This window comes from Cecembia calidifontis, from assembly GCF_004216715.1.
Classification (GTDB): Bacteria; Bacteroidota; Bacteroidia; order Cytophagales; family Cyclobacteriaceae; genus Cecembia_A; species Cecembia_A calidifontis.
In genome coordinates this window covers 3,152,229-3,382,914 of sequence record NZ_SGXG01000001.1, presented here as the reverse complement: position 1 = coordinate 3,382,914, position 230,686 = coordinate 3,152,229, and the positions used below count along the sequence as shown (strand labels likewise).

187 protein-coding genes, 1 tRNA gene and 1 pseudogene (1 of these 189 running past the window's edge) are annotated in these 230,686 nt (G+C 40.6%); 118 read left to right on the top strand and 71 right to left on the bottom strand.

Going from position 1 to position 230,686, the window contains the following annotated elements; all coding sequences use genetic code 11:
• A protein-coding gene (locus BC751_RS14540; protein ID WP_130276289.1) for a zinc-dependent alcohol dehydrogenase family protein crosses the window boundary here: on the bottom strand, window positions 1-56 show its beginning. 913 nt of this gene lie to the left of the window's left edge; 56 of the gene's 969 nt are visible here — the first part of the coding sequence; its start codon is at window positions 54-56; its stop codon lies beyond the left edge, outside the window.
• 138 nt (window positions 57-194) lie between these two features.
• Here BC751_RS14540 and BC751_RS14535 point away from each other — a divergent pair, with 138 nt between their 5' ends.
• Genes BC751_RS14535 through BC751_RS14520 form a run of 4 tightly spaced genes read left to right on the top strand, consistent with a single transcriptional unit; the run spans window position 195 to window position 4,098 of the window.
• Window positions 195-962, top strand: coding sequence for an SDR family NAD(P)-dependent oxidoreductase (locus tag BC751_RS14535; protein WP_130276288.1), 768 nt, complete (start codon window positions 195-197; stop codon window positions 960-962).
• 13 nt (window positions 963-975) lie between these two features.
• The gene (locus BC751_RS14530; RefSeq protein ID WP_130276287.1) at window positions 976-2,184 is read left to right on the top strand and encodes an acyl-CoA dehydrogenase family protein; all 1,209 of its coding nucleotides are present in this window, start codon (window positions 976-978) and stop codon (window positions 2,182-2,184) included.
• Window positions 2,181-3,215 (top strand): phosphotransferase family protein, encoded by a 1,035-nt coding sequence (locus tag BC751_RS14525; RefSeq protein WP_130276286.1) that lies wholly within the window; start codon window positions 2,181-2,183, stop codon window positions 3,213-3,215. Before BC751_RS14530 ends, BC751_RS14525 begins: the two co-directional genes overlap by 4 nt.
• A gap of 4 nt (window positions 3,216-3,219) precedes the next feature.
• Window positions 3,220-4,098, top strand: a complete 879-nt coding sequence (locus BC751_RS14520) for a 3-hydroxyacyl-CoA dehydrogenase (RefSeq protein ID WP_130276285.1) — start codon at window positions 3,220-3,222, stop codon at window positions 4,096-4,098.
• Between the two features lie 134 nt (window positions 4,099-4,232).
• Here the strand turns inward: BC751_RS14520 and BC751_RS14515 are convergent, their stop codons facing one another.
• The 10 genes from BC751_RS14515 to BC751_RS14470 all read right to left on the bottom strand — a co-directional run bounded on the left by BC751_RS14515 (window position 4,233) and on the right by BC751_RS14470 (window position 12,379).
• Window positions 4,233-5,672 carry a DUF1593 domain-containing protein gene (locus BC751_RS14515; protein ID WP_130276284.1) on the bottom strand — a complete coding sequence of 480 codons (1,440 nt, stop codon included), beginning with the start codon at window positions 5,670-5,672 and terminating at the stop codon, window positions 4,233-4,235.
• A gap of 130 nt (window positions 5,673-5,802) precedes the next feature.
• On the bottom strand, window positions 5,803-6,027 hold the full coding sequence (locus tag BC751_RS14510) for a CDGSH iron-sulfur domain-containing protein (RefSeq protein ID WP_130276283.1): 225 nt from the start codon (window positions 6,025-6,027) through the stop codon (window positions 5,803-5,805).
• A 215-nt stretch (window positions 6,028-6,242) separates the two neighbouring features.
• Window positions 6,243-7,226, bottom strand: a complete 984-nt coding sequence (locus BC751_RS14505) for a glycoside hydrolase family 43 protein (RefSeq protein WP_130276282.1) — start codon at window positions 7,224-7,226, stop codon at window positions 6,243-6,245.
• 41 nt (window positions 7,227-7,267) lie between these two features.
• Window positions 7,268-8,116: an N-acetylmuramoyl-L-alanine amidase-like domain-containing protein gene (locus BC751_RS14500; protein ID WP_130276281.1), complete on the bottom strand. Its 849-nt coding sequence runs from the start codon at window positions 8,114-8,116 to the stop codon at window positions 7,268-7,270.
• Between the two features lie 42 nt (window positions 8,117-8,158).
• A complete protein-coding gene (locus BC751_RS14495; protein WP_130276280.1) occupies window positions 8,159-8,428 on the bottom strand; it encodes a hypothetical protein in 270 nt (89 codons plus the stop codon).
• 111 nt (window positions 8,429-8,539) lie between these two features.
• Window positions 8,540-9,040, bottom strand: a complete 501-nt coding sequence (locus tag BC751_RS14490) for a heme-binding domain-containing protein (protein WP_130276279.1) — start codon at window positions 9,038-9,040, stop codon at window positions 8,540-8,542.
• Window positions 9,040-9,435 carry a heme-binding domain-containing protein gene (locus BC751_RS14485; protein WP_130276278.1) on the bottom strand — a complete coding sequence of 132 codons (396 nt, stop codon included), beginning with the start codon at window positions 9,433-9,435 and terminating at the stop codon, window positions 9,040-9,042. The genes BC751_RS14490 and BC751_RS14485 overlap by 1 nt, the downstream gene beginning before the upstream one ends.
• A 140-nt stretch (window positions 9,436-9,575) precedes the next feature.
• Window positions 9,576-10,028: an RES family NAD+ phosphorylase gene (locus BC751_RS14480; protein WP_130276277.1), complete on the bottom strand. Its 453-nt coding sequence runs from the start codon at window positions 10,026-10,028 to the stop codon at window positions 9,576-9,578.
• 3 nt (window positions 10,029-10,031) lie between these two features.
• Window positions 10,032-10,472, bottom strand: coding sequence for an antitoxin Xre/MbcA/ParS toxin-binding domain-containing protein (locus BC751_RS14475; protein ID WP_130276276.1), 441 nt, complete (start codon window positions 10,470-10,472; stop codon window positions 10,032-10,034).
• Between the two features lie 77 nt (window positions 10,473-10,549).
• Window positions 10,550-12,379, bottom strand: a complete 1,830-nt coding sequence (locus tag BC751_RS14470; protein ID WP_130276275.1) for a glycoside hydrolase family 2 protein — start codon at window positions 12,377-12,379, stop codon at window positions 10,550-10,552.
• 192 nt (window positions 12,380-12,571) lie between these two features.
• On the opposite strand from BC751_RS14470, the gene BC751_RS14465 reads away from it, so the two are divergent.
• Both BC751_RS14465 and BC751_RS14460 read left to right on the top strand, forming a co-directional pair.
• Window positions 12,572-13,960 (top strand): 3-keto-disaccharide hydrolase, encoded by a 1,389-nt coding sequence (locus BC751_RS14465; protein ID WP_130276274.1) that lies wholly within the window; start codon window positions 12,572-12,574, stop codon window positions 13,958-13,960.
• 12 nt (window positions 13,961-13,972) lie between these two features.
• Window positions 13,973-15,322, top strand: a complete 1,350-nt coding sequence (locus tag BC751_RS14460; RefSeq protein ID WP_130276273.1) for a Gfo/Idh/MocA family protein — start codon at window positions 13,973-13,975, stop codon at window positions 15,320-15,322.
• 306 nt (window positions 15,323-15,628) lie between these two features.
• Here BC751_RS14460 and BC751_RS14455 read toward each other — a convergent pair whose 3' ends face one another.
• Complete coding sequence (locus tag BC751_RS14455) at window positions 15,629-16,645, bottom strand: LacI family DNA-binding transcriptional regulator (RefSeq protein WP_130276272.1); 1,017 nt, start codon at window positions 16,643-16,645, stop codon at window positions 15,629-15,631.
• 200 nt (window positions 16,646-16,845) lie between these two features.
• On the opposite strand from BC751_RS14455, the gene uxaC reads away from it, so the two are divergent.
• From uxaC to uxuA, 3 genes are all read left to right on the top strand, one after another.
• Window positions 16,846-18,273, top strand: a complete 1,428-nt coding sequence (gene uxaC, locus BC751_RS14450) for a glucuronate isomerase (RefSeq protein ID WP_130276271.1) — start codon at window positions 16,846-16,848, stop codon at window positions 18,271-18,273.
• Window positions 18,270-19,082 carry an SDR family oxidoreductase gene (locus BC751_RS14445; RefSeq protein ID WP_130276270.1) on the top strand — a complete coding sequence of 271 codons (813 nt, stop codon included), beginning with the start codon at window positions 18,270-18,272 and terminating at the stop codon, window positions 19,080-19,082. Before uxaC ends, BC751_RS14445 begins: the two co-directional genes overlap by 4 nt.
• Before the next feature lie 134 nt (window positions 19,083-19,216).
• Window positions 19,217-20,395 carry a mannonate dehydratase gene (gene uxuA, locus BC751_RS14440; protein WP_130276269.1) on the top strand — a complete coding sequence of 393 codons (1,179 nt, stop codon included), beginning with the start codon at window positions 19,217-19,219 and terminating at the stop codon, window positions 20,393-20,395.
• A 104-nt stretch (window positions 20,396-20,499) separates the two neighbouring features.
• Here the strand turns inward: uxuA and BC751_RS14435 are convergent, their stop codons facing one another.
• Window positions 20,500-21,204, bottom strand: a complete 705-nt coding sequence (locus BC751_RS14435; RefSeq protein ID WP_130276268.1) for a LytR/AlgR family response regulator transcription factor — start codon at window positions 21,202-21,204, stop codon at window positions 20,500-20,502.
• A 3-nt stretch (window positions 21,205-21,207) separates the two neighbouring features.
• Entirely contained in the window at window positions 21,208-22,230 is a 1,023-nt protein-coding gene (locus BC751_RS14430) for a sensor histidine kinase (protein WP_165389844.1), read from the bottom strand.
• Window positions 22,231-22,568: 338 nt separating this feature from the next.
• Here BC751_RS14430 and BC751_RS14425 point away from each other — a divergent pair, with 338 nt between their 5' ends.
• Window positions 22,569-23,447, top strand: a complete 879-nt coding sequence (locus tag BC751_RS14425) for an alpha/beta fold hydrolase (protein ID WP_165389843.1) — start codon at window positions 22,569-22,571, stop codon at window positions 23,445-23,447.
• 230 nt (window positions 23,448-23,677) lie between these two features.
• Here BC751_RS14425 and BC751_RS14420 read toward each other — a convergent pair whose 3' ends face one another.
• The 3 genes from BC751_RS14420 to BC751_RS14410 form a co-directional block, all read right to left on the bottom strand.
• On the bottom strand, window positions 23,678-25,690 hold the full coding sequence (locus BC751_RS14420) for an alpha amylase C-terminal domain-containing protein (protein ID WP_130276263.1): 2,013 nt from the start codon (window positions 25,688-25,690) through the stop codon (window positions 23,678-23,680).
• A 215-nt stretch (window positions 25,691-25,905) separates the two neighbouring features.
• Window positions 25,906-27,003, bottom strand: a complete 1,098-nt coding sequence (locus BC751_RS14415) for a glycerate kinase (RefSeq protein WP_130276261.1) — start codon at window positions 27,001-27,003, stop codon at window positions 25,906-25,908.
• Between the two features lie 196 nt (window positions 27,004-27,199).
• Window positions 27,200-28,546 (bottom strand): alanine/glycine:cation symporter family protein, encoded by a 1,347-nt coding sequence (locus BC751_RS14410; RefSeq protein ID WP_130276259.1) that lies wholly within the window; start codon window positions 28,544-28,546, stop codon window positions 27,200-27,202.
• A gap of 559 nt (window positions 28,547-29,105) precedes the next feature.
• Between BC751_RS14410 and BC751_RS14400 the strand changes: the two genes are divergently transcribed.
• A complete protein-coding gene (locus tag BC751_RS14400; RefSeq protein WP_130276255.1) occupies window positions 29,106-29,594 on the top strand; it encodes a hypothetical protein in 489 nt (162 codons plus the stop codon).
• A gap of 377 nt (window positions 29,595-29,971) precedes the next feature.
• On the opposite strand, the gene BC751_RS14395 is transcribed toward BC751_RS14400, so the two are convergent.
• Window positions 29,972-31,579, bottom strand: a complete 1,608-nt coding sequence (locus tag BC751_RS14395) for a beta-N-acetylhexosaminidase (RefSeq protein WP_130276253.1) — start codon at window positions 31,577-31,579, stop codon at window positions 29,972-29,974.
• Between the two features lie 222 nt (window positions 31,580-31,801).
• Here BC751_RS14395 and BC751_RS14390 point away from each other — a divergent pair, with 222 nt between their 5' ends.
• The 5 genes from BC751_RS14390 to BC751_RS14370 all read left to right on the top strand — a co-directional run bounded on the left by BC751_RS14390 (window position 31,802) and on the right by BC751_RS14370 (window position 38,852).
• Window positions 31,802-33,259 (top strand): Gfo/Idh/MocA family protein, encoded by a 1,458-nt coding sequence (locus BC751_RS14390; RefSeq protein WP_130276251.1) that lies wholly within the window; start codon window positions 31,802-31,804, stop codon window positions 33,257-33,259.
• Window positions 33,260-34,077: 818 nt separating this feature from the next.
• Window positions 34,078-34,671 (top strand): hypothetical protein, encoded by a 594-nt coding sequence (locus BC751_RS14385; RefSeq protein WP_130276249.1) that lies wholly within the window; start codon window positions 34,078-34,080, stop codon window positions 34,669-34,671.
• 230 nt (window positions 34,672-34,901) lie between these two features.
• Window positions 34,902-35,021, top strand: coding sequence for a 2-oxo acid dehydrogenase subunit E2 (locus BC751_RS14380; RefSeq protein ID WP_278043589.1), 120 nt, complete (start codon window positions 34,902-34,904; stop codon window positions 35,019-35,021).
• A gap of 291 nt (window positions 35,022-35,312) precedes the next feature.
• Entirely contained in the window at window positions 35,313-37,781 is a 2,469-nt protein-coding gene (locus BC751_RS14375; protein WP_130276245.1) for a glycoside hydrolase family 95 protein, read from the top strand.
• A 45-nt stretch (window positions 37,782-37,826) separates the two neighbouring features.
• Entirely contained in the window at window positions 37,827-38,852 is a 1,026-nt protein-coding gene (locus BC751_RS14370) for a zinc-binding alcohol dehydrogenase family protein (RefSeq protein ID WP_130276243.1), read from the top strand.
• Between the two features lie 225 nt (window positions 38,853-39,077).
• Here the strand turns inward: BC751_RS14370 and BC751_RS14365 are convergent, their stop codons facing one another.
• From BC751_RS14365 to BC751_RS14350, 4 genes are all read right to left on the bottom strand, one after another.
• Window positions 39,078-40,883, bottom strand: a complete 1,806-nt coding sequence (locus BC751_RS14365; RefSeq protein WP_130276241.1) for a sensor histidine kinase — start codon at window positions 40,881-40,883, stop codon at window positions 39,078-39,080.
• Window positions 40,884-41,208: 325 nt separating this feature from the next.
• Window positions 41,209-41,625 carry an energy transducer TonB gene (locus BC751_RS14360; RefSeq protein WP_130276239.1) on the bottom strand — a complete coding sequence of 139 codons (417 nt, stop codon included), beginning with the start codon at window positions 41,623-41,625 and terminating at the stop codon, window positions 41,209-41,211.
• Window positions 41,626-41,798: 173 nt separating this feature from the next.
• A complete protein-coding gene (locus BC751_RS14355; RefSeq protein ID WP_130276238.1) occupies window positions 41,799-42,533 on the bottom strand; it encodes a LytR/AlgR family response regulator transcription factor in 735 nt (244 codons plus the stop codon).
• 243 nt (window positions 42,534-42,776) lie between these two features.
• Window positions 42,777-44,261 carry a S10 family peptidase gene (locus tag BC751_RS14350; protein WP_130276236.1) on the bottom strand — a complete coding sequence of 495 codons (1,485 nt, stop codon included), beginning with the start codon at window positions 44,259-44,261 and terminating at the stop codon, window positions 42,777-42,779.
• Window positions 44,262-44,604: 343 nt separating this feature from the next.
• On the opposite strand from BC751_RS14350, the gene BC751_RS14345 reads away from it, so the two are divergent.
• The 11 genes from BC751_RS14345 to BC751_RS14295 all read left to right on the top strand — a co-directional run bounded on the left by BC751_RS14345 (window position 44,605) and on the right by BC751_RS14295 (window position 56,667).
• Window positions 44,605-47,088: a S9 family peptidase gene (locus tag BC751_RS14345; protein ID WP_130276234.1), complete on the top strand. Its 2,484-nt coding sequence runs from the start codon at window positions 44,605-44,607 to the stop codon at window positions 47,086-47,088.
• 196 nt (window positions 47,089-47,284) lie between these two features.
• Window positions 47,285-48,265 (top strand): GTP 3',8-cyclase MoaA, encoded by a 981-nt coding sequence (gene moaA / locus BC751_RS14340; RefSeq protein ID WP_130276232.1) that lies wholly within the window; start codon window positions 47,285-47,287, stop codon window positions 48,263-48,265.
• Between the two features lie 54 nt (window positions 48,266-48,319).
• Window positions 48,320-48,568, top strand: coding sequence for a MoaD/ThiS family protein (locus BC751_RS14335; protein WP_130276230.1), 249 nt, complete (start codon window positions 48,320-48,322; stop codon window positions 48,566-48,568).
• A gap of 1 nt (window position 48,569) precedes the next feature.
• A complete protein-coding gene (locus tag BC751_RS14330; protein WP_130276228.1) occupies window positions 48,570-49,652 on the top strand; it encodes a HesA/MoeB/ThiF family protein in 1,083 nt (360 codons plus the stop codon).
• Between the two features lie 5 nt (window positions 49,653-49,657).
• On the top strand, window positions 49,658-50,104 hold the full coding sequence (locus tag BC751_RS14325) for a molybdenum cofactor biosynthesis protein MoaE (protein ID WP_130276226.1): 447 nt from the start codon (window positions 49,658-49,660) through the stop codon (window positions 50,102-50,104).
• A gap of 40 nt (window positions 50,105-50,144) precedes the next feature.
• The gene (locus tag BC751_RS14320) at window positions 50,145-50,756 is read left to right on the top strand and encodes a fumarylacetoacetate hydrolase family protein (RefSeq protein ID WP_130276224.1); all 612 of its coding nucleotides are present in this window, start codon (window positions 50,145-50,147) and stop codon (window positions 50,754-50,756) included.
• The gene (locus BC751_RS14315) at window positions 50,743-52,587 is read left to right on the top strand and encodes a M23 family metallopeptidase (protein WP_130276222.1); all 1,845 of its coding nucleotides are present in this window, start codon (window positions 50,743-50,745) and stop codon (window positions 52,585-52,587) included. The genes BC751_RS14320 and BC751_RS14315 overlap by 14 nt, the downstream gene beginning before the upstream one ends.
• 25 nt (window positions 52,588-52,612) lie before the next feature.
• Window positions 52,613-53,062 (top strand): thioredoxin-dependent thiol peroxidase, encoded by a 450-nt coding sequence (gene bcp, locus BC751_RS14310; protein ID WP_130276220.1) that lies wholly within the window; start codon window positions 52,613-52,615, stop codon window positions 53,060-53,062.
• 10 nt (window positions 53,063-53,072) lie between these two features.
• Window positions 53,073-53,924 carry a transketolase gene (locus BC751_RS14305; protein WP_130276218.1) on the top strand — a complete coding sequence of 284 codons (852 nt, stop codon included), beginning with the start codon at window positions 53,073-53,075 and terminating at the stop codon, window positions 53,922-53,924.
• Between the two features lies 1 nt (window position 53,925).
• Window positions 53,926-54,894: a transketolase family protein gene (locus BC751_RS14300; protein ID WP_130276216.1), complete on the top strand. Its 969-nt coding sequence runs from the start codon at window positions 53,926-53,928 to the stop codon at window positions 54,892-54,894.
• A 99-nt stretch (window positions 54,895-54,993) separates the two neighbouring features.
• Window positions 54,994-56,667, top strand: a complete 1,674-nt coding sequence (locus tag BC751_RS14295; RefSeq protein ID WP_130276214.1) for a glycoside hydrolase family 99-like domain-containing protein — start codon at window positions 54,994-54,996, stop codon at window positions 56,665-56,667.
• On the opposite strand, the gene galE is transcribed toward BC751_RS14295, so the two are convergent.
• The 3 genes from galE to BC751_RS14280 form a co-directional block, all read right to left on the bottom strand.
• The gene (gene galE, locus BC751_RS14290; RefSeq protein WP_130276212.1) at window positions 56,621-57,640 is read right to left on the bottom strand and encodes a UDP-glucose 4-epimerase GalE; all 1,020 of its coding nucleotides are present in this window, start codon (window positions 57,638-57,640) and stop codon (window positions 56,621-56,623) included. The genes BC751_RS14295 and galE overlap by 47 nt on opposite strands.
• A gap of 32 nt (window positions 57,641-57,672) precedes the next feature.
• Window positions 57,673-60,702, bottom strand: coding sequence for a PKD domain-containing protein (locus BC751_RS14285; protein WP_242617485.1), 3,030 nt, complete (start codon window positions 60,700-60,702; stop codon window positions 57,673-57,675).
• A 158-nt stretch (window positions 60,703-60,860) separates the two neighbouring features.
• Window positions 60,861-64,088: a PKD domain-containing protein gene (locus tag BC751_RS14280; protein ID WP_130276208.1), complete on the bottom strand. Its 3,228-nt coding sequence runs from the start codon at window positions 64,086-64,088 to the stop codon at window positions 60,861-60,863.
• Between the two features lie 101 nt (window positions 64,089-64,189).
• Between BC751_RS14280 and BC751_RS14275 the strand changes: the two genes are divergently transcribed.
• The 4 genes from BC751_RS14275 (at window position 64,190) to dprA (ending at window position 67,810) form a co-directional block, all read left to right on the top strand.
• Window positions 64,190-64,549, top strand: coding sequence for an L-rhamnose mutarotase (locus tag BC751_RS14275; protein WP_130276206.1), 360 nt, complete (start codon window positions 64,190-64,192; stop codon window positions 64,547-64,549).
• Window positions 64,550-64,648: 99 nt separating this feature from the next.
• Window positions 64,649-65,956 carry an IS1380 family transposase gene (locus tag BC751_RS14270; protein WP_130273823.1) on the top strand — a complete coding sequence of 436 codons (1,308 nt, stop codon included), beginning with the start codon at window positions 64,649-64,651 and terminating at the stop codon, window positions 65,954-65,956.
• A 398-nt stretch (window positions 65,957-66,354) separates the two neighbouring features.
• Window positions 66,355-66,711, top strand: a complete 357-nt coding sequence (locus BC751_RS14265; RefSeq protein ID WP_130276204.1) for a MerR family transcriptional regulator — start codon at window positions 66,355-66,357, stop codon at window positions 66,709-66,711.
• Window positions 66,689-67,810: a DNA-processing protein DprA gene (gene dprA, locus BC751_RS14260; protein ID WP_130276202.1), complete on the top strand. Its 1,122-nt coding sequence runs from the start codon at window positions 66,689-66,691 to the stop codon at window positions 67,808-67,810. Before BC751_RS14265 ends, dprA begins: the two co-directional genes overlap by 23 nt.
• 79 nt (window positions 67,811-67,889) lie before the next feature.
• Here dprA and ffh read toward each other — a convergent pair whose 3' ends face one another.
• The gene (ffh, locus tag BC751_RS14255) at window positions 67,890-69,227 is read right to left on the bottom strand and encodes a signal recognition particle protein (protein WP_130276200.1); all 1,338 of its coding nucleotides are present in this window, start codon (window positions 69,225-69,227) and stop codon (window positions 67,890-67,892) included.
• A 218-nt stretch (window positions 69,228-69,445) separates the two neighbouring features.
• On the opposite strand from ffh, the gene BC751_RS14250 reads away from it, so the two are divergent.
• From BC751_RS14250 to BC751_RS14215, 8 genes are all read left to right on the top strand, one after another.
• On the top strand, window positions 69,446-71,875 hold the full coding sequence (locus BC751_RS14250) for a hypothetical protein (protein ID WP_130277591.1): 2,430 nt from the start codon (window positions 69,446-69,448) through the stop codon (window positions 71,873-71,875).
• Window positions 71,872-72,927, top strand: a complete 1,056-nt coding sequence (locus tag BC751_RS14245; RefSeq protein WP_130276199.1) for a glycosyltransferase family 4 protein — start codon at window positions 71,872-71,874, stop codon at window positions 72,925-72,927. The genes BC751_RS14250 and BC751_RS14245 overlap by 4 nt, the downstream gene beginning before the upstream one ends.
• A 14-nt stretch (window positions 72,928-72,941) precedes the next feature.
• The gene (locus BC751_RS14240) at window positions 72,942-73,787 is read left to right on the top strand and encodes an FkbM family methyltransferase (protein WP_130276197.1); all 846 of its coding nucleotides are present in this window, start codon (window positions 72,942-72,944) and stop codon (window positions 73,785-73,787) included.
• Between the two features lie 60 nt (window positions 73,788-73,847).
• Window positions 73,848-75,326, top strand: a complete 1,479-nt coding sequence (locus BC751_RS14235; RefSeq protein WP_130276195.1) for a lipopolysaccharide biosynthesis protein — start codon at window positions 73,848-73,850, stop codon at window positions 75,324-75,326.
• Window positions 75,327-75,878: 552 nt separating this feature from the next.
• Entirely contained in the window at window positions 75,879-76,802 is a 924-nt protein-coding gene (locus BC751_RS14230) for a universal stress protein (RefSeq protein WP_130276193.1), read from the top strand.
• 96 nt (window positions 76,803-76,898) lie between these two features.
• On the top strand, window positions 76,899-77,447 hold the full coding sequence (locus BC751_RS14225) for an RNA polymerase sigma factor (protein WP_130276192.1): 549 nt from the start codon (window positions 76,899-76,901) through the stop codon (window positions 77,445-77,447).
• A 37-nt stretch (window positions 77,448-77,484) separates the two neighbouring features.
• Complete coding sequence (locus BC751_RS14220; protein WP_130276190.1) at window positions 77,485-77,859, top strand: hypothetical protein; 375 nt, start codon at window positions 77,485-77,487, stop codon at window positions 77,857-77,859.
• A 10-nt stretch (window positions 77,860-77,869) separates the two neighbouring features.
• A complete protein-coding gene (locus tag BC751_RS14215; protein WP_130276188.1) occupies window positions 77,870-78,322 on the top strand; it encodes a Spy/CpxP family protein refolding chaperone in 453 nt (150 codons plus the stop codon).
• Window positions 78,323-78,351: 29 nt separating this feature from the next.
• On the opposite strand, the gene mscL is transcribed toward BC751_RS14215, so the two are convergent.
• Window positions 78,352-78,768, bottom strand: a complete 417-nt coding sequence (gene mscL / locus BC751_RS14210; RefSeq protein ID WP_130276186.1) for a large-conductance mechanosensitive channel protein MscL — start codon at window positions 78,766-78,768, stop codon at window positions 78,352-78,354.
• A gap of 218 nt (window positions 78,769-78,986) precedes the next feature.
• On the opposite strand from mscL, the gene BC751_RS14205 reads away from it, so the two are divergent.
• Together BC751_RS14205 and pfkA are read left to right on the top strand one after the other, a co-directional pair.
• Window positions 78,987-79,367 carry a methylglyoxal synthase gene (locus tag BC751_RS14205; protein ID WP_130276184.1) on the top strand — a complete coding sequence of 127 codons (381 nt, stop codon included), beginning with the start codon at window positions 78,987-78,989 and terminating at the stop codon, window positions 79,365-79,367.
• Window positions 79,368-80,354, top strand: coding sequence for a 6-phosphofructokinase (gene pfkA / locus BC751_RS14200; RefSeq protein ID WP_130276182.1), 987 nt, complete (start codon window positions 79,368-79,370; stop codon window positions 80,352-80,354).
• 24 nt (window positions 80,355-80,378) lie between these two features.
• Here pfkA and BC751_RS14195 read toward each other — a convergent pair whose 3' ends face one another.
• The 4 genes from BC751_RS14195 to BC751_RS14180 form a co-directional block, all read right to left on the bottom strand.
• Window positions 80,379-81,929: an alpha-amylase family glycosyl hydrolase gene (locus BC751_RS14195; RefSeq protein WP_130276180.1), complete on the bottom strand. Its 1,551-nt coding sequence runs from the start codon at window positions 81,927-81,929 to the stop codon at window positions 80,379-80,381.
• Between the two features lie 75 nt (window positions 81,930-82,004).
• Entirely contained in the window at window positions 82,005-83,066 is a 1,062-nt protein-coding gene (gene fbaA / locus BC751_RS14190; RefSeq protein WP_130276178.1) for a class II fructose-bisphosphate aldolase, read from the bottom strand.
• Window positions 83,067-83,084: 18 nt separating this feature from the next.
• Window positions 83,085-85,874 carry a DUF4961 domain-containing protein gene (locus BC751_RS14185; protein ID WP_130276176.1) on the bottom strand — a complete coding sequence of 930 codons (2,790 nt, stop codon included), beginning with the start codon at window positions 85,872-85,874 and terminating at the stop codon, window positions 83,085-83,087.
• Window positions 85,875-85,954: 80 nt separating this feature from the next.
• On the bottom strand, window positions 85,955-87,025 hold the full coding sequence (locus tag BC751_RS14180) for a SusE domain-containing protein (RefSeq protein WP_242617484.1): 1,071 nt from the start codon (window positions 87,023-87,025) through the stop codon (window positions 85,955-85,957).
• A 347-nt stretch (window positions 87,026-87,372) separates the two neighbouring features.
• Here BC751_RS14180 and BC751_RS14175 point away from each other — a divergent pair, with 347 nt between their 5' ends.
• From BC751_RS14175 to BC751_RS14160, 4 genes are all read left to right on the top strand, one after another.
• The gene (locus BC751_RS14175; protein WP_130276174.1) at window positions 87,373-88,407 is read left to right on the top strand and encodes a LacI family DNA-binding transcriptional regulator; all 1,035 of its coding nucleotides are present in this window, start codon (window positions 87,373-87,375) and stop codon (window positions 88,405-88,407) included.
• Between the two features lie 203 nt (window positions 88,408-88,610).
• Window positions 88,611-91,037: a glycoside hydrolase family 31 protein gene (locus tag BC751_RS14170; RefSeq protein WP_130276172.1), complete on the top strand. Its 2,427-nt coding sequence runs from the start codon at window positions 88,611-88,613 to the stop codon at window positions 91,035-91,037.
• A gap of 23 nt (window positions 91,038-91,060) precedes the next feature.
• Window positions 91,061-92,395: an MFS transporter gene (locus BC751_RS14165; RefSeq protein WP_130276171.1), complete on the top strand. Its 1,335-nt coding sequence runs from the start codon at window positions 91,061-91,063 to the stop codon at window positions 92,393-92,395.
• A 71-nt stretch (window positions 92,396-92,466) separates the two neighbouring features.
• The gene (locus BC751_RS14160) at window positions 92,467-93,354 is read left to right on the top strand and encodes a type 2 periplasmic-binding domain-containing protein (protein ID WP_130276169.1); all 888 of its coding nucleotides are present in this window, start codon (window positions 92,467-92,469) and stop codon (window positions 93,352-93,354) included.
• Here BC751_RS14160 and BC751_RS14155 read toward each other — a convergent pair.
• Complete coding sequence (locus tag BC751_RS14155) at window positions 93,293-95,230, bottom strand: ATP-binding protein (protein ID WP_207226889.1); 1,938 nt, start codon at window positions 95,228-95,230, stop codon at window positions 93,293-93,295. The two genes, BC751_RS14160 and BC751_RS14155, sit on opposite strands and share 62 nt — an antisense overlap.
• Before the next feature lie 139 nt (window positions 95,231-95,369).
• Between BC751_RS14155 and BC751_RS14150 the strand changes: the two genes are divergently transcribed.
• Window positions 95,370-96,290, top strand: coding sequence for an IS1595 family transposase (locus BC751_RS14150; protein WP_130274191.1), 921 nt, complete (start codon window positions 95,370-95,372; stop codon window positions 96,288-96,290).
• 56 nt (window positions 96,291-96,346) lie between these two features.
• On the opposite strand, the gene BC751_RS14145 is transcribed toward BC751_RS14150, so the two are convergent.
• The 5 genes from BC751_RS14145 to dnaG all read right to left on the bottom strand — a co-directional run bounded on the left by BC751_RS14145 (window position 96,347) and on the right by dnaG (window position 102,508).
• The gene (locus tag BC751_RS14145) at window positions 96,347-97,576 is read right to left on the bottom strand and encodes a S8 family peptidase (RefSeq protein WP_242617483.1); all 1,230 of its coding nucleotides are present in this window, start codon (window positions 97,574-97,576) and stop codon (window positions 96,347-96,349) included.
• A gap of 166 nt (window positions 97,577-97,742) precedes the next feature.
• Window positions 97,743-98,525, bottom strand: a complete 783-nt coding sequence (gene surE, locus BC751_RS14140; protein ID WP_130276163.1) for a 5'/3'-nucleotidase SurE — start codon at window positions 98,523-98,525, stop codon at window positions 97,743-97,745.
• 3 nt (window positions 98,526-98,528) lie between these two features.
• Window positions 98,529-99,164, bottom strand: coding sequence for a hypothetical protein (locus BC751_RS14135; protein ID WP_207226965.1), 636 nt, complete (start codon window positions 99,162-99,164; stop codon window positions 98,529-98,531).
• 106 nt (window positions 99,165-99,270) lie between these two features.
• Window positions 99,271-100,488, bottom strand: coding sequence for a bifunctional 3,4-dihydroxy-2-butanone-4-phosphate synthase/GTP cyclohydrolase II (locus BC751_RS14130; protein ID WP_130276160.1), 1,218 nt, complete (start codon window positions 100,486-100,488; stop codon window positions 99,271-99,273).
• An 82-nt stretch (window positions 100,489-100,570) separates the two neighbouring features.
• The gene (gene dnaG, locus BC751_RS14125; RefSeq protein WP_130276158.1) at window positions 100,571-102,508 is read right to left on the bottom strand and encodes a DNA primase; all 1,938 of its coding nucleotides are present in this window, start codon (window positions 102,506-102,508) and stop codon (window positions 100,571-100,573) included.
• A gap of 176 nt (window positions 102,509-102,684) precedes the next feature.
• On the opposite strand from dnaG, the gene BC751_RS14120 reads away from it, so the two are divergent.
• The 6 genes from BC751_RS14120 (at window position 102,685) to BC751_RS14095 (ending at window position 110,187) form a co-directional block, all read left to right on the top strand.
• Window positions 102,685-103,779 carry an Mrp/NBP35 family ATP-binding protein gene (locus BC751_RS14120; protein ID WP_130276156.1) on the top strand — a complete coding sequence of 365 codons (1,095 nt, stop codon included), beginning with the start codon at window positions 102,685-102,687 and terminating at the stop codon, window positions 103,777-103,779.
• 9 nt (window positions 103,780-103,788) lie between these two features.
• Entirely contained in the window at window positions 103,789-104,037 is a 249-nt protein-coding gene (locus tag BC751_RS14115) for a NifU family protein (RefSeq protein WP_130276154.1), read from the top strand.
• 10 nt (window positions 104,038-104,047) lie between these two features.
• On the top strand, window positions 104,048-107,095 hold the full coding sequence (locus tag BC751_RS14110; RefSeq protein ID WP_130276152.1) for a M43 family zinc metalloprotease: 3,048 nt from the start codon (window positions 104,048-104,050) through the stop codon (window positions 107,093-107,095).
• Between the two features lie 167 nt (window positions 107,096-107,262).
• Window positions 107,263-108,036, top strand: coding sequence for a PASTA domain-containing protein (locus tag BC751_RS14105; RefSeq protein ID WP_130276151.1), 774 nt, complete (start codon window positions 107,263-107,265; stop codon window positions 108,034-108,036).
• Window positions 108,036-109,874 carry a T9SS type A sorting domain-containing protein gene (locus BC751_RS14100; RefSeq protein ID WP_130276149.1) on the top strand — a complete coding sequence of 613 codons (1,839 nt, stop codon included), beginning with the start codon at window positions 108,036-108,038 and terminating at the stop codon, window positions 109,872-109,874. The genes BC751_RS14105 and BC751_RS14100 overlap by 1 nt, the downstream gene beginning before the upstream one ends.
• Before the next feature lie 4 nt (window positions 109,875-109,878).
• A complete protein-coding gene (locus tag BC751_RS14095) occupies window positions 109,879-110,187 on the top strand; it encodes a rhodanese-like domain-containing protein (RefSeq protein WP_130276147.1) in 309 nt (102 codons plus the stop codon).
• Between the two features lie 15 nt (window positions 110,188-110,202).
• Here BC751_RS14095 and BC751_RS14090 read toward each other — a convergent pair whose 3' ends face one another.
• Window positions 110,203-111,243: an acyloxyacyl hydrolase gene (locus BC751_RS14090; protein WP_207226887.1), complete on the bottom strand. Its 1,041-nt coding sequence runs from the start codon at window positions 111,241-111,243 to the stop codon at window positions 110,203-110,205.
• 60 nt (window positions 111,244-111,303) lie between these two features.
• Between BC751_RS14090 and BC751_RS14085 the strand changes: the two genes are divergently transcribed.
• From BC751_RS14085 to BC751_RS14075, 3 genes are all read left to right on the top strand, one after another.
• Entirely contained in the window at window positions 111,304-111,636 is a 333-nt protein-coding gene (locus BC751_RS14085; protein WP_130276144.1) for an antibiotic biosynthesis monooxygenase family protein, read from the top strand.
• A gap of 73 nt (window positions 111,637-111,709) precedes the next feature.
• Window positions 111,710-112,318: a class I SAM-dependent methyltransferase gene (locus tag BC751_RS14080; RefSeq protein ID WP_130276142.1), complete on the top strand. Its 609-nt coding sequence runs from the start codon at window positions 111,710-111,712 to the stop codon at window positions 112,316-112,318.
• A 76-nt stretch (window positions 112,319-112,394) separates the two neighbouring features.
• Window positions 112,395-113,198, top strand: coding sequence for a universal stress protein (locus BC751_RS14075; RefSeq protein WP_130276140.1), 804 nt, complete (start codon window positions 112,395-112,397; stop codon window positions 113,196-113,198).
• Window positions 113,199-113,506: 308 nt separating this feature from the next.
• Here the strand turns inward: BC751_RS14075 and BC751_RS14070 are convergent, their stop codons facing one another.
• Entirely contained in the window at window positions 113,507-115,198 is a 1,692-nt protein-coding gene (locus BC751_RS14070; protein ID WP_130276138.1) for a bifunctional metallophosphatase/5'-nucleotidase, read from the bottom strand.
• A gap of 271 nt (window positions 115,199-115,469) precedes the next feature.
• Between BC751_RS14070 and BC751_RS14065 the strand changes: the two genes are divergently transcribed.
• The 4 genes from BC751_RS14065 (at window position 115,470) to BC751_RS14050 (ending at window position 119,551) form a co-directional block, all read left to right on the top strand.
• Window positions 115,470-116,339: a TraB/GumN family protein gene (locus BC751_RS14065; protein ID WP_130276136.1), complete on the top strand. Its 870-nt coding sequence runs from the start codon at window positions 115,470-115,472 to the stop codon at window positions 116,337-116,339.
• A gap of 57 nt (window positions 116,340-116,396) precedes the next feature.
• Entirely contained in the window at window positions 116,397-116,696 is a 300-nt protein-coding gene (locus tag BC751_RS14060) for a hypothetical protein (protein WP_130276134.1), read from the top strand.
• A 59-nt stretch (window positions 116,697-116,755) separates the two neighbouring features.
• Window positions 116,756-118,456, top strand: coding sequence for an amidohydrolase (locus BC751_RS14055; RefSeq protein ID WP_130276132.1), 1,701 nt, complete (start codon window positions 116,756-116,758; stop codon window positions 118,454-118,456).
• Between the two features lie 168 nt (window positions 118,457-118,624).
• Window positions 118,625-119,551, top strand: coding sequence for an NAD-dependent epimerase/dehydratase family protein (locus tag BC751_RS14050; protein WP_130276131.1), 927 nt, complete (start codon window positions 118,625-118,627; stop codon window positions 119,549-119,551).
• A gap of 49 nt (window positions 119,552-119,600) precedes the next feature.
• Here the strand turns inward: BC751_RS14050 and BC751_RS14045 are convergent, their stop codons facing one another.
• Window positions 119,601-120,077, bottom strand: a complete 477-nt coding sequence (locus BC751_RS14045; protein WP_130276129.1) for an SAM-dependent methyltransferase — start codon at window positions 120,075-120,077, stop codon at window positions 119,601-119,603.
• 282 nt (window positions 120,078-120,359) lie between these two features.
• Here BC751_RS14045 and BC751_RS14040 point away from each other — a divergent pair, with 282 nt between their 5' ends.
• From BC751_RS14040 to BC751_RS13975, 14 genes are all read left to right on the top strand, one after another.
• The gene (locus BC751_RS14040) at window positions 120,360-122,477 is read left to right on the top strand and encodes a tetratricopeptide repeat-containing sensor histidine kinase (protein ID WP_242617482.1); all 2,118 of its coding nucleotides are present in this window, start codon (window positions 120,360-120,362) and stop codon (window positions 122,475-122,477) included.
• Window positions 122,478-122,597: 120 nt separating this feature from the next.
• Window positions 122,598-123,155 (top strand): porin family protein, encoded by a 558-nt coding sequence (locus tag BC751_RS14035; protein ID WP_130276125.1) that lies wholly within the window; start codon window positions 122,598-122,600, stop codon window positions 123,153-123,155.
• Window positions 123,156-123,348: 193 nt separating this feature from the next.
• Window positions 123,349-124,602, top strand: coding sequence for a BamA/TamA family outer membrane protein (locus BC751_RS14030; protein WP_130276123.1), 1,254 nt, complete (start codon window positions 123,349-123,351; stop codon window positions 124,600-124,602).
• A gap of 41 nt (window positions 124,603-124,643) precedes the next feature.
• Window positions 124,644-125,474, top strand: coding sequence for a fumarylacetoacetate hydrolase family protein (locus BC751_RS14025; RefSeq protein ID WP_130276121.1), 831 nt, complete (start codon window positions 124,644-124,646; stop codon window positions 125,472-125,474).
• A 95-nt stretch (window positions 125,475-125,569) separates the two neighbouring features.
• A complete protein-coding gene (locus BC751_RS14020; RefSeq protein WP_130276119.1) occupies window positions 125,570-127,210 on the top strand; it encodes an acetolactate synthase large subunit in 1,641 nt (546 codons plus the stop codon).
• Window positions 127,207-128,607 (top strand): aldehyde dehydrogenase family protein, encoded by a 1,401-nt coding sequence (locus BC751_RS14015; protein ID WP_130276117.1) that lies wholly within the window; start codon window positions 127,207-127,209, stop codon window positions 128,605-128,607. The genes BC751_RS14020 and BC751_RS14015 overlap by 4 nt, the downstream gene beginning before the upstream one ends.
• A gap of 423 nt (window positions 128,608-129,030) precedes the next feature.
• Window positions 129,031-130,689: an amidase gene (locus BC751_RS14010; protein WP_130276115.1), complete on the top strand. Its 1,659-nt coding sequence runs from the start codon at window positions 129,031-129,033 to the stop codon at window positions 130,687-130,689.
• 37 nt (window positions 130,690-130,726) lie between these two features.
• Window positions 130,727-131,905, top strand: coding sequence for an MFS transporter (locus tag BC751_RS14005; protein WP_130276113.1), 1,179 nt, complete (start codon window positions 130,727-130,729; stop codon window positions 131,903-131,905).
• A 1,098-nt stretch (window positions 131,906-133,003) separates the two neighbouring features.
• Window positions 133,004-134,500, top strand: a complete 1,497-nt coding sequence (locus tag BC751_RS14000) for an efflux RND transporter periplasmic adaptor subunit (protein WP_130276111.1) — start codon at window positions 133,004-133,006, stop codon at window positions 134,498-134,500.
• A 68-nt stretch (window positions 134,501-134,568) separates the two neighbouring features.
• Window positions 134,569-137,658, top strand: a complete 3,090-nt coding sequence (locus BC751_RS13995; RefSeq protein WP_130276109.1) for an efflux RND transporter permease subunit — start codon at window positions 134,569-134,571, stop codon at window positions 137,656-137,658.
• Window positions 137,655-138,836 carry a TolC family protein gene (locus tag BC751_RS13990; protein ID WP_130276108.1) on the top strand — a complete coding sequence of 394 codons (1,182 nt, stop codon included), beginning with the start codon at window positions 137,655-137,657 and terminating at the stop codon, window positions 138,834-138,836. Before BC751_RS13995 ends, BC751_RS13990 begins: the two co-directional genes overlap by 4 nt.
• 484 nt (window positions 138,837-139,320) lie before the next feature.
• Window positions 139,321-139,761: a hypothetical protein gene (locus tag BC751_RS13985; protein ID WP_130276106.1), complete on the top strand. Its 441-nt coding sequence runs from the start codon at window positions 139,321-139,323 to the stop codon at window positions 139,759-139,761.
• 179 nt (window positions 139,762-139,940) lie between these two features.
• Window positions 139,941-140,648, top strand: coding sequence for a hypothetical protein (locus tag BC751_RS13980; RefSeq protein WP_130276104.1), 708 nt, complete (start codon window positions 139,941-139,943; stop codon window positions 140,646-140,648).
• Window positions 140,649-140,750: 102 nt separating this feature from the next.
• Window positions 140,751-141,287, top strand: a complete 537-nt coding sequence (locus tag BC751_RS13975; protein ID WP_130276102.1) for a macro domain-containing protein — start codon at window positions 140,751-140,753, stop codon at window positions 141,285-141,287.
• Between the two features lie 526 nt (window positions 141,288-141,813).
• Here the strand turns inward: BC751_RS13975 and BC751_RS13970 are convergent.
• Window positions 141,814-142,935 carry a Gfo/Idh/MocA family protein gene (locus BC751_RS13970; protein WP_130276100.1) on the bottom strand — a complete coding sequence of 374 codons (1,122 nt, stop codon included), beginning with the start codon at window positions 142,933-142,935 and terminating at the stop codon, window positions 141,814-141,816.
• Window positions 142,936-143,076: 141 nt separating this feature from the next.
• Between BC751_RS13970 and BC751_RS13965 the strand changes: the two genes are divergently transcribed.
• The 7 genes from BC751_RS13965 (at window position 143,077) to BC751_RS13940 (ending at window position 149,222) form a co-directional block, all read left to right on the top strand.
• Window positions 143,077-143,694, top strand: a complete 618-nt coding sequence (locus BC751_RS13965) for a TetR/AcrR family transcriptional regulator (protein ID WP_130276098.1) — start codon at window positions 143,077-143,079, stop codon at window positions 143,692-143,694.
• 98 nt (window positions 143,695-143,792) lie between these two features.
• Window positions 143,793-144,074, top strand: a complete 282-nt coding sequence (locus BC751_RS22460; protein WP_242617481.1) for a hypothetical protein — start codon at window positions 143,793-143,795, stop codon at window positions 144,072-144,074.
• Window positions 144,075-144,887, top strand: a complete 813-nt coding sequence (locus BC751_RS13960; protein WP_242617480.1) for an MBL fold metallo-hydrolase — start codon at window positions 144,075-144,077, stop codon at window positions 144,885-144,887.
• 36 nt (window positions 144,888-144,923) lie between these two features.
• Window positions 144,924-145,619 (top strand): HAD family hydrolase, encoded by a 696-nt coding sequence (locus BC751_RS13955; RefSeq protein ID WP_130276096.1) that lies wholly within the window; start codon window positions 144,924-144,926, stop codon window positions 145,617-145,619.
• A 240-nt stretch (window positions 145,620-145,859) separates the two neighbouring features.
• Complete coding sequence (locus BC751_RS13950) at window positions 145,860-146,078, top strand: hypothetical protein (protein WP_130276094.1); 219 nt, start codon at window positions 145,860-145,862, stop codon at window positions 146,076-146,078.
• Between the two features lie 78 nt (window positions 146,079-146,156).
• The gene (locus tag BC751_RS13945) at window positions 146,157-147,692 is read left to right on the top strand and encodes a PQQ-dependent sugar dehydrogenase (protein ID WP_242617479.1); all 1,536 of its coding nucleotides are present in this window, start codon (window positions 146,157-146,159) and stop codon (window positions 147,690-147,692) included.
• 270 nt (window positions 147,693-147,962) lie between these two features.
• Window positions 147,963-149,222 carry a polysaccharide deacetylase family protein gene (locus tag BC751_RS13940; RefSeq protein WP_130276091.1) on the top strand — a complete coding sequence of 420 codons (1,260 nt, stop codon included), beginning with the start codon at window positions 147,963-147,965 and terminating at the stop codon, window positions 149,220-149,222.
• 12 nt (window positions 149,223-149,234) lie between these two features.
• Here the strand turns inward: BC751_RS13940 and BC751_RS13935 are convergent, their stop codons facing one another.
• Window positions 149,235-150,239: a hypothetical protein gene (locus BC751_RS13935; RefSeq protein ID WP_242617478.1), complete on the bottom strand. Its 1,005-nt coding sequence runs from the start codon at window positions 150,237-150,239 to the stop codon at window positions 149,235-149,237.
• 313 nt (window positions 150,240-150,552) lie between these two features.
• Between BC751_RS13935 and BC751_RS13930 the strand changes: the two genes are divergently transcribed.
• Window positions 150,553-150,885 (top strand): hypothetical protein, encoded by a 333-nt coding sequence (locus BC751_RS13930; protein WP_130276089.1) that lies wholly within the window; start codon window positions 150,553-150,555, stop codon window positions 150,883-150,885.
• 23 nt (window positions 150,886-150,908) lie between these two features.
• On the opposite strand, the gene BC751_RS13925 is transcribed toward BC751_RS13930, so the two are convergent.
• On the bottom strand, window positions 150,909-152,111 hold the full coding sequence (locus BC751_RS13925; RefSeq protein ID WP_165389799.1) for an IS4 family transposase: 1,203 nt from the start codon (window positions 152,109-152,111) through the stop codon (window positions 150,909-150,911).
• Window positions 152,112-152,315: 204 nt separating this feature from the next.
• Between BC751_RS13925 and BC751_RS13920 the strand changes: the two genes are divergently transcribed.
• The gene (locus tag BC751_RS13920) at window positions 152,316-153,047 is read left to right on the top strand and encodes a DUF6544 family protein (protein ID WP_130276087.1); all 732 of its coding nucleotides are present in this window, start codon (window positions 152,316-152,318) and stop codon (window positions 153,045-153,047) included.
• A gap of 3 nt (window positions 153,048-153,050) precedes the next feature.
• Here the strand turns inward: BC751_RS13920 and BC751_RS13915 are convergent, their stop codons facing one another.
• From BC751_RS13915 to BC751_RS13895, 5 genes are all read right to left on the bottom strand, one after another.
• Window positions 153,051-155,141, bottom strand: coding sequence for a S9 family peptidase (locus tag BC751_RS13915; RefSeq protein WP_130276085.1), 2,091 nt, complete (start codon window positions 155,139-155,141; stop codon window positions 153,051-153,053).
• Between the two features lie 127 nt (window positions 155,142-155,268).
• Complete coding sequence (locus BC751_RS13910) at window positions 155,269-155,685, bottom strand: hypothetical protein (protein WP_130276084.1); 417 nt, start codon at window positions 155,683-155,685, stop codon at window positions 155,269-155,271.
• Between the two features lie 21 nt (window positions 155,686-155,706).
• A complete protein-coding gene (locus BC751_RS13905; RefSeq protein WP_130276083.1) occupies window positions 155,707-157,152 on the bottom strand; it encodes a SusD/RagB family nutrient-binding outer membrane lipoprotein in 1,446 nt (481 codons plus the stop codon).
• A gap of 18 nt (window positions 157,153-157,170) precedes the next feature.
• A complete protein-coding gene (locus BC751_RS13900) occupies window positions 157,171-160,371 on the bottom strand; it encodes a SusC/RagA family TonB-linked outer membrane protein (protein WP_130276081.1) in 3,201 nt (1,066 codons plus the stop codon).
• A 446-nt stretch (window positions 160,372-160,817) separates the two neighbouring features.
• Window positions 160,818-163,037 carry a sodium-translocating pyrophosphatase gene (locus tag BC751_RS13895; RefSeq protein WP_130276079.1) on the bottom strand — a complete coding sequence of 740 codons (2,220 nt, stop codon included), beginning with the start codon at window positions 163,035-163,037 and terminating at the stop codon, window positions 160,818-160,820.
• Between the two features lie 224 nt (window positions 163,038-163,261).
• Between BC751_RS13895 and BC751_RS13890 the strand changes: the two genes are divergently transcribed.
• The 10 genes and pseudogenes from BC751_RS13890 to BC751_RS13845 all read left to right on the top strand — a co-directional run bounded on the left by BC751_RS13890 (window position 163,262) and on the right by BC751_RS13845 (window position 176,494).
• Window positions 163,262-164,515 (top strand): DUF819 family protein, encoded by a 1,254-nt coding sequence (locus BC751_RS13890; protein ID WP_130276077.1) that lies wholly within the window; start codon window positions 163,262-163,264, stop codon window positions 164,513-164,515.
• A gap of 80 nt (window positions 164,516-164,595) precedes the next feature.
• Window positions 164,596-167,283: pseudogene (locus BC751_RS13885) on the top strand (phosphoenolpyruvate carboxylase).
• A 95-nt stretch (window positions 167,284-167,378) separates the two neighbouring features.
• Window positions 167,379-168,980: a hypothetical protein gene (locus tag BC751_RS13880; protein WP_130276075.1), complete on the top strand. Its 1,602-nt coding sequence runs from the start codon at window positions 167,379-167,381 to the stop codon at window positions 168,978-168,980.
• Between the two features lie 103 nt (window positions 168,981-169,083).
• The gene (locus BC751_RS13875; protein ID WP_130276073.1) at window positions 169,084-169,839 is read left to right on the top strand and encodes an outer membrane lipoprotein-sorting protein; all 756 of its coding nucleotides are present in this window, start codon (window positions 169,084-169,086) and stop codon (window positions 169,837-169,839) included.
• Entirely contained in the window at window positions 169,836-171,071 is a 1,236-nt protein-coding gene (locus tag BC751_RS13870; RefSeq protein ID WP_130276072.1) for an ABC transporter permease, read from the top strand. Before BC751_RS13875 ends, BC751_RS13870 begins: the two co-directional genes overlap by 4 nt.
• Complete coding sequence (locus tag BC751_RS13865; protein WP_130276071.1) at window positions 171,068-172,285, top strand: ABC transporter permease; 1,218 nt, start codon at window positions 171,068-171,070, stop codon at window positions 172,283-172,285. The genes BC751_RS13870 and BC751_RS13865 overlap by 4 nt, the downstream gene beginning before the upstream one ends.
• Before the next feature lie 11 nt (window positions 172,286-172,296).
• Window positions 172,297-172,980: an ABC transporter ATP-binding protein gene (locus BC751_RS13860; RefSeq protein ID WP_130276069.1), complete on the top strand. Its 684-nt coding sequence runs from the start codon at window positions 172,297-172,299 to the stop codon at window positions 172,978-172,980.
• Window positions 172,961-174,238, top strand: a complete 1,278-nt coding sequence (locus BC751_RS13855) for a hypothetical protein (RefSeq protein WP_207226886.1) — start codon at window positions 172,961-172,963, stop codon at window positions 174,236-174,238. Before BC751_RS13860 ends, BC751_RS13855 begins: the two co-directional genes overlap by 20 nt.
• 231 nt (window positions 174,239-174,469) lie before the next feature.
• Window positions 174,470-175,651 carry an IS4 family transposase gene (locus BC751_RS13850; RefSeq protein ID WP_130275223.1) on the top strand — a complete coding sequence of 394 codons (1,182 nt, stop codon included), beginning with the start codon at window positions 174,470-174,472 and terminating at the stop codon, window positions 175,649-175,651.
• Between the two features lie 219 nt (window positions 175,652-175,870).
• The gene (locus tag BC751_RS13845) at window positions 175,871-176,494 is read left to right on the top strand and encodes a hypothetical protein (protein WP_242617477.1); all 624 of its coding nucleotides are present in this window, start codon (window positions 175,871-175,873) and stop codon (window positions 176,492-176,494) included.
• Between the two features lie 5 nt (window positions 176,495-176,499).
• On the opposite strand, the gene BC751_RS13840 is transcribed toward BC751_RS13845, so the two are convergent.
• Together BC751_RS13840 and BC751_RS13835 are read right to left on the bottom strand one after the other, a co-directional pair.
• Window positions 176,500-177,357 carry a PIG-L deacetylase family protein gene (locus BC751_RS13840; protein ID WP_130276065.1) on the bottom strand — a complete coding sequence of 286 codons (858 nt, stop codon included), beginning with the start codon at window positions 177,355-177,357 and terminating at the stop codon, window positions 176,500-176,502.
• Window positions 177,357-180,776, bottom strand: coding sequence for a DUF7133 domain-containing protein (locus tag BC751_RS13835; protein ID WP_130276063.1), 3,420 nt, complete (start codon window positions 180,774-180,776; stop codon window positions 177,357-177,359). The genes BC751_RS13840 and BC751_RS13835 overlap by 1 nt, the downstream gene beginning before the upstream one ends.
• 228 nt (window positions 180,777-181,004) lie before the next feature.
• Between BC751_RS13835 and BC751_RS13830 the strand changes: the two genes are divergently transcribed.
• Window positions 181,005-182,114 carry an alanine racemase gene (locus tag BC751_RS13830; RefSeq protein ID WP_130276061.1) on the top strand — a complete coding sequence of 370 codons (1,110 nt, stop codon included), beginning with the start codon at window positions 181,005-181,007 and terminating at the stop codon, window positions 182,112-182,114.
• Between the two features lie 13 nt (window positions 182,115-182,127).
• Here the strand turns inward: BC751_RS13830 and BC751_RS13825 are convergent, their stop codons facing one another.
• From BC751_RS13825 to BC751_RS13790, 8 genes are all read right to left on the bottom strand, one after another.
• Window positions 182,128-182,595 (bottom strand): hypothetical protein, encoded by a 468-nt coding sequence (locus tag BC751_RS13825; RefSeq protein WP_130276059.1) that lies wholly within the window; start codon window positions 182,593-182,595, stop codon window positions 182,128-182,130.
• Between the two features lie 21 nt (window positions 182,596-182,616).
• A complete protein-coding gene (locus BC751_RS13820; protein ID WP_130276057.1) occupies window positions 182,617-183,441 on the bottom strand; it encodes a DUF2490 domain-containing protein in 825 nt (274 codons plus the stop codon).
• Between the two features lie 12 nt (window positions 183,442-183,453).
• On the bottom strand, window positions 183,454-185,424 hold the full coding sequence (locus tag BC751_RS13815) for a hypothetical protein (RefSeq protein ID WP_242617476.1): 1,971 nt from the start codon (window positions 185,422-185,424) through the stop codon (window positions 183,454-183,456).
• A 236-nt stretch (window positions 185,425-185,660) separates the two neighbouring features.
• Complete coding sequence (locus tag BC751_RS13810; protein WP_130276056.1) at window positions 185,661-185,975, bottom strand: hypothetical protein; 315 nt, start codon at window positions 185,973-185,975, stop codon at window positions 185,661-185,663.
• Between the two features lie 99 nt (window positions 185,976-186,074).
• Window positions 186,075-187,466, bottom strand: a complete 1,392-nt coding sequence (locus BC751_RS13805) for an arginine decarboxylase (protein WP_130276054.1) — start codon at window positions 187,464-187,466, stop codon at window positions 186,075-186,077.
• A 128-nt stretch (window positions 187,467-187,594) separates the two neighbouring features.
• Complete coding sequence (locus tag BC751_RS13800; protein WP_130276053.1) at window positions 187,595-188,080, bottom strand: hypothetical protein; 486 nt, start codon at window positions 188,078-188,080, stop codon at window positions 187,595-187,597.
• A gap of 101 nt (window positions 188,081-188,181) precedes the next feature.
• Window positions 188,182-188,592 (bottom strand): RrF2 family transcriptional regulator, encoded by a 411-nt coding sequence (locus tag BC751_RS13795; RefSeq protein WP_130276052.1) that lies wholly within the window; start codon window positions 188,590-188,592, stop codon window positions 188,182-188,184.
• Between the two features lie 61 nt (window positions 188,593-188,653).
• Entirely contained in the window at window positions 188,654-189,529 is an 876-nt protein-coding gene (locus BC751_RS13790; RefSeq protein ID WP_130276051.1) for a sulfite exporter TauE/SafE family protein, read from the bottom strand.
• 116 nt (window positions 189,530-189,645) lie between these two features.
• Here BC751_RS13790 and BC751_RS13785 point away from each other — a divergent pair, with 116 nt between their 5' ends.
• Window positions 189,646-190,026 (top strand): hypothetical protein, encoded by a 381-nt coding sequence (locus BC751_RS13785; RefSeq protein WP_130276050.1) that lies wholly within the window; start codon window positions 189,646-189,648, stop codon window positions 190,024-190,026.
• Window positions 190,027-190,097: 71 nt separating this feature from the next.
• On the opposite strand, the gene BC751_RS13780 is transcribed toward BC751_RS13785, so the two are convergent.
• On the bottom strand, window positions 190,098-192,659 hold the full coding sequence (locus tag BC751_RS13780) for a TonB-dependent receptor (protein WP_130276049.1): 2,562 nt from the start codon (window positions 192,657-192,659) through the stop codon (window positions 190,098-190,100).
• 235 nt (window positions 192,660-192,894) lie between these two features.
• Here BC751_RS13780 and glgX point away from each other — a divergent pair, with 235 nt between their 5' ends.
• Entirely contained in the window at window positions 192,895-194,994 is a 2,100-nt protein-coding gene (glgX, locus tag BC751_RS13775; protein WP_130276048.1) for a glycogen debranching protein GlgX, read from the top strand.
• Here glgX and BC751_RS13770 read toward each other — a convergent pair.
• Window positions 194,984-196,129, bottom strand: coding sequence for a methionine aminotransferase (locus BC751_RS13770; RefSeq protein WP_130276047.1), 1,146 nt, complete (start codon window positions 196,127-196,129; stop codon window positions 194,984-194,986). The two genes, glgX and BC751_RS13770, sit on opposite strands and share 11 nt — an antisense overlap.
• A gap of 8 nt (window positions 196,130-196,137) precedes the next feature.
• Window positions 196,138-197,430, bottom strand: a complete 1,293-nt coding sequence (locus tag BC751_RS13765; protein WP_130276046.1) for an APC family permease — start codon at window positions 197,428-197,430, stop codon at window positions 196,138-196,140.
• Between the two features lie 406 nt (window positions 197,431-197,836).
• Here BC751_RS13765 and BC751_RS13760 point away from each other — a divergent pair, with 406 nt between their 5' ends.
• The 8 genes from BC751_RS13760 (at window position 197,837) to BC751_RS13725 (ending at window position 205,099) form a co-directional block, all read left to right on the top strand.
• Entirely contained in the window at window positions 197,837-198,787 is a 951-nt protein-coding gene (locus BC751_RS13760) for an arginase (protein WP_130276045.1), read from the top strand.
• A 334-nt stretch (window positions 198,788-199,121) separates the two neighbouring features.
• Window positions 199,122-200,912, top strand: coding sequence for an arginine--tRNA ligase (argS, locus tag BC751_RS13755; protein ID WP_130276044.1), 1,791 nt, complete (start codon window positions 199,122-199,124; stop codon window positions 200,910-200,912).
• Between the two features lies 1 nt (window position 200,913).
• Complete coding sequence (locus tag BC751_RS13750) at window positions 200,914-201,495, top strand: glutathione peroxidase (protein ID WP_130276043.1); 582 nt, start codon at window positions 200,914-200,916, stop codon at window positions 201,493-201,495.
• Window positions 201,496-201,577: 82 nt separating this feature from the next.
• Entirely contained in the window at window positions 201,578-202,492 is a 915-nt protein-coding gene (locus tag BC751_RS13745; protein ID WP_130276042.1) for a 1,4-dihydroxy-2-naphthoate polyprenyltransferase, read from the top strand.
• Window positions 202,493-202,559: 67 nt separating this feature from the next.
• The gene (locus tag BC751_RS13740) at window positions 202,560-203,411 is read left to right on the top strand and encodes a universal stress protein (RefSeq protein WP_130276041.1); all 852 of its coding nucleotides are present in this window, start codon (window positions 202,560-202,562) and stop codon (window positions 203,409-203,411) included.
• Window position 203,412: 1 nt separating this feature from the next.
• Window positions 203,413-203,769 (top strand): translation initiation factor, encoded by a 357-nt coding sequence (locus BC751_RS13735; protein ID WP_130276040.1) that lies wholly within the window; start codon window positions 203,413-203,415, stop codon window positions 203,767-203,769.
• A gap of 41 nt (window positions 203,770-203,810) precedes the next feature.
• Window positions 203,811-204,530: an SGNH/GDSL hydrolase family protein gene (locus tag BC751_RS13730; protein ID WP_130276039.1), complete on the top strand. Its 720-nt coding sequence runs from the start codon at window positions 203,811-203,813 to the stop codon at window positions 204,528-204,530.
• A complete protein-coding gene (locus BC751_RS13725) occupies window positions 204,527-205,099 on the top strand; it encodes a phosphatase PAP2 family protein (protein WP_130276038.1) in 573 nt (190 codons plus the stop codon). The genes BC751_RS13730 and BC751_RS13725 overlap by 4 nt, the downstream gene beginning before the upstream one ends.
• Here BC751_RS13725 and BC751_RS13720 read toward each other — a convergent pair whose 3' ends face one another.
• Window positions 205,100-206,086, bottom strand: coding sequence for a GSCFA domain-containing protein (locus tag BC751_RS13720; RefSeq protein ID WP_130276037.1), 987 nt, complete (start codon window positions 206,084-206,086; stop codon window positions 205,100-205,102).
• A 93-nt stretch (window positions 206,087-206,179) separates the two neighbouring features.
• Here BC751_RS13720 and gldC point away from each other — a divergent pair, with 93 nt between their 5' ends.
• Entirely contained in the window at window positions 206,180-206,524 is a 345-nt protein-coding gene (gldC, locus tag BC751_RS13715; RefSeq protein ID WP_130276036.1) for a gliding motility protein GldC, read from the top strand.
• A gap of 465 nt (window positions 206,525-206,989) precedes the next feature.
• Window positions 206,990-210,031 (top strand): TonB-dependent receptor, encoded by a 3,042-nt coding sequence (locus BC751_RS13710; RefSeq protein WP_130276035.1) that lies wholly within the window; start codon window positions 206,990-206,992, stop codon window positions 210,029-210,031.
• 46 nt (window positions 210,032-210,077) lie between these two features.
• Here the strand turns inward: BC751_RS13710 and BC751_RS13705 are convergent, their stop codons facing one another.
• Window positions 210,078-210,524, bottom strand: coding sequence for a GNAT family N-acetyltransferase (locus BC751_RS13705; RefSeq protein WP_130276034.1), 447 nt, complete (start codon window positions 210,522-210,524; stop codon window positions 210,078-210,080).
• A gap of 88 nt (window positions 210,525-210,612) precedes the next feature.
• On the opposite strand from BC751_RS13705, the gene BC751_RS13700 reads away from it, so the two are divergent.
• Window positions 210,613-211,023 (top strand): OsmC family protein, encoded by a 411-nt coding sequence (locus BC751_RS13700; protein ID WP_130276033.1) that lies wholly within the window; start codon window positions 210,613-210,615, stop codon window positions 211,021-211,023.
• A 94-nt stretch (window positions 211,024-211,117) separates the two neighbouring features.
• On the opposite strand, the gene BC751_RS13695 is transcribed toward BC751_RS13700, so the two are convergent.
• Together BC751_RS13695 and BC751_RS13690 are read right to left on the bottom strand one after the other, a co-directional pair.
• Complete coding sequence (locus BC751_RS13695) at window positions 211,118-211,798, bottom strand: potassium channel family protein (RefSeq protein ID WP_130276032.1); 681 nt, start codon at window positions 211,796-211,798, stop codon at window positions 211,118-211,120.
• A gap of 91 nt (window positions 211,799-211,889) precedes the next feature.
• On the bottom strand, window positions 211,890-212,726 hold the full coding sequence (locus BC751_RS13690) for a universal stress protein (RefSeq protein ID WP_130276031.1): 837 nt from the start codon (window positions 212,724-212,726) through the stop codon (window positions 211,890-211,892).
• 150 nt (window positions 212,727-212,876) lie between these two features.
• Here BC751_RS13690 and BC751_RS13685 point away from each other — a divergent pair, with 150 nt between their 5' ends.
• Window positions 212,877-214,358, top strand: coding sequence for a potassium/proton antiporter (locus BC751_RS13685; RefSeq protein ID WP_130276030.1), 1,482 nt, complete (start codon window positions 212,877-212,879; stop codon window positions 214,356-214,358).
• A gap of 39 nt (window positions 214,359-214,397) precedes the next feature.
• Here the strand turns inward: BC751_RS13685 and BC751_RS13680 are convergent, their stop codons facing one another.
• Window positions 214,398-216,953, bottom strand: coding sequence for a phosphoenolpyruvate carboxylase (locus BC751_RS13680; RefSeq protein ID WP_130276029.1), 2,556 nt, complete (start codon window positions 216,951-216,953; stop codon window positions 214,398-214,400).
• Window positions 216,954-217,192: 239 nt separating this feature from the next.
• Here BC751_RS13680 and BC751_RS13675 point away from each other — a divergent pair, with 239 nt between their 5' ends.
• The 9 genes from BC751_RS13675 to BC751_RS13635 all read left to right on the top strand — a co-directional run bounded on the left by BC751_RS13675 (window position 217,193) and on the right by BC751_RS13635 (window position 224,412).
• Entirely contained in the window at window positions 217,193-219,499 is a 2,307-nt protein-coding gene (locus tag BC751_RS13675; RefSeq protein WP_130276028.1) for a putative monovalent cation/H+ antiporter subunit A, read from the top strand.
• A 1-nt stretch (window position 219,500) separates the two neighbouring features.
• Window positions 219,501-219,911: a Na+/H+ antiporter subunit B gene (locus BC751_RS13670; RefSeq protein ID WP_130276027.1), complete on the top strand. Its 411-nt coding sequence runs from the start codon at window positions 219,501-219,503 to the stop codon at window positions 219,909-219,911.
• Between the two features lies 1 nt (window position 219,912).
• Window positions 219,913-220,266 carry a Na+/H+ antiporter subunit C gene (locus BC751_RS13665; protein WP_130276026.1) on the top strand — a complete coding sequence of 118 codons (354 nt, stop codon included), beginning with the start codon at window positions 219,913-219,915 and terminating at the stop codon, window positions 220,264-220,266.
• Window positions 220,263-221,780, top strand: coding sequence for a proton-conducting transporter transmembrane domain-containing protein (locus BC751_RS13660; protein ID WP_130276025.1), 1,518 nt, complete (start codon window positions 220,263-220,265; stop codon window positions 221,778-221,780). The genes BC751_RS13665 and BC751_RS13660 overlap by 4 nt, the downstream gene beginning before the upstream one ends.
• Complete coding sequence (locus tag BC751_RS13655; RefSeq protein WP_130276024.1) at window positions 221,777-222,256, top strand: Na+/H+ antiporter subunit E; 480 nt, start codon at window positions 221,777-221,779, stop codon at window positions 222,254-222,256. The genes BC751_RS13660 and BC751_RS13655 overlap by 4 nt, the downstream gene beginning before the upstream one ends.
• A complete protein-coding gene (locus tag BC751_RS13650) occupies window positions 222,253-222,531 on the top strand; it encodes a cation:proton antiporter (protein ID WP_130276023.1) in 279 nt (92 codons plus the stop codon). Before BC751_RS13655 ends, BC751_RS13650 begins: the two co-directional genes overlap by 4 nt.
• The gene (gene mnhG, locus BC751_RS13645) at window positions 222,524-222,934 is read left to right on the top strand and encodes a monovalent cation/H(+) antiporter subunit G (protein WP_130276022.1); all 411 of its coding nucleotides are present in this window, start codon (window positions 222,524-222,526) and stop codon (window positions 222,932-222,934) included. Before BC751_RS13650 ends, mnhG begins: the two co-directional genes overlap by 8 nt.
• Window positions 222,909-224,063, top strand: a complete 1,155-nt coding sequence (locus BC751_RS13640; RefSeq protein ID WP_130276021.1) for a lactonase family protein — start codon at window positions 222,909-222,911, stop codon at window positions 224,061-224,063. The genes mnhG and BC751_RS13640 overlap by 26 nt, the downstream gene beginning before the upstream one ends.
• Before the next feature lie 157 nt (window positions 224,064-224,220).
• A complete protein-coding gene (locus BC751_RS13635; RefSeq protein ID WP_106565313.1) occupies window positions 224,221-224,412 on the top strand; it encodes a cold-shock protein in 192 nt (63 codons plus the stop codon).
• A gap of 70 nt (window positions 224,413-224,482) precedes the next feature.
• On the opposite strand, the gene BC751_RS13630 is transcribed toward BC751_RS13635, so the two are convergent.
• Window positions 224,483-225,580, bottom strand: coding sequence for an o-succinylbenzoate synthase (locus tag BC751_RS13630; protein WP_130276020.1), 1,098 nt, complete (start codon window positions 225,578-225,580; stop codon window positions 224,483-224,485).
• Window positions 225,581-225,619: 39 nt separating this feature from the next.
• Between BC751_RS13630 and BC751_RS13625 the strand changes: the two genes are divergently transcribed.
• Window positions 225,620-226,846: an S-adenosylmethionine:tRNA ribosyltransferase-isomerase gene (locus BC751_RS13625; RefSeq protein ID WP_130276019.1), complete on the top strand. Its 1,227-nt coding sequence runs from the start codon at window positions 225,620-225,622 to the stop codon at window positions 226,844-226,846.
• Between the two features lie 2 nt (window positions 226,847-226,848).
• Here BC751_RS13625 and BC751_RS13620 read toward each other — a convergent pair whose 3' ends face one another.
• The 3 genes from BC751_RS13620 to BC751_RS13610 form a co-directional block, all read right to left on the bottom strand.
• Window positions 226,849-227,268 carry a LytR/AlgR family response regulator transcription factor gene (locus tag BC751_RS13620; protein WP_130276018.1) on the bottom strand — a complete coding sequence of 140 codons (420 nt, stop codon included), beginning with the start codon at window positions 227,266-227,268 and terminating at the stop codon, window positions 226,849-226,851.
• A gap of 222 nt (window positions 227,269-227,490) precedes the next feature.
• A complete protein-coding gene (locus BC751_RS13615) occupies window positions 227,491-228,804 on the bottom strand; it encodes a PAS domain-containing protein (protein ID WP_130276017.1) in 1,314 nt (437 codons plus the stop codon).
• A gap of 210 nt (window positions 228,805-229,014) precedes the next feature.
• Window positions 229,015-229,293, bottom strand: a complete 279-nt coding sequence (locus BC751_RS13610; RefSeq protein WP_130276016.1) for a hypothetical protein — start codon at window positions 229,291-229,293, stop codon at window positions 229,015-229,017.
• A 480-nt stretch (window positions 229,294-229,773) separates the two neighbouring features.
• Here BC751_RS13610 and BC751_RS13605 point away from each other — a divergent pair.
• Window positions 229,774-229,862 (top strand) — tRNA-Ser (locus BC751_RS13605).
• A gap of 217 nt (window positions 229,863-230,079) precedes the next feature.
• Here BC751_RS13605 and BC751_RS13600 read toward each other — a convergent pair.
• Window positions 230,080-230,442 carry a hypothetical protein gene (locus BC751_RS13600; RefSeq protein ID WP_207226885.1) on the bottom strand — a complete coding sequence of 121 codons (363 nt, stop codon included), beginning with the start codon at window positions 230,440-230,442 and terminating at the stop codon, window positions 230,080-230,082.
• Between the last annotated feature and the right edge of the window lie 244 nt (window positions 230,443-230,686).

Below are 230,686 nucleotides of genomic sequence, written 5' to 3'. Positions count from 1 at the left end.
TCCAATTGCAAAACTTCTTCCGGCAAACCGGTCTGGTAAAAAACTACTTGCTTCATGCGTTTTGGTTTTGATTAATAATTTTAGGTTTGGAAGATAGAAAAAAATACTCGGTATGCATAACATTTTCCGCCAATAGATTGTCATTGAAAACTAAAATCCTTATTCTTGTTAAGGAACTTCAAGCAGATAACACTATGGATCTTTCAGCATTATTTTCATTGATGGGAAAAGTCGCTTTGATTACCGGAGCGAGTAAAGGTATTGGCTTAAGCATTGCAGAAATCTTTGCAGCGGCAGGAGCTAAAGTGGTCATCAGCAGCCGTAAACAAGATGCTTTGGATGAAATGGCGGGCCAGTTAAGGGCAAGAGGCTACGAGGTCACCGGTATCGCTTGCAATGTGGGTAATATGGCTGATCTGGAGGATCTTGTCAAAAAGACGGTCGATTTATACGGCACCATCGATATTTTGGTAAACAATGCGGCTTCCAATCCGGTGTTTGGCCCAGTACATGATACCTCTTTAGAAGCATATGACAAGATCATGGAAGTGAATGTCAAAGCACCTTTCCATTTGATGAAATTGTGTTTTCCCTATCTCAGGGAATCTTCCAATGCCTCGGTGATCAACATTTCTTCTATAGGAGGAATATCACCTGAACCCGGACTGGGAATTTATTCTGTAAGCAAGGCAGCACTGATTTCAATGACAAAAGTATTTGCCAAAGAATGGGGCGATCATAAAATCCGTGTGAATGCTATCTGTCCCGGCCTTATCAAAACAAAGTTTTCTGAAGCCCTCTGGAGCAATGACAAAATCATGGCACACATGATGAAAGCCCTCGCTATCAAACGTGTCGGAACGAGCGAAGAAATTGGAGCCGCAGCGCTTTACCTGGCATCCCCGGCATCTTCCTACACCACAGGTACTGTCTTGACTGCCGATGGTGGATTTACCATTTAAATCTTGATTAGAAATGGAATTGACCCAAAATAAACCAAGCGAAGAATTCAAAGCCTTATTGGCCAGATATGAAGTATTTTTAAACCAGCATATTTACCCCATTGAATTAAAGGCCATTTACGGGAGTTTCAAGGCCGCTCTACCAGAGCTTCAGGCTTTGCGTGAAAAAGCCAAAGACGAAGGTTTGTTCGCTCCCCATCTATCCAAAGAGGAAGGTGGCTTGGGTTTGAGTCTGCAGGAGTTTGGCAGGATCTCTGAAATATTGGGAAAAAGTCCCATTGGCCATTACGTATTCAACTGCCAGGCGCCTGATATTGGTAATATGGAGCTCATGCATCAGTTTGCCAGTAAGGAACTAAAAGAAAAATACCTCAAACCTCTTCAAAAAGGCGAAATCAGGAGTTGCTTTGCCATGACAGAGCCCGATAATCCGGGCAGTAACCCCGTTCATCTCTCCACTACCGCCATAAAAGAAGGAGATCACTACATCATCAATGGACACAAATGGTTTACTTCTTCTGCAGATGGTGCCCATTTCACCATTGTCATGGCTGTAACCGATCCCGAAAACCCAAATCCTTATCAAAGGGCCAGTATGATCTTGGTACCACTGGATAATCCGGGATTCCAACTGGTAAGGAACATTCCCATCATGGGCGATGTAGGGGAAGATTATATGTCCCATGGAGAAGTGAAGTTTATCAATTGTAGAGTCCCTGTTAGTAACCTGATCGGTGATGAAGGACAGGGTTTTGCACTGGCACAGGAAAGACTGGGACCTGGTAGGATACATCACTGCATGCGCTGGATAGGGATCTGCGAAAGAGCCATTGAACTCATGTGCAAAAGGGCATTGAGCCGGATGTTGGATCCAGGAAAACCTTTGGCCAACCAACAGACCATACAAAATTGGATTGCTGAATCCGTCGCAAGCGTCAAAGCTTCCCGACTCATGGTCTTAGCAACTGCCCAGAAAATTGACGAAGACGGTGCCAAAGCTGCCAAGGAAGATATTTCCACCATCAAGTTTTTTGTTTCCGACGTTCTCATGACCACCTTGGACAGAGCCATACAGGTCCATGGAGCTTTGGGAATAACGGATGATACCCTACTCTCCTTTTGGTACAGGCATGAGCGGGGTGCCCGGATTTACGACGGACCTGATGAAGTACACAAGACTGTTTTAGCCAAAAGAATCCTCAAACAATTCGCTTCACCATGACCAACACAGCACCTAAAGGTGTGGAGGGGATTTTTCCTTATCTCGCCTCTGAATTGAACCTTGACCCAAGTTCAACTGTCATTACCCAATTTAAAGGGGGATATTCCAACCTTACCTACCTGATTACTTCTCCCGAAGGAGAATTCGTATTGAGGCGGCCTCCACTGGGATTGAAAATCAGCAAGGCCCATGATATGGTGAGAGAATTCAAAGTCTTAAAGGCCCTTCAGAAAGCCGGCTATAATAAAATTCCAAAACCTATCCTCTGCTACGAAGAAGATGCCATTATCGGAGCTCCATTTTTTATCATGGAGAAAGTCAATGGCCTGATCCTTAGAAACAAAATTCCGGAAGGAATGAATTTAAGTTCGGATTTCTTTGCTAAATTAAGCAAAAATACGGTGGATGGACTTTTAGCCTTGCATAAGTTAGAACTGAAAGATTCAGGATTGTTGGAATTAGGAAAACCGGAAGGCTATGTATCAAGACAGGTTTTGGGTTGGTCAGATCGGTATTATAATGCCAAAACAGATGAGCTGAAAGAAATAGAAGCTGTATCAGATTGGCTAAAAGCCAATTTGCCGAAAAAGGAACAAATAGGCTTTATTCACAATGATTATAAGTACGATAATCTTGTCCTGGAAGGGCCTGACAATCCTGAAATCAAAGCCGTTCTTGACTGGGAAATGGCCACTGTTGGTGATCCTTTAATGGACTTGGGCACGAGTCTGGCCTATTGGGCTGAAGAAGGCGATCCGGACATATTAAAAATGTTTAACCTTACCTACCCCAAAGGAAATTTTAGCAGGGCGGAAGTAATTGACTACTATTCAAAAAACAGCAGTTTGGATCTTTCTGATATGTTGTTTTATTACGTTTTTGGTGTTTTTAAAGTGGGCGTTATCGCCCAACAGATTTATAAGAGATATACATTAGGTTTTGCTCAGGATCCAAGGTTTGCAGGACTGATCCATGTTGTCAATGCCTGTGGTAAAACAGCTTTTAAAAGTATCCAAACCCATAAAATTTGAACTAATGAAAATTAAAAGAGTCTGTATTTTAGGAGCTGGTACCTTGGGTACCCGCGTGGCCCTTCAGGCTGCCCTTTCAGGCTATCAGGTAGCCATTTTTGACATCAACCCCAAAGCATTGGAAAATTCCCAAAAACTGATGCAAAAAATCATTAAGCAGCTGGCCAATAATTCCGGTTTGGAAGATGTGGCAGGTATGCACGCAATTGCAGCCATTACCTTCACCGACAACCCCAATGTCGCCATTTGGGATGCGGATCTGATCAATGAAAGCGTGACTGAAGATGTGGAAATCAAAAATGCAGTTTGGGATCAATTTGGAAAAATAGCGCCTGAGAAGACGATTTTTACAACCAACACTTCTTACCTTCTTCCCTCCATGTTTGCAGAGATTTCCGGTAGACCGGAAAAGTTCTGTGCGCTACACTTCCATGATGTTTTCTATTCCAAAGTAGTCGATATTATGCCACATCCCGGAACTGACCCTTCCCTCATTCCCATTTTGATGGAATTTGGTAGAAGTCTTGAACAGGTGCCTGTAGTGGTCAAAAAAGAAAACCATGGTTATCTCTTCAACAGCATGCTGATGGCTTTTATCGGTGCAGCCGGTAAACTCTTAACTGGGGAAATAGGAACTGTGGAGGATATTGACAAATCCTGGATGGTCAACTTCCATATGCCTATGGGGCCATTTGGTATTTTGGACTCCATAGGTCTGGATACTGCCTGGCATGTAACCAAAAATCTTCCCGATGCAGCCTCTCAACGTTTTGCTGCCCTATTGAAAACCTACATCGATGCTGGAAAATTGGGGGAAAAGACAGGAGAAGGGTTTTATAAATATCCCAACCCAGCTTATCGTGAGGACGAATTTTTGCAGTAAAAATTTACTTTCCTTTAGAAATATTGAAATAGGCAACCAATAATCAGTTATCCTCCCGGAAGCATTCATCTTTTTTTTAGGGAGGATAATTGATTTTATACCGGTTTTTCCTAAGTCAATTAACTTAATTATTATCATTGAGACTTCAGGATCACCCTTTTATACCCTACCAATCCAGGAGTACCATTGTCCTTCACTTCCAAAATCAAATGGATTTCCTGATCGGATAAGTCTTTTGGGATTTCAATTTGCAAGCTGTTGGAAGTTGTATCGGAAATTTGAAAAGTTCCCCTATAACTGGAGGCCTCTGGATAAAAAAACCAATGAAATACCAAGTCATCCCCATCAGGATCAAAAGATGCAGAAGCATCAAGTATGAAAGAATTTCCGGGAATACCGGATAATACCAGGGGCTTATTATCCCGTTTTCCATTGACTATAACCACAGGCTCATGGTTCACTTCATTTGGCGCCTTCAAGGAATACTGCAGCCTGTTCAAAAATGAATTTTTTGCTTCAGGAATCCAGCGTTCCAATTCCATTCTATCCAATCCACAGGTATGATAATATCCATTGGGGAAATCTTTACCCATAGGTTGGAACCTGCTGCCCCAACTCCCCTGTGTGGGATATAAGGGATCATTCAGTCCTAAGACCCCACTCAACAAATATAGAAAAGCAGGACTGTCCCCTTCTCCTCCATGGTCATAAAGCTCAGACATGGGGCCATGTCCATTCACCTCGGCTTGTTCCATGACCCGGAGGTATTTCCAAAAGTGCCCCCCGTCATGTAACAGCCAACCTACCTCTGCCCTTTCACCCTCAAATGTGGAGGTAACTGTTCCCATATTGGTACATTTTAGCGCCTGTACCTTGTCGAGATCGATCAAAAAATCAAACGTAATGTCCTGTAGCAGGATACCGAAAACATGCAATTTGCTAAGAAGTTGCTTAAATTTCTCCGGTCCATGTTTCTCCTGAAAGCGGTAAAGAGCCTGGACAAAGGTGATCGGGCCTCCCCACATCTGCACAAAGATTGGCCTGTCATCCTCCTTTTCAAACACCTTAATCAAAAATTCAGAACCTTCTGAATCCTTGGGCTCCCCATTTGGATTCAGCCCATCTCCAATCCAGTCATGAAAACGGATCTCACCCCACTCAGATTCCACATACCTCCCCGCTATCTCAGCTGCGAATTTTCTTTCATTGGTCAGCCAGATTATCGGAAGTGCACCTCTCCCTTTTTTGGTTATACTTTGTAAGTATTCATAGCGTGGGAAATCGGGATCATGTTTGGACAAATGCGGAAATTCCTTATGGTAGGCATCTAAAATACTGTTCACTTTTTCCCAAGGTCCATTCTGGTCAAAATTGAAGTCCGGAAGTTGTTGGGTTACGATGATGGCTTCTGTATCAAAGTAAGGAGCATAATACAAATAGCGGATAAGGGAATTACCATCATCATGGGTCATATCGGTCATGATGACCACCCTGTATTTTTCCTGGGCAAAGCCAAAATTGCCCAAAAATAGCAGGGTAAAAAAAAGAATTGCGGCAGGAATGGTATTTTTCATAAAAACCAAAATGGAATACTCCCTTAATTTACCTTAAAGACTTACAAATTCAAAAAATTAAAAACCGGTCCAATTGATTGAAAACAATATGGAACCGGTTATTGAATTTTAAGACTGCTCAAGGCTCGACTTAAACCTTTTTCGGAGGCAAATCAAAAGCCACTGCCTCATGTTCAAATTTCCCCCTATGGGAACCATCGCAAAATGGCTTATTGTTGGATTGTCCGCATCGGCACAGACCCAGCGTTGTCCTTCCCTGTAAGCCATAAGCATTTCCCTGACTGTCAACTATCTCAAAATCTCCCTCAATTTTCAATGGGCCATTTGAATTGACCGTAATTTTTGTGTTCGCCATATTTTTTGATTTTAGTATTAATTGATAAGTTTTTATGATTATCCGCAATCATTCGACTAACTGAGTTTTCATATAATTTACCTCTATTTTTAATCAATATCCATGAATATCCAATATCGATAAATATCAGTATTATTAAAAACCGCATTTCATATGATTACTGGTATCATTGTGGGTATACATATAAGTTTTTTTTTGTGTTTTTAGATCAAATGTCAATTTAAAGGATGGGCCTGTACCCCTTCAAATGTGATTTTAACAGGCAAGATTTTACCGTCAATATCAAATTCCATTTTTTCGATACAAGTCACCCTATGGTTTCCATCCGTCTCTCCTAATGGTCTTCTGTGGTAAAATATGTAGTACTGATCTGTTTTTGGTACATGCAGGACAGAGTGGTGTCCGGCCCCAGTAGCCACTTCAGGGTCTTGTTCCAATACTACTCCAATTCGCTCAAATGGGCCAAATGGGTTATCGGAAATTGCATAAGCCACCTTATAATCAGGACCTGTCCACCCACCTTCTGACCACATAAAATAATATTTGCCATTACGGACAAACATGAATGGTCCTTCCACATAATTTTCGGGTGTTACTTCCCTGTAAAATTCACCGCCTTCAAAAGGAAGCAAACCAGTAAATTCCTCATTCAATTTGACAACATTGCATTTTCCCCAACCACCATAATACATCAGAAAACTTCCGTCTTTATCCTTAAAAATAAATTGGTCAATCGGCTGCGCCCCATTGACAATATCCTGAATCAAAGGCTTGCCCAATAAATCTTTGAAAGGACCTTGAGGCTTATCGGCGATTGCGACCCCAATTCCCCCGATTTCTCCTTCATGAACATCATTGGCCGCAAAGAACAGATAATATTTTCCTTTGTTTTCAATCACTCCAGGAGCCCACATAGCCGAATCTGCCCATTTTACTTCGGCGGTATCAATAATCCTTTCATGTTTGGTCCAGTTGACCAGGTCAGGAGAAGAAAAACAATCCATAAAAACCTGTCTATGGAATTTGTCTGAATACGTCGGATAAATCCAATAAGTATCCCCATAAATAATGGCCTCGGGATCTGCATACCATCCCTCAAAAAGGGGGTTGCCAGAATATGCTGCCGAATTTTCCTGAACCTTATCCTTACAGGAAAGAAGGATGGCAATCAAGAGAAAATGATAAAGTGATTTTTTCATGGAGAAGATTTTCGAAAAATAAAATTTAATAAAGGTCATTTTTATGGATGGACTAAGCGGGCAACCATTATTCCCGATTGGGATTTAAACCCGGCCAAATACTCACTTAATGGCTTTTCTGAAATTTCCACTTTCATTGAACCGGTACTTGCATGCATCAAATGGATCCTGCCATTTTTTTTAACAGCAAAACCTACATGAACCATATCCAAATCACTCCTCGAGGCAGTGATAGCAATCAGGTCACCGCTTTGTATCTTCTCTTCAGCTTTTCTGATTTCATCTTTGGGAATGAAGTGATAAGACCTGCCCGCGATCTCTCGCTCAGTATTCCTGATTTGGGATACATATTCCGGATTACTCAATTGTGGGTAAAATTGAGGGTTAGCAGACATAAAGGAAGGCTGATTCTTATATGGTTTCCCTCCTATTTTTGCGGTAATATCCTCCAAGATGCCCTTTTGTTGATTTTCATAAATCCAATCTGAAAAATAATGCAAACGGGAAGGATAACCTGAATTTTCCCCATCCCTATATCTCAGATGCTGCAACTCGGACTCATACGATTCAAAACTTAAATCAGCCCTATTGGCCAATCTGCTCAAGGTAACCACAGTTTCCAAATATGTAGTGCAATCTAGCCCCTGAAGGTTAATGACCAACTTTTCCTCACCGGGAATTTCCAAAGTTTTTTCTACATAGGGGGTACCCAAAAACCATTTGCCAATTTCCACAGTAAGCACATTCAGAGATTCTCCTGAGAGATCCTTTTGGGAAAATTCTGAAAAGAACTGATCTAGTCTTGCCCGACTTTCCAGAGAACAGACAGTTTGGGAATTGGCAAGAAAAGAAAGAATCAATAAGGGTAGTAGGAAGAAAGCTTTGTGCATAAAAGGCCCTGTTTTTACTTTTTAAATAGGCAGCAATATGGTTTACTTTTCAATCCCTTCAAATCTTTCGCCCAACTCTTTGATCCGTATGGTATAGTTTACCGTGCTATCCGGTACATAAATTCTCATGGTATGGTTTCCGCTCAATTTTTTAATCGGCATTGAATACCTATCGAAATCATTTACCTCAAAAAAATTTTCAGTAAACTCTGGATCAATTTCTATGATTCTTGGAAAGGTAGATTTTGAATCAAAAGAATCATTTTGAATCTTACACTTATCCAAAGCCCCAATTGGAGAATATGAATCCATTTGAATAAGATCTGGTAGTACCAATACCCTATTGTTCTCTTCAAAATAGGCGATGATTGTCCAAAAACCAGGTTAAGGGTCATAAATAGACCCATAACCATCATAAAAAATTTAATTTGACTCATCGATATCCTCTTCAAAATCTTCTTCATCCTCTTCAACCAATTTGTCCATAGTTGCCTCCGCCCAGGCGACAATCAGTGCACGCTGCGCATCGGAAAGCTTGGCAGAAGCATGCATCCAAACATAAATCTCCATGGGCATTTCTCCATTTCCTACGACTTCGGCAATGTCATCCAATTTACCCAATTGCTTCATGACATCCATTTCAGTCCAATGGGAAAAATTCAGTTCCTCCCTTCCTTCTCTGATATCCTTGGCCACCAACCAGGATGTAGGTGCTACTTTGGAATACCAAGGGTAAACTGTTTCGTTACTATGACAATCATAACAAGCGGTTTTGAGCAGGGCTGCCACATCTTCGCTCACCAATCCGGATTGGATAATGTCTCCGGAATTATAAATCTGCACTTCGGGAAGTTCATTGGGGACAAATTGTATCCCCAAGAAAATCAGGGCCAAAAAGCCCAAAAGATAGGTCAACCACTTCATTACTTAGGTGATTTCTTTTTTCCTGCACTCCAGTCCAACAATGTTTCCAATTCTTCCTTAGTCAATTTACCTTCCGGCTTACTTTCTAGAAATTTAGCCGGAGGCATATCCCCATTGACCAAAGTTTCATTGATTTTCGCCATAGTGGCCAACTGCTTGGCTTTTCTTGATGCCTCTAATTCGTCCCAATCCAATTTCTGTTTGCCTTTTTCATTTTTGGACTCAGCATTATGGCAACCATAACATTTTTGATCAATTACTGCTTTGACATGAGGAGGTATTTTATCGTCAAAGACATTTGTTTCCAGCTCAATGGATTCATTGTCTTTGACAGTAGCTTGTAAAAAGATAAAAGCAATAAGGGCCAAAGCGGGAATTAGAAGTAGTTTTTTCATGGTGCTAATCGTTAAGGTTGAAAAGGAAATTTCAACAATTTATAGGGAAAACGCAAAAAAAAGACATGATTTGATTGGCAATTTTTAAAAGGAAAAGAAGATTTTTACCCTAAGTCAAAAACCATAATCCGACCTTGCCCTTAAAGCAACCTGTTGTCCCATTCAAAATCCTCAACCTTTGCTAAAGCAACTTTTTTCTCAAATAAAGAATGTCTGGTATTTATCAGAAAATTACTCTCCCAAGGCACAATGGCGGAAGGAACCTCCATAAGTAATTTTCTCCTGGATTGATACCAATTTGATCCAATCTCCTGTAAAAGAGGATAACTTTTAATAGATCTCCAATCTTTAGGTAAATCCAATGGTTTGATTCTTTGGATATCCTCCTCATCCACATCCAATTCAAGAGTGAGAAGTTTATAACCTAGCCCAATTTGTATTCCAGACCTATGGGCTAGCAGTTCTAAAACGGATAATGCAATGGAACTTCCTGTATATAAAATAAACTCTTCCTCTTTGTTCCACCTGTTTGCCACTCCGGAAGCCACTAAACTATTGGCATATTTAGCTTTCCTGATATTGAAAACCTTCATTTATCAGGCGTTTTCTCCATATTCCATGGATGTCAACTTATTATCAATCCATTTAATCCCTGAAATAGTATCCAAAAAATCCAAAGGTGCTTGATTATCCAAAAGTGGATTTTTTAAAAGGAGCCATGCTTCAAAACTTTCTTTATTTCCAAAAACTTCTATTCCATGCTTGTACAATGAAATCAAAGATAGTAGGTGTTCCTTCGTATTTTCTTTTAACTCCAAGTGGGGATTGTTTTTATAATTCCTGAAAGTCTTTGGAGAAATATTCAACCAATCTGCCAATATATTATGGTTCAGCCCACTGATTCGGGATAAGATACCCATATATTCTCTGTCCCTTTGGCTTGATCTCAAATAAAAATAAAACCTTGAAAAGTCATGGATGGGAGGCAATTCCTCCATAAGCTTTTGCTGGGTTTGGTCTAATTCAATAGCTACCATCTTACAAGAAATTTAACGTTGACACAAAAATAAAGGTAAATTTACCTTTGGCTTGAGGTAAATTTACTAATTTTTATTTATTCATACAAACCCTTGTGCAACTTGCGCATGGCTTCCGCAGGAAATTTGATCACTTTCCTGTCATAAGTCATTAATCCATTGACTTCCACTTCCACATCAGTGGTCTGGGTATAAACTGCAGCTGCAAGCCCTTTGGGAATTAAAAACTTTAAATCCCCAATAAGCCTTTGATACCGAGCCCATAACTCTTCTTCATTTTTGAAACTTTGATAGCCCCAGTTGTCTTTTTCCTGCCAAGTGTGTCCCTCAATGGGCAAGCCCAAACCACCATATTCACCCAAAACCAGGATGTTGACTTTTCCAAACAAATCGGGTGAGGGCATCACGGGATCAGGATAATTGTGCACATCAAAAATATCCCCAACCAATTTATTGCCTTCCAGCTCAAAATTCCCTCCTGATGCGGAATTGACCAAACGGCTTGGATCATAGGCCTGTGTCCATTCTGTAATTTCTTTGGTTTTGAATTGACCCCAAGCTTCATTGAATGGCACCCAAACTACTATGGACGGAAAGTGGTAAAATGCGTCAATGATGGCTTTCCATTCTTTCCTGAAAATCGCTTCCGATTCGGGGCTTCTTTCCCTGTCAAGTCCTTTGCGGTAAATTCCCGGCTTGGGCTCCCATACATTTCCCATGTCCCCACTGGGCATATCCTGCCATACCAACATCCCCAATCGGTCACAGTGGTAATACCAGCGGGCTGGTTCCACTTTTACATGTTTACGGATCATGTTAAATCCCAAATCTTTTGTTTTTTCAATATCAAAAAGTAAAGCCTCATCTGTTGGGGCTGTATAAAGGCCATCCGGCCACCAGCCTTGATCCAATGGTCCATACTGAAAAAGTGTTTCCCCGTTTAAGGCCATCCGCTGCATGCCATTTTCATCATAGCTGATAGTAATTTTTCTCAGGGCTCCATATGATTTAACCTCATCCACTACCCTATTTCCCCGCATTAACCTGACCTGAAAATCATAAAGATGTGGATGTTCAGGAGACCATGATTTAGGATCAGGGATTTTTAAAATAATGGGCTTCCCGCTGAAAGCCTCTGCCTGCCCCACCAAATCCCCCTTATCAAATGCGCTGACGGCCACTTTAAAATCTCCTTGACCGACATTCAAATCCGGCAGGATTTTAAAAGTCCCATTATCCCAATCTGGGCTTACTTTCAAACCCGCGATATAATTTTCCGGTACATACTCCATCCAAACGGTCTGCCAAATACCGGTTACAGGAGTATACCAGATACCCCTTGGCCTATTGACCTGCTTGCCCCTTGGCTGGGGTCCTTCATCTGAGGGATCCCAAACCCTAACTGCGAGCTCTTGATTTTGACCCTTGCTTAAATAATCTGTGATATCAAAAGAAAATGGGTCATAACCTCCTTGGTGTTTGCCAATAGTTTGTCCATTGATAAACACTTCCGCTTCCCAATCCACCGCACCGAAATGCAGCAAAACCCTCCCCTTTCTTTGGTCATTGGAGATCTGTATAGACTTTCGGTACCAAAGTTCGTTGCTTGCTCCAACAGGTTTCATGACCGCTGAAAGATAAGATTCCACCGGATAGGGGACTGTGATTTTACCCTGAAAGCTGTTCGGTTTTGAGCTGCCTTTTTCCACAATGGCATAATCCCAAGGCCCATTTAAGTTAGTCCAATTATCCCTCACCATTTGAGGTCTTGGATAATCTGGTAGTGGCTTTGAAGGATCCACTTTTTCAGCCCAAGGGCTTAGGATAGGATTGGTATTTAACTCCTGTGCCTTGGCCATCAAGCCAAGTGAAAAGATCAATAGCAATGCCAATATGGTGTTTTTCATATCAAATCGGTTGGTTTGGGTTTTAGCGTTTTTGATGTTTTAAAGTAATCCTCAATTTAAAGAATTTAAATCTGAAAATGTCCTAAATCCGAAATCGATTTCGTAAGAATTGCCTTTCCTAACTTGAAAATTTGGGTGAATTAAAGAATTTCAACACGTTGGAAATGATAATTCAAAATGAAAACCCAAAACATGAAAAAAAATAATTTCGCTTATTTCATCCTATCCATCCTCCTGATGGCCTTTTCTTGTAAGAGCAAAATAGAGAATAAACAGGATTCAAAATGGATCAAATTATTCAACGGTGAAAACCTTGATGGCTGGAAAGCTGTAGGGGGTGCAGCAGAATTTGAGGTGAAAGACGGGGTAATCATAGGCTATGCTAAAGCCAATACCCCAAATACTTTCTTAATTACCGAACAGGATTATACCGACTTTATTCTTGAATTGGAGTTAAAAATAGAAGACCTAAGCAGCAATTCAGGCGTAATGGCCAGGGGACAATATGATCCTGCTGCAAGGGATGGAAAAGGATTGGTTTTCGGATATCAGATAGAGGCAGATCCATCTCCGAGAGCATGGTCTGGAGGTTTATATGATGAGGCAAGAAGGGGTTGGCTGTATCCCTTGGACCTGAATCCCGCTGCTAAATCGGCATTCAAAATGGGAGAATGGAACCATTACCGTATCGAAGCAATAGGCAATACCATTAAAACCTGGATCAATGGACAGGAAGTTGCCTATGTAGTGGATGATATGGACAGCAAAGGGCATATCGGTCTTCAGGTACACAGTATCAACAACCCGGAAGATGAAGGCAACAAAACCTATTTCCGAAATGTACGCATCCAAACAGAGAATCTTGAGCCAAAACCATTCATAGGAGAAGTGTTTGTAGTTAGCACCGGTCTTAATGAGCTTACGGATTTTGAAAAATCAAAAGGCTGGAGACTGCTGTTCAATGGTGTCAATACTGATGGATGGAAAGCTGCTTATAAAGAAGAATTCCCTTCTGAAGGTTGGACCGTTCAGGATGGAATCCTAACGATAAAAGCTTCCGATGGCAGTGAGTCCATGAGCTATGGGGATATTGTCACTACCGAGAAATTCAGCGCCTTCGATTTGGCTTTTGATTTTAAATTTACGGAAGGAGCCAATTCCGGTGTCAAATATTTTGTTACCTTGAGTGAAGGAAATACAGGCTCTGCTATAGGCCTGGAATATCAGATCCTGGATGATGAACGCCATCCTGATGCCAAAATGGGCAGGGAAGGTAACCGCACATTGGCTTCTCTGTATGACCTGATCAAAGCCAATAAAAATCCCCGCTTTGTCAAGGGGCCCGGAGAATGGAACAAAGGCAGGGTGGTTGTCTATCCTGACAACAGGGTGGAACATTACCTCAATGGAGTAAAAGTGGTGGAATATGTGAGAGGTTCTGATGATTACAGGGCATTGGTAGCAGAAAGCAAATATAAAATCTGGGATAAATTTGGAGAGGCGCCTGAAGGGCATATCCTCCTACAAGACCATGGTGATGAGGTACAATTCAAAAATATCAAAATCAAAACATTACAATAAAACCCAAAGCTAATGGACAAGGAAATGAATAACCGCAGGGAGTTTTTAAAAAAATCAACCCTTGCCACTGTCGGACTATCTTCTCTTGGAGCCCTTAATTTTTCCGCAAAAAGTTATGGGAATATCATCGGTGCCAATGACCGCATGAATGTAGCAATAGCCGGATTGGGCAGAAGATTGGGCGCCTTCTATGATCCCATTGCCAGAAAAGAAAGTAATGTGAGGTTGCATACCCTTTGCGATGTCATGGAGTCCCAGCGGACCAAAGGTGCAGCCAACTTCGCCAAATACATTGATTACAAGCCAAAATTGGAAAACAGCATTCTTAAGGTCATCGAAAATAAAGAAATCGATGTGCTTATCAATGCTACCCCTGATCATTGGCATGCACCTGGAACTTGGCTTGCAGTAGCTGCAGGCAAACACGTCTATGTAGAAAAACCTTGTAGTCATAATCCCAGGGAAGGTGAATTGCTCGTAGAGTTCAAGAATAAATACAAGAAGGTAATCCAGATGGGCAACCAGCAAAGGTCCTCTTTCCATACCATAGAAATCATCAAGGAAATCCATAACGGAGCAATAGGAAAACCCTACAGAGCCGTTGCCTTCTATGCGAATAACAGGGGAAGGGTACCCAACCAAGTGGAGCAAGCTCCTCCTGCTGGATTGGATTGGGAATTGTTTCAGGGACCTGCTCCGAGAAGAAAATATACCCATGATACCTGGGATTATAACTGGCATTGGTATGGTTGGGACTACGGCACTGCGGAAACAGGCAACAATGCTACCCATGAATTGGATGTGGCGCGTTGGGCCCTTCAGGTGGAATTTCCAAGCCATGTCAGCGTAGATGCCGGAAAATACCACTTTCTGGATGATGGATGGACCATGTACGACACCATGTATGCCACATTTAAATTTGAGGGTGATAAAACAATCGTCTGGGACGGACAAAGCCGAAATGGATACCTGACCTATGGTGCTGACCGCGGTACGGTTATTTATGGGACAGAAGGTTCAGTCTTTGTAAACAGAGCGCTTTATAGACTTTTCGACAAAGGAGGCAAATTGGTCCGAGAGGTCAAATCCAGAGGAGAAGAAGGCAGTACCAACTTGGGTGGCGGAGGTGACAATACTACCAACCATGTCGTGAATTTCTTTGAAGCCATAAGGGGAAAGGAAAAGCAGAATTCTACCATCGAAGAAGGGGCTGTTTCTACGCTACTCTGCCATTTGGCAAACATTTCTTACAGAATAGGTGAAAATTTTGACTGTAATCCCGCAAATGGTCATATCTATAACAGAAAGGGGATGGAACTTTGGTCCAGAACTTATGAAAAAGGTTGGGAACCTAAATTGTAATTCTGAGGAGCTTGCAAATATTGAATAAAAAATTGTCGAAATACAGTCAGTTTACCTCGCAATAAATCAATACCTTAGCATTTCAAACAATGCCCCTGGTTAGTAATTTCTCAAACCTATTAAATAAGAAAGCTGTCCATTCGGGCAGCTTTTTTTGATTCTTACCATTGCCTTTTCTTTCAATTTTCCCGAAATGCTTCGATTGAATATTCTTTGGAAATGTCTAGTTTTTATTACTGACACCCGATACAGATCAACCCAAAAATCTAAATGGGATGAGCATTTTTGAAATACGGTTCAAACAATTCAAGGCTCAGAAGACGACCTTATCTGAAGGACTGATGGAATGGTTATCACTTTATCCTCTATGGGTATTTGTTTCGTTTTTGTCAGGTTATTCATCAGCAATTTAGCACATTGCCTCCCTATTTCATGGGCAGGCTGGGAAATGGTCGTAAGGGGTGGGTTCAAAAGGTCTGCTATTTTCATATTGGAAAAAGTGATCAGTTTGATATCCTTTGGAATGCTGAGCCTGGTCTGTTTGATAGCATGGTAGGCGGTAATGGCCAATTTCTCCACAGAAGAAAGGATACCATCAGGACGGTCCATGGGATATAGGAAGGATTTGAACAGTTCCATATTTTGTTTTTCATCCTGGGAGCATTGAATAACCCATTCCTCTTTAAAGGGAAGGTCGGAACCTTTGATTGCATCCAGGTACCCACGCAAACGCTCTTTGCCGATGGTGATCTCTTTGGACAACAATAAAAAATAAATTTTCCTGCAACCATTTTTTATCAGATGCCGGGTGGCATCAAAACCGCTTTGATAATCATTGGTTATAAATTTGGTTGTGGGCATATCCTGTGCAATCCTGTCAAAGAAAATAATAGGAATACCCTGCTTCTGTACTTGTTCGAGATGCTCTGTACTGCTGGTCTGACTGGATACCGACATGACGATGGCATCGACCCTCCCCCCTAACAAATAAGAAATAATTTTCTTTTCCTGTTCCACATCCTCATGGGAATTATAGACCAAAAGATGATAGCCATATTGCTGGGTTATTTCTTCAATTCCATCAATGACCTGTGCAAAAAAATTATTGATTCGCTCTGGAATAATGACACCAATAGTCCTGCTTTTGTGGGCCCTAAGACTTCTGGCGTAGGGGTTGGGCTGATAATTCAACTCCTTTGCCAATGCCATCACTTTGGCTTTTGTAGCTTCACTGATCTCATAGCTGTCATTCAAGGCCCTTGATACAGTAGAAGGCGCCATCTTCAACTTCTCCGCCAAATATTTGATGTTGATTTTTGTCATATAACCCGGTCAGAAAAGATTTCTTTGTTTACTCCCATCAATCATGCAGAAAGATAAGAAATTTAAAATTAGGTTTGCCGGTTCTGAACTGAAAGCAGGGTTCACGGAAACGATTTCACAATTAAATGTGACCAATCGATTCATTAAAGCATTTAAATAGTTAAAATTAGACTTGAAAAGCCTGTTAACCTATACAATCTATGTTATCCAGCAGCAATAAACCCTTTTTGGACGAGGATTTCCTTTTGGAAAATGAATTTTCAAAGATCTTATACCATGAATACGCCAAGTCTCTTCCTATCATAGATTACCACAACCACCTTCCCCCCGATCAGATTGCGAGCAATAAAGTTTTTGATAATATTACCCAAATCTGGCTGGCGGGGGACCATTACAAATGGAGGGCCATGCGTACCTTGGGTGTCCATGAGTCATTTATCACAGGAAATGCAAGTGACGAAGAAAAATTCCAAAAATGGGCTGAGTCCGTACCGTTCACCGTAAGGAATCCCCTGTACCATTGGACACATTTGGAATTGAAACGCTACTATGGCATCCATGAACTCCTCAGTGGAAAAAATGCTTCAGAGATATACCGGATAACTTCGGCCATGACCAATACCCAGGATTTCAGTACCCGTTCTTTGCTGGAAAAAATGAAGGTGGAAGTGGTCTGCACCACGGATGATCCTTCTGATAGTTTGGAGTTCCATCAGGCTTACACCCAAAAGCCCTCGCAATTTGGATTATTTCCGGCTTTCAGGCCTGATAAATCTTTTGCTGTTGAAAACCCGATCAGCTACAGACATTACCTCCAAAAATTGGAGGCTGCTTCTCAGATCACCATCACTTCTTATGATGACCTTCTTCAGGCTTTACAGAACAGAGTAAATTACTTCCACGATAATGGATGCAGGTTATCAGACCACGGTTTGGAGCAGATTTACTATTTCTTCAATAAACCTTTTGATATCCATACCCTTTTCAAGAAAGTCCATTCCGGTGCGCTCCTTAACCTGGAGGAAGTGTCTTATTTTAAATTCAATACCCTTTTGGAGCTGTGTAAAATGTATCATGCAAAAGGTTGGACACAACAATTCCATCTTGGGGCCATGCGCAACAACAACAGCAGGATGTTCCAAAAATTAGGTCCGGATACCGGTTTCGATTCCATTGGGGATTACCCTCAGGCCCTTGGTCTTTCGGCTTTCCTCAATGAACTGGACAGAACGGACCAACTCAGTAAAACAGTACTCTATAATCTAAACCCTGGGGATAACGAGGTCATGGCGACCATGTGCGGCAATTTCAATGATGGCAGCATCAGAGGGAAAATACAGTTTGGCTCCGGGTGGTGGTTCCTAGACCAAAAAGACGGAATGGAAGCACAGATGAACATTCTGTCCAATATGGGACTTATTGCTACTTTTGTAGGAATGTTGACAGATTCCAGGAGTTTCCTTTCTTTCCCAAGGCACGAGTATTTCCGTAGAATAGTTTGTAACTTGTTTGGAAATGACATGCAAAAGGGAATCCTGCCACAGGATGAAAAATGGATGGGTAAAATCATCCAGGATATTTGTTATTACAATGCCAAGGATTATTTCCAATTTCCCGGACAATCATGAAATTATTTTCCGTAAAAAATAAAAAGATCATCATTACCGGTGCTACCGGTGTGCTCGGCACAGCCATGGCCCATCACCTGGCCAAAGAAGGTGCCCACATTATCATCATTGGAAGAACTGCTTCCAAAATCGAACATCTTGTTGAAGATATCCGCTCGAAAGGAGGTAAAGCAGATGCTTTCCTGGCAGATGTCACTTCGGAAACCCATGTAATCCAAGCTGCGGCCCAGATCCAGAAAAGGTACAAAAAAATCGACATCTTGATCAACCTCGCAGGAGGCAATATGCCCGATGCTGTAGTGAGACCGGACCAAACCTTGGCCGACCTTTCTGCAGATGCGATGAAAAAGGTCATGGACCTCAATTACCAGGGCACTTTTATTCCCATCAAACATTTCTTCCCACTCATGTTGGCCAATGGCTCCGGAAACATCATCAATATTTCCTCCATGGCGGCAAGCAGGCCCATGACCCGGGTAGCAGGTTATGCTTCAGCCAAGGCAGCCATTGATAATCTGACCAAGTGGCTGGCAGTGGAACTCAACCATAAGCATGGTCCCGAATACAGGGTCAATGCCATTGCCCCCGGTTTTTTTCTCACTGAACAAAACCGAAACCTCTTGACTGAAAAGGACGGTCAGCTCACCCAAAGAGGCCATCAGATCATTCAGCATACCCCCATGGGTAGGTTCGGGGATCCTGAAGATCTGTTAGGAACCCTACAATGGCTATGCTCCGATGCTTCCAAATTTATCACCGGAACCATCGTGGCTGTAGACGGAGGGTTTTCAGCGTACTCAGGTGTTTGAGAATGGAAAACAGCTCAACTTTGTAACAAGCACCATGTACCATGATGCATGCCCTAATCGTCTAATGTAACAATTACAACTAATACAACCACTGCAACCAATTAAACAATTAAACAATTAACCAAACCCACCCCATGATACATAAAATGGAACAGACCATGCGCTGGTATGGTCCCAAAGATCCGGTAAGTTTAGCAGATATCAGGCAGGCCGGTGCGACAGGTATCGTATCTGCCCTTCACCACATTCCCAATGGGGATGTATGGTCCAGGGAAGAGATTAAAAAGAGAAAGGATATCATTGAAGCTGGTGGCCTGACCTGGTCCGTAGTGGAATCCGTCCCAGTGCATGAAAACATCAAAACACGTTCAGGCAAATACCAGGAATACATAGAAAATTACAAACAGACCATTGCCAATTTGGCCGCTGAAGGTGTTAAAATTATCTGCTACAATTTCATGCCTATTTTGGATTGGACCCGGACTGAACTGGCTTGGCCCCTTCCAAATGGTGCCAAAGCGCTAAGGTTTGAAAAAAAGGAAGTGGTAGCCTTTGACCTTTTTATCCTTAAGAGACCTGGCGCTGAAAAAGAATATTCACAAAAAGAAATCCAAAGGGCTAAAGATTTCTTTGAAAACGCTTCCCCGGCAGATCTCAAAAGGGTTCAGGACAATATACTGAAAGGATTACCGGGATCAGAAGAGGGCTATACCATGGAGGAATTCCAAAAAGCCTTGGACACCTATAAAGGAATAGGACATGAGGAACTGTCCAATCACCTCAGGCTTTTCCTGGATGAAATTCTTCCTGTGGCCGAGCAACATGGTGTGAAAATGTGCATCCATCCGGATGACCCTCCGTTTGACATCTTTGGATTACCTAGGGTGGTAAGTACTGCTGCAGACATGCGGCGCATGATCAGGGACAATGCCAGTCCTAACAATGGATTTACCTTTTGTACAGGTTCTTATGGGGTAAGGGCTGACAATGACCTTCCTGCTATGGTAAGGGAATTTGGTGATTACATCCACTTTATCCATCTAAGAGCTACCACCCGTGATGCGGAAGGTAATTTCTTTGAAGATAACCACCTCGAAGGTGATGTACCGATGGAAGCCGTCATCCATGAAATCCTCAAAATACAAAAAAGAAGAGGGCTGTCTATACCGATGAGACCGGATCATGGCCATCAGATGTTGGACGATATCGCAAAACCAATTGTCAATCCCGGTTATACAGCAATAGGCCGGCTTAAAGGATTGGCCGAAATCCGTGGTGTTGAGGCTGGGTTGATTTACGCAGGTGTAGTATAAATCTGGCTTTTCAGAGAAAATTTCTTTTCCCCCATAATTCCTTTTTTAATTGGTTGCTGTCCACAGATGCTGGTTATAGGAATTATGGGGATTGTTTTTTTGGCTTAGCCTTCTCCTGTCAATAGCTGAATGATCTCGTTCCGTCTACTTCTGGAAAATGGTACCTTTTTGATTCCCATATCCAGTTCATTCCCAATGATCCCAAGGACCTTGTTTTTGGCAATGATATAGGTTTTATGAACCCTAAGGAAGTTTCCTTCCGGAAGGGTTTCTTCCATACTTTTCAAGGTCATAAGTGAAATCAACTTTTCCGTGGAAGTATGGATTTTTACATAATTTTCCATTCCTTCCACCAACAAAATATCTTCCAGGTTGACCCTTCTCAAAGCATTGTCCACTTTGACATAGATAAAATCACGCACTTCTCTGATGATCTGAGGGTTTCCCCTGTAGGTTAATTTTTCCCTGGCTTTGTTCACTGCTTTAAGAAAGCGGTCAAAAGGATAAGGTTTGACCAAATAATCAACCACATCCAACTCATAGCCTTCCAAAGCATAATTGGGATAAGCAGTGGTAAAAATCACCAAAGGAGGATTGGAAAGACTTTTAAGAAATTCTATCCCTGTAATTTTGGGCATCTGTATATCCAGAAAAATAAGGTCCGGCTTTTCATGCGCAATGAAAGCATTGGCTTCTAGGGCATTTTCACAAATACCTATCAAATCCAGTCCTTCAATCTCCCTGATATAACTCTTCAGCCCCTCTCGGGCCAATGGTTCATCTTCTACTATAATGGTCCTGATCTGCATATGCTAAAAATTTATTTTCAAATTGACATTGAAATCACCTTCCCCTTTTCGGATGTTCAGTTCATATTGATCCGGATAGACCAACTCAAGCCTCCTCTTGATATTTGCCAGTCCAAGACCACCCATAGTATTCTGCTGATTTTGAGCAATAGATTCTGAGGTATTGAAAAACTCAGCTTCAAGTGTATTTCCCTGCCTTTTGATCTTCACACGAATAATATTGGGACGGTCCAGATGGGTGGAGAGATGTTTGAAGCAATTTTCCAAAAAAGGGATCAAAACCAAAGGTGCTATCTGAAAACCCTGTAATTCGCCCTCTTTTTCCAATTTGAAATCCAAGCGGTTACCCTTCCTGATTTTTTCCAGTTCAATATAATTTTCAAGGTATTCCAATTCCTTTTGTATATCAATTCTTTCTACCGAAAATTCGTAAAGCTGGGACCGCAAAAGGTTGGAAAGCTTGATCAAGGTTTCCGAAGCTTTTTCAGGATCAATTTTGATCAGTACATAGATGGAATTGATGGTATTGAAAAGAAAATGGGGATTCACCTGGGATTTAAGGTAATGCAGTTCGTTTTTTATCCTTTCCTTCTCCCTTTTGTCTTCCAAAATCCTGGATTTCCTGTTCTCCTTTTGCGCTTTTAGTCCCAAAAAAATAACAGGCGTAAAAATATTGGAAGTTACCATATAAACGATGATGGAAAAGGTGGAAGACTGGAATTCCTGGTTCAAATCCCTATCGAAAATAAGGGACATCAAAAGATAGATAAGGTACCCAAAGACAATGGCCAAAAAAATAAATACCAAAGGAACCAACCAGAACTTTTTGGTCTTCATCCAGTCTTTCAGTGGGCTGTACTGAAAGATATAATACATCCCAAAATGCGAAATCCCATAGATGATAATCAAGACACTGAGAAAAGTTTTATCCTCATAGAGGTTATTGTAAGCAAAATAGAAAAACACAAAATATACCATCCAGAAAAAGGGATGGTAAACAGTCTTTTTGGTCAGAAAATCGCGCATTTTTTGCCAAGTTTTTTCCCAAGGTGGATTATTTAAAGCAATGTTTGACAAGCCCTTATCCATTTATGTTTTAAAATTGTTTATCTCAAATCTAGTTTTGAATTTATCCTTTTACGGACCTTTCAGGAATTCCTCTTGACGAACGGAAGGATTTGACTGACCTATGGTAGTTTTTACCCTATTTGACTGAAATCTACTCCTAATGTAAGGCAAAATACTTTCTTGGGTCTCCTTCCTTTGTCTGTAATCCAATGGTCACGGGCAGCCCACAATTGGTCAAACAAACTTTTTGCCCCGGGAAGTATCATCCAATTTTGGAGAAAACAAAAGCTAAAACCATGAAAACATCAGTATTTAAATGTTTGCTTGTTCTTTTCTTGATGGGCAGCACAATCTTTGCAAAAGCCAGTAACAGCCTGGTCGAGGTAACAGTAAAAGGAAAAGGCAGGCCTTTGATTTTGGTACATGGCATGTCCTGCGACGCTACGGTTTGGGATGAGTTTGTCACAAAATACCAAGGACAGTATGAATTGCATTTGGTATCCATCAAAGGCTTCGGAAACAATGAAAAAATGGAATCCCCGCATTACCTTACCCAGATCAGGGATGAAATCATCACTTATATCAACAATAAATCCCTTCAGCACGGGGTTCTGATCGGGCATAGCATGGGGGGATTTTTAGGCCTTTGGATAGCGGCACTTGAGCCGGATCTGCTTTCGGGAATCATCTCTGTTGACGGTATACCTTACTTTCCCGCAGCCCAAATGCCTGGAATTACACCGGAAATGGCCCAAAACATCGCTGAACAAATGAAAGCAGGAATGTCACAAATGGATGAAAATCAGTCCAAAGCCAATCAGGAAATGATTGTCGCAGGGATGATCAGAAATACAGAAAAACATGAAAAAGTGGTTAAAATGGGCCTGAACAGCCATCCTGAAGTGGTGGGACAAGCTTATGCTGAAATGTTTACCACCGATATTCGGCCATTCATGGAAAATATCAAAACGCCTACCTTGGTTCTTGGTTCTTGGGCAGCATACGGGCAATACGGATTTACAAAAGAAACTATAACAGCAAACTTTCTACAACAGGTCAACTTAATCCCAACAGCCACATTGGAAATGGCAGAAACTGCCTACCATTTTATCTTCTATGATGAACCGGAGTGGTTCTATGGACAAGTAGATATGTTTCTTTCCAAATCATGGTAACAAAAAACGAGGTCAATGAGTCATTAACCTGGTATTCACCGCTTATCAGAAAAAATTAAGGAAAGCAGTTTTTTTATAAACTTTAAAAAGAACCTCCCGTTATAACCTTGTAATAGCTTGCAATGACGGGAGATTTTCCTACTGCTCATACGGAGAGTAAGGCTTTTCTCTTTTAGTTTAGTTGATGATTGTCATTGTACAGAATGGGCCCTTATCAGGGCCCATTTATTTTAATTCACTTTCTTCAAAACCAAAGCAGTCCTGTTGGGCAGATAAAGCTTGATTTTTTTTCTTTTGTCCGTAGGATAATCAAATTTCTCAGAAACCCTTTCAAACCCACCGTAGCGCTTGTTGTCTGAATTGAGTACAATGTGGTACTGCCCGGCCTCAGGAACCTCAAATTCCAACCCAAAATAGGATTCCGAAACATGAAAATTGAAGGCAAAAACAAGATTGGCCCGTTGAAATACCAATATCTTTTTGTCCGGATCCAAAAACAACTGCTCGGCATGGGGGGCCATCAGCACAAAATTTTCTTTGACCAAGGCAATCATATCCCTGTCCCATTCATTGAGGTCATGATAGCGTAAATGGTCTGTATCTACCAAGGACCATTGTCTTCGGGCATATTGATAACTCCAGTTATTACCTTCACGGGGAAAATCCACCCATTCTGGATGACCAAATTCATTTCCTATAAAATTCATATAACCTTCCCCGCCCAAGGCGATGGTGATGAGACGGATCATTTTATGCAAGGCTACTCCCCTGTCCACTACCAGACTGCTCTGCAGCTTGGTCATGCCTGTATACATTTCCTTGTCCATCAACCAAAATGCTATGGACTTATCCCCAACCAAGGCCTGATCATGGGATTCTGCATAAGCGATGGTTCTTTCTTTCTTGGGCCGGTTGCTGAGTTCGTGCCACATTTCAAACATGTCCCAATGCTCATCCATTTTGTGTTTGAGGGTCTTGATCCAAAAATCAGGAATGCCCATTCCCAAACGGAAATCAAATCCTAACCCTCCCTCCTCATGCCTTCTGCACAGTCCGGGCATCCCGCTTACTTCTTCGGCTATAGAAAGGGCCTGCCTATTAAAGTCATGAATAAGCCTATTGGCCAACTGCAGGTAAATAACGGCATCCCAATCCACTCCCTCTCTGAAATATTTGGCTGGATTGTCAAAAGAAATATGACCATGATGCAAATAAAGCATAGAAGTAACCCCATCCCAACGGAATCCATCAAAATGGAATTCCTCCATCCAATACCTTACATTGGAGAGCAAAAACTGCCGGACTTCTTTTTTGCCGTAGTCAAATAATTTGGAATCCCAACCCTCATGGTAACCCCTTCCCCCCGGATGGAAATATTGATGGTCAGAACCGTCAAACTCATTCAGACCTTCCAGTACATTTTTAACCGCATGGGAATGAACGATGTCCATAATGACCGATATACCCATTTCATGGGCTTTATTGATGAGGAACTTGAGTTCTTCCGGTGTGCCAAACCTCGAGGAAGGGCTGAAGAAATTGGAAACATGATAACCAAAGGAACCATAATAAGGATGCTCCATTATGGCCATTACCTGTATGGTATTGTATCCGGCTTTTTGAATCCTCGGCAGAATATGTTCGGCAAACTCCAGGTAAGTCCCCACTCCTTCCTTTTCCTGTGCCATGCCTACATGGCATTCATAAATCAGCGGCTGCATCAGGTTGTCGGATGGATCAAAGCCATGGTCAGTCCAAACAAAAGGTTGAGGAGGAAACCAAAGTTGACCCGCAAAATCATGGGTCTTTTCATCCTGCACCACCCTCCTAATATACGCTGGTATCCTGTCCAAGGCTCCGTTTTTGGCCTCAACATGGACCTTGACTTTAGATCCATGCTTAAATCGCTCTTTGTATTCATCAAAGGGCAAAAATATCTCCCAATCGCCCCTATGGTTCCTTTTCATGGGATGGCTGTACCTGTTCCAAGAATTGAAATCTCCTATTAGAAACAAATTGTAAGCCTTCGGTGCCCATTCTCTGTATATCCAACCATTACGAAGCGGATCAAAGTGTATCCCATAATACTCATGGGCACGGGCAAATTCCAAAACACTTCCATAACCCTGCTCAATATCCTGAAGGGTGTATTTGTACCGGAGGTACCTTTCATAAATATCCTCTGAATAATCCTTGAGCCAGTCTTCTTCCTTGGCCAAGGCTAAAATTTTCTGATTTTCCACAAAAAATCCGGAGTTAGTTTGATTTAAAGATAAAAAATAAATCGAATCGCCGAACTACATTTCCCGTAATTTTGCAGGTTGTTTTATTAAATGCTGACTTTTTCCAGTGCCAGATTTCCCCATTTTCTATTACCCTTATTTCTACCCTCCCAAACTTACCTAGGTACCATTTCTGAAATACGCATTCCGAAATCCGAATCAATGAACATCTGTTCCTATCTCAGCTTAAAATCCAAGACCGCATTCCTTAGATTATCCTTGGCCTTTTCCTTAAAGTCCTTTTGGCTAAAATCAAGGTCAGGAAGATAAATCACCTCCTGAAAACCTGCACCTTCCAATCCTTTTCCTGAGGTAATCAAGGCACAGTTTTTTCCGTATTTCCTGCACAATTGCATCAGTTCGTAGCTTCCCTTACCCCCTGCTGACTGCCCGTCATATTTTCCTTCACCTGTAATGACCCAATCCGCCCATTTGACCTTTTCTTCCATGCCCACTTTATCAAAAAACCACTTGGCCCCCATTTTCAACTGTGTTTCGTAAAAAAATGACAAGCCATAGGCAATTCCTCCTGCTGCACCAAATCCTTCTTGGTCAGGAATGGCTTTTCCGGTTTTTTTTGAGAAAGCAAGAAGGATTTCCTGACAGGCCAGGTGAAATGCCTCGAAATCATAATGCTTGAGTCCTTTTTGTGGACCAAAAACTGGTATAGCACCTTCCTCCCCAAAAAAAGTATTGTTCACATCACAAAGCAAAGTAAATGAGAGTGGGTAGGATTGAACAGGCCGTTGAATATGTTTGATTTTTTGGAGAAAGGTGTCTCCAAATTTGGGTATTTCCCTGCCTGATTCATCCAAAAAAGAAAAGCCCAAAGCCGACAAAATGCCCAAACCCAAGTCCACGGTAGCTGAACCACCTAAGCCCAAAACGATATGATTCGCACCTGCGCCGACAGCATGCCGGATCAATTCACCCGTTCCATACGTACTGCTAACCCATGGATTCTTTTCAGTTTCATTCAAATATTTTATGCCAGAGACAGTGGACACATCCAGGTAAGCTGTCTTCGTATTTGGGTCCAAAAAATAAAACCCCTGTTGGGACCTTCCTATGGGATTCATGGTCCAAATATAGGTAGGTTGCAGTCCTAATACCTTTCCCAAGAGGTAGCAGGTCCCATCTCCCCCGTCTGCAATGGGCAGGCACTCAGTCACAAAACATGGATGTTTTTCCAAGAGGGCCTTAGAGATGATTTCCACAGCCTCATCTGCTTCTATTGTTCCTTTAAAAGCATTGGGGGCGATAAGGATTTTCATTGCTGATGGTTAGGAATTTGGTTGATGTTTGAAATGTAGTGTATTTTTCAAATAAATGAGAAAGGTTGAAAACAGTTCATTCTGTCTTTTTACTTTTTCCTTGGCTCTTAATGAAATCCTTAAAACCCTTAGCTCCTTAATATTTCAAAATCCGACTTCAAACTTCCGAAATCCGACTTTCAAAATACCCTTTCCCCTAATCCCTAATTCTTCCAAAATATTCCTTCGTGGCGGCCTTCACTTTAGGAGCCAGGTATATTGTGGAAATCATGGTCGGAATGGCCATAATGGCATACATCCCGTCAATAAAACTCACCACCACTTCCAAAGAAACCACAGCCCCTGCCACGATGGTCACCAGATAGAAATAGTTGTAATATTTGGCTTTGTCTGCTCCAAAGAGGTAATTGAAACATTTGTGGCCATAATAGGAATAGGTAAACATGGTGGATAGTGCAAAAACCAGGACAGCTACCATCAATAAGTATTTGCCGATTCCTGGCAATCCCATCTCAAAAGCAGAAAGGGTCAACCGCACCCCATCATTTTCGGAGTTTTCCCAGACACCTGTAAGTAAAATGACCAAGGCTGTCAGGGTACATACCACCACGGTATCGATAAAAGGTCCCAACATGGCAATCAGCCCTTCCCTTACAGGTTCGTTATTTTTGGAAGCACCATGAACCATGGGAGCGGTACCAATCCCTGCTTCATTGGAGAAAGCTGCCCTTCTGGCACCGATGACCATCACGGCGCCCACAGCACCGCCCATGACAGCATTTCCTGTAAAGGCATCTTCCACGATCAGCCAAAGCATATGTGGGATCTCATCGTAAAATTTAAACATGATGATCAGTACGGTAAAGAAATAGAGCATTACCATAAAAGGAACCAATCGGGAAGCTACTGCCGCAATCCTTTTAATGCCTCCCAAAATCACTATGGCCACTATCAGCATCATGGAAATGCCCAATACCCATTTGGTGGTATCACCATGATCCAAACCGTTCGGTATCAATAGTACAGAGCGTAAAACAGCAGTCAGCTGATTGGCCTGAAAAATGGCCAAAAGTCCCAATACCCCCGCTATAGAAAAAAGGATGGCCAGGGGTTTCCATTTCTTGCCCATACCTTCTTCAATGACATACATGGGACCGCCCTGCACTACTCCATCGGTATCTTTTCCACGGTACATGATGGCCAGGGAACAGGTAAAATACTTGGTCGCCATACCCACAAAGGCAGAAATCCACATCCAGAAAATCGCACCAGGACCACCCATATTGATGGCAATGGCCACCCCTGAAATATTGCCCAGGCCTACCGTAGCCGCAATGGCTGCAGATAATGCCTGACGGGAAGAAATCTGACCCGGAAGGTTCTGATCATCGTATTTGCCACGGACTACCTTGAGGGCATGTCCAAAATGGCGGAAAGGTAAAAACCCGGAATACACAAAAAGGATAAAACCTCCTCCCATCAACAATACTAACATTGGTGTATCCCATATCCAGTTACTGAAGTCAATGATAAATTGTCCCATGAATTACATTACAAATGAAACAGCATATTAAAGGCAATTTTGGTAAAAGACAAATGGGAAGTGGAATTTGATGCTTTGGGGATTCTGGAGAAAAAAGGTTCCAACTTTTTGAAAGTATAAATTATACCTGGTACAGAGTATCAAGTACCAAGCATTAGATTCCGGTAAGTAGAAAATGAACACTTCCTCCCAATGGTTTTCCAATAGTTTATGGGTAACTCAAACTTACAGAATGTCCTTCTTTTTTGCCTTTTTACTTTTGCCTTGGCGCATTAATTATTTTTTATTATTCCATCATCATTCTTCTTTCAACACAAAAGATGTCTCTCCGGTATTGTTATCGGGATCGACATGGTTAGAAATTGCCACTTGTAACAATTCAACACTTTCAGGATTGGGATGGCCCAAACCAACATCATCCAATGCTTTAAGAGTAAACGGAAAAGCCTACCAATATTCAACCAAATTTGGCAAAGTTTCACTTTAATTCTTTGTGGCCAAAGCTTTGTTGTCTCAAATTTGGAGCATGTAATTTTAACTTCTCAAAAAAATTTAATTTATGAAAAAAATACTTTTGCTTCTGGTTTTCACTGCCATCGCCTCCCAAGTGATGGCACAGTCGGCTACAAGTATTCACTCAAAAGGAATTGAGGGCTGCTACACAGATTATTTCATTGCATTTACAGAAAGAGGTGCAAGCCCTGTCACTGATGGCCAACATGATGTGGTAATCAGTATCATCAATCAAGGAAAAAGTGAATGTTATTTTGGAAAGGCGACCGTAAAAGAGGGAAAACTCCAAAGACCTGTTCTGATCCAAAAAGATGACTTGTCTTTTGTGGAAATGAGTACCATCTTCAAAAGTCTGGATCCAGAATGGCTTGAAAAGCAGGATAAAAACACCTATAATGAGGTATCAGATGGCATGAGCCATACTTTTCTTACCCAGGACAAATATGAAATCAGGTTATTCTTTTACACATTTATCCATCCTACTCAAAGGGCCAACAGAAAAGCACCACCGGCTAATGTATTACTGAAGAAATAAACAAGAAAGAGCCGGTTACTCGGCTCTCTCTTGTTTCCGGATGTTTCCAATTGATTGAGACTTCTCTCCGCAATAGTTGACGGGATCCGTATGGCAAGGAAAAATCAATCTCAATAGATATCCTACAGAATCAGGACAGCTATTTGATCCAGCTTCCCCTTGTCACTTCGAACGGAGAGAGAAGTCTGGTTCTACCACCCATAAAGATGATGCTGCCATCGACATGACAAGGAAAAGCCATTCCAAAAAACTATCCAGATTTATATGGACAGCTTTTCGAATAGGCACTAAAATTTAGTTGATTTTAGATTCTTCTTAAGTCTTATTTCTTGTGTCTTGAGTCTAGAGTCTAATCTCTCGCTTCTAAACTCTCCAACCTACCACTCTACTTTCGGCGACCGGTAGAAATTCTTCCCTTGCGCTTCCCATCGCTGACCATGCCAAACGATCCTCCTTCTGAAATCTTCCCAGTTACGGGCGTTCTTGGGAGACCAGGCAATCTCAGCAATAGCAGCCAATCTTGGGAAAACCATATATTCTATATCCTCAAAGGTAATGATGGTCTCTGTCCAAAGTGGCGCTTCCACACCCAAAATATTTTCCCTCCTGATCTGCGCTTCTAATTCGGTAGGATCCCAATTGTAAGCTTGATCCAGTTCTATGTAAGCCGCCCAGTGCAAACCCAAATGGGTGGTGGAATCATATTGCATATCCAGATAGGCCTTTACAGCCGGGGACATCAAAACCTGTGAACCCTGTTCGATGGCAAGGATGGCATTTTCAGCCTTAGCCCAATATTGTGCGACGGAAGTGGGAAGCAATTTAGCATGGGCCACTTCATCCCAACCCAAGGTCTTCTTTCCATATTTGCTTACAATAGCCTGTGCTTTTTCGATAAAAGGAATATAATCTTCCATAGCCGTCACATGGGACTCGTCCCCACCAATATGGAAATATGGCCCTGGGGTCATCTCGGAAATTTCTCGGATAACATCATCGATGAACTGATAAGTGACCGGATTATTGGTGTCGAAAGTGGAGAAACCCACTTCAATACCTGTATGGTAAGGTGTGGCTTTTGGATCCTCCTCCAAACCCAGCGCTTTCCTGTCTATTGGCACTGCTGTTTTTTCAGGAACAGTGATTCCGGGATTCAGGATACCATAAGCATTCAAAGCGGAATTGGTATGACCGGGCATATCGATTTCAGGTACAATGGTAATGAACCTGCTCTGTGCATAGCGTACGATTTCTTTGTAATCTTCCTGGGTATAAAAACCACCTTCGCCCCCTCCTACCTGATTGGCTCCGCCAATCGTAGTCAATAAAGGCCAGGATTTGATCTCAATCCTCCAACCCTGATCATCGGAAAGGTGCAGGTGCAGGTGATTGATTTTATAAACCGCAATCTGGTCTATCAATTTTTTGACATCCTCTACAGAAAAGAAATGCCTGGCCACATCCAGCATCATGCCTCTATAAGCATACTCCGGATGATCCTGTACAGTTCCCGTAGGAATCAAAAACTGATTACCGGATCCTTTAGAACTTCCTCCATGAGCAGGCACCAATTGTTTCAAAGTTTGAATACCGTAAAAAAGACCTTCTGGTGCCGGAGCAGCAATCAATATTTTCTTGTCAGAAATACTTAAGCTATATCCTTCCTCATGAGGAGAAGCACCTGCATCCAAACTCAGGATAATGGAATTGTCTTTTTCCTCCTGTCCGATGGACAAGTTCAATCCTGTCAAATTCCCAAGGGCTGATTTCAGGTACTCAGCGACCGGTTCCAGCTGGGAAGGATCCGAAGAAAGTACGATGGCTGTTTTACTGCTCAAGGTAAAACTGCCGGCCTCTGGTGCTACTGACACAGGGATGGGAATGATACTGTGTTTATCCAAAGGAATTACTTCCTGCTTTTTCCCGCAGGAAAAGCCCAAGATGGCCAAAGCAGTCATAAATAGCATGTTTTTTAATTGCTTCATAGTAGAAACTTTTTTAGGGTCTAAGTCGATTTCAAACTTACTTAATTTTTTTAATTAAGCCTTTACCATTTATCGAAAAGTTAAAATAACCTTTCAGCTAATCCATTTATCATCTCATAAATCCACCTTTCCTAAAATGCTTCGTGATGCCTGATTGAAGACATTTTTTTATAAATTGTTCCGGGAAATTCCCAGTTCAAAAAATCAAAAACCACCTTCTATATGAAAGATACAGAAAATTCATCCCCTAATTCCAGAAGGGATTTTATCAAGGCCTCCGCCACTGCCCTTGCCGGGTTTTATTTTGTACCGAGACATGTGCTTGGTGGCCCGGGTTACGTTGCGCCTTCTGATCGCTTAAGGGTTGCAGGCATAGGAGTAGGCGGCATGGGGGCCGGAGATGTACGCGGTGTATTTGCGTCCGGAAAAGCGGATTTTGTAGCCCTCTGCGATGTAGACGATCTCCGTGCCAAAGGCAGTGTAGAAGCCCATCCCAAAGCCAAATTTTATAAAGATTATCGCATCATGCTCGATAAAGAGCATAAAAATATTGATGCGGTCACCATATCCACCCCTGACCATATGCATGCGGTGCAGGCCATGGCTGCCATGCAACTGGGGAAACATGTCTATGTACAGAAGCCCCTCACGCACAACATTTACGAGGCCAGGATGCTGACAGAAGCGGAGAAAAAATACAAGGTAGTCACCCAGATGGGCAACCAAGGTTCCTCTGGCGATGGGGTACGCCAAATGGTAGAGTGGTACAATGCTGGACTGATCGGGGAAGCTACACGGGTATATTGCTGGACGGACCGGCCCGTTTGGCCACAGGGCATTCCCTGGCCTTCGGCTACAGCTACTCCACCGGCCAATCTGGACTGGGACCTATGGCTTGGTGTAGCACAATACAAGGATTATGTGGAAAACCTTCATCCTTTCAACTGGAGGGGCTGGTGGGATTACGGCACCGGAGCTTTGGGTGACATGGCCTGCCACAATATGGAAGCTCCCTTTAGGGTGCTGGGATTGGGCTATCCTGTCGCTGCGGAATGCAGTGTGGGTTCAGTCTACATAGGTGAATTCCAGCGAGGTTATTTCCCGGAAAGCTGCCCTCCTTCATCGCATATTACGCTCCGCTTCAAGCGGGAAGGCAAAGATGACCTGCTGTTCCACTGGATGGACGGCGGCATACAGCCCAGCAGACCGGATGAACTGGGCCCCAATGAAGTGATGGGCGATGGGGGAAATGGCGCGATTATCGAAGGCACCAAAGGCAAAATGATGTGCGGTACTTATGGGGCAAACCCACAACTCCTTCCTACCTCTAGAACAAAAGAAGTCAATGTAGCGCAAACAGAATACCGGGTACCGGGCGGTTCAAGCGGACATTACAACAACTGGGTGGAAGCCTGTATTGCAGGGTATGGCAGCAAGGAATTTGAGCGTTTGAGTTCGCCTTTCTCCATAGCCGGTCCCTTGACCGAATCTGTGCTGATGGGCAACCTTGCTATCCGTAGCTATGACTACAGAGAGCCAAGGAATGACGGTTCCAACCGTTTCAACTATCCGGGTAGAGGCATACAGCTTGTTTGGGACGGTCCCAATATGAAAGTCACCAATTTCGAGCCTGCCAATCAGTTTGTAAAAAGAGAATACAGAGAAGGCTGGAGTTTGTAATCATTCAATGATTTCTTTTAAACTAAGGTTATTGGAATCTTTCATAGGAAATGTTCTATCTTTTTCCTTTTGCCTTGGCTCTTAAAATAGCTCTTATGTAGAATAATCTATTTAAATAAAGTTAGCCATTTAAAACCATAAACCATTCAAAAGCCCTTAGCCCTCCGCTTCGGGCTTTTTTTATTCCTTCCGGGAAGCGACTTAATTCTATCTCAGCAGCTTTTTAGAATTCATTTTGGAAAAAATTACTCTGCTTAAGGTATTTTTTGATAATTTGACATTTGTTAGTTTTGGAATAAATAGGCTTAGTTAAGGAATAGATGGAGCATAGATTGGATTTGTTAGGGGGGGTATAAAAAGGTGGTGAAGCCAGCGAAAGGAAAAAAAGCCTTATAGTTACCTTACCGGTTACTCTTTTGAAAGAACCTGAAAAATATAACCCGTCCTATCAGCCATATGCCTTTACAGCAGATAAAGAGCCCTTTGGAAGATCTGAATTAATAGGATGGATAAACCAGACATATTTATTTATTAATTCAGGCAAATAATATCTGGAAAAAGCAGACAGATAAGTAAGTTATTGCTTCTTGTAAAAAGACAGACAACCAAAAATGAAATCCGGTAAGACAAAAAAATATTCCTGATTCATGGAAACCTAAATGAGCACCTGAAACTGTCATACAAAAAAACACCAGCCAACAACAAGTTTTTTTGTCAGGAGGGTTCAAGTGAAAAATTATACGGTAGAAATTCTACTAAATTTGAAAAATATCAGGTATTGCGTTTCGATTCAATTCATTCCAGCAAAATAAAAAGAAATGACATTCAAAGAATTTATTGACCGCTTTGATTTTGAAGATTCCATAGTCCTACTGGAAGGCAAGCGTGATGTCCAGGAAGCAGACAAGGAAAAGCTGACTGCTTTGGGTAAATTATTAGCTTCCAGCTCTATAAAAATGATTTTTAGAAGCGGAAATGCAGAAGGGGCCGACCAATGGTTTTCTGAAGGGGTAACTGCTGTTGACCCCAAAAGGTTACAGGTCATTACCCCCTATGCTGGGCTTAGGGCCAAGACCAATAAGGCCTATGAAACCTTATCCCTGGATGATATCAACCTGGCTTCAAAGCCTGAAGTGATATTCCATTCAAAAAGCAATAAAAAAACAGAAAAGCTGATTGATAAATTTGCATCAGGAGAGAAAAACCGGTACACCATCAAGGCGGCCTATATCATACGGGATACCATTAAAGCCATCGGAACGGAAGAAATAAAGCCTGCAACTTTTGGGATTTTTTATGATGACCTAGAAAACCCAAAAACAGAGAGAACCGGTCATACCATGAATGTATGTGAGCAAAACAACATTCCTGTCATCGACCAAAGAATATGGTTCAACTGGTTGAATGAATAGAAAAATTTTCTTTTCTGAATCTTTTTGCAACATCTTTTAAACTTGGTCTTATTTGTTTTGCTTTTTCCCAATGGAGGGTCATTACTTGATCCTTAGTATCAAATTCCGAAAGTCAAAAGTTAGTAAAGCCTAGGCCTATCTTTTTTTTTGTATTTTGGATTGGGCTATCTCCATTCATTCATGTCAAATTTCAGGATCCAAAAATTCCCCGATTCCAGAATGGCCAGTAATTGATCCGTGAAATACTAAAAATGTCTATCTTATTGGATCATGATGTGATGGACGGAGCCCCTATGGCCAGGTTTGTTGCCGAGTTGAGTAAGAATATTGAAAGAGGATTGAATTTATAGGATTGGATAGTGAAAGCTTAATTTTTTTAACCACAAAGGCACAAAGAAAATTGGAAAGGATTTTGGCATAAAATCCAGCGATTTTCTTTTCGACCCCAATGGGGACAAACCTCCCATTCTTTCCCTGTCCATGTTTCAAGACCTTCTAACCCTTAAACCTTAAGATTTAAACAAACCTGACTTTTCAGGCCATTAAGCTTAGAACCTGTTATCTAAGTTTTTTCTTCAAGAACTCCTATTTTTTTGAAGCTTTCGCATCAAGCATGTATTTTTACACAAACCTATTGACCTATGCCCAAAATTTCCCTGATCCCTTTTCTGGTATTTTCTATTATTTTCCATAGCGTTTCTCAAAATAGTGAACCGCTCAAACTCTGGTACAAGCAGCCCTCCGGCAATACTTGGGAAAATGCCCTTCCCATTGGTAATGGCCGCTTGGGCGCAATGGTTTATGGAAATGTGGAAGAGGAAATCATCCAACTCAATGAAGAAACCGTCTGGTCCGGGAGCCCCAACAGGAATGACAACCCTGATGCTCTGGCAGCACTGCCTGAAATTAGGGCTTTGATTTTATCAGGGGAATACAAAAAAGCGGAACAATTGGCCAGGGAAAAAATACAGACCAAAAAATCGAATGGTCAAATGTACCAACCTGTTGGCAATCTTCTGCTGAAATTCCCTGGACATAAGACTTACCAAGATTTTTACCGGGAATTGGATATAGAGAATGCCATCACCAGGACCCAATATTCCGTAGATGGTGTCACCTTCACGAGAGAGATTTTCGCTTCCATTCCCGATCAGGTGATTGTCATTCGTTTGTATGCAGACCAAGCCGGAAAACTGAATTTTCAGGCAAGGTTTACCAGTCCTCATACTTCTGCCCTATTTGCCAGTGAAAAAGATTCCCGTTTGTCGGTTTCCGGAACCACTTCCAGCCATGAAGGTGTGGAAGGCTTGGTGAGGTTCAGGGGAATCGCTTATTTTAAAAATATGGGTGGGCAAATGAAAACTATCGGGGAGAACCTGGAAGTCCAAAACGCCGATGAAGTTCTGATTTTTATATCCATGGCAACCAATTTCAACAGCTACAAGGATATTTCCGGAAATGAAATCCAGCGCGCTGAGGAATACCTTGCTAAAGCAATCCAAAAGCCTTATGAAGCATTAAAGCAAGCGCATATCAAAAAATATAAATCCTATTTCGATAGGGTCAGTCTGGATTTGGGGAAAACGGAGGCCATCCAGCTCCCCACTGACGAAAGACTGAAAAACTTTAAATCCAAACCTGATCCGCACCTGGTAAGTCTGTATTTTCAGTTTGGGAGGTACCTGTTGATATCTTCCTCCCAGCCGGGTGGACAGCCGGCAAACCTCCAGGGCATTTGGAACCATAGACTCTATCCACCATGGGACAGCAAGTATACCATCAATATCAACGCCCAAATGAATTATTGGCCGGCTGAAAAAACCAACCTGTCCGAGCTACACGAGCCTTTCTTGAAAATGGTAGAAGAGTTGGCTGTTACAGGAAAACAGACCGCAAAAGACATGTATGGAGCCCGAGGTTGGATGGCACATCACAACACCGATATCTGGAGGATTACTGGCCCTGTGGATGATATTTTCTGGGGCATCTGGAATGGAGGCGGAGCCTGGGTTAGTCAGCACTTGTGGGAACACTACCTGTACACGGGAGATATGGATTTCCTTCGCCGTATATACCCTGTTCTAAAAGGTGCTGCGGAGTTCTACATAGACTTTTTGGTTCCCCATCCAGATCATGATTGGTTGGTGGTCAATCCTGGAACCTCCCCGGAAAACGCCCCTCAGGCACATGAAGGCACCTCCCTTGATGCCGGCACTACCATGGACAACCAACTTGTCTTTGACGTTTTCAGTACCGCTTTAAGGGCAGGTGAATTGATTGGAGAGGACAAGGGCTTTTTGGACTTATTGATGCAGCTTAGGGAAAAACTTCCTCCTATGCACATAGGAAAGCATGGTCAACTTCAGGAATGGCTGAAAGATATCGATGACCCTGAAGACAAACACCGGCATATCTCCCATCTTTATGGACTATATCCTTCCAATCAAATTTCACCTTACTTTACACCTGAATTGGCCAGTGCTTCCAAAACTACCCTGATTCACAGAGGGGATATTTCTACCGGTTGGAGCATGGGCTGGAAAGTCAATTGGTGGGCAAGATTGCTGGATGGGAATCATGCCTATAAACTCATTGAAAATCAATTGAGCCCTGTTACAGGGGATTTTGAGGCAGGAGGATCCTATAACAACCTTTTTGACGCCCATCCCCCTTTTCAGATTGATGGTAATTTTGGTTGTACTTCAGGAATTGCTGAAATGTTGCTTCAAAGTGCAAACGGTGAAATTCATATTTTACCTGCATTACCAGATGTCTGGCCCCATGGCAAAGTGACCGGTCTGAAAGCAAGGGGTGGTTTTGAGATTGTAGAATTGAGCTGGAAAAACGGAAAAGTTGAAAAACTCATTATCAGATCAGGCTTGGGAGGAAATCTTAGAATAAGAACTGCTGAAGCACTGGTTTTGGAAAATGGAAATTCACCAGGTCAGGCAAAAGGATCGAATCCTAATCCCTTTTATTTTGTAGAGACCACTCCGCCTGCGGTAATTTCAGCCCTCGCAAATGTACAATTACTGGAACAAAAGGAAACGGTGGTGTATGATATTCCCACAGAAAATAACCAAGTTATTGTCCTACATTCCCGAGAGTAGTATTTTTTTGATTGAATTCACACCAAACCTTATAAAAAGCAAAAAATGAAAGCTATTATATTGCAAGAGGCCGGAAATCTAAAAGCCCAAATACAGGATATACCGGAGGAACTTGAAGGTCATGAAGCTCTGGTTAAAGTCCATAGAATAGGGATCTGTGGGACTGACATTCATGCTTTTAAGGGCAGACAACCCTTTTTCTCCTATCCGAGGATCTTGGGACATGAACTGGGGGTCGAGGTGATTGCACTTGGAGAAACGGTTACTCACTTAAAGCCGGGGGATAGATGCTCCGTAGAACCTTATTTCAACAGAAGCATCGACCAGGCTGTAAGAAGCGGCAAAACCAATTGCGGGGAAAAGATTTCCGTTTTTGGGGTCCACGAGGATGGAGGAATGAGGGAATATTTTAAAATTGATGCCAGATATCTCCATCCTTCTTCAAAGTTAAGCTATGAACAATTGGCATTGATTGAACCACTCGCCATTGGTTACCATGCCATCCAAAGAGCCTCACCGGATCCAGAAGATAAAATATTGGTTATTGGTGCAGGGCCTATTGGGATGGCTACAGCACAGTTTGCTGTCTTATCAAGTAAGGAAATAGTGGTGATGGACATGAATGCCGAAAGGCTTGCCGTTTGTAAATCAAATCTCCCCATCAAAGATACCATTCAGATCAAAGACCCGGATTTCCCAATAGTTGATGCGTTAAAAAAAGTCTTTGAGGGAGACCTTCCTACTGTAATATTGGATGCTACAGGCAATCCGGACTCTATGAAAAAAACCTTGGAATTGGCCGCTCATGGGAGTAAAATAGTATTCATCGGACTTTTCCAGGGAGATTTCTGCTTTCATGATCCACTTTTTCACAAGAAAGAGATCACCTTGATGGCCAGTAGAAATGCCCTAGGAAAAGATTTTAAAGAAATCATCCATCTTATTGAAAACGAAAAAATCAATACTGACTTTTGGATTACCCACCGTGTTTCATTTGACGATTTACCGGATCAGTTTGAAAAACTCTTTTTCGGAAAGGAATCCGTGATCAAAGCTATGGTTGATCTGTAAAAAAACTTTAAGAAACCTTGGGTTTTATCCTGGGTTTCTTTAAGGTTTTACCACTTCGTATTTATTTTCCCTTTTTCAATTTATTCAAGGGGTACTATTTTTTCATGGTTTCCATTCACTGAGATTCAACTTTGGAAATTCCACTCCGAAATTTCCACTTTTTAAGGGTTAATAATCTCCGACATCCGACTTCCTAACTTCGCCTTTGACACCCTCCTATCGCTATCAAGCAGCCAAATCCTGCTCCCTGAAGTCTATTTCAAAACTCGCCCCGGGATGCGGTACGATCCTGAGCTGTCCATTGATCTGACGGGTCAAAGTTCGGACAAGTTTCAAACCCAAAGATTTGGTGTTGTCAATATCCAGGTTTTCGTCCAGCCCCTTACCTGTATCCTTGATCAAAAGCTTATAAGCTCCCGGCTCCTTCTGTGAGAACACAATATTGATTTCGCCAAAATCCCTGTCTTCAAAGGCATATTTCAGTGAATTGGAAAGTAGTTCATTGGTAATCAACCCCAATGGAATGGCCATGTCCATATCCAGGCTGATGTCCTCTGCGGCAATATTTACCTGAATCTGCTTGTCAGACCTGTAAGTTTGAGTTAAAAAGTCACTTAACTGCTGCATGTATTCCTGCATGTTGATTCTGGAGAGATTTTCATACTGGTATAGTTTTTCGTGGATCAAGGCCATGGTTTTCACCCTGCTCTGACTTTCCTTCATGGCATCTTTCATCTTGTCATCTTTGAGGCTTCTGGTCTGCATGCTCAAAAGGCTGGAAATGATCTGCAGGTTATTTTTCACACGGTGATGGATTTCCTTCAGCAGCAGTTCACGCTCCGCATTCTGTTTGGCTATTTCCCTGTTTTTGTCCTCCAGTTCAACATTATGTTTCTTTCGGATACTTGCCTGCCTGAAAAACAGTCCTGCCATAACAAGGAAAATAACAAGCCCGGTTAAACTGGCATAAATCTGCGCCTGTTGTTTTTGGGCAAGAAGGCTTTGGATTTCTTTTTCCTGTTCCAAAACTGCTATTGCCTGATCTTTTTTGGCTGTTTCATATTGGGTTTCCAATTCGGACAATTGTTTGTTTTTGGTTTCATTGAATACAGAATCTTTGTAAGACTGATGAAGGGTCAAGTAATCAAAGGCATTTTTATAATCCCCTCTACGCTGATAGGCTTCTGCCATACCCTGATAGGAGTCCCGAATCCCAACCAGGTCTTTGATTTCTTTTCTTATGGCCAATGATTTCTCCATGTATTCCAGGGCTGCATTTGTATTTCCGAGTTTATTGTTGGCATATCCAATATTGAAAAGGAAACCCGCATACCTTTGGGAGCCATTATCAGAAAACTGATCCAGGGCTTTCTTAAATAGCTGAATCGCTGCTTGATAATTTTCTTTTTTGAACTCCACATTTCCCAAAATGCCATAAGCAATGCCTATATCCTCTTTTAAACCATTGGGTTCATAGAATTCAAGGCTTTTTCGGGCATAAAAAACAGCAGAGTCCAGATCCCCATAGGTATAATGGTATTCGCTTAAATAATAGTCCAGATTTGCCAGATCATAAAGATTCGGGCTGTTTTTCATGTACAATTTAGATGTCAACAATGCCTTGTACTGCTTTTCAGACTCCCCTTTGTAGGAGTACAATTCAGATAGGCGGTTGTGGATTTTAGCCAACAAATTGGAGTTTTGATTGTGCTCAGCGATTTTTAGTGCTTTGAGCAAGAATTGCAGTCCTTCGTCCTGCCTGTTCAATTTATCCAAAACCATGTATTTATTCATATAAAAACCCACCCACCGGATTTCCATAGAATCCAGATAACTGCTCAACAATTCCTCTGTTTTTAAAAAATTATCTAATGCTGTCGCATTTTGTGATTGTCTGTAAAATGGTCCGGTTAAAAAAATCAAAAACCTTTGGATCCAAATCCTGCCCTCCAGTTTCCTGTATATGATACAATGTTGTCTTGGCTTTTTCAACATCCTTTTTTTCCAACTGGGACCAAAAGGCTTTTTCATAATAAGACAAGGAGTCTGTCACCCATGTACTTTGCTTGGAAAGCACTGCTTGTGACAGGAAAATACCTACAAAAAGGAATAAAATTTGAATTATACGTTTCATTGTGCCGGATTAAAAGTTTCTAAACGAAGCTTTTGAACAATTATCATATACATCATCAGGGCGCATCAATCGCCTAAAGTTTACTTAAATATAGGAATTTAAACCCAATAGCTTATACCTATGTCCTGTTTTTCTGGCTAACAGCCTATTACTTGAATATGTGAAAAACTGCCTTTTGACCCAAAAGGCAGTTAGTAGTTAAAAAAGCTTTTGCAAAAAATTTCAATTTCTTAGGGCAAACCTAACCGGAATCTGATAGGCCACTTCCCTTGGTTCTCCGTTTTGTCTGGCTGGAATCCAGTCCGGCATGCTCTCCACCAAACGAAGCGCTTCGGCATCCAAATTGGGGTGTACACCTTGGGATACATAAGGGTTTAAGATTTTCCCCTCTTTGGAAATTCTAAAATTCACCAAAACCGTTCCTTCCAATCTTTGCTTGAATGCCAGTGCAGGATATTTGATTTCTGAATTGATAAAAGTAGCCATGGCTTCTTGCCCCCCAACAAAGGCCGGTAGTTCCATTTCTCTCAGTTTGATTTCCATGTTGGAACTGTTTTTGGCAATTAGGTTGTCACCTTGAGAAAATGCAGTAAAAGCTGTCAAAAAGACCAATACGAAGAATGCTGCTGTAGTTTTCATGATTCATTTGTTTAGGTTGTCAAAACTTATGAATGAATCTACCTACAATACCTTCACGATGAATTACCTCTGGGAAGAACGCGCAGCAATTGTGAAAGAAGTGCTAAAAAATGTCAATTTGGCTTTCTTTCAGAATTAACATTTTTAAATTACCGGGCTGCTAACAACTATCATCAAAGTGTCTTTATCTGGTGCAGTAACCAACTGTATTGGTTCCTACTGATGGGGATTTCTTTTCCTGCGATGTGCACAGATTCCGCTTGAATGCCTTCAATCTCTTCCAGATTGATCAAAAAAGATTTGTGCACCCGGACAAAACGGTTGGTATCCAGCTTGCCTTCCAGTTCTTTCAAAGTAGACCGGATGACAAATTTTTTATCTTTGGTATGGACCTGGGTATAGTTCGCATCTGCTTCAAGGTAAATGATATCCTGAAGTTTGAGTTTCACCAACATGCCATTGGTCCTGATAAACAGACTGTCTTTAAGTACAAAATCATCAGAATTTTCCTGATTTTCTTTTCTGGCCTTTTCCTTACCAAAATTGGACATGGCCATTTCAATTCCTGCCAAAATCTCCCTTTCATTAAAAGGCTTTACCAAGTAGCCATAAGGATTGACCTCCTTGGCCCTGTTGATGGTCTGAAGGTCTGCATGGGATGTCAGCATGATAAAAGGCAGGTGATATCGTTCATTGATATCAGCTGCCAGTTCAATTCCGTCTCTCCCTCCTTTGATTTGTACATCAAGGAGCGCAAGATCCGGGGATTTTTCCTCAATCATGGCCAAAGCTTCCCGGGCACTGATGGCAATACCAACTACTTCATATCCCAAGTCTTCTAAGGTATCCTTCAAATCCTCGGCAATGACCAGTTCATCTTCAACAATTAAAATTTTAATCTTATTCACTTCTTAATCAGGAATGATGAAAAATCAAGTGCAAAGCATTGGCCCTCACTTCAATAATCTCCCTTAATTTAGTTGTAAACACCCAAAATCAAAACAAAGCAGGAAAAAAAGGAGCAAAGGCAATTCAAAAACCCACTTCCATGAATTCCTAAATCCCTTAACTCCTTCTTGGTTCTTGCTTCTAAAGTCTAATCTCTAGATTCTAAAATTCTCCCTTTTAATTTCTCCCATCTGGCTTCTCTTTTACCAGTACTTCGCAGGCTTATCCTTAGGAGGAATGGTTTTCAAGATAAACTGTCTGACATCCTCATTGGAATTTTTCAAATCTTCCGCTCTCAGGTACATCATGTGACCACTTCTGTAACCTTTGAAGCTCATCCTGTCCTGTAGTTTGCCGGCAGGATCCATCTGCCACATGTTGTATTTCGCATTGAAATAATCTGTACCGCCATCAAAATAACCGGACTGGGTCATCACATGCAGGTAAGGGTTCTGTAACATGGCCTGGGCCAATTGGTTTCCAGTATTGTCATTGCTCCTGTCCCAAGGATGTACCGGACCAAATAGGTAATATGTCAGATCGGTATCGTATTTAAGGATGTTTTTGGCATAGTAGTTCATGGCAGGAGAGAAAGCATGGTTCCAAGCTGTCAAAGCAGGATCATAGTCGTACCTTTCACCGGCATCTGTTTGGTCAATACCTCTGTATCGGCTGTCCAAACGTCCTACTGTCAATCCCTTGTCACGCATCAATTCTTTCCAAAAGAAACTGGTAGGAACAGCCAGGGCATGCTGAAGAAAAACCTCTTCGCTGATTCCAGAATAATACGCCATCTTTTTAGCAATGGCCTTTCTTTCGGCAGGATCTAATGCACCACCTTTGGCAATGGCAGGCAACACTGTCTCCAAGGTATATTTTTCTACCTCTGGCAAGATATCATCCAAATCTTTGGACTGTAGGTCAGCAGGAAGGACTTTGTGGTACCAGGCAGTAGCTGCATAATAAGGCAAGTAATTGGCCTTGGCTACTGGACCGCTTCTGTCGAGTCCTAGACCTGTTGGAGAAACCAATATTACCCCATTCAGGTACATCCAATGGGAATTTTGGAGTTCGTAAGCCAAACCGGAAACCCTGGTCGTACCATAACTTTCTCCAATCAAATATTTAGGTGATTGCCATCTGTTTTGCCTGGTCACGAAAGTTTTTACCCAATCTGCCAGGTATTTCACATCAGAGTTGATCCCAAAAAAGGTAGATCTCGGGGTTTCTTTATCCACTATTCTGGAGTAACCCGTGTTCACCGGATCAATGTATACGATATCGGCCACATCCAAGATGGAGTGCGGATTTTGCTTCACACCATAAGGCTGCAATGGATAGCCTTCGTCATCGATGTTAAGCACATATGGGCCTGTGTAGGCAAGGTGCATCCAAAGGGAGCCTGAACCAGGACCTCCGTTAAAGGAAAATACCAACGGACGGGTGCTTTTATCTGTCACATCGGTCCTTTCATAATAAGTATAAAACAAAGTAGCGACAGCTTTGCCGTCCTCATTCCATACAGGCATGGTACCTGCAGTGGCTTTGTAAGGAACACGGCTGCCTTTGATAGTTACCGAACCGTTGGTAACCGAGGCTGATTCAACCTTGATTTCTCTTGTTTCCTGCCCCTGAACCATCAGGATGCTGAAAACCAAAAAGCATAATGTGAGTAAGTGTTTTTTCATAGTGATATGTCCATTAAACGATTTAAATATACAAGATTTGGCAGTGATGCTGCCCTAATTTACACAGAGGGATAAGTGTCCGTGATAAATGGGGCAAACCTCGGAATCATTGATAAGATGGAACCTGAATTAATGAAACCACCAATGAATTAGGATGAACCCGAATAAGAAGGTCCACGAGCACCACGAATTTCACTAATACCCTTATTTTTTTTGTGGTCATTTAGTTTCTTGGTTTTTTATTTCATGTAAATGGAAATTGCCCTCAACGCTCAATTTTCCACAGACGGTTGCCCTTTAAAGGATCAAAATGATAGTTTCGAGGCCAATATTATAATGAGACATGAAGAAACTTTACCTCTTATTTATTTGCTGGTTCAGCTTGGGAAGTCTAGTTGCCCAGGAAGTCCCAACCAAAGGAAATTACGAACTCGCTGCGCGTTTTTCTCCCGAGAAACTTAAAAAGATGATTTTCAGCACCTCAGTGGATGCCCATTGGTTGAAAAAATCAGACCGTTTTTGGTATGAATACGAAACCACTGAAGGTAAAAACTGGTACATCGTCAATCCTGCGACCAAGACCAAATCAAAGCTATTTGACAATGACCGCTTGGCTGCTGAAATCACCAAAGTGGTAAGGGATCCTTTTGATGGACAACATCTGGATATTTCCAACCTGAAATTTCTGGAAGATGAAAACACCATCGAGTTTAAGGTGAAAAGTACCCAAGATGTCATCAAAAAAGACTGGGAAGAAATAAAAGCCAAAAACAGGAATGCCAAGGATTCCCTGGAAAAGAAAACTTTTGTATTTCGCTACAACATCAACACCCAGGTACTCACAGAAATCAAGGATCCTGAGGAGGAAGCCAAAAGGTTATCATGGGCCAATATCTCTCCCGACTCTTCCAAGGTGGTATTTGCCAAAAATGACAACCTCTATTGGATGGATAAGGCTAACTTCCTCAAAGCCGTAAAGGATGAAAAGGACAGCACCATCGTTGAATATCAGTTGACAACAGATGGGGAAAAAGACTACTCCTACGGAAGCGGGGGCCGTGGGGAAGACAATGAAGAAGAGGAAAAAAACAAAGACAAAAGGAAAAGGGCCAATATACTTTGGTCTTCAGATTCCAAACAGTTTGTCCTTACACGCTCGGATTCCAGAAAGGTAAAAGACCTTTGGGTGATCCATAATACCAGAGACCCCCGGCCAACTTTGGAAACCTATAAGTATGCCATGCCTGGAGAAAAAGAGCAGCCCATTGCTGAGCTTTATCACTATTCCTTTGATTCCAAAAACCTAACCAAATTGGATGTGGCCACTTTCAAAGACCAGACCATTGGCCTATGGTCAGAAAGCATTCCTGCATCCAATAGAGATGATGACTTCAAACCGGTAAAATGGTTGGGGGATAATAACTTCTTCTACTTTTCCATCACATCCAGGGATTTAAAGCGTATAGATATCTGTCGCTGGAATATCAAAGAAGGAAAGAAAGAGGTAATCGTAGAAGAAAGAAGCAACACTTACATCGACATCCAAAAACCGGAAATCATCAATAATGGTGCTGAAATGATTCACTGGTCAGAAAGAGATGGCTGGGGACATTTCTACCTGTACGGAACCAATGGCCAACTCAAAAGACAGTTAACCTCTGGACCTTTCCACACAGAAAGTATAGAGAGGGTTGATGAAAGGGCCAGGATCTTATATTTCACGGCCAATGGAAAGGAAAAAGGAGAAGATCCTTATTACCTCCATTTGTATAAAGTAAGTTTGAACGGTGGCCCCATCACATTGCTCAATCCAGGGGACTACAACCATGAAGTTTCCCTTAACGACAAAGCTACCTTCTTTGTAAATAATTTCAGCAGGGTCAATACCGTTCCTGCCTCTGCTCTATTTGACAATATGGGAAGGAAAGTGATGGACTTGGAAACCGCAGATTTAAGTTCCCTTTTTGCTGCCGGATACAAGTTCCCGCAAACCTATAAAGTCAAAGCAGATGATGGCATCACTGATCTTTATGGTGTCATGTACTTGCCCTTTGATTTTGATAGCACCAAGAAATATCCGATCATTCAGTATGTCTATCCCGGCCCCCAGACCGAAGCCGTGAACAAATCCTTTGGCAGGGCCATGGACAGGATTGACCGCCTGGCACAGTTCGGTTTCGTGGTCGTGACCATAGGCAACAGAGGCGGTCATCCTGCCCGTTCAAAATGGTACCATAATTATGGTTATGGCAACTTAAGAGATTACGGTCTGGCAGACAAAAAGGCCACCGTGGAGCAATTGGCCGATAGGCATTCCTTTATTGATAAATCCAGGGTAGGAATCCATGGACATTCCGGCGGTGGATTTATGTCTACGGCTGCCATGTTGGTCTACCCTGATTTCTTTAAGGTGGCTGTATCTTCGGCAGGCAATCATGAGAACAACATCTACAACCGCTGGTGGTCAGAGAAGCACCATGGTGTAAAAGAAGTCATCACCCCTAAAGGAGATACCACCTTCATTTACCAAATTGAAAAGAATCCAGATATAGCCAAAAATCTCAAAGGAAGGTTACTTTTGGTAACAGGGGACGTGGATAACAATGTACATCCAGCCAATACCATCCGGATGGCCAATGCCTTGATCAGAGCCAACAAGCGCTTTGACTTCATCATTCTGCCTAGCCAAAGACATGGTTTTGGGGATATGACCGAATACTTCTTCTGGAGAATGGGAGATTATTTTGTGCAGCACCTCTTGGGTGACAACACCCCTCCCCCTGTGGATATGCTGGAAATACAGCGGGAAAAGCCGCAAACAAAGTAATAACTTGTGAAAACTAACAACATCAAAGCCCTCTGCTCAAAAATTAAAGACAGAGGGCTTTTTTTAAAAATTCCCTTTGAAAATCGAAACTTTAAAAGTCAAAAAATCCTTTTATTTGTAATTCCCGCCACTGTTCAGGAATCCTGTTGATTTTGCCGGATTTTTGCGAACTTGGATTACAAATTGAATCAAAAGCATGCTGAAAGACCAACACAATAGGATACACGACTACCTCAGAATCTCACTTACCGACAGTTGTAACTTCCGTTGTGCCTACTGCATGCCCAATGAGGAAATCGAGGTTCTCCCCCACTCCCACCTGATGTCTACAGCAGAGATTGATCAAATAGCCGGGATTTTTGTTGAGCAGGGCATCAAGAAAATCAGGCTGACCGGTGGTGAGCCTTTGGTAAGAAAGGAGTTTCCTGATATCCTGAAAAGCTTATCTAAATACCCGGTAGAACTGACCATGACTACCAATGGCATCCTGGTGCACAAGCATATCGAAGCCATGAAAGCGGCTGGTATGCGCTCCCTCAATGTCAGTTTAGACTCCCTGAACAGAGAAACTTTTTTCAAATTAACCAAAAGAGACCAACTGGAACAGGTTTGGAACAATATCCTGCTACTGCTTAGGGAGGGGTTTAGAATCAAAATCAATGCTGTCGCACTCAATGGCATCATAGAAAACGAGATTCTTGATTTTGTAGCTTTGACAAAGGACTACCCTCTCCATGTACGTTTTATTGAATTCATGCCCTTTTCCGGCAATCACTGGAAAGTAGATAAAGTAATTACAGCCAGGCAGATGTTGGAAATGGTGCAAACAAAATTTGAAGTGACCAAGCTCCATGATGAACCCCATGCCACAGCCAAGAAATACCATATCCCAGGTCATAGGGGGACCTTTGCTTTTATTACTACCATGAGTGAACACTTTTGCGGGGACTGTAACAGACTGAGGATCACGGCTGATGGAAAAATGAAAAACTGTCTGTTTGGTAAAGAAGAAATGGATCTATTGGGAACATTGAGGCAGGGCAAAGACATTTTGCCGCTGATCAAGCTTTCTGTTCAGAGAAAACATGCCATGCTGGGAGGCCAGTTTACACCGGAATTCCAAAAAACTGAGGCTGAAAAAATTGTAAACCGAAGTATGATAAAAATCGGAGGTTGATAAAATTGAATACCGTTCAAAACAGGATGAGCAATCCTAAATATTAAATGGATTATGAGTATAGAGCGACATAAATTCAAGGTTTTGGCTTTTGGAATGATAGCGGAAAAGATACAAAGCAATGAAATAGAATTAGAGGGGATTCCAAGTACAGATGTATTGAAAGGCTATTTATTTCAACAATATCCCGCATTAAAAGACACCAAATTCGGCATTGCTGTAAATAGAAAACAAGTATCGGGTGACAGTCCCATCCCAAATGGAGCAGAGATAGCTTTATTGCCACCATTTTCAGGAGGTTGATATGAACAGGTTTTCCAGACAGACCATTTTACCGGGCTTTGGACAGGAAGCCCAAAAGAAACTCCAAAATTCCAGCGTTTTGGTCATTGGGGCTGGTGGATTGGGATGCCCTGCCATTCTCTACCTGGCTGCTGCCGGACTGGGACGTATTGGGATCATGGATGGGGATACGGTGGCTGAGAGCAATCTCAACAGGCAAGTGATTTATGGCGAAGCAGAAATCGGGATCAATAAAGCCCTAGCGTCCTCCCACTACCTAAAATCCAAATACAACGATATTCAGATTCAATATATCCCTGAATTTCTAAGCCCTTCGAATGCCGCAACTTTTATCAGTCAATACGATATCATTGTGGACGGTTCTGATAATTTCAGCACCAGGTACCTGGTCAATGACGCCTGTGTCTTATTGGGAAAACCTTTGGTTTTTGCAGCTATTTACCAAAACGAAGGACAAGTGGCTATTTTCAATGCTTTTGATGGAGCAGTCAATTACAGGGACCTTTATCCCGAACCTCCTAAAGAGAACGAAATCCCCAATTGCAGTGAGACGGGTGTATTGGGCGTTCTTCCGGGTATCATCGGAACCATACAGGCTGCGGAGACCATCAAATTTCTGACAGGATTTGGGGATACCCTTGTCAATAAAATGCTCTATTATAATCTCTTGAACCATCAGATTTATCAGGTCGAATTGACTAAAATTGAAAAATCAACCAGTTTTTTGCCCAAAAACCTGGACGAACTTGCTTCGCGGGATTATGCGCTCTTTTGTGATGCAGAAGAAGGTGTAAGGTGGAGGGATGCCTTGCGGGGACTGGAGATCAATCCTAAAAACATCCTGATTGATGTCAGGGAGCCTCATGAGACCCCACAACTTAGGGGATACAAATATTTGAATCTTCCCTTTTCTAATTCCTATGATATTTCTCCTGAAATTGAAAAAGCTGAAACTATTTTTCTGTTTTGTCAAACGGGTATCCGGAGCCTTAGAATGGCAAGGGAAATGAAAAAGAAACTTTCCGGAAAAAACGTTTATTCAATTCTTGGGGGTATTGAATCTCCTGAATCACCACTCAATTAAATCCCATGGAAAAGCAACGTAAACCAAAAAACATCTTTGTCGAAGGGCCTATCTCACCTGAGAAAATAGCCCAATCCATCGCCAACCACAGCAGCAAAACCGACATTGGAGGCCATAGCATATTCCTGGGTCAGGTCAGGGCCGATGAAAAAGAAGGTGGAAAAGTAAGGGCCATTGATTACACTGCCTATGAAGAAATGGCTTTGGAAAAAGCCTTTGAAATCAGGGAATCCATTTTTGCAAAGTATCCGCTCACTTGTATGCATATATACCACAGTTTGGGAGAAGTAAAAGTGGGGGAAATCTGCCTCTTTGTATTTACCTCCTCCAAACACCGTAAGGCGGCCATCGACAGCTGTGAAGAATTGGTGGAAAGAATCAAAAAAGAACTGCCGATTTGGGGCAAGGAATTGGTGGATAATGAAAAAGAAGTCTGGAAGGAAAACCAATAAAAATTGATTTTCTTTGTGCCAAAAATAGATCTCAGGAATTATGAAAATTATAGCCATAGGTAGGAACTACGCCGAACATATTGAAGAACTGAAAAATGAACGCCCCAGTGAACCTGTGGTTTTCTTAAAACCAGATACAGCAGTATTGAAGAACGGCGCTCCTTTTTATCACCCGGATTTTTCTCAAAATATCCACCATGAGGTGGAACTGGTGCTCAAGGTATGCAAGGAAGGTAAATATATCCAAAAGCAGTTTGCCCAAAGGTATTTTGACGAAATAGGTTTAGGGATTGATTTTACAGCAAGAGACCTCCAGGAGAAGTGCAAATCCAAAGGCTTGCCCTGGGAAATTGCCAAAGCATTTAATGGATCCGCTCCTGTCGGGGATTTTCTGCCTGTAGCTGAATTTAAAGACCTTAAGGACATTGATTTCCATCTCTTGATCAATGGTGAACTGAGACAAAAGGGAAATACTGCTATGATGTTATTTGATTTCGGAACCATCATTGAATATGTGTCCAAGTTTTTTACCTTAAAGAAAGGAGATCTGATTTTCACAGGGACACCTGCTGGTGTAGGGAAAGTCAACATTGGGGACCGTTTGGTAGGCTTTATTGGGGATAAAAAACTGCTTGATTTTGAAGTCAAATAAGCTATTTCTGCTATTTCTTCTTATTCCATTTTCTTTGGCAGCTCAGGATTACCTCTTTCCGGTAAAACCGGGACAGAGGAATTTGCTTGCCGGTAATTTCTCAGAAATCAGACCCAATCATTTCCATTCCGGAATAGATGTTAAAATCGGAGGTGTAGATGGGGAACCCATCTTATCGATTGCGGATGGCTATGTGTACCGCGTCAAGCTGTCCACTTATGGTTACGGCAATGTAGTCTACATCAAACACCCCAATGGTCAATCCTCTGTATATGCCCATCTTCGCAATTTCTCACCCAAAATCCACCAATACGTCAAGCAGGAAATTTACAAGGCTGAAAAAAATGAAATTGAATTGTTTCCTGATGCAGGCTTAATCCCTGTAAAAAGAGGAGAAATCATCGGCAATGGAGGAAATACCGGGAGTTCGGGAGGACCCCACTTGCACTTTGAAATCCGTGATTCCTTGGACAGGGCCATAGACCCATTTCAGTTTCGGTTTAGGGAAATAATTGACAACACCGCACCGGTATTGTTCCGTGTAGCTTTGAGGCCGTTGAATTTAGATTCAAGGGTCAACGGCAAATTTCAAAGGCAGGAATTTACTCCGGTGTTGGAAGGAAACCGCTATGTATTGAAAACACCTGTCAAAATCAGCGGTAAGGTAGGCTTAGAAGTGTATGCGATTGATAGAATGGATGATGTCAGCAATATCTTTGGTGTGCCGGTCTATGAATTGTTGGAAGACCAAAAGCCCGCCTTCCGGATTGACATCAATCATGTCGATTTCGAAAAGGGAAGATTTTTCCTGACCCATACCTACCAAAACAGATTTACCAGGCTCTACCTTCACCCCAATAACCCCATGCAAATTTACCAACCTGATACTTTGAAATCTGGAGCTATAGGGGCACTTCCCGGAGAAAAAAAACAATTGAGGGTGTTGATGAAGGATTATTTTGGAAATACCAAAACATTGGAATTCCAGGTTGAAGGAGAAGAAGCCCCTTTGTTTTTGGGAACTCAAACCACAGGCTCCAAGCGACTAGCAAGTTTAAGGTATGAAAGGGAAGTTATGGTCATAGAAGCAGGTCCCTCTTACTTTGGTTCGGTGGCAAAAGTTTTTGTGAATGGATTTGAAATGGACTTACCTCCTGCCTACACTGCCGATGGAATCAGAACCTATCTCTGGGACATGAATTATGGGATTCCTGATTCTTTGGATGTATGCACAGAATTGATCTATCCAAAAGTCAGCAAAAAAATTCCCTTCCGGGAGGAGTTATTTTTTACGAATCAGGATCTGGATATCCAATTTTGGGAAAACACCCTTTTAGACGATCTTTTTTTGCGGGTTGAAAAAAAAGATTATGCACTGACTATTAACAGCCCTTCAGAATATTTGCAGTCCAATATGGAAGTAGTGTGGAAAAAACCCAACTATTCCGGTGACCCAAAATACACTCATGTCTATTTTCAGGCAGCTAATGGACCCAAAACTTTCGTTGGTGGCACTTGGGAATCAGAGGACATCCGTTTCAAAACCAGAAATTTTGGTACTTTTGTACTCGATGAAGACAGGGTACCTCCCAGTATTCAGCCCACAAGGGTCAATTCCGATGAAATCCGGTTTGTCATCAAGGATGATAAGTCAGGAATACAGGATTTTGAGGCCTGGGTTGATGGCAAATGGGTCCTGATGCGTTACGAACACAAACAAAATTTGATCTGGTCGGAGAAGTTGGATAAACAACCTTTCAAGGGAGAAGTTTTATTGAAAGTACGTGATATGGCAGGGAATGAATCCCGATATTCCACGACTCTTAAATAAATGATCCACCTTAAACAATAAAAAGATGTCATTAGAAGTAGGAAAAGCAGCTCCGGATTTTGAATCCAAAGACCAAAACGGAAATCCTGTTAAGTTAAGTGATTTCAGAGGCAAGAAAGTTGTCCTCTATTTTTACCCCAAAGACAATACCCCGGGATGCACTGCCCAGGCCTGCAACTTGAGGGACAATTATGAAGCACTTCAAAAAGCCGGTTATGTCGTACTGGGCGTAAGTTCAGACTCTCAAAAATCCCACCAAAAATTCATTGAAAAACAAAACCTTCCTTTTTCCCTGATTGCAGACGAAGACCTCACAGTGCACAAAGCTTATGGCACTTGGGTAGAAAAATCCATGTACGGCAGAAAACACATGGGTACAGCGAGAACTACCTTTATTATTGATGAAAAGGGAATTTTGGAGGAAATCATTGAAAAAGTAGATACCAAAGCGCACACAAATCAAATTCTCAAATAATTCCAATCCAATGGAAAAACAATCAATCGATCAACTCAAAAAAATCTGTTCTCAAGTAAGAAGGGATTGCCTAAGGATGGTGCATGCTGTCCAATCAGGACACCCCGGCGCAGCTTTAGGCCTGACGGAGTATTTTGTGGCCCTATTTTTTAAAGAAATGGAGCACAACAATCACTTTAACATGGATGGTAAAGGGGAAGATTTATTCTTTCTTTCCAATGGACACGTATCTGCCTTATGGTACAGTGTTCTTGCCAGGACCGGTTATTTCAGCACAGATGAATTGGGAACTTTCCGTAAAATCAATTCCAGATTGCAGGGACATCCTGCAACCCACGAAGGACTTCCAGGTATCAGGATTGCCTCTGGCTCTTTGGGTCAAGGTCTTTCAGTAGCCATAGGTGCCGCACAGGTCAAAAAATTGAACAATGACGATAAACTCGTTTATGTCATGATGGGCGATGGCGAACAGCAAGAAGGACAAATTTGGGAAGCGGCCATGTATGCTGCTCATTACAAAGTGGACAACCTGATCGCTGCTGTAGATTACAATGGGCAGCAGATAGACGGCCCTACGGAAAAGGTTATGGATCTGAAAAACCTACGGGCCAAATATGAGGCCTTTGGTTGGGAAGTGATCGAAATACAAAAAGGCAACGATATGGAAGCCGTCTTGGAAGGATTGGAAAAGGCAAAAAAACTTACCGGAAAAGGTAAACCTGTCTTGATTCTCCTTTACACAGAAATGGGATTTGGAGTAGATTTCATGGTAGGCACACACAAATGGCATGGAGTCGCTCCAAATGACGAGCAATTAGCAAATGCATTGGGACAATTAGAAGAAACATTAGGAGACTATTAAGATGGAAAAAACCTTGGACTTAAAATTCACTTATACAGAAAAAAAAGATACCCGTTCCGGTTTCGGTGACGGGTTATTGGAAGCAGGAAGGAGAAACCCGAATGTAGTGGGACTTTGTGCAGACCTTATCGGTTCCCTTAAAATGGGAGCCTTCCAAAAGGAATTCCCCGAACGGTTCTTTCAAGTTGGTATCGCTGAAGCCAACATGATCGGATTGGCTGCGGGAATGACCATTGGCGGAAAGATTCCTTTTACCGGAACCTTTGCCAACTTCTCCACTGGTAGGGTTTATGATCAGATCCGCCAGTCTGTGGCCTATTCAGATAAAAATGTTAAAATCTGTGCATCGCATGCGGGCCTGACACTGGGAGAAGATGGTGCAACCCATCAAATCCTAGAGGATGTGGGCATGATGAAAATGTTGCCCCACATGACGGTGATAGTTCCCTGTGATTACAATCAGACCAAAGCTGCCACTTTGGCTTTGGTAGAGCATGTAGGGCCGGCCTATTTGAGATTTGGACGTCCAAGCTGGCCAGTATTTACCCCAGCTGACCAAAAATTTGAGATCGGAAAAGCGGTTAAAATGATTGAAGGTAAAGATGTGAGCATCTTTGCCACAGGCCATTTGGTTTGGGAAGCTATCGTAGCTGAGGCCATGCTGAGAGAGGAAGGCATTTCTGCAGAAGTAATCAATATCCACACAATCAAACCCTTGGATGAGGAAGCCATCTTAAACTCAGTTCAAAAAACGGGTTGTGCAGTATCAGCAGAAGAACATCAGATCAATGGTGGGCTTGGCGATAGCATTGCCCAGGTTTTGGCCAGAAATTATCCAGCACCATTGGAATATATAGGAGTCAATGATTCTTTTGGAGAGTCAGGCACACCTGCCCAATTGCTTGAAAAATATGGTTTAAATGCTGAAAATATTGTAAAGGCTGCCAAAAAAGCGATAGGTAGAAAATAAATTTTGCCGGAAATAATAACAAGACCGTGATGCAATTGTATCACGGTTTTTTTATATTTGATTCATAACAAGTTTGTTTTTGACTAAATTTTAAGCCTTATGAAGTTCTTTTCTACTTTTCTTACCCTATTCATCATTTTATCCATTGATCCAGGAGGATGCGAAGAAAAAATCAGAGCACTTTCATCAGGGGACACAAACTCAAGCCGCTCTTCTCAAGAGAAAAATCCGGATGAAATCCCGGTTTATACAGAACCTGAAATTTTGGATGAAGCTGCTCGAGTGGCCTCTAATGAAGCGAAAGACGGCCAACTGATAGGAGTTTACTTTATGCCCTCATGGAATATTTCCCCAGATCCGAATAAGGATATCGACAGTTTTTGGGCTTGCCTGATGGGGAGAGAAGACTGTGCCAGTATTAAAAATACCGCAGTCTGGGGTCCAAAGGGTAGGATTTATAACAACCGATACCCTTATGAAGGACCATTTTTAGACCGTAAACCCCATTCAAGTTTGGGAGGGTTTTATAAAAGAGATGACCCCAATGTGGCCAAAAAACAACTCGAATACATGAAGAGTTATGGGATTGATTTTTTTGCCTATGACTGGTTTTTTGGAAGACATTACTATTATCATTTGTATTTCGGTCCTCAATCGACCCTATACTATCCCGAGGGATGGAGAATTGACCCCAAAAGAGATGGCAGGGTGGCAGTACCAGGATTAGAGGAATGGAATGATCAGCTTACCGTCTTATTGAAAGAAAATGAAAAACTTCCTCCTGATAAACAAATGAAATGGGCCATCAACTGGTGTGATGACAGTGATGAACGCTGGAGGCTTTGGCTGGATGTGGGCTCGCCGGAAAGTATCAGGGCAGGAAGAAATTACGAAGGGGAAAAGCCTGACAAAGCGCTCTATCTACAGGTTCATGATAAAATCACCCAACTTTGGATAGATAAATATTTCAAAAGGACGGATTACCTGAAAGATGCGGACGGAAGGCCAATAGTTTATTTTTATTTTCCACATGATACGGAGGCAAGGGCTTCCTTTTACGGGATTACCCTGAAAGAATTGCTTGACCGCTCAAAGGCTTTGGCTGTAAAAAATGGGCTAAAAGGAATAAAATTCATAGCTGTGACTTCAGGGGCGATGCTGCCTAACGAAAGGGAATTTGGGATGCCTACCAGATGGCGGGCCAACAGTATAAGGGAACCTTGGAGAGGTGGCAGGTACACAGATAGGATGCTTTTTCAGGACTATGTTCCCAGGCTGAAAGGGATGGGATTTGAAGGTTTGACGGCATACATCTACCACAATTATATGGAGCTGCAAAACAGAAGCTATGCTGATATGAGAAGGACCTATCAGGCACATTGGAACAGATGGAGCGAGTTTTTTAAAAATGACCCCAACTTTGAATACCAGGTTCCGGTGGCTATGGGCTGGGATTACAGACCTGCCGGTGGCACTTGGCCACAGCCTACGGGATTTCCTTCCGAACCTGAAAAAGACCGGGTTCATAGCAATAAGGCTTCTTTCAAGGCTAAATTAGAAGATGCCAGAAGCCTTTCTGAAAAATATAAATCCAGCAACGGAAACACGGTAATGATCTGTTGCTGGAATGAATATTTAGAGGGTAACCATATTGAACCTTCAGAGGGGCATGGTTTTGATTATCTGGAAGCCATCAAGGAAGTTTTCATGGACAGGAAGATGGGGTTTATTCCTTCTCCCCCAACTTCTGTTGCCAGTTCCAGGAATCCCTAAGAGAGTCCTCCAGACTATATTTAGCATGCCATCCGAGTACAGTATTGATCTTGTCTGTATTGGCCCAGACCTTTTCAATATCACCTGGTCTCCTTGGGCCTATCTGGTAATTTAAAGGCCGGCCGCTGACTTTTTCAAAGGTTTGGATTACTTCTAAAACTGTATTCCCTTTTCCAGTCCCTACATTGAACAAGTCGTAAAAATTTTCTTTTTGCTTGAATAAATACTCCAATGCTTTAACGTGGGCATCAGCAAGGTCCATTACGTGTATATAGTCCCTAACACAACTTCCATCCGAAGTAGCATAATCATTGCCAAATACCGTCAGTTTTTCTCTGATACCCGCTGCAGTCTGGGTAATAAAGGGAACCAGGTTATTGGGAACTCCCAAGGGCAATTCCCCTATTTCACCACTGGGATGGGCACCGACAGGATTAAAGTAACGAAGGGAAATTATTCTGGAATTTACACCACTTTTGATGTAGTCCCTTAAAATATCCTCACAGATTTTCTTGGTGTTTCCATAGGGGCTTTCTGCTTCTTTCCTTGGCGTGCTTTCTTTCACCGGTAATTCGTCCGGTTGACCATAAACCGTGCAGCTCGAAGAAAAAACCAAATCCCTGACCCCAAACGCTGCCATGGTTTCCAAAAGGACAATCAGCGAAAAAAGGTTATTGCTGTAATATTTCAACGGAAATTGTGTGCTTTCACCTACAGCCTTGTATGCTGCGAAATGGATCACGCCCTCAAACTGATTTTCTTTAAAAATCCTTTGCAGCAACTCCCGGTCGTTACAGTCCCCCTCATAGCAAAGTAATTCTTTACCCAAGATTCTTTTCAATCCATTGAGAGCAGAATGATCCGAATTGGAAAAGTTATCAACAATAACCGGCTCAAAACCTGCAACTACCAATGCTACAGCCGTGTGGGAACCTATATATCCGGCTCCACCAGTAATTAAAATTTTTTTCATTTTTGGTTTGTTAAATCACAAACATAAGGGTTTTAACGGATTAATGTAAATACACCCCTTTGCTGTTTGGTTTGGGGCGAGCCATCGATACTAAAAACATATTCGATCATGTAAGAATAAGTTCCAATGGGAACCTCCTCTCCTTTTAATGTGCCGTCCCAACCTTGATTTCCCTGATATATCAATTCCCCCCATTTGTCATAAATGAACAGTTTAAAAGTTACCTCACAATTGCTTACGCCCATATACAAGCCGTCCATGGGTTTGTAGCCGGTTGGCATCCGTAACTGGGGTGCTCCTTCCCTCATCAGACCGACAGCATCTTGCCTACAACCATTGGCATCGGCCACAGACAAAGCATATGCACCTGAAGGAATGTCAATCAGCCGGGGATTATTGGATCCATCCCATTCCCAGGTAATTCGATATGGCCTAACTCCTCCCGAAGGAATGGCTGTAAGTATACCGCTCGGAAGTCCCGGACAGGCTATTCTTTCAATTTCGAAATCCACAGACAAAGCAGGTGGGGACTCTATGGTGAAGGGAACTTCAAGAGAACAACCGGCGGCGTCAAAAACCGTGACCACATAATCCCCCCTTTCCAATCCCAATAGCTGTATGTCATTACCGATCACAAGGGCATTTTCCATATTCACAGTAAAAGGCGCATAGCCTCCCCCTATCCGGAACAACATTTCTCCATCCTTACTATCAAAACATCTGGCAGAATTAACAATTGGTTGACCCAACAGTTGCATGGGCTCAGATTCTTTGATTTCCAATGCCTCCAAAAGGAATGAACATCCTCCGGAATCCTTTACCAGAACATCATATTTTCCAGCAGGCAATCCTTCTGCATGGTCTAAGTTCCAGTCCATGTCATGAGACCATTGGAAAGAATAAACACCTGTTCCCCCGGCAACTTCGATTTTTATTTTTCCTAATTCAGAACCTGGACAGATAAACTCCGATATGTTGGAAACTGAGGCCGTCAAGGGAGGATTGATTTTAACCAGTAATTTTTGGGAGATGCCCCCACAAGATGGATTGACCACACTGTATTCTTCATACCAAATCACTCCTGTACTTCCAACCCCTCCCCATTTGACTTCTATTTTTTCTGAACTTTTATCAGATAGGATTACACCTCCTTCAACAAACCATTCATAACTTCTTCCGGGCATCAGGTCTTTTACCTCGTAGGTATAAGTCGCTCCTTCTTCAAAACAAATCTGACTTTGCCCTTTAGCCAATCCAGGGTTAATGGCTTCATTGATCAGTACCTTCAATTCTATAGGCTTCCCTTGACAACCCTCTTCTGTTACGGGTATGGCAATGATTTTGGCATCAGGGTTAAAACCGCCCCATTTCACCCTTACTGAAAAATCATCTTGGGGAATAATTTCCCCGCCTTCAACCTGCCAGATTACTTTTTTAGTGTTGACTGGTTTATCAAAAACATAAAGGGCCACATCAATATCCGGGCACACGGATTCAGTGCCTTCAATCACCCCATCCGATTCCAAAACTTCCACCTCAAAGAAGGACTCTTCGATTTGGTCACAGGCACGGGTACCCGTTAGGGCAACAATTTTAACCTGATATTTACCGGGTTTTTCAAATAAATGATCGACTGTCTGGCCTTCTTTTACTTCTGTACCATCACCAAAAGTCCATTCAAATATTTCAAATTTGGGGTTCCTGGGCATCACGGTCCAGGAACCGGTAACCCCTAAACAGGCTACCTTATCCCCAAAAACTTCAAAATCATAGGCTACCTCTGTTTCAAAATTCAGGTTATTGAGACTAGCTCCGGCAGAATACCCATAAGATTCAATAAAACCGGAACCGTAAGCATAACCAATTACGCCTACTGGGTTGCTCAAGGTATGGCTGCCCTCGCTGACCTTTACCCTTGCATAAGCATATTCCGGATTTCCAGGTACAGGTTGAAATTGCCCCCCTATATTGACACCGTCCAATACTGTCTGCCCAGCTGAACTTGATTTGGCGAGGATATTTACAAAATGATCCACTATACCCACTACTTTGACAGAAGAAAACACCGTCCTTTTTATTAGCTGGGGATTAGGACTTAATGTAATCATGGTAGGGTCTCCATCACTTGCCCCTTGCCCAACCTGAATGTTACACCTGTAACTTTTTGCAAAAACTGTAACTGCTACTGGTTTGTCCGCAGTAATATTGGCCAACTCATCCCTTCCGAATGATAAGGTGGTAAACCTTCCTGCATTTAATGTCGCTCTTTCCTGCCCATTTACAAAAACTTTGGTGTTATTTTCTGCTGCCAGGACCTTGACCATTTCACCCGAAGTCCTTCCAGCTAATGGGATGTGGATGTATTCCTTACCCCAAGAAAATGTGGGGTATATCTGTTGAAACAAATGATCTCCTGTAGTGGCGTCATCACAATCTCTGCCCACTGATGTCATCTTGTTTCCACCAAATACTGCAATATTTTTGCAGTCTCCATCTGTAGAGCCAACCACCCTAACCCTTGTTCCTGTCAGGTCTCCGACAGCCTTGACCTGATAACTTTCTCCCCTTTTCAGATCTACGGTAAGGGTAGAACCGGGAGGGACAGGAATGGGATCATTGCTTTGTGCCGAAAGCAAAATCTCCACGCGGGTATTATCCTCAGTGGCCAAAATCAACAAGGTGCTTTCAAAATTCTGATTGCTGCCCGGGTTGGATCCCTGCGCAAACTGCTCATGATGGGCAGTGACCCAATAATCTTTTCCTATGGAAGAAAGTGGCAAGACAACGGTACCATCAGCACTGCGCTCTCTGAAATTGAATGCATGAACCGAAATATTCCCATTGGACTGGATAAAGACACCTTTGTTTTCCACCATCCTGGAGCTTCTGTGAATGATGTCCATCCCATCTCTTGGAAATTCATAAACAAACTGCTGACCTGCCTTTATGGAAAAATTAATGGTATTGTTCACATACTGAATGATGCCATCGGCATCCTCTTCGGCAGAAATGATGATTGTTGCCTGGTCGATTCTATTGGGAACAACCCTGTGGTTTTCCATAAAACCAACAAAAAATTCCCTTCCAATGGTTGAAAGTTGCGCATGCGCCGGAGAATTCAAACAACACCCCAACAGCCATATCAAGATTACCGAAAATATGTGACCGGACCGACGCATTTTACTTATCCAACAAACAAGGACAATTTATCAATATTTCTCTAAGTTTCAGATAATGAATACCCATCAATGCGGAATTTGTTTAGAATAAGCATTTGTGGAGCAAAAAGGTTATGCATTAAAAAGATTAATGTAAACACTCCCCTCTTTTCCATCCTTACATCATCCCCATTCATTTGAAAATGATACTGGAAAAGATATGAATACGTACCTAGGGGTGCATTTTCTCCATTGATTTTCCCATCCCAACCAGAACTGCCATTATAGATCAGTTGACCCCACCTATTAAAAATAGTAAGGTTAAATGCAATTTCACAATTGGAGACACCTACAAATAGATCTTCACCCAACTTATACCCTGTTGGCATCCTGACTATGGGAGCCTCTTCCCTTACTTCTGCTGTACCTAAAGCTTCACAACCATTTGCATCTTTGGCAACCACTTGATATACTCCTCTTGGAAGTCCTGTAAGCAGTTGTCCTTGTTCATCGTTGTAATTCCAACTGTACTGCAAAGGAATAAAACCTGCTCCAGGTGTTACAAAAAGCTCGCCGTTGGACTGCCCAGGGCAACTCGGACGGGTTTGTGTAACTTCCAAAAGAACGGGTAAAGGAGATTCTATTTCAAAAACCAGATTCAACCGACAGCCATTTCCGTCAGTGATATTTAGATCATAATTCCCGCTTTCCAGATTTTCTAAAGCATATGTATTTCTATTTATTGCTGTATTGGGATAATCAATGGTGTAAGGTGGTATTCCTCCTGTCAATTCAATTACGGCCTTCCCATCTGCTCTGCCAAAACAGGATGTTCCTGAAGTCTCCAAGGAAGATAGTTGTAGAATTTCCGGCTGGGTAATTTCTATTTCTTCGGAAATCAATTCGCAGCCAAAAGCATCCATTACTTTTACACGGTACTTCCCAGCGAGTAAATTGGAGGCGTTGGGGGCATTCAAGGCAGGGTCGTGGCTCCAATCGTAACTTAAAGGAAGAATACCCCCTGCTACACTCAGGGAAATTTGACCATCATTTGCTCCAAAGCAGGAAACATTTGATTTTTCAACATTTTCCAGCACAAAGGCCTGATTAACGGTTACTTCCAATTTTGGGGATTCACCTTCACAGGAATCATCAATGAGACTATATTCTCTGAACCATACCCTACCCTTGACTCCCGGAATATCCCACCTGATTTTAATGACGGGCCCTTCCCTGGCTCCAACAATGCTCCCTTGTTCAACAAACCATTCATACCCTCTGGAATTAAGAGGGTTGGAAACCGAGTATTTAAATTCCAGCTCCGGATCAAAGCAAACTTGTATTTCACCTTGAGGAATGGTGGACTGGATCAGGGGATTGATAGTAATCTGTATTGAAATTTCATCCAGTGGACACCCCTCCAAAGTAAAAGGAGTAGCATAAAGCCTTGCATTCGGGTTTGCTGCACCCCAACGGATGGTAACCAAACCTTTCTCCTCATCCGAGTCGATAATTTCTCCCCCCTCTTGCCTCCAGATCACTTTCTGGAAAGGGTCTGCCGATTTAAAACTATACGTTATTTCTTCAACATCTGGACAAACGGAGGTTACACCAAGAATTTCACCTTCTACATCTCTTACTTCTACTTTAAAAAGAACCTCCTCCTGGAGATCGCAGCTGTTTGGACTAACTGAAGCAATTACCTTCACTTCATATTCTCCTTTCCGGGTAAAAATATGCTCTACTTCTTTCCCTTCCTTTAAAGCAGATCCATCCCCAAAATCCCAAAGAAAGAAAGTGAAAATTTCATTTTCAGGAAATATCTGCCACCTTCCATTTTGATTGAGGCAAGCTACTTTATCTCCCTCAATTTCAAATTCATAAAACGGTTCAATTTCAAAATTAAGATTGTCCAAACTGGCTCCTGCCGCATAGCCATATGACTCCACATCCCCAAACCCGTAAACATAGGCAATAAAGCCTTCTGGGTTAGAAAGACTATGAACACCTTGGTCGATAGGGATTCTGGCATATGAAAACTCCGGCTGCTGCGGAAAAGGCGTAAAACGGTTGCCCACATTCTGTCCATCAAGCCTTGTAAGCCCTACCGAAGCAGTTTTTGCAATAATATTGACATAATGGACCGTTACAACGGGCAATTGGATGGCATTGAATGTTACGGACCTTAGTAGTTGTTGGGTAGGACTGTAGCTGATCATAAAAGGATCCCCATCCAGATACATGGGCGAACCCGGACGGTTACATTCCTGACTTTTTGAAAAAACCGTTACGGAAGAAGGCTTATCCGTTTGAATTCTTTTTACTGCATCTGCCTCAAATTCAAAAGTTAAAAATTTTCCTGCATCAATGGTGCCTGCATTTTGCCCGTCCACAAATACCTGAGTATTGTTTTCTGATGCCACCACCTTAACCAATTCCCCTGATGTTCTTCCTGCCAAAGAGACATGCAAATAGTCTGTACCCCAGGTTTTAGTAGGATAAAGCTGTTGAAAAAGATGATCGTTTGCACCGCCGCAATTCCCAACACTCGTCCATTTGTTCCCCCCAAATACGGCAATATTCTTACAGTCATCAATATTGTCCCCAACTACCCGGACCCTTGAACCGGTAAGATCAGCTTTGGCCTTAACTTGATAACTTTGTCCGGCGTTAAGATTGATAAAAAAAGGGGTATTTGCCGCATTACCGCTTAAAGTGAAAACAGAAGGTACTACTTCTATACGGGTATTGTCTTCTACGCCAACAATCAAAAACAAACTTTCATCATTGACATTAGGGGTGTAGGGAAGATTGGTTGGGGCAGTCATGATCTCATAATGGGAAACCACATAATAATCTTTTCCCAATGAAGGAATGGGCAAAACAACTGTACCATCAGCCGATCTGGAGCGTTCATTAAAAGCATAAACCGATACGTTTCCACTGGATTGAATGAATACTCCTTTGTTTTCTACAACACCTGAAGATCTGTGAAGCATGTCCTGATCTTCTATTTTATAAAAAAACTGTTCTCCTTGTTGAAGATCAAAATTTACCTGTCTTCCTGCATATTGTACAAAACCAAATGCCGGCTCGGCAGCGGTAATCAGCACGATTCCATAATCTAGCGCAGAGTTGGCCGGGTTATTAAAATTCTGTACCCGGTTGTTTTCCATAAATCCTATCCAGAATTCCCTTCCGACAGTAGAAAGCTGGGCATAGCTTTTTTCTATCTGACCCAGGAAAAGGAAAAGAATGAGCAAAAATGACCGAAGAAAATTTTTAAACATCAATTAATCGGACCGGATTTATTTTTCAATATAAAAACCTAATTTGAAAAATGTTTCAAAAAATACATCAAAGTCAAATTAACACCCAATAAAATTAGTTTATGAGGTATTGTTTAGCGCTGGATTTGAAAAATGATCCAGGTCTGATAGAGGAATATGAGAAACATCACCAAGCGGTTTGGCCTGAAATCTTGGAAAGCTTCAAAGAATCAGGAATTCAGTCCATGGAAATTTTCCGGTGGGAAAACCGTCTGTTCATGATTATGGAAACAGATGCTTCATTTTCATTCGAAAAGAAAAAGGTAATCGATACCAATAGTCCAATAGTACAACAATGGGAAAGTTTGATGTCGAAATACCAACAGGCATTGCCAGGGGCAAAACCAGGTGAAAAATGGCAATTGATGAAAAAAATTTTCCACACAAAAAATGAATACCTTAAATCCGCAGGGCGGATTTAAAAAAAGCCGAAAAAGTGGCTGAATTTATTCAATTCAGGCTTTTCCGGCTCGTTTTTTTTTCACTTATTTAGGTGTTACCACACATCCTTGATAAGCGGTATGAAAATTACGAATTCGACAGAAAAAATCACACCTTTCGGAGGTTTTAATTTTGTTTTTAACTCTTTCAAAAATTCTGGTCTCCCAGAACTCATTGATAATCAATTGGGGGTTAGAGCCTTAAGGGGAGGGTTTTCATACAGTGACATTTTCGCCAATCATATGGCTATTTTCTTTAATGGTGGCGACTGTACTGAAGATATCAATGTTCACTTGAGAGACGCACTTGAACAGGTCCCTTCATTTTCAGTATGCAGTGCCGATACAATTCTGAGAGGTATCAAAGAGCTTGCTGTTGATACAGAACTCTTTATAAATCCGTCCAGTGGAGTAAGCCATGAATTTAATATCAATGGAAAACTCAACAGCTTGTTGTTAAAATCAGCTTGTAAGACCGGATTACTCAAGTCAGGTGTTGCTTACGACCTCGATTATGACAACACCGTCATTCCAACTGAAAAGTACGATTCAAAAAAGACATATAAACACGTCTATGGATATCAGCCAGGTGTAGCTTCCATAGCACATCCTGAATTTTCACAGGCCATTCCTGTGTACGTAGAGGGCAGAAATGGCAACAGTCAGGCCAAATATTTGCAGGCTGATACACTTACACGCATGTTTGGGCAGCTTACCAATGAAAATATCCGTATCGGAAGGTTCAGAGCCGATTCAGCATCCTATCAGGAAGAAGTTCTCCGCACACTGGAAGCACATACCGAAAGCTTTTATATACGGGCAAACAGATGTGCCAAACTGGATAATATCCTTGGAAGTATAGCCCCTGAGAAGTGGCAGAAAATACGTTTGGGTGTACAGGAAATGGAAGTTACTGACCTATCCGACTACAAACCTTTCGGTAAAGACAGGTCTTACAGGCTGGTCATTACCAGAATCAGGCGTAAAGACGGGCAGGCAGATGTGTTTAGTGGAGATGCATTTACTTACAGGGCTATTCTGACCAATGAACATACATCGTCCAATGAAGCTGTTGTAAGGTTTTATAACGCCCGGGGTGCAAGCGAACGCTTGTTTGATGTACTCAACAATGACTTTGGCTGGTCTAAGTTGCCCTGTTCGTTCCTTGCAGAGAATACCTCCTTTATGCTTATGACGGCTATGTATGCCAATTTTTACACCTATATCATTGGAGAGTATTCCAGAAAAGTTGATTGGCTTAAGCCTACCGACAGGCTCAAGAAGTTTATCTTCAGATTTATCACTGTTTCAGCCAAGTGGATAAGAACGGGAAGAAGAGAAGTGCTCAAACTGTTCACGAGTAAGGATTACAAGCCGATTTTGAACTAAATTCAGATAAAAACCCCTCAGGAGCTCAAAAAATAAAGATTTACAGGGAAGAGGTATGCCTTTTCCATTAAAATTGAGGAAAAAAACCGTCCATTTTATCCTCAAACCTAAAATCCATTGTCTCAAAACTATGAACACTCTTCAATCAAAGGGAAGAAATTCCCGAACTAGACCAAAAATGAACACAAACAAGCAGATTCAAATCTCCAAACTAAAATCCTGCGGATTTTAGGGAATAAGTCAAAGAAAATATAAAGCTGATTTTCAGCTATTTAAAATTAATCGATTAAAAAACAGTTTACTTCTTGAAAAAGGCAAAGTAAATTTAGCTTATTCAATGGGAATTGAAATTTGGAACCATATTTGAACCAAAAGCCTCGAACCTAAAACAGAAAACCGTGCCCTACAAAGAAAGAGAAATTGAAAAAAAATACTATTCTATTGGTGAAGTAGCCACTATGTTCAAGGTTGCCCCATCACTTATCCGTTATTGGGAGGGTGAGTTTGACATCATCAAGCCAAAAAAGGACAAAAAAGGCAACAGACGCTTTACCAAAGATGACATAGAAAAAATCCGCTACATCTACCAATTGGTAAAAGTGAAAGGCTATACCCTTCAGGGCGCACAGGAAGTAATCAAAAATGACCAGGAAAAAGTATTTGATAAGGCCAGTATGGTGGATAGGCTTCACCAAATCAAACGTTTTTTAATCGAAATAAGAGACAAAATGCATGTTGGACCAGGCGAAAGATGATCTGATATACGAAATTGCCCTTAACTTTATCCCCCAAATTGGCCCTGCTATCTGCCGAAATATTGTAGGATATGCAGGTTCAGCCCAAAATTTTTTTGAAATGCCAGCAGGTAAAGCTGCTAAAATTCCCAGGATCAGTCAAAAACTGCTGTCTTTTAGGTCCAAAAAACATGAGTATCTCAGGTCAGCTGAGGAAATCATTCAGGCTTGTCAAAAGAAAAACATCGAAATAGTAACTTTTTCGGACAATAACTTCCCAATAAGATTAAAAGGCTTGGATGATTGTCCTGTGGTATTATTCCATAAAGGAAACATCAATTTTAATCCACCAAGAACTGTGGGTATAGTAGGTACCCGAAATATAACGGAATATGGTAAAAGCATCACCAAGAAAATCATCGAAGACCTGGCGCCTTATGCACCTATGGTTATCAGTGGATTGGCCTATGGGGTAGACATTGAAGCCCACCGTAATGCACTTTCCTGTAATTTGCCTACGGTTGCGGTTTTAGGTTCTTCCGTAGACCAAATCTATCCCTCTGCACATAAATCCACAGCGCAAAGCATGCTTGAATCTGGAGGTATTTTAAGTGAATTTCCCCCAGGAACCATCATGCACCCTACCAATTTCCCAAAAAGGAACAGAATAATTGCCGGACTTTCAGATGCCTTGATTGTAGTGGAAGCTGCCAAGAAAGGCGGAGCCTTAATAACTGCTGAAATTGCCTATAGCTATAATAAGGAAGTGTTTGCGGTGCCGGGAAATCTTCAGGCAACTTATAGTGAGGGATGCAATAACCTGATCCGTAGTATGAAAGCTTCCATTTATACTGGGCCAAAAGATCTTGAAGAATGTCTGTCCTGGTCCAAAGATTCCCCTAAAGATAATGGAACCCCTACTTGGGACCTCTCCAAATTTGAACAGGAAGATCAGGAAATTCTTCTGATGTTGCAGACAAAAAAAGAAGTGGAAATAGACAGTCTTGCACTTCTGCTCAACATGTCTGTTTCCACTTTAGCTATCAGGTTATTAAACCTTGAATTTGAGGGATTTATACAGGCGCTACCTGGAAAAAGATATAAGCTTAAAAGGCCTTAGTTTATACTAGGAAAACTGGTTTCCTTCCCGAATGCGATTTCAGAAATCCGCATCCCCCTTTTTTTAATTGGCCAAATTTTTACCTCCTTCCCATGCCCGGGATCATATTTCCAAGGGCTTTTTTGGCGCCCCCCATTTTGTTCATCTGCTTCATCAGTTTTCGCATATCTGCAAACTGTTTCATCAGATTATTGACTTCAGTAATACTCCTACCGCTACCGTTGGCTATCCTCTTTCTTCTACTTCCATCAATAATGTCCGGATTTTCCCTTTCAGCAGGAGTCATACTTCTGATAATAGCTTCAATTGGTTTGAAGGAATCATCATCAATGTCCAAACCTTTCATGGCTTTGCCCATACCCGGGATCATTCCTACGAGATCTTTAATGTTCCCCATTTTCTTGATCTGCTCCAACTGAGAAAGGAAATCATCGAAGTTGAACTGGTTTTTACGGATTTTGGCATTGATACGCTTGGCTTCATCTTCGTCAAAAGTCTGCTGGGCACGCTCAACCAAAGAGATCACATCTCCCATGCCCAGGATTCTTTGGGCCATCCTATCAGGGTGGAAAACATCAATGTTTTCCATTTTTTCACCTGTAGAAATAAATTTAATTGGCTTATTGACAACGTGACGGATGGAAATGGCAGCACCGCCACGCGTATCACCATCCAATTTGGTCAATACAACACCGTCAAAATCCAACCTTTCATCAAATGTCTTGGCAGTGTTGACAGCATCCTGACCTGTCATGGAGTCTACCACAAAAAGCGTTTCTGAAGGATTAAGAGCCTTTTTAAGCGCTTCAATTTCCTTCATCATTTGCTCATCTACTGCCAAACGTCCGGCTGTATCGACGATGACTATTTTTTTACCCTGTTTTTTTGCGTATTCTATTGCCCTACTGGCAATTTCCAAAGCATTTTTATTCTCAGGCTCAGCATATACCTCTACCCCAATCTGCTCACCCAATACTTTCAACTGATCGATCGCAGCAGGACGGTAGATGTCGCAGGCTGCCAACAAAACCTGCCTGCCTTGTTTCTTGAGTAAATAGGCTAACTTTCCTGAAAAAGTGGTTTTACCGGAACCCTGCAAACCTGAAATCAAAATAACTGCTGGGTCACCCTTGATGTTGATATCCACTTTGGATCCCCCCATCAATTTGGTCAGCTCTTCCTGCGTGATTTTTACCAAAAGTTGTCCTGGAGATACCGCTATCAACACATCCCTGCCCAATGCCTGTTCTTTGATGGTATCTGTCACCTCTTTGGCAACTTTATAATTCACGTCTGCATCAATCAAGGCCCTACGGATTTCTTTCACAGTAGTGGCCACATTGATTTCTGTAATTTTACCAGTACCCTTCAGGGTCTTAAAAGCTCTATCTAATTTTAAACTAAGATTATCAAACATGCCTGCATTCTATTTGAGGCAAAAATAGGAATTAATTTGGTTATTCTTGAATGTCTGCAAACATTATGAATCGAGGAAATAGGGCTGAATCCGGAATTTTATCCACGTGTGGATTCCGAATTTTTAGGCAATTGAACATATAAATTGGATTTTTTCGGCTAAGCTTTTCTCTTTTATTCCTAATTTGCGGACTGACTTAAAAAATGAAACGAGAAAAAATGCAGATCGATTTCAAAAAAGATATCCTGCCTCATTTGGGAGGCATCGTCCTTTTTTATCTGGTAGTACTTCTTTACTTTTCCCCAGTTGTTTTTGATGGAAAAATCATTTTTCAATATGATATCCTCCAATGGGAAGGGGCATCCAAAGAAATCTTGGACTATAGGGCAGCTACAGGTGAGGAAGCATTATGGGCCTCCAGAATGTTCAGCGGCATGCCTGCCTATTTGGTGAGTTTTGAAGTTCCGGGAGATATTACCAACGCACTTACCAAAATCATTACTTTAGGTCTTCCCCATCCTGTCAATTCTCTGTTTTTTGGCATGGTGGCCATGTACATCCTTCTTTTGAGTTTTAAAGTCAGGCCTGAGTTTTCAATACTTGGAGCAATTGCCTTTGCATTTAACACCTTTCATTTGATCAGTTTGGATGCTGGTCACAATGCCAAAATCTGGGCTATCTGTCTTATCCCTTTGATTCTGGCAGGCATTCACCTTACATTCCAACGGAAGTTTCTGCTCGGTTTGGCCCTTTTTGCTTTTGGGATGATGCTCCAGTTGAAATTCAACCACCTTCAGATCACCTATTACACGGTTTTGATAGTTGTTATTTATGGGATCGGTGAATTGGTACATGTTTACAGGACCAAGCTTTTTGGCCATTTTGCAAAAGCTTTAGGTATTTTGGTGATCGGACTCATATTAGCCGTTGGCGCTAATTTGAGCAGGTTTATGACTGTCCTGGAATATAGCCCCTATTCTACCCGCGGGCCATCTAATTTAGGATCAGCCAATGTCTCCTCTTCTGGTCTTGATAAAGACTACGCTTTTAATTGGTCTCAGGGAAAATTAGAGACTTTGACTTTGCTTGTACCTTATTTATATGGAGGTGGCAGCACAGAGGCTTTGCCAGAGAATTCAAGAACTGAGCAAGCTCTTAGGTCCAATGGAATTGATGCAGCTCAAACAAGGGATTTTGTAAAAAATGCCAGGACTTATTGGGGCGATCAACCCGGAACAGGTGGTCCAATTTATGGAGGAGCAATTATGGTCTTCCTGTTTGTTTTAGGACTTCTATATGCTCCCAAAAGGCAGAAAGCTGTTTTCCTAAGCATAACCATTTTATCCATTCTGCTTGCCTGGGGAAAAAACCTGGAATGGTTCAATTATACCCTTTTTGATATCCTTCCGGGGTACAACAAATTCAGAGCCGTTACCATGGGACTTTCCATGGCTTTATTTGCGATACCCGTATTGGGGGTTTTGGGTCTCGAAAATATGTTCAAATCTTCATCCAAACAGCAATTCAATAAAAACCTATTGATAGCATTAGGATCAACAGCAGGTCTGGCAGCATTCTTTTGGTTATTTGCAGGTATGTTCAGTTTCAGAGCTCCTGTAGACAGTAACTTCCCCAACTGGCTGGCAGAAGCCTTGATGGATGATAGAAAGGCAATGTTAAAAAGCAGCGCTTTGAAGACCATTATCTTTATACTGCTTTCTGCAGGATTGATTTGGGCAGCCTGGATGAAAAAGCTATCTGTTCAATTAGCGGCTTTAGGCATGACTTTATTGCTGATCGTTGATCTTTGGACTGTCAATAGAAGGTATTTAGGCGAAGACTCCATGCAGTACAATCCTTCGGTTCAATTTTTTTCCATTACCCCGGCGGATGAAAAAATTTTAAGGGACAAAGATTATTTCAGGGTATTGAATATTGAAAACCCCTTCAATGATGCCAGAACCAGTTATTACCACCATAGCATTGGGGGTTACCATGGTGCCAAAATGAAGCGCTATCAGGAATTGATCGAGAATGTATTGGGCCCGGAAATGCAGGCTTTTGTTCAGAAAGCCCAAGAAGGTGATTTTGACTGGAAAGGTTTGCATGCCCTCAATATGCTCAACACTAAATATATTATGGCCGGTCGAGGAGAAAATGCTGTTTTCTTAAACCCTGAAGCTAATGGCGTAGCTTGGTTTCCCTCAGAAGTAAAAAACGTCATTACCAATGATGAAGAAATCAGTCTTGTCGCAAATATGGATACCAAATCCATGGCAACGGTAAATGAAAAAGAATATGGCAAACCAAAAACAGGATCAGGTATGGTAAACCTGATCAATAAAAAACCTTACCGCTTGGAATATGAAGTAGATGCCTTTGAAGGAGGTCTGGTAGTTTTTTCTGAAGTATATTATCCCAAAGGTTGGAAGGCGAGCGTCAATGGAAATGAAGCATCCATAATCAGGGCCAATTACCTCTTAAGGGGTATCGAAGTTCCACAGGGAAAATCCACTGTAGTCATGCAGTTTGAACCTGATTCCTATTTCAAAACAAAAAGCGTTGTAGTGATCATGCAATATTTGATATCGGCTCTATTGGTAATTGGAATAGGTTACAGCTTTTACCCAGGCAATAAAGAAACATGAAATCCCTAAAGCCCAAGGTATTTTTGGTTACCCCTTCCTTTCAATCCTTCGTACTTCAGGACATCAAAATCCTATCTGAAAGGTATGAGCTTATCATCAATACCTACAATTGGAACCGGAAGGAACTGGCACCTTTTTATTTGATTGCCCAATTTCTACATCTTTTATCCAGGATAAGTGAGGTGCAGTTTGTCTTTGTTCATTTTGGTGGTTATTGGTCTTTCTTTCCAGCGCTTTTGGGTAAAATTTTCCAAAAACCGGTATTCATTGTCCTGCACGGAACGGATTGTGCCGCCATTCCCCAATTGAATTATGGAAGTCTTAGGATTCCGCTTTTGAAATGGTTTTGTAAAAAATCTTACGAATGGGCAAGTTTATTGCTGCCAGTAAGTGAATCATTGGTAAAAAGCGAAAATAATTTCCTCGCTAATGGCAAACCCCTGCCAAATGGTTTTTTGTATCACTTCCCCTCCTTACAAACTCCCTATAAGGTCATTTATAATGGATTTGATAAAAATTTCTGGAAACAAAAAACTATTGAAGAAAAACAGGAAAAATCCTTCATCAGTGTTTTATCATCTTCGCAGTTTGTTTTAAAAGGCGGAGATTTAATAATAGAACTGGCTAAAAGATTGAAAGATTGCCAATTTACCATTGTAGGGATGGAAACCCCCAGTGGATTTCAAATTCCCAATAATTTAAGTTTTTTGGGAAAATTGACACAGCAACAGCTAAAAGCAGAGTTTTACCGGCACAGTTATTATTTTCAGCTTTCGAGTTTCGAAGGTTTTGGCTGTGCGCTCTGTGAGGCCATGCTATGTGGATGTATTCCCATCGTCAGCCAGGTCAATATACTACCGGATATTGTAGGTGAAACTGGTGAAATAATACCCAAAAGAGATCTTAATATGCTGGAAAAAACCATCAAAAGAAGGATATCCCTTCCTTTGTCCATCCATGAACATGAATTGGTCCAACAAAGAATAAGCGAACGGTATAGCCTTCAAAAAAGGAAAGATCAGTTATTTTCAGTACTTCCCTATCAGCATTGATTCAAAAAAGCAATATGGAAAAAATTGCAGCGGCATTTTCTAGAAATCTTTACCTTATTCCAGGAGGTTATTTTTTAGTCCAATGGATGAAGTGTTTTTTTGCCAAAGCATACACTGAAAAGGAATGGAGAACCTTTAAGTTTCGGGGCATACAGATGAAAGTGGATATATCCAAAAGTATGGGGGCTTCAATTTACTGGAGAGGTGCCCATGATTGGAGACCAATTTTTGTTCTAGAAAAATTACTCAAAAAAGGGAATACCTTTATTGATATAGGAGCAAATCAGGGAGAATATGCCTTATGGGCCGTCAGGAAAACCACAGCCAGCGGAAATGTTCTTGCATTTGAACCTATGGATGCTGTTTTTGCTCAGCTTAAAGAAAACATTTCATTAAATCCAGATTATTCAAACGTAATCCAGGCTATTCAAATGGGATTGTCTGATAGGCCGGGAGAAATTAACCTCTACGGGAAGGAAGGATCGAATGAAGGGGTCAATACGATATACCCTACCCCTGAGCATACCTTTTTAATCCAAAAAATTAAGCTGGATACTTTGGACAACCAATTGGAGCACCTGCGGCCGGGACGAGTGGATCTTATAAAGATAGATGTGGAAGGTGCCGAACTGCAAGTCCTGAAGGGGGCAACAAAATGCCTAACCCGGTTCAAACCCTCTTTGATCATTGAAATCAACAAAGAAGCCTGTCAATCGGCCGGATACGAAGCTCAGGATATTTTGGAATTCCTTAAAAATTTTGGATATGCTTTCAAACAGATAGGTTTGCGTGGAAAATTAAAACCCATAGACCGGCTTCAAGATGAATTTTGCAATATCCTTGCCTTTCAAAATAATTAGCCTTAGCGCCCAAAATAGATGATTCAAAATTAATCTAGTATATTTTTATTTTTGTTTCTTATGAGAATCATAGCCAAGCAAAGTATCCTCACTACCATTTCCTCCTATTTGGGTGTTTTGATTGGCTATTTCAATGTGCTTTGGTTGCTACCCTATGCCTTGGATCCAGGACAATTAGGTTTGTTCAGGACTGTTCAGGATCTAGCGCTTATTTTAGTACCCTTTGCGCAATTAGGATTGGGCAATGGGATCACCAGATTCTATCCCAAGGTCAAGGATTATCAGTTTTCCTTTTTTACCATGAGCTTATTGCTCAGCCTGGCCGGTGCAGTAGTAGTCGCCCTTCTTTTTCTTCTATTCAGAGATTATTTGGTCCTGGCTTTTGCTGCCAATTCCCCCGAAGTGATCGATTTTTTTGGAGTGGTAATATTGCTGATGCTTTTCTCTGTGCTGAATTCCATTTTAGATGCCTTTTGCAGATCCTTTCTGGAAATAGCCGTTCCCACGTTTTTTAGAGAAGTATTACTCAGGATCTTGGTTTCGGTAATTGTTTTATTTTACTTTTTGGAATGGATACAATTCGGGCAATTGATTTGGAGTCTTGCCTGGATTTATTTGCTTACACTCATCGGAATGATGCTCTATATGATGCGAATGGGGATATTTCAATTGAGTTTTAATTTTAAAATCTTTCCCGAAGGCTTTAGAAAGGAATTTTTACAATATAGTTTGATTACCCTCTTAGGAACAACCGGATCACTGCTCATCATGAAAATTGACAGCCTGATGGTAGCTTCCATGTTGGGATTGGACGCTAATGCCATTTACAGTATTGGTTTTGCCATTGCCATAGTGATTGAAATGCCCAGAAGAGCAATTTCTCAGGTAGTCATGCCCGTGGTAGCTGAACATTTCGCAAGCAATGAATCAGAAAAAATTGACCGTCTTTATAAGCAGGTTGCTGTGCACCAACTGTTGATTTGTTTTTTATTGTTTCTTGGTATTTGGGCAAATATCAACAATCTCTACCATTTCATTCCCAATAGGGAAGTATATGAAATCGGAAAATGGGTGGTATTTTGGATAGGACTGGCAAAAATCATTGACATTCTTTTTTCCATCAATGGTGAAATCATTGTTTATTCCAGATATTATTTTTTCAATATTACAGCCACATTGATCATGAGCGTTTTGGTCATCGGTTTAAATTTATGGCTTATTCCGATATATGGGATTGAAGGAGCTGCCATAGCTTCTTTTATAGCTATGGGCTTATACAATCTCACCAAGTATTTTTATGTTAAAATCAGACTGGGTTTAGACCCCTTTACCTGGGATGTTTTAAAAACAGTCGTTTTGGGAATAGTTGTTTTTGTTGTACAACATTACTTACTGAAAGATATGCAATCCGGGATTTTGGATCTGATAGTCCGCTCCTTATTGATTACATCAATTTATATAGGAGGTGTTTTTGGCTTTAAAATTGCCGAAAAAAGTCAGAAGGAACTGATTGAAAAAATAAAAAGGCTCAGGCCTTAGAGTTGTTGCCAAACCTCTTTATAGACAAGATTTGAGCTGCCTGAAATCCGCAAACGTCCACTGTTAACCTGAATCCTAAGATACGAGGGCCCAATACTGACAAGGAATCAGCATGGGATGAGGCCTGTTTTTGGAAAGGGCTTCACTCGGAATTGTGTTTTAATTGTGAAGTTGGAACATGTCAGCGGCCTGAACCTTTGTGCAAATATACGGATTAAATCAAGGAAACGTTGGGCTTTTTCAAGATATATACATCCTATCCAAAAAATCTAATTCCCGCGTGCTTATCAAATTGAATAAAGACATTTGACCAAAAACCATTTTGTTGTGAAATTCTTACGTGTAATTTTATGGATGTTTGAAAAGCGATAGGTTTGGATAAGTTATGTTCAACTCAAAACAAAAGCCTAAAAATCCAAAAAACTGGCTGTAAACAGAATAAAAAATCAGTAATCAAAAAACATAGCGGAGTTTCGCAAAATAATATTCTAAATTTATCGGCATTTCAATCCGATTATCGTTAATTTTGCAGTACGAAAAGGCACTATCAAAATGTATCAAATCAAAAAATTAATTGTTTGTCTGGATCAAACCTCATTGGACGAAACCCTTGTAAGGTTTGCTTCTTTTATAGCCAAAGCAAATCAGACCAAAAAAATCTATTTTACCAATGTCATCCGTAACCTGAATATCCCCAAGGAGGTTTTAAGCGAATTCCCCAATCTTATTGAAAATATGGTGGAAGAAAGGAAGAGCCAAATGAAGGAAGTCGTTGAAAAAACCTTTGGAGCAGCTGGGGATATTGAGTTTTCTTACATAGTAAAGGAAGGTCAGTTATCTAAAAAAATCCTGAAGCTGGCCCATGAAAAGTCGGTAGACATGATCATAGTAGGTAGGAAAGTCAACCTACCAGGCACAGGGGTGATTTCACAACGTCTTGCTAGAAGGGCAAGCTGTTCATTATTGATCATTCCGGAAAATGCTGTACCCAAAATTGACAGGCTATTGGTTCCTTCAGATTTTTCCGATTATTCCAAAGATGCCATGGAAGAAGCTATCCTTATAGCTGAAAAATACGGGAAAAACACTGAAATCGTATGTCAAAATGTATTTACAGTGCCTTCAGGTTACCATTTTACCGGTAAGAGTTATGAGGAATTTACTTCCATCATGAAGATGCATGCAGAGATCAATTTCAAAAAATTTATAAGAAAGATTGACACTAAAAACATTCAAATTCTTCCTGTCTATACCCAGGACGAAGATGATGATCCAGTAGAAGATATCCTGGCCAAAGCCAAAGAAATCAATGCTGATGCCATTATTATCGGTGCTAAAGGAAGAACAGCTGCCACTGCCCTATTTATTGGAAGTATGGCTGAGCGTTTGATCCAACTGAATGATGAATTTCCACTGTTGGTTACCAGACCCAAAGGGAAGAATGCAGGAATTCTGGATTATATTCTAGAAATTTAATTCACTAAGCGGGCAAAATGCCCGCTATTTTTTTAATCAATTTCTTTTCTGAGTTTTAAATTAAACCATTGCTCACCAGTCTTGTCTAAAACTTACATGACACCAATTAGCGAACTGGAACTTTTGGCACTGATCAAAAACCCTGAAACTAAAGAAAAGGGTTTCCGGGTTTTAGTGGAGATGTTTCAGAAAAAGGTTTATGGTGTAATCAGAAAAATGGTCATCATACACGAAGATGCAGATGATCTGACCCAGATCACTTTCATCAAAGCATTTAAAAACATCCATAAATTCCAGGGGAATTCTTCATTATTTACCTGGCTTTACAGAATTGCAACCAATGAAAGCCTGAATTTTTTACATCAAAAGAAAAAAAGATTTTTCTTCCAGATTGAAGACCATCAGGAGGTCATGAAACAATATCTTGACAGTTCACCTTTGGTTGATGGAGAAATGATCGAAAAAAAATTGCACAAAGCAGTTTTGAATCTTCCTGAAAAACAGCGGTTGGTGTTTAACCTAAAATATTTTGAAGACCTAAGTTATGAGGAAATAAGCAAAATTACAGATACAAGCATAGGTTCACTTAAGGCATCTTACCACCACGCCGCAAAAAAAATAGAACAAGAAATTAAGTCAGAATAAACCATTTGGTTTTTCTACTGTCTAACCGACAATTATCATGGAAAATTTAAATAAGAAAAATATTCACCAAGTACCTGAAGCCTATTTTGACCAATTGCCGGACAGGATTTTGGAAAGGTATGAAAATCAAAAAACCGTTTTGTTTTCAAGACCTTTTAAATTTGCTGCCGCAGCAGTCGTTTTCTTAGGAATTGCTTTTTGGGTTTTTACCTCCCAAAAACCTCAGGTTGACCCCGTGGAAATGATGATCAGTCAAGAAATTGATTTATTAATAGATACTGAATATTGGCAAGCGGAAGATATTCTTTTACTGGCAGACAATCCCAATTCCATTCTTGATGATATTATCGCTGCTGAATGGGGCAGTTTTGAATGGAATGGAGAGGAACCTGAAGAAGATATCTGGTATTAATTGATTTACTATGAAAAAACTTACAATCCTGGCCTTTTTCCTTTGTTTAGCGACAATAAGCATGGCACAAAGGGGCAATCAACAGTACGACCAAGAGAAGTTAGAAGCTGCACGTGTGGCTTTTATCACCAATAGATTGGACCTTAAACCATCACAGGCCGAAAAATTCTGGCCCGTATTCAATCAATATCAAGATGAAAGAAAATCCATGATGGAGGAACTTTCGATGCTCAACAGACAGGCAGGAAGGGAAATCGATGATGAAAAAGCAAAAGAGCTTATCCACAAGAGATTTGAACTCCAGGATAAACTCCTGGCAAGAGAAAAACGTTTTATGAGCGACATCATGCAGGTAATCAGCCCCTCCCAAGCGGTAAAATTAGGAGGTGCTAATCGTGATTTTACCAGGCAGGTTTATAGAATGCAACAGGGAAGGGAAAGAAGCGAAGGCAATAAAAACTAAAAAAGCAGCCTAAAAGCTGCTTTTTTTTATTATTTGTTTTTAAGAAGATCACGGATTTCCTCCAATAACACTTCCGATTTTGGAGGTGCAGGTGGGGGTGCAGGAGCCTCTTCTTTCTTCTTTTTTAGTGAATTCATCCCTTTTATTGCCATAAAAATCACAAATGCAATAATAAGGAAATCCACTACATTTTGGATGAAATTACCATAGCTGAGTACCACAGCAGGCATATCAACACCAGCATCAGTGGTGTACGCTTCCCGGATAGTCAAAGCAAGGTCTTTAAAATCAACGCCACCCAATAATACCCCTAGTGGAGGCATAATGATATCGTTTACAAATGAGGAAACGATTTTTCCAAAAGCGCCGCCAATGATCACGGCGACAGCAAGGTCAACAACATTGCCCTTGACAGCGAATTCTTTGAATTCTTTTAATAATCCCATAGCTTGTTTTTAGTTGATGATTTGTTTCTGAAAATAAATAAAATGGATTAAAATCTCTACTAATAGTTTCATTTTTTTAATAAACCCAAAAATTACTGCATTTACCAAATGTGGTTTTCAATTAACTTCTTTCGATGTTAATTAGGATAAAACAGAAATCTTCATCGGGAAATCTCCAAAATTTCATAACTTTCGCGTCCAAACCTATTAAAGACGAAATGAAAATAGCCTTGATCGCCCATGACGGTAAAAAGGCCGATATGGTCCACTTTTTGAGTGGATTTAGGGAACAGCTAAACCATTCTGATATAGAACTGGTTGCCACAGGTACCACAGGTTCCCACATAGAAAAAGCCGGCTTTAAAGTACAAAGACTGCTTTCTGGACCATTAGGCGGGGATGCACAGATTGCCTCCATGGCAGCTCAAAAAGAACTGGATATGGTTATATTTTTTAGGGATCCTTTGGACAAACATCCCCATGAACCCGATGTACAGATGTTGATGCGTATATGTGATGTTCACAACATCCCCCTTGCAACAAATCCAGCAGCAGCCGGTTTGATGTTTCAACAATTAACCTCAAGACTTAAATCTTAAATGGAAGTAACGACAATAAAAAGAATTGCAGTATTGACTTCTGGCGGAGATGCTCCGGGAATGAATGCAGCTATTCGTGCTGTGGTAAGGACCGGCTTTTATTACAATCTGGAAATGTTTGGAATATACAGGGGCTATGAGGGGATGATCCAAAATGAAATCAAAAAACTGGAATCAAAACATATCAGTCATGTCCTTGAAAGAGGAGGAACTTTTCTCAAATCTGCACGAAGTACTGAATTCCGTACTCCGGAAGGAAGGAAAAAAGCATTTGAAAACCTCCAAAAACATGGAATTGATGCGTTGGTTGTAATAGGTGGAGACGGTTCCCTTACCGGAGCCCATTTGTTTTATAAGGAATATGGAATTCCTGCAATCGGTATCCCTGGTACTATTGACAATGATCTTGCAGGAACTGATCTTACCGTAGGTTTTGATACTGCATGCAATACGGCAATTGAAGCCATAGACAAAATCAGAGACACCGCTACCTCTCACGATAGGCTTTTTTTCGTTGAAGTTATGGGAAGGGATGCCGGGTTTATAGCAATCAATGCCGGCATAGGTAGTGCGGCAGCAGCTACTTTGATTCCAGAGAAAAAAATGCCTATTGAAAGACTGGTGGAAAGATTAAAAGCCCGAACCAAAGCCATGAAGCAATCCAATATCGTGATCGTAGCTGAGGGCGGAAAAAGTGGTGGAGCGGCTGAAATAGCAGAAAAAATCAAAAAACAACTCCCATATTATGACATAAAGGTCACCATCCTTGGACACTTGCAACGCGGAGGAGCTCCTTCTGCCATGGACCGTGTGTTGGCGAGTAAATTGGGCGTAGCTGCTGTAGAAGGTTTACTCCAGGGTAAATACGATGTGATGGCAGGTGTAATCAACAACAAAGTAGTCTACACACCTATTGCAAAAGCTATTGTAGGAAGTAAAGAAGTGGATGAGGATGATTTTAGGGTAGTGAGAATTCTTTCAACATAAAAAAAGAGGCGCATGCCTCCTTTTTTATTGCCTTTCTATTACAATGGTTGCATAAGCAGGCAATTTCACCTTTTGGTTTTGTAAATCCGCTGAACCAAAAGTATAAATTACTTTTTGGTATTCTTCAGGAACTTCCAGACTATGCTCTACATCACTTAAGTTATGCGCTACAAAAAGCTCCTGATCTTTGTGATTTCTGAAATAGGCCATCAAGGGCTTGGCTAAGTCTCCCTCATACAACTCCAAATTTCCAAGAGCGAGGGCCCTATTGGTATTCCTTAATTTTATTATTTCCTTGTAATGGTTGAAATAACTCGTACTCATGGACTTTTGAATGGCCAAAGGTGTCACCATTTCATCTATGGAATGAATGGGTTCAATCCATGTAGTTCTTCCTTTATCGTTCGCTTTGATATCCCAAAGGAAAGGTTCCCTGATGTGCTCATCCGGTTTCAATCCCAACATTCCAATTTCTTCTCCATAATACAGGTATGGAGCTCCTGGCATCGTCATCAAAATATTGATGGCCTGCTTCATCTTTCTTGGGTTTTGATCCAGCGAATTAAGTAATCTTGGTTGGTCATGATTGGAAGAAAATGTCGCATCTATGAAATCCTTGGTGATGTTCTGATAAAAATCCAAGATTTCTTTTTGTTTCTTGGCAAGCAACATTCCATCCTCCTTCTGATATGCCTCAATCAAAGTGTAGTGAAAATCAAAATTGAACAAGGCCGGTAGTCCTGGCAGATAAGGAGCCACTATTTCTTTCTTGTCATACACCTCTCCTACCAAGTAAACATCCGGTTTAATCGCCTGCATCTTTTGTCTGAATTCCTTCCAAAACAAATGGTTATCTTCAGGTCGGTCATCTGGGAAAATGTGCTTGGCAGCGTCCAATCTAAAACCATCCACTCCTACTTCCTCAAGCCAGAATCTTCCGATTTCATAAATTTCCTCCCTTACCTTCGGGTTATCAAAATTCAGATCCGGCATTCCTCCATAAAAAAAACCATAATAATAATCCTCCCCAAAGCCAGGGTCATGCCATTGTCTGATGTTGTCACTATCTAAAGTGATCGTCTTTTTGTTGATAAAATCTGCAATGGTGTCTTTTTGTGCCCATACATAATAATCGCGGTAAGGATTATCCCTGCTGCTTTTAGACTCCAAAAACCAAGGGTGTTCACTGCTTGTATGGTTAATAATAAGGTCAATTACAATCTTGATGTCCTTTTTATGGGCTTCCCTGATCAGTTTTTTAAAATCATCCATTGTTCCATAATCCGGATGGACAGCTTTGTAATCCGTCACATCATATTTATGGTAACTTGGAGAGGGCATTATCGGCATAAACCAAATAGCATTGGCTCCCAGTTCTTTAACATGATCCAGCTTTTTGGTTACCCCATTGAAATCTCCTATCCCATCTCCATCAGAATCGTAAAAAGACTGAATAAAAATTTCATAAGTTATCCCTGCATGCGGCCAGTAGTTTTCTGCCTCTCCTGATTTTTTCCCGGAACATGCAAATAATGTACTTAACAAGACGATAAAAGACGCGTAATGATATTTCATATTTAAACCTTAATAATGAAAAGGAAAAAGTCACCCATCAAGTGACTTTTCCAATGCGGTTGATTGTAGTAGAGATCAGTTTCTTCCTATGGCATTTAGCATATCGAAAGCGAGTTCAAGCCTTTTGATAAAGCTTTCCTCCCCTTTTCGAAGCCAAACTCTCGGATCATAATATTTTTTGTTTGGACTATCCGGACCTTCTGGATTGCCTAACTGGCTCTGCAGGTAGGCTTCATTAGCTTTGTAATAATTTTTAACACCTTCCCAGAATGCCCATTGCTGATCCGTATCGATGTTCATTTTGATAGAACCATAGCTATTTGCTTCTCTGATTTCCTCTTGGGTGGAACCAGAGCCGCCATGGAAAACGAAATAAACCGGCTTAGGCCCAGTTCCAAATTTCTTGGCAATGTAATCCTGTGAATTTTTAAGGATGATGGGTTTTAGGCTGACATTACCTGGCTTGTATACCCCATGAACATTACCAAATGAAGCCGCAACAGTAAACAAATCACCAACCTGCTTCAAATGCTCATAAGCATAGGCCACTTCTTCTGGCTGGGTATACAATCTTGAACTGTCCACATCCGTATTGTCAACACCGTCTTCTTCACCTCCTGTAATACCCAATTCAATTTCAATTCCCATTTCAAGTGCTTTCATTTTCTTGAAATACTCCACAGAAATTTCTATGTTCTCATGCACAGGTTCTTCGGATAGATCCAGCATGTGGGAGCTGTACAAAGGCTTCTTGTAGGCAGCGTAAAATGCCTTTCCTTCTTCCAATAAGCCATCAATCCAAGGCAAAAGCTTTTTGGCACAATGGTCAGTATGTAAGATTACCGGAACCCCATAGGCCTCAGCCATTCTGTGCACATGCAATGCCCCTGAAATACCGCCCTGAATGGCTCCTTTTTGATTTTCATTTCCCATGCCTTTTCCCGCATAGAATTGGGCTCCGCCATTGGAAAACTGTATAATGACTGGAGAATTCACTTTCTTAGCCGTTTCCAAAACCGCATTCACGGTACTGGTATTGATCACATTGACAGCGGGCATGGCAAACTCGCTCTCTTTTGCATAATCCAATAGGTCTTTGAGTTCTTCTCCGAATTTAACTCCTGGTTTGAATTTCATGATGTTTTTAATAGGTTATTACTTTTTTAGGAATCTTTTTCTGATCACCTGTCGGTTATCAAAGATTTCAAAGATATAAAGACCTGCCCTAAAATCCTTTACATCCACTTGCAAAATATTGTCCTGGCCTGTGTAAATACTCTCTGTCAACACCTTTCCGGTCACATCCATGACCCGGTAATTGAACCCTTTGTAATCAGAAGGCAAGCTGACCCAAATATAATTGCCCGCAGGAACCGGATAAATTTTAAATGCAGAAGGATCAATCTCCTCTGGCCTTATAGAGGTAATAAGATCCTCCATTAAGATTTCTCCTTCCGGTTTTTCAAGTTTTCTGTTAGTAAATAAAAAAAACTCATTTGCCCTTAATCTGAAGGTTTTGGAATTGCCGGTTACCTCTATCTCTTCACCTGTGAAATAATTGTACCACTTTCCGGGAATAGGGAAAGACAAATCAGCATTATTGATGTCAGTCAGCCCAAAGTTCCCATATAAAAGAACCTGAAAATCCCCATCCACCAACCGAATTGATTTTAGATTTTGAGCAAGGTTCAAGATGGCGTTTTCAGGCTTATTAAATGCTTGATGCTCATTTTTAAGCTGTATCATGGCTTTGTAAAGCCTCCATAGCCTCAGCCTGTCCGGATTGTCAAGGTAATTCCATCTCGTGGGTTTGATACCCAAGCGGTCATTGTTCAGCTCTAGATCATATCCAAATTCTTCAAATTGCCAAAGCATTTTTGGTCCGGGAATGGCAAAGAAAAATGCAGCCATCAACTGATTTCTGTTTACCGCATTTTTAAGCGTCCGGATATTCAAAGGAGATGTTTGACCCCATGTCAGTGATTCCCACATGGTGCGTTCTTCATCATGGCTTTCCATGTAAGAAACCAGGTTGTTTTTTGACCAGCCCCTTGTCTGATAAAAGCCCCAGTCAAAGTTTCTTGAGCCTCCTTTTGCCATTTCCCTGAAATCAAAATTCAAGTTGCCCCAAAACATCATGCCATAATCAGCCAATTCCCTTTCTTCTGAATTGTCTGCAAAATGTTCTAAAATAACATAAGCATCAGGATGATTCTTTTTAATTTGATCATAAATGTTTTTCCAGATCGCAATCCTGGATTCATCCCTTTGACTCCATAAACTTACATTATCCCCTGAATTGACTTGAGTGAATCCCTTGCTTAGGTCAAACCTGAAACCATCTACTTTATATTCTGTTAACCAATAATTGTTTACTGAATCTACCAATGCTTTGGTATAAGGACTCTCATGGTTAAAATCGTAGCCCACATTGAACGGATGTTTTGCAACCCTATTGAGCCAAGGATTATCTTCTGTGGGTGCACCAAAATCCCCATCATTGTACAAGCGGACATAGGGACTTTGGCCAAAAGCATGGTTCAGCACCATATCCAAAATGACCACCATATCCCTTTTATGGGCTTCATCTATCAATTCTTTGAGGTGATTTTTGGGACCATAGAATTTATCTACTGCAAAAAAGAACGATGGATTATATCCCCATGAGATATTCCCCTCAAATTCCTTCACCGGCATTAATTCAATAGCATTGATCCCCAGGTCTTTTAAATAATCTAACCTTTCTGTTACTGCCTTGAAAGTGCGCCTGTCATCAAAATCCCTGACCAGCAATTCATAGACTACGAGTTCTTCAGGTGCAGGTTTTTTATAATTCAAGTATTTCCATTCATAGGGTTGTTGAGCAGTCTGAAGGAATGTTGCCTGAAACTCCGTTTTTCCTTTGGGATATGGCTTAAGACCCGGGTACCTATTTTGTTGGATGATTTCATCGTCATGGAATGGATCCGAAACCTTGTCTGCATAGGGATCCCCTATTCTTAAATTCCCATCCACCAAATATTGAAAAATGTATTCTTCCCCTGGGCTTAGGTCTTTGAGGTGATACCAAAATAGTTCCTTATCAGGGGTCTGTTTCATCTGGAATTCTGTCCTGATTTCCCAATCGTTGAAATCTCCTAAAACAAAGGCATTTTTTTTCTTTGGGGCTTCCAAAACCAAAATCACCTCGGTGTCAGAAATATAATTGATTCCTTTCCTTACCCCTGATGGAAGGGCTTCCTGAGGACTAGGCCCCACCACAGAAATATTGATCAATGCTGTACGCTCATCTTGTCCTGACCTGGCAGATGCCTGGAGTTCAAAATCCCCTTCTTCCAAGGCTAAAAAAGTATAGACAAGTTCTTCCTTATTGGTTTCAGTTGCTACTTCTGCCCCATTGACAAAAAGACTCAAATTGGCCGGTTCAGATGAAATTATCCTGATTTCTTGGGATTCACCCACTTCCAAAAGCGTAGAATTTGTGCTTGGCCTTTGGAAAAATACCTCAAACCCCTGGCTCAGGTTGATAAAAAAGTCCTGGTTAGTATCGGTTTTGCCTTCCCTGGTTCCATCAACATTTCGGAAAACTACACCTAATCTATAAATTGTCTGACCGGATGTTGGATTAAAAAACTCATTGGGAACCAATTCAAATTCCCAAATATTTTCCTCTCCTTCCACCTTTTTCATCCGTGCCCTAGGATCATCGACGCCCCATTGGGTAGGCACAATCGACCATGAAGTGGAAGTGGGCCCCGTTGTGATAGCACCTATATGAATATACACCTGATTAACCCCCTGCAAACCGGAAGTTCCTTGGGTAGCATCATAAATAATTTTAACATTGCTGTCTGCCCTTGGAAAACCAGGAATTGTTGTAATCTGGGCAACTGCAGAAGAGTAAAACAGTAAAAATAAAGAAAATAAGAGGATAATTTTTTTCATTGCAAGGAATGTAAACTGGATTAAATTCAATGAAAAGGGCTACTTTTTCAAGCAGCCCTTTCATCATTGTGCTTATGGAATTATTGATCTATTTTGATATATCTGCCATCCAAAGAGTTAAACCAGATCTTATATGTACCTGCTTCAACAGGGATGTTTGGTCCATCTTGGGTACCTCTACCACTGATGGCCGTATTCGCACCCCAGTTTACAGCCCAATCATTGTCCGCTCTGAATTTCATTTCTCCATCCGATAATGTAGCATTTATATAGTAAATATGCCTATCGAAAGTGAGTTGATTCATGGCTGTGCTTGCGTCCCAACCATTGGCAGTCGCACTTCCTATAATTCCTACTGTGCCGAAAGTTGCAGGCACATTGTCGATAGGTACTAATGAAAATGTCTCAGTTGAAAGATCAAAAGTAAAGGTATAGTATCCTGCGGCAGGCACATTGAATACATCAGGATCTGATCCATTTCCTGTGTTTACGGCAATGCTCGTACCATCATTCGTACCATATTGTGGTTGCCAAGCACCTAAAACTTCCAAAACCTTGAAACCGCCAGCATTGAAAAATCCAGAGTAAACGTATAAATCTGTGTTTTCAGGATCCCTGAAAAGCGGGGGATTATTGTCATTATTGTTCCAACCTCTGGCAGTGGCCTCACCTACAAGGAAAAGATTTCTCAGCGCTACGGCATCTGCAAAAGTAGTCACGTTGATAGTGACTGCTGCACCGACAAGAGCTGATAATGTACGCGATGGAACAGCCCTGACCCTGAATTCCATAGGACCGGTCTCCCCTCCTAAAATCCCCCTGGAAACAGCCCTTCTGTTGATTTCTGCGGCCTTTATTTCAACAGTAGTAGAAGTAGAAGAGCCCAAGTCAGCAGCATTGGCAAAGTTATTTCCAGGACGGTCCATTTGGATAATATACGTTACCTCCATGGGCGTTCCGAAATCAGCAGGATTGACAGTAAAGACAACCACCTCATCTTCATCTTCCCCAGTCAAGGTAATGGAAGAAGGTGCAGAGGCGATGGTAGCCGGAACCTGAGGAATAATTGGTGGTTCATCAATTGGTCCACAGGCCCAAATCAGCGGTAATAAAAAGGCTACCTTTGTTAAATTTGAAAGTACTCTCATCATTGTTTTGGTATTTATTGTTTCATTAAATTGTTTTGTTGTTTTTTTTCTATTCTTGCTAAGAAAATCACAAATTAAATTGAATAAGTGATAGGATACATTTGGCTCATGAATGAAATGCTTATCTCATATTAAAAAAGGCGATTGTATTAAGCAAGTTTTCGTTGAACAAAATCTTAAAAAAAACGTTGCAAACGTCACCGCAAACGTCTGCATTAATCTTATTTTTAACTTGATTTATCCAAATAATAAGAAAAATTAAAGATCAAAAGGGAAAAAAAAAGTGGTACAAATATCGCATATTGTGGCAAATTAAGTTAACTTTAAAATCTTAGAAAAAGATAATTTTTATGAAATTAGGCCAAGCGACAATCAAAGATATTGCAAGGGAATTGAATGTATCTTCGTCCACAGTTTCCCGTGCATTGAAAGATTATCCCGGGATCAGTTTTGAGACCAAGAAGAAAGTCAAGGATTTAGCTGAAAAACTCAATTACCGGCCAAATGCAATCGCCCTGAGCCTAAGAAAAAGTAAATCCTTTACCATAGGTGTTATTATTCCTGAAGTAGTCCATTTCTTTTTTTCAACAGTCATATCCGGAATAGAGGAAGTTGCCTTTAAAAACGGATATAATGTCATCTTATGTCAGACCAATGAGAAACTTGAAAGAGAAATCAATTGTGTGGAAACTATGCTCTCCAATCAAATTGATGGTTTATTGGTCAGCTATTCAAAAGAAACCACAGATTTTTCACACTTTATTAACTTAATAGACATGGAGATCCCAGTGGTATTTTTTGACCGAATCCCTAACATTAAAAATGCGGTAAATGTAACCGTTAATGACTTTAGCGGAGGGTATCAAGCCACCAAACATTTGATCGATCAGGGCTACAGGAGAATCGCCCATTTGGCGGGTCCTTCCAACCTTGCCATCAGCAAAAAAAGAAAAGAGGGATATTTGGCAGCACTATCGGACTCAGGAATATCTATTGATGAAAACCTGATCGTAGAGTGTCCCAGTGCCAACGAAAAGGAAAGTTTTGAAATTTGCTTGAGGTTATTTAAAGATCCCATCAATAGGCCTGATGCTATCTTTGCTCACCATGATATTGTAGCTGCCGGAGCTATGATGGCCATTAAGTCTCTTGGCTTAAGAATTCCAGAAGATATCGGTGTGGTCGGGTTTTCTAATTGGCAATTTGCTTCAATGATTGATCCTCCCCTTACTTCTGTCCTTCAACCTGGCATCCAAATTGGGGAGAAAGCAACCAAAATCCTCTTGGAGATGATCCAAAATAAAGATATTAACCATCAAGAGATAAGTAATGTGGTCCTGGACACAGAATTACTTATCAGGAAATCTTCCGTAAAAAATTACTGAATTATTTAAAGTTTCTTTATTTTTTTGTGCAAACGTTTGAATGTGCCAAAATTTTTAAAATTCGCCCATATTGATTTAAAAATCCTCTTGGAGCCTTGCTCCATCATTTTCTGATTGATTTTTTACTTTCACTTTACTTTCTAATTTAGCTTTGATTTAAGGCTTTTGCCTAAGTTTCTTAGCAATAAACTGATAAAAAACCAATGACTACACTGATGAAAAATGGCAGTGGAAAAAGAAATGTTGCCATAGGGAATGTGCAATATTGGGAAAAAACCAAACTGGGCATAAATGGACATACTGATAATGCAATTTTTTGCATCACGGTTTATGATCATCATACCATAAGGATACAAGTAAGTAATGAGGGAAGTTTTTCCCCAAATCCCTATGCTGTGGTCATGGAGCCAAAAAATACAAGTTTCGAAATTGACGAAACTTCCGATGCTGTTCAACTCAAAACCGATACCATGATAATTGAGCTCAATTTGCATCCATTTTGCTTAACTTTTAAAACATTGGAAGGCAAAATTATCAATCAAGATGATTCTGCATTTGCAGTCTCATGGTTGGGAACAGAGGTGACCAATTATAAAAAAATCCAAAAAGATGAAAAATTTGTAGGCTTGGGAGAGAAAACAGGAAACCTTAACCGATTTGGAAAGGCTTACACCAACTGGAATACTGATTATTTTGCCTATGGAGTAAATGACGATCCCTTATACCTGTCTGTTCCTTTTTACATAGGACTTCACAATAATTTGTCCTATGGGATTTTTTTCGATAACACCCATAAAACTGTTTTCAACTTTGGGGCTTCCAACAACCGCTTTATTTATTACAGTGCGGAATCAGGCGATATGGACTATTATTTTTTCCATGATGAAAATGTTTCAAAAATCATTGAAGCATATACCAATCTGACCGGTAAAATGGCCATGCCTCCTCTTTGGTCATTAGGTTTTCAGCAATGCCGCTATTCATATTATCCGGAATCGGAGGTACTTACACTAGCTGATAATTTCAGGAACAAAAATATGCCTGCTGATGTGATCTACTTGGATATACATCATATGGATAAATATAAAGTTTTTACTTTCGATGGAGAGAAATTTCCCGATCCCAAGTCCATGATCCAAAAACTGAAAGAAAAAGGTTTTAGGGTAGTGGTCATCATGGATCCGGGCATAAAAACTGATAAGGGATATGCACCTTTTGATGAAGGAAAAGAAAAAAATCTCTTTGTAACCTATCCGGACGGTGAGATTTATGAAGCTCAAGTATGGCCAGGCTGGTGTGCCTTCCCTGATTTCACCAAACCTGAAGCGAGAACCTGGTGGGCTGAAAAGATGGAGTATTATAGGGAAGCCGGTGTGGATGGCTATTGGACAGACATGAATGAGCCAGCCTCCTGGGGCCAATTCACTCCCAATCTGATCGATTTCCATTATGAAGGTGAGCATGTTAGCCATAGAAAAGCAAGAAATGTTTATGGGATGCAAATGGCAAGAAGCGCTATGGAGGGAAGTCTTTTGCAAAACCCCAAAGAAAGACCTTTCATTTTAACACGTTCAGGTTTCTCCGGAATACAGCGCTTTGCTGCCGCCTGGACGGGAGACAATGTCTCCAGTGATGAGCATATGCTTGCAGGTATCAGATTGGTCAACAGTCTGGGGCTGAGCGGAATTTCGTTTGCAGGTTATGATGTGGGGGGCTTTGCGGGTGAACCAAGTAAATCCCTTTATGCAAGGTGGATAAGTATTGCAGCATTTGCTCCATTGTTCAGGGCCCACTCCATGATCAACACTGCTGATTCAGAACCTTGGGCATTTGGGGAAGAAGTAGAGGAGATTTCCAGAAATTACATGAAACTTCGCTACAAACTTTTACCTACTATTTACAGTGCATTTCATGCAAGCTGCTTGACCGGACTTCCTGTTGCCAAAAGCTTGGCTATTGATTATCCACATGATAATTTGGTGTTTGATTCTGCATTTCAGAACCAATATACTTTCTGTGATACCCTACTGGTAGCTCCAGTGGAGAGTTACAAAGAAATCACTAAAGTGTACTTACCAAAAGGAGATTGGTATTATCTTTTTGACAGTAAAAGTTATCATGGGAACCAGGTAATTTACCAAGATTGTCCTACCAGTTATCTCCCTGTATTTGTAAAAGCCGGCTCCTTTCTGGCCCTTCAATCAGACATATCCCATTCAGGAGAAAAAAATGACGGAATCTTGAGACTGCATTTCTATTTTGGATATGAGGACAGCACATATTGTCACTATGAAGATGATGGTATTAGCCATTCCTATACCAAAGGAGATTATTTCAAAAGAAAAATAAGCTGGATAGGAAATGAGAAAAAAATTGTTTTTGATACCCCAATGGGAAACTTTGAATCCGGTTTTAAGAAAATAAAACTTTATATCCATGGGAAGCATCCTGAAGAAATCCTTCTCAATGAGGAAAAGCTGTTCATTGAAAAAGAAGATGTGGCATTCCTTGGTAAGTTGACCGATTTTGACCCCTTACCGGAACATTCCCATCCTTATCATGTGGCTAAAAACATTCCTTTTGTTATCATACCCCACAGAGAAAAAGCTTTTGAAATTCAATTTCTATAACCATTAACAATACACCCAGCCTAATGTCTGAAACACAAAATAAACCCAAACTCAGTTTTTGGCAGATATGGAATATGAGTTTTGGATTTCTTGGAATACAGTTTGGATTTGCCTTACAGGGCGGTTTTATGTCCAGGATTTTCCAAACTTTAGGAGCAGATAAAGAGACAATACCTTTATTATGGATTGCGGCTCCCTTGACCGGTCTTATTGTCCAACCTATTGTGGGTTATTTGAGTGATAGGACCTGGCATCCAAAATTTGGCAGAAGAAGACCGTTCTTTCTAATCGGTGCTATTTTATCAACCATTGCATTGTTTTTTGCGCCTTATTCCAGTGCTCTTTGGATTGCAGCCGGCTCACTTTGGGTTTTGGATGCTTCCATCAATATCAGCATGGAACCTTTCAGGGCTTTGGTAGCAGATAAGTTACCCGATAGCCAAAGATCTTATGGTTTTGTGGTGCAAACCCTTATTATTGGCATTGGAACTTGGATCGCCAGTAATCTCCCTTGGCTTATGACCCAAATCGGAATACCCAATACCGCAGAGCCTGGAGTGGTCCCTGATACCGTAAAATTTGCTTTTGCAGTTGGAGCAGTTGTTCTTTTTTCTTCTATTCTATACACCATTCTAACGACAGAGGAATACCCTCCTGCTGATTTGGAATCATTTGAGAAAGAAAAAAAAGAAAGCAGGGGATTTTTTACCGGCTTTAAAGAAATATTCAGAAATATAGCCAACATGCCTGAAGTCATGCGGAAACTTGGCTTGGTACAGTTTTTCTCATGGTTTGCCTTTTTTACCATGTGGAGTTTTGCTACACCCGCAATCACCGAGCATGTATTTCATGCAACAGATACTTCATCTGTTGAATACAACAATGCAGCAGACAGTGTCGGAAATTATTTGGGGACCTACGGACTCGTATCCATGTTCTTTGCCTTGATTTTGGCCTTTGTGACTTCTAAAGTCAAGATCAACAGGAAATTGGTCCATATGTTCAGTTTAATCGCAGGCGGTTGTGGCTTTATTTTGATTTATTTTATAAGAGAACCCTGGATGCTCCACCTTTGCTTTGCCTTGGTCGGAATTGCATGGGCCAGCATTCTTTCTATGCCATATGCGATGTTGTCCAGTTCCGTAAACCCTAACCAAATGGGGGTTTATATGGGGATTTTCAACATGTTTATTGTAATCCCCCAGATTGTGGCTGCTATTGGTGGTATCAATTTTATGTATAAACTCCTTTTTGGGGAAGAGGTGATATTTACCATGCTTTTGGCTGGAACTTCTTTAATCATTGCAGGATTATGCAATTTATTGATTACCAATCGGGCTGCCACCCATGATGGTTAATTTTGATTAGAAACAAAAAAATGAATACCGCTTACCCAAAATAAGCGGTATTTTTGTTTGAAAGAAACGACATGAAAAAGATCAATATCATAGGTGTTCCCGAGCATTTCAACTTTCCTTGGATAAAAGTCATAGAAAGACAACCTCTTAAGGATGAAGGCATTGAGTTGGTTTGGCATAATGAATCCAGAGGTTCAGGTGCGATGAATCATGCCATCAGAAGGGGTGAAGCTGACTTAGCCTTGATCTTAACTGAAAGTTTTATTAAGGACAAAATCGAAGGAAACCCAGGAAAAATTATCGGTTGGTTTGTGAAAAGTCCATTGGTTTGGGGTATCCACCTGTCTTCCTTGTGTCCTGTGCAAAGCCTTTCAGAATTGAAAAAACCCACATTCTTAATCAGCAGGTATGGCTCTGGATCACACCTTATGGCATTCCTATTGGCTGAAAGAGAAGGTTGGGATCCCAAATCCCTTCAATTTGAGGAAATTGGAAACCTGGATGGTGCAAAAAAATCCTTTGAAAGCCCAGAGCCAAAAATATTTCTTTGGGAAAAGTTCACAACAAAACCTTTGGTCGACCAGGGTTTGTTTAAAAGAATAAATGAAATACCCACACCTTGGCCTTGTTTTGTGTTGGTGGCTTCAGAGCAATCCTTGAATCAACATGCTGATGTCCTGAAAAAAATCCGGGACATGGTATATGATGAAGCGCAAAAATTTAAATTCTCGCTAAATACAAGTCAAGCCATCAGCGAATTTTATGGTATTCAAAAAAAAGATATTGAGGAATGGTTGGAAAGTACAAGCTGGGCTGAAAACAATAACATAGGTGCTGAAGAATTGCAAAAAGTAATTGAAACTCTTCAAAACCTTCAAATCATCAAAAATGTTGAAATTAAACCAAATATTTTTGTGGATGAAGCTCTGGTGAACCTTCTACCAACAAAACTTTCCTGAATCTAAGTGTCACTGTTGTACCAATATTTCTTTCACTTTCAAAATAAATGGTACCTCCCATCATGGAGGTAAACTCTTTGCAGAGGTTCACGCCTAAGCCTGTTCCCCTTTCATTATCCGTACCTTTACTGGATTCCAAAAGAGAAAATTTCTGAGTCCTGATCTGATGTAGCATGTTTTTGGACATACCCATTCCATAGTCCTTGACTTTAATGATCACATTTTCTTTGTCTTCAAAAGTGAAGATATCAATGAAAGAGTTTTTCTTGGAATACTTGATGGCATTACTGAGCAAGTTTCTAAGGATTATTTGGAAAAGATCATGATCTACCCAGATTTTAGTGTCTTTGTCCACATTCACGTGGAAAGAAAGCCCCTTACCATCTGCATGTTGCTGCAAAAGCTCAATACATTGATTTATGGTAGATAAACAAGATGTTGGCCTTAAATGAAGTTTGAATCCATCCATTTGGGCTCTAGACCAACTTAAAATATTATCCAAGGTTACAAAAAGACCATCTACGTTTCTTTTTAAGACGTAGGAAATTTCATTGAATTCTTCCCTGCTCAGATTGTTATCATTCATCAGGCCGAGAACACCCTGTAATTGGGCAACCGGAGCTTTAAGGTCATGACCAAGAATGGAAAACAACCTGTTTTTTAAATTATTGGATCTCTCAAGATCCTGAGATTGCTTTTCCAGTTCCTCTTTTTGTTGATTGACCTTATTCTGGTTTTCTACCAAAGCTAAATTGATCGCTCTGGTTTTCCTGTGCAATACAAACAACCAAAGAAAAAGACCACCGAGAATCAGGGTGCCAAAAATATAAATGTTGTTATAAGTTTTGAAACTCTTTATTTGCAATTCTTTGTAGTCATTTTCAGCCCGAAGGTACCTTAACTCTCCATCTGTCTTTTCCACTTCAAACATGGCTGAGATCAATGCTAACCTATCTTTATTGACCTTTTCCTCTAATAATTCACTCAATCTGTTATAAGCCATTTGATTCTGAAAAGCCAGATCCAGTTTTCCCAAGGCTTCATAAGTCAAAGCGAGATATTTATAGCTGCTTACCAATTCATCCTGATAGCTTTTGGCCAAAGAAATTTCCTTACTCCTTTCCAATAATTCAGCGGCATTTTCATATAGCCCCAACAAACGGAGAACATTTCCCTTCCTATTCAATATAGAAGCTTCAAATGATTCCAATTGATGGTGGGAATCAGTCAAAAAGGCAAAATCATAAGTAGCCAAAGCATCCTCAAATTGACCTCTCGCGGTTTGAATATCGCCAATTACCCTATAGATAAAACTGTTAAAATAAATCGAATTGTATTGGTTGTTTATTTCAAGCGCCCGGTAAGCGTACTCATAGGCAGAATCCAATTCACTGGTTGCCAAAAAATTAAGCGCCAAATTATTGAAACTTCTTACAATCACATAAGGGTCTTCTATTTCAAAGCCAATAGAATAAGCTTCCTTGAATTTCTTAATGGCCTCCCGATAGTTTTTTTGTTTGTAATAAATCACCCCCAAGTTATTCAAAGACATGGCCAAGCCTTGCTTATCCTTAATCTTGTAACTGATCAAAAAGGCATCCCTTGAATAACGGAAAGCCTTATCCCATACCCCGGTGCGGTAAAAAATCCAACCTAAATTACTTTTTGCCCTTCCCAAATTCAGGCTGTCATTGGCAGAAACAGACAATTTCTCTGCGAGATTGGCATATTCAAATGATTCGGTGATATTCTGTTCTCTCAATAAAAAAGAAAGCCTATTCAAAACATCCAGCTTACTCTTCTTTGTAGAATCATCCAGCTGAAATTTCAGACTGTCCAATTCCAAGCCAGATTGGGCTAATGCCAGCTGACTCAAATAAAAGCAAAACAAAAAAAACAAATATGAATATCCGCCTACATACAAGTGGGCAAATTTTATACTTTGACAATAAGTGTCAATAACTTTCAGGGCTGAATTGTAAGTGTTTAATTGGCTGTAAATAAATAAGAAGGCCATGAATATTCTACAATTCAATGAAAGATATCCTGATGAGGCAAGTTGCATCCATTACTTGAAGGAACAAAGGGAAAGAGAAGGTGTTATTTGCAAGAATTGTAATTCCAAGGATCACTACTGGCTTAATTCTCTCAATATGTTCCAATGTAAACATTGTAAATTTAGGACAGGACTGAAAAATGGTACTATTATGGAAAACAGCAAGTTACCATTGAGGACTTGGTTGCTTGCAATGACTCTTGTAAGCGCAACCAAGAAGGGATTTAGCTGCCTTGAACTACAGAGGCAGATGGGTCATAGCAGATACGAGACTGTTTTCAGACTGTATCACAAGCTCCGGGAAGCAATGGGTAAACGTGACAGCCAATATAAACTAGAAGATATGGTTGAATATGATGAGGCTTTTGTAAGCAAGGCAACAAAATCTTCGGAAAAGACGAAGCTGAAGAAAGGCCGTGGAAGCCAAAAACAAGCTACTGTCGCTGTTATGGCTGAATCATCTATTCTTGAAGACCTAATTACTGGAGAAAAGGACAAAAGCTGCAGATATTTCAAGATGGTCAAAATAGATAACTTGAAGGCAAAAACAGCCGAAAAACTGATAAAAGGACTGATTGACAAAAAAGCCGTGCTCCAAACTGATGAAAGTACGACTTATGCTAACCTAGAAGATTGTATCGATGTTCACGTGAGCGAATTATCTTCCACAAAAGAGGGCAAGTTCAACCTCAAATGGGCACATATAGCAATAAGCAACCTTAAAAGGGATTTACAGAAGTACCATATGGTTTCAGAAAAGATGCTTCAAAACTATCTCAATGAATTCTGTTATAAACTAAACCGAAGATACTTTGGTAAAAAACTCTTTGATAGACTTGTTATTGCGAGCATTTGCCCCTACTTGTATACAAGCGGATAATCATAAAAACAAAACTCTAAACATAAACTTGTACTAAAAAATGGTTGAACCTTTAATTATCTTCTCACAGCTATCGGGTCGGGGTTTTCGGGTATGGGATGATTCAATACATAGCCGTCTTTTTCAATTTCGCCTAAAACTCTTATTCCCGAAACATGAGGAGCTGCCATAGATGTGCCTGAGGAATTCACGTACCTGTTGTTTGTCCAGGTAGACCTGACATTTACGCCAGGAGCCGAAAATTTGACAGGAAAACCAAAATGGGAAAAAGAAGCAAACCTGTCTCCTATTTGAAAGGCTGAAACAGTAATGGTAAATGGTCCATTTACCCTGGCAGGACTAAAAGAAGTAGCCGGTAATCCACTGTTGCCCGCTGCAATTACCATCCAGATCCGCCTTTTTTCAGATACTCTCAAAACAGCTTCATCCAAGGCCCTACTGTCATCAAAGCCACCGAAACTCAAATTAGCCACATCGCCTGGAATCCCCCTCACCCCCACATGATTTATCCCGGCAATTAGACCTGAATACGTATATTCTGCCCTTGGGCCTGTAAAAATTTTAACAGGAACCACTGGAACGCCTGCCGCCACACCAACAACCCCAAAATGATTATCCAAAGCACCTATCGTGCCTGCAACATGGGTGCCATGACCATGTTCGTCATTTAAATCATAGTCTTTCTTCTTGCTGTTGTAGGCATCAAAACCTTTCTTATCGTCAACATTAAGATCAGGATGAGCCAAATCTATACCTGTATCCAAAACAAATACACTATGTCTACCCCTGTATGTAAATGGACCGCCTGCCCTTGCCACTCCCCAGGGAATAACCTGGGTAGTCACTATTTGTTCTTCTTCTTGGCCAGGTCTTTTAAGCACTTGAAAAGGTCCGAGTTCTCCCCTTCTGTCCTGCTCAATATATTTAACTTTTGGATCAACAAGCAAATCGGGCAATCTTTCAGCATTGACTTTTGCAGAAAAACCCGGTAAAGCAATGGAATAGATATGTTGAACGCTTTCTGGATCTACCCGATGGGTTTTAAGAAAATCCTCCACTTCTTTAACCATTAATCTCTCTGTTCCTTCCAGGTCATCTGCATCCATTCGAAATGAAATTCGATCTTCATTAAAAACAATAATGTAATGGTCCGGAATGGGTTCAGCCTTCATCACGGGAAATTTCAGCATTTCTTCATCCTCTTCATTTGAAACACCAAATTCATGTTCATTTGCACAAGCATGCAGAAAAAAGCTTATCAAAATAAAATAAACGAATTTCTTCATATATCCAGTTAAAAATTTGTAAATCATGAGTTTATAAAATCTAAACTTTGTGATAAATCTAAGCAAAAACTAAAAAAATATGCAAATAATCTAAAAATTTTTCTTTCAAAAAGAAAAAGCCGGAAGTATTCTCCCGGCCTCTTTTCCTTTTTTGGATCCTTTCAAATTAGAGTTCGTCCCAGTTCCAATCCTCATTAATTTGAGAGATGGCATGATGGGCGGTAAGGTCATATTGACAAGGAACTATGGAAACATAATTATTCGCTATGGCCCATTCATCATTGTCCTCACCTTTATCAAAATTCACAAAATTGCCTGCCATCCAAAAATATTTTCTACCATTGGGATCATACCTTTCGGAAAATTCCTCCTGCCATTTGGCATGGGCCTGACGGCAGACCTTAACCCCTTTGATAGGCTCATTTCTTTTAGGAGGGAAATTCACATTTAATGCCACTCCTTTTGCCAGGCCATTTTCAAGTACTTGTTTCGATATTTTGAACACATATTCTTCAACATGGCTAAAATCGGCCTTTGAAGAATAGTCACATAAGCTAAATCCGATGGATGGGAGTCCTTCCAAGGCACCTTCTATGGCGGCAGACATAGTACCTGAGTAGAGAACTGAAATGGAGGTGTTGCTGCCATGATTGATTCCAGAAACAACCAAATCCGGCCTTCTATCCTTCAACACATAGTGTTTGGCCAATTTGACACAATCCGCTGGAGTACCACTGGATTTAAATGCCATTACATCCTCAAAAATATCTTCCTCATAAAGGCGGAGGGTCTCTCCTATCGTTATGGCATGCCCCATGCCTGACTGAGGACTGTCCGGTGCCACTACTACAACTTCTCCCAACTGCTTCATGATGTTCACCAATACCCTTATTCCCTTTGAGGTGATCCCATCATCATTGGACACCAAAATCAATGGTTTTTTTGCCATAAATTATTTTATCTGATTGTAATAGGCAGTGATACGGAGCAGATCTCCTCTTTTGTCATGGGAAAGTCTGTTTTTCCTCATAAAAAGGTCTATTTCGTCCGCTCTATCACCCAAAATATCCAAAAGCTCCCTTTTCTTGAGGGAATACTTCTGAAGCTTTCCGTCTTTGATGAAATAGTAATTAAAAGCCAACTTATATACTCCTCCTATTGGTGGACCCCATAAGGGGTTCATGGCCATGGGGCCATACATACCCATACCCCTGTTATCAATAACAATCTGTTCCCTACATAGCAGGACAATCTCATCACCTTCTGTCAGAATTTCGAAAAAAACCGGGGTCTCATAATCTCCTGCCAGAGAATAAGGTAAGGTATAAAAAGACCTAATGCCTCCATAAACTTCATCAAAAATTTCAAATTGGGACACATTCGAAGCTCCAAAAGTGGTAATCCCATTATCCTGAAGCTGAACCAGGTTGTTTTCTAAATCATACTTTACAAGGCCACGGTAAACCTGTCCATTCACCGTTATGATCTGTCCTTGATGCCAAACTTGGGAAGGAAATTGATTTCCTTGGGCCAAAGCAGAAGAAAGGCCCAGGAAAATTGTCAATATGGAAACAAATACCCTGATCATCATAAGTTCTACAGTTATTCTCTACTGATGATAACGATTTATTTTCAAATTTGGTTGATTTGGTTTCAAGATAATTGAATTTCCATACTAACTAGTTGCCATTCGCTTATTTTTTCAAAATGGAGTGGCCCATTTTATCCCGCTTTGTTGTCAAGTACTTTTCATTATGCGGGTTTGGGGCGATTTCAATAGGTATCTGTTCCACAATTTCCAAACCATAACCTAACAGACCTACACGCTTGGTGGGGTTGTTGGAAATCAATCTGATTTTGGAAATCCCCAAATCCCTTAATATCTGAGCACCCACCCCATAGTCTCTTTTATCCATTGGAAGGCCAAGCGCCAGATTTGCCTGAACGGTATCCATTCCCTGTTCCTGAAGCTTGTAAGCTTTGAGTTTGTTGATCAAGCCTATACCCCTACCTTCTTGATTCATGTAAAGCACCACACCCTTACCTTCTTTCTCCACCATCTCCATGGCCTTATGCAGCTGAGGCCCGCAATCACATCTGCATGACCCAAAAATATCCCCTGTTACACAGGAAGAGTGCACACGTACCATTACAGGCTCATCTTTTTCCCAAGTACCTTTTATAAGGGCCAAGTGGATGTCATCTGTATTTGTCTGTCTAAAGGCTATCAGATCAAAATCACCCCAGGCTGTGGGCATTTCCACCCCTATCTCCCTTTTGATGAGTGATTCATTTTTAAGTCTGTAGGCAATGAGATCCTTTATGGAAACGAGTTTCAAATTAAATCTTTTCGCTACTTTCACCAGATCAGGCAGCCTGGCCATGGTTCCGTCTTCATTCATGATTTCCACCAATACACCCGCAGGTGCCAATCCTGCCTGCCTTGCAAAATCTATAGCGGCCTCCGTATGGCCAGCTCTACGAAGGACTCCTCCCCTTTTTGCTTTCAGTGGGAAAATATGTCCGGGCTTACCCAATTCATCCGGATGGATATTGTCATCAATCAATGCCTTGATGGTTTTCGCCCTGTCACTGGCCGAAATTCCCGTTGTGCAACCATGACCTATCAAATCAACTGAAACAGTGAAAGGAGTTTCATAGGCAGCAGTATTTTGACCTACCATCAGCTCCAAACCCAATTTTTCACATCGGTCTTCAATAAGCGGAGCACAAATCAGACCTCGACCGTGCGTTGCCATAAAGTTGATGATTTCAGGAGTGACCTTCTCTGCAGCACAGATAAAATCTCCCTCATTTTCACGGTCCTCATCGTCTACAACGATAATTACCTCTCCGTTTTTTATGGCTTCAATGGCATCCTCAATGGGATCCAACTTAATTTCATTTGACATTTTATTTTAATACTTGGGTTTAGTCGAGGTAAAATTACATCCTTTATTGAGTAAAACAGTAAAAAACAGATGAAAGTTTGGCTTAAAAACTGATCACAATCCCAAGCTGCTTGTCTATTTCAACCTGAAATTTTTTTAGTTCCATGAAAATAGCCAGCCTTTCCGTAATAATGCTTTCATCGGCTTTTTCCTGTTCAGCTTCTTTTATTTTGACCTTGGCCTCTTCCAGCATTTTTTTGATCACTCTTTTTTTCAAATGGAGAATACTGTCATAGACAGTCTTGGCCAGGTCATCAGCCTCATGATGTGTGAAAATCTGATACCTGCTTTCCCAGAGACTCGACAGTTCATATTTTCTGGTAATCAAATTGATAACTTCCTTTTTGACTTCCGAATCCTGATGCTGAAGAAAATATTCCGGCTGCGGAAGAATTCCCTCTGAAAGAGCCTCCTTGTAAATCCCAAGAATTTTCTCATATACTGGAGTATGAAAATTCAAATCCTCGGTTTCCTGAAGCAAATATTGGCAGACATGAAGTTCATCAGAAACCATCTCAAAACCATAATTCACCAATAACCTTAACATTTCCCTTTCCTGCAACTCGATCAAATGGGAATGGGATGTAGGTTCTTCTTTGGTGGGCAGTAAATCTTCTACAAAGGAGGCTTTCTGTTCCCTCTGCTCCTTGAAAAATTGATCCTTTTGTTCTTTTAAAAACAGTTTATTGAGCTCGGCCTGTATGATCTCCTCATCCATGTGCAACAAGCACGCTGACTGTTGGATGTAGACTGTCCGGATGATCGGATCGGGAATTTTAGCAATACTAGCCACCACCTGTTTGATCAATTCGGCCTGTTTGATCGGATCTTTGGCAGCTTCTTCTGCATAAAGACCTATTTTGAAGGAAATAAAATCCTGGGCATTATTTTCAAGATAGTTTTGGAAGGCCGTGGAGCCAACTTTCCTGGCATAACTGTCAGGGTCTTCGCCATCAGGAAAGACTACGGCTTTTACATTGAGCCCTCCTTCCAAAATCATGTCTATACCCCTTAGAGAGGCGCGGATACCTGCAGCATCACCGTCATACAGGACAGTAATGTTGTCTGTAAACCTTTTGATCAGTTTGATCTGGTTTTCAGTAAGAGAAGTTCCAGAGGATGCCACCACATTCTCTATTCCCGCCAGATGCATGGAAATTACATCTGTATACCCTTCTACCAAATAACAATTGTCCTTTTCCCTAATAGACTTTTTGGCCTGAAAAATCCCGTACAGGATATCACTCTTGTGATAAACCTCAGTTTCAGGAGAATTGATGTATTTTGGCTGTTTTTTATCTTGGGTTAGGATCCTGGCCCCAAATCCAATGGCCTTTCCGGAAAGATTATGAATGGTAAAAGTTACCCTACCCCTGAACCTATCGTAAAAACGGGAAGCATCACCTTCTTTTTGAAGAATCAAACCTGCTTTCAACAATAATTCTTCCGAATGGCCTGCTTTCTTTGCTGCGTGTAGGAAATGGTCCCATCCATCCAAAGCATATCCCAAATCAAACTTTTCTATTGTTTGTCTATCAAATCCCCTTTCTTTGAAATAGCTTAGACCAACTGACCTTCCTTCTTCAGTATCGAGATTTTTTTTGAAAAATTCCTTCGCAAAATTCAGAACGATGTATAAACTCTCCCTTTCATTAAAAGCCTGTAATTCTTCGGGGCTGGCATTTTTTTCTTCTTCTATTTCTATTCCGTATTTCTGAGCCAGCTGCCGAATCGCTTCATTGAAACCAATCCCCTCAATATCCATCACAAACTGTATAGGATCACCTGCCTTTCCGCATCCAAAACATTTATAAATTTGCTTTGCAGGTGACACGGAGAATGAGGGAGATTTTTCATTGTGAAAAGGACAGCATGCCCATAAATTTTGGCCTTTTTTCTTCAGAGGCACATAATCATTTACTACTTCTTCTATATCTGCCCTATCTCTTACTTTCTCTGTAGTTGCTCTGCTTATTGCCATATTCAATTCCTTCAATTTCCAAAGATAAAAAGTATTGCATCATTTTTCAGTAAGTAGGATTTCCGAAACTATTTCCAGGTAAAGCAAGTTTGTAATTTTTGGGAAACTATTATCTTTAAAAAGGCCTTTTTATTTAGAACATTTATAAAGTAAATTGCGGGCAATAAAGTAGCGATATGTCAATTAGTAAAGAAGCAGTATTAAAAGCCCTTTCCCGAGTAGACGATCCGGATCTGAAAAAAGATTTGGTGACTTTGGGAATGATCCAAGGGCTTCAAATTGAAGGGAACAAAATCAGTTTCAAAGTTGTCCTCACAACTCCTGCCTGTCCCTTGAAAGAGGTAATCAAAAACAACTGTATTGAAGCATTGGAGGAAGATTTGGGTTCAGATTTGGAACTTGATATTTTTATGACTTCCAATGTGACCACAGCGAGGGACAACGCGCCTTTATTGCCGAAGGTTAAAAACATCATCGCCATAGCATCAGGGAAAGGAGGCGTTGGAAAATCCACTACTTCCAGCAATTTGGCTGTAGCTTTGGCTAAATCAGGTGCTAAAGTTGGACTCATAGATGCTGACATCTCCGGCCCTTCCATACCGACAATGTTCAATGTGGAAGGTGAGCAGCCGGCCGTCAGACAGATAGATGGCAAAAACGTAATAGAGCCGATAGAGCAATATGGGGTAAAATTGATGTCCATTGGGTTCCTTACCCCAGCAGATGCCGCGGTGGTTTGGAGAGGACCAATGGCAAGCTCTGCGCTTAAACAGTTTATAGGAGATGTGAACTGGGGTGAACTGGATTATTTATTGATTGATTTACCTCCGGGAACTTCCGATATTCATTTGACCATGGTTCAAACCGTGCCTGTCACAGGTGCTGTGATTGTTACCACTCCTCAGAAGGTTGCTCTTGCAGATGCCACCAAAGGATTGAGTATGTTCAAGCAGCCTCAAATTAATGTGCCTGTTTTAGGTGTTGTGGAAAATATGGCTTATTTTACTCCGGAGGAATTGCCAAATAATAAATATTATCTGTTTGGTAAAGAAGGAGGTCAACGCTTGGCTGAAAAATTTGGAGTTCCGTTTTTGGGTGAAATTCCGATTGTGCAAAGTATCAGAGAAAGTGGAGACACGGGATATCCAGCAGTTTTAAAATCTGGAATAACCCAGGATGCATTTTCATTATTGGCTGAAAATGTCGCGAGACAAGTGGCCATAAGAAATGCTGCAATGAGCAAAACAGAAGTGGTTCAGGTAAATATTTGAAAAAAAAGAATGAATACGGAGTTAATTGAGAGAATTGAAAAAGCATTGAACAGCATCAGACCATATTTAGAAGCTGACGGTGGAAATGTGAAAATAGTCGAAGTAACCTCTGAGATGGTTTTAAAATTGGAGCTGACAGGCACCTGTAGTTCCTGTCCTATGTCCACAATGACCTTAAAGGCGGGAGTAGAAGAAGCTATCAAAAGAGATGTGCCGGAAATCATAAAGGTCGAGGCAGTGAATGTTGCTGTAGTATAAAGTATTTACCATGAGAAATTTTACTTTCCCAACAAGGATAGGCCTATTATTATCCCTTCTCTTCCTTTTATCATTTTCAGGTACTTTTTCACAAAATTTCTTTGGAAAGAATTTCCAGCACATTCATGATGAACAATGTGCAGCTACCCATTTAGAGAAGTTACAGGAAGAACAGTTGGGCATTTATGGAAGCAAAGAATACTTTGAATCCTGGATGCAAGGGAAAGTAAAAGAATTCAGGACCAAAACGCCTTCGCAATTTAGACTACAGGAAGAGGTTAAAGTTATCCCTGTTGTAGTCCATGTAATCCATACAGGTACTCCGATTGGGGTAGGAGCCAACATTCCTCAATCACAAATAGAATCCCAGATAAGATCACTAAATGAGGATTTCAGGAGAACAAACCCAGATGTCACCCTGACACCTTTAGAGTTTCAGTCAGTTGCAGCAGATACGCAAATTGAATTTGTACTAGCCAAACAGGATCCTCGAGGGCTTCCCACCGATGGAATCAACAGGGTACTGGGACCTAAAAATACCTATGACCCTAATGACGCCGGTTTAATAGGCCAACTTGCTCTCTGGCCACCTGAGGAATACCTGAATATTTGGGTTGTTCCTTTGGTACCTCCATTTATCGGCTATGCAAGTTTCCCCGTTTCTAACCTACCTGGACTAAGTTTTCCTGCTACGGCCAGGGAAACTGATGGGGTTACCGTTGATTACCGGTATTTTGGACAGGGAGGATCCGCGGTGTCAGGTTCTCGGGGTAGAACCCTTACCCATGAAGTGGGCCACTTCTTGGGCCTAAGACATATTTGGGGCGATGGGGACTGTAGTGCCGATGACTTTGTAGATGACACCCCAAACCAGGACGGCCCAAATACCATTTGTAGAAGCACCCCTAGAGTAACCTGCGGCTCAAGAGATATGGTGGAAAATTATATGGATTATACCACAGATATCTGCATGAATTTGTTTACCATAGGTCAAACGGAAAGAATGCAGGTGGTTTTGGCAAATAGCCCCCGACGTGCTTCTTTGGTCAATAACCGGGCAACTATAGAGCCTGTTTTAGTACCAAATGACCTCGGAATTGAAAGATTGATCAGCCCCCAGGATTTTATCTGTGATGCAGTGATTGTGCCTGAAGTTCAAGTTTTCAATGCAGGAAGTAACCGCATCACCTCTGCTATACTTGAAATCAAAAACAATGGTGTGTTGCTTCAAAACCTGAATGTAACCTTAGATCTGGAAACTGGAGATTCACAAATTGTTGGATTTAATCCTATCACTCTAAACAGTTCCAACAATATCTTTGAGGTTAATATTCTCGGAGTCAATCAGACTACCGATGGTAATCCCAACAATAACTCCGCAAGTTCAAACCCTGTTCTTCAGTCAGCGTTAACGCTTCCCTACGCCTTCAGAATGGAATCATTTGGTAATGAATGGGTAGTGAATAATCCAGACAACGGTCTGACTTGGGAAAAAGTGACCTTGAGCCTCAACGGTACCCCGCAAGAAGTCATTCGCATGCAGCATTATGAATATGATGCAAATGGGCAGCTTGATTTCTTGATCTCTCCCCAGATTAACCTCAGTACATTTCCCAACGCCCAGCTTTCTTTTAAGATGGCCTATGCTCCCTATAATATTCAAGGTTTTGGGGATTTTCTTTATGTCGCCATTTCCACAGACTGTGGCAATACTTTTGAAATAGTAAGTGCTCCTTACAACAAGGACAGGGTGTTCCTGCAGACCTCAGAACCAACATTGAATGAATTCATTCCTACAAGGGAGGAACAATTCCGTAGGGAGATTGTCAATCTTTCCCAATTTGCTGAATTTGGTTCCATCAGGTTGGCATTTATTACCAGAAATGGTTTTGGAAACAATATTTATCTTAAAGATATTGAAATATTCCCTCAGGAGATTTTTAGGTATGATCTAAAAATGACTGAACTGCTCAAGCCGACACCTATTTCTAACGGAAGCCATGACCAAGAGTCTATTTTGTTGGTCAATACCGGAAATCTGGCAATTTCAGGATTTGTTTTCAGAAGAAGTACCAATAGTGCTCCTCTTCAGTCTTTCCTGGCCAGAGGTCAGAACTTACTGCCTGGGGATAGTACCTTGATCAATTTGCCGAGATCCTCAACCATAGATGGGACCAATAGACTGAGCTATCGATTGGAATTTCCTAATTTTGATCAAAACCCTAGGCCAGAAATAAGTTTGGACAGATTTTTTATTACAAACAATGAATTGATCCGCTCACCCTGGAGACAGAATTTCAATAATATCTTTAGCCTGAGTCCCTGGGTGAGTTTGAACCCTCAATCCAATGGAACCGCCTGGGAATTATCACCACTACAGACGGGTATCTCTCAAAATGTGGTTAGGCTTCAATCTGGAGCTGTAAACAACTCCTATTGGCTTGGCTCACCCATATTTGACCTCACTTCCAGTAGTCAGGCCGCATTGTTCTTTGACAGGGCCGCAGCATCAATATCTCCTACCACTACACTCAAGGTCTTGGCTAGTACCGATGGCGGTGTTACCTACCAACAGGTTTATAGCAAATCAGGAAATGAACTTGTAACTGTGCCAAATGGTCAGGTCAATCCTAACAATCCTTCCGAATATAGAAGAGATTATGTCAATCTTACTGCATTTGCCGGAAGAAACAGGGCCATGGTAAGGGTAGCTTTCGTACTTGAAGGAAGTGATGGGGATAATGACCCTGTCTATCTGAACAACGTAGAACTGTTCTTGTCTGCTAATCCTGAACCGGTAGATCCTGGTCTTGGTAATACCATTATTTACCCAAATCCTGCCAATGGTCTTTTCAACATTGTCTTCAATCTGCCAAGATTTGAAACAGTGAATATTCAGATTATTTCCGCTACGGGTGCATTGGTACACGATATGGATTACCCAAATACGTTGAACCAAACTTACACTTTTAGTGCTGAGAATTTCTCTAAAGGTTTATTTGTAGTGAAAATTACCAGTCAGTCCATAACTGAGACCAGAAAACTGATCCTATATTGATGATAATTTATTGATGATTCTTTTAAATACCGGGATCCTTTTTTGCTGATCCCGGTATTGTTTTTTAAAAAACTGGCTGATTGTTTGCTATGTAGTTAAAGAATTGATGTTGCAAAGCAAATTAATCATACCTTTATACGTTGAAGTAATAAAATAACAGATTACACATGAGCGATATTAAAACTTCTGCCAAAAAGATTGTTACACATTTGGTTTTGGTTTTTGCTGTCATCCTGATTTTATCTTTCTTATTTCTCAAGATTTTCCTTCCTATCTACACCAATCATGGTCAGACGGTAAGTGTACCTGATTTAGAAGGATTTGAATATGATCAATTGGATGCTTATCTCAGTGCCAGAGATTTACAATTTGAGGTGACTTTGGACAGTGGCTTCAATGCTGATTTGAAACCACTTACAGTATTGAAGCAAAATCCCAAGGCAGGAAGCAAAGTGAAGCAAGGACGGAAGATCTACGTAACCCTGAATTCAAAAAATGCCCCAATGATCAAAATGCCTAACCTGGTCAATACCCCTTTAAAAAATGCTCAGGAAATTCTGGGAAATATGGGCCTTATCCGCGGTGAAATTATCTATGTACCGGACATTGGAATCAATGTGGTTTTGGAGCAAAGGTACAGGGGCCGAAACATCCCGGAGGGATTTGAAATCCCCAAAGGCTCGCAGGTCGACCTTGTGGTAGGAGATGGATTGGGGAATCAGATCTTAGATGTACCAAATCTTATCGGAATGGATGAAGTTGATGCAGAATTTCTTATTTTAGGTTCTGGATTGAGACTTGGTAGGATCAATTATGTTGAAACTGATTCTGTCCCAGCGGGAATTATCATCAGACAGATTCCCCCTTCAGGAGCAGAAGTAAAGACCGGAGAGCCAATTGATATCTGGATTTCGGATGTAAAAAACATTTCACGTTTTTAATGCACAAACGTAAAATCATATTTTTATTTTTTCTGATGGGGGCACTATTGGCTTTTCCAAAATTATCTTTTGGACAGTTCCAATTGTTGCCTACTCCACAAAGGCATTCAGGTAACCAGGAAAATTTCTCAGGAAGGTTGAAGCAAGAAACGCTTCAACTTCCTTTTTGGGATGATTTTTCCAAACCGGGAGTTGATCCCAATAAATGGATCAATGAGGGAACCACGCAATCCTTTACCGTAGGCAATGCCCCTCCAAGTCTGGGGGTGCTCCTAATGGATGGTGTCGATGCCAGGGGGCGACCTTATTCCAATGTTCTCGTGCAACAGGGAATCAATGATAGGATTACATCCCAGCCCATTGATTTATCCGGATTAAGTGCACAGGAGTCCGGGACTGTTTTCCTGAGCTTTTATTGGCAGCCAGGAGGAAAGGCAGAATTACCGGATTTCAATGATGATTTAACCTTATTTTTTTTAAACAAGGATGGTATTTGGGAACCAGTTTGGACCGTATCAGGGGAACTCGAAGAAGAACAATTCTTTTTTACACCTGAAATCATACAGGTAACCGAAACTTTCCAACATGAAAATTTCCAGTTCAGATTCCAGATAAGCGGAAGGTCTTCAGGGCCTTTCGATTCCTGGCTTCTGGATTACGTATACCTCAATAAAAACAGGAATGCAAACAATCTTTTCTTCCCGGATAGGGCACTTACCCAAACCAACACCAGACCGCTTGGAAAATATGCTGCTATTCCTTTATTTGAATTAAGAAGAAGTCAAGCCAATATTTGGCAGAATATTTCCAATGAATTCAAAAACCTTGAAAATAGGTTCAGGGCAATGGAGTATAGCGTGATCCTAAGAGATAGCTCCACGGGAACTGTGGTCCGCAAGATCAATGACAACACCCCGTTTAATCCAGTCCCTTTGGCCAATGAAAGAAGGCGCTTCAACAGTAATAATTTTGGCACCATCCCTCCTCCGGCTATTGAAACGGACCTTGAACTACTTACTTATATCAGCTCCGGCGACCGTTTCCTTTATCAGATTATCAATGGCGACAGTGTGATATTCAGAGATGTTGATTTGAGAGTCAATGATACCGTTAGGACTGTGGTTTCCATCAGGGACTTTTTTGCATATGACGATGGTTTTGTAGATTATTCAGCTGGAATCAACCAAAGGAACGGAATGCTGGCCAACCGTTTTGAAGTCACAGCACCTGCATTTGTTAAAGGAATCAGCATCAACTTCACCAATTTCAACCAATTCAACTCTATTGTAGATCTGATGATCTGGAATAGCCTGAGCAACCAACCTGTTTATGTCAAAGAGGTTTTTATTCCAGAAAAGGATAATATGAATGAATTTGCCTATTTTGAATTGGAAGAAAATGTTCGGGTAGATGACACCTTTTTTGTCGGCTTTATGCAGTTTACCAATGATTTTGTATATGTGGGATTGGACAAAACATTTAACAATGGAAGCGAGGTTTTCTTCAATGTTTCCGGTAGCTGGCAGCAAAATAATATCGTGGAAGGCTCCTTGATGATCCGGGTGCATTTGACGGAAAATCCTGTTGTTGAGGAGCAGGCAGAATCTGCTTTCGGTTTTAGGGTTTATCCTAATCCTGTTTCAGATTGGTTGACCTTAGAAGGTGAAATCGATGATTTTTCTGTAATAGATCCTTACGGAAGAACCATTAATCTTCCGGTTGAATTTATTCAAGGTGATGGTAAAATGATTAACTTTGCCGGACTCCAAAGGGGTGTTTACCTTGTAAATATCCGAAAAGGAGTTGAGCAAAAATCAATCCGCATACTTGTAAAATAAAATTATGGAAGATATCACTGTCTCTGAACTTAGAGAAAAACTTGAGAATAAGGAAGACTTTCTGTTTATAGATGTCCGCGAAGAATGGGAATATGAAGAAGATAACTTAGGGGCTAAAAACATACCTCTTGGACAGCTGCCATATGAACTGGATGAATTGGAGGCCTACAAAGATAAGGAAATTGTAGTTCAATGCAGATCCGGAGCAAGAAGTGGTAATGCCAAAAAATTTTTGGAAACAAAGGGCTTTACTAAAGTTCGGAATCTATTGGGAGGCATTTTGGCATATAGACAAATGGAAGAGGAGGAGTAATCCCCCTCTTTTTATTTAAAAGCTCCAACCCAACCTTAAGTCTAAATGCTCTGCAACATGTCCATGGGCCTTCAGTCCTATTCCAATTGAAAAATTCTGGAAAAGGAAATAATTCAAAACATAACGTTGGTAGAATCGAAAGTCATGGTAATTGTTTGGCTTGTTTGTGTAAAAGGCCATTCTTTGACTGAAATCGAATTTTCCGAATAAAAAATGATGGGAAATAAAAGGTGCAGGCATTAATGCCTCCCATCTTTTGTTTTCTACTTCCAAAGAATAATCTTTATTAATCTCCAGTCCCCCTCCTATTCCATTTATGCCTGAAATTGGTTTTTTAAAAGCCATGACCAAAGAAAGATTGGGGATCCTTCCCTCCTCTCCTTCTCTAGTTGAAAGCCCAGTTTCCAAATAAAAATTGGATGATTTAGGTATCATTTTTTTTTCATAGAAAGGAAAAGGATAATTTTTCATAAAATGCACCAAACCCAAACCTAGCATGGGATAGTTCATTCCTTTGTTAGGTTGGCTTTGCCCGCCGTTAGAAATATGGTTATAAGCAAATGAGAGGTTCAGCGCTATTTTATCCGAAATGATATATTCCCACTTCGGGCTCAAAAACAAAAGAAAACTGACAGGGGCACTAAAGAATATATTGTCAGGGTTATTGTCTTCATCATACACTTTTGAAAGGTAACTGAATCCTAGGCCAGAAAGTAAACTGAAAGTCCATCTCTCATTTTTCCATAAAATGGGCTCAAAAGTTCCTGTGAGACTTAAGGCATGTCCTAGTACAGGTGGATTTCCGAAATCATGATAACTGAATTGAAGCCCCAAGTAGTGAAAGCAGTTACAAGCATCCCAACTTTTTTGGGATTGGTTGAGCTTTTGATAATGCAGTGAAAATCCCAAAGGATTACTTTGAGACAAAGGTTTAAGGGCTTGGGAATGGGGAATTATAAACCCATAACTGGACTCAAGGCTTAGCTTTTCAACTTCCTGCCCAAGAGCATTGGCAACCAGGTTAAAGGAAGTGAAAATAAAAACAAACTTTTTCAATAAATTGAAAGGTGACTTGAATGCTAATAACTTCTTTACAAATCTCATTTTCAACAAGCTATGATTGCAAATACCCCAAATCCACCATACTATGCTGTAATCTTTACCAGTATACGTACAGAAACCCAAGAAGATTATATAGAAACAGCAAAAAGAATGGTCGAATTGGCTCAGCTTCAAAAAGGATACCTGGGGCATGAATCTGCCAGAGAAGGACTTGGTATCACCGTGAGTTATTGGACCAATTTGGAAGCTATTAAGCAATGGAAAATGGAATCAGAACACCAAATAGCCCAAGAAAAAGGTAAATCACTATGGTATGCTGCCTACAAAACAAGGATATGTTTGGTAGAGCGGGACTATGGATTTTCTTCGGATTTTGACATCATGTGAGAAGGGTGACTTTTGTTATATTAATTAAACCGACTTTTGATGTATTTTAGGGGGAAATAAAACTATAATATAGATGGATAGTAAATTCTGGGATGAAAAATTCTCTCTCACCCCAAACCTGTATGGTGACTCGCCCAACGAATTCATCAAAGAACAATTAGGCAAATTTGAAAAAGGTAAAATCCTTTTCCCAGGAGAGGGTGAAGGAAGAAATGCCTTATTTTCAGCAGCCATGGGTTGGGAGGTAACAGCCCTGGATCAAAGTCAGATTGCACGAAAGCATACCTTGGAAAAAGCAGAAAAAGCAGGTTTGCATTTGGAGTACCATACCTGCAATGTGGAAAATTACATCCCAGAGCCCAAGAGTTTTGATGTAATTGCACTTATTTATTTCCATTTGCCTTTAAGTATCCGGGATAAAGTCCATCACCGATTTGCGATGGCATTAAAAGACAATGGGCACCTCATTCTTGAAGGTTTTGGCAAAGGCCAATTGAACTTCCAGTCCGGAGGACCTAAAAACCCTGAGATGCTATATGACCTGCAAGACCTTAAATCAAGTTTCCCTCAAATGACCTGGGAATATGAATTTGACGGAATTCTTCACCTCAATGAGGGAAAAGGCCATTTAGGAGATGCCCATGTTGTAAGGTTGGTCGGAAAAAAAGAGCCCTCAAACTGATAAAAATCAGGTTTTTATTATTTTTCCTTGATTAAATTGAAGACAGATACAATCATTTAAAACAACCCTAAAAACCATGAAAATCCTTGTGCCTACCGATTTTTCGGACAATGCCAATAACGCATTGGAGTTTGCTAAAAATATTGCCAAGAAGGAAAAAGCATCCATCACCCTTCTCTATGCTTTCTATGCAGTCTATGACTTCGCTGCCCAGGCCACCGAAATCTTAGGTCAGATTGAACAAGAGGCAAAAAGAACACTGAAAAAAGCTGCTGAGGCTGGAAAAAATGAGGGACTGGAGATTGATTACAGGCTTCTTCAGGGAACAGTAGCTTCGGTTGCCACTTCCTTTGCCTATAGAGAGGATTATGACCTTATTGTCATGGGTACCCAAGGAGCCAGTGGGATCAAAAAAGCATTGGTCGGTTCCAACACCGGTCATGTAATCAAAGAAAGTAAAATTCCTGTTCTGGCAGTTCCTCAAAAGGCCAAATGGGAAAACGTTAAGAAAATATCTGTTGGACTTGAGCTTCAAAAAGAGGAGGAAAAATTTTTTAACCACCTATTTAAAGTAACCAAGGCAACAAAATTCCCTTATGAGTTTTTCCATGTCAAAACGGAAGACAATTTCGAAAAGGAGATAGAATTTAAAGGCCTTGAATCCTTCCTCAAAGAAAAACATCCTGAACTGGACATTAAATTCAAAACTTTATCCAACAAAGATGTCAGTACAGGTTTCCAAAACTATTTAAAGGAAAATGAAGATGCTATGTTGGTGATGTTTTATAAAAGCAAGTCCTTTTTCGAATACCTGTTCAACCGAAGCGAAACCTTGGAGATGGCATATCATACCCATGTTCCTCTCCTGGTGATCAAATAATTGGTTAAGGTTCAAAACTGAAAGGGGATTGGCTGTTTATAAAAACCAATCCCCATTTTTGCGATCTCCGAAGCCTTCTCTCTCACGTAATAACAATCCATCAAGAGGAAAACCCATGAGGATTTTGATTTTAAAACAATGATTTGCTAGAAGGACTCCAAAACGGTCTGCAAATTGTTGAAGTGTTTAGCCGATTCTGGGTAATCCAATTTGTTACCTTATCCTTCACTTTACTTCTCTTCTACCTAAGAGATTCCAACATCCGGCTTTCGAAATCCGAAAGTCATTTTCTACTTACGCGCCTTTTCCTATCTAAATTCATAATCTACTCCGTGCACCTGCGTCAGGAGCGTTGCCGGAGCATCCAAAGCTACAGCTGCTCCTCTTGGGGTTGGAGTTACCGGAGAGTTTTCTGCTAAATAACTCAACATCACCTTATGCAGCGTGAGATCGGTATTTTTTACATTTTTCACATCATTCATTCTACACACTACATCCGCGGGATCTCCTTCCCTCTCACAGGCTGAAATGGAGTAAGTTTTATTCATATCCACAGGTTCCCCCTTTACTGTCATGCTCTGGATTCTTTTCCCCTCATCACCGAAGGCATTGAACCTTACTTCCATCCCTTTGAATTTGGTCACCCAACCTCCAAATCTTTTGGAAGCATCCTCAGCAAACACGTTGTTGAGTTCTTTTTCCATCCAGTTCCATAACTGTTGACCAGTAACCTCACCAGTCCGAACAACAGAGTCTACTGGCAACATGTCATAAATAAAGCCCCTTGTGATCGGTATGTTGCCGGTTTCATCCGGTGTAGCATGAGGAGGACAGAACCGGAACCCGTTGGATAGGACAATGTCGATATCCGGCATTTGCCATTTGAGAGCATCCAAGACCATGGTATCTATGGGATTTTCAATGACAAAATACCTATACAGCGGAATGGTACTGTACCCTATTACCTGGTTGATTTCCTCTAAATAAGGGGCTTCCACTTCTTTCACAATCTTAGCTACCCTAGGAGATTCTTTTACTTTCTCAGCTGGTATTTCAAGAAGCTCATATTGATCATCCACCAACCTGCCATTTTCAAAAGACAATTCAAGCTTTCCAAGGAAAGAACCAAACGCACCAGGCTGAACCACTTTGGCAAATTTACCCTGTATAGGCTTTCTTACCCTTTCATGTGTATCAGCACCTAAAATATAATCCACTCCTTCACAAGCAGGATGATTGGAAAGGGCTATCTCCTGGGACAATCCAGTATGGGATAGAATAGCTACAAAAGCACATTTTTCCTGATTTTTAAGTACATCCACATAATGGGCCAAATTGTCTTCCGGTTTGGTGAAAATAATACCTTCACTGTAACCCGGGGATTGTCTTTTCGGAACCAGATGGTCATTATATCCAATAAAGCCTAACTTAACACCATTGATTTGCCAAATATAATAAGGTGGAAAAATCAACTCCCCACGCTTGCCTTCTCCCAAATCATGGTACATATTTGCACAAACCTTATTTCCATAAAGTGCACCCATCAATTGCTGCATAGGCCCTTTGTTATAAATCACCTCCCAGTTGCCGGGAAGATAAAGGTCATAACCCATGGCATTGAGGATAGGAACAATTGCATTCCCCTTGGTTTTGACGGACAGCATGGATCCCTGAAACATGTCCCCTGTATCTATCAGGAAAGAATATTCAGATTTAGCCCTTTCCTGTTGGATAAAAGCGTGAAGGTTGGCATATCCGCCTGTTTTTCTGAATACTACTTGCCCATCTTCCCAAAAGAGCTCATCGTGGGGGTGAATCTGACAATGTACATCAGTAGTCTGCAATATGTTGACTTTGAATTTTTCTTTTGGTTCACCATCAGCTGCCAGACCATCTTTTTTAGGGCTGTCGCAAGAGGCAAAGGGATTGACTGCCAAAAAACCAGTACCTGCACTTAAGGCTCCAAGTTTTTTAAGAAATTCTCTTTTTGAATTGTTCATTATGGTTAATTTGAGTTGTTTCCACAATCAGCAAACTGTAAACCAGCAACTTATCAAAATCTTCTTCAACCTATAAGAGGATTTTCGACAGGGAATGGTTTTCGGGTAAGTTAGATGCTGCTTCAAATATCTGGGATTTATACTTTCCATTTTGTGACTTTTATTACAGGCTGAGATATGCAAAACATTTTTTCAAAGGATGGCTTTTAATAGCGTATTTTCTTTTGCATAAAAAAATGCCTAAGTTTCCCATAAGTTAAGTCCCTTTGGTATGAAAAATCAATTCAGACTATTAATTTATTTCCAACTGTTTTTGTTTTTGCCCTTTTTTCTTTGCGCCCAAGGCAGTGAAGAAAAATCACTTTTATGGAAAATAAGCGGAAATGGTCTGGAAAAAGAATCCTATTTGTTCGGAACAATCCATCTCATATGCGAAGACCAATTTAAAATGGATGAAAGGATTTTAAAAGCCTTATCTAAATCCAAAAAAATAGCTTTGGAAATTGACCTGACGGATCCAAATGTTATGATGGACATGCAGCGCTTATCTGTCAACAAAGATTTTGCAAATATCAAAGATGAATTTGATCCGGAGCACCAAATAGCAGTAGATGCGTTTTTAAAAGAATCTTTTGGAGTGGGACTAGAGCAGATGGGCATCATGAAGCCTTTTGTAATTTCAAGTATGATCATGACCAAAATGATGCCCTGCGAACAGATCAGCGGTTATGAAATGTTTTTTATCCAAAAAGCTCAGGAAGAAAAGATTCCAGTAGTCGGTTTGGAGACAGTGGCCTCCCAGATAGGCATTTTTGATCAAATCCCTATAAAAGAACAACTAGATGACATTGGAAAATTGGTAACAAATAATGAAGGAATGGAGGAGTTAACTGCTATGGTAAAGGCCTATCTGGAAGAGGATATAGAGCAGTTGTACCAGATGATTGCTTCAAGTGAATTATTCAAGGAATATAAAGGCATCTTCCTTGATGACAGAAATAAAAGCTGGATTCCTATCATCGAAGATTTGGTGAAAGAGCAACCTACTTTCATTGCAGTGGGTTCTGGCCATTTGGCTTCTGAAACAGGTGTCATACAGTTACTTCGGAATACAGGGTATACCATAGAGCCCATCAAATGATATGTCAGGGCTTTCAGGAAAGTTACACCGGACAGCTTTCAGTATCTCATAGATGACATGTTTGAAAACATCACACTTTTCTCCAACTGGGTCGAAGAGGCCAAATTTGTTAAAGAAGGTGATGAATATGTGGTCACTTTGAAAACCTATTCAGAGAAATTTAGGTCAGATTCATTGGGCAAGCAAACTTCACTTCTCATTTCTGTTTTGGTAACCGGAGCAGATGATGCCAAAATGCTTCAGGAAAAAATTGATCTCGCCAAAAATTTCAAAGCACTGAATGAAGCAAAAAGAATGGAATTGGTGGAAAAAGTCGCAGGCTTTGAAGGGCAGTTCGTGGAATATTATAAGGTTTGATGGAAGATTATTTGTTCTTTTGGACCATAAAATCCTAATTTCAGAAAAATCAAAAATTCATGAAGTATACTTTCTTATTCGGACTGTTGTTCTTGCTCCTTTTTTCATGCGGGGCAGACAAAAATGCCGATCAGGTTTATTTAAATGGGATTATCTATACGGTAGATGATTCCAATCCCCAAGTTGAGGCTGTTGCTGTAAAAGATGGACTGATCCTGGCAGTCGGTAGCTCAGAAGAAATCCAACAATACATAGGAAAGCAAACCGAAGTCATTGATTTGAAGGGAAAGACCATGACCCCGGGTTTTATTGAATCCCATGGCCACTTGATGGGAATTGGATACAACAAACTGGAAATCGACCTGATGTACGTCCAAACCTATGACGAATTGATAGAAAAGGTAGCCGAAGCAGCAGCCAAAGCTGAACCAGGAGAATGGATTACCGGAAGAGGCTGGCATCAGGACAAGTGGCTCAAAATGCCGGACAATACCGTGAAAGGATTCCAAACCCATGAGCAACTCAGTGCGGTAACCCCCAATAATCCTGTTTACCTGGCTCACGCTTCTGGTCATGCCTCTTTTGTCAACCAAAAAGCCATGGAGTTGGCAGGTATCACCCCCCTGGGAAGTGAAAATCCAAGACAGGAAGTAGAAGGCGGGGAAGTACTAAGAGATGAATTGGGCAATCCTACCGGGGTACTGGTAGAGAGAGCTTCCTATCTGGTAAGCAAACTGATTCCGGCTGATACCCCTGAAAGAAGGGAAAAGGCTTTGGAATTGGCATTGCAGGAACTGGCTGAAAAAGGAATCACTTCTTTCCATGATGCAGGAAGTGGGCAGGATGTAATCGACTTGGTGGAAAAATTCAAAAATGAAGGGCGTCTGACTTCCAGAATGTACATTATGCTGAGCAGCCGCCAACCTGATCTATTGCAGGAGTGGTACAAAAAAGGGCCAAAAATAGATCCGGACCATATGGTAACCGTCCGCTCCATCAAATTGAATATGGATGGTGCTTTGGGACCTTGGGGCGCTTGGTTATTGGAGGACTACGAGGACAAACCGGGCCACAGAGGACATGAGACCATGCCTATGGCTTTAGTGAGCGAAGTGTCAGAAAAAGGTTTGGAGTTGGGTTTTCAGGTCTGTTCCCATGCCATCGGCGACCGGACCAATAGGGAAGTCCTGGATAGGTATGAGGCCGCATTTGCCAAATTCCCTGATGCAAAAGACCATCGTTTCCGTATAGAACATGCCCAGCATTTGCATCCCGATGATATTGCAAGATTCGGCCAATTGGGCGTAATTGCGGCGATTCAGGCCATCCATTTGAGTTCAGACAGGCCTTGGGCCATAGGAAGATTGGGTGCCAAAAGGATCAAAGACGGGGCATATGTCTGGCAAAAATTGCTACAATCCGGTGCCGTGATTTCCAATGGCACGGATGCCCCGGTGGAACCTTTGGATCCCATTCCTTCTTTCTATGCGTCTGTGACAAGAAAAACCCTAAAGATGACTCCGGAAGGAGGATATGAACCGGATCAGAAAATGACAAGGGAACAGGCTTTGAAATCCTATACTTTGGATGGGGCATTTGCTGAGTTTGAAGAAACTTTCAAAGGATCCATTGAGGTGGGAAAAGCTGCTGACTTTACGGTATTTGACCGTAACATTATGGAAATTCCTGAAAATGAAATCCTACAGACAAAAGTGGCCATGACGGTCATGGGTGGAAAAATTGTATATAAAGCTGAATAGGAACTAAGGGAACACCTGCCAGGTTTCTTAAAGCCTGGCGGGTCCATTTTAAGGTTGAATGTTTTTTTAAAACTTGCTTTTTAAGACTTGAAGTTTTGATTTTGAACTTTGGGTACTGAATTCTCAAGCTTTGTTTTTTGATTTTTTGTATTTTGAAAACAAAAAGACATGGCTTCCAAAAATCTACACACCATACTTGGCTCAACTGGCAACATTGGTACTGCATTGGCCAAAGAATTGGCTGCCTATACTTCCAATATCAGGCTGGTGAGCAGAAATCCTCAAAAAGTCAATAATTCCGATATATTGTTCAAAGCCGATTTATTGAAAGAAGAGGAAGTAAAGGCAGCGGTAAAAGACTCAGCAGTGGTCTATTTGGTAGTAGGAATTACCTATAAAACCAAGATGTGGGAAGAACAATGGCCCATCATCATGAAAAATGTTCTCAATTCCTGCAAAGCTGAAAAAGCCAAATTATTGTTTTTTGACAATATGTATTGTTATGACCCAAATCATGTAGGGCACTTAACTGAAAATAGCCCTGTAAATCCATCAAGCAGAAAAGGAAAAGTCAGGGCTGAAATTGCCAGTATGTTATTGAAGGAAATAAAAGAAAAACAAATAACAGGAATGATCGTTAGAGCTGCGGATTTTTATGGCCCCAACGCCAAACTGAGTTTTCTTCATGAATCGGTTATCAACCGAATGAAAGCCGGTAAAACAGCGCAGTGGCTTTACGATAAAAATAAAAAACATACATTTACCTATATCCCAGATGCAGCTTATGCCACAGCCTTTTTGGGCCAAAATGAATCAGCATGGAATCAGGTTTGGCACTTGCCTACATCAAAAACATATCCAAGTGGGCAGGAAGTGGTAAATATACTCGCCAAGCATTTAGGAGTTCCCAATAATATGGCTGTTTTGCCTGGCTTTATGGTCTGGATATTGGGCTTGTTCATTCCCATTTTAAAGGAAGTCAAAGAGCTGAGGTACCAATTGGATAAAGATTATTGTTTCGATTCCTCCAAGATTGAACAGGCATTTGAATTAAAAGCGACCCCTATCAAAGAAGGTTTGATAAAATGTATTTAAAACCTTAAGGTTAAATGAGTAAAAAATAAATTAAACACATTATTCCAAGTTAAGGAATCACCCACAAAAAAACGGTATGCTTCTTCCCATCAGCCAATTCAATGGTCCTGGTCTCTGTGGGTTCCCAATCCCCCATGTCAAAACGATGAGAAATCACCCTTGTACCTGAAGGCATTTCCCATATTTTGGGCCTCAATTTCAAATTGATGTCCGGAAAAAGGTACAAAGTTAGCACCGTGGCCTTACTGAAATCCAATTCAAACAGGTCCCCTTGCTTAAAATCCACCAAATCTTCCACCCCTTCCTTTATTGCCAATTCAAATGCCTCTCTTACCAAATCCTTATCAATTTCAATCCCCAAGCCTTTGGTACCGAATTTTTTGGCAGCCAAAATCAGTATTCTTCCATCTCCTGAACCCAGATCTATGATATAATCATCCTCGGTGACCTTAGCCATATCCAACATTTCCTCTATGACTTCCCATGGCGTCGTGACAAAAGGGACCAAGTCTGTAAAGTTTGCCACATTGTCCTGGGCTTTCGTTCCGAGACTTAGCCAAAACAAAACATTTATAAATATAAGATATTTAAACACTTCTCTTAGTTTATTAAAAAGTTATAGATACTTATTGGGACTTTATGAATCATGACAGGATATTTTATTCCCCAACAGTTAAATTTATTAAAATCAAATCTGTTTTTTTGGAGTCATATCCTTTTTATTTGCTTATCATTACAGCAAAGTTCTGACATGCCTATTAAAACAGTTTTCTACCTTATTTTCTCCTTTCTGATCTCACCCTGTTTTATGTTACTGGGTCAAACAGACTCGCTTTTTCGGGCCTTGGAGGAACTGAAAAAAGATAGCCCGATTAATCTGGAAAAAATTGCCGGGTTACAATTGGGAATCGCCATGGTCTACTATCAGGACCGTGATTTTCAAAATTCATTTCAGTACCATCAGGAAGCATCCGAAAATTTTCTTGCTGCCAAAAATCTTGAAAAATACAGTGAATGCCTTCACAATCTTGGAAACATTTCCTATTTCTTAGGAGACTCTAAAGAAGCCATACAATATTATAATTTGTCTATCGCTGAGAGGGAAAAAATAAACGACTTAAAAGGTTTGGCTTCAGGATATAATAACCTGGCGAATGTGTATAACAGACTGGGCGATTATCCCCGGGCTTTAGAATTTTATGAAAAATCACTTGAAATAAAAGAAAAGATTGAGGACCAAAAAGGCATTGCATCAACCTTCAAAAACATAGCTTCGATTCATTATTTCCGTGACAATTATGTAGCTGCTCTTGAAACTAATTTAAGGGCATTGAGGATTTCCGAATCCCTTTTGGATTCTACTGGAATCGCCTTTGTTTACAATAACATTGCCTTAATCTATGAAAAACAAGACAAATGGGATGATGCACTGATGAATTTTAATAGGTCTTTACAGATCAAAGAAAAAATGGGGGACAAACAGGGTATGGCCACTACCCTCAATAACATAGGTAGCCTCTATCAAAAAAAGAAAGAATACAGCAAAGCCATCGAAGCTTTGGAGAAATCCCTTAAAATATCTGAGAAAATAGGCGAGAAAGAAGGGATTTCAGCCGCACTGAACAATCTTGCCAGTGTTTACGAAGATTTGGGGGAAATGGCTAAAGCCATGGAACTCTTCCTCCAATCCCAAAAAATAGATGAAGAAATCGGCAATAAAAGGGGAATGCTCTTAAGTATAACCAGTCTTTCCCATATCCATTTTGCCTTAAAAAACCACAAAGAGTCCATCCGTTTTGCCAAAGAAGGGATAAAATTGGCCAGACAATTGGACTCTAAGGCTGAATTGAGGGATCTCAACGAACTGATGAGTAAAAACTTTGAAGCTATGGGGGATTTTAAAGCTGCTTTGTATCACAACCAGCTTTTCCATGCTTATGCAGACAGCGTCTTCAATCAGGAAATAGAAAGAAAAACAGCGAGAATTGAAGCAGAATATGAATATGACAAAAAATTAGCAGTCATCCAGGCAGAACAAAAAGCCTTGGAACTGGAAAATGAAAAAGAATTCCAAAGGCAGAATTTTCAAAAAAGGATTTTGCTATTGGCCTTGTTTGGCATTGTCCTCATTGCAGGCATTTTATTCCATAACTACCGCAAACAGAAAAAAGCAAAACAACTTTTGGAAGTAAAAACCATGGAACTGGAAAAAGCCAATCAAGTCAAAGCCAAGCTTTTCAGTATCATCGGACATGATTTAAGAGGGGCTATTGCCAGTCTGTATATGTTTCTCGGACTTTATAAAAGAAACCGAATGAATGATGCAGAGTTTAAGGAATTGGTTCCTGAACTCTATAAGAATGTAGGAGCCATTATGGAAACGTTGAACAACCTGTTGAGATGGTCCATGCAGCAAATGAATATGGTCAAATCAGTACCCATTCCGACTTCATTATCAGAAAAAGCACTTGAACTTGAGGGATTTTATTCGACTTTGCTCCAGCAAAAAGGAATTGAATTTGACAATCAAATTGGGGAAGAAATCTCTGTAATGGTAGATCCCAATCATCTGGATTTGGTTTTAAGGAACCTGTTGAGCAATGCCATCAAATACAGTAGCCAAGGAGGAACCATCACGTTGGGAGTCTTGGAAAAAGATGATTTTATCATCACTTTCATTAAAGACCAAGGGGTTGGAATGAATAAAGAAGAAGCAGAAAGGCTTTTCCGATCTGATCTGGTAAAAAGTAAAAGAGGAACTTCAGGTGAGCAGGGAACCGGTTTGGGGTTGAACCTGACCAAACTCTATATTGAAGAAAATGGAGGTAAGATTTGGGCAGAAAGTGAAGAGGGCAAGGGAAGTGTTTTTTATTTTTCCCTACCGGGCATCAAAGCCAAAAAATATCAGATGGAAGCTACAACCTAAATCATCTGGCATGATGCTTGATTGATAACTGGAAAGAAATGCTATCAACAAATAATTTTCAATTTATCAAATTAAATCATCCCTCAATCGGGGTTTGTTTCATTTAAAGCAACAATTGTTATGAAAAAGACTATTATTCTCACTGCCCTATTTGGTATGTTTTTCTCAGCGACTGTATTGGCCCAAGGACTTCACTTTGGGATAAAAGGAGGTCCGAGTTTTTCCAATTTTAGTGGAAGCGGTTTGGATGGTTATGATTTCAAATCCATTACAAATTTCCATGCCGGAGCATTTGTTGAGCTAAACCTGTTCGATGCACTTTCTCTTCAACCCGAACTCCTTTATTCCACCAAAGGTGCTACATTATCCGGTGTCGGAAATGACATAGAAAACAAATTAGGTTATTTGTCCATTCCTGTTCTTGCAAGGGTTTATCTTATTCCTGACAGATTCAGCCTTGATTTTGGACCTCAGGCCTCCTTTCTTCTGAGTGAGACCGAGAATGTCAATATCTCAGATTCAAGAACCTTTGATTTTGCTTTGGCAGGTGGTGTGACCGTACAATTGTTTGGGCCTCTTTTTGTGCAGGGAAGGTATAATCTAGGCCTGACAGATGTAAAACCCGACGCCAATGTCAAAAATTCAGTAATACAGCTTTCTGCGGGTTTAAGGTTTTAAACTCATTCCCTAAAACTCCAAAGGGAACTCTTCCCAAAAAGACAAAGGGAGAAGTCAGTTAAATGCTCGACTTCTCCCTTTTTTATTTTACCCAGACTTTAAAAATCATGGCTTAACAGAAGAAACAATTGAAAATTTAATGATAACTTGAGCTTAGGTAAGGAATTACCCAATCACCTTAACCCCAGCGCATATGAACCCCAACATTGTCAGGAATTTTGATAAGCTCCTGAAGGCTTTATTTTTCCTTACCATTCTACTTCTGAATGCCACCTGGGCAAATGCCCAAGATCAGGAAAACGACAAAGAAAAGACCAGGCAAAAAAAGGAAAGAAAGGTTTCGATTGTTCCGCTTCCAGCCGTTGCAGCAGATCCTACCTCAGGCCTTATTTTGGGTATAGCACCTGCTTTTTCCTGGACCATAGGCAACCCGGAAACAACAAGTATGTCGACAGCCATTGGACTGGGTTTGGTCACCACTAAAAGACAATTATATACCTCTCTGCGGTCCCACGCCTTCTTAAAGGATGATTCATATACCATTTACACAGATTTCAGGTTCAACATCAATAACCAACCCACCTATGGTTTAGGGACAAAAATATGGGCAAGGCCATGGAGAAATGAACCTACAAATGGTGAAAAGGATGATCTCATCAAAGAGATGATATTTTTCAGGCATATCCGCTTGTACGGCATAGCCATGAAACGGTATCAGGACACCCGCTTTTTCTATGGATTAGGTTTTCATTTTGACAGAATGTTCCGAATAGATGACCGAAGTCTAAACCTTGGCTCAGACCCTCCAGAATTGACCTACCATGAAGTTTATCAAAGAGAAAAAAAACTACCTGCTGAAAACTACCAACAATCTGGAATTTCACTGAATGCCTTATACGACAGCCGGGACAATGTAGCCAATCCTTATAAAGGGAAATACCTCTATGCTTCCTGGAGGAGTTTTGCTGAATTCTTAGGAAGTACCAGCAACAGTGGTACTTTGTGGCTGGAATACAGGGATTATTTCAGTTTGAGCAAAAACAGACCAAGAAATATCCTGGCACTTTGGACTTATGCCTGGTCCGTAACCCATGGAGAGGTTTCTTATATGTTTTTACCGGCAGTAGGCTGGGATATGTTTTCCAGGTCAGGAAGGGCTTATACCCAGGGTAGATTCAGAGGAGAAGATCTGGTCTATACAGAATTGGAATGGAGATTTCCTTTACAAAAGAATAAAGAAAGGTTTGGTGGCGTCCTATTCGCCAATACCGGTACCGCCAGCAGCAGAGGAGAAGACATCAACCTTTTCAGCCATTTTCAGTTGGGGTATGGGCTTGGATTACGGTATATGGTCTTGCCCAAAAGACGGATCAATATTGCTTTGGACTATGGCTTTGGAGTCCGAGGGGCTTCCGGAATTTTCCTAAATGTGAACGAAATGTTCTGATATTTTCTTAGATTCAAGCCTAAACCTACTTAACCTATATCATGAAATTATACAGATCATCCAACGACATCATCATTGAACATGAGGGCAAGCATTATTTGGCCCAAACCCGTGATTGGGACCATTTGGTAAACCAAAAAAACCTTTATAAAATGCTTCAGGAAGAATTGAATCCTTGGAATGAGGTCAATTGGGAAGCCAAAGACCTCAAAGCTCCCATTGGTACCCAGGAAATTTGGGCAGCGGGTGTCACTTATCTCCGTAGCAGGGAAGCCCGAATGGAAGAATCCAAGGAAAGTGGGGCTGCGGTTTTTTATTCCAAAGTGTATGATGCGGAAAGACCTGAATTGTTTTTTAAATCCACCCATTACAGGGTAGCTCATCCGGGAGGACAAGTAAACATCCGCAAAGACTCCAAATGGAATGTACCTGAACCTGAACTCACCCTTTTTATCAACAAAGACAAGGAGATTGTGGGTTATACTATTGGTAATGACATGAGCTCAAGGGATATTGAGGGTGAAAACCCACTTTACCTACCCCAGGCAAAATGTTATGATTATTCCGCGGCTATTGGTCCTTGTCTTTGGATACCGGAAAAACCCATTGATCCGGACACCAAAATCCATATGCAGATTGAAAGGAACTGGAAGACTGTATTTGAAGGTCAGATATCCATCAATCAAATGAAACGGGGTCATGGAGAATTGGTGGAATTCCTTACCAGAGAAATGAGCTTTCCAAATGGAGTTTACCTCATGACAGGTACCTGCCTCGTACCGGATGACACCTTTACATTACAACCCGATGACCTTGTTCATATCGAAATTGACGGCATTGGAAAGCTTACCAATAAGGTGGCTATAGGCTGAATTTCCATAAAAATGGCATTTTCGTAAATCATTTTGTTTTTTTTGGGGTTGATTATACATATCCATGTCTTTTTTCCTTAACCAAAATCGATTTTATGAAAGCATCAGACCTATTTGTCAAAGCATTGGAAAATGAAGGAGTAGAATACATCTTCGCTGTACCCGGTGAAGAAAATCTGGACCTGCTCCAATCCCTCAAAAACTCAAAAATCAGGCTAATCCTTACCCGGCACGAACAAGGTGCCGGGTTTATGGCTGCCACCTACGGAAGACTTACCGGAAAGCCTGGGGTCTGTCTTGCTACCTTGGGGCCTGGGGCCACTAATCTGGTCACTCCAGCAGCCTATGCCCAACTTGGGGGTATGCCTATGGTGATGATTACCGGACAAAAACCCATCAAAAAAAGCAAACAAGCAAGGTTTCAGATCATAGATGTGGTGGATATGATGAGGCCCATCACCAAATACACCAAACAAATAGTCAATTCCAGCAATATAGCTTCCCAAATCAGAGAAGCTTTCCGCTTGGCAATTGAAGAAAAACCTGGGGCTGTACATTTGGAATTTCCCGAGGATATAGCACAGGAAGACTGTTCAGAAGACATTTTTGAACCAGTCGGACATCTGATTCCAAAAGCAGATGATAAAGCTATCGCAGCAGCAGTGGAGATGATCACGCATTCCAAAATGCCGCTGCTTTTGATAGGTGCTGGTGCCAACAGGAAAATTACCTGTGAGGCATTGAGGGATTTTGCAGACCAAACAGGAATTTATTTTTTCACTACCCAGATGGGCAAAGGAGTAATCGATGAAAGACATGGACAGTATTTGGGAACGGCTGCTTTATCGAGCAAAGATTTTCTGCACTCGGCAATTGAAGAAGCGGACCTGATTATCAATGTGGGCCATGATGTCATCGAAAAACCTCCCTTTTTCATGCAAAAAGGTGGCAAAAAAGTCATTCATGTCAACTTCAATCCGGCGGAAGTGGATCCTGTCTACTTCCCACAACTCAATGTAGTCGGTGACATTGCCCAATCTGTCAAAATGCTTGCTGCCTTAGTAAAGAAACAACCCCACTGGGACTTTGGCTTTTTCAAAAAAGTTAAAACAGAAATAGAAGGGCATCTCAGTAAATATTTTGAAGATGAAAGATTCCCGATGCTTCCACAAAGATTGGTAAACCTTTTGCGGAAAAACCTTGCTTCTGAAGACATCATTACCTTGGACAACGGGATATATAAGCTTTGGTTTGCAAGAAATTATACCTGCCACCATCCCAATACGCTGCTCTTGGACAATGCTTTGGCAACTATGGGCGCAGGCTTGCCTTCAGCCATGATGGTAAAAATGATTTATCCTGAAAGAAAAGTCATCGCTGTGTGTGGAGATGGGGGCTTTATGATGAATTCCCAGGAACTGGAAACTGCCGTAAGGTTAGGACTTGACCTTACCGTCATCATTCTCAACGACCATGCTTATGGGATGATCAAATGGAAACAAGAGGATATGGGATTTGATGACTTTGGCTTGGATTACAACAATCCTGACTTTGTAAAATATGCAGAAAGCTATGGTGCAAAAGGTTATAGACCCGGTTCTGATGCTGAATTCCAGCAAACCCTTAATAAATGTTTGACATCAGAAGGAGTAAATTTGATTGACTTATCGGTGGATTATTCCTTAAACCACCCCATTTTAAATGTCATGTTGAAAGAAAAAGCACAAAAATTATGAGTAAGCATAAAACCTTGAAAGTATTTTCCCCTTACGATAACAGATTGATCAAAGAAATCCCCATGGTGGGAGAAAATGAAGTAGAAAATGCCCTTGAAAAAGCTTATGCCTTGTTTGACGACAGAAGCAATTGGATACCTGCTTTCAAAAGAATTGAAATTCTGGAAAAAGTGCAGGAACTGATGAAATCAAAAATAGAAGAACTGACCAAAACAGCAGCAGAAGAAGGAGGAAAGCCCTATGTGGATTCCAAAGTAGAAGTACTTAGAGCCATCAATGGGGTTAAAATAGCCTCAGAAGAAATCGGAAGATTGACCGGAAAACAAATCCCGATGGGACTTACCCAGGCCTCAGTCAATAGGGTTGCTTTTACTACCAGAGAACCTATCGGAGTGGTGGCTTCAATTTCTGCATTTAACCATCCACTAAACCTGATTGTACATCAGACAGTGACTGCTTTTGCAGCTGGTTGTCCGGTTATTGTGAAACCGGCCTCCACTACCCCCCTTTCCTGTTTGGCTTTTGCAGATATCCTAAAAGAAGCAGGTGTCCCTGATCCTTGGGTACAGGTATTGATCACAGACAATGAAGCTGCTGAAAAGCTGGTTACAGATCAAAGGATCAATTACCTTTCATTTATTGGTTCCGCTAAAGTCGGATGGTACCTGAAATCCAAACTGGCACCCGGTACCCGCTGCGCCTTAGAACATGGAGGTGCTGCACCGGTAATTGTGGAACCTGATGCCAACTTGGAGGACATGTTACCCGCTTTGGTAAAGGGAGGTTTTTACCATGCTGGTCAGGTATGTGTATCTGTCCAAAAAGTATTCGTACATGAAAGTATCGCCAAGAAAGTGGCCGATGACATGGCAAAAATGGCTGAAAAGCTTATTGTTGGCGATCCCTTGGATGAAAAAACGGAAGTTGGTCCATTGATTTTACCAAAAGAAGTGGACCGTGTAGAAGCTTGGGTCAAGGAAGCCAAGGAAACAGGAGGAGAAATTCTTTGTGGGGGCAAGCGGCTCTCGGATTCCTGCTATGCGCCCACTGTCATCTACAACCCTCCTCAAGACGCAAAGGTATCCCAAGAGGAAATTTTTGGCCCGGTAGTCTGTGTATATTCTTATGAGGATAGAAATAAAGCCATCGAGCAGGCGAATGCCCTACCCTATCATTTCCAAGCTGCTGTTTTCACCAAAGACCTGGACATCGCTTTGGATACCGTTCAGAAACTTAATGCTACAGCCGTCATGATCAATGACCACACCGCTTTCCGGGTGGACTGGATGCCATTTGGTGGGCGCGATGCATCCGGAGAAGGTCTGGGAGGTATCCCCTACTCCATGCATGAAATGACAAGGGAGAAGATGATGGTGATCAAAAGTAAGTTTTTGTAAAGACGGAAGTCAGAAGGGGAAAGTGGTAAGTCGGATTTCGGAAGTTGGAATTGAAATTTATCCTTCGAGTGTACCGCGGCGTACTTGAAGTTTTTCCAGTTTTAACTCAATGTATAATACGATGGCAGATTAAAAATCTGCTGTATCGCCTCACGAAATTAAAATTTCGAGAAGCTGGAGGAAGTCGGATTTCGGAATCCCTCCTTCCGAAATCACCCCTTGCCAGTTCCGAAATTCTGTCTTAATGCTTGCTTCTTGTCCCTATAATCTATCCACAAGATACTTGGTACATTGTACTTGGTACTTGGTAAAAGGAACAACCAGTCCTTAAACCTATACCCGGTAAATCCCTTCTAACAAAGATTTTTTCCAAACATCTTAAAAAAAGGAAACAGGACCGTTCTTTTTCTTTATTTTGAATCCATGAAAAAACATGGATGGTTGCTCCTTATCATAGGGGTAATTTTTGGATTTACCCTGGCCCAAACTGCCGGGAAGATCACTAGAAAACAGGTAATTGCAGCACAAAATCTTATTGGGATTAGCTTTGACCATAAGGCCATTGATACCATGCTGGAGTACCTGACCAGCAACCGCAAAGGTTACGAAAGCATGCGCAACCATTTTCTGGACAATTCGGTCAGCCCTGCCCTGATATTTGACCCCATTCCAACAGATTACCAACTCACTAAAAACGAAGGGCTTAACACCTGGAAAATCAATGAGTCAGCAACATTGCCCCTTGACTTAGATGAACTCGCTTTTTATCCCATATTGGACCTTGCAGGATTGATCAAAACTGGGAAGATCAGTGCGGAAGCCTTGACCAGGTTATATCTGAACCGCATCAAAAAATACGATGGAAAACTCCTGTCCTTTGTTACTGTGACAGAGGAACTGGCATTAAAACAGGCCCAAAAAGCAGATGAGGAACTGGCTAAAGGAATCTACAGGGGCCCACTCCATGGCATTCCTTATGGACTTAAAGACCTGGCCGCTGTACCTGGGTATCCCACAACATGGGGAGCTGCGCCTTACAAGGATCAAATTCTTGATCAAACGGCTACAGTGGTACGAAAACTGGAAGAAGCTGGAGCTGTCTTGTTAGGAAAAACCGTGTCAGGCAGCTTGGCAAGGGGTGGTGTTTGGTTTGGAGGAAAAACAAAAAACCCTTGGGATCTGGAACAAGGGGCGACTGGCTCATCAGCCGGTTCAGGGGCTGCCACAGCAGCAGGATTGGTTGCCTTTTCCATAGGAACGGAAACTTTGGGATCCATTGTAGCACCATCTACCCGGACGGGCAGTACCGGCTTAAGGCCAACCTATGGTGCGGTAAGCAAACACGGCTTCATGGTGCTTTCCTGGAGCATGGATAAGGTAGGCCCCATCTGCCGGTCAGCAGTAGACTGTGCGCTTGTTTTTGATTTTATAAGGGGCATAGACCCGCTCGACCGAAGCACCAAAGAAGCAGGTTTCAGACCCCTGACCGATCAGGATCCAAGTCAAATGAAGATCGCCTACTTTAAAGAGCTTTTTGAAAAAGACAGCACATCTACAGGACAAAACAACAAAAGGACCCTGGAGGAATTTGCCCAAATGGGTATCCAACTTATTCCTGTTACTATGCCAAGCAATTTCCCCTTTGAGGCATTTGATATCATTTTAAGGGCAGAATCCGGTGCCTTTTTCGATGAACTGCTCCGCTCAGGCCGGGTGGACCGCTTGGAAGAACAACATGAGGGGTCCCGTGCCAATTCACTCCGTCAATCCAGATTTATTCCCGCGGTGGAATATTTACAGGCCAACCGTCACCGATCTTTATTGATTGAAGCTTTTCACCAACTTATCAAAGAATATGACCTTATCCTGTCCCCAACCTATGGCAGCAATCAGTTACTTCTGACCAACCTTACGGGCCATCCGGCATTAAGTCTTCCCAATGGCTTTGATGATAAAGGAAGGCCCACCAGCGTCACTTTAGTAGGAAATTATTATGGAGAAGATCAATTGATCAGTCTGGCCCATGCCTACCAAAAAAATTACAGGTATCATGGAATGATTCCCAAAGGTTTGATAGAATAGATCAGCTTCTCCATCATAGGTTTAAAACAATATCTGATTGAAACATATATTACCTATTATTGTCATTGCTCAGTTTTTGAGCACCTCCTTATGGTTTGCCGGCAATGCAGTACTTCCTGATATGGCTGCAGAACTTGATTTGGCCCCTGCTTTTCTGGGAAACCTCACTTCAGCAGTTCAGTTAGGTTTTATAACAGGAACTTTGTTATTTGCCATTTTAACCGTTGCCGATAAGTTTTCCCCTTCCAAAGTGTTCCTTTTAAGCGCCTTACTTGCCGCGCTTTTTAACCTTGCCATTAGTATGAAGGGATTGAACGGAATTCAAATCCTCTTATTGAGGTTTGGGACAGGTTTTTTCCTAGCAGGGATTTATCCAGTCGGCATGAAAATCGCTTCGGATTATTTCCAAAAAGGTTTAGGCAAATCATTAGGCCTATTGGTTGGTGCTTTGGTTTTGGGTACAGCCTTTCCCCATTTGGTAAGGAGCATGACCGAAGCATTACCTTGGCGATTTGTGCTGCATGCCACCTCGGCTTTATCAGTTTTTGGAGGTTTTTTGATTTGGATAGCGGTACCCAATGGACCTTATCGCAAACCCAGTCAGGCCTTTGATTTCACAGTGTTTTTTAAAGTATTTCAGATAAAATCATTCCGTTCAGCAGCTTTGGGGTACTTTGGACATATGTGGGAACTCTATGCTTTTTGGGCATTTTTGCCCGTTTTTATCCAACAATATGGAAGGCTCTATGGACATGAATTAAACATTTCCTTTACCAGTTTTGCCATTATCGGCTTAGGCGGATTATCCTGTGCCATGGGTGGATATTTATCCGAAAAATTTCATCCAAGCCAAATCGCAAAGTTTGCTTTGAGCACTTCTGGAATCTGTTGTTTTCTTTCTCCTTTGATCTTTACACAACCCTTTTCACTTATCTTTTTACTTTTCCTGATGGTTTGGGGCCTTGCCATAACAGCTGATTCTCCTATGTTTTCAACCTTGGTAGCCCAAAATGCCCCGGAACAAAACAGAGGAACCGCTTTGACCATTGTCAATTCCTTAGGTTTTGGAATTTCCATTCTCAGCATACAATTATTGAATATTTTAAACCCATTATTGGATCCTTCTTTCCTTTTTTTAATCCTTGGAATGGGACCTGTCATTGGTTTGTTTTACTTTGTCAGAGGAATATCAATCAAGGCAATACCTAAAAATTGAAAATGCTGAGGCTAGAGGGCGGTTTTTCAGAATGACACCTTTTGGCACTACTTGGGAAGATTGAAAAGTCCCAAATTTCCAAACCATGCCATTTAGTTAGCGTTAATGCAAGCACCTTTTCCAAAGTTGATGCATCTGATTTGGGTTAGATTTCATGTTGGCAAAACTTTGGAAAAGTTTTATACACTATAAATGTTTTTTCTAAACCACATTGAACTACCGATGAACAATTTCTAAAAATCCCCACAGCAAAATTCATGATACATGGTACCTGGTACTTGGTACTAGTTTTTTTTTTGGCACAAAGTATTGGGCACAATAAACATCCAGAGCTAAGCATTTCAAGTCAATTTTTTTTTAAGAATCATGCATTCATGACCAAAATCACTTTTTTTGAATTAAAAATAGTTTATTTTTAGCCTATTAAGATGAAACACAAACTGGCTATATGGTTTTTATTTTTAGCCCAGATCATGATGCTGGGGCACAACTTTATTCCCCATCACCATCAAGACCCTTTTGAAAGTCCCTTTCTCAAATCTCATCACTGTTCCCAACATCACCATGACAATGCCCATGGCATATTAGAAACTGTCTTTTCATTGGTACCCCATTCTGAAAAGGGAATGGAGGTCATGAACTGTGTCCACTTTGAACGGCCAGTCAAAAAACACACTTTTACGATTTCCGGAATACTGACAGAGGAGTTCAAAATTAAAAGAAAGCTCCTGCTTGATGAGGAGTCATTAACTCTTTATAAAGCGCATTTTGATCCATTATTTAAACTTCTTCCATCTGGGCTAAGGGCGCCTCCATTTTTTAGCTGATTGATTCTGACCTATTTCCTATCAAATTAGAAACCATCAAAGAAACTTACTCATTGCGTGACATGATCTAAAATATTTAGAAAATCACGATTTGATATTTTCATGTTTTCTGTGGTGAGGCCAGTCGCTGTTGGGGTTTTTACCATCATTTTGAGTTCAGGGCTTACTTACCTGAAGCACCCAATGATCATCATCGGATCAGGCGATAGGATACGGAAATCAATCATCCAAAATTCAAATCCCAGTACATTACTATTTAACTTAAAATAATATGAATCAGGCAAAATTTCTTTTGACCTGCTTTTTGCTCGGTTTGGCCGCCTGCCAATCCGGACAAGAACACCACCATGAGGAAGCATCCGCGATTCCTACGGAAGCGATGACTACCTACACTGACAACCTCGAAGTCTTTCTTGATTTTGAGCCTTTGGTACAAAACAGGATGTCCAAGGTCATGGCCCATATCACGGTATTGGGTGAAAGTTTTAAACCTCTTCAAGAAGGGCAAATTCGGCTAAGCCTTACCCTAAATGGACAAAAATACGCTGCATCAAGTAATCAGCCGGATACTCCTGGTATTTTTGAACTGGATATCACTCCGGAATCTGAAGGAGTTGGACAGCTTGCCATTGAAATAAAAACGCCTAAGCTAACAGAATCTGTTCACTTTGATCAGGTTAAGGTTTATCCTAATCTTACCACTGCCGTCAGAACCCTGAGCAAAAAAGGAAACAGTGAGGAAATAAGCTATCTGAAAAACCAGGCCTGGAGCATTGATTTTGCTAATGTCACTGTAAAACGAGGACCTTTCAGACAGGTCTTCAAAACAGGAGGAAGAATTCTTCCCGCTCCGGGAGATGAAAACATAGTGACAGCCAAATCAAGCGGAACGGTTCTGTTTTCAGGTAACAAGTCCATCATAGGGTCGGAGGTCAAAGCAGGAGAGCAACTTTTCACCATCAGCGGTGGCGGGCTTACTCAGGGAAATCCCGAAGTCATGTTCAAAGACGCCCAAGTGCGGTACCTTCAGGCCAAAGCAGACTTCGAAAGGGCTGAACTTTTGGTAAAAGATCAGATCATCTCAGAAAAAGATTTCCTACAGGCCAAAGCCGCCTATGAAACGGCATCCAACACTTATCAGGTAATGGCCAACAATTATTCGAAAACCGGACAAAGAATCACTTCTACTCTGAACGGTTTTGTCAAAAACATCTTGGTCAGAGAAGGGCAATATGTAGAAGCAGGAACGCCATTAGCTGTCATCAGCAAAAACCAGAAGTTGATCTTACAGGCAGAAGTTTCCCAAAAATATTTTCACCTGTTACCTTCCTTTTCAGCAGCAAATTTCAGGATGGCAGGAGATGCAAAGATTTTTGACACGGAGTCGATGAGCGGAAAGGTCATATCCTACGGAAAAAGTACCTCTTCCAATGCTGCTTTTGTACCCATAAGCTTTGAAATTGACAATATAGGCAACCTAATTCCGGGCTCTATTACAGAAGTATTTCTCAAATCCGTTGTCATACCCGATGCCTTGTTGATTCCGGTAGAAGCATTGATGGAGGAAATGGGTACTCACTTTGTCTACATACAGAGCGGTGGAGAAACTTTTCTGAAGCAAGAGGTACAGTTAGGCGGAAATGATGGCAAGATGGTCCAGGTATTATCAGGGCTTCAAGAAGGTGATCGGGTAGTAACCAAAGGAGCTTATTCCATCAAACTTGCCACTTCTTCTGGAGCCATTCCAGAGCATGGCCACACCCATTAAAATCAAAAAATCATATGACATCAAATCTATGTAGTGCATTGATTTTCAATTAAAAATGAAGAATCGCCATGCTCAATAAAATATTAAATTTCTCTCTCAACAACCGGCTTCTGATAATCGTTGGGTTCGCACTCTTGTCATTTTTCGGAACCTACGTAGCCTTTAATATGGAGGTGGATGTGTTTCCTGACTTAACGGCTCCTACAGTGGTTATTTTGACCGAAGCCCATGGAATGGCACCGGAGGAAGTAGAAAGATTGGTGAGTTTCCCCATCGAAACGGCTGTAAACGGAGCCACCAACGTACGCCGTGTCCGCTCAGCCTCCTCCAGTGGTTTTTCAGTAGTATGGATTGAATTCGAATGGGATACAGACATTTACAGGGCCAGACAAATAATCAATGAAAAAATCTCTGCCATTTCAGACCGTCTTCCTTTGGGGGTAGGCACCCCGACTATGGCTCCCCAATCCTCCATCATGGGTGAAATCATGTTTGTAGCCCTTTATGCAGACAGTACCTCTATGATGGAACTCCGGACCATCTCAGACTGGATTATCCGGCCGAGGCTATTGGCAACAGGAGGTGTCGCACAGGTAATCGTCTATGGAGGTGATTATAAGCAATACCAGATCCTTGCCAATCCCCAAAAGATGCGGTACCATAATGTTTCCCTTCAAGAGCTCATTACCGCTGCTGGGTCCTCCAACGGTAATTCTTCCGGTGGATTCCTTAACCAATATGGTAATGAATACATCATCAAAGGTATGGGAAGGACCAGTGATGCCCAGGAAATCGGTCGTTCGATTATCAAAAAGGAAGGAGACCAAATCATCCGCATTGAGGATGTAGCTGAAGTCCGTATTGGGGCAGCACCCAAGATCGGTGATGCTTCAGCCAATGCCAAACCTGCAGTAGTCCTTTCGGTATCCAAGCAACCCGATGTGAATACCCTTGATCTGACAGAAAAAATCGATGTAGCACTGGAGGAACTCAAAAAAACTTTGCCAGAAGACATCCATATCAATACCAAAGTCTTCAGACAGGCAGATTTCATCAATGCTTCCATCAGTAATATCCAAAAGGTATTATTGGAAGGCTCAGCATTTGTGGTGATCGTCCTTTTCCTCTTCCTGATGAATTGGAGAGCTACCCTTATTTCCCTATTGGCAATTCCCATTTCTTTAATAGTGGCCATCCTCACCCTGAAATGGCTGGGCTTCACCATCAATACCATGAGTTTGGGCGGCATGGCCATCGCTATCGGTGACCTGGTAGATGATGCCATCATCGATGTGGAAAATGTCTACAAGCGACTGAAAGAAAATGCCAAACTTCCAAAAGGTGAGCGCAAAAAGCAACTGACTGTTATTTTCGATGCCTCATTTGAGATCAGGCATTCCATCATCAATGCCACCTTTATTATCATTGTAGCCTTTCTGCCTTTGTTTTTCCTTACTGGAATGGAGGGCAGGCTACTTGCTCCACTTGGAATTGCCTTTATAGTAGCCCTTTTTGCCTCCTTGATTATCGCCATCACCCTTACCCCTGTTTTATGTAGCTTTTTATTGACCAATAAAAAACAACTGATGAAGCAGGAAAAAGAGAGCTGGCTGGTGGATAAGCTTCAGCATTTCTATGGAATTTTTCTTGAAAAGGCCATGGCTTACAAAAAAGTTTTTATCGGATCCACGATTGCCATGCTTGTCCTTGCCATAATCATTTTCACCCGACTGGGGCGAAGCTTCCTGCCGGAATTCAATGAAGGCGCTATGACCATTGCTGCAGTGGCGCGACCGGGATTGTCTTTGGAAGAGAGCAATAAAATAGGTACCAGGATTGAAGAGGCCCTGCTGACCATTCCTGAAGTGATTTCTACCACCAGAAGAACCGGCAGGGCTGAACTGGATGAACATGCACAGGGTGTCAATTCCTCTGAAATTGAAATCCCCTTCCACTTAGAGGACAGGGACCGCTCTGAATTCCTTGCCGATGTACGTCACAAACTTTCCCATATCAAAGAGGCCAATATCAGCATAGGGCAGCCCATATCCCATAGAATTGACCACATGCTTTCCGGAACGCGAGCCAACATAGCCATCAAAATTTTTGGCACTGACCTTAACCGCATGTTCAAACTTTCCAATCAGATCAAACATGAAATTGAAGACATCGAAGGATTAGTGGACCTGACAGTAGAACCACAGATAGAAATCCCTCAATTCCAACTGCGGGCAAACCGTGAATTGTTAAGTCAATACGGGATCAGTATAGCCCGGTTTAACCAAATTATAGATGTGGGCATAGCAGGCGAGAAAGTATCTGAAATCTATGAGGGCAACCGCTCCTTCGATCTGATTGTGCGTTTTGATGAGGAAAATCGGGGTAAAATGGAAAATATCCTCAATACCCTGATCGATACAGGTTCAGGAGAAAAAATCCCCATTCACTATGTAGCGGATATTGTCAGCAGCAGTGGTCCCAGTACCATCAATAGGGAAAATGTGCAGCGAAAAACCGTGGTCTCTGCCAATGTCAGCGGACGTGACCAAAAAAGTGTGGTCGATGAAATCAGATCCAGAATTGAGGAAAGAATCCAGTTGCCGGAAGGCTATCATATAGAGTTGGGAGGACAGTTTGAGGCGGAAGAAGAGGCAAGCACCACATTATTGGTCGCTTCCTTCTTTTCGCTTTTGGTGATTTTCCTCTTGCTATTCCAGGAGTTCAAAAAGGTAAAGCTGGCTTCCATCATCATGATCAACCTTCCTCTGGCATTGATCGGGGGTATTTTAAGCATCTATTTTACTTCCGGGATACTGAGTATTCCGGCCATTATTGGTTTTATCACCCTATTTGGCATCGCTACGCGAAATGGCATCCTCTTGGTATCCCGTTATGAACTGCTTCGGGAACAGGGCATTGGCCTTTTTGAGACCATCATACAAGGTTCAAAGGACAGGTTAAGCCCTATCCTGATGACTGCTATTACCGCAGCCCTTGCTTTGATCCCTTTGGCACTGGCCGGTGACCTGCCAGGGAATGAAATCCAAAGCCCCATGGCAAAGGTCATCCTGGGAGGGCTTACTACCTCTACCCTATTGAATTTGATCATTGTTCCGATGGTCTATTACATCAGCAATTCAAAAACCGAGCAACCATGAAAAAACATAGCATCATTCTATTGCTGACCTGCATGGTCTCTTTTCCCTTGCTTGCCCAAAAGAACCTGGAGCAGGTATTGATGGATATTGAAAGTAACAACAAAACTTTGCAGGCACAACTACAAAGTCTGGAAGCAAGGAAATTGGCCTTCAAATCAGATATCAGATTATACAACCCTAACATAGAGTATGATTTCCTAAAAGGCCAACCTTTTTCTGTGGGCAACCAAACTGATATCCTGGTCAATCAGGCCTTTGATTTTCCGACAGCCTACAGTAGAAAAAAAGAACTGGCTTCAGGACAGAGTACCCAGGCCGAACTGGATTTCCTATCCGGCAGACAGGGTATTCTGCTGGAAGCCAAACAGACCATGTTCAGTCTGATATACCGGTATAAGCTGCAGCAACAAATTGAAGAAAGAAAAGCAGCCACAGAAAAGCTTTTACAGGATTTTGAAAAAAAACTGTCCACGGGGGACGGAAATATTCTGGACGTCAATAAAGCCAAACTGCAGTTGATTGAAATCAACAAGGATTATCAGTTGAATACCGCCCAGATCAATCAGCTCCTTCAACATCTCAGTGGATTGAATGGAGGCTTGGACATTTCATTCACTGCCACACATTATCCGGACGAACTTTCCTTGCCCCGATTTGAGGAGTTGTTCGAAGAAATGAAAAGCCTGGATCCTATGTGGCGCTTTTATGAACTGGAGAGCAGCACTGCCAAAAAACAGGTAGAGGTGATGAAAGCCATGGCCCTGCCCAAGCTGGAGGCGGGTTACCGCTATCAGGGCATTCTTGGCGCAACTTTCCAGGGTTTCCATGTGGGCACCACCATACCCCTTTGGGAAAACAAATACCGTGTCAGGCAGAAAGAAGCAGAGCTGAGTTTTGCAGGACTCCAAAGGGTAGACTATCAGAATGATCGGTATTATTGGCTGAAACAAAAGTACGAGCAATACGAAAAGCTCGCTTCGACTTTACAGGAATATAGAGAGGTGCTGGGCACCTTGAACAGCATTGCCTACCTGGACAAGGCCTTGGTCTTGGGCCATATCAGTACCATTGAGTATTTTATGGAATCCAACTATTTCTACATGGCCTATACCAATTACCTGCAGACCGAAAACGAGTATTATCAGGTCATGGCGGAGTTGTTGAGGTTTAGGTTGTGATGATGGCTCAAAATCGCCTTCATGAAGGACTATCTTTGGGACTAAAACTGAGTCAGTCTTTAAATTATTCACCACAGAAACCTTATAAAAATATTCCAGGCAAGTTTCAAGAACTTGAACTAACTTGATAATAAATCACAATTAAAACTAAGAGAATTTGGCGTTTGAATCAAGCTGATATTTTATTGATATTAGGGTATTCTTAGGTTCTAACAGTCCACTATATGTCAAAAAACTATAGATTTGTCAAAATGTTGCTCAATTTGGCATCCAATCAATCATGATCGCCCTGATTAGATTTGTAAGTTACTTTAGGCAATTAAAGGCCTTACAGATTTTCACGATATATCTCAGGTATCTTATTGGAGGGGATTTATCATGGCTGCACTTGGGATGGGAAAACTCTCTAAGAATCCTATTCCATTGGCATTTGATGCCAATAAACCCTTCCAAGAATTAGAACCAATCTAACTTTTTTAGGGTTATGGCAGAATCCGGGCTTTATTGGAATTTCATAGGTTGGTCTCAGATTTTAGCTGGAGGTTTATTGATGACCCAACGTTTTGCAAGTTTGGGTGCAGCAGTTTTTTTCGGGATTATCCTAAACATATTTGTCATCACAGTATCGTATGGATTTACTGGAACGCCAATAATCACAGGTTTGATGTTATTGGCTGTTTTTTATCTGCTTATATGGGATATTGAAAAGTGGCAATTTCTTTTTCGACCCTATACCAACGAAAATCTAACAGCTCCGCAGCCCCTTCAGGTTATTGGAAAACCATTTTGGGAGATCCTTGGACTAGCACTATTTATTCTAATTATAACTTTATATGTTATTGGATATGATATCATCATTCAAATGGCATCTTGTTTATTGCTTGGTTTGCTTGGTTTTGTTTTATTCTTCTCACTATCAAAATGAATTAAATCGATAGCTTTTGTCGACTTCTGTTGGAATCAGTCTTCCGCCTGAAAATTCACACTCGAAAAACTTCAAAAAGGGAAGGCTATGTCACCTTGTTCCATTAAAACTTAAATATTCTTACCCACTTTTTTTGTAAATTCAAAAGCATAAACCCAATCAAAAACTATCGACTTTCCATGTCAAAACCCATCCTTTTTCTTTCCTTGTTTCTTGCTTTTTTCAGTGTCTCCGAGATTTCAGCTCAGAAAGGCTTTGAACCCGGCTTTGTGGTTACCCACTCATTTGACACCATTCCGGGCAGCATCAAAGACAGAAAAGAGCCTCCTTTTGCCAAAATTTATCCCAAGATCAGGTTTAAAGACATCAATTCCAGAACTAGAAGATACAGCCCCAAACAGATCAAAAGCTATGCAAGGGCTGAAGATACCTTCGAAAACCAATGGATATTGTCTTATTCCCGCCTGTTCAAAAACGAATACCTGAGCCAAAAGGATTTGGGAAAACAGCAATTTCTTAAAGTCAAAGAAAGTGGCTTTTTGACCTATTATCAATGGGAATTGTTGGATCAGGAATCCTCAACCATTGATGCCATTGACCTCTTCAAACGTAAAAACGAAGATTATTTTATCAGGGTAACGCAAGGCATATTTGGATTGAAGATGAACAATTTGGAAAAGTACTTTGAGGATTGTCCGGAACTGAGGGAGAAAATCAAAAACAGGGAACTCAGCCAACCTAAAGAAATTGCGGCGTTTTATAATGAATGGGTGAAAGGGGGAATTTCGGAAGGCGAATTTCGGAAGGAAGAAAAAGTAAAGGAAAAATGGAAAAGGGAAATGGGAAAAGGGGTAAAAGTTTATAGGGTTCAGAGTTCAGAACCTTGAACATTTGAACCTCTTAACTCTAAATGTCTATCATGGTCACTTGGTACTTCGTACATGGCACATGGTACATGGCACATATTACTTGAACTTAACGCATAAAAAATGAAAACAACAATAGGCCCAATAACCATTGAATGCTTCGAGGGAGACATCACTTCCCAATCGGACATAGATGCCATAGTCAATGCGGCCAATGCACATTTAGCTCCCGGAGGTGGTGTAGCCGGTGCCATTCACCGAAAGGCAGGTCCGGGATTATATGAGGAATGCAAAGCCTTGGCTCCTATCCAAACAGGAGAAGCAGTCATCACCTCCGGTCATGGATTGCCCAATCCTTTTGTCATCCATTGCCTTGGACCGGTCTATGGGATAGACAAGCCTGAAGCCAAACTTTTGGCCAATTGCTACCGAAATGCATTGAAATTGGCAGATGAAAAGAAACTGAACTCCATTGCATTCCCTGCCATCTCCACAGGCATTTTTGGATACCCCATTACGGAAGCCGCCCTTATTGCTTTTCGGACATTTGCTGAAGAATCTCCGAAACTTCAGCATATACGCACAATCCGTATGGTCCTGTTCAGCGAAAAAGACCTGCAAGAACACCTCAAGGCATTCCAACAGGTCTTTGGGGACTGATACTTTTTTGAAGCTAATAAAGGAGATATTTCTTGTCGTTCTGTCCAAAAATCCGTCTTATTTTCCAACTGAACGCTGATGAAAAAGATTTGGTGGGTTTTCGCGGATATAAATTATACCTTCCTACATCCGACTGTACAATTCAACTCCATCGGAGTTGGGATTTCCTAAAAAACCTACTTCCACCCTTCCCCGGACAGTGGCCCGGGGCAAATAACCTGCGAAATTTGACGCTTTCATCGTCAGGGAAAAGAAAATAATAGGTATCCCCATTTTACACTTCTATAAGATCAGCACGTAGGCCGTCCTTACAGGAAGGATGGGAATGGTTAACGCTGTAAGGCTAACATTGAATTTTATACTGGCATTAGTCTCCACCCATGTAGAATAAAATCTCCAAATTTACAAAGCTCTAACCATAACAACTTGACAACTATGACAACCCTGATAAGCCATCCCTAATTCCTCATTCTACATTACAACCCTTTTGCCTTGGCTATTTAACCTTTTCCCTCATTTCACCTGATTAGACATACTTAATCTCTACTTTTTTCCCCGTCTTGATCGCTTCGAAAATAGCATCAATGATGACCATATCCTTCCAGCCTTCTTCACCATCCACAGGAATGATGGCCTTTTTCCCATCCAAAATTATTGCTGCCATTTCATCCATCTGTGTAGTCTGATGGGTCACATGGGGCAAATCCAATCTTCCTTTATTCGTCCATGATCTTATTGGTCCGTAACCGGTTGAAGGCTGCATCTCAGCAAAGCCCTTGTCCCCATTCAGATAAAATTTATCCAGGTAATTCATGTTGTAAGTGGATAGACAGGAAGCGATAGCACCTGACGGAAACCCTAATTGAAATGTAATGGTCTCATCTACCCCTTCCCTAAATTTGACAGGGTCTGTTTTAACTTCCTGGGCAGTCACCCATATGGGCTCCTCTCCTACCATATACCTTGATCCGTTGATGGCATAAATACCAATATCCATCATCGCTCCCCCACCTGCTAATTCCCGGTTCAATCTCCATTGGGTAGGATCTCCGATTTTGAATCCGCTCAATCCTTGGAAAAACCTTATAGGCCCCAATTCGCCCTCCCTTCTCATCCTAACAATCTCTAGAGTATTGGCTTCAAAATGCATCCTATATCCAATGAGCAAATGTACACCTGCCTTTTTACAAGCTGCGATCATTTCCCTTCCTTCCCTGGCATTGATGGACATGGGTTTTTCACAGATCACATGCTTACCGGCTGCCGCCACTCTCAGGCATTGCCCGTGATGCTGGGCGTTTGGAGTAATGATATATACCGCATCAATGTCCGGGTTGTTTTTGATCGCATCAAAATTTTCGTAATTGTAACAGTTCTTATCCGGTATATTGAACCTGGCCTGCCAATCTTTGATTTTGGACGGGGTTCCACTGATCACCCCTGTAACTTTGGCCCTTTTACAGTCTTTCATGGCATCAGCCACCCGATTGGCATAACTCCCCAGTCCCATCAATGCGACTTTAAGGACTTTTCCATTCTCATTTTCATTTTTAGGTTGAGCAAACACTTCCGGTACAACTCCGGAAACCAAAGGAATCGTAAATGCAGTAGCGGTCAATTTTTGCAGGAAATTTCTTCTTGAATGCATAGGAATTGGTTTTGGGTTTGAGATTAAAGTTTAAATCACTTTCAATTTAGCCAAATTACCAGTATTTATTTGCGTTCCAACGCCAATTTTCTTGCTTTATTAAACAATGTTTATTTATATTAGGCTGTTTAACAACTTTTTATGGGAGTAGCCGAAAGAAAAATCAGGGAAAAAGAGCAACTAAGGGGATTAATCTTGGGTGCTGCAAGGAATCTGTTTTTTAAACATGGTTTTGAAAAAACGTCTATAAGGAACATCGCCGAACAAATTGAATACAGTCCCGGGATAATTTACCATTACTTCAAGGATAAAAATGAGATTTTCCATGCCTTGCATCAGGAAGGCTTTCAAAATCTGAAACATAAAATGGAATCTGTGATGAATATCGCTGATCCCATGGGCAGGTTAAAAGCTATGGGAAAAAATTATGTGCTCTTTGCCCTTGAAAACCCCGTCATATATGACCTGATGTTCACCTTAAAAGCTCCTATGGAACATATCCTCGAGGAAGAGGATAAAAGCTGGAAAGAAGGGGAAACGGTTTTTGAAATGTTGAAAAAAAATGTTCGGGAATGTATGCTCAACGGATACTTTAGAGGACAAACTGCTGATGCAACCACCTATACCATTTGGGCAACGCTTCATGGATTGGTATCCCTCAAAATCCGTGAAAGATCTGGCCTTTTAAAAATTAATGAAACGGAGAATCTGGTCATGAACAGTTTTCAGGCCTTTTCATACATGTTGGACAGGCAATAAAAAAGGCTATTTAGTGATTGTCCATTACAGGACAAGCTTCATCCCATCCATTTATAATGCGAACAAATATCTAATGTAAGGTGTTTTAGGGATGAATTATGAAAAAAATCATCAGATTATCTCTTTTTACCATCACCCTTTTACTCTTCCTAGTGGCCTACAATGTAATTGAAAAAGAAACCGAAGAAGGTTTTGTTGACAACCCTGATTTGATCACCGTAGCACCTCACTCCAACTGGAAAGGTACACCCGTGGATCAAAATGGGAGGTTTACCAACTTATACCAACCTTTTGATTCAAATTTTGGAGACCTATTAAAATGGCAGCTGAGCAAAAATCCTCAAAAGAAAGAAAAGAAGGAAGAACAAAGGAGGTTATAAATGGAGTTTGACGGTCTATTGCTCGATAGTTCCGAAGATTACCTAATTTGGATCGGCCATGCCACCTTCCTGATGCAGATAGACGGCAAAGTGATTTTAACAGATCCTATGCTTTTTGACAATATTTTTCTTAAACGGGAAAGTCCTCTACCATTTTCATTGGAAAAGTTACCCCAAATAGATTACCTCCTCTTATCCCATGATCATAGGGATCATCTAGATAAAAAATCCATTCAATACCTTATTGAAAATCATCCAAACCTGAAGATACTTACAGGTCTTGGTATGGAAAAAACAATAGATTCCTGGATCAATGGCAATTCCATACAGGAAGCAGGCTGGTTTCAACAATACGCGTTATCAGATTTAAACTTAGAAATAACCTATGTTCCAAGCAGGCATTGGTCAAGAAGAGGACTTTGGGACTTAAACAAAACACTTTGGGGAGGATTTTACATCAAAAACGGTAAATACTCCATCTACTTCATGGGAGATAGCGGCAATGGTCCCCATTTTGAAGATATTAAAAATACTTTGGGAGCACCTGATTATTGTCTGATGGGAATAGGGGCATTTAAACCAGAATGGTTTATGGAACCAGTACATATCAGCCCATATGATGCCATACAGGTTTTCAATAAAATGGAAGGCAAATATTTCGTCCCCATGCATTTTGGCACTTTTGACCTTTCTGATGAGCCTAGAATGGAGCCTTGGGATATTTTGTTGCAGAACAGAGGTGAAATTGATGGGAATTTGATCGAGCCCATACTTGGGAAAAATTTACTGCAGGAAAATTTTTCCAATCATTAAATTAGCTGACAAATCTAACTTTTCAAACATTATCCTATGAATGACATCAAAGTGATTGCATTTGATGCAGATGATACCTTATGGGTAAATGAGCCCTATTTTAGGGAGGCGGAAAACAAATTCTGCTCACTTTTGGAAGATTACCTCCCCCATCATGCTGTAGATCAGGAACTTTTTAAAACAGAAATCCAAAACCTTTCCCTCTATGGATATGGAATCAAAGGATTTATGCTGAGTATGATAGAAACCATATTAAAGGTATCTGAAAATACAGCCCACATCCGGTTGGTGGAACAGGCCCTTGAAATAGGAAAAGAAATGTTGGCCAAACCTGTCATTTTAATTGAAGGGGTCGAAGAAGTTTTAAAAGATCTCAATGGTTCCTATCGAATGGTGATGGCTACAAAAGGAGACCTGATGGATCAGGAGAGGAAGTTGATCAAATCCGGATTGGAAAAACACTTCCATCACATAGAAATTATGAGTGACAAAAAAGTGAATGATTACAAAAAGCTCCTCAAGCATTTGGACTGCGAACCCCAAAACTTTCTGATGATTGGCAATTCCATAAAATCGGATGTTTTGCCAGTTCTGGAGCTGGGAGGCAATGCAGTGCACATTCCTTTTCACATTACCTGGATCCATGAGGAAGTAAGCCATACCATTGAACATCCCAATTTTTTTCAATTGGAGAACATCAGGCAAGTGACCGAAATCCTTAAAAAGAATTGAAAAAATGTTTTTTTTGAAGACATAAATCTCTTACAAATTTGATGCTTTTGTGTAAAAACTACTAAATCACACTGTTTTCCAACTGGTTAAACCTCCCATTCAAATGAAATTTGGGCTAAAACCTGTCCCTATTTTCCTTTTTAGTCAAAAAAAAACAATTTAAACCAGAATACAACATAATTTTTGTAAATTGCTGAACATCAATAAATTGAAATTCCTACTTTAAGACTCCACCTATCTATGGATGAAAACGATCCTTCCATAGTGGACATCCTTTATAAAAATACCGGCATGCGCCTGGAAGACTGGATTTCCATGATCAAGGTATTGCATCTTGATAAACAAGATGAGATCATCAAGTTCCTTATAGAGTCTGAAGGACTCAATTATAAAACCGCCCATTTTATTGCTTTCAAAGCCTTAAGAAGTCATAAAAGGGACCAAAACAAAGACAATTAATTTTTAATTTTCGGCATGAACAAAACCTGCCTATTCTGCCTATTCATTTTATTTCCATTTTGCCAACCTAAAAAAGATTTGAATCCTGATTTTCCGGTTGTCGGATATATCCAACTTGACAATTCCTTATTAGAGATTTCTGAAATTGTAAATGGTTTAGAGGTTCCATGGGATATTGAAACTGCTGAAGATGGTAAACTTTGGTTTACCCAAATAAATGGAACATTGCATCTTTTGGATCTAAAAACCGGCAGGCAAAAAATGATCTACCAAGTCCCCGGTCTTATCGCCAAAAAATCCTATGGCTTATTGGGTATGGCAGTGCATCCTGAAAAAAAATGGGTTTTTCTCCATTACACCTTTGCCAAAGAACAGGGAGGATTGGATGAAGAAATTTTTTCAAGATTAGAAAGGTACACTTTCAATGGACAGACACTTGGGCAAGCAAAAATAATTTTGGACAGCTTGCCAGGTGCTACTTATCATAATGGTTCTAGAATAGCCATTTCTGAAGATGGGAAATTATATTTTTCCTTAGGGGATGTAGGTAAGGTTGATTTGGTTTTAGATGATGCCTTTGCAGGAGGAAAAATACACCGGTTGAATTTGGATGGTAGCATCCCAGAAGACAATCCTATCCCGGGAAGTTCTGTATGGGCCAAGGGTTTAAGAAATTCCCAAGGCCTTGCATTCGGAAAAAATGGAAAACTGTATGGTTCAGACCATGGCGCCATCACAGATGATGAAATCAATCTACTGACAAAAGGAGGAAATTATGGCTGGCCTGAGGTGCATGGTTACATTGACCAGGAAAAAGAAAAACTATACGCTTCAAATTATTCCACAAAAGAACCTTTGATAGCATGGACGCCAACAATAGCAGCTGCAGGACTGGCCTTTTATCATACTGCCCAAATCCCAGAGTGGGAAAACAGCCTTTTATTGGCTACCATGAAAGGAATGTCTATCAGAATATTGCACCTGGATGAAACAGGAAACCAAATCTTATCAGAAGATATTTTTCTTCAAAAGTCATTGGGAAGAATCAGGGATATCGCTGTGGCCTCAGATGGGAGTATCTATTTTTCCACAAGTAACAGGGACTGGCATCCCCGCTTCCAACCATGGATGTATGATGGCTTGCCTGAAGGACCTGACAGAATCCTCCGAATTAGGAAAATGGGAAACAATGAAAAGCCTATTCACGGGCTTCCTGTTTTCAAAAAAGAATCTGAAGCCATTGCACTGATGGATGAAAACTGGAACTATGGGATCAACCAAGAACTAGAATCAGGAGCTAAACTCTATAACACCCATTGTCTGGTTTGCCATGGTCCAGAGGGAAAGGGTTCTGAAGATCTTATCCCGCCAATTTCAGAAACAGATTGGGTAGTTGGGGATAAAGGAAGGTTGATCCGCCTTATGTTGGCCGGTTTATCAGGGAAGATTGAAGTGAATGGAAAGCAGTATAATCAGGAAATGCCAGCTTTTGATCATTTAACTGACCGGGAATTGGCAGATATCCTCACTTTTCTCCGCAATCATTTTGGGAATAAGGCAAGCGCCGTGATTCCCGGAGAGGTTTATGAGGAAAGAAAGGGTTTAAGGAAATAGCTTTTAAAATTCCTTAATTGAAATTCCATACTGAATACTTTACGAACTGTATGGGATAAAAAGTAATATTTTTTTTGAAAGCATGACGAAAATCATATGACACATATGGTTAGTCAATTAATTTTGAATCAATAAGTTAGCTACTTGAAAATCGAATTACTTTTTAAACTCATCAAAACCACCAGTCTGATTGCCGAAGGGTTCCAGTCGTAAATAAACTGGATAATTGAACCATTTAACAGATCAAATAGACTTTAAATTTCATGGCCAATGAAATCCTTGTCACTGGTATTGTATACCCACCAACCCGTTATATTTAAGGACTACCGGTTTTTTGAAATCGGGAAGGATCACAATTATTTTAACACTTTCTTAAATACAGAAGCAATCAAACAGTTTGAGGCAAAGAGTTTTAAACCACTCAATAAACTCTTGTTGGAATTTTTCCAAAGAACTGACTTGGGATTTAAAGTAAGTTTTTCCTTTTCAGGAACAACTCTTGATCTTTTGGAAATCTCCTCTCCAACAATTATCAAAGAATTAAAAAAAATGAATGATTTGGGTAACGTTGAATTTTTATCCCAGACATATTCTCATTCCATACTTTCCCAAAAATACCAATATGAGTTCATGCAACAGACCATGGCCCAAAAGCAAAAAGTATTCAATCTATTTGGTCAAATACCCAGGACTTTTCTCAACATTTCCGCATACCCTCACTCCTTTCTTTGCAGGGTATTACCTGAAATGGGTTTTAAAATTTGGATTCAACCTAAAAAAATGGAAGATAAAATTTTGGCCACTCTAAAACCAAACATTTTTGAAGCGGAAAGCTTGAAACCTGTCCGAATCTTAGTCGCGGACAATTTATTTGCTTTCAAATTATCAGAACCAAAAAAGCAAGCCAAGAACCATGGGGATTATACCACAAACATGTTGGATTGGGTGGAAAAGGCATGCACAGAAAATAACTTACTATGTCTTTTGATTGACTGTATGGACTTGGTAAAAGAAAATCCAAAGAGCGAACTTTTCTTACGATTTATGAAAAAACTACCGGATTTAATGAAAGAAAAAGGCATAGATTTTTTTACACCATCCGAGTTACAACTGGATGGGAGATTTAAAACTATTTCTTTTGCAAAATGGAACTATGATTTTCCCCTACCAGAAAAAACACCTACACCTAACCAGCTACAAGCTGAAATTTTGGAGCTTATGGATTCCTTAATGGATAACATCTACCAAACAGACAGTAAAGAAATTATCAAAACCTGGTTTTACCTACAAGACGAATGGAATTTTAGACAATTGGAAAGCGGGACGCCAACTGAAGTGGGAGTAAATCCAGACAAAGCAGTAAAATCCTACATCAACTTTAGAAATATACTGGAAGATTTTTCCCAAAGAGTGGAACAACAGATGCTTAGCAATAAAGCTAAAAATAAGATCAGGTACCAAATTTCTGATCCTCAACACCCCGTTCAAACAAACCCACCACAACAAAATAATTTCATGAGGTTGTTTTAAAAAAAAAATGAACTAAATCCGTTTCCAGGATGAATCCATCTCCCAAGCCCCATCCTTAAATTTAAGTTTTGAGGACCAAACGTAAGACTTTGGCCAATTCTTAAAGGTTTTGGCCACACTGTACAAGAATTTCAAAGACAACTTATCCGTCTTTGGATGCCAGCCTCCTTCTGGTCTAAGCTCTATTTGAACGCCATCATGGCTACAGGTAACCTGATAGGTGCCCGTAATCCTTCCCGTACGCTCAGAAGATTTGATCTCGAATTTGCCTCTTATATCAGTTCCCTCCTTAAGGAAATTAAATTGGGGAAAAGCAGGGGAAAAAGTCAATTCAATCTGATGCTTGTCCCCTATTGCCCTTGCCTGTTTCAATTCCATGGCATCCCCATTCCTTTGCCAAATCAACCTATCATCTGATACCTTTGTGGGTTCCAGTTTACCAGTGTAAGTTGGATTAAAGGTAACAATAAAAGGATCCGGTGAATACCTGGCAAACAACATCCAAGTACCATCCATGGGAATGGGTAATTTATCCAATTTGTGAGCTTTTCCATTTATGTTAACATGGTAATCAGTATGTCTTCTTCTGACAAAATAAAAATCATGCAACAAAATCAAAGGCATGGCGGAAGGATGGGTGGCAGCCTCTCCCATGGGCGCCAATAATCCAAAAGGCTTTCTTTTCTTTGGATGCGCCTCAGCAATGAAAATTTCCACCGGCCTATCCATCTTGTCTGAAAAAATAATGTCTGCCCGAACTCCATTTTCCTGAATTTCAAAAATTTTCCTTTTAAAATCCACTTCATGCATTTCGCCAAGTCCATTGCCAGCAATGTCAAATTTGGAAGGGTCAGGACTCAGACTTGCTTCATGATATACATCGATCTTCATGTCCCTTCTCCATGCTATGACCAAGAGCCCCTTACCGTTGATTGGATCATTGAAATATTGCGGTTCCAGACCAATGTAAAGGCTATCGGGATCTTTTTCAAAATTCACCAGCAACAACCTTTTCATAGGATCTATCTTAAAAGAAAAGGGAATATAAACCGGTAGCTTTTCTTTCTTATAAATGGAGGTAGAATGCAGTCTCGTTTTTTCTTCTGAGAAAGTGGAACAAGCCAAGAGCATAATAGCGAAAATATAAAAAACTGTTTGGATCATCATATAGATTTTTGAAAAGGAAAAATAGTATATCCCGATAAAAATCAATGCCTTTTACATCAAAATGCAGGATGATTTTTGTCATGAAATTTTTGATGAAATACACCTACCTTTATAATAGCGCTTCCAGAAAAAGTGCGTAAAGATTTTCAAAAACTGAAAAAAGATGAGAACCGTATTCCTTATTTTAATTGGACTCCATGCCCTTATCCATCTTTTGGGTTTCATCAAAGGGTTTAACCTTACTGAGATCAAGGATTTCCCTTTACAAATTTCCAAATCCATGGGTCTGATCTGGCTTGGAGCTTTTTTCCTTCTTACCGCAACCCTGGTATTTTATTTTCTCAAGCATCCATTTTGGTGGCTATTTGGTTTTGCCGGATTAGTATTATCTCAAGCCCTGATTTTCAGTCAATGGTCGGAAGCCAAATTTGGAACAATCCCCAATTTAATACTGCTTCTGGTAGTTATCGTCGCATTTTTCCAATTTAGATTTTAATGCCGTTAAGTTAAGGAATGTGATTAAATAGATTTGTAATTCATTGAGTATTTCAGTTTAGCTCTGAATTTCCGCTTGAATACCTGGTTTCTTCTTGAATATTCTATTTTGGAAGCGATTTTCTTTACATATTTCTGGATAATCTGCTCCAATTCACCAATTAAATCTCTGATTTTAAGAATCAGGGATTTTGTTTTTGACAATGCATAAGTTTTATTGATTATCAAGGTCCTTGCTGACTTTGATGTCCGTCCTGTTTTGGTTTTTGGCTCCACATCATAGCAAAGAATATTGCAGAGTGATATGATCAGGGTCTTAGCATAGAAGTCCTGCTGGACCGCCCATGCTGTTTTGCCGGAAAAATCAGATACTTCAAGTCTTGATTTGATCAGTTTATATGCTTCTTCTATTCCCCATCTCTGTTTGTACAGGTTTATTAGAGAGGAGGCTGTATATTTTTTCCTGTCCAACAGCGAAGTCGCATATATTGAAATCTTACCCTTCTTATTCTTTTTCTTGATCAGTCTTACGGTCATGGTTTGGGATAACGAGGGATACTTTTCAAGCAGCCATCTGTATTTTGGAGGGAGTATTAATGTATATTCCGCATCAGAGGAACTACTTCGGGAAAAATCTTCGACACATTTCCACCAATTGTCTTTCATCCTGAAAAGAAAGTCGGCCCCTTTTCCTTTCAATTCGAAAAAAAGTCTCAGTGATGCATAATACCTGTCGCACACAAGAAGATCCCCTTCTTTAATATGTCCAAGATGGGCATGACATAGGGTGGCTTCCGAAGTGGTGTAGCTTTCCATACCGGCATCCAGTACAAGGCCGTTGTAAACATCATACAGGTAAGATATCCTGCTCATGTAATGTCCCGCATCCGCATTGGGCCCAAAACCATGATAGCTGAACTTCTCTGACATGGAGGGATGATCCGGGAGTTCAAGTGTTGAACCATCAACAGAAAGCACCCTATGCCCCTTCCATTTCTTGAACTTTGCATGTTGGTAAAAAAGACTGCAGATCAAACCGTTAAGCTTTTTAAAAACTGTATAGCACAGTTTTTTCCTGGCCTGGGTAAATGCACTTTTAGTGGGCGATAAGGAAGATTCCCCAAAAAACTCTTCAAGGCAGATATTAAGTCCTTTGTTGCTCTTTGACAAAATAAAAAGCACAAGAACTTCAAAGGAAAAGAAACGGTCACGAAGAAAATCTTTCACCGAAGTCCTACTTTCGATGATAAATTTTTCATAACTTAGTTTTAACTTGAATTCATTTACAATTAAAGTTTTAAGGCTTCCAGCACTCCCTGCTTTCGGAAGCCTTATTTTATACCTCTAATATAATGAATTTCAGTTAATTAACCACTAACTAAACGGCATTAATTTAGATTTGAAGAAAAAGTTGACCGTGAAATCAAGGAAATGATGGAGGCCTCAAAACCAGCCAGAACAATAACAACAAATGATATCACAAATCTTCCCCTTGCTGTACAGCGCTGGTTGAAATTCTCCGGCGTAATTGGAAAGCCTGGAATTGAAACCCTATGTATGGAGCAATCCTACAAAATAAAACTCAAACCGGAACAAGTAGAATGGTACGAAGCCCAGGCTTACCAATATTCTACCACCCAACCTCCTGCCTTTATTTGGACTGTAGATATGAAGATGATGCCCCTGCTTTATGCTTATGGCAGGGACAAATTCATCCATGGAGAAGGAGAAATGCTGATCAAATTACTCTCTCTTTTTCCGGTAGCCAAAGACGGACCCAATCCACAGATCAATGAAAGTGCCCTTCAACGTTATTTGGGTGAACTGGTGTGGTATCCTTCTGCTGCAATATTGGATCATTTTACCTGGAAGGAAATTGACGAAAACAAAGCTGAAGTAATTATGACCTTCGATCAGACCCAAGGTTCCGGGATTTTTGAGTTTGATCAGGAGGGAAAACTAATAAGATTCACCGCTCAACGCTACATGGGAAGCGGTCCTGATGCGGTAAAAAAAGAATGGATAGTCAAAGTTCTTGACTACAAAGAATTTGATGGTATTACCCTTCCCAATCGATGTAATGCCACCTGGAAACTGGATTCCGGTGACTGGACCTGGGCCGAGTTTGAAGTAAATCATGTTGCTTTCAACACAGGCCAATAGGCATCATGGATTCAAATGTTTCTTTAAAAATGCTGCTGTAGCGGAATTGACTTTGACCAAATTGGCATATTTCATCCAGTGATGGGAATCATCAGGTATCATAAGGTATTCAAAAGCCATGTTTCTATCCTCAAACCTTCGGATAAGGTCGGTAGTCTGGCTGACCTGTACATTTCTGTCATCATCTCCATGAATGAACAGTACCGGTGATGTCCAGGTATCCAGATAAGCCAAGGGGGAAGAATAAAATGCCGTCCTTTGGGCTTTTTCAAAGTCCGGGGCTTTTTCATAACCATCCGGCATCTCCAAGCGGCTTGAAAGTTCATGGACACCATGTATATCCACTCCTACAGCAAAAAGCCCTGAGTCTTTAGCAAGGGCCAAAGCTGTCAAATAACCTCCATAGGATCCTCCGTAAATACCTATTCTTTTGGGATCTACCTGGGGCAAAGAAGCCAGGTACTCGCCAGCAGCTTTCACATCTATATATTCCTCCGCACCCTGCCAATACGTTCTTGCAGGTTTATGGAATTCATAACCGTAACCTATCCCTAATCGAAAATTGACAGATAAAACGACAAAGCCCATTTCGGCCAGGTATTGATTGATGGCGTAGGTATTGGAATAATAATCCCCATAATGCCATCCCAACAACATTTGCCTCTGTGGCCCTCCGTGAACAAACAGAACGGCCGGTTTTTCATCAGGCCCCCCAGCCTTCTCAAACAGTTGGCAATGAATGTTAAATCCATCCGGAGATTGGAAAATCACCTGCTTTGGCGTTACCAAATGTGCCATTGGAAAATCAACAGGCAACATTTCCTCTCCTAAGACCATAAAATGCCGATCATTCAGATCCAAGATTGTTGGAAGCATAGGTCTTTGGGCAGTTGAAGAGATACAAGCTATTTGCTTCATCCCTGAAAGCATGACAGGATTGGTCTCAATGCTTTCTCCTTGTGTGTAGATCATGAGTTCACCTGACTGAATATGGACTGTACCTATATGTCTCCTGTCTATATCATCGGGCAATGGACCGGTATTGGCTGTAAAAAGAATGGTTTTCCTGTCAGGGCTAAGATTTACATGTTCAACCATATACTGACCCTGGGTAAGTTGTCTGGAGGGCCCGGAATCAGCATCCATGGCATATAAGTGTGGCCAGCCATCTTCATAGGATAAGTAGATCAGCTGATTGTCTGAGGCCCAATGGAGATTGGCCCCTCCATGGGTGGTGGAAATTGATCCCCTTAAAGTTTCCGGAGCCTTCCATCTCCGCCTTCCTTCCAAGGTCTCTATATCCGCTGTCCAGATTTCCCAGGGAATATGTCTTTGCTCAAAAATAGGCAATGGTTCAGGGGTTCCTCCTGGCCGTCTTATAAAGGTTACTTTTGAGCCATCAGGAGACCATTTGGGACTGGAATCCCGGGAAAATGAAGGAGAAAGGTATTGTAGTTTTTGGTTCTGAATGTCAAAAAATGCCACCAGGGCATGCGTTCCCCGGTTAATCGTGAACAACAACTTATTCCCTACAGGTGACCAACTGAGATAAGAGACTGAGCCTTTTGTTTCAAATAATTGGGAAGTCTTGGAATCATCCAAATTGAGTATCCACACCTGTCTGTTTTTGATAAATGCCAGGGTCTTCCCATCAGGTGAAACAACCGGTTCGTCTCCCTCTGTTAACATTTCTGCTTTGCTTCCGGAAAAAGATGCCCTCCATATTTCAACTTTGGGCATAAATGTTTCCTGGGAGGGATTGATGCCCACATTCCAGTCCCAATTACTCCCATGTTCCCCTCCCCTAACAAAAATCAGGGTATTTCCATCAGGGGTAAACTGGATTCCGGTAATTTCCTGTCCGTCATCTTTTGAAAAATCGGTTATTTTTTTGGGTTTAAAATCCGGAGCCTGTGCCACATACACATTTCTTAATCCCTTTTCATGCATTGCCCAGGCTATTTTGTCTCCCTCTGGAGATGCTGTCAATTCCGAAGGAAAAGGATAAGAGGTCACCTGCTCCATGGTAAAGCTTTGGGCAAAAAGTTGAAGCATCAATAAAAATACAGAGGTGGAAAGTAGTATTTTTTTCATATCCGTCTGGTTTAAGGCATTTAATATAACAAAATAATATTCAGCAATCCTTTAGTTGGGTGATAATGAATAAAAAACTCCCCTATATTTTATTACAGGGGAGTTTTTTTTTTAAATCAAGATTCCATTACGGCCTAACATTCAGGGTAATATTCCTTGTGGTGATAAAATTGCTTTGTGTCACCAAGGCAAACTGGATTGTCAAAGCGGTGCCAGCGGTTCCCTGAGGTACCTGGAACTGAAAAGTTTCCCGGTAGGAATCTTCCGTGTTCCAATTTGAAAATGACCTTGTTTCCAAATTGGTTGCTGTACCTGCTTGTAACCTATTCATTCTTAACTCTGTGGCCGGTTCATGTTCTGAATAAACCAAAAGCGTAAAGGTAACTGTTTCACCCACTGCAGGTGTGGTACTGGAAGCAGTTAACGTTGCTATAGTTCCCACCGCACCCACAACATCATATTCAGGTTCTTGATCCTCAAGGATACAAGAAGAAAGGAATACGGCTATTAAGGCAATTGCGAAAATATTAATAAGATTTCTCATAAGTGTAAATTTTTGAAATTATTACCTATCCCAAAAAATCCTGTCCAGATTAGTTACATTAGGAACATTGGCAGAATTATTAACCACTTCCCTATTGGGGTAAATAAACCTCCTTGGGAAATTACCTTGGGTTGTATTTGACGGCGCTGGAACTAAAGCAGGAATACCTGAGGCAGTGGTTGGCGATCCAGCAGGAGTTGTCCTTCTCCAATCCGTCCAAGCTTCTGCCTGAAGGAACATATCGATATGTTTTTCGATCATTATTTTTTCAAGATTGATAGTCGCTGCTGTTTCTGAACCGTATCTTTCGATGTATGCCTGATTGGTACCTCCCGTAATTCTTTGAAGGGAAGCCAATACTGCGGCATTATGGGCAGCAGCTGCTCTTTGGTTTTGGCCTAACCTTAATGCTGCTTCAGCTTCTATAAATTTAAGTTCGGAATAATTAAACACCGGTGTGGGGGCCTCTCTTCTATTGATATAGGGTCCAGGCAATACATTACCCGCTGGTCTTGAGGCCGCCCCATTTGGTACACCTACATAAAGTCCAGCTGTAGTTGGTCTCACAAAGAAAACCAAACGAGGATCATCAACACCTGGTTCCACTCTATCTCTCAACAAATCAATAAAACGCTGACTGATGCCTACGTTATTTTCACCAAAGGTAGTTTGGAAGAAAGGAAACCAAGGACCTGCAAATTCAGAACCAAACACCACATTGGGATGGTCGGCATTGGAATTGAAAGACCCTGCATCAATGGCAGCCAAAGCCGCAGTGGCTGAACCTTGAGGATCCAATTTGGAAAGGTGGTTTGAATACCTTGCTTTAAGAGCATTGGCAAACATGATCCACCGAGGTCTTGAATTTTGCCTCCAAAGGTTCTCATTATTTGCTCTGTAAATCAAATCATTGGTACTTGGACTTGTAGTACTGTTTGAATTGAGGTCTGCAATACCCTCATCCAACAATTGCTGCACTCGCTGATAAATTCCTGCCGCATCATCAAATCTCGGCTGGGAAATCCTGTCCAATTGCAAAGCCTCAGAATACGGGATGTCATTCCATAAATCAACAGAATAGCCCAAAATTGCCGCTTCCATAATTTTGGCTGAACCGGCATAGTGAGTTGCTCCTTGTTCCGCAGCTTTTGTTTTGATAGTCTGAATATTATTCAGGCAGTTGGTATAGAATCTATTCCAAGTGGCATCACTCATATCGGCAATGAATGCATAGTTATTCACTTGTTGCTGATCACCTAATATCCCTGTCAGATACTGCATCAGGATACTGGTGAATTGGGCAGATTCACCTGCTATACCATAAACAAATGCTGCTGTAACCCCTGGATAAATCACTTGTATGGAGGCATCTGTAGCTTGATTTGGATTGGTGTTGATTTCATCAAAACTATCACAGGATACAAAAACCACCAACAGAAGAATAAATGATATAATTTTCTTTTTCATTTCGTTCAAGTTTAGAGGTTAAAAAGAAACATTGATTGTAGCTCCATAACTTCTCATATTAGGAGTGGTAAATGCATCCACTCCCACCGGAGCATTTGGACCGTTCAGGTTGGTCTCGGGATCAATACCCCCATAATTGGTAAATAGAAGCATATTCCTACCATAGACACCAACTGAAGCTCGGCTCATCCCCATCTTTCTGGAAATGCTTGAAGGAATCTGATATGTCAAATTGACATCACGCAACCTGATCCAGGATCCATCCTGAACCCATCGCTCAGTCAATTCCCTGCCAAATGCCATTGCCGGTCCTACCCCTTGGAAAGCGGCTTGATTCAAAGTCACGGGTATGTTATTTACTTGTCCATGATTATCTCCATTTGGATTTTCAATGACACCTCTGAAAACCACAACTCTATTTCTATCTAAAGTGTGCTCTGCTACACCAGATCCATTACCCATCCAGTAAGCAGTTACATTGACAACATCACCACCTTTCCGGATATCCCAAAGAAAAGTCAGATTGAAGTTTTTATAAGTAAAGTTATTTCTCCATCCAATGAGGTAATCAGGGTTAGGATTACCGATCATTCGCTGCACAGGATCCATAATCGGGAAACCTTGAGGGTTGATCAGTACATCACCATTAGCATTTCTCAAAAATGCATTTCCGTAAAATACCCCAAACTGCTCCCCTGGAATCAATCTGCTTTGGATACGTGCTCCAAAAAGATTGTTGACAATGGGCTCATCATTTGGTAAAGAAATCACAAAATTGCGGTTACGGGTGAAGTTGAATACCATATCCCAATTGAAGTCACCTCTTTTATAAACGGTTGCTGTAAGAACAGCTTCAATACCCTTATTTTGAATTTCCCCTGAGTTGATCAACTGCGAAGTAAAACCTGTGGAGGCTGGAATTGGAACAGATACTATCTGATCGCGGCTAACCGCATTGTAATAGGTAACATCCAATCCAAAGCGGTTCTCAAAGAACCTAAGATCTGCGCCTATCTCATAAGTATTGGTGAACTCAGCTCGAAGATTATTATTTCCTGCAGATGGACTTAACAAAACACCTCCTACTCCATCAATAGGAAACCTAACTCCAGGTGCATATCGGGTGCTGGTGGTAGCAATGTTATAAAAGGTTTCCGTTGAATAGGCAGGAGGAATATTACCCGCCCCTGCGTAGGAGCCTCTAAGTTTTGCGAAGCTTAAAGCGCGGCTTTCGATTTTGAAAAGATCCGTTACCGCTACACTTAACCCTGCACTTCCGTAAGTAAATGACCGGTTGTTAGCGGGCAAAGTAGATGCCCATTCATTTCTGACAGAAAGTTCCAAGAAAATGGAATTCAGGTATCCAATAGAACCTCTGGAAAATACTGCTTGGGTCATCCGTCTAAAGTCAGTTTTTGTGAAAATTGGGTTTTCCTGTGTGTTTGCAATATTGTTCAAACCTGGAATAGCAAAATTTGTCCCGTTCATAAACATACTCATGGTATTGGAAGAGAACATGTTGTGACCTACCAAGAAAGATAGAGAGACTTTTTCACTGACATCTTTATTTGCTGTAATAATCAAATCAGAGTTGAGAATTTTATCTGTGTAGGTGTCCTCCACAATCCTTCCTCCTAAAGCACCACTTGCAGATATAGCTGCGCCTCCAGAGGAAAATGGTGCCCAAACTTGTGTCCGAGCATCATAGGTAAAATCAAACCCTAGTCTATGGGTAATATTCAACCATTCGGCCGCCTTGATATCAGTTTGTAAAAATGTTATGAAACGGTTAACATTATCGTTGTAAGGGTTTTTATTTACTGTCCAAAAAGGGTTATCCGGACTAAATGGAACAGAACCATCTACTGCTCCCCTAAAGTTTCTTTGAACGCCGCTTGGATAAACAAAACCTGCAGAATTGTCAAAAGAAGGAGGTGTTCTGTAAAGTCCTTGGATGGCATCAGAAAAGTTATCCCCTCTACCAAACTTTGTGCTGGTACTGTTTACATAATTTACTGAACCGCCGATTTTGAAGCGCTCCGTTAGCTTTGAGTCAGCGGATAATTTTACTGAAGTCCGGTTGAATGTGTTATTGGGTATAATTCCCTGTTGGAACATATTTCCTGCAGACAAATAAAAATTGGATTTATCATTGGAGGAAGATACAGCTATGTGTGTATCATTGGTGAAGCCATTTTGAAAAAACAAACGCTGATTGTCATAAACCGGAACTCTTGGCCCTGCATTGGGATGGTTCATGTCCACTATGGTACCCCTGGGATCCTTCACATTAGGAGTTGATTCATCATACCTCAAAGTGGACATTGGTGCTCCATAATGATTAAAAGTTGTACCTCCGTTGAAAACCCCATTATCACCTTGGCTATATCTCAATTGTTGAGGAAAATAATTCATGATCCTGTCAGTTGAATTATTGGTAGAAATATCAACTGTAAAACCTTTTTGTTTAGAACCTTTTTTGGTGGTGATCAAGACCACACCTGTAGCACCTTGAATACCATATAAAGAAGTGGCAGCCGGTCCTTTCAATACTGTAATGTTTTCGATATCATTTGGATTGATATCAATAGCCCTGTTAGCATAGTCTACACCTGCAGAAGTTCCAATCGAGGCCCTAAAAGAGTTATTGACAGGTATACCATCAACAACTATCAAAGGTTGGTTTTGGCCTGAAATAGACTGAATACCCCGGATCACTATACTAGAACCAGCCCCAGCAGATCCACCTTGTCGTGTTACCTGAACTCCTGCAACTTTTGCGTTCAATGCATCAATTACATTTTGTTCACGTGAGGCAAGGATTTCATCTCCACGGACTTCTTGCGCCGCGAAAGAAATCTTCTTTTTTTCCTGCGTCAAACCGAAAGCTGTGACAACCACCTCCGACAGCTGCTCTGTATCCGTCACCATATTCACGTTGATGACAGACCTTCCATTTACCGGTATTACCTGTGCTTTAAAACCAATAAATGAAAAAGTAAGGACCGAATTTTCATTTGGGACATTGATAGTGTAATTCCCTTCAATGTCCGTCACAGAACCTATTGTTGTGTTCTGCACCAAAATAGTCACTCCTGGAAGTGGCTGCCCATCTTCCTGAGATACAACCTTTCCCCTCACTTGGATCTGAGCCTGACCATTTAGGGCAAGGCCAATTAGCAAAAAGAGGAAAATAGGAAGCGTAAATTTTTGTTTCATAAACAATCGTTTTGTGTGATTTAAATAAATGAGCGGATCAAAACCGGATTAAAAAATCCAGACCTATTGCAATAAAATTATTCCCTGAAAAAATTAAACTTAAAACCATTCAACCTTCTGATTTTCAGGAATTGTTTTAATTTAGACAGGAAAAATTTAAAAATCAAAGTAAAAAGGAATACATTTTAAAACAACAACCATTTTTTAAACCAATATGAATCGAATTGATGAAAAATATTTAATTGATTCATGGTCCTTTATTGTACTTCTTCAAAAAACTGAATTTCAATCTTTTAAAAAGTCAATACACTTTTTTCTTGGCTTGGAATTCGGACTGGAGAAGATGCCTGAAATTACATAATCGGAAATTCATTCAAATTCAAAAAATCTAAAAAACAAAAGCCATCCGGAATCCGGATGGCTTAGCATTTTGGGTTTTGGGTTAATTAATCGACTTTGAGTTCTTCGACAGTTACAATCTCCTTGGTAGGTTCCAAAGTAATTTCTTTTACTTTCTCTTGCTCTAATTTGCCATAAGCATGTCCATCCCCGTTAGAGATATGGGGAGCAATTATCAAGGCTACAATCGAAGTTAATTTGATCAAAATGTTCATGGAAGGACCTGAGGTATCTTTGAAAGGATCCCCTACGGTATCGCCCGTTACAGAAGCCTTGTGGGCATCAGATCCTTTATATTCCATTTTGCCATTGATCTCCACGCCTTTCTCGAAAGATTTCTTGGCATTGTCCCAAGCTCCACCGGCGTTGTTCTGAAAAATACCCATCAAAACACCAGATACGGTAATACCTGCCAACAAGCCACCCAATACTTCTGGGCCAAAGGCAAAACCTACAATCATTGGAGCCAATAAGGCAATGGCACCAGGAGCAACCATTTCACGGATGGAAGCCTTGGTGGAAATTTCCACACATTTCTCATACTCTGGCTTGGCTTTATATTCCATGATACCTGGAATTTCCCTAAACTGTCTCCTCACCTCATTGACCATATCCATGGCTGCACGGCCTACAGCTGCAATGGCCAAAGAAGAGAAAATAAACGGAATCATCGCGCCAACAAAAAGACCGGCAAGTACATCCGCTTTGTAAATATCAATGGAATCTATACCTGCAATCCCTACATACGCTGCAAACAGGGCCAATGCGGTCAAAGCAGCAGAAGCAATCGCAAAACCTTTGCCGGTGGCTGCTGTGGTATTACCCACTGCGTCCAAAATATCTGTTCTTTCTCTCACTTCTTTTGGCAATCCGGACATCTCTGCTATTCCCCCAGCATTATCCGCAATAGGACCAAAAGCATCTATGGCCAGCTGCATTGCGGTAGTGGCCATCATACCGGCCGCAGCAATAGCCACTCCATAAAGGCCAGCGACCAGGAATGATCCGTAAATACCTGCAGCCAACAAAATGATTGGTGCAACGGTAGATTCCATCCCTACAGAAAGACCACCAATAATATTGGTAGCATGACCTGTGGAAGATTGCTTAATGATGGAGTTAACAGGTCTTTTACCCATGGAAGTATAATACTCTGTAATCATACTCATCAGGGCACCTACAACCAAACCGATAACCACTGCCCCGAAAACGCCCATTTTGGTGAATGCAATGGATCCACCTCTGGAAAGTACCAAATCTCCCTCAGGTAACATGTACATGATTACAGGGTAGGAAGCAGCTACAGTCAACAGGATGGAAATCCAGTTTCCTTTATTCAACGCATTCTGTACACTGTCTGTATCTTTTGTAATTTTCACAAAAAAGGTACCTACTATGGAGAACATCAAGCCCAAACCTGCAATCACCAAAGGCAAAAGGACAGGTGCTATTCCTCCAAAATTATCAGCGGATACAATCTCTCTTCCCAATACCATGGAGGCCAAAATAGTAGCCACATAAGAACCGAAAAGGTCAGCACCCATACCTGCCACGTCACCTACGTTATCCCCTACGTTATCTGCAATTGTTGCAGGGTTCCTTACATCATCTTCTGGAATTCCCGCTTCCACTTTACCGACAAGGTCAGCACCCACATCAGCTGCTTTGGTATAAATACCACCTCCCACACGGGCAAAAAGGGCTATAGATTCCGCACCTAAGGAAAAACCTGCCAAGACCTCAAGTGCAGTTTCCATGGCGGCACCATTCACATCACCTCCAGTGGAAACTACAAACATGTTATAAAATAAAATAAACAAGGAACCCATCCCCAAAACAGCAAGTCCTGCTACACCAAGTCCCATCACAGTTCCACCTGTAAAAGAAACATTAAGAGCATTTTTAAGACTGGTTTTTGCTGCTTGAGTCGTCCTTACATTGGCTTTGGTGGCAATGTTCATCCCCAAGTATCCAGCAAACGCGGAAAGAAAAGCACCAATTACGAATGAAATAGCGATGATCGGGCTTGAGTTTTCAACCAAAGTCCCGGACCATCCCAGGATAATTGCGGCAATGACCACAAAATAGAAAAGGATTTTCCACTCTGCTTTCAAAAAAGCCATGGCTCCTTTGGCCACATACCCGGCCAACTCCATCATGTTTTCATCACCGGTTTCCTGCCTGGTCACCCAAGCAGATTTGATAGACATTACACTTAGGCCGATAATCCCCAAGACGGGCACCAAATAAATAAACATTTGTTCCATAAAACTTATTTTGCGTTTACTGTCAAATTTTCAATCCGACAAATATATTATTATTCATATATCTCGCAATCAAAACAGATAAATCTCATATTTTTTTGTTGGCAGTACATTATTTTGTCATAAAAAAATGCTTAAAAAATTAAGAGAATACCCTTTCCATTTTTTTGTATCAGTGAATAAATTTCAGTTGCATTTTCTAACTTGCTCCATTGAAAATTCACCCCATGAGCTTATCCATATTTATTTTATTGATTGTTTATGTTCTCAGCCCAGCTTTCATAATATGGTTGTGCAGGAAGTTTTCCTTCATCGAAAAATTGGGCCCCGTCATCATAGCCTATGCTTTTGGTCTGATTTTGGGCAATTCCAACATCCTGCCCCAAATGGGAGGCTTCCTCAATGAATATATCCTGTTGCACCCCAAAGCCAGTTTAGCAGAAATTGAAAGCCTTTTAGGTAGTGGCCAAATCGAAGAAAAACATCTTTTGGCTTTTAAAATTCATGGCCTAAAAGACAACCTGATGAGTATTTCCGTGTTATTGGCTATTCCTTTGATGCTTTTCTCTTCCAACATCAAACAATGGAAGAACCTGGCCGGTAAAACCTTAGCGTCCCTATTTATCGGACTTTTCTCCGTCATTTCCATGATCAGTTTGGGCTATTTTATATTCCATTCCAGCGGTATCCCAGACTTCTGGAAAATCTCCGGTTTATTGGTTGGAGTTTACACTGGTGGTACCCCAAACTTGGCTTCTCTAAAAATGATGCTCGATGTGGATCCGAATACTTATATCCTCACACATACCTATGACCTTATCATCGGGGTTTTTTATTTAAGTTTTTTAGTATCTATTGGGAAAAAGCTATTTAATAAATTTCTACCTCCTTACCCCAAATCCATTTCCCCATCAGAGGGCCTTTTGAAAAACCAGGAGGGAGAATTACAAACTGGAAAAAAAATCAAGTTCATCTCCCGGGGATTGGGTTATGCCTTAAGTATTGTCGCTTTAGGAGTAAGTTTGGGATCATTGGTTCCTGAAAACATGCTGATGGTAGTTACCATCTTGACGATTACAAGCTTAGCTATCCTCGCTTCTACTTTAAAATTTGTAAATAGAGCCCCATTGACTTTTGATACCGGGATGTATTTCATACTGATTTTCAGTATAGTAGTAGCTTCAATGGCAGATGTCCGAAGCTTGACAGATTTCAATCCGGTGTTACTTGCCTACATCTCTTTAGCAGTTTTTGGTTCCCTCCTGTTGCACCTTTTATTGAGTAGGATTTTTAAAATAGATGCTGACACTACCATGATTACCTCCGTCTCTTTCATTTGTTCGCCTCCATTTGTTCCGGTGATAGCAGGTGCATTAGGCAATAAAAACATCATCATTTCAGGTATTACTATTGGGATTGTGGGATATGCCATAGGCAATTACCTTGGTTTTTTCATGGCAAATTTCCTGAAGTTCTTTTAGGGGAAAACTTTCATTGTCTTGGTGATTTTTTTACTTTTAACTGTATAAAATTAATTCAATAACCTAAAATTGGATTGAAGGTGAATATTTTTGAAAAAATCCACAAAGATACTGCTTTTCTGACCAGCTGTCTCAAGGAGGTCTTGGAAGAAATAGGCGAACAAGTTCCTTTGGATATTTTGAACCTGGATTTCATAAAACAGCAAAATGATCTACAGGATACAGATACAGAAGAAAAGCACATTCAAATTTTGAGTATTTTTTTACAGTTGATGAACCTGGTGGAAGAAAATGCAGCCGTTCAGCAGCGGAGACTACTGATTGACCAATCAGGACCGCAGGTTATCCGGGGTTCCTGGGCGGAAACATTCACCAGGCTTAAAGCAAATGGGCACAGTGAAAAAGAAATTGCAGCCCTGATTTCCAAAGTAAAATTAAGACCTGTTTTGACGGCGCATCCTACTGAAGCCAAGAGAATTTCGGTCTTAGAACTTCATCGGGATCTTTATCTCAAATTGGTAAAACTTCAAAATAATACTTACTCCAAACTCGAAAGGGATTCACTCAAAGATGAAATCAAAGGTCTCTTGGAGCGATGGTGGAGAACGGGCGAGGTGTATCTTGAAAAACCAACCGTATCTTCTGAGAGAACCAATGTAATGCACTATTTCACGAAAGTCTTTCCGAAAGCCCTTACCAAAAGTGACCAACATTTAAGACAAAGCTGGAAAGCTATGGGCTTTGATACCAGGCTGTTAAATGAACCCGAAAAATATCCCCAGCTCCAATTTGGGAGCTGGGTCGGCAGTGACAGAGATGGTCATCCTTATGTTACGGCGCAAATCACAGAGGAAACCTTACTCGCACATAGAAAAGCAGCTTTTGCTTTAATAAGCGAACAGCTTAGCGCCTTAGCGGCATCCATGTCATTTTCTGAAAAACGAAACCCTGTTCCTGCTTCATTCTTAGAGATAATAAGAAAAAAAGAAGAAGAATTTGGCGTTTTGGGTAAAGAGGCGGTAGCACGCAATACCTATGAACCCTGGAGACAATACCTGAACTTGGTCCTGCTTCAAGTCGACAATACATCCAAGGAAAACCCGGATTTTCTATACCCTGTCTATAAGAATGCATCCGAATTGGCAGAAGACCTGAAAAAGCTTAGAATGAGCTTGAAAGAAATCGGCGCCGATAATATCATTGAAAATCAAATTTTCCCCATAGAGCGGCAGGTATCTTGCTTTGGTTTTCACCTGGCCAAATTGGATATCAGGCAAAACTCGGAATTCCATGACAAAGCCATAGAGCAAATACTTATGCATGTTTTCCCTGAAACTTCTCCTTTCCGAACCTGGGATGAAAAGACGAGGATGAAATTCATCTTGGATGAGCTGAAACAAAACCGACCTTTTGGTATTTGGGGAAAATCCTTTGGACCGGAAGCTGACCGCGTTTTGGATTGTTATAGAGTAGTAAAAAGTCATTTTGATAAATTTGGAAAGGAGGGAATTGGATCTTTTATTATAAGTATGAACCGGCAGGTGAGTGATCTCCTGATAGTTTATTTGTTTTTTAGAGAAGTGGGGTTGCCATATGACCAATTCAAGGTTGTACCTCTTTTTGAAACCATTAAGGACTTGAATGAATCAGCAGGCATCATGGATGAATATTTAACCCTACAATTTGTAAAAAGTCTTGATAACGAAAGATTTGAAATCATGTTGGGATATTCTGATAGCAACAAAGACGGCGGTGTCCTGACAAGCCGGTGGAACATTTATCAAACCGGAAAAAAGCTAACATCCATAGCACAAAAACATGGGGTTCATTTTTGCTTTTTCCATGGCATTGGAGGCACGATTAGCCGGGGAGGCGGAAAATACCACCGTTTCCTGGAAAGCATGCCCCAAGGAAGCCTTAGCGGGGAAATGAAGCTTACAGTACAAGGCGAGACTATCGCCCAACAATTTGCCAATTTACTCAATGGGGTGTACAACCTGGAGATGTTGTTATCTGGTATCACCCTCCAATCCTCATCCTATTTTTATCCGGATAAAACGGAAAGCTTTCCAGATGCCATTGTGGAGCAACTTTCTAAATATGCCATGGAGCACTACAGGACTTTATTAACCCATCCCTCCTTTATCCAATTTTTTGGACAGGCCACTCCAATTGATGTTTTGGAATTAAGCAAAATAGGGTCAAGACCAAGCAGGAGAACCGGCACAAGGACCTTAGCAGATTTAAGGGCAATTCCTTGGGTATTTAGTTGGAACCAATCAAGATTCAATATAACAGGTTGGTTCGGAATAGGCTATGCCCTTGAAAAAATAAGAAATGAAAATCCGGGTGACTATGCCATACTAAAATCACAGTCCGATAATTGGCCTTTATTAAGGTATATCCTCATTCAGGTAGAAACCAACCTGGTGACAGCGGATCCTGAATGAATGAAAGCTTACAGTAATATGGTAACCGATGAAAAAATAAAAAGGCCTATTCTTGGGATGATCCTTCAGGAGTACGAAAGAAGTTTGGATGAACTCGCTAAAATGTTTGATCAACCAAGAGAAAAAAGAAGATTGAGCCAATTGGACAATATGAAGCGGAGAAAAAGGGCACTAGGCTCCCTTCACCAGCTTCAAATTCAAAACCTTGAAAAATGGAGAAAAGAAAGAGACCTCAATTCCGAAAATTCTGAGGCGCTTATCAAAAAAATCATGGAAATCACTACTGCATTGGCGAATGGATTGAAGAATACAGGATAAAAACTGACAGATACAAATCAAAAAACAAGATGATAAAAGTCATTTTTTTCATGGGCTGAAATTCGGAAATTGACTTCGTGAAAATAAACCTGCCTATGAGAAGGATATTTTTGTTTTTTGGCCTAATGCTTCCTCTATTCCTTTCGGCACAGGAAGATTATTTCCCATACATCCTGAAAGTTAACCCTGTGGAAATCCCCAACCTTCCTGGTTTACATTCCTATGCATTTGCACAGCATGAGGGAAAATGGTTGGTAATTGGAGGGAGAAAAGATGGCCTCCATGCCAGACAACCCAATGCCTCGTTTCCTGCCAATTTTAACAATACTGAGATTTTTGTAATCGATGTAAAAGCGAAAAGATATTGGATGGCACCTCTTGATCCTTTACCCGTTAATCTCCGGGAACAATTACAATCCACCAATATGAATTTTTATCAGGATGGATCAAAATTATTGATAATTGGAGGCTACGGATATTCAGCTTCAAAAAACAACCATATCACTTACCCTTTTGTGACCTATGTAGAAGTCCCCGATTTGATTGATGCCGTGATCAATCAGCGAGACATCAATCCCTTCTTTTTTCAAATCCCGGATGAAAGGTTCGCTGTGACTGGTGGACAACTTGGAAAAATAGGAGACACTTACTTCTTGATAGGTGGGCATAGGTTCGATGGGAGGTATAACCCAATGGGAGGACCTTCTTTTACCCAAACCTACACCAATCAGATCAAAAAATTCAAACTGGCTCCATCCATCGGGCCTATTGGAATCATAGATTATGAAGAAATCACCGATCCTGTACATCTTAGAAGAAGAGACTACAATTTGGTTCCTCAGATCTTTCCTGATGGATCGGAAGGTTATATGGTGTCTTCGGGAGTTTTTCAGATCAATGCAGACCTTCCTTTCCTTTACCCTATAGATATTACAGCCGACCGATATTTGCCCAAAACGGAATTCAATCAATATTTGAGCAATTATCATGCCCCCAAAGTGGGGCTTCATGACAGTGAAAGAAATCAAATGCACGCGCTGTTCTTTGGGGGAATGAGCCAATATTACTACCAATTAGGGGAATTGGTTCAGGACAACAGGATACCTTTTACCAAAAATATCAGCAGGGTTAGCAGATACCCGGACGGAAGCCTTCTTGAATTTTTGATGCCGGTAGAGATGCCTTTTCTCGAAACTGCCAGTGCTGAATTCATTATCAACAATGACTTACCCAGGTACAGCAACCAGGTTATAAAACTGAATGAAATAGAACCTGAAGAGTTTCTAATCGGTCATATTTTGGGAGGAATAGCCAGCCCGACAAGAAATCCATTTACGGATAACCAAACCAATACAACCTCGGCAGCGGCAAAAATATATGAGGTGAAACTGATCAAAAGCCCTATTGCCAGTATTCCGGCTGTAGATGGAAGTAATCCTTATGTGATATCCGTTTTCCCAAATCCTTTTAGGGACAGGGTATTTGTCCAATTCCACACAGATAAACAGATAAAAATAGACTATTTTATCAGTACACCTGCCGGACAACTGATAGATAAAGGTTCTTTCTTCAGTACACAAATAGGAAAAAACGAAAAACGGATTGATTTAGGACCCCAGGTTCAAACACCTGTCCTTCTGATCACATTTGTATTTGAAGATAAATTCTATGTTACCAAAAAACTGATTTCCAATTGAAGCAGATTGGTGGTCTAATAAATGATTATCTCATCAAATCCTTCAAAAACTGGCTTTTATTTCATATTTTGAATGATTCATTCCATTGTAACCCACAACTGACATGAAGTATTTCCTAAAAACCTGTGGACTTGTTTTTTTTTTCAGCTTATTATTTTTCTCATCCCATGGGCAAGATGCCAGAGAAATTGTTGAAAAAATGGATAAAAAGATGCGTGGAGAAACCATGATCGTGGAAATGGAGATGGATATTGTCAGGCCCCGCTTTTCAAGGACGATTGGCATCAAAAGTTGGTCAAAAGGACAGGACTACTCAATGATCTTAATCACCGCACCTGCCCGGGATAAGGGCACTTCATTTTTAAAAAGACAAAAGGAAATCTGGAATTGGGTACCCAATATAGAAAGGACAATCAAACTTCCCCCTTCGATGATGGCACAATCCTGGATGGGGTCTGATTTTACCAATGATGACCTGGTCAGGGAAAGCTCTATCATCAATGATTACAACCACAAAATTATTGGAACAGAGACTATTGAGGGATATGTATGCCATAAAATAGAAATGATTCCCAAGCCAAATGCTGCTGTGGTATTTGGAAGAATCCTGATATGGATTACCAAAGATTCCTACCTTCAAATGAAAGCAGAAAATTTTGATGAATATGGGGGATTAGTAAGCACGGTATACGGCCATCAAATCAAAAAAATGCATGATCGGGAAATACCGACCGTTTTGGAAATGATTCCAGCAGACAAACCAGGACACAAAACTGTTCTGCGGTATATTCAATTGGAATTTGACCGACCCATCGAGGATGGTTTTTTCTCAGTCCAACGTATGAAAGATCTCCGATGACAAACCTATCCCTGATTTTAAGACTAGCCTGGAGAAATCTATGGAGAAACAAGCGGCGGACCTTCATCACAGCTGCCTCTGTAACATTTGCGGTGGTATTGGCCTTGGTAATGGAATCAATGAATACGGGTGGCCATGAACAAATGATCAACAATACCCTGCGCTTTGGAACAGGATACTTACAAATACAGGATACTGCCTATTATGAAACCCCTTCTCTGGACTATGGTTTTTACCTGGAAGATAGTCTCCAGGAAAAACTCAATGCGCTATTGAATGACCAAGCATATGCCGTTCCGAGAATTGAATCATTTGTCCTGGCCGCAGGGGAACAGCAAACTCGCGGAGCTTTGGTCACAGGAATTATTCCATATCTGGAAAATAGGATGAACGGTTTTTTGAGGTTTATTGAAAAAGGAAGGGTTTTCCATTCAGGTAGTCTTGAAGCCGTTATTGGCAGTGGCTTAGCCAGAAGACTTTCTTTAGACCTTAATGATACTTTGGTGATAATAGGTCAAGGTTTTCAGGGAATGCAGGCAGCCGGAAAATATGCCATTTCGGGGATCATTGTCCATCCCATGGAATTTGTGGATAACCAAATGATTTACATGGATATCCAAGAGGCATCATGGCTTTTTGCTTTGGAAGACAAGGTCAGTCATTGGCTCATCATGGCGGAATCAGATAAACATGCCCGAAATATTCAAAGAAATTTTGAACCTTACTTAGAAGGAACCGGCCTGACCGTCCATCATTGGAAAGAACTCCAACCCGATCTTGTGAAAGCTCTTGCTTTCGATACCGTCTCAGGCTGGATCATGCAGTTCATTCTCTATGTGGTCATTGCTTTTGGTATTTTTGGGACTGTTTTAACTATGACCTTGGAAAGGCAAAAGGAATTTGCCATTCTGGTCAGCATAGGAATGAAGCGGAGCATTCTTGCAATGCAGTGTTTTGTAGAGACCATCCTGATCAGTCTCATCGGTGTATTTTGCGGACTGGCTTTGGGATTACCGGTTATTTATTATTTCCACCTCAACCCCATTCCTCTTGGTGAAGGATTATCTGATTTGATGAAGGAATATGGCCTCGAGCCTTATCTCCCTTTTTCTTTGTCTCCTTCAGTTTTTTTGTTTCAAGGAATATCCATGCTGGTTTTGACCCTGATCATCACAACTTATCCTGTATGGCGCAGTCTGACTTTTCCCTTACTTGAAAATTTACGGAGATGAAAACAATTTTTTTACTTTCCTGGAAAAATATATGGAGGAACAAGACCAGAAGCCTTGCCCTGATGATGGCAATTATCCTGGGCATAGCCGCAGGTCTCATCATGTTCGGTCTTGTGGCCGGGATGGTGATGCAGCGATTTGATGGCCTTGTAGAAAACCATCTGTCCCATATTCAAATCCATCAGAAGGATTATTTAAGGGAACAGGAAAACAACTTGATACTACCTGAACCTGAGAAGATAAGAATTGTCTTGGATACCATATCCCTTATTGAAGAAAAAGCATTCAGAACTATCTCCTATGGCATGATTGCTTCAGGATATAATTCCTCTGGGGTTAAAATTTTGGGTATTAACAAAAATGAAGAGGCAAAAATCAGCCGTTTTCCTCAAAATATCATTGAGGGAAAATACCTTGATGAGGAAATGCGCTATCCATTGGTCATTTCAGAAAGAACTGCAAAAAAACTGAAGGTGAGATCAGGTGGCCGGATTGTTCTGACTTTCCAAAACCTTGAAGGAGACATCACTTCTGCCGCCTTTAGAATCAGTGGGATTTTCAGAACATCTGATGCAAATTTTGATGATGCCAATGTGCATGTGCTCCAAAAAGACCTTCAGGAATTGCTGGGAAATCCAAACGCCTTTCATCAAGTGGCTATCCTGATCAAGGATTACAAAAAAGCAGAGGATCTTGCGGGAAGATTACGGGAAATGCTTCCTGAACTTGAAATCAGAAGTTGGGCAGGACTGGCTCCAGAACTGAAGATTTTAGTAGAACAGGGAAGCTTTATCATGTACATATTCATGATTATTATTCTTTTGGGCCTTTCCTTTGGTATTCTCAATACCATGCTGATGGCTGTATTTGAAAGATTACAGGAACTGGGTATGCTGATGGCCATAGGTGTGACCAAGTTCAAAGTAGCATCCATGATTGTTCTGGAAACAGTATATATCTCAATTATTGGGGGAATTTTCGGGGTCATCTTAGGCATATCCATCCATAATCTATTTGTCAAAGATGGACTTGACCTATCCCGGTTTGCCAGTGCTTTGGCAGAATTCGGTTATGATGCCATCATTTATCCCATACTAGAGTCCAAAGACATTTACATTACAATTGGTCTGGTATTCTTGACGGCTATTATAGCAGCAGTTATCCCTGCAGTCAGGGCCATTCAATTGAACCCTTCAGAAGCTATTAGGAAATAAAATATCTGATTATGCCTATCATTCAAACTAAAAATCTTTTTAAAATCTATAATGAGGATATAATACCTGTCTATGCACTTAGGGATTTGTCCCTCGATTTTGAGAAAGGTGAGTTTACGACAATAGTCGGCCCCTCCGGTTCTGGAAAAACCACTTTATTGAATATGATAGGTGGGCTGGATACGCCTACTAGAGGCCAGGTATTTATTGATGGGACAGACATTTCAAAATTGCGAAAGGGAGAACTCATAGAATTCAGATTAAAGAATATAGGCTTTGTCTTTCAATCCTATAACCTGATTCCAGTACTATCAGCCATTGAGAATGTAAGCTTGATCATGGAATTGCAAAACAGGGCTGCCAAAGAAATCAAAGAAAGGGCAGAAAAAGTCTTGGAAGAAGTAGGATTGTCTGGTAAAATGCACAGCAAGCCCTCTGAGCTTTCCGGTGGCCAACAACAAAGGGTAGCAGTAGCAAGGGCTTTGGCTTCTAGGCCAAAATTTGTACTGGCAGATGAACCGACAGCCAATCTTGACACGAAAGCTGCCATGAATTTATTGGATATCATGGCGAGGCTGAACCAAGAGGAAAATATGACCTTTATCTTCAGCACCCATGACCAAAGGGTGATAGAAAGGGCAAGAAGAGTGGTAACCTTGGTAGATGGCGCTTTACATGAAGACCTTAGAAAATAATTTTTTCTTAGCCATAAGTTGGTTTTCCCTTTTCTTTTTAAGCGCATTATGTGCCCAAAAAGCCCATTCAGAGAAGCTTTTCAAAAATAACGAACAAAAGACTGAGACTAAACTTTCAGCAATAAAAGATCCTGTAGATTTCCAAGACAGTATCCCTGAAAAGAATCCATTTCCCGAATTCAGACTGAACGGTTATTTCAAAATCCTACCCTCCTTCCGGAACAGTAAGGCATTGGAAAAGGGATTATTTGATAACCTGATACACAACCGTCTCAACCTAAGGGTTAATTTTAATGAGAAATGGACCACTTATGGCAGTTTAAGAACCCGGCATTTTGTAGGGGGAACAGTCAGGGAATTTCCATTTTTCAAAGACTTCCTCGATACAGATTTTGGGTACTTTGACCTAAGCTGGATCATCTGGAGCGGAAATAACTTTGCTGTGCACAGCACCATTGATAGATTTTACACGGAGTATAAAGGTGAAAAATGGCAATTAAGAATAGGGAGACAAAGGGTCAATTGGGGGATCAACCTGGTCTCCAACCCAAATGATCTTTTCAATACCTATTCATTTTTTGACTTCGACTATGAAGAAAGACCAGGAACCGATGCGCTGAGGTTTTCTTATTATACAGGCGACCTGAGCCGATTCGAAATGGTCATTGCCCCAAGGGAATCTGTAAAAGAAAGCGTGGCGGCTGTTTACTACAGTTTAAACCATAGAGGATATGATATACAGCTCCTTACAGGTTACTTTGAAGACCGATGGACAGGGGGATTTGGATGGGCAGGAAGTATCAAGAATACAGGATTTAAAGGGGAATTCAGTTATTTCAGAGATCTCAACCCCCTACCAGGTATTGCTCCTACCAACGTGGTGGTGGCTACTTCTGTTGATCATATGTTTTCTAATAGTATATTTTTGGTGGTAGAATATCTGTATAATCAACCTAGAGAAGGAAGAGAACAAAATATCTTGTTACTTAACCGACCCTTAAAAGCAGATAATTTATCCTTTACGGATCATTCCATATTTGCACAAGCCAGGTATCCGCTCTCACCCATCCTAGATATTGGTCTTGCTGGTTTTTATTATCCAAGTGAAAAATCAGTATTCTTCAGTCCCAGTATCACCGGAAATCTGGTCGAAAACCTGGATTTATTGGTCATTGGCCAGTTTTTTGCAGGCGGAAAAGATTCAATTTTTGCAGAGGCAGGCAGTCTGGTTGCCATGGCATTAAAATGGAGTTTTTAAATCCTTTATCCACTTGTCAATTTTTTTGTTGGTACTAAAGCCATTTTATGGTAATATTACAGTTGAATTTTTGGCAATCAAGAAAAAAATTGCTGAAAAAATGATAAAAATTAGAGCAATTGTGACCATTATTCAAACAAGTTTCAATACCGTCCTAAATAAAATATGAGAGGTCTGGTTTTTTGCCCAAAATAGCTATTTTGGGTTTGCACCAAAAAACATAAACCTCCCATGAGTAATATTACATTGTTTTCTCAGATTATTAAAAAAATCGAGCGTTCAATTTTCAAGAAACTGGTTGAAGAGAAGCAAACGGACAAGGGCTGCAAAGGCTTTGACAGCTGGACGCATTTGGTTTCCATGCTTTTTTGCCATTTTGCCAAAAGTACTTCTGTAAGGGATATTTCAAACGGCCTGCGTTCGGCCACGGGGAACCTCAACCATCTGGGGATTGCCAAGGCACCATCCAAGTCCAGTATCAGTTATCAGAACAAGCGCAGGGACTCTGACCTGTTCAAGGAGCTGTATTACGAGCTTCTGAAGCATTTAGGACAGCAGGCGTCCCTGAGCAGGGTAAAACTACGGATCAAGGCTCCCGTCTATCTGCTCGACTCCACGGTGGTAAGTCTTTGCCTTTCGATGTTTGACTGGGCAACCTTCAGGACCAAAAAGGGTGCTGTAAAGATGCATACGCTTCTGGACTATGACGGGAAACTCCCTGTTTATGTGAATATTACAGAAGGAAGTATGGCAGACAATAAAGGCGCTTATGATATTCCTTTGGAGAAAGGATCCGTTATAGTGGCGGACCGCTATTACAATGACTTTCCGATGCTCAACATTTGGGACAGCAAGGGGGTCTTTTTCGTCATAAGGCACAAGGATAACCTTAAGTTCAGCACAATCAATGAACGTCGACTCCCTGAAAATACTGCACAGGAAGTACTGATAGACGAAGAAATTGAACTGGTAAACCCGCAGTCAAAAGTGAAGTACCCCGGAAAACTCAGAAGAGTGGCTGTATGGGACGAAAAAAACCGACAGACCGTCGAACTGATTACCAATAACTTCAAATGGTCAGCAAAGACAATCGGTGATCTTTACCGGTGCCGATGGGAGATTGAGATCTTCTTCAGGGACATCAAGCAGTTACTCCATATCAAAACCTTTATCGGAACATCGAAAAATGCCGTGATGATCCAGATATGGACCGCGCTGATCACCATTCTGCTCCTAAAAGTGATGAAGGCAACCGCTAAATTCGGATGGCATCTGTCCAATCTGGTTGCATTTATCAGACTGAACATATTCGTTAAAATAGAGCTGCAAAAGTGGCTGGACAAACCCTTTGAAGACCATGAAAAACCTCCTCAAAAAAGCCAACAGGGGGTTCTATTTCCGGATTACAGATAAAATCACAATAGAAATTGCAGAAACACAGCTAAACATCTGTCTTGTAAATTATTTAGGACAGCATTGAACAAGTTTTAAAAAAGTCCAGTTTTCGCTCTCATAAACATAGTTTACAGTCAACTTTCGGATTGAAAAATCAGTAGTAGCATGAAAAAAACCTTTGTCTTAGTATTAACAGTCTTTTTTTGTTGTAGTTATTCTTCTTTTGCGCAAAGATCAATGGCCAGAGCTGATAAATTAGGGATAGGTATAGGTCCTTCTTTTTTGTATGGAGACAATACAGGAGTAATGAGCGATTTTAAGTTCAAAATTCTTCCCACTGCTAGTTTGGATTTTACAAAATACATTGACACCCATTGGGATGTCAGGGGTACATTGGGTTGGCAGAGAATCGGAAGCGGTGATTTCTACAGTGAAAACCTTAAAAGAAATATTTCTGAAGCAGGATACCCCTTTGCTTTTAACGGAAGCATGATCTTTGCCGATGTAATGCCTACTTATATTATCAATCCGGACAGAAGAGGTTTTCTTCCTTCATTGGTCAAAGTCTATGGGGGTGCTGGATTGGGAGTATTCCATTCCATCCGCAAAGACGAGACAAGAATATATGCTGGAGATACTTTTACAACTGAGATTTCCAATGCAAGCAATACCGGAATTTATTTTCCGGTTAGAGTTGGCGCTTTTATAGAAGTTCCCGAATTGAATGGCGAAATCGGTCTGGAAGGAGCCATGTTAATCAGCCCATTTGCCAACATGGAAGGGAATAGCAAACAACAGAAAAGGATTAAATCTGATATTGCTGTACAGCTTCAGGTATTTTACAGGCTTTATTTGTGGTAATTTTTTCAATCACTTACTCCAAACTCATAAAAATATTCCCTATCAAAAATCCTCGCGTAGATCCATGCGGGGATTTTGTCGTAATAGGGGAAAAAATCTCCCAAAACTTCATGTTGGGTAGCATGGGCGGCAATCATATTCAATAAATCCGGGAAATAAGAGGTAGTCCTTACCGAAAAATCGGGAACAGGAAGTCCAGGTCCTTCTTTTGGATAATTCCTTTTAAAACCTGAAGACAACTTCAAGGCCATTTCAATTTGTTTTTTACTCAAGGTGACCTGAAAATATTGTTGCGCTGAAAAATCAGCACTTCCTTTATGCTTAAGGTAAACATCTTCCATTGCCTTGGATACGGTTCGATGATCTTTATGTCCATATAGACCGATTTTGCTGTCATAAGTGATCAGCACATCAGGTTGATATTTTTTGACCATAGAAAGGGCCAGATCTTTGATTTCTTTAAAATCGACCTGATCTAAGCCGCTATCTGGATAATCGAAAATCTCTACTGCCTCTGCACCCAGTATGCCGGCAACCTGCTTTAATTCTTCTGACCGGGTTTGGGCCAAATCCTTTCGGTCAACCAATCCACCTGTAGGCCCTGCTTCTCCTTTGGTAAGACAAACCAACACAATCTTATGACCTGCATGACTTGCCTGAAGAAGGGTTCCACCTACCGCAATCTCATCATCTGGATGCGCAAAAAAAGTCATAATGGTTTTTGGGTATTGGGAATTAATCAAACTTGATTTTACCGGGATGCTGGAATCCTGAAGCATGTATCTTCCCAAAAGCATTAAAAAAGCAGTAAGTACCATGACTACCAGGATACCTACTGCCAATATGATACCAATATGCTTCATTAAAAGTCTTCTTTGAGCGTAGCTAAATAGGCCACCAGATCCCTTATTTCCCTTCTGCTAAGCACTCCCTTCATGTCAGGCATGCTGGATGGGGCATTTTTCATTTCAATCACATCAGATTTTCTGACCAAGGTATCGGGTTGATTCCCCCTTGAAACCAATAGGGTCTGGGTATTTTCTTCCGCAAGGATACCAATAGCCCTTTTATCCCCTTTCAGGTCTAATGTCACCATGCCATAACCAGGAGCGATCCGCTTGCTGGGATCAATCAAGGATTCCAAGAGTTGCTGCCTGCTTAATTTTTTGGCTATACCATTCATAGGAGGTCCTACATTTCCACCCATGTCATCATAGGCATGGCACCTCATACATTGGCCAGTCTGGGACTGGAAGAAAATCCTACGACCAAGGATTACATCCCCACCATTTAAGCTACTTTGATAAGATGCCAACGCATCGCCTTTCCATAATTTTTCTGATGCCTCTTTATACTTTTGGGTAATAGATGGAGCAGCGTTATTTTCCACTGCTTCCGTAAGTTCCAGTAAAACATCCTGGTTCAATTTACCCGATCCCATTTGATCCAAAAGCCGGTCAAAAGCAGTTCCTGAAAACTCAACCGGAATCTTACCCAATGCCAAGATGGCTGCCTGTTTTTCCTCTGTAGTTCTTTTATCAATAACATCCATCAAAAGACTGACTTTCAAGTTTTTATCAATATCCAATTGATCCAGAAGTTTGAGACCTGAAACCCTGACTGACTTATCTGCATCTGCGATTGATTTTTCGATCGCCTCAGGCGTCTTTTCAGACTGCATTTTGGCCAAAGCCTGCAAAGCGGCAGTTTTAACAGAAGCTGACCTGTCTTGGGCTACCAGTGCCAAAAGCTTAGACTCGGCAGGCATAATTGCCAACCTTCCAATGGCATTAACAGCACTCAACCTTAATCCTTCCTGATTTTCTGCGAGTAATTGCATCAAAGCATCTTTTGCAGCTGTCCGCACCAGGGTTCCATCTCTTTTAACTTCTCCTCTATACCTTCCATCCACCCTGTCCAAAACAGAAGGTTTGGTCCAGGTGCCCAATGCATCTATAGCCTCTTGTCTCAATACCAATGGCGCATCAGGTTTTAGCATGTAGACAATCAGATTTTGCATGGCCTGCTCCGTACCGACCCTCAGATTGGCATTGATGGCTCTTCTGATCAAAGGCTCATTGCTGAAATTGGTTTTGACCAATAAGTTGCCAAGCTCTGGTAAGGCTTCTTCAATTGAAAAATCATCGTTAATGGCCCTTGCTACTTCTGTCAGGATATACTCATCATTGTCTCCTAAAAATTCTTTGATACCAGGATGTTCCATCCTTCTCAATGCCAACACTGCACCAAGTCTAACCGCTTTGCTGTAGTGGTTTGACAATGCCATCAGCTGTTCGGCTTCATCCAAACTGGCCATGGCATAAGAGGCAGCATGTCTGATATAAGCATCTTCATTGTCGTTTCTTTCCAGAAGGGCTACCAAAGCAGGAAATCCGGGTTTATACCCTACCCTTCCAATAGCCTCTGCACCAAAGAATCTGGCTCTTGGATATTCATCAACTAATAAGGCCAACAAAAACTCTCCTGCTTCTTTGTACCGGATGTCCCCTAACCATTTGGCAGCTTGGGCCCTGATTTCCGGATCTGAATCTTTGAGTAAAGGTATAAGGCTCTTGGCATGCTTCATATCCTTGGTACGGGCAACCTGACTCAAACCTACGATCGCATTGATCCTGGCAAGTTGGTTATCTTTTTGGTTTATTACCCGCTCAAAAACCACTGCACCTTTGTCCCCTCTTTTGGCAAGTTCAAACTGGGCCTTTCTCCTGATGCGCTGATCCTCATAAAACAAATGGCCTTCTAATTCAGCATCAGTCATTTTACTAAAGTCTAATGTAATCAGGCGCTGAGTCTCTTTCCTTGCCTCCCAATTCTTTCCTTCTTCGTCTTCAATCTTCCAGATCCTGCCATAGTTCTTATTACCCCATCCATTAATCCAATCAGCAGCATACAGTGCTCCGTCAGGCCCAAAAGCAATCCCTGTAGGCAACATCCCGCTTTGGATCATTTCTGTTTCTTGTAATTCAAAGGTCGCCCCACTAGGTTTCAGTTTGAAAGCATGTATTCCGGATCTGGCAGGGTTTCCTACAAACTCTACAACAAAAAAGGTGTTTTTCCATCTTGGTGCCAGGGCTGTTCCTGGATTATAGAGCATGCCCGTAGGACCATTGACATAATTAATGATACAAGGCGTAATGTAGGCTGCCTGTCCTTCATGGCGTGGGATGTAGAGTTTTTCATCCATCCAAACTTTATAGGTATTGTTATCCGGGTCTCTGTACTTTCCAAATTGCCAGTTGATCCTCCAGCCTGTATCGGAACCATTTACCAAATAAACCAATCGCTCACTTTCTCCCCTATGGTCCCCATCATTATCCACTGATATCAGGTTATTATAATCATCAAAGACAAATTCATGGGTATTCCTTACCCCCATGGCAAAAACCTCAAAATCCGAACCGTCTGGATTGGCCCTTACCACTACCCCCCTGTTGGGATATCTCCACTGTTTACCTGTTTTATCTATCCCATTGAAACCTATGTCCCCAATGGCCCAATATATCCTACCATCTGGCCCAACCGTAGCCCCAGACATGCCATGTGCCCCAAAACCGATATGGATACCATATCCATGAGAAAGAGACACCTTCTCATCCATGATACCATCCCCGTTTTTATCTTTCAATTTCCAAAAATCCGGACCTACACCAACATATAAGTCATCTTCAAATTTTAAAACGGCTGCAGCAATATCCGTAACCTCCTCATGAAAATCCTCCACCATCTTCTGTGACCAGTCTGCCAGACCATCTCCATTGGTGTCTTTGACCCTATATACACTTTCTTTGATTTCCAGCATGTCCCTCCAGTCATGGGAGCCGTCATTGTTGTAATCCTTGAGCCACTTGTTGATCTCGCTTCTTTCCGGCGAGAGTTCTTTTCTTAAAAAAGCCCTCTTTTCTTCAATGGTCTGAAGAGAAATGGATTCTATTTCCCAATCCTGATGCCCACGGATATCAAACTCCACTTTTCCCAACCTTCCGGAACTGGTGTAATAAAGTGTTCCAAATTCGTCTATATCAATAGAAATCGGGTCCACGATCAAAGAATCTACCGCCCATATGGACATGCTTAGACCTTCTTTTAAAGTAGGATTGGATGCAGACTCGATTTCTTCAGCCATCTTCCTGACTTCCTCATGGTCCATTTGCTTTATTCTTAAATCAACAGGTTCCGAAGGGGATTTTTTACAAGACCAAAAAATGATAACGATCAGCCCAGCCATCAAACTGAATGGAAGGTGTCTTACAATAGTTTTCATAGGTTTATTTCAGGTTTTTGGATTGAAATTGAAATATAGATAAAAAACACAGAAATATCTTTTCTTTCCATTTTTGAAATCCCCCAAACTTTTTGATTGGTTGAATGAGGTGATGAATAAACCTTGGTACTTGGTACAAACTCCCCTCCCTCTAAGCCTTTCAATCACATGCATCTTGGTGAATTCTATCTTTCTTCCTAATTTCCCCATCAGTAAACAATCCGTCACATGTCCTATCTTGATCAAATCACTTCCCCTACCCTCTTATTAGACGAAAAAATCTGCCGAAGCAACCTTCAGAAAATGGCGGATAAAGCCAAAAGGCATGGTATGAACTTGGTCCCCCATTTCAAAACTGCTCAATCCCACATTGTCGGGGAATGGGCAAAGGAATATGGCATCAAAGAGATCACCGTTTCGTCCATCAAAATGGCAGAGTACTTCTGTGGGCAGGGTTGGGAAAATATCCATATCGCATTTCCTTTTAATCCCTTGGAAACGAAAAAATTAAATGAATTGGCAAAAAACCAATCCATATCGGTTCAGTTGATCAATGAGGCTGTAACAGAAAAATTAACCAATGAACTGGAACATCCGGTTGGTTTTTTTATTGAAATTGATGCTGGATATGGCAGGACTGGCGTTGAGGTCACAGATTTTGGACTGATTGAAGCCATCCTGAGAAAAGCTAAAAAAAGTAAAAACTTATCTTTCAAGGGTTTTTACCTCCATCCAGGGCATACGTATTACATAGAAAATAAGAAAAAAATTTACGAGGAGAGCATTGCTGCTTTGCGTATGCTTAAGAATAAATACCGTACAGAATACCCTAATTTGGTGACTAGAGTTGGTGACACCCCCGGGTGTTCGGTAATTGATGATTTCGGTGATGTGGATGAAATGGGGCCTGGAAATTTTGTCTTTTATGACATGATGCAGGTCAATTTGGGGAGCTGTAGTATGGAGGATGTGGCCGTAGCGTTGGCAGTCCCAGTCGTGGACATCAAAAAAGACAGAAAAGAAATTTTAGTACATGGTGGTGGGGTCCATCTTTCGAAGGATGTGCACCAGGAGCCTGATGGCAGTAAAAATTTTGGGGAAGTGGTCTACCTGAATGAAAATGGATGGGAAATCCCCATCCAACGTTCCTTTTTGAAAAGCATTTCACAGGAACATGGTATTATCAATGCATCAGATGAACTGCTTACGAAGGTTAAAATCGGTGATCTTCTTGGGATTCTTCCAGTTCACAGCTGTATGACGGCTGATTGTATGGGGGGTTATTTAAGTATGAATGGGGAAAAAATTGATCATGCAGAATCTGTAACCGGTAAATAATTTCCAGGGTAGTTCAATTTATAAAATAAACCACTCCAAGTTTGAAAATAATTTCATTTCTTCCCATAGGTTGATAAATGATTTCAGGATTGATACCCAATTCATCTCTGAATTTGAGCATCCCCCCTGCCCCGATATTTATGGAATTATGTCTTCTTATCCCTTCTGGATTAAACTCAAAAACCCTCGTATAGTGACCGTACCCCAAAGTTCCGTACCATTGTTTGGTTTTTTCGGTGAGGTAATATCTGGCATTCACATCAAAGCCACGGGCATTACCCGTTGCAGGAGTATAAATGGTAAATCCGGAAGCTATTGAAAAATAATTCAAAGGGAAAAACTCCCCTCTAAAATTCATCCCAAAAAAAGCTTTGACTGAAGTCATCTCATAGCCATGGATAGCTCTCCATTGACCTTTATACTGTGCTGAAGCTGAATTTGATAAGATTACAAAAAACAGGATGACTAATAGTTTTTTCATTTTGACTTTTTAACATATTTCTTAGAATGCAAAATCTCTGGTCAGCGGCCTTCTACGGTCTCTAAAATCAATCGTATACATCACATTCAACCTGATAATATGACGGTTTCTATATGTCCCAGGAGTATTGGTAGGTCCGTAAGTCCACATATGTCCTCCAAAAAACATGTAATTGTTGTAGGTATAGCCAATAGCAGTATAAACCCTATTTTCTTCAAAAATATTCCAGATGTGTTTCCCTGATTGGAAGAAAAACTCATTGGAAGGGGCCACAAAAAAGGTTTTATTCTCCATTTTGGGCTTATTAATAGGAACGTATGCAGTGATTTTGTAGCGCCACCTATCGGTATACTGGTACTCTGCCCCAACGTCGTTTTCCCTTCTGTACCTATGCTCAAAACGGAACTGATGGAGCACTTTTACCGGACCTACACTTTGGGTAAACAACCATTGGTGCCAAAATCGGGTATCCAGAACAGAATCCACAAAATCAGGATTTCCCCTATCAGGAGAAAATTGCCAGACTAAAGTCGGGCCGAAAGTTACTTCAAAATTATCCGTAAATAAGTAAGTAAATCCAAATCGATTATATAACTGGCTCATTCTGCCAACAAAATCCGACCTGTTTTCAATACTGTTTCTCCTCCTGTAATGATTTTCCTGATACCACCACCATTTTTCAGTGAGTCTAAGCTTCAAATACAAGCCGTTCCAGTTTTCAGTTGTGGCAGGAAGATTTATCCTTTCCTGCGGAACAACTACTTCTTGTGCTATAACAGGATTTAAAAAGGAAATGATCAATAAAAATCCACCCAAAACCCCGGCTTTTTTAAATATTCCCATCATTTAATCCTAAGGTTAAAGTTCCAATAAAGACTCAATTTTTCCCACCGATAACCTTCTATGGATTTTTCTTTCAAGTCTTCTGGTGTCCGCCTCTCTTAATGCTCCCATTCTTTCAAGTAGCTTATCTATTTTGTTCAGCCAAGTTTTGAGCTCAATGTAATTTTGCTCTTTGGCCAAACCATCTAAATAGTATTCCATTAATTTTTCGGCACTTTCATAAAGGCGTGCCTTGGCTCTTTGATCGTATCTCGTATAAGTAAAAGGATTGAAGATCTCTTCCATGTACAACTGATCCATTCGGTCCGCTTTTTTGAAAAGATCAAGGAATGCAGGATACCTATCCTCCATTTCTTCTAACAAATCCAACATGATCTTAGCCTGATCTTTTTTAATATTGAAGTCTTCCTCTTTGGCAAAACGCTCATTTAATCTTCCAAATTCAGTATTCAGAATATTGCTTCTTATGGAAGCGATTAATTCCCGTTCCCTTTCATCCAATCCTTCTTCCCTTAAATAAATAGCCTCAATTTTATCTTTTCTTTCCTGTATTTGGTTTTGAATGATCCTAAGGTCCTCATCCCTTTCAATCTTGGATAATTCACCATCAACAAGAGCCTTTACTTCTAAAGTCCTGTCGCTCATTTGTTTGATATAATCTGAGAGGGCAGTATAAAAATTACCTTGAAAATCCCCCATTCTAAAATCTATTTCCCTGATCCTAATGCTGTCGCCTATTTCGTACCTGATTACATCTTTTTCAAGCAAGAATGACATTCCTTCCTCAACCAAATGTCCCAGATCATAATACTGTATATCTTTGGTTCTAAAAAGATCTATAAGCTCTGAAAACTTGGATACTTTTTCTGATTGGAACTGAAAAAATGAAAAGGCAAAAGCGAGCGTGTCGGACTTTTGCCTGTTGAGCCTAAGGGAATTTCTTTCAGCATAATTCTTTACCGTATTTTGAAGCCTGTCAAATTCAGCCGGCAAATCTTCCACAATCCGTTGTTCCTGCCTGCTAAGCTCAAAAACAAATTTTTTGGTATGGATAGGATAGTCAATTAACTCCCCCTCCTGATTGACATATTGGGCATCATACCTCAGAATATTGGTTAAAAATTCTGTAATGAACTTGTTGCCAGAAAGCTGTACCTTAAATTGCTCTGAATCTGTAAGAAAACCATCGGAAAACACCAAGCCAAACCTATCTTCAGCTATCCTAAAACCTTTATTTTCTCTGTTATTCACTTGATTGAGTTTTTTGATAGTCTGATAATAAACCACCTCTTCCAAAATTTCATCTGACTCTAGGTTCCTCTTGACTATGCCCAACAAAAAACCGTTTTCGTAATTCCTGATTTCTGAAACCAACTGATCTCCTTCCCTGTAAACAAAAGTCCATTCCCCGTTCATGAAACCATTCCTATTCAATTCCCCTCTGATAAAATGGGTGCGGTTGTTGACGAAGGATTTATATTGAAATTTGCCTACTATGTCACCCTCTCTGAATAAAAAATTATCTGCTTGGGATTTTGGACTTAATCTGCCACTACGGTATTCATTTTCCTCAAATGTCCATCTTCCATCAGGAACTCCATTCTTATAAGCTGCTCTCAGCTTGATTTGTTCACTACTAATGTTATAATCCAAGCGAAAGTTGTTCACATCGTTCAGTTCGATATAATGCTTTTCATCCAGATAATTCCAAAGCCCTGTTTTTTTGTCCTGTTCATAAAATCCATCAACCAAAGTTTTGTAAATCCTTGTCCGGTCTTCTCTATCTTTTTCCCTTCTGTTAAATTTAAATTCTCCCTGTCTGATGACAGCATCTCCCTCTCCTTTGACGAATTGAAATACAGACTCTCCTTTCAAACCATTAAAAGTATATTCTCCCTCATAAACTTGCTGACCATGAACCGAGAGGGAGATCATTGCTACAAGTAGAATTAGTGAGAACCTGGCCAAATGAAATTTGAGATCCATATTTCTCTGGTTTTTAAACAAAAAAAATTCAACTTTAAGATATTTAAACACTATTTGACGCACTTTTGTTATACACAGTTTTTAGCACAATGATTATCGGACAACCGAGAACAGACTGTGCAAATAACCATTTTTTTTGAAGAAAATCCCAGAAAACAAAAACAAAATGATGCTTTGAGTTCAAAAAAAAGATAATTCCTACAGCATCATTATAACAAAAACATGAATAAATTTAATTATTTCAAAGAAACAAGAAGGGAGACAAATCCAAGACGGCCAATCTGGGATTCCGTTGGAATCTCCCCATTTGCTTTCTCCAAGACATAAATCTCAACAAGATGGGCATCTTTTTCCTTGGCAAGTTTTATGATGTCTTTCTCTGCTTTTTTGAGGATCAGCTCAGCCCTATCAAGGTAATCCTTGGATGTTTTTTTTAAAAAAATCATGCCAGACCTGTCTTCCGGTATTTCTGATTTGTAAACCAGTTGAATTTCCTTCCCATTGGAATGGAGAAGAAAAAACAGATTGAGCAGCAAAAACAAGGTTTTCATGGATTTTGGGCTTTGTGATTTTTTCACATTGTTGACCTCAATTTATGCATAAATAGTTCAAAAAAAAAGCATGGTTTTTTCAAACCATGCTTTAATTATTTATTGATAACCAAGTATTTTCATCATACTGTCACTGGTCTGCTCAGGGGCAAAAAGCCAGTGTTTGATGCTGCCATCTTTGTTCCTGTCAATGATCACATGCTTAGGTGCAGGGATGAGGCAATGTTGAATCCCCCCATATCCTCCCAAAGATTCCTGATAAGCTCCCGTATGGAAAAATCCAATATATTGTTTTTGGCCACTTTCGATTTTTGGCAAGTAAATATTGAACTGATGGGCCTCTGAATTGTAATAATCCATACTATCACAGGTCAAACCGCCTAAGTTGATATTATGGTATTCATTGTCCCAGTTGTTGATGGCCAACATGATGTACTTTTGATTCAAGCCCCAGCTGTCAGGTAACTGGGTAATAAATGAACCATCTATCATATACCAAAGCTCTTTGTCATTTTGGAGTTTTTCATCCAAAATTGAGTAAAGTACAGCGCCACTCTCCCCCACAGTATAGCTTCCAAATTCCGTGAAAATATGGGGTTCTTCGGTATGGTTTTTAGCACACATCCATTTGATGTTCTTAACTATCTGCTCGGCCATATACTGGTAATCATAATCAAAAAACACATTGTATTTGATGGGCCAGCCTCCTCCGATATCCATCGTATCCAAACTTGGTGCGATCTTTTTAAGATCCACATATTTTTGGATAAATCTTGTCAATTCAGACCAATAATAGGCAGTATCCCTGATACCGGAATTAATGAAAAAGTGCAGCATTTTGAGGGTAACATTGGGATGGTCCTTGATCTTCTCTTCATAGAGCTTGATGATATCATTGTACCTCACGCCTAATCTGGAAGTGTAAAATCCAAATTTTGGCTCTTCATCAGAAGCGATTCGGATACCGACTTTGAATGGCACTTTGACATGCTCCAGGTAATAATCAATTTCACTCAAGTTATCCAGCACTGGGATACAGTTCACAAAACCATCATTGAGAAGCTCAGCAATATACTGTTTATACAATTCTCTTTTGAAGCCATTGCAGACAATATAGGTCTCTTTGGAAATTTTTCCCTGTTTGTAAAGGCTCTTGACCAGCGTGATATCAAAAGTAGACGAAGTTTCTATATGGATATCGTTTTTGAGGGCCTCATCCAACACAAAACTGAAATGAGAAGATTTGGTGCAATAACAGTAAGTATATGTACCTTTATAATCGTGCTTTTCTATGGCATTGCCAAAATAAGTCTTTGCATTCTGAATGTTTTCAGAAATTTTGGGAAGATAGGTAAGCTTTAGAGGGGTTCCGTAGGTCTTGATGATTTCCATCAAATTTACCCCATTGAAATAAAGTTCATTATTTTCTACATGAAACTCTTTGGTGGGAAAATCAAATGTCTGCTTGATGAGATCAATGTATTTATTCATGCTATCGGTATGGTTGGAAATGAAAACCAAGCACAAAATTTGCTTTTAATATTGGGAATTCAAATCAAAAAAGGGGAAAATCCAAATAGAATTTTCCCCGTAGGTTACAAAAGTGGTTTGAATTAAACTTATCCAAAAAGTTCTTTCATCAATAATTGTTGGCTGTTTTCAAATGATTCTTGCTGTGAGATTACAGCAGCTAATACCTTCCTGAATCTAAAATCTTTTTCCAATTCAGCATGCAGATTATGTATGAAAAGATAGGCATCCATCTCTTGATGGGCATAAAACTTTAAGGTGTAAGTATCGATTTTTTTGTGATATTCTAAAATCACACCTTCTGGCTGCCCCAGTCTTATCAATCCGTTAAAAAGGCGTTTTTTACCATTCTCAGCTGAATCAACCTTGAAATTAATAAGCTTAAAAACCTTGTTAGTCTCTGGAAAATTGGGAAAATCAAATGAGCTGACCTCCAGGATTTCAAACATCTCCATCTGCTCAAACCATTTTTCCAAGGAAACATTAAAAACTTCATCAGTAATTGACCTGGTAAATTTCTCCAATTGAATGATAGCGCCAGAAAAGGTTGGTTGATAAGCAGAATTTGATTTCATATCGGTTGTGACTTGATAATTGAATATAGTTTCAAATATAAAACAGTTTTTTTTAATTTCCTAATTACCCTATCTTTTTTGTAGGGAATTTGAATGTTTTTTTAAAGCCTTGCCAAATCGATTATTGATTTATCCAAAATGTGGACCATTTCAGATCTAACCATGGCAAAAAGCTTCCTTATTCTGCAAGTTTCTTCATCTTCACATTCCAGACAGGGTTCATAAAACTTTTCTGAAACGCAGGGAATCAAAGCGATAGGACCGTCAATGATCCGCATAATTTGAGACACTGAAATCTCTTTGGGGTCTTTGGCCAATTTATAACCTCCTTCTGCGCCTCTTACACTTTTGACTATTTGATTGCTCTTAAGATCGCGCAGAATGTTTTCTAAAAATTTATAAGGAATCCGCTCTTCAGTGGAAATGGTTTTGGCAGAAATAGGCTTTTTCTCTTGGTTCTCGTGTAAAAATAATATGGTTTTAATGGCATATTTAGCCCTTTTCGAAAGCATATTTTCAGTATTTTGGGCTAAAATACAAAAAAAACCATTTATTGAAAGTACTTCTGCCAATTTAAGCCACAGCCAGATAAAAAGTACGGATACTCAATCCAATAACCAAAAGCCCAACCATTAACAATAAAATTTTAGGATTGATTTTTTTAACAAACAGAGCAGCGAATGGTGCTGCTATAACGCCTCCCAATATTAAACCGAGGATTGGAGCAAGGTTAAGTTCTTTGATGAAAAACAGGAAAGTACTGGCACTCGCCAAAGAGACAAATATCTCAACAAAATTACCTGTCCCAATAGCAAATCTTGGTTGCTGCCCTTTGCCCATTAAGGTAGAATTGACGACAGGCCCCCAGCCACCACCTCCGATGGCATCTGCAAAACCGCCAATACCAGCCAAATAAGGCAAACTTTTTCCTTGTGAATCAAAAGGCTTGGACTTCTTTTTAAAAATTTTCTTAAGAATCAATAAGCCCATAAACAATAAGTAGATGGCAATAAAAGGCTTTATGGTATTGCCATCCACACTGGAAAGGAAGTACGCTCCGATAATGGCACCAGCCACTCCGGGAATCATAAGCCTTTTGGCTAAGGACCACTGAACATTACCCAATTTCAAATGGGAAATTCCAGAGGCCAAACTGGTAAAAACCTGTGCAAAATGCACCCATGCACTGGCTACCGCAGGGGGAATTCCTATACCTAATAAAATAGAATTAGAGGAAACACCATAAGCCATACCCAAAGCTCCATCTATAGTTTGGGCAATAAATCCAACCAACAAAAACCATAAGAACATTTCGGCATCCCAATTTTCCCCTCCTCCTATGAATGCAAACAATGATCTATAGGTAACCAAGACCAAAATCACCAAACTCAATCCAAAGAATAAGGACCAAATAGGCTCCGCTTTAAGCTTTAAGATAATTTTCTCCAATGCCTTATAAAACTTTAGTGCTGTAAAAATAAACCACCTATCCTATATTTCCTATATTTTTTGTAGGTTTTTGAAAAAATCGTAAATTTGTAAAAATGTATAATCATAATAACCGCATGAAAAAAAAATTACAACTCACAGTTGTTGTGGCCTTTTCCCTACTATTTGCCGCAAAAGCTCAGGATGCTAGTCATGAAAAACCAAGATCAGAAATAAGCTTGGAAGGTATGGTGGGGGTTTCTTTTGGTAATAATTTTTATGCCTTAAATGTAGGAGGCCCGGCTTTATTTTTGGTGCTAAACCCTGATTTGAAAATTGGAATCGGTGCACTTCCATCAATTTATCTTTTAAACGGAAAAGCCGGAGCGCGATTAGGTGTCTCTCCAAGGATCGATTATAAAAACCTGGTTTTTATAGCTCCATTTTACCACAGAGATACAACCGGCGAATGGATCTGGTCTGTAGGAATGGGTTATAAATTCCATAAGAAAAATTAAAAAATAAGATTCAAATTTCTATAACCGATTGCATTGCTGTCGGGAGCATATTACTGCCCCCGCCAGATGAATCAATTACTTGGATTGATTTCAAAATTGAATTTAAGGGTCAGTCCGATGGTTCTAGGATCACCAAGGACAGCTGCATAATGTCCAGCATTCCCCGCACCTGGAAGCAACTGTTCAAAGTATTGGGTGTCGGTAAGGTTCCTGGACCAAATAAACATGGAAAACCCATTGTCCCCTCTGAATCCGGTTCTTGCATTCAATATGCCATAGCCATCAATATTCATGAATTGAGAAGGCGATGGGCTGCTGGAAAACTCTGACCTAAAGAAAAGTTCAGACCCTACAAAAAACTTGCCGCTTAGACCCAAAAACTTGGCTCCTTTGGTCCATTCGCCTCCAAAAGAACCTGCCCATCTGGAAACTCCTGGCAACCTTCCCCCCGAAATATCCTTGAAACTCTCCCCTCCTACTTCCTCCAAAGGTACTGGAGCATTGGTGAATTTCACATATTTGGCATCCGTGTAAGCCAATGCACCAAAAGTCTGGAAAGACCTCGATGGTTTGAAAGTAAAGTCCACTTCAACACCTGATACATTTACACGCTCTGCATTGGCCAAATATCCCCTATTGACGGAAAGATCAGGGGTTTGCACCAGCGTCTGGAAATTCTTTATGTCCGTAATATGAGCCACTATATTCAAAGTCGCATTTGATCTTGGGTTAGTTTTAATTCCTAATTCAAAATGGGTCACATATTCAGGTTCAATCCTGGCCAGTTCTATCATGGTTCTCCCCCCTTCCCTTGGCAATCCGCCCAAATTGATGCCTACGGGTTTGAAACTGGTAGAAAATGTCCCGAAACTATTGATCTTTTTTGTAGGCCTGTAAGTTAAAGTCAGCTGTCCGGAAAAATTAGACTCATCCACAAACGCTTCAAATTCCTGGTCATTATAGACAGATTGCTGCAAGGCAATCAATGCAGGATCATCTGTTTGTAGCCCGCCATAGGTTTCCCTGTTGAAATACACCTGTTTCTCATCATAATTCCAACGCAATCCGGGAAGCAGGTTCAACTTTTCAGTTATTTTCCAATCCAGTTGGCCAAAAACAGCTCCGCTAAAAGATTGAAGGCTGTTCCTTGTTCTTATCCCAAAGCCGTCCAATAATCCTGGGGTAAGCCATAAGGGATTTTGATTGTTCTGGACAAATCTCCATTGATGGATTCCGGATTCCTCTGTATGAAAAGGTGATGACCTTAAATCCTGCCATAAGCTGAAAACCCCGACTACTCCACTGAGTTTATTCGAAAAGTCCCCTGCATACCGGATTTCCTGAGACCATTGATCATGTCTGGAAGGTGCCTGAGACAAACTCAATGCCTGCAGCCCCGTAAAATCCCTGTCATTGGAAGGATCCCAGTTCCAATACCTCCAAGCAGAAGTGGAAGTCAAAGTCCCACCCCAAAGATCGGCATCTACATTAATCGATACACCACCTAGGTCATTACCTGATCTCCAGGGAGTATCGTGGTCAATGATTCTATCAAATGGGTTGGTACTGGGCAAGACATAATCCAAATCCTGAATGATCTGGTTGAACTGCCTAAATGGGGCCCTCCTAGTTTCCACAACGCCCGCGACTACCTGTGCATAGCCATCCGGTCTTTGCCTGGTGACATCGGCAGCCACCAAAACTTCTACATTTTCTGAAGGAACATAAAGCAATTGGCCTCTTACACCAAGATTGTTCAGGTCATTGGTATATTTCTGTGTAGCTACATTATATATCAGCCCATCCCTTTTGGTTCCAGAAAATGATAACCTTCCCGCAAATTTTTTGGAAAGTGCTCCTGTGACAGAACCTCTTGTCTGCACAAAACCAAAATTCCCAAAACTGGATTCTATTGTAGCGTCAGGCTGGAATCTAGGCCTTCGGGTAGTAATATTGAAAGCACCAGCTGTTGTATTTTTACCAAATAAGGTGCCCTGAGGTCCCCTTAGTACCTCAATCTGATCTACATCAATGAAATCTAATGCTGTTACAGCGGGTCTGGCATAAAAAACTCCATCCACATAAAAACCTACTCCTGGATCAATACCATCATTTGTCAGGCCAAAAGTCGATCCCAAACCACGGATATTAAGGGTGGTGTTCCTTGGATTGGAGGAAAACAATTGAACGGTAGGCACCAGTTCTTTTAGCCTATTCACGTTAAACGCCTGTGTTTCTTCCAGCAATGCACCTGAAACAACAGAAACGGGAATAGGAACAGCTTGGATTTCTTCCTGTCGTCGCCTGGAAGTGATCAATACTTCTGCCAACAAGTTGTCTTCTACCAGGGTAAAAACGGCATCATTTTGTTCCTTGTCAGTGATTTTAATTGTAGTAGACTTAAAACCTACAAAACTTGCTGAGACATTGAAAGGTCTTTGTTTATTGGTCAATATGCTGAAATTTCCATTTTCATCTGAAATAGCGTAGTCATTCGTGCCTTCAATCAGAACTGATGCTCCAATGATTGGATGGCCAGCCTCATCTCGTACTATTCCTTTCAAAGTACTTTGTGCATTCGCCACATTTAACAAAATAGGTAAAACCAAACTGAGTAGTAACGTTTTTTTCATTGGTCTTTTCTTAAATTAATTTTTGGCGGAACCCTTATTATCATTTTATTCCTACCAATTTAGAATGATATTAAAGCAAAGGTAAATAAAGAGAAAAATTTTTCCTATATTTCCTATATATTTTATAGGATTTTGAATATTATAGAATACCACTTATTTTTACACATGTTGCTAAAGCCCTTTGATTCAAATTTCACCCGTTTTAAAATTTTTATTGAATTACCCAAATTTCCTGATGACCTCTTCCTCAAATCATTATAAAGTCAGTATCGGACAAAGTTTTCCCATTGGTGCCACCAAAATGGATGGCGGGATCAACTTTGTAATTTATTCCAAACATGCCACAGCAGTAGACTTATTGCTTTTTGACCAGGTTGATGATTTAGTTCCCTCGCAAGTGATCAAACTGGATAAAACAAAAAATAAAACTTACCATTATTGGCACGTTTTTGTAGAAGGGATCAGCACCGGACAATTGTATGGATATAGAATTTATGGCCCCTACCTTCCTGATAAAGGTCATCGATTTGATCCTTCTAAAGTAATTTTAGACCCTTACGGCAAATCTGTTGCGATTCCCAAAAATTACGACCGGAAAGCCCTTTCAAAATTTGGGAATGACCAAGCCCCCAGTATGAAAAGTGTCATTGTAGACCTGGATTTGTACGACTGGGAAGGGGATCTTCATCCAAAAACACCTTTTTCCCAGACCATTATCTACGAACTCCATGTGGGTGGATTTACTAAAAACCCGAATTCCGGGGTAGATCCTGTAAAAAGAGGGACTTTCCTGGGTTTGATTGATAAGATACCCTATTTAAAAGAATTGGGGATCACAGCAGTGGAATTATTGCCGGTTTTTCAGTTTGATGTTCAGGATGCTCCTGAAGGACTGACGAATTATTGGGGTTACAGCCCTGTTTCTTTCTTTTCTTTGCACCAAGGCTACAGTTCTGATCCGGACAACCCCCTTCAGGTTTTGGATGATTTCAGGGACATGGTCAAAGCTTTTCACAAAGCGGGAATTGAGGTGATACTGGATGTAGTGTTCAATCATACCGCCGAAAACAAAGAAAATGGCCCCACTTATTCCTTTAGGGGAATTGACAACAGCGTCTATTACCTGCTCAATGGTGACAAATCACAATACAAGGATTATTCAGGTACAGGAAATACACTAAATGCCAATCAATCCATTGTCAGAAGGTTGATACTTTCCAGTCTTCATTTTTGGGTCAGGGACATGCATATTGATGGTTTCAGGTTTGACCTGGCATCCATCTTGTCCAGAGATGAATATGGCAACCCGGTAGAAAACCCTCCTATTTTATGGGACATTGAATCGGATCCGGTATTTGCCGGCACCAAGTTAATTGCAGAAGCCTGGGATGCAGCCGGCCTTTATCAGGTTGGAACCTTTATCGGGGACAGTTGGAAAGAATGGAATGGAAAATTCCGGGATGACATCAGGGGTTTTTTAAATGGCCAAAAAGGAAAAGTAAGTGAATTTGTAACCCGACTTATAGGTAGTCCAGACCTTTATCAAAAAAAAGACAGCATCCCTGAACAAAGTATCAATTTCGTAACCTGTCATGACGGTTTTACATTAAATGATCTGGTTTCCTACAATGAAAAACATAATGAAGCCAATGGGGAGAAAAATAGGGATGGACACAATGAAAACTTCAGCTGGAATTTCGGAATCGAAGGACCCACAGACAATCCTAAAATCCTTGCCCTGCGCAGACGGCAGATGAAAAATTTCCATGTAGTCAACTTGCTTTCCATGGGGGCTCCCATGATTCTCATGGGGGATGAAGTATGTCGAACCCAAATGGGAAACAATAATGCCTATTGTCAGGATAATGAAATCGCCTGGTTTGATTGGAGTCTTGTAGAAAAGAATCAAGACATGCTCCGCTTTGTAAAAATGCTTATCCAAACCCGTCTGAGGAGAGGAACTGCCCATCCTGAGTTCAATATGAGCCTCAAAGACCTCCTTAACCAGCCCCTAATCACTTGGCATGGTGCCAAACTCAATCAACCTGACTGGTCTTACAACTCCCACAGCATAGCCGTAACGGTCATTTCGCTCAATAGGGAAATGGCCTTACACTACATCTTCAATGCCTACCATCAGGATATTGAATTTGAACTTCCAACGACGATTGGTAAATACAAAGCAAAATGGAGAATCTGGATAGATACGGCTCAGGATTATCCTAATGACATTTGCTCCTGGAATGAAGCCAAACCCATCAAAAATGGAAAATACCTTGCCGAAGCCCATTCCACAGTCATCTTATTGACACATTTGGGAAGCGTCAGAAAGTAAATTTTTGAAGTTTTTCTAATGCCTGCTCCAGCACATCGTCCTCCTTGGCAAAACAAAACCGCAGCAACTTGTGGTCTTTTTTATCATGGTAAAAAACTGATACCGGAATGCTGGCGACTCCAATTTCTTTGGTCATCCGAATTGCCAGGTCAAAATCCCCTTCATTTGAAAGGTGTGCATAGGATACAACCTGGAAAAAACTTCCTTGGGAAGGTGTAAACTTAAATGGAGTCTGCTCAAGCCCTTCACAAAACAAGTCTCGTTTGTCCTGATAAAACTGATTGAGAAACAGGTACCTGCTAGGATCTTCCAAAAATTCCGCCAATGCATATTGCATGGGCGTACTGGTACTGAAAGTCAAAAATTGATGAATTTTTCTAAATTCAATGCTTAGTGGTCTTGGTGCAAGGCAATAACCGATTTTCCAGCCGGTAATATGAAAAGTTTTCCCAAAAGAACCACAGGAAAATGTCTTTTCCCTTAATTCGGGATGGGATAATAAAGGCAAGTGTTTTCTTCCATCGAAGACTATATGTTCGTAAACCTCATCACTGACAAAGTAAATCTCCCTATCCCTGGTAATTTCAGCAAGTTGGTTTAAATCTTCCTGCGTCCATACATATCCACAGGGATTATGGGGAGTATTGACCATAATCAATCTTGTCTTTACTGTGATGGCATCCCTGACCTTCTGCCAATCCACTGAAAAATCAGGGATATTTAATGGAACATATACAGGAATCCCCCCATTGAGTCTTACTGCAGGTGCATAACTATCGTAGGCAGGCTCCAGAATAATTACCTCATCTCCCTGGCGTACAGTCGCAGTTACCGCTGCATAAATTGCCTCAGTGGCTCCAGAAACTACCGTTACCTCCTCTTCCGGATCAAACTCCACATCATGGATGTTCAAAACTTTTGACGCAATCCTTCTTTTGAGTTGGGGAACTCCGCTCATTGGCGCATATTGATTGTATCCCTGCTGCATATACTCATCTACCAGATCTTTCAGATAAAGATAGGTGTCAAAGCCTGGGTAGCCCTGAGAGAGATTGATCGCATTGTGGTCCAAAGCCAATTTGGACATCACAGTAAAAATGGTGGTCCCAATATCCGGTAATTTGGAGCTAATCATTGTACCTACTAATTGTTAATTTTAGAAATCTTACTGTCCAACCTGTACAGGAAAAAACCTATCAAAATTATACCCATTCCTATGAGACTTTCTTTTGGTCTGTCATAAAACATAAAGATCATCACCCAGAGACTGAAAATGATGTAGATGATCTGTAACCAAGGCCTAAATGGACTTTTGAATCCTTCTGCATTTTTGACCAATAAAGAAGAAGCAATGGTGAATGTTCCCATCAACTGTAAAACAAAGCCTACATACAAAAGGACCATTTCAAAAGAGCCAGACAACATCAGCACAAAACTGATGAGGGTATTGAACCATACTGCTCTGACCGGAATACCGTTTTTATTGGTTTTGGCCAAAGGTCTCCATAATTTAAATTCCTTCGCCATGGCATTGGTTATCCTCGGACCTACCCAAGTGTAGCCACTAATGGTTGCAATTAATTGGATTCCAATAAATAAACTTACCCAAAAAATACCTTGATTTCCAAAAATATTTCCAAAAGCCAAAGTGGCCACTTGCACCTTTCCTGAAAGTTGATCAATACTGGCATGTTTTAAGAAAATCAATTGAAGCAGCACATAAACCACCATCACCAAAATTGTCGCTGAAATCAATGCCTTGGGAAGGTTCTTCCTTGGCTGTTCAATTTCCTCTACAATATAAGCTGCAGAATTCCAACCTGTATAAGCATAAAAAACATAAATAAGGGAAACCGCAAAGCCAGGTCTTAAGATTTCGCCTTTCCAAGAAGAAGTAAAAACATAGGATGGTCCGGCAAGAGTAGATGCCCAGACTGTACCAATGACTATCAATGAAAAAACAAATAAAAGCTTGATTCCTGTCAGTACATTTTGAACATTGCCGGATTGATGGACCGAAAAAGAATGAAAAATACTCATGGCTATAATGGAAACCACTCCCATACCTAAACTAAGTTCAGGACCGATCAGGGGTTGCCAATATTGTACCATGGCCATGGAAGCTATAGCTACCGGAGCCGGAAATCCAATTGTAAGGGAAATCCAGGCATAAAGGTAGCCAACGGAAGGGTTAATGGTCCTTGAAAGAAAAATATAATCCCCTCCTGACTTTTTAAAATGTGTCCCCAACTCCGCATATACAAATGCCCCAATCAGTGCCATCATCCCGCCAATGAGCCAAAGCAAGATGATGCTCCAGGTATTTTGACTTTCTGCAACCTGAAAACCCAAACTTGTAAAAACTCCGGTACCAATCATATTGGCAACAACAAGTCCTGCTGCGGTTTTCCAACCAATTTTATCTTTAATGTTCACAATAAGGGAATTAAATTGTGGCTCAATTTAGAATTTTTCGGGAAATTAATGTCATACAGATTATATGAGCATCAATGTAAGCTGATGATCCTTTACCTAATCAATTAATCCTAAGGAATAAATATTCTTCTCCACCAATTTGAGATGTGAAATTTGGCATGTTTAGAAAAGCCATGACTGCTCGAAGCTATCATGCTGAATGAGGAACGGGGGAAGAATTTTCTACCTTTGAGCTTGATCCTCGCTCCACTATGTTTTGATTGATGCACCTGAAACATCTATTGATGATAAAAGAAAAGACCTTCCTGTCTACTACTTAATGTTTCAATCACTTGGTGCTTGATGCTCAAATAGCTACTTTTGCGGCAATTATTGTTTGATTGAAAATAAACCCAAATGAAATTCTATGCGAGATATCAAATTGGTTGAAGTACGTTCAGAAATTGCCGCCGGCACCAGAGGTGCCAGTTTAGGGATTGATGCCCTGAAAATCGCCAGCCTGGATAAAACTTCAGATTTTTTCACGCAGTTTGACCCGATCAATGTACCCGATGCCAATAGCTTTCTTTGGAAAGGTAACCGACATCCCCATGCCAAATACATTGATGGTGTATACCAGGTGTTAGAAAATGTGTACAGTACAATCGAGTCACTGAGATTGGAAAAGAAATTCCCCATCGTTTTAGCGGGAGATCACTCCACTGCGGCAGGTACCATTATGGGAATTAAAGCTGCTAATCCCGAAAAAAGGCTGGGAGTAATCTGGATTGACGCACATGCCGATCTTCATACCCCTTATACTACTCCTTCCGGTAATATGCACGGTATGCCTTTGGCTATGTGCATCCAGACAGACAACATCGAATGCCAGGTCAACGAACCACTGGAGGAAACCATCCTTTTTTGGGAAAAGATCAAAAAAATAGGCGGAGATTTCCCAAAAATCAAACCAGAAGATATCGTGTTTATTTCTGTGAGGGATACTGAGGAACCAGAGGATTTCCTTATCAAAAAATATGGCATTAAAAACTTTACTACTGAGGAGGTAAGGGCTTTAGGAGTAGAAACCGTAGCTAAAGAGGCTTTGCTAATCCTAAAAGATTGTGATCAAATTTATATTTCTTTTGATGTGGACAGTTTGGATTCTTCTATTTCTATGGGTACCGGAACCCCTGTGCCCAATGGACTAAGTGTTGAAGAAGCTTTGAAATTAAATGCCGAGCTGATCAAGGACAAAAGAGTCTGTTGTTGGGAAATTGTCGAGGTAAACCCTACTTTGGATACCGAAAATATCATGGCGGAGAATGCCTTTGACATACTTGAAGCGACTACCAAGTCCTTGGTTGAAAATTTCTAACCTTCCATTTTCAGGTTGATATGAAGGGAAAATTATAAACCGCAAGGCCGCTGAGAAAGATAAATTATGATCATTCCTTAGAGGACTTGGCGGATAAATTAAATCCGCAAGAGACGCTAAGGGAAAATGTAATGAAAGTTTTCCATTGCAAACTTGGCGGTAAAAAATAATATCCGCAATGGGTGCTAAGGTAGACTAGTTTAATCCTTTTCTTTGCAGACTTGGTGGAAAAATTATCCGAAAAGTGTGCTTGGAATAATTATTAACAACCGTTTCGTCGCGGTCTTTGCGGTGAAAAATAAAATTTACAGGGCCTATTTGGCATTTGAATAAAATGAATCTAGAAGAAAAAATTATTTCCAGTTTACATCAGGCTTTCAAAGACCTGTTTGATCAAGACATTGACAGCAAAGAACTTTCCCTTCAGCCAACAAGAAAGGAGTTTGAAGGTAATTTCACTTTTGTGGTATTCCCATACCTCAAAATAACCAAACTCAATCCGGAAGCTTCCGGTCAGAAAATAGGAGAATACCTACAACAAAATTGTCCGGTGGTGACTTCCTTCAATGTAGTGAAAGGCTTTCTCAATTTAAGCGTCAGTCAGGATTCCTGGTTTGAAATATTCGGGCAGTTATATAATAATCCTTCATTCGGACAATTTCCTTCAAATGGTCAAAGGGTGATGGTAGAATATTCTTCACCAAACACCAACAAACCTTTGCATTTGGGCCACTTGAGAAACAATTTCCTAGGCTTTGCAGTGGCAGAGATCTTAAAAGCCAACGGATATGAAGTGATAAAAGCCAATCTTGTCAATGACAGAGGAATTCACATTTGCAAGTCCATGGTGGCATATAAACATTTTGGAAATGGTGAAACACCGGAATCCTCAGGCTTGAAAGGTGACCACCTTGCCGGTAAATACTATGTGATTTTTGACAAAGAGTATAAAAAGCAGATCAATGAGCTCATAGAAAAGGGACAGTCCGAAGAAGAAGCAAAAAAGAATGCCCCTCTTATATTGGAAGCCCAGGAAATGCTAAGACTATGGGAGGCTGGAGATGAAGAGGTTGTAAAACTTTGGAAGACGATGAACGCTTGGGTCTATGAAGGTTTTGCGGAAACCTACAAAAAAATGGGGGTTGATTTTGACAAATTTTACTACGAATCAGAAACTTACCTTTTAGGGAAAAATATTGTGGAAGAAGGCCTCCAAAAAGGCGTTTTCTATAAAAAAGAAAATGGTTCAGTTTGGGTAGATCTTTCTGAAGAAGGCTTAGATGAAAAGCTAGTTCTTCGGGCAGATGGTACTTCCGTCTATATAACACAGGACATGGGGACCTGCGACCTGAAATACAATGACTTCAAAATCAATAAGTCTGTATATGTGGTTGGGAATGAACAGGATTATCATTTTGATGTTCTATTCAAAATCATGCGCAAACTTGGAAGACCATACGGTGACGGGCTATATCACCTTTCGTATGGCATGGTAGATCTTCCTACAGGCAAAATGAAATCCAGGGAAGGGACTGTGGTGGATGCCGATGACCTGATTCAGGAAATGATCGAAACTGCCGAAAGTCATACCAAAGAATTAGGGAAAATTGACGGTTTTACAGCTGAACAGGCTGCAGAACTCTATGAGATACTGGGTATGGGAGCCCTGAAATACTTCCTCCTTAAAGTGGATCCCAAGAAGCGAATGCTCTTCAACCCTCAGGAGTCCATAGAGTTCCAAGGAAATACCGGTCCATTTATCCAGTATTCCCATGCCAGAATAGCTTCCATTTTAAGAAAGGCAGACCAAATCGGCGTGGATTACACCTCCAAGGGTTTTGCAGGAATCAGAAAGTTGGAAGATTCAGAAAGGGATCTAATTGTCATCTTAAATGAATTTGAGAAAAAAATCAGACAGGCTGGAGAAGAGTATGCACCTTCGGTACTTGCCCAATACCTGTTTGATCTGGCAAAAGAATACAATAAATTTTACGCAGAATTACCCATCTTCAATGAGAAAGATAGCTCCATTCAGTCCTTCAGGATTGCACTTTCTGCCCTTACGGCAAAAACAATCCGAAAAGGAATGGGTTTATTAGGCATTAAAGTCCCAGACAGAATGTAATATGAAAAAAATCTTATTTGCTTTAGCCATCATTTCGATAGCTTGCACTTCCGGTGTTCAAAAGCCTAATCCTGAAAAAATCTCAACTCTAGAGCAGTTGCTTATGGAAAAATCCTTTTACGATTTCAAAATGAAGGATATCAACGGGGAAGAAGTTGACTTTTCCCAGTTCAAAGGAAAGAAATTACTTTTGGTGAATGTAGCCTCCAAATGCGGGTATACACCTCAATACGCCGATCTTCAAAAACTCCATGAAATGCATGGGGACAAAGTGCTCATCATCGGTTTCCCCGCAAATAATTTTGGAGGTCAGGAGCCGGGTACCAATGAAGAAATTAAGCAGTTTTGTTCCGAAAATTATGGGGTTACTTTCCGGATGATGGATAAAATCTCCGTTAAAGGAGCAGACAAACATCCATTGTACAGATGGCTTTCTGACAAAGACCTCAATGGATGGAATGACAAGGAACCCAGTTGGAATTTTTGCAAGTATTTCATCAACGAAAAAGGTGAATTGGTGAAATTCTTTCCTTCATCCGTAAAACCAACAGACAAAGAAATCATTGAGTTGGTTACTGCTTAATAGCTCAACTTCCCAATAAGTATAAGCCTGCCTCCTGTGAAAGGGATGCAGGTTTTTTATTAGTTTTGTAAAAAAATAAAAAGTGCAGGTAACCCTTCAAAATAAAAAGCAGGCATGGCTTCATGCCCTTCGTCTTAGAACATTGCCCCTGGCCCTATCCAGTATTTTAATGGGTTCATTTCTTGCAGCTTACCATCAGGCCTTCAAATGGGAAGTGCTTGTTTTGGCAGCGCTTACCACCATATTTCTTCAAGTGCTCTCCAATCTCTCCAACGATTATGGGGACAGTATACATGGGGCGGACAGTTCTGAAAGGGAGGGTCCTGTACGTGCGGTTCAGTCCGGAATTATTCAGCTCGATGAAATGAAGAAAGCAATCATTTTATTAAGTATTTTCTCTTTGATTTCGGGTCTTTTACTATTGTATATTTCTTTACAGGACATCAAACTCTTTTTGCTGTTTTTGGTTTTTGGCTTAGCAGCCATCTGGGCGGCGATCACTTATACTGCAGGAAGTAATCCCTATGGATATGTTGGCTTGGGAGATATCTCTGTTTTTGTGTTTTTCGGTTTGCTGGGAGTAGCAGGAAGTTATTACCTCCACCATCTTGAATTAAGTACGGACATTCTCTGGCCGGCAATTTCTTTGGGTTGTTTCAGTACAGCAGTCCTCAACATCAACAACATCCGTGACATAGAATCGGATAAAAAAGCAGGGAAGCGGTCCATTCCAGTAAGAATAGGAAGAAAGAAAGCCGTTAATTATAATTGGTTGCTCCTAATAATCGGTAACCTTTCCCTCATTGCTTTTGCCTGGGCTAATCAGGCATGGGGAAGTTTGTTGGCCTTATTGGTATTACCCTTGATGATAAAAGTCGGGAAAGCCGTACAAACAAGAACCGTTGCCAAAGAACTTGACCCTTATCTTAAAAAAATGGCTATCTCCACCCTACTTTGGGTTATTCTTTTTGGCTCCGGGCTAATATTTTTTTCATAAATTCCAATCATATTACCTGTATTGATGGATTTTTTGTATTTTCCAACATCAATCAAAAACCATAAACATGAAGACAATTCTCGTACCCTACGATTTTTCAGAAGAAGCAGGCTATGCATTCGAATTTGCTAAAGGGCTGGCTAAAAAAACCCACAATAAACTTAAACTTTTCCATGTGATTGAATTACCCACCCCTCAAAGTTTCAATTCTTATGGGGAAGTTGGTGCTTTTAGCAGCGAAGGCACCCAGATTTTCATGATCGAACTCATTGAAAAAAGAAAAAGACAAATGGCAGAATTTGAAGCCGAGCTAAAAGACGAAGGCTTCAAATTTGAAACCAAAATGGTTTTCGGTAATCCTTTTGCAGGAATTGCTAAAGAAATCGCCGAAATAAAAGCAGATATCGTGGTAATGGGCAGCAAAGGATCTTCAGGACTGGAAGAGGTCCTAATAGGTAGCAATACAGAGAAAGTGGTTAGAAATGCATCATGTCCGGTAATCACCATTAAAAGTCCAATTACACCCGAAGAAATAAAAAAGGTGGTTTTTGCCAGTGATTTCAATGATGTACCCTCAGATGTTGTCAAAAGACTAAAAACAACTATTGAAACAATTGGCGCCGAGTTGCATCTTGTCAAAATCAATACCCCAAGCATGTTTGAAAGCACCAGGACTTCTATGGGTAAAATGGAAGACTTTGTTGATGATTTCGAAATCAATGCAGCTTCTATGGTGGTCTATAATAGCTCCACGGAAGAAGACGGTATTTTGGAATATGCCGAAGATATCGATGCGGATATGATTGCCATGGCCACCCATGGAAGGACTGGATTCCTTCACTTATTGAGTGGAAGTATCGCTGAAGATGTGGTCAATGCCGCCAAAAGACCGGTTTGGACCATGAAATCCAAAAAGTAAAATGAGTAAAAAAAAGAATAACGACTGGAAGAAAAGAGACGGAGTAGTCTATTCTACCAGCGAAGATTTTGAATATAGCTTGGGTGATGAGGTTGAGGCACAAACCCTTCCCCCCCAACAACAAAACCTCAAAGTGATGTTGGATAAAAAATCCAGAGGAGGAAAGCAGGTTACGCTTATAGAAGGTTTTGTAGGCTCAGATGAAGACCTAAAAACACTGGGGAAATTACTCAAAACCAAATGTGGTGTAGGAGGAAGTGCAAAAGATGGAGAAATCCTTATACAAGGTGACCATCGGGACAAAGTCCTTCAGGTTTTGCTCCAAGAAGGCTATAAGGCAAAAAAATCAGGGGGTTGATTCTTTCAACCCCTTTCCAATTCATTCCTAATCAAGTAATCATGATTTTAAACAGGATATTGTACTTTTTTGAATTGGTTATTCTGATTCCCATATTCCCCTTACTTTACTTTTATGGGAAAAAATTAAGGCAGAAAATTGGGAAGTTGCCTCCACATTCTGAATTCCTGGCTTTAAAAAACAAACAAAACACTGCCAATCTATTGATTATTGGTGAATCTACTGCTGCGGGAGTGGGAGCAAGTCGAAAAGAAAAGACTTATGCTTACCAAATCCATCAGCTTCTACAGGAGGATTTTTCAGTTTATAATTTGGGAAAAAACGGCCTCAAAGCCGATAGACTCAAACGGCTCTTGGTTCATGGGAAACAAGAACTTCCCTCTGGTTTTCATTCAGCAATTGTGCTTATTGGAGCCAATGATTGCTTCAAATTTACTCCACCTTCAAAATTTCGAAGAGAATTGAAAGATTTTTTCCATTTGCTTGAACGAACTTATAAAATTGGAAAAATCATTGTCCCTTCCATTCCTCCGGTAAATCAGGTCCCCGCCCTCCCAGGTATCATCAGATTCTTCCTGGGTTGGCACAGAATCATGCTTGTCAGAGAAATCAATTCCTTGTTGAAAGAAAACAAAAAGCTGGTTTACCTACCAATCAATCCCAAATTCCCCAAAGAATTCTTTGCGGCAGATGGGATTCATCCCTCGGATCATGGATATCAGAAAATGGCTGAGAAGGTTGTAGAAAGCATCAAACTATGAAGCAAAAAATTGCAAGGATATTCACCGTGGCAGGCCATCCATTGGTATTGGGTACCCTGTATGTGATTGTAATGGCTATGGGAAACCTCCCTTCTGATACAGCATGGTTATTGTCCCTTTTGGTCTTGGGATTGGTTACAATGCCGATTGTAGTCCATAACCTGAGAAAGTTAAGAAAAGGAACCTATTCAAATTTTGATGTTTCCGATCAGAACCAGAGAAAAGGATTTTACCCTTTTGCTATTTTGTTGTTCCTGATTTTATTAGGAGTTATTTATTTTATGGATTTTCCAAAGACAGTCTTGTACAATATAGCCAACTTTTTTGTGATGCTTTTGGTAATGGCCTTGTTCAATTTTAAAATCAAGGCCTCACTACATGCTGCCATATCATTTTTTACAGCAATGGGCTTATTCAGTATTTCCAGCCTAATGGGAATACTCATAATGGCATTGGCCATGGGAACGACATGGTCCAGATTGGAGTTGAAAAGACATACCAGAACAGAGTTGCTTATTGGCGCATTGACCGGATCGTTTTTTGGAATGATAAGCTTGAGCTTATCATAACTATTTACCCCTGTACCTTGTCTGCTTTCTCAATTGATCTATTTCTTTTGCGAAATCAAAATCTTTGCTGTATTTGTCTAATTTCTTTTGGAGGTTATCCAAAAACTTCTGATGGGATGGGCTTTCCGGATTAAAGGGCTTATGGTCAAGATCACGTTTAATTCCTTCAAATTCTTGGATCAAGGGATAGGATTTGGGATCAACCCAAGCCTGTTTGAAGCGTTCCCAAATATAGTCTTCCGCCTGCGGAGTGGGATGAATGAGGTCATCTTTGTAAAAACGATAATCCCTAAGCTCATCCATCATGATTTCATAGCTTGGGAAGTAATGAACAAAGTCATAAGCTTCTGAAAGATTATGGGCAGCCAACCTAAGGATAGATTTACTCAATTGATTTTCCGGAATCCCATCTTTGGTATGTCTCACGGGACTGACCGTAAGCAGGACAGTGGCTTTTGAATTGAATTCCCTGAAAAGGTTAAAAAAGCTGACAAAAGCTTTTTGAATTTCATCTGGCGTCAACAAGCGCTTTTCAAAAAGACCCGAAGGCTGCTTATGGCAATTGGCCACAATCTGTCCCTGACTGCCAAATTCATAAACCCAGGAGGTGCCGAAAGTAATCAAAAGATGCGTAGCAGATTCGAGAACCTGCTTGGCCTGTGCCTGTTTTTTTTGAATCAACCTGACCAATGATTCCTTCGAATAAGCAACAATATCAGAATGCATCCCAAAATAAAGGTGTAACCCATCCCTCACCAAAATAAGATCCGAATTGACAGGCATCTCCAAAATGGAATCCTCCATCACCTGGGCAATTGAAATCGGATTAAAAAGGGTACCAAAAGGATTATTCAAAACATAAAATTTCCTTTCGGTCAGTTTGTCCCCCATCACGGTAGAAAAACAAGAGCCTATAGAAAAAAGCTTTGATTGATGGCTGATTTTGGGTCTGCCCTCCGGAATATCAAATGAAAGTGTCCAATGCATGACCTAAAAATAGAAATAAAGATAGGGAACTGGGGAACAAAAATGGACAAAAATTTATTTTAACTAGTTTTGTGATGAAAATTTGAAAAACCAATGAAAAATTCTGAAATCAAATTTATAGTCCAATTGGACGACAACAACCTTCCTAAAGCCATTCAATGGGATGCCACAGACAAGGAAGCTGAGAGAATGGAATCCACTAAAAGCATCAGCTTAAATGTATGGGACAACCTGAACCACAACACTTTAAGAATTGACCTTTGGACAGATGATATGTCTGTAGTGGAGATGAAAAGATTCTACATTGACATTTTGGGAGGTATGGCCCAGACTATCCTCAATAGTACCGGAGATGAATTCATGGCTGAAGAAATGAAAGATCTTTGCGACCGACTTGTCCGACATGTCAATGAGGAAAATAAAAAAATGAGTAAATAATTCTTTGTCGATCCGGACTTAGAATTTTTAGTTCCACAAAAAGAACTTTTGTTTCTTACATAAAAAGGCCTGGTCAATCTTAAGGGCTATCAAAGAGCAAGGGGGAAGGAAACTGATTTTAGGCTGTCCTTCCCCTCTTTTTTATTGAATTAATACGGTCATTTACCTGAAATTTGGATATGCTTAATTTAACTGGCATTTGAAATCTTAAAACCGAAACCGCAATTGATTCTTTTGCGTCTTTTATTCGGTCCAAATCTTTTTTCAGTGGAATCCTATCCCATTTTTATCCATTTTCTTTTGAAAATGAGCCAGTTTCCAATTCTTCAAAAAAAGATTTGAAAAATCTTAAGATATTTTTTTTTGCATTTTCATTATTAATTGTGATTTTAAACTAATTTTCCGTGCTATTCAGGAAAATTCTGAAGGGATTAAAAAACAAACACAATTAACCCAACATAGCTTATGCAAAATTTTACTAAAAGTTTATGGCAAGTAGTTTTATTATTGCTTGTCATAGTTTCCTTAGGGAGCCATGAGGCCTTTGCCCAGACTACTACCGTGTCGGGTAAAGTCACCGAAGAAAGGACCAAAGAAACCCTTGTAGGGGTCAACATTGTGGTCAAGGGTAGAGTGGTAGGAACCATCACTGACCTTAATGGTAATTTCAACCTGAGAGTCAACCAGGCACCTCCATTTACCTTGGTATTTTCAATGATCGGATTTTCCTCCAAGGAAATAGAGATCACGGAATCCAATGTTTCTAACCTACAGGTTACTTTAGCTGAGTCAAGTATTCTTGGCCAGGAAATCGTAGTTTCTGCTTCAAGGGTGGAAGAAAGTGTCCTTCAATCTCCCGTTACTGTGGAAAGAATGGATATTATTTCTATCAGAGAAGCTCCGCAGGCCAGTTTTTATGATGGTTTGAAAAACATGAAGGGCGTGGAAATGAGTACTCAATCACTTACCTTCCAGTCTTTCAACACCAGAGGTTTCAATGCCAATGGTAACGTAAGAACTGTTCAGCTGATCGACGGTATGGACAACCAGGCTCCTGGTTTGAACTTCTCCGTAGGTAATATTGCCGGTATCTCTGAACTGGATCTGGAAAGCGTGGAATTGCTTCCCGGTGCAGCATCTGCACTTTATGGACCAAACGCCATCAACGGTATCTTGTTGATGAATTCAAAAAATCCATTCCAGTACCAAGGTTTCTCCGCCCAGATCAAGAGTGGTATCATGGATCAAAACACAAGATCCAACCCAACTACTGGATTCTATGATTTTGCAGCCAGATATGCTACTGCATTCTCTGACAAAGTGGCCATGAAATTCAATGTAAACTATCTGAGAGCAGACGACTGGCAGGCCAATGATTTCAGAGACCAATCATTATTGAACGGATTTGGAATTGCCAACGGTACAAGGGAAAACAACCCAGGATTTGATGGTGTAAACATCTACGGTGATGAGACCAACGTCAACATGTTCAGTGTAGCCCAAAGCTTGGTGAATGCAGGAATTCTTCCTCAGGCTGCTTTGGGTATAGTACCACAGACATTTGTATCAAGAACAGGTTATTTGGAAAGAGACCTGGCTGATTACGGAACCAAATCATTGAAATTGAACGCTGCATTGCACTGGAGATTGAATGACAATGTAGAGGCAATTTTCCAAGGTAATTATGGAGCAGGTACTACAGTTTATACAGGTGCTGACAGATATTCCATAACTGGATTTAATATTGGACAATATAAAGCAGAATTAAGAGGTGCCAACTGGTTCTTAAGAGCCTATACCACTCAAGAAAGATCCGGTGATTCTTATGCAGTGGGCATTGCAGGTCAGGGCATCAATGAAGCATGGAAACCAAGCCAGCAGTGGTTCGGTGAATATGTAGGAGCTTTTGTGCAAGCAAGAGGCCTTGGACAAAATGAAGCACAGGCACATGCCACTGCAAGAGGTGTAGCGGACCAAGGCAGATTCCTGCCAGGAACCCCTCAGTTTAACCAAGCTCTTGCTGACGTAAGATCTAGACCTATTCCAGGAAATGCACAAGGTGTTGGTGCAAGGTTTGTGGACAAAACCAACCTATACCACCTAGAAGGTTCCTATGCCTTTAAAGACATCAAGTTTGCTGATTTCCTGGTAGGCGCTAACTACAGAGTCTATGCACTTAACTCAGAAAGAACTTTGTTCGCAACAGATGATGACGGCAATGAATTCAGCATCAGAGAATTTGGTGGATATGCTCAAGGTAGCAAAACCATAGCTGAGAAATTGAAAGTTACTGCTTCCGTACGTTATGATAAAAACGAAAACTTTGACGGACAGTGGTCTCCAAGGGTAGCAGCAGTCTACACCGCAGGACAGCACAACTTCCGAGCTTCCTATCAGACAGGCTTCAGAATTCCGACTACTCAGGATCAATACATTGACCTTTTGACTCCGCAGGCGAGATTGATTGGTGGTTTACCGTTGTTCAGACAGCGATACAATTTTGCCAACAATCCAGTTTACTCTTTGGCAACAGTGACCAACTTTGGTGGTGCAGTTTTGGCTGATACTCAACCCAATTCTCCTGTATACCAGCAAAGTATCCAACAAGCAACTCAATTGGCTATTCAGCAGGCAACCCAAATTGTAACGCAGCAAGTACAGCAGGGAATCATTCCTCCTGACCAAGCGCCAGCAGCCATTGCAGCACTCGTACCACAGTTGGTACCGCAAATCGCTGCCCAGTTGGTTCCTGCCAATGCTGCTGCTGCCAACCAGGATAAGAAAACCCCCTATGAATTGACCAGATTCAGACCGGAAGTGGTAAGATCTTATGAAATCGGATACAAAAGCTTGATCGCAAAAAACAAACTTTTGGTAGACGGTTACTTCTACTACAACAGATTTGAGAACTTTATCGGTGGTCAGGTCTTGATCCAAGATGCTAACTTCAATCCTCAAAACCCTGCATCAGCACTAGGATTGAACCTCTTGAGCGCCAATACAAGAAATGTATTTTCTATGCCGGTTAACAGAGAGGAAGTCATCAAATCTTATGGATGGGCTTTGGGAGCTGATTACCAGTTGCCTAAAAACTACACCATAGGAGGTAACGTTTCCTTCAACAAATTGGCCAATTTGGATGAGTTGGCAGAAGTGGGCTTTATCCCATCATTCAACACCCCTGAATATAGAACCAACCTAACCTTTGCCAATAGAAATATCAACAATAAAAACATCGGCTTTGCCTTGGCTTGGAGATGGCAAGGGGAGTTTGTATGGCAGTCTTCTTTCGTAGGGCCTGCTGTCAATACCCAGCAACTGTCTGTAATGCCGGCATTCAGTACCTTGGATGCTCAGGTAAGCTACAAATTGAAAAGCATCAAGTCTATCGTAAAACTGGGTGGACAGAACCTGTTCAACAGTTCAGGATACCGTCAAGCTTGGGGTAACCCTACTGTAGGTACCATGTACTTCGTATCCTTGACATTTGATGAATTCCTAAATTAAAAAAACTTAAATTTTAAAAAAGCCATTCTCATTAGGATGGCTTTTTTTATGTCTTAAAATCATGTATCGAGAGCCTCATCGGGGTTACGTTTCCATAAAAATCGAAAGTATTTCCAATGACCCTGGCACCTAATTTCGACAATAGATTTACAGTAATATCCCTGGCATCGATATGTACTTCTTTGGCGCCAGCATCAAAAAGTTCTTTCAAGCTTATTTGGATCAGCTTTTTCCCTATTCCTTTGCCTCTCCATTCCGGATCAACAGCAAACCTTCCCCAATGCCAGATTTCGTTTTCCCACCAAGCAATGGCCAAAGCAATCAGCCTTTCTCCATGAAAAACTCCCCAATTCATCTGGGGAAATAAATTGACAGGAAGATAAGATTCAGGAATGTATTGCTCTAAAGTGAATACCTTTTCCATTAATCCAACGGCAAGCGGAATCTGGTCATCAGATAACCGAAAAATTTTTAAGTCTTCATTACCTTCCATTCCTTGAATTTAAATCTTATTTTTAGGAATGATCCAAAAATTGAAATATTATGGATCAACGGTATAAAACACAAAAACACATTTTGATATGAAAAGAAAAGCTACTGCCGTATGGCAAGGTTCAGGAAAAGAAGGAAAGGGACACCTGACCACAGAGACCGGAGTATTGAACAAAACCCAATATTCTTTCAGTTCCCGCTTCGAAGACGGTGCAGGTACCAATCCGGAGGAATTGATTGCAGCAGCACATGCAGGTTGTTTTGCCATGAAACTCAGTTTTAACCTTAGCGGTGCCAATTTCCCTCCCAAAGAATTGGACACGCAATGTATTATCACTTTTGAAGAAGGTACTGTAAAACAGTCCAAATTGATTTTGAAAGCGAAAGTCGATGGAATCAGTGAAGAAAAATTTGCCGAACTGGTGAAAGATGCCGAGAAAAACTGTCCCATTTCCAGGCTTTTGAATACCGAAATTGTGGTGGAGTATACATTAAACTAACATTTACTTTAGGCTTTTGGATTTCTTTAATTCCAAAAGCCTCTTTTTAAAAATAGGATTCTTGGATTTTTTTGAGAATTTAAATTTAGGATTTTTACCCATTTGGATTTTTGGAGGCATACGAAACCAGTTTGGCGATGACCACTGCAGGATAAAGAATTCCAACCACCGATAGAAATGATGACAACATTTTCGCGATTGTGTTGGTAGGATGAACATCCCCAAATCCAACTGTACTGAGACTCACCAGGCTGAAATACATAAAGTCCCCAAAATCCTTGTCCATTCCTGTAAGCTCAATATTGCCTTCAATGGAGTTGCCCAAGTATAGATGAATCAACTCCATACCAAAAGCCCCAACCAATGCCATGCAAAGGTAAACGTTAACCGCTCCAATTATCCTGTAAGCATTCACTTCTTCATCCCTGAACAATAGTCTAAGATTAATAACCATAAACAGGACCAAATTCAGAATGATAACGATCCTTTCCAGGTTATAGAATTCATAAGGGTTATCCCCAAACCTGATAATCCGCAAACCAAGGTGAAAGGAAATCATAATCATAGAAGAAATGACAAATACACGTTCCCTTGCAGAGAAAATACCAATAATAAAAAGTGCAATGAACATCGCATTCAAAAGGAATGAATTGTCTGGCTGAATATCATTTAAAACGGGAAGGATAAAAACAATCACAAGTAGCATGACCAATAGGGAAATAAAGGAAACATCAGATTCCCAGTATTTTTTTGTCTTGTGTAGCAGATTATTCATACAAACTCAAATGTTTTGACCATTTTTAAAATCCCAGAATTGATTAAAGCTGATAAAAATTCATGAGAAAGATCGGAAGTAGCTAACCAATTCATAAAGGCAAAACAATTAAAGGAACGGAACCATCATATACCAAATCATTCACCAGAAACTTTCTGAACAATTTGTCTTTGAAGGTTCTGCTACCTCTTTGGATGACCAATATCTCTTTATTATTATCCGTTATAAAGGATTTAACCTGTTGAAGGACATCTTCTCCTGAAAAAACAGCGGTTTCGATTTTTAATCCGGTTTTGATTTTTTGGGTCAAGGCATCCAGGTAATCATTCAGGTCATCCACATTGTCCTTTTCCATGGCAATACTAATCCATTGTAAGGTGGTGACTGATCTTGGAAGAAAGGAAAGCAAGTACTCCAAGGCATTAAGGTTAAATTTATATTTCGGATGTACGCTGATTATGATTTTATTGGGTTCAAAATTTTGAATATTCTTGGGTATAGCCATGGTGACATGATTGAGTCTTTCTATTACTTCAGTCACCAAACTTCCTAGAAAAACCTTTTTCAATAATCCACCTCCCTTGAGGCCCATCAAGATAAAGGAAGATTCATATTGTTTTTCTTTTTTTAGAAATTCAATTAATGGAACCTCTAAAATTTCAAAATCAACCTTTGTTTGCTCACCGAATATGGTCTTTTTTAAATCCAGCCAGGTTCTATTTATTTCATGGATCTGCCCATACTTCATTTTTAACCTTAATTCATTGCCAGCCAAAGTGGGCACCTGAAAGTCCAGTTCATTAAAAACCTTAATTTCCAAGCCGGAACTGCTTGCCCATTGCTTAGCTACTTGAAGTACTTTTTTGGTGTAATCAGAAAAGTCTGCCAATACAATTATCTTTGGTTTTTCACTGCTTGTATTTTTCATAGAGGTAATTTAAAAAAAGGAAATAAATAAATGTAGGAAAGCCGTCATGGATTTATGAATTTTATTAGTCAAACTTAAGTTATAGATTCCAGAGATTTGCAAACCCTCCCTTTACTATGGAGGTATGTGTCACAATTTTAAAAAGAGTTTATGGTACTAACTTCTGAGAATATTCTTTTTATTGGTTCTATCCTGCTTTTATTAAGTATTCTGGCTGGAAAAACCTCCTATAAATTTGGCGTGCCTACCCTTATACTTTTCTTGGGTTTAGGTATGATGGCAGGTTCTGATGGACTTGGTATCCATTTTGACAGTCCCTCAACGGCCCAGTTTATTGGTATTGTATCTTTAAATTTCATCCTTTTTTCAGGGGGGCTAGACACGAACTGGAAATCCATAAAACCAGTATTATGGCAAGGAATATCGCTTTCCACTGTTGGCGTATTGATTACTGCTGTTTCTTTAGGGCTTTTCTTTTGGAAAATTTCCGATTTTACTGTTTATGAGGCTTTATTATTGGGGGCAATTGTATCTTCCACAGATGCTGCAGCTGTTTTTTCCATTTTGAGGTCAAAAAGTCTGGCACTAAAATACAAATTGAGGTCAGTACTTGAATTGGAAAGTGGTAGTAATGACCCTATGGCCTATGTTTTGACCATAGCATTTCTTGGGCTTGTCACTAATCCCGAAACTTCATTTTTATCGCTTATTTCTACCTTCTTTTTGCAAATGACCCTAGGGGCTGCATTAGGGTTACTGTTTGGCTGGTTAAGCATCCACACCATCAATAAAATCAATATTGGATTTGATGGATTGTACCCTGCCTTGGTCATTGCCTTAATGTTCATCACCTTTTCTTTTACAGATCTTGTTGGTGGCAATGGTTTTTTGGCTGTATACCTTTGCGCAGTTTATATTGGTAACCATGATTTTATTCATAAAAAAACAATCTTAAAAATTTATGACGGGGTTGCCTGGTTGATGCAGATTGTACTTTTCCTAACACTGGGGTTATTGGTAAACCCTACAGAAGTTATTCCCTATGCAGGATTGGGGCTTGCAGCTTCACTCTTTCTCATATTTGTTTCGAGACCATTGGGGGTATTCCTTTCTCTTTTACCTTTCAAAATGAAGAACAGAAGAATGTGGTATATTTCCTGGGTAGGTCTTAGAGGGGCTGTCCCCATCGTTTTTGCTACTTATCCATTAATCGCCGGAATAGATAAAGCACCAGTGATTTTTAATGTGGTGTTCTTTATATCAGTCAGTTCTGTCATTATACAGGGCACTACACTTTCCAAAGTGGCCTCTTGGTTTAAAGTAGCATTACCTGAAAAAGTAAAACCTGTTTCTCCCCTGGACAGCTTCCTCAAAGAGGATCCAAAAACCGCTATGGTTGAAATCCATATCCCTGAGGACAATGAAATAGTAGGTAAGAAAATTCTTGAGTTGGGCTTTCCGCAAAACGCCATCATTGCCATGATCAAAAGGGATAAAAACTACCTAACTCCTAACGGTACCACAAAAATTCAAGGTAATGACACATTGATAGTTTTGGCTGAGAATTATGATCATTTACAAAATGTCTACGAGGTATTGAATTTGCCGGTGCCTGATTTTGGAGATGATTAAAACAAATGGCACTGAATTTTTCCAGTGCCATTTGTTCTTCTAAGCTGCATTCCTTGCCGCATTGATAATTCCAAACATAGTGCGGAGAATAAGTTTCTGTAATACCGGGTCATCCATGCCTTTTTCCAACATGGTCTGTATGGCATATTGCTGAATGGTGATTACAGGTAAGACAATTTTTTCCCTGATGGCAATAGACTGCCTGGAAGTAGGATTGTCCTCCAATAATACTTCCATACCTGAAACCTCCAGCAACAACCGGATTGTCCTTTCATATTCCTCAAACATCAATTGCCAGAACTCCGCGTATTGTTTGTTTTTTTTCAGATATGCTGTAGCCTCATAAAATGACTTTGCCAAAGATTGCATCGAGTTGCCCAGCAGTGATCTAAAGAAAAGGGAATCATTGTACAATTGTTTGGCAGCTTCAAATTTACCTTCATTTTTGAGCGCCTGCAGGGCAGCTCCTACCCCAAAAAAGCCAGGGATATTTTGTTTCATCTGAGCCCAGGAACCCACAAATGGTATGGCCCGAAGATCCTCAAATTTTAGACCCGAATCCTTGCCCCTTTTCAAAGGCCTTGATCCGATATTCACCTGTCCGAAATATTTCAAGGGTGTGACATGTTCCAGATAATTCAGGAACTGAGGGTGATTTTTGAAGTCCTTATAAAATTTGTAGGAAACATCCGCCATTTCATCAATCAAAGCCCTTTGGTAGGCATTTAAAGTTTTATCTGGGCTCAGGTAAAGCTCATTTTCTATGCCCGCACACAAAAGTTGCTCCAGGTTATAACTACAGGAAACTGGCTTGCCATAATTGGCTGAAATGGTCTGTCCCTGAATGGTCACCTGGATTTCTTTGTTTTCTACCTGAGGACCGTGCGAAGCATAGAAATTGTGCATATTACCACCACCTCTAGCAGGAGGTCCCCCTCTCCCATCAAAAAACACCACATTAACCTCATATTTACGGGAAATTTTCGTCAGTTCCTCCTTAGCCCGTAAAATGGACCAATTGGCACGGATATATCCCCCATCTTTGGTACCATCAGAGAAACCCAGCATAATAGTCTGCTTGGAATTCCTGCTTTTCAAGTGTTTTTGATATTCCGGATTTTGATAGAGTTTCTCCATTATTTTTGGAGCTTCTGCCAAATCATCAATCGTTTCAAACAAGGGGACAATATCCAGGCTAAGGTCTTTTTCATCCTTTCCCAAAGTCAACCTTCCCAACTGGAACACTTCCAGCACATGCAGTGCAGACTGGCAATTAGAAATGATGTAACGATGAAGCCCATCTTCCCCATTATTTTGTTGAACCGTCCGGATGGCATCAAATGATTTTAACATTTCCTGATGGAACTCATCCTTGAAGGCACTAATTTCAGGAAGTGAATCAAAATCCAGAATGAATTTTTCTTTGTCTTTTTCATGAAGCTGATGATAAGCTTTCAGCGCATCCTCTCCAACCTGAATTCCAATGATCTCATCCCAAAGCCCATCATGCTTCCTACTGTCCTGACGGACATCCATATTGGCAAAATGGAATCCGAATATTTTTACTTTGAGGATAAATTCATCCAACTGCTCCAAAAAAAGTCCATCATGATATTCTATAAGCCCTTTTCTGGCATCCATCAGGTCAGATAGCAATTCATCTTTGCTCTTATAATAATTTTGATCTTCAAATAAGGAGTTGAACAAGCCATCTTCTACCTTAAGCATGATAGGCTCCACATGCTTGAAGGTAAGTCTTCTTCTGATTTTCCTTACATCCCGGTAATAACATCTCAAAATCCACTTTTGCAATCTTTCTGCTACCTTCACTGTGATATCATGTGTAACAAAGGGATTACCATCTCTGTCGCCTCCCGGCCAAAAACCAACTTTCAATAATCCGGAATTTTCCCACTCATGAAGGGGTTGGTCCAACATGTTGAGCAAACGGGTCATGATATCCGGAATGGACACATAAAAAACATTGACCAAAAACCAGATCAAACTTACCGCCTCGTCCAGTGGGGTGGGTTTTTCTCTATTGATAAATGGAGTTTTTCCTAATTGCTGCAAAAGTAAATTGATGCTACCCAAATCATTGGCCTTAATCGCTGATTCCAAGTCTGTAATGATTCCCAGTACATTGCCGGGATAAAACTGGGTGGGATGCGCTGTAAGGGTAAGCCTTACTGAAAAGTCCTTTAATTTTCTAATCAATTCTTCCCTTTTCCGGTCATTGTCCACCCTGGCCACCAATGCCTGAAGACTTCCCTTCCCTTGTAGATCATGGATTTTGTCAAAAGCAGCATCTTCTATAGAATCAAACAAAACCACTTGCCGCTCTACATATTGCACCATCTTAAAAAGCAGTTCATGCCTCTCATCTTCTGAATTTTTAGCCATTAATTCATCAAAAAAACCTTGAATAATTTCTTTCGGTGTCTTTTTGTTTTGAAAGCCCTCATGACACTTGGATGCCAATATAGGCAACAAGGTTCCTGTCCTATGGATATCACTAAAAGGCAAATCCAGGAAAAGGCTATTGTATATGGTAAATCTTTTGGCTACTTCTGTTTCGTAATTATTTTTTGACATGATAGGTTTAGGGTTTTGAAAGGTTGAATTTAACAAAAAATCAACAAATGCTACTTGCAATTACTTTTTTGTCAAAGGAATACGTTTTTTAATTCCAAAAAATCAAAAGAAAAACCAGAAGTCTGCAATAAAATCAACAAAAACCAAAAAATATTTTATTTCGTAATGACCAAGATAGATCGCGTTTTGATTAATTTAGAGAATTAAAATTTTAAATCTGGGAACGTAAATTCTGTTTTATGATATTGGCTGTTTTATTAGGATTTATTTTTGCATTGCTGACTCCCTTATGGAACAGGGTCTTCCCTAAGGCATTTCCTTTTTTATTTTCAGCGCTCCCTATCCTTCTCTTTGTTTTCTTTGCCATAAAGCTTGAAGGCATTCAGGGGACAAATTTTATCATTGAAAAAAACAGTTGGATTCCCCAACTGGGAATTGATCTGAATTTTAGGTTGGATGGATTGTCCATGCTTTTTTCCCTGATGATTACAGGAATAGGTGCTTTGGTTTTTGTGTACACCAGCTATTACCTCAAAGGACATATTTATCTGGATAGATTCTACGCTTATTTATCGATGTTTATGGCATCGATGTTGGGCGTGGTACTTTCTGACAACTTAATAACGCTTTTTATTTTCTGGGAATTGACCAGTATCAGTTCTTTCTTTTTGATAGGATTCAATAATGAAGAAAAAGCATCCAGAAAGTCCGCCATGACTGCTCTGGGTATTACCGGCTTCGGTGGACTGGTCATGTTGGCAGGATTTGTATGGATAGGTAGTATATCTGGGACCTACTCCCTTACAGAACTGATGAACCAGCCCGAAGTTTTGAAAATTAACCCCGGGTATGTATGGATTTTAATTTTGCTCTTTACAGGTGCATTCACCAAATCTGCCCAATTCCCTTTTCACTTTTGGTTACCGGGAGCTATGAAAGCCCCTACTCCTGTAAGTACCTATTTGCACTCTGCCACCATGGTGAAGGCAGGTATTTTTCTTCTGGCCCGTTTTTCACCTATTTTGGGCAATAGCCTGGAATGGAATTGGACCCTCACCATTATTGGGGCGATCACAATGACCTACGCAGCTATTCACTCCCTGTTTAGAACAGACCTGAAAAGTATCTTGGCTTACAGCACGATTTCGGCCTTGGGAATTTTGGTGTTCTTGATCGGATTGGGAACAGAGGATGCATTATTGGGGGCTGGTTTATTTATTCTGACCCATGCGCTTTACAAAGCCGCCCTCTTCCTTATTACAGGAATTATTGACCATGAGACAGGGACAAGGGAAGTTTTCAAACTTTCTGGCCTCCAACACAAAATGATGCCAGTAGCCATAGCCGGGTATATTGCCGCTTTGTCAAGTGCAGGTGTTCCTTTTTTCTTAGGCTTTTTATCCAAAGAAGTCATGTATGAAGCTGTCCTAAATCTTCCCCAAGCAGCTGCATTGCTAACCTTTTTAGCGGTCTTAACAAAAATCTTTCTTTTGGTGGCTGGATTTTGGGCAGGCATCAAACCTTTTAGAGGAAGTGTCTCCGATGCAGCAGAGTCTGCAAAAATGCCCTCTCCAAGATTGTGGATACCTACCACTCTATTGGGATTCCTCAGTATTGCATTTGGTGTTTTTCCTGGACTGGTAGAAAAATCCCTGATCCTGCCGGTACTGAACAGCATAGCTGGATATGAGGTAGACACTTATCTTGCCCTTTGGCATGGCTTCAATTTGGTTTTACTCTTGAGTATATTGACCCTTGTCTTGGGAACGGGACTTTACTTCTATTGGAAACCCAGTCCTGAAAAATTCCAGGCTACTACCCGTTTTTCATCTCTCTCCCCTGAGCATCTGTTAGCTGTTTTGGGGAAAGGATTTCAGTCATTTGCCGAACGCTGGACTGCATTTTTCCAAAATGGATACCTCAGAAATTATGTGATTACCATTCTGATTTTTTTGAGTGTTTTGATAGGTTACCGCTTATTTTCAGGAGTATATATTTATTTGGATTGGAATCAGATATCAGAAATCACCCCTTCTGAATTCATCGTGGTGTCTTTGATGGTGACCTCTATTTTCTTTGTTGTTTTATCCAGATCAAGGACCGCAGCCATTGTAGCTTTGGGTGTGATCGGTTTTGCAAACTGTCTTTTCTTCTTGTACTATTCTGCACCGGACCTGGCCATGACCCAGTTTTCCATCGATACACTGACGGTTTTACTTTTCATGTTGGTGCTTTTTAAGCTCCCTTTGAACAAGACCTTCTCCAGTCCTAAAATCAGGATAAGGGATGCCATTATCTCCTTGTTTTTCGGGACTTTAATAGCCATTTTGGCCTTGGAGGTATTTGAGGAGCCAAGTGTTAGGGAAGTGTCAGACTATTATGCTGACAATGCTTATATATTGGCTAAAGGCAGAAATGTGGTCAATGTGATCCTGGTGGATTTCAGGGGATTTGACACGATGGTAGAAACTGTAGTACTTGTTATTGCCGCGATCGGTGTATTTAGCTTGATGTACCTGAACTTAAACCCAATTAAAAAAGACTGAAATGAAATCAATAATATTCCGAACATCTTCTAAATACCTCCTTCCGATCCTTTTGATCTTTTCGGTATTTATCCTGCTCAGAGGACATTATTTGCCTGGAGGGGGATTTGTAGGCGGGCTGATGGCTGCATTGGCATTTATCCTCCATTCATTTGCTTTTGGTCTAAAAGAAACGAGAAACATCATCAAAGTGCATCCTGGTTTCCTGATGCCGCTGGGACTGGTTTTTGCCTTGGTGGCCGGATTGGCTCCCTGGATTTTTCAGGAACCTTTTATGACAGGGCTTTGGTATGGTGAACCGCTCCGGATGATTGGAATGGTAGGAACTGCCTTGATTTTTGATATTGGGGTGTATTTCGTGGTTATTGGGTCAGTTTTAACTGTCATGTTTTCAATTAGAGAAATTATTTGATATGGAATTATTGCTGATATTCATCATAGGACTACTTCATGCCTCAGGAATCTATATGCTCCTCAGAAGAAGTATGTTCAAAATAATCATAGGCCTGATACTTCTTGGCAATGGTGTCAATTTGTTGATTTTCTTGTTGGGAAAATTGACCAAAGGACATCCTCCGGTTATTGAAGATGGTGCCAAGATATTTACTGAAATTTATGCAGATCCTTTGCCACAGGCTTTGATTTTGACGGCGATTGTCATTGGCTTCGGTCTGCAATCCTTCGCTATCATATTGATCAAAAGAGTATATCAGGTCTTAGGAACTGATGACCTTGACGAACTTAATTCAACTGACGAAGAAATATGAACAATCCTTACATTGTTTTACCGATCATTTTGCAGTTGATTGCGGCAGTGGTTTTGATGTTCTTTTGGACAAAAATCAAGGCACAAAAAACAATCAGCATCCTGTTTTCTGTGGTAGCAGTGGCTGTGGCTGCCTTCATGCTTCATGATGTTTGGCACAACGGGATCCAAATTACCCAATCCGGAAATTGGAAGGCTCCTTTTGGAATTACATTCGTTGCTGATCTTTTGGCCTTAACTTTGGTACTTATTTCCTCTATTGCTGCTTTGGGGGTATCCATATTTTCTGCAGGAAGCATGCGGGATGAGAGGTTGAAATTCGGATATTATCCTGTTTTCCATTTTTTGGTGATGGGACTCCAAGGGGCCTTTCTTACAGGGGATATTTTCAATCTATATGTTTGGTTTGAAGTGATCATCATTTCCTCTTTTGTGTTGATGACCCTAGGCGGAAAAAAACACCAATTGGAAGGTGCAATCAAGTACGTTTCCCTTAACTTATTGGCATCTTCCTTTTTCCTGACAGGTATTGGCTTTCTTTATGGTTTAACAGGAACGCTCAATATGGCTGACCTTTCACTTAAAATCAAACTGATTGAAAACAGTGGCTTAGTCAATGTAACAGCTGGATTATTTTTGGTGGCTTTTGGGATAAAATCCGCTATTTTTCCTATGTATTTCTGGTTACCTGCTTCCTATCATACCCCTCCACCTGCAGTTACAGCCATCTTTGGGGGGCTATTGACCAAAGTGGGTGTATATGCCATGCTGAGAACCTTCTCTCTGATTTTTGGAGGGGATGAATTCATGACTTTGACCATTTCCATCATTGCTGCGCTGACCATATTGGCGGGTGCATTTGGAGCGATGAGCAGAAAGCACATGGGAAAAATTTTTGGTTTCCTTATTATTTCCCATATAGGTTTCATGATGGTGGGTGTTTCCGTGTTTACAGAGGTCGCCTTAATCGGAACGGTTTTTTACCTGATCCATGATATCATCGTCAAAACCAATCTTTTTATGGTTTCCGGATTGGTTTTGAAAATCAATGGCAGCCAAAATATCGATGAATTGGGAGGACTATACAAATCCCACCCCCTTCTGTCTTTATTAATGGCAGTGCCTTTATTTTCACTGGTGGGTATCCCTCCTCTTTCTGGATTCTGGGCCAAAATATTCTTCATTGAAGGAGCACTCGACGCACAGGATTATTTATTGGTAGGTTCGGTGATCATTGGAAGTTTTCTGACGCTGTGGGTCATAGGAAAGGTTTGGGCTGAGGTTTTTTGGAAAAAAGGAGAAAACCTGCCCAAAGAAGCAAAGGGGGTGTTTTATGATGATTTAAGCAGAGGAAAGCAATTAAGCTATATCATCCCGATGCTCTTGCTTTCAGTAGTTTCTCTTTATATTGGCCTAGGTGCCAACCGTATCATTACCTTATCTCAGAAGATTGCTGCTGAATTAGTGGATCCATCTTCGTATATTCAGGTTGTACTTCAAAATCAGATGCCATGATCAAAGCACTCCTATTAGCAAATATATTACTGGCTACCATATGGGTCTTGGCAACAGGTACCATTACGCAGGAAAATTTTGTTTTTGGTTTTTTGATCAGTTTTGGGATTTTATGGATCATTACTCCGGACAGAAGTAAAAATGACTACTTCACAATTGTGCCCAAACTGATCTCTTTTACAGTATTTGTTTTGTATCAGATCATTAAATCCAATATACAGACCTTTATTGAGTCTTTGTATCCCAAATCAAAACTGTCACCGGCCATCTTAAAGGTTCCTCTTGACGTAGAATCAGATGGAGAGATTACCTTCTTTTCCCATTTACTGAACATTACGCCTGGCACCTTGGTGATTGATATTTCAGATGATAAAAAAGCTCTTTTTGTTCACGTCGTCCACTGCGAGGATAAAGAAGCTTATATCAGGCAGATTAAGGAAGTATTTGAAAAACGTGTTTTGGAACTGACTAGATGACACTTGTAGAATATTATCAATATGTAGTTGTACCCATTTTGGGGGTTTCTGTAATCCTGGTTTTCATCAGGTTTCTGAAAGGGCCAAGTCTGGCAGACAGGGTAATTTCCCTGGATATGCTGATCCTCATGGCCATTGGTATAGTGGTGATTTACAGCATCATTTATGACCAAAGCACCTTTCTGGACATTGCCATGCTCTTTGCCCTGATAGCTTTCCTGGGTACTGTTGCTTTTGCTTATTATTTGGAAGAAAGAAAGAAAAGAGATGAATGAATTAATTGTCATGATCCTTAGCACCATAGGGTCTATATTTGTGCTATCCACTTCAGTGGCCATGTTCCGCAAAAGGGATGTTTATCTCAGGATAAATGTCACCACCAAAACCGCAACTTTAGGCTTAGGATTATTACTTGCTTCTGCCGCTATCTTCTTCCAGGAATATTCAGTGACCACAAGGGTATTAGTTACTATTATTTTTGTAATCCTTACTGCACCAATTGGTGGCCACATGTTGGCAAGAGCTGCTTACCTAAACAAAATAAAAAAATGGGAAGGGATGAAAATTGATGACCTAGCTGGACAGTATGACCCCAAAAGAAAAGTACTTTACAGTGAGAAAAAAAACACTTCATTCGAACCTCCTGTGGATTATGACAAAGGCCCTAAAAAAACTTAGAACTTATTTCCTGCTACTTTTAAGTAGTCTTATCTTTTCATGCGAACAGGAAATCCAACACGAAAAAATGATTGATCAAAGCTATTCATTTTTATTGGGGGGATATACCAATGATACCAATCAAGGTATAGGATTGCTGGTATTTAATCCTGAAAACCAGAGCCTTGAAACCAAAATCATCGGTCCTGGAATAAAAAACCCCTCTTTCGTCATTAGCAATAAAGCGCAGACATTGGTATTTGCCGTGGAAGAGACAGGCGGGGAAAATGGAGGAAAAATCAAGTCATTTAAATTCGATAGGGAAAACAACCGCCTAATTTTAATAGATACCCAAGATACTTTCGGAGACCATCCTTGCTATCTCGCCTTAGATAAAAAAGAAGAGTTTATAGTGGTGGGCAATTACAGTGGCGGGAATTTTTCTGCTTATAAAGTCAAGGAAGGAAAACTCGAACATGTGCAGACCATACAACACGAAGGACAAAGTATTTTAAGAGACCGTCAGGGAAGTGCGCATGTTCACTCCACCGTTTTCCATCCCAATGGTAAATACTTGTTAGTAGGGGATCTGGGAACAGATAAAATCCATATCTATCACTTCAATCCCGGTTTTGCGGTCCCATTCAACCACGCCCCTGTTCAATATTTTGAAGTTGATCCAGGTTCAGGGCCTCGGCATTTGGCCATACATCCAAGTGGAAACACTATTTATCTGGTCCACGAACTGAGCGCAGAATTAGGAGTATATGGATTCGACAACGGTAGGATGTTCAAAAAACAAGTTCAAACATTAACTGATGACGATTATATCGGAACAGTCGGTGCCGCTGAAGTGCGTATATCTCCGGATGCCCATCATGTGTATGTCTCCAACAGAGGAGATGCCAATGAAATAACGGTATTTGAAATCCTAAAAGATGAAACGCTGAAATTTGTAGAAAGGATTAAAACAGGTGGAACTATGCCTAGAAACTTTATCCTAACCAAAGATGGGGAATACCTGCTTGTAGCCCATCAAGGTTCGAATAACATCACTGTTTTTGAAAGGGACCATAAGTCCGGGAAGCTTAAAAAATTGGAGATCGAAGCGGAATACAATCAGCCAGTTTACTTCTTTGGACTGGATTAATTGTTCAGATTTTGAAAAAAATATGAACTCACATAAAAATTCATAAAATATTTTTTTGTCAAGCATAAGTAAAACTTAAAAAATATTTTCTTTAAATCTTATTTATTGTCAAAACTATCCTTACCTTTGGGGAAATAATTCATTACAATACAATATCATGAACACAGGAAAAGTAAAATTTTTTAATGAATCCAAAGGATTCGGTTTTATCATTGACAACGAGTCTTCCAAAGAGTATTTCGTTCACGTAACAGGTTTGATCGACGAAATCAGAGAAGATGACGAAGTTACTTTCGACCTTAAAGAAGGAAGAAAAGGCCTAAATGCAGTGAATGTAAAAGTAGTTTAATCTATATATTACACATTGACAATTAGTAAAAAAGCCCCGTCAACCGGGGCTTTTCTTTTTTGACTCAAAATTAAACAGGTATACTCCCCCAAATTTTGTTTTTATCATAAAAGATAAACCCATGCTCAATGGTAAGGGGGGAATCAATATTATTATGGTACAATTGCCCGGTGCCAAGGCCCTGGGGCATACCCACATCAAAGGTGGAGGTAAACTGGGCTATGGCATTAAGACCAATATTACTCTCTAAAGCGGAGGTCATCCACCATCCTATTCCAAGTTCTTCCGCCAATTCAATCCATTGTCTTGAAGCCAGAATCCCTCCCACCAAAGTAGGCTTCAAAATGATATATTGAGGCCTAATTTGATCCAAAAGGCCCTTTTTATCTTTCAGATCATGAATTCCAATCAATTCTTCATCCAAAGCAATGGGAAGAGGTGTATGCTTACATAAGTGGGCCATTGCTTCTAATTGACCTTGTCGAATAGGCTGTTCTATGCTATGTAGGCCAAATTGGGCAAGCTTCTCCAGTCTATCCATTGCCTCTTCGGGTAAAAATGCCCCATTGGCATCGACTCTTAAGGTGATTTCATGTGAAGAATACCTTTCCCTGATATACCTCAAAAGCTCACACTCCTGATCAAAATCTATGGCACCAATCTTCATTTTGATACAATTATACCCCTCTGCTAATTTTTTATCGATCTGATGCAACATGAAATCTTTATCACCCATCCAGATCAATCCATTAATAGGAATAGGTTTTTCTTTTTCAAAAAAATCATTTTTAAAGATTTGCTTCTTTCCATCCCAAAGTAGATCCAAAAGGGCCACCTCAAAAGCAAACCTGATACTGGGAAGCTCAGCTGGAATATTTTCGTTTACCCAGTCTAAAATCCCTACCTCTGACCTTGGAATTTCATATCCAGAATATTTAATGCAGGTATGGGAAAGTTGCTGTTCAAAATCAGGGACGTCATCAATACTTAATTTAGGCAATGGGGCCGCCTCTCCCCAACCCATGGTTTGGGAACTACCTGATTCCCTTGCACAAAGAAAAAAAGTGGTTTTTTCCTTGAGAACACCCCTAGAGGTTCCCGCATCAAATCTGAATTTTAATTGATGGGCAAAATAGTTGAATTTTAGGTTATGAAAATTTGTCGCCATTGGGATTATATTTGCCAATAATTTGAAAACCGAACCCTAATGTTTAAAATTTCATCCATTGAAGAGATCAGGTTATCTGATTACGAATATAATTTGCCAGATGAAAGGATTGCTAAATTTCCCTTAGAAAAAAGGGACCATTCCAAATTATTGCAATTTTCTGATGGACGTATCTCGCACCATAGATTTTTTGAACTTCCTGAATTGTTGCCTACTGGCAGTTTGATGGCTTTTAACAATACCAAAGTAATCCCTGCCAGATTGATTTTCCAGAGAGAAACAGGTGCCAAAGTGGAGATTTTTCTTTTAAAACCTGTGGCCCCAAGCACCATAATCAATGAGGTAATGATCCGTACGGATGAAGTGTCTTGGGAAACCATGATCGGCAACTTGAAAAAATGGAAAGACGGGGAAGAACTGCATGGTCAGATTGAAATACAGGGGCAACCTGTAGTTATCAGTGCCAAATTAATGGACAGGGAAAAAAAAGTTGTATCCTTTTCCTGGACAGGAGAAAATATACCTTTTGTGTCTATAGTGGAGGCCTCAGGAGAAGTTCCTCTTCCACCCTATCTGAATAGGGAGGCCACCGAAGAAGACAGACCGAGGTATCAAACTGTATATTCCAAAAAAGAAGGTGCTGTAGCTGCACCCACTGCGGGATTACACTTCACTGATGAAGTACTTGAAAACTTAGAAAAAAAAGGAGTTAACAAAGAGTTTTTGACCCTTCATGTCAGTGCAGGAACTTTCCAGCCTATCAAGAGTGAAAAAGTTACCGATCATGCCATGCACAGTGAGCAAGTGGTCATTGAATTGAGTACATTGGAAAGACTTGCGGCACATCCTGAGAAAATCATAGCCGTAGGAACTACCTCCATGAGGACTTTGGAAAGCCTATATTGGTATGGAGTTCGACTGATAAAGGAAGGCGATAAGCAGTTCTTTATTCCAAAATTATACCCCTATGAACATGAAGGGTATTTGCTACCCGGAAGAACTGAAAGTTTCAAGGCGGTATTGGATCTTATGAATAAAAATAACCTGAAAGAAATAACCGGATCCACAGAAATCTTCATTATGCCGGGTTATGATTTCCAGGTTTGTGACGCCTTGATCACCAATTTCCATCAACCTTCTTCCACCTTGATTTTGTTGGTGGCTGCATTTACAGATGGTAATTGGCGACAAATTTATGAAGAAGCACTTAACCAAGATTACAGGTTTCTGAGTTATGGAGACAGTAGCTTGCTTTGGAGACGGTGATATCAATCACCGTTTCCAGAGCCTAACTTATTGATTCCATTTATTAAATTCTGAAAATAAGTTCTACCTACCGGGACTGTATCTTTCCCAACAGTCACTTCCCTTGGATTGATGGTATTGATTTGGTCCAGCCGGACTATATAACTTTTATGAATCCGGATGAAATCCTCAGAAGGAAGCACAGATTCAAATTCTTTTAAAATATTGCGCAAAGAATAAACATTATCATTGGTCACCAAAGTAGTGTAATTTCCATCCCCTTTCATCCAAATGATATCGGTAAATTTCACCTTAACCAAATTCCCCTTATACCTGACAAAAAGGGCGTCTTTTATCAAAAGTTTATTTTGTTGTTCCAGAGTCCCATTACCGTTGCTGTTTCCATTGGACTTTCCATTGTAAGCTTTTAAAACCTCTTTCATGACTCTTAATTTTATAATGGAAACAGTTTGATTGAGCTTTTGTTTTAAATCAGCGTACTATTATCACGGATAGGGCTGAAAAACTTAAAATCCAAATCCATAAACCCTTCTAAATCGGGCATGATTTAAAGAATTTCAAGTAAAAAGAAGCCAATAAAGGATTTAATCAAAGAAACCTGTTAAAAAAGCCTGCAAATGGTTGGCAAAACTTCAGTATGTTTTTCAATCCAAATCTGAAATTTGTTTGGAGTTGTTCCTTATCACTTGGTCCAATTCCTGGGCCAAAGGTTTTAAGTATGAAAAATATTTACGGTTTTCTTTGTCAAGCTGATCTTTATCAATCAATTCCAGCAAGCCTAAAATGGAAGACAATGGGGATCGAAGTGTAGAAGATTGATTGTACAACACCTCCCGCATAAGTTTATTTTGCTTGATAAGTTTCTCCTGGCCTATCTTTTCTTCATGGATATCCTTGCAGGAATACAGAAATCCTCTTACCTGACCTTCAAGGTCTTTCAAAGGAAAAAATTTATGATTGTACCAGATTTTTTGCCCTCCTTTATCCAAAAGGATTTCTTGATCAAAAGAAAAGCTTATCCCTTTAAAAATATCCTCTACATGCTTCAGGAAAAATTCATCCATGTCACTCATAAGAAAACCCAAAAATTTATCCCCTTTTTTGAGGCTTTTCCCAAAAACAAATTTTGTCAAAGATTGGGCTTTGTTATTGAAACCAAAAATCCTCAGGTCTTTACTAATGATAAATATATTTTCATCTGAAAAATCCAGGACTGCCTGCAGGGTGAGGTTTACCATTTTGAAATCCTCAGAAAGTTTCTGAACAACTGTAATATCTTTGAATATTAAATCTATACCAAGGGCCTTGGGATAAACATAAATCTTATAGTGCCTCCCGTTAGAAGCATTAAATTCTTCAAATACCCTTAAGGTCTTGGATTCTTTAGCCTTTTTGAACTCTAACGCATGTTTGTAAAAAGTTTGATCAGGATAGACCTGCCAAATGGTTTTCCCCATGAGTTCGCTGGGTCTTCTTTCAAAAAACTCGATAGCCTTAGAATTCAAATGTGTTATTTCCCATGCTGCATTTAATTGAACAAAAATGTCCGACTGCATGTCGATATTTTCTAAGTTCGGCACAACAGGAAGCTGGGGAAATGTATCCGATACTTTATGTCCTACAGCCAAAATTCCTGAAAAATCCCCTTCCTCATTCCTTAAAACCGAAAACTCCCATTTGATCAATAAATTCCCATGAATAAGCTCAATTTGCGTCCGATGATTTGGCCTCTCACTAACCTGAAGCAAAAAATCGTTTAAATCAAATTTGTTCCCTTTGTGAAGGGTTTCCCTGAAATTTTTCTCAAAAATATCAGCTCCATTAGGTTCAAATAACTTTAAAAATTGCTTTCCGGCAAAAAACACCTGTCCTTCAATGTCCAATACACAAACAAATAGAAGTTCTGAATTTTTCAGGTAATCAGGGACCAGAAACTCTAACTCTTTTATTCTTAACATCCTTATAAACCGGGAATATAGGGTGATATCTGCTACTTATTTAGTAGTCTGGAGAGGTAAAAATAAGAATTGATTTCAAAAAAAAATAAATTATTGAATATTTTTTTTCTTCAATATTTTATTTGTTTTGGATGCATAAAATTTAATTAAAATTTTGAATATGCTTTTTTCACATTCGTATCAGATTATTTGAATTTCAAATCTTTAATCCTATGCGAAAATCCTATCTGTCTCCGACGTGATATCCCTTAAAGTTTGATCAAAATTCGAATAATTCACTTCCTTCACCATCAAAATTAAGGTGTGGGCAAATTCTTGCTTACAGAGACACACATAAAAAAAATTGTCTTCCGAGCTGCTGTGATTTATCCTTTTCCCGTCAAATATCCTGGCAAGACTACATTTGTCATTCGATTTAACAATCAACTTATCCTGATCATTTTCACTGATCTGGATAAAGAAGGTTCCGTGAATGGATTTAATTATCATGTTCGTAAATTTTAATCATTCAATAAGGGTTAGTTTTGTATTTATCGGTCTATTTTGTTCCTAAATCTAATTGATCAAATTTAAAATAAATGTACCGGTTCTAAAATACCTTGAACATGGTATTTTTTTAAAAACTTTTTATTATTTAAACTTTAAATATTTCAATTCATTCAACAAAAAGAATAGTTTAACCAAAAAATTAATGGTTAAAGACTGTACAATTTTAGACCAAAATCAGACTAAAAAATAGTTTTATCCGTTGGATTGATTTTAACCAAACTTGAACAAAAACCATCAAAAAGTCGGTTTCAATCAACTATGGATTGTGTTAAATTAATTCTTGCTTTCTTAACCAACATTTTCACACAAATATTTCTTATTGAACTACAAGGCTTTCCAATGATTTGCTAAAAATAGTTGATTAATTGAACAGCACATTTTGTTTAATTATTCAATATTGGCTTATATTTGCATCAAGTTAGAGAGTTGGGTGAGTGGCTTAAACCAGCAGTTTGCTAAACTGTCGTACGGGTAATACCGTACCGGGGGTTCGAATCCCCCACTCTCTGCTCAAAGGTCCTTATGGGACCTTTTTCCGTTTTGGGAGGGGCAAATGATTTAGCCTTTCATTTCTTTTAAAGTTAAACTCCCGTACGGCAATATTCGATTCGCCGCGGCGAATCGAATCCCCCAAACCTGCAAAAGAAAAGCCTGATACAAAGCATTGGGCATTTTTTTTGTGACAAAAAAATTAAACAGCCACATTAAAATACCCCAAACACTATTTCAACTCAAGTTGCTGATACTTTCCATATTCAGCTCCTCTGATGGCTCGAATTCTTTGATCAATTTTTGAAGTAGTTCTGGCTCTCTATGCGCAAGGTAATTTGTTTGTCCCGGGTTATTTTTCACATTAAACAACTGAAAATCTGTACCATTACCCAATTCAATGTTAACATCATTATTAACCACTGGACATTTGTAAGGCGGAATCATGACATACTCTCCGCTCCGTAATGCAGTTCTGGTAGTCGCCTCCATTACCAGTGATTTTCTCCCATCCTCCGATTTCCCAAGAAAAACATTTGGCATATCCATACTATCATTTGTCTGAATATCACTTCCTACTAATTTTGATATTGAATTCAATAAATCCAACTGTGACACCAATGCATCTGAAACACCTGGTTGAATAGTACCTTTCCATTAGGTTATGAACGGAACCCTTGTACCTGCTTGATAAAGGCTGTATTTCCCTCCTCTAAAGTGACCAAAAGGATTGTGTTTCCCCAATTTCGCTACAGCATCATAATAACTATCCTTGAGAACAGAACCATTGTCGGAAGAAAATAGGATAAATGTTGATTGACTTAATATTTTGATGGATTTGGAA

Bases quoted from the DNA above. Each gene is read 5' to 3' on its own strand.
- BC751_RS13655 (WP_130276024.1), top strand. From the start codon at position 221,777: ATGATCAAAGCACTCCTATTAGCAAATATATTACTGGCTACCATATGG.
- BC751_RS13990 (WP_130276108.1), top strand. From the start codon at position 137,655: ATGAAAAAACATAGCATCATTCTATTGCTGACCTGCATGGTCTCTTTT.
- BC751_RS14480 (WP_130276277.1), bottom strand. From the start codon at position 10,028: ATGAAGGTTTTCAATATCAGGAAAGCTAAATATGCCAATAGTTTAGTG.
- BC751_RS13705 (WP_130276034.1), bottom strand. From the start codon at position 210,524: ATGGAAGGTAATGAAGACTTAAAAATTTTTCGGTTATCTGATGACCAG.
- BC751_RS13700 (WP_130276033.1), top strand. From the start codon at position 210,613: ATGAAAAGAAAAGCTACTGCCGTATGGCAAGGTTCAGGAAAAGAAGGA.
- BC751_RS13940 (WP_130276091.1), top strand. From the start codon at position 147,963: ATGAAATCCTTGTCACTGGTATTGTATACCCACCAACCCGTTATATTT.
- uxaC (WP_130276271.1), top strand. From the start codon at position 16,846: ATGTTATCCAGCAGCAATAAACCCTTTTTGGACGAGGATTTCCTTTTG.
- dprA (WP_130276202.1), top strand. From the start codon at position 66,689: ATGTTGGACCAGGCGAAAGATGATCTGATATACGAAATTGCCCTTAAC.
- BC751_RS13740 (WP_130276041.1), top strand. From the start codon at position 202,560: ATGAAGACAATTCTCGTACCCTACGATTTTTCAGAAGAAGCAGGCTAT.
- BC751_RS13665 (WP_130276026.1), top strand. From the start codon at position 219,913: ATGGAATTATTGCTGATATTCATCATAGGACTACTTCATGCCTCAGGA.
- BC751_RS22460 (WP_242617481.1), top strand. From the start codon at position 143,793: ATGAAAAAAATCATCAGATTATCTCTTTTTACCATCACCCTTTTACTC.
- BC751_RS13830 (WP_130276061.1), top strand. From the start codon at position 181,005: ATGTCCTATCTTGATCAAATCACTTCCCCTACCCTCTTATTAGACGAA.
- BC751_RS14430 (WP_165389844.1), bottom strand. From the start codon at position 22,230: ATGCGCGATTTTCTGACCAAAAAGACTGTTTACCATCCCTTTTTCTGG.
- surE (WP_130276163.1), bottom strand. From the start codon at position 98,525: ATGGCAAAAAAACCATTGATTTTGGTGTCCAATGATGATGGGATCACC.
- BC751_RS13950 (WP_130276094.1), top strand. From the start codon at position 145,860: ATGGATGAAAACGATCCTTCCATAGTGGACATCCTTTATAAAAATACC.
- BC751_RS14215 (WP_130276188.1), top strand. From the start codon at position 77,870: ATGAAAAAACTTACAATCCTGGCCTTTTTCCTTTGTTTAGCGACAATA.
- BC751_RS14110 (WP_130276152.1), top strand. From the start codon at position 104,048: ATGAGAAATTTTACTTTCCCAACAAGGATAGGCCTATTATTATCCCTT.
- BC751_RS14510 (WP_130276283.1), bottom strand. From the start codon at position 6,027: ATGGCGAACACAAAAATTACGGTCAATTCAAATGGCCCATTGAAAATT.
- BC751_RS13820 (WP_130276057.1), bottom strand. From the start codon at position 183,441: ATGATGGGAATATTTAAAAAAGCCGGGGTTTTGGGTGGATTTTTATTG.
- BC751_RS13660 (WP_130276025.1), top strand. From the start codon at position 220,263: ATGAACAATCCTTACATTGTTTTACCGATCATTTTGCAGTTGATTGCG.
- BC751_RS14490 (WP_130276279.1), bottom strand. From the start codon at position 9,040: ATGAAGTGGTTGACCTATCTTTTGGGCTTTTTGGCCCTGATTTTCTTG.
- BC751_RS13910 (WP_130276084.1), bottom strand. From the start codon at position 155,685: ATGAGAAATCTTATTAATATTTTCGCAATTGCCTTAATAGCCGTATTC.
- BC751_RS13735 (WP_130276040.1), top strand. From the start codon at position 203,413: ATGAGTAAAAAAAAGAATAACGACTGGAAGAAAAGAGACGGAGTAGTC.
- BC751_RS13785 (WP_130276050.1), top strand. From the start codon at position 189,646: ATGAAAAAAAAATTACAACTCACAGTTGTTGTGGCCTTTTCCCTACTA.
- BC751_RS14530 (WP_130276287.1), top strand. From the start codon at position 976: ATGGAATTGACCCAAAATAAACCAAGCGAAGAATTCAAAGCCTTATTG.
- argS (WP_130276044.1), top strand. From the start codon at position 199,122: ATGAATCTAGAAGAAAAAATTATTTCCAGTTTACATCAGGCTTTCAAA.
- BC751_RS14030 (WP_130276123.1), top strand. From the start codon at position 123,349: ATGAACCCCAACATTGTCAGGAATTTTGATAAGCTCCTGAAGGCTTTA.
- BC751_RS14425 (WP_165389843.1), top strand. From the start codon at position 22,569: ATGAAAACATCAGTATTTAAATGTTTGCTTGTTCTTTTCTTGATGGGC.
- BC751_RS13800 (WP_130276053.1), bottom strand. From the start codon at position 188,080: ATGAAATCAAATTCTGCTTATCAACCAACCTTTTCTGGCGCTATCATT.
- BC751_RS13895 (WP_130276079.1), bottom strand. From the start codon at position 163,037: ATGGAACAAATGTTTATTTATTTGGTGCCCGTCTTGGGGATTATCGGC.
- BC751_RS14160 (WP_130276169.1), top strand. From the start codon at position 92,467: ATGAAAAAGATCAATATCATAGGTGTTCCCGAGCATTTCAACTTTCCT.
- BC751_RS14170 (WP_130276172.1), top strand. From the start codon at position 88,611: ATGACTACACTGATGAAAAATGGCAGTGGAAAAAGAAATGTTGCCATA.
- gldC (WP_130276036.1), top strand. From the start codon at position 206,180: ATGAAAAATTCTGAAATCAAATTTATAGTCCAATTGGACGACAACAAC.
- BC751_RS13815 (WP_242617476.1), bottom strand. From the start codon at position 185,424: ATGGATCTCAAATTTCATTTGGCCAGGTTCTCACTAATTCTACTTGTA.
- BC751_RS14055 (WP_130276132.1), top strand. From the start codon at position 116,756: ATGAAGTATACTTTCTTATTCGGACTGTTGTTCTTGCTCCTTTTTTCA.
- moaA (WP_130276232.1), top strand. From the start codon at position 47,285: ATGCTGAAAGACCAACACAATAGGATACACGACTACCTCAGAATCTCA.
- BC751_RS13760 (WP_130276045.1), top strand. From the start codon at position 197,837: ATGCGAGATATCAAATTGGTTGAAGTACGTTCAGAAATTGCCGCCGGC.
- BC751_RS13840 (WP_130276065.1), bottom strand. From the start codon at position 177,357: ATGAAGCATATTGGTATCATATTGGCAGTAGGTATCCTGGTAGTCATG.
- BC751_RS13855 (WP_207226886.1), top strand. From the start codon at position 172,961: ATGAAGACCTTAGAAAATAATTTTTTCTTAGCCATAAGTTGGTTTTCC.
- BC751_RS14135 (WP_207226965.1), bottom strand. From the start codon at position 99,164: ATGATCAGGGTATTTGTTTCCATATTGACAATTTTCCTGGGCCTTTCT.
- BC751_RS13980 (WP_130276104.1), top strand. From the start codon at position 139,941: ATGTCAAAACCCATCCTTTTTCTTTCCTTGTTTCTTGCTTTTTTCAGT.
- BC751_RS14455 (WP_130276272.1), bottom strand. From the start codon at position 16,645: ATGACAAAAATCAACATCAAATATTTGGCGGAGAAGTTGAAGATGGCG.
- BC751_RS14390 (WP_130276251.1), top strand. From the start codon at position 31,802: ATGAAAGATACAGAAAATTCATCCCCTAATTCCAGAAGGGATTTTATC.
- BC751_RS14535 (WP_130276288.1), top strand. From the start codon at position 195: ATGGATCTTTCAGCATTATTTTCATTGATGGGAAAAGTCGCTTTGATT.
- BC751_RS14040 (WP_242617482.1), top strand. From the start codon at position 120,360: ATGTTACTGGGTCAAACAGACTCGCTTTTTCGGGCCTTGGAGGAACTG.
- BC751_RS13860 (WP_130276069.1), top strand. From the start codon at position 172,297: ATGCCTATCATTCAAACTAAAAATCTTTTTAAAATCTATAATGAGGAT.
- BC751_RS13825 (WP_130276059.1), bottom strand. From the start codon at position 182,595: ATGAAAAAACTATTAGTCATCCTGTTTTTTGTAATCTTATCAAATTCA.
- BC751_RS14345 (WP_130276234.1), top strand. From the start codon at position 44,605: ATGAAGAAACTTTACCTCTTATTTATTTGCTGGTTCAGCTTGGGAAGT.
- BC751_RS13710 (WP_130276035.1), top strand. From the start codon at position 206,990: ATGCAAAATTTTACTAAAAGTTTATGGCAAGTAGTTTTATTATTGCTT.
- BC751_RS13635 (WP_106565313.1), top strand. From the start codon at position 224,221: ATGAACACAGGAAAAGTAAAATTTTTTAATGAATCCAAAGGATTCGGT.
- BC751_RS13915 (WP_130276085.1), bottom strand. From the start codon at position 155,141: ATGAAAAAAATACTACTTTCCACCTCTGTATTTTTATTGATGCTTCAA.
- BC751_RS14410 (WP_130276259.1), bottom strand. From the start codon at position 28,546: ATGGGACAATTTATCATTGACTTCAGTAACTGGATATGGGATACACCA.
- BC751_RS14060 (WP_130276134.1), top strand. From the start codon at position 116,397: ATGTTTGAAAACATCACACTTTTCTCCAACTGGGTCGAAGAGGCCAAA.
- BC751_RS13905 (WP_130276083.1), bottom strand. From the start codon at position 157,152: ATGAAAAAGAAAATTATATCATTTATTCTTCTGTTGGTGGTTTTTGTA.
- BC751_RS14230 (WP_130276193.1), top strand. From the start codon at position 75,879: ATGTATCAAATCAAAAAATTAATTGTTTGTCTGGATCAAACCTCATTG.
- BC751_RS14275 (WP_130276206.1), top strand. From the start codon at position 64,190: ATGAGGTATTGTTTAGCGCTGGATTTGAAAAATGATCCAGGTCTGATA.
- BC751_RS14370 (WP_130276243.1), top strand. From the start codon at position 37,827: ATGAAAGCTATTATATTGCAAGAGGCCGGAAATCTAAAAGCCCAAATA.
- BC751_RS14435 (WP_130276268.1), bottom strand. From the start codon at position 21,204: ATGCAGATCAGGACCATTATAGTAGAAGATGAACCATTGGCCCGAGAG.
- BC751_RS13970 (WP_130276100.1), bottom strand. From the start codon at position 142,935: ATGCATTCAAGAAGAAATTTCCTGCAAAAATTGACCGCTACTGCATTT.
- BC751_RS13770 (WP_130276047.1), bottom strand. From the start codon at position 196,129: ATGATTAGCTCCAAATTACCGGATATTGGGACCACCATTTTTACTGTG.
- BC751_RS14415 (WP_130276261.1), bottom strand. From the start codon at position 27,003: ATGAAAATCCTTATCGCCCCCAATGCTTTTAAAGGAACAATAGAAGCA.
- dnaG (WP_130276158.1), bottom strand. From the start codon at position 102,508: ATGGCAATAAGCAGAGCAACTACAGAGAAAGTAAGAGATAGGGCAGAT.
- BC751_RS13615 (WP_130276017.1), bottom strand. From the start codon at position 228,804: ATGTTAAGAATAAAAGAGTTAGAGTTTCTGGTCCCTGATTACCTGAAA.
- ffh (WP_130276200.1), bottom strand. From the start codon at position 69,227: ATGTTTGATAATCTTAGTTTAAAATTAGATAGAGCTTTTAAGACCCTG.
- BC751_RS14225 (WP_130276192.1), top strand. From the start codon at position 76,899: ATGACACCAATTAGCGAACTGGAACTTTTGGCACTGATCAAAAACCCT.
- pfkA (WP_130276182.1), top strand. From the start codon at position 79,368: ATGGAAGTAACGACAATAAAAAGAATTGCAGTATTGACTTCTGGCGGA.
- BC751_RS14295 (WP_130276214.1), top strand. From the start codon at position 54,994: ATGAAGTTCTTTTCTACTTTTCTTACCCTATTCATCATTTTATCCATT.
- BC751_RS14515 (WP_130276284.1), bottom strand. From the start codon at position 5,672: ATGAAAAATACCATTCCTGCCGCAATTCTTTTTTTTACCCTGCTATTT.
- BC751_RS13875 (WP_130276073.1), top strand. From the start codon at position 169,084: ATGAAGTATTTCCTAAAAACCTGTGGACTTGTTTTTTTTTTCAGCTTA.
- BC751_RS13805 (WP_130276054.1), bottom strand. From the start codon at position 187,466: ATGAATAAATACATTGATCTCATCAAGCAGACATTTGATTTTCCCACC.
- BC751_RS13695 (WP_130276032.1), bottom strand. From the start codon at position 211,798: ATGAATAATCTGCTACACAAGACAAAAAAATACTGGGAATCTGATGTT.
- BC751_RS13935 (WP_242617478.1), bottom strand. From the start codon at position 150,239: ATGAAAAGGTTGTTGCTGGTGAATTTTGAAAAAGATCCCGATAGCCTT.
- BC751_RS14105 (WP_130276151.1), top strand. From the start codon at position 107,263: ATGAGCGATATTAAAACTTCTGCCAAAAAGATTGTTACACATTTGGTT.
- BC751_RS14235 (WP_130276195.1), top strand. From the start codon at position 73,848: ATGAGAATCATAGCCAAGCAAAGTATCCTCACTACCATTTCCTCCTAT.
- BC751_RS13610 (WP_130276016.1), bottom strand. From the start codon at position 229,293: ATGATAATTAAATCCATTCACGGAACCTTCTTTATCCAGATCAGTGAA.
- fbaA (WP_130276178.1), bottom strand. From the start codon at position 83,066: ATGAAATTCAAACCAGGAGTTAAATTCGGAGAAGAACTCAAAGACCTA.
- BC751_RS14115 (WP_130276154.1), top strand. From the start codon at position 103,789: ATGAATACGGAGTTAATTGAGAGAATTGAAAAAGCATTGAACAGCATC.
- BC751_RS13965 (WP_130276098.1), top strand. From the start codon at position 143,077: ATGGGAGTAGCCGAAAGAAAAATCAGGGAAAAAGAGCAACTAAGGGGA.
- BC751_RS13675 (WP_130276028.1), top strand. From the start codon at position 217,193: ATGATATTGGCTGTTTTATTAGGATTTATTTTTGCATTGCTGACTCCC.
- BC751_RS14300 (WP_130276216.1), top strand. From the start codon at position 53,926: ATGGAAAAAACCTTGGACTTAAAATTCACTTATACAGAAAAAAAAGAT.
- BC751_RS14365 (WP_130276241.1), bottom strand. From the start codon at position 40,883: ATGAAAAAGCCTTTTGGTCCCAGTTGGAAAAAAAGGATGTTGAAAAAG.
- BC751_RS13650 (WP_130276023.1), top strand. From the start codon at position 222,253: ATGACACTTGTAGAATATTATCAATATGTAGTTGTACCCATTTTGGGG.
- BC751_RS14130 (WP_130276160.1), bottom strand. From the start codon at position 100,488: ATGTCAAATGAAATTAAGTTGGATCCCATTGAGGATGCCATTGAAGCC.
- BC751_RS13985 (WP_130276106.1), top strand. From the start codon at position 139,321: ATGGCAGAATCCGGGCTTTATTGGAATTTCATAGGTTGGTCTCAGATT.
- BC751_RS13810 (WP_130276056.1), bottom strand. From the start codon at position 185,975: ATGAAAACCTTGTTTTTGCTGCTCAATCTGTTTTTTCTTCTCCATTCC.
- BC751_RS14385 (WP_130276249.1), top strand. From the start codon at position 34,078: ATGACATTCAAAGAATTTATTGACCGCTTTGATTTTGAAGATTCCATA.
- BC751_RS14205 (WP_130276184.1), top strand. From the start codon at position 78,987: ATGAAAATAGCCTTGATCGCCCATGACGGTAAAAAGGCCGATATGGTC.
- BC751_RS14375 (WP_130276245.1), top strand. From the start codon at position 35,313: ATGCCCAAAATTTCCCTGATCCCTTTTCTGGTATTTTCTATTATTTTC.
- BC751_RS13955 (WP_130276096.1), top strand. From the start codon at position 144,924: ATGAATGACATCAAAGTGATTGCATTTGATGCAGATGATACCTTATGG.
- BC751_RS13670 (WP_130276027.1), top strand. From the start codon at position 219,501: ATGAAATCAATAATATTCCGAACATCTTCTAAATACCTCCTTCCGATC.
- BC751_RS14395 (WP_130276253.1), bottom strand. From the start codon at position 31,579: ATGAAGCAATTAAAAAACATGCTATTTATGACTGCTTTGGCCATCTTG.
- BC751_RS14250 (WP_130277591.1), top strand. From the start codon at position 69,446: ATGCAGATCGATTTCAAAAAAGATATCCTGCCTCATTTGGGAGGCATC.
- BC751_RS14270 (WP_130273823.1), top strand. From the start codon at position 64,649: ATGAAAATTACGAATTCGACAGAAAAAATCACACCTTTCGGAGGTTTT.
- BC751_RS14065 (WP_130276136.1), top strand. From the start codon at position 115,470: ATGAAAAATCAATTCAGACTATTAATTTATTTCCAACTGTTTTTGTTT.
- BC751_RS14120 (WP_130276156.1), top strand. From the start codon at position 102,685: ATGTCAATTAGTAAAGAAGCAGTATTAAAAGCCCTTTCCCGAGTAGAC.
- BC751_RS13995 (WP_130276109.1), top strand. From the start codon at position 134,569: ATGCTCAATAAAATATTAAATTTCTCTCTCAACAACCGGCTTCTGATA.
- BC751_RS14475 (WP_130276276.1), bottom strand. From the start codon at position 10,472: ATGGTAGCTATTGAATTAGACCAAACCCAGCAAAAGCTTATGGAGGAA.
- BC751_RS13865 (WP_130276071.1), top strand. From the start codon at position 171,068: ATGAAAACAATTTTTTTACTTTCCTGGAAAAATATATGGAGGAACAAG.
- BC751_RS13890 (WP_130276077.1), top strand. From the start codon at position 163,262: ATGAGCTTATCCATATTTATTTTATTGATTGTTTATGTTCTCAGCCCA.
- BC751_RS14400 (WP_130276255.1), top strand. From the start codon at position 29,106: ATGAAAAAAATACTTTTGCTTCTGGTTTTCACTGCCATCGCCTCCCAA.
- mscL (WP_130276186.1), bottom strand. From the start codon at position 78,768: ATGGGATTATTAAAAGAATTCAAAGAATTCGCTGTCAAGGGCAATGTT.
- uxuA (WP_130276269.1), top strand. From the start codon at position 19,217: ATGATACATAAAATGGAACAGACCATGCGCTGGTATGGTCCCAAAGAT.
- BC751_RS14500 (WP_130276281.1), bottom strand. From the start codon at position 8,116: ATGCACAAAGCTTTCTTCCTACTACCCTTATTGATTCTTTCTTTTCTT.
- BC751_RS14180 (WP_242617484.1), bottom strand. From the start codon at position 87,025: ATGATGAGAGTACTTTCAAATTTAACAAAGGTAGCCTTTTTATTACCG.
- BC751_RS14240 (WP_130276197.1), top strand. From the start codon at position 72,942: ATGGAAAAAATTGCAGCGGCATTTTCTAGAAATCTTTACCTTATTCCA.
- BC751_RS14095 (WP_130276147.1), top strand. From the start codon at position 109,879: ATGGAAGATATCACTGTCTCTGAACTTAGAGAAAAACTTGAGAATAAG.
- BC751_RS13930 (WP_130276089.1), top strand. From the start codon at position 150,553: ATGAGAACCGTATTCCTTATTTTAATTGGACTCCATGCCCTTATCCAT.
- BC751_RS14100 (WP_130276149.1), top strand. From the start codon at position 108,036: ATGCACAAACGTAAAATCATATTTTTATTTTTTCTGATGGGGGCACTA.
- BC751_RS13640 (WP_130276021.1), top strand. From the start codon at position 222,909: ATGACAAAGGCCCTAAAAAAACTTAGAACTTATTTCCTGCTACTTTTA.
- BC751_RS14525 (WP_130276286.1), top strand. From the start codon at position 2,181: ATGACCAACACAGCACCTAAAGGTGTGGAGGGGATTTTTCCTTATCTC.
- BC751_RS14080 (WP_130276142.1), top strand. From the start codon at position 111,710: ATGGATAGTAAATTCTGGGATGAAAAATTCTCTCTCACCCCAAACCTG.
- BC751_RS14000 (WP_130276111.1), top strand. From the start codon at position 133,004: ATGAATCAGGCAAAATTTCTTTTGACCTGCTTTTTGCTCGGTTTGGCC.
- BC751_RS13630 (WP_130276020.1), bottom strand. From the start codon at position 225,580: ATGGCGACAAATTTTCATAACCTAAAATTCAACTATTTTGCCCATCAA.
- BC751_RS14330 (WP_130276228.1), top strand. From the start codon at position 48,570: ATGAACAGGTTTTCCAGACAGACCATTTTACCGGGCTTTGGACAGGAA.
- BC751_RS13780 (WP_130276049.1), bottom strand. From the start codon at position 192,659: ATGAAAAAAACGTTACTACTCAGTTTGGTTTTACCTATTTTGTTAAAT.
- BC751_RS14220 (WP_130276190.1), top strand. From the start codon at position 77,485: ATGGAAAATTTAAATAAGAAAAATATTCACCAAGTACCTGAAGCCTAT.
- BC751_RS14305 (WP_130276218.1), top strand. From the start codon at position 53,073: ATGGAAAAACAATCAATCGATCAACTCAAAAAAATCTGTTCTCAAGTA.
- BC751_RS13845 (WP_242617477.1), top strand. From the start codon at position 175,871: ATGGCCAGAGCTGATAAATTAGGGATAGGTATAGGTCCTTCTTTTTTG.
- BC751_RS14325 (WP_130276226.1), top strand. From the start codon at position 49,658: ATGGAAAAGCAACGTAAACCAAAAAACATCTTTGTCGAAGGGCCTATC.
- BC751_RS13685 (WP_130276030.1), top strand. From the start codon at position 212,877: ATGGTACTAACTTCTGAGAATATTCTTTTTATTGGTTCTATCCTGCTT.
- BC751_RS14070 (WP_130276138.1), bottom strand. From the start codon at position 115,198: ATGAACAATTCAAAAAGAGAATTTCTTAAAAAACTTGGAGCCTTAAGT.
- BC751_RS13750 (WP_130276043.1), top strand. From the start codon at position 200,914: ATGAAAAAAATCTTATTTGCTTTAGCCATCATTTCGATAGCTTGCACT.
- BC751_RS14335 (WP_130276230.1), top strand. From the start codon at position 48,320: ATGAGTATAGAGCGACATAAATTCAAGGTTTTGGCTTTTGGAATGATA.
- BC751_RS14075 (WP_130276140.1), top strand. From the start codon at position 112,395: ATGAAAATCCTTGTGCCTACCGATTTTTCGGACAATGCCAATAACGCA.
- galE (WP_130276212.1), bottom strand. From the start codon at position 57,640: ATGAAAAAAATTTTAATTACTGGTGGAGCCGGATATATAGGTTCCCAC.
- BC751_RS13900 (WP_130276081.1), bottom strand. From the start codon at position 160,371: ATGAAACAAAAATTTACGCTTCCTATTTTCCTCTTTTTGCTAATTGGC.
- BC751_RS14010 (WP_130276115.1), top strand. From the start codon at position 129,031: ATGAAAAAACATGGATGGTTGCTCCTTATCATAGGGGTAATTTTTGGA.
- BC751_RS14165 (WP_130276171.1), top strand. From the start codon at position 91,061: ATGTCTGAAACACAAAATAAACCCAAACTCAGTTTTTGGCAGATATGG.
- BC751_RS14320 (WP_130276224.1), top strand. From the start codon at position 50,145: ATGAAAATTATAGCCATAGGTAGGAACTACGCCGAACATATTGAAGAA.
- BC751_RS13720 (WP_130276037.1), bottom strand. From the start codon at position 206,086: ATGCATTGGACACTTTCATTTGATATTCCGGAGGGCAGACCCAAAATC.
- BC751_RS13870 (WP_130276072.1), top strand. From the start codon at position 169,836: ATGACAAACCTATCCCTGATTTTAAGACTAGCCTGGAGAAATCTATGG.
- BC751_RS14195 (WP_130276180.1), bottom strand. From the start codon at position 81,929: ATGAAATATCATTACGCGTCTTTTATCGTCTTGTTAAGTACATTATTT.
- BC751_RS13690 (WP_130276031.1), bottom strand. From the start codon at position 212,726: ATGAAAAATACAAGCAGTGAAAAACCAAAGATAATTGTATTGGCAGAC.
- BC751_RS13960 (WP_242617480.1), top strand. From the start codon at position 144,075: ATGGAGTTTGACGGTCTATTGCTCGATAGTTCCGAAGATTACCTAATT.
- BC751_RS13620 (WP_130276018.1), bottom strand. From the start codon at position 227,268: ATGAAAGAGGTTTTAAAAGCTTACAATGGAAAGTCCAATGGAAACAGC.
- BC751_RS14520 (WP_130276285.1), top strand. From the start codon at position 3,220: ATGAAAATTAAAAGAGTCTGTATTTTAGGAGCTGGTACCTTGGGTACC.
- BC751_RS14145 (WP_242617483.1), bottom strand. From the start codon at position 97,576: ATGAAGAAATTCGTTTATTTTATTTTGATAAGCTTTTTTCTGCATGCT.
- BC751_RS13880 (WP_130276075.1), top strand. From the start codon at position 167,379: ATGAGAAGGATATTTTTGTTTTTTGGCCTAATGCTTCCTCTATTCCTT.
- BC751_RS14020 (WP_130276119.1), top strand. From the start codon at position 125,570: ATGAAAGCATCAGACCTATTTGTCAAAGCATTGGAAAATGAAGGAGTA.
- BC751_RS14350 (WP_130276236.1), bottom strand. From the start codon at position 44,261: ATGAAAAAACACTTACTCACATTATGCTTTTTGGTTTTCAGCATCCTG.
- BC751_RS14085 (WP_130276144.1), top strand. From the start codon at position 111,304: ATGATTGCAAATACCCCAAATCCACCATACTATGCTGTAATCTTTACC.
- BC751_RS13920 (WP_130276087.1), top strand. From the start codon at position 152,316: ATGATGGAGGCCTCAAAACCAGCCAGAACAATAACAACAAATGATATC.
- glgX (WP_130276048.1), top strand. From the start codon at position 192,895: ATGACCTCTTCCTCAAATCATTATAAAGTCAGTATCGGACAAAGTTTT.
- BC751_RS14050 (WP_130276131.1), top strand. From the start codon at position 118,625: ATGGCTTCCAAAAATCTACACACCATACTTGGCTCAACTGGCAACATT.
- BC751_RS14485 (WP_130276278.1), bottom strand. From the start codon at position 9,435: ATGAAAAAACTACTTCTAATTCCCGCTTTGGCCCTTATTGCTTTTATC.
- BC751_RS13725 (WP_130276038.1), top strand. From the start codon at position 204,527: ATGAAGCAAAAAATTGCAAGGATATTCACCGTGGCAGGCCATCCATTG.
- BC751_RS14360 (WP_130276239.1), bottom strand. From the start codon at position 41,625: ATGAAAACTACAGCAGCATTCTTCGTATTGGTCTTTTTGACAGCTTTT.
- BC751_RS14470 (WP_130276275.1), bottom strand. From the start codon at position 12,379: ATGAAAAACACCATATTGGCATTGCTATTGATCTTTTCACTTGGCTTG.
- BC751_RS13730 (WP_130276039.1), top strand. From the start codon at position 203,811: ATGATTTTAAACAGGATATTGTACTTTTTTGAATTGGTTATTCTGATT.
- BC751_RS13680 (WP_130276029.1), bottom strand. From the start codon at position 216,953: ATGTCAAAAAATAATTACGAAACAGAAGTAGCCAAAAGATTTACCATA.
- BC751_RS13850 (WP_130275223.1), top strand. From the start codon at position 174,470: ATGAGTAATATTACATTGTTTTCTCAGATTATTAAAAAAATCGAGCGT.
- BC751_RS13975 (WP_130276102.1), top strand. From the start codon at position 140,751: ATGAAAACAACAATAGGCCCAATAACCATTGAATGCTTCGAGGGAGAC.
- BC751_RS14025 (WP_130276121.1), top strand. From the start codon at position 124,644: ATGAAATTATACAGATCATCCAACGACATCATCATTGAACATGAGGGC.
- BC751_RS13795 (WP_130276052.1), bottom strand. From the start codon at position 188,592: ATGCTTTCGAAAAGGGCTAAATATGCCATTAAAACCATATTATTTTTA.
- BC751_RS14015 (WP_130276117.1), top strand. From the start codon at position 127,207: ATGAGTAAGCATAAAACCTTGAAAGTATTTTCCCCTTACGATAACAGA.
- BC751_RS14465 (WP_130276274.1), top strand. From the start codon at position 12,572: ATGAAAAAAAATAATTTCGCTTATTTCATCCTATCCATCCTCCTGATG.
- BC751_RS14245 (WP_130276199.1), top strand. From the start codon at position 71,872: ATGAAATCCCTAAAGCCCAAGGTATTTTTGGTTACCCCTTCCTTTCAA.
- bcp (WP_130276220.1), top strand. From the start codon at position 52,613: ATGTCATTAGAAGTAGGAAAAGCAGCTCCGGATTTTGAATCCAAAGAC.
- mnhG (WP_130276022.1), top strand. From the start codon at position 222,524: ATGAATGAATTAATTGTCATGATCCTTAGCACCATAGGGTCTATATTT.
- BC751_RS13625 (WP_130276019.1), top strand. From the start codon at position 225,620: ATGTTTAAAATTTCATCCATTGAAGAGATCAGGTTATCTGATTACGAA.
- BC751_RS14150 (WP_130274191.1), top strand. From the start codon at position 95,370: ATGAATATTCTACAATTCAATGAAAGATATCCTGATGAGGCAAGTTGC.
- BC751_RS14495 (WP_130276280.1), bottom strand. From the start codon at position 8,428: ATGGATTCATATTCTCCAATTGGGGCTTTGGATAAGTGTAAGATTCAA.
- BC751_RS14445 (WP_130276270.1), top strand. From the start codon at position 18,270: ATGAAATTATTTTCCGTAAAAAATAAAAAGATCATCATTACCGGTGCT.
- BC751_RS14035 (WP_130276125.1), top strand. From the start codon at position 122,598: ATGAAAAAGACTATTATTCTCACTGCCCTATTTGGTATGTTTTTCTCA.
- BC751_RS13835 (WP_130276063.1), bottom strand. From the start codon at position 180,776: ATGAAAACTATTGTAAGACACCTTCCATTCAGTTTGATGGCTGGGCTG.
- BC751_RS14185 (WP_130276176.1), bottom strand. From the start codon at position 85,874: ATGAAAAAAATTATCCTCTTATTTTCTTTATTTTTACTGTTTTACTCT.
- BC751_RS14285 (WP_242617485.1), bottom strand. From the start codon at position 60,702: ATGGAAAACCACAGGGTTGTTCCCAATAGAATCGACCAGGCAACAATC.
- BC751_RS14460 (WP_130276273.1), top strand. From the start codon at position 13,973: ATGGACAAGGAAATGAATAACCGCAGGGAGTTTTTAAAAAAATCAACC.
- BC751_RS14280 (WP_130276208.1), bottom strand. From the start codon at position 64,088: ATGTTTAAAAATTTTCTTCGGTCATTTTTGCTCATTCTTTTCCTTTTC.
- BC751_RS14175 (WP_130276174.1), top strand. From the start codon at position 87,373: ATGAAATTAGGCCAAGCGACAATCAAAGATATTGCAAGGGAATTGAAT.
- BC751_RS14505 (WP_130276282.1), bottom strand. From the start codon at position 7,226: ATGAAAAAATCACTTTATCATTTTCTCTTGATTGCCATCCTTCTTTCC.